A 230,686-nucleotide genomic window follows, 5' to 3' on the forward strand; every position below is an offset into this window, starting at 1 on the left:
ACTGTAATGAGGAAAACGGTCGAAAAGGCACTGCAGCATAACGTAGCAATTGGTGCGCATCCTGGTTTTCCTGATTTAATTGGATTTGGAAGAAGAAATATGAACGTTGCACCAAATGAAGTATACGACTATGTATTGTATCAAACCGGTGCATTAGACGCTTTTGTGAAAGTAGCAGGCGGGAAAATGCATCATGTAAAACCGCACGGTGCTCTATATAATATGGCGGCGACTAATCCGGAAATTGCAGATGCAATTGCAAAGGCAATTTATCATAGTAATCCAAATCTATTACTTTACGGATTAGCAAATAGCGAGGCATTTATACAGGCTGCGGAAAAATATAATATAACTCTCGTACAAGAAGCTTTTGCAGATCGTACGTATAAGCAAGATGGGACATTAACGAGCCGTACGGAAGAAAATGCACTTATAAAAAATGAAGATGAAGCGATAAAGCAAGTGCTTCAAATGGTGAAAGAAGGCTACGTAAACGCTGTGAACGGAGAGAAAGTAGCAGTTCACGCACAAACCATTTGTTTGCATGGTGATGGAGAGAAAGCAGTGCAATTTGCGAGAAAAATATACAGAACATTCGAACTTAATGATATTTCTATTTGTGCACTGAAGTAAAAAAATGAGGGGAAGTGTTGGAATTGGTGAAATTAATCGGGATACTACTTGTTGCGGTGGGCTTTTTATTTAGATTGAATACACTTTTAGTAGTTATGGTAGCAGGTATTGTTACGGGTATGGTTTCAGGATTAAGCTTTTATGATGTGATCAGCATGTTCGGTAAATTTTTCATAGAAAATAGATATATGTCTATGCCAATTATACTAACTTTACCGGTAATCGGAATTTTAGAGCGTTACGGTTTAAAAGAAAGAGCAGAAGCACTTATAACGAAATCAAAAGGCGCAACAACTGGAAGAGTATTAATGTCATATTTTACGATAAGAGAATCATCAGCAGCACTTGGACTGAATATTGGTGGTCATGCACAAACAGTAAGACCGCTCGTTGCACCGATGGCAGAAGGGGCTGCGCAAGGGAAATATGGTAAGTTACCTGAAAAGTTAAGAGAAAAAATTAAAGCAAACGCAGCGGCGGCAGAAAATACAGCATGGTTTTTCGGAGAGGATATATTTATCGCGACTGGTGCCATTTTATTAATGAAAGGATTCTTCGATTCAGTAGGTATGCATGTTGGTGTATGGGATATGGCGCTTTGGGGTATTCCAACTGCAATATCAGCACTTATCGTAAGCTGGATCAGATTTAGAAGATTTGATAAATATATAGCAAAAACGATGACATCAAAAGAAAAAGAAGAGAAGGAGGCAATATAAGATGAATATCATTACAATGGATACAATTTATTACGTATTAGGTATAATCGTTGCCTTTATCGCTGTACGTATTGCCTTTGATAGCCAACATCCAAACCGATGGGGGTCTAGCTTGTTTTGGGCGTTATTTGCCATTACGTTTTTATTCGGAAATGTAATCCCTTCGTTTTATGTTGGTTGTATTGTACTCACTATGGTCGTATTAGCTTCATTAAACAAAGTAACAAAATCAGAAGAGAAAGAAGTACCAGTACAAGAACGTGTGAAACATGCGGAGAAATTAAAAAATAAAATTTTTATGCCTGCACTATTAATTCCTATTTTTACAATTATCGGTACGTTAACGTTAGGGAAAATCAAATGGGGGAATGTTTCTCTTGTTGATCCAGATAAAGTAACATTAGTTGCATTAGCACTTGGGGCATTACTTGCATTTGTTGCGGCGATGCGTATTACAAAATCGAAAATAACAACGCCTGTTCAAGAGGGAAGCAGATTATTACAAGCTGTCGGCTGGGCTGTCATTTTACCACAAATGTTAGCAGCACTTGGCGGTATTTTCGCGAAGTCTGGCGTTGGACAAGTTGTTTCAGATTTAGTTGGACAAGTATTACCGACAGAGTATCCGTTCGTTGCTGTTATGGCGTATTGTTTAGGAATGATGCTCTTTACAGTTGTAATGGGAAATGCATTCGCAGCGTTTGCCGTTATTACTGGCGGAATTGGCTTACCTTTAATTGTACAAATGCATGGAGGAAACCCGGCGATTATGGCAGCGCTTGGTATGTTTGCTGGATATTGCGGAACATTGCTTACTCCAATGGCAGCAAACTTTAATATCGTTCCGGCGATGCTTTTAGAGTTAAAAGATAAAAATGCAGTTATTAAAGCACAAGTACCAATAGCTCTTTCCATCTTTATTATCAATATGTTTATTATGTATGGCCTAGTATATCGTTTTTAATTAGGAGGGAAAAACTATGAAAACAGTATTATTAACAGGGTTCGATCCGTTTGGCGGAGAAAGCATTAATCCAGCTTGGGAAGTCGCAAAAAGTTTACATGAAAAAACAGTGGGAGAATACAAGATTATTAGTAAACAAGTACCAACTGTATTTCAAAAATCAATACAAGTTTTAAAAGAATATATAGAAGAACTAAACCCTGAAATGATTATATGTATCGGACAAGCGGGGGGCAGACCAGATATTACGATAGAGCGTGTCGCAATTAATGTTGATGATGCAAGAATTGCTGACAATGAAGGAAATCAGCCGGTAGATGTACCGGTTGTAGAAGAAGGACCAGCTGCCTATTGGTCTACACTTCCGATGAAAGCAATTGTAAAAAGACTGCAAGAAGAAGGCATACCGGCTTCCGTTTCACAAACAGCAGGTACATTCGTTTGTAATCACTTATTCTACGGTCTCATGCATGAACTAGAGAAATATGATAAGAAAATGAAAGGCGGATTTATTCATATTCCGTTTTTACCAGAGCAAGCGAGTAACTATCCAGGTCAACCGAGTATGTCACTTTCTACTATTCGTAAAGGAATAGAACTGGCAATTGAGGTAACGACGACAGTTGAGGTGGATATAGTGGAAGTTGGGGGTACGACGCATTAAATAAATCGAATCGTACGACACCTCCTGTAAACAACTGGTATAATAAGTATAGGAAAATACATAGAGGTGATTTTTGTGCAACAATTTGAAGAAGTACGTTCAATTTTAGAAAAAGCGAAGAAAATTACAGTGTTAACAGGTGCAGGAGCAAGTACGGAAAGTGGTATCCCAGATTTCCGTTCAGCAAATGGATTGTATGCTGATGCGAATGTGGAGATGTATTTATCAAGAGGATATTATAATAGAAATCCGAAAGAATTTTGGAAGCATTATAAAGAAATCTTTCAAATTAATACGTTCCATCAATATAAACCAAATCGTGGTCATCGTTTTTTAGCTGAATTAGAAGAACAAGGGAAAGATATTACGATTTTAACGCAAAATATTGACGGTTTACATCAATTAGGTGGTAGTAAGCATGTCATTGATTTACATGGAACGCTTCAAACAGCACATTGTCCTAAGTGTAAAGCGGGATATGATTTACAGTATATGATTGATCATGAAGTGCCTCGCTGCGAGAAGTGTAATTTCATTTTAAATCCAGACGTTGTGTTATACGGAGATACATTGCCACAATATCAAAATGCGATAACACGTTTATATGAAACAGATGTACTTATCGTTATGGGAACGTCGTTAAAAGTACAACCTGTCGCTTCATTCCCACAAATCGCAAAGAGGGAAATCGGTGCAACGACAATTTTAGTAAATGAAGAGTTAACAGGGCAAGAATATAACTTTGATTTTGTTTTTCAAAATAAGATTGGTGAGTTTGTTGAAGGGGTATCTTCAATGAAATAAGTTAATGAAAAAACTGGGGTGTATAGAGAACACCCCAGTTTTTTGTTTGAAGAAAATTCATGTTATGACGAATTAAGGGGAATGGTAATAAATAGGATATAAAATTAAAAAACTGAAAATTAAATCTTTTATTTCTTTAGTAATTAATATAAAATTCTATATATATCATATAAATAAATTTGATACATAATAGTTCTATGTAGAAATGTTAATAGAATGAAGCGAGGGAGCGAAATGAGACAGAAAAAGGAGCAGAAGAAACAATCGAAAAAGAAAAAGACCCATATTCCTTTTCGGTTAAATGTACTATTTTTTATCGTCTTTCTTTTATTTTCAGCTATTATAATTCAATTAGGTAAAGTACAAATTATTGATGGAGAAACATATAGAAATGAAGTGAACAAAAAGGAAGATGTAACGGTAAGCACTCCTGTTCCTAGAGGGAAAATGTTTGATCGGCAAGGTCAAGTGATTGTAAATAACAAACCGCTACGAACCGTTACATATACGAAAATGAAAGGAGTAGATTCGAAAGAAGTTTTACAAGTAGCAAGACAGTTAGCTCAGTTAATAGAAATGTCACAAGAAGATATAGATAAGTTGACAGAAACAGATAAAAAAGATTTTTGGATGCAGTTAAATGAAAAGCGAGCAGCTGCAAAAGTGACAAAAGAAGATGAGAGTAAATTTAGGGAGCAAGAAATAGAAGGAAAAGAATTAGATAAAAAAGTAGAAGAGTTACGCAGGGAAAGAATTACGCAAGAAGAATTAAGCGAACTTTCAAAAGAGGATTTAGAAGTACTAGCAATTAAAAGTAAAATGAATGCGGGATATAAAATGACGCCGCAAATCGTTAAAAAAGATGTAAGTCAAAATGAATACGCAGTCGTAAGTGAAAGATTGGCAAGTTTACCAGGAGTGGATACGACAGTGGACTGGGAACGTGAATACCCAAATGATAAAATACTTCGTTCTATCCTTGGTAGCGTTTCTACTGAAAATGAGGGCTTGCCAAGAGAACAGTTAGATTATTATTTAGTGCGTGATTATAACCGAAATGACCGTATTGGTAAGAGCTATATCGAGAAACAGTACGAAGATGCATTACATGGAACGAAAGAACAGTCTAAAAATATTACGGATAAAGCAGGAAATATTATTCGGACAGAAAAAGTGACTGAAGGAAAAAGTGGAAATAATTTAATGTTAACAGTGGATATGGAGTTACAGAAAAAAGTAGAGCAAACTCTTGAAAAGAATTTACGAGCATTTCATTCTGCGGAGCCGATGATGGATCGTGCATTCGTTGTAATGATGAACCCGAAAAACGGGCAAATTTTATCAATGGCAGGAAAGAAAATTGTAAATAAAGATGGCGGCATGCAAATAGAAGACTTCGCTTTAGGAACGATGACAAGTTCTTATGAGTTAGGCTCAACTGTGAAAGGGGCTACGTTATTAGCCGGATATCAAACTGAAACAATTAAGCCGTATACGCATTTCTTTGATGCCCCAATGTATTTTAAAGGAAGTAGTAAGCCAAAGAAATCGTGGAAAGAATTTGGTGATATTGATGATTTAAGAGCTTTACAAGTTTCATCAAACGTTTATATGTTTAATACAGCATTAAAAATGGCAGGTATAAATTATGTACCAAATAATCCGCTAGATATCAAGAAAGAGACATTTAATAAAATGCGCTACTACTTTAGACAGTTTGGCTTAGGTGTACCGACTGGAATTGACTTGCCGAATGAATCGATTGGTCAAATGGGTAGAACAGATAACATACCTGGTTTTTTACTTGATTATGCGATTGGACAGTACGATACATATACGCCGCTTCAACTTGCTCAATATATGTCAACAATTGCAAACGGCGGTTACCGAATGAAACCACAAATTGTACAAGAAGTGAGAGAGCAACCACTTAGACCAGAGGATGTAGGAAAAGTTATACGCTCTATTGAACCAGTTATTTTAAATCGAGTGGATATGGACACTTCATATATTAATCATGTAAAAGAAGGATTTAGAAGAGTTTTTCAAGAAACTGACGGAACAGGTACGGCAACGTTTAAAGGATTGCCGTATAAACCAGCTGGAAAAACAGGAACAGCTGAAACCGTATATGGCGGAGAAAGTGATATTGGAAGAGATGAAAACAATAACCGAAAAAAATGTTATAATTTAACTCTTGCCGGTTATGCACCATATGATGCTGATCCGGAAGTAGCTTTTTCAGTTGTTGTACCTTGGGTAAATGATGACAAATCAGGAATTAATTCTGCGATTGGTAAAGAGATTTTGGATGCGTATTTTGAATTGAAAGCGAAAAGAGCGGGTGGAAATCCAGTCCCAGTAGAACAGCCGAACAAAGCCCAGTAAAAATATATCACTGCACAGAAACGTATTGTGCAGTGATATATTTTTTGAGTGAAAAAGTGTTTAAATAAGGTGGGAATGGATATGAAAGAGGAGATTAAAAGAGGCTGGGGGAAATACATACTCTTCGTGTTTGTTTTGGTAATAGCCTATCATTCTTTTACTTTATGTAAAGTGGAAGGGAAATCGATGCAACCGACTTTGTATGAAGAAGACTACGTATTTGTAAATAAAGCAGCAGTGCATTTTTCTAATTTAGAGCACGGAGAAATTGTCATTATAAAGGAAGAGGATGAGTCGAAATATTATGTAAAACGAGTAATAGGACTTCCTGGTGACGTAATTAACATAACGAATGGGTCAGTATATGTGAATGACAAAAAGCAAGAAGAACCGTATACAAATAAAGATTTATTCAATAATACGCAAGTGTTTTATAATTTTCAAAAGACAAAAATCCCGCCAAATAAGTTATTTGTAATGGGAGATAATCGTGAACTTAGTAGAGATAGTCGAAATGGCTTAGGATATATTGAAGAAGATAACATAATAGGCAAAGTGGAATTTGTATATTATCCGTTTTCAAAAATGAAGATCATAGAATAAGTGGGGTTATACAAAACCCCACTTATTAAAGTTTCACTTTACCCCGCATTAACGGGCAGTAAGCCCCCCACCTCAAAGTTCAGCTGTACAAAGGAGTTAGGTGGGAGATCAACTGCCCGTAAAAGCCCGATTGGTTCAACTAATAATAAGTGGGGATGAACCCTCCCACTTATTAAAGTTTCACTTTATCTTCTTTAAAAAACCTTTTGGATTAAATGAAATGAAAAATTTATGCTTAGATTCATCGATTATGAAATTGTTATTTTTAGTTAAAAATTCTTCAACCGCTTCCATTGGACCAGGGCCCCAATCAGGAGAAACAGGGTTTCCATTAATAGATGTATCCTCTACAATAATATAACTGCCAGCAGTAACGATAGATTTATAAAGTAAAAGCTCTTTTGCGACATGCTCTTTACTATGATCTGAATCTAAAATAACTAAAATCACATCATCTGGTTTGCGTATATTTAATATTGTTTGGACGGCCTGTACAGAAACAGAGGAAGCTGTTAAATACGTAATTCGGTCATGAGATGGACGATTTGGTTGAGGGAATACATCGATAGTAAGAACGTGACCTTTTCCAATTAGATCTAATATAGAAGCTAAATACAATGCACTACCACCATAACAAGTACCACATTCAATAATTAAATCGGGTTTTAATTCGTAAACAATTTCTTGATACAAAAAAAGATCAGTGGGAAGTTTGAGAATGGGGACCCCAAGCCAATGTGTATCATATAACCAGACTCGACTATCGTAATATTGTTTTAAAAACTCGCTACTTATGTTATCGATTTTGAACACTCCTTTCTGAAACGAAAGTTGTACAATATGATATGTGAAATATAATTATAAGGAGAATGTTTTTTAATAAAAATGAGCAAAATACCTTATTAAAAACCAATTGTTTGTATAATAAAAAAATAATTCAACAAGTTCTAATCAAAATGCAATTTAATTATGTAGATAAAGGGAAACGGAACGTATGTATAAGTACACAATTTGCTTCATTAAAAAAGGAAATGAAATACTCTTATTGAATAGAAATAAAAAGCCGAATATGGGAATGTGGAATGGTGTCGGAGGAAAAATAGAAGAGAATGAAACGCCGTACGAAGGAATCATTCGAGAAACGCTTGAGGAAACAGGAATAGAGCTTCCAAGTGTAACGTATAAGGGAAATGTTATTTTTAAAGATAAAGACGAGTCTTGGGAGTGTGAGGGAATGTATGTATTCATTGCTGATTTACCAGATGGAGTGCATATGGACACGCCATTAAGTACGGCGGAAGGATTATTACAATGGAAAAAAATTGATTGGATATTAAATTGTGAAAATAGAGGTGTAGTTAGTAATTTACAAAGCTATTTACCAATAATATTAAATGAAGAAAATAAGTTAGAACATATATTCACATATGATCACCGGAATATTATTAATTACACAACTGCATGTTTGGAGGAAGATGATACGAACAAGCGGTATGAAAAACAACTTGTTTCTCCATAGAAAAAGTATAAAAATAATCACTCTTATAATCTAATAGAGATTATTTTAATAGAGCAATCAGCATTTTTATGTTGATTGCTCTCATTATTTAACTGAGAAAAAGACATGTTTAAAGTGTCCCTTATTATATGTATATAACTTTATTGTGTAACATAATTTAAAATATAGTTTGTACATTGAATAACTTGCTATGGTTCTCTATTAATCTTTCACAATTGTCTAAGCGGTTATTAGATTGCTAGCATAGAATATATTGTCTTCTGCAATTTTAGGAAGATAATCCTATAAAATTTTAGGAGGAATATACTATGGAAATAGAAAACCAACAAGTAGATCCAGTATTTGAAAATCTATGTCAACGATTTTTTGATATTCTAGGTGGTACTGATCACTCGATTGATCCAGGACCTGTATGTACTGTAACTCGAACTAGAATATTTGATGAAACAGTATTAGGAAGAAAATCAAATTCGCCTTTGGTGAATTATCAATTTTTTTCGTTTGAATCTCTTGATGAATCAGGAAATGCACTTTGTTTAGGGGAAACTGCAGCTTTTGAAAATCAGGTTGAACAAGTCCTTTCTAATCTTCGTGATCGCGGTATTATCGTATCGGGTTTGCACAATCACTGGATAAATGAAAATCCCCGTTTATTTTATATTCACTGGGAATCGATAGATGATCCTATTGCATTTGCGAGAAAATCAAGAGAATCTATTGATTTCTTAGGTCCAGTATTACCACCAGATTTGCCACCACCTGTAGTATCTCCAGAATTTCAAGCATTATGTGATGAATTTACTGCTACGCTAGGTGGTGACGGTGAAATTGAAACAGGGCCTGTATGTTTTGTTATGCGGAATGTGAATTTTGGAGCGACTATCTTTGGAAGACCTGCAAATTCACCTCTTGTGGGACATCAACTTTTTTCGTTCGAATCCCTCGATCCATCCGAAGTTGCACTTTGTTTAGGTGAAACGGCAACGACTCAAGATCAAACTGATCAACTAATCTCACAACTTCTGAGATTTGGCTTTAAAGTATCGGCATTTCACAATCATTGGCTAGATGATAATCCACATTTAATATATGTTCACTGGGAATCGGTAGAAGATCCTATTGCATTTGCGAGAAAAACGAAAAATGCGATTGCGTTTTTGGGCTAGTTTTAATAAGTTAATTTAAATAAAAGAACTTGCTATTTTATAATAATTGGCAGAGTCGTGACCGCTTTTTCGCGGTAAATGTGCCAGTTGTCTTGGAAGCAATGTGATATATTTGTATTGTGAGTAGCGGTGGAAAACATTGCTCATAAAATTCCTTATAACTGAAAATGGATTGTCATAACCGGTGGCGATGGTTGTAGAATGAATAGTTGTTTTTGATTTCACATTTAATTGCAATTCACGTTGTGTATACGGAGAAGGGCTTTTGTTCTTCTAACTATTTAATAAAGTATGTAATGAAGAAAAATTTAACAATATTAGGTAGTTAAAAGAAGAATGAAAATTCATATGTCGTATTTCAATTACAATATAATTAGTAAATAAAAAGTATCCAGGGAGGATACTTTTTATTTTGGAGGAAAGTGAAAGTAGTAGGAAATAAGAATGTAGTATCAGCTAATTTTTTGGATAAGGGTGATACAGTTGAATTTAATTGTGAAGGGAAAGTTATGACTCAAGCTATTATCAAATGTATAAAAGAAATGGGCGAAATTAAAGTGCCGTTTTTATTTTGATTAAAATAATATTAATGATGATTGTAGGCGCAACCTTTACATGGTTAGCGTCTGATTTGTTGTTAAGGGAAGATGGGTAGAAAAAATAGACTAGTAAACAAGCTGTTATTGACTTTTAAACATAGAATAAGATGAGTCTTATTAAAAAGAGGAGGGGATTATAGTTATGGGATGTAATAATAATTTCAGACGCTTTCGAAATTGTAATAGATTTTGGGATGATTTAATGTTTTGCAGATGCGGACATAGAGACTGTGATGAATGTCGTTGTAAACGTAACCGTGATTGCGATTGTGATAAATGTCGTCGTAGACGTAACCATGATCGTGACTGTGATTGTGATGAGCGTAAAGAGTGGTAAATTCCTTTGGAAGAGTGCTTTGAAGAAAAGCACTCTTTTTTTTATTTAGTATTCTATATTACTAGCCTCGAATCGCCTTAATGATAAAGCAATGTTGCTTCACATCAAAATATCCTTTTTGCAAGATAATCTCATGCATACGATATAACTCCTCATAATACCTTTCGACAGTAAAATCAGGAATTTGTCACGGAATCGCTTTTAAATAATAGACAATAGCGCCAATATCATAAAAACGTTGGAAAGGAAACTCTTCTTTTGCTTCTAAAATAGTAAATCTATTTTCCTCTAACTCACTACATGCAGTTTCGAGTGACCAACTTGCAAATTCGATATTTAGCGGTGAGCCAAACTGCTCATTAAGTTCAGCGCAATCAAGACTGCCAACTTGTTGTGAGAGAAAAATCCCAGTAGGAGAAAGAATTCTGTTTACCTCAGAAGCAGCATACGATTCATGTAGATTTAAGATTAGATCAAATTGACCATCTTGAAATGAAAAGACTACGTTAAAATTAGATGAAAAATGGGATGATATTACTTTTCTCGTATTGAAAGAGTAAATAAAATGATGTGAAGGAGATAACTTAAATTATGGCATTCAAAGCGAGGAAGAACTAAATAAAGCTCTCGAGGCAGCTAAAGCGAGTCTAGAAATAGAGGGTATGAACATTACAAAAGAAATGGAAAAAATTATAAAAGAAAAGTTAGCTGGAAAGATAACGCGCAAGTAACTTATTACATTAGCTGATACGATTGTGAGAAGCGAACGTACTTAATGATCTAGAAGTTGCCACAAATTTTGTTAAATAAACGGGAAAAAAGAGATGGTAAATCCAACTCTCAGGCTGTAGGTAAACTATTTTTGGAGAGTTCAGATACTAAAAAATAGTTTGTCTCTAGCTTCACGGCGAATTTATCCAACAATATATATATGTAGTACGTTCTATGCTACAATTTACTATAAGTGAGGAAGGAAGGTGTCTTATGAAAATATCCGTTTATGTTGCAAGTGCATTTAGCAAGGATCATAAAGGTGGAAATAAAGCAGGAGTGGTATTTATGGAGAATCCATTGACCACTACTCAAAAAATGGCAATAGCCAAACAACTGGGCTATGCGGAAACCGCATTTATATCAGAATCTGAAATTGCTGATTATAAAATTGAGTATTTTACACCAAAAGAAGAAGTTGATTTATGTGGTCATGCGACAATTGGTTCTTTCGCGATACTGATGCATGTAAATAAACTTTTCAAGAATCGCTATACGATTGAAACGAACAGCGGTGTTCTGACTATCACCATAAAAGATGACATCATATTCATGGAACAAAACGAACCGATATTCTATGATGTTATATCTCCAAATGAATTTATCGACTGCTTTGACATTAATAATATAGACAATACATACCCAATTCAAATTGTCTCTACGGGTTTAAAAGATATTTTAATTCCTATAAAAAGTGAAACACAATTACATACAATGCAACCTAATTTTGAAAAAATTAAAGAAATCAGCAAGTATTATAATGTTGTCGGGATGCATCTATATACTTTTAATGACAATCGAATAATATGCAGAAACTTTGCTCCGCTATATGACATCAATGAAGAAGCAGCGACTGGAACTTCAAATGGTGCATTAGCTTGCTACCTTTATGAACAGCACTATTTGCAAAAAGAAGTCTATGTATTTGAACAAGGTTATTCTTTACACTCGCCTTCTGAAATATTAGTTAAATTAGCAACCGATAGCGAGAATAAAATAGAAAAAGTTTATGTTGGTGGTAAAGGCTATTACTGTGAAACGAAGTATTTAAATGTAGAAAATATTGATTGAAAAAAAGAGATGGTAGATCCATCTCTTTTTCATTTTCATATGCTCCGTGATTAACTGCGAATCGCTTTAATCAGAAAACGATGTTGCTTCACATCAAAATAACCTTTTTGTAAGATGATTTCATGTATAAGATATAATTCCTCATAGTAACCTTCGACAGTAAAATCAGGAATTTGCCACGGAATCGCTTTTAAATAATAGACGATCGCACCAATGTCGTAAAAGCGTTGAAAAGGGAATTCTTCTTTTGCTTCTAAAATAGTAAATCCATTTTCCTTTAACTCACTACATGCCACTTCGAGCGACCAATTTGCAAATTCGTTATTTAGCGGCGCGTTAAACTGCTCATTAAGTTCCGCACAATCGAGACCACCAACTTGTTGGGTAAGGAAAATCCCATTTGGAGAAAGGATTCTGTTTACCTCAGAGGCAGCATATGATTCATGTTGATTTATGATTAAATTAAATTGACCATCTTGAAATGGCAAAGCGGTATCATCCGTTACCTTTACAACTGTAACCCCTAAAGGTTCTAATTTCTTTCGAGCGATTGGCACGTTTGGAGCAAAGCCCTCAGTAGCATAAATAGTTGAAGGGAACGGTTGCAACATAGATAAAAACTCTCCGCCGCCAGCACCCATATCGAGCATTGATATTGCATGCTGCATAAGCTGGAAAGCAGCGCTGCCATACGACCACGATAAAGGTGCGCTCTTCATCCGACCCGTTTCTGAAATGAAAGAAAAATCCCAACCGCTAAAATTTGTATTAGCACTTTCTAATAAAGTTAAAAATAATGGATCACGTTTCATAATTGTATCCTCCTATTTTGTAAGTAAATGATATGATGAGAAAAGAAAAAAGGAGGACCTCTTATTAAAGTGGAACATTTTTACGTTTCGTGTTTGAATAGATTCATATACATTTGCTCCTTGTGAGAATGGTTATTTATATATTCTAGATAATCGAGTGGAATTCCTTTGAAGTTAGTAGGAAAGGTAGTTGTTTAATGGAAAACTGGATAGAGTTTACGGACAAAGAGAATGATCAAATTTGGGATAAGATATATAGTGAGCTTGACTTTTCACCAAGTGATTCTATATTTCCATCATTTATGGTATCAAGTCCTTTTGTTACATATGATATTTCTCATTACTTTGGAGAGTCGATAAACGATCTGGAAAGTAAAGCGTTACAAGCCTTTCAAGAAATTACAGCATCGAATGAATATATCATGGCACTGGATTGGCAACATGAGTGTTATTGGGTGAATCCACATGTAGAGTTTGAAAGAAATGAATTTGATGAGTGGATGATACCTGTATTTCCAAATGGAGATTACTATTTCTTTATTCAGAAAGAATTTAAGTGGGGCTATTTAGGCCACCCTTGGGAAGAGAGTATAACGATATTTGGAAAAGAACTTATAGAAAGCTTTGAACGAAATAAGCCGGAAATGTTTCGAAATATTTTAAGGCAAGGGTAATGGTTGAAAGAGGAAAACCGCTTATACTTCATTCTTGAAGCATAAGCGGTTTTCTTTAAAATACTTAAAAAGAAAAATCTTTTGGCAAAGTATCACTTTTAATCACCATTCTTAACCCATGTTTTATAATCCAAGGGTTAATAGGATGTTGTTTATCATGTAACTGCTGCAACAATTGAAAAACGAGTTCGTTATCTTCTTTCGTAATCTCGTTAATATGATTGGCTACTGATAAAAACAATTTTTATTCTTTAATCGACAACCCATAAACCAAAGTCTCGCTCGGAGTCGTAATACTAAAACCAGTCGTCTTATAATCAAGTTTCACCGTATCACCAGTGTATTCTTTCGTAAATGAATCCATTTGTACGGTAAAATTAGCATCTTCATATACAACGTCATCTGCATTATATATATCCCAAATTAAATCAACATCAACGAAAATACTACAAGAGTTTGTCATTGTCCCTCTAATGCGAATGATCTTTTTATCTTCACGTTCTAATCTATGTATAGCTGCTTTTGCTTCATCAGTAATGCGAATGTTCATCGTATCCCAACCTTTATGTATATTTCCTTTATTATTGCAAAAACAGGAGAAATAGGGAAGGGAGAACATGCCCATCAAGCTAAGATTAAGTAAAATTCCGATTAACTAGATTTTTTTGTTTTCTAAAGAATTGGTATCAGTTATCTAAAAATCTGCATACCAAATAAACCTGTATAAGGTGAATTTTATGCAAGTTGTTGAAGTAGATGTGGAGATAGATATCGCTGTAGTTCTTCAGCGAACAAATGAAATTCATCTTGAATCGATAGAATCATACAAAACGCCATCCTTACTGTATTTTTTTACAAAAAGAATAACGCTTCCTATAAATTATAGGTATAAATTCATCTTAGGTTGATAGTAATGTAACATGCCCCTTATAGGGTGGGGTTACAATTGAATAAATTAAGAGAAGTTAATTTTTTAAGGTGTGACTGCATTTTATAATGAAAAAGTGTGGCTTTTTGACTTTTGGTATACGGATAATGATTATAATTTTCCCCTAATAAAAGTTTATGTCAGAGCTACCAAGGAGAGATCATACGATGTCCGAGAAGCTGCATGCTGACGAATTGGAAATTGAAGAGCGACTTGTACGTCGTTTGCTTGTCGATCAGTTCCCCCGCTGGGCAGAGTTGCCCCTTCGAAAGGTAGAGCCAGTTGGAACGGTAAATGCCGTTTTCCGACTTGGCGACGAATATTCCATTCGGCTAGCGAGAAGGGAAGGACCGACCACACCAGGAGGACACGAGTTCCTATGGCTACCAAAACTAGCGCCATTAGTTCCGCTTGAAATCCCTGTACCTATCGCTCAGGGGCGCCCAAATAACGACTACCCATGGTTTTGGGAGATACATTCGTGGCTGAGGGGTGAAACGGTGCCGATAGAGGCGATTGACGAGATTCAGGCAGCACGCGATCTCGCAGGGTTTGTCCTAGCACTGCAACAAGTTGATCCAACGGGTGGGCCGTTAGGACGCGGAATTCCTTTGGCACAACGGGACAAGGACTTCCGATATTGGCTAGCACGATTTAATGGCGATCCCGCGGTGTCTGCTGTATGGGAGTCGGCTCTTTCTGCGACTCCGTGGAACGGTCCACCTGTTTGGCATCACGGCGATCTAGATGCACGTAACTGGCTCGTACGTGATAAGCGTATTAGCGGTGTAATTGATTGGGGGATGATGGGTATAGGTGACCCTGCGTGTGATGTAATGGTCGCGTGGAAGTTGCACTCGCCAGAGGCGCGCGATGGGTTCCTTGATGCTATTCGTACAGACGATGCTACATTGGCAAGGGCCCGCGGATGGGTTGTATCACAGGCAGTTGCAATCCTTGCCTACTACACGCCGCAAAACAATCCAATTTTGTACAATGAGGCGAAATCCTGGCTAGACCTAGTACTAGATCAAAAGTAATTCAGTGATTTTAATGAAAGAATAACGTTTTTTTCATTTTTGAGGAAATTCGTTTCCTTAACTTGATGGCATGGGAAGGGAGAAGCATTGGAATAAAAAACGAGCAAACACATTTGTTTGCTCGTTTCACTTTATTTTAGTTCACATTTATCAAGTGGAATCACTTTCGTTTTCTTCGTAAATTTATATCCTAACCATAGTACTAAGAAGAGTGGTAAACCGATGTAAGAAACGAGTACGCCGTTCCAGTCGATTGATTCACCCATAAATGCCCCGTAGTTTTGGCCTAAAATTACGATGATACAAAGTGCAAATGCGAAGATTGGACCGAACGGGAACCATTTTGCTCTATATGGTAAGTCTTTTAAATCTTTACCTTGTGCGATATATGCTTTACGGAAACGGTAATGACTAATTGCAATTCCGACCCATGCGATAAAGCCAGACATTCCAGATGCGTTTAATAACCAAATGTATACAACACCGTCACCGAATAAAGAAGCAATGAAAGCGATACTACCGACAATTGACGTTACGATTAATGCGTTAACAGGTACACCGCGGCTATCTAATTTGCCTAAGAATTTTGGTGCTTTTCCTTGGCGAGCTAAATCCCAAAGCATACGAGTTGATGCGTACATACCAGAGTTACCAGCAGATAGTACTGCCGTTAAAATAACAGCGTTCATAACAGAAGCAGCAAAGGCAACGCCCGCTTTTTCAAAAATAAGTGTAAATGGACTTACTGTTACATCGCTTGCAGCAAGGCTTTCAGTCGTATAAGGAATTAATAAACCGATAACGAGAATCGCAAGGATATAGAATAAAAGAATACGCCAAAAGATAGAACGAATTGCTTTCGGAATATTACGCTCTGGATCAGATGTTTCACCAGCAGCAACTCCTAACAATTCAGTACCTTGGAAGGAGAAACCAGCTGCCATAAACACACCGATAATTGCCATGATGCCGCCGTTAAATGGAGCATCTGCAACAGTGAAGTTTTTGAAGCCAACAGTTTCACCGCCCATAATTCCAAAAATCATCATGAAGCCGACAATTAAAAAGATAATAATAGTAACGACTTTAATAAGTGCGAACCAATATTCAGATTCACCAAACCCTTTAACAGATAAGTAGTTTAAAAGGAAAATAATAGCTAAACATAATCCGCTCCAAATAAGAGAAGGGGTATCAGGGAACCAAAATTTCATAATTAATGTTACAGCCGCTAGTTCAGCAGCAATTGTAATGGCCCAGTTATACCAATAGTTCCATCCGAGTGCAAAGCCAAGTGATGGATCAACAAATTTTGTTGCGTACGTGCTAAAAGAACCGGTAACAGGCATGTAAGCTGCGAGTTCAGCTAAGCTTGTCATTAAAAAGTAAACCATAATCCCAATTGCGGCGTATGCAATTAATGCGCCACCAGGTCCAGCTGAATGGATGACACCACCGCTGGCAAGAAATAATCCGGTACCAATTGTACCGCCGAGAGAAATCATTGTAAGGTGCCTAGATTTTAGACCGCGTCTTAATTCACCTGTTTCTTTTGTAGTTTGCGTTTTAGAGGTAGCTTGATTCGTTGCGCTATTCATGTTCAACACTCCTTTTCTTGTAAGATAGGAAGGAGCGGGGGAGAAAAATACAAAAAACCGCCAAAGGAATTTGGCGGAACGTTTCACAAATAACCACCCCATCATACCCTTCCGTTAAGATAGCACCCCACGTTTACACGGTAATTTTGTAAACGTGACAGTTCTGTTCCTTTCGGAGACAGCCCCAGCTCATATTTCCAGAGAAGAAATATAAACTTCGGCAACTTTTCCTTTCAAACGGAGTCGGTGACATTCCCTGTGTCTCGTCCGTCTTACTCTTAAAAGTCGCAACCTCTACCTCATCGGATTGATGAGGATTTATATATTGCTAAGATTTTTAATATATGGCAATTGTAATGAGTTTCTGGATATATTGCAAGATATTTTGTTAGGAAAAGTCAAAAAATATCGGTTATTGTATAGGAAACGCTTGCAAAACTCCACCCGAACCTACTGTTATGTAACAAAAAATAAAGAAAGAAATTGTTATACAAATGTTTCGCAAAAAATATTGAAAAACCCTTCAAAAATAAAAGGAAATTCAGAAAATATAATTCGACATTTATAATAAGGTCATATTTTTTGATATAATTAGAGAAACGTTGAATCAAAAAAGGAGAAATCAATATGAAATTAGAAACAGAAAGGCTTTATATAGTACCGTGTACAGAAGAGAGTATTCACGTCGCTAACGAGCAAGGATATAATAGTGGTCCACATATTGTAGGGCATGTAGAAAATGTAAAACAAAATAAGGCTTTATTACCTTGGGGGGCGTGGTATGTCATTCGCAAAGAAGATGACATCGTTCTAGGGGATATAGGATTTAAAGGGAAACCAAATGAGGATCATACAGTAGAAATTGGTTACGGTTTTATTGAGAAATATTGGAATAAAGGATATGCGACAGAAGCTGTAAGAGAATTAATAAATTGGGCTTTTCAAACAGGAGAGGTAGAAACAATTATTGCGGAGACACTTCTTGAAAATGAAAGCTCGATTCGTGTATTAGAGAAATTACATATGAAGAGAACTGGCACTACAGAAACGATGATTAATTGGAAAATAGAAAAATAAAAAATACCGCTCGAAGTATATCGGGCGGTATTTTTTATCGTTATGGTAGCATTTGTTTTTGATCATTCGGATATCCAGTTGTCGGTGTGTTAGAACGATTGGAATGATTGCGAATAGCAATGAAAATAGAAATAATAACGACAAGACCAACGGCCACGTAAGAAAGTGAAATAATAGTTGGATCCACTTTAAATGTAGTAAGTAGTGTACGAATGTTTGTAAAGATTATAAGGCCACCAACTAATACGCCAAGTAAATGAGAAGGAACGATGCGCACTAGCCATGCAGCGATCGGTGCCGCTACGATACCACCAAGCATAAGAGAAAATACCCAAACCCAACTTACTTGTTCCCAGCCAAGTGAGATGAAAAAGCCAATTGTTGCAGCGAGTGAAACAGGAAACTCACTCGTATCTACAGATCCGATAACCTTTCTAGCTTCATTTCCTCTTGCTAAAAGTACAGGTGTCGTAATCGGCCCCCAGCCACCACCACCAGTTGAATCAACGAATCCAGCGAATAAGCCAAGCGGAACAAGCTGTTTAGCAGACATACGTTTATTTGAAGTAACAATTTGTTTTTGAATGATGAATCGTAATAAAATATAAACCCCTAAAGTAAATAAAAATATGGAAATGTACGGTTTAATTACATCACCAGGTAAATTGCTTAAAAAACATGCCCCAATAAATGCGCCAATTGCTCCTGGCAATGTAAGTCTAGAAACTGTATATTTATCAACGTTGCCAAATTTGAGGTGTGATGCACCAGAAGCAGCAGTTGTAACGACTTCAGCTAAATGAACAGATGCGGAAGCTACAGCCGGTGCGATACCAAACATTAATAATAGTGAGGTAGATGTTACCCCGTACGCCATTCCAAGTGCTCCATCAATCAATTGAGCGAAAAACCCAATAATAGCAAAGACAATTAATTTCTGCATAAATAATCCCCCTGTAATAATAAATGAAAAAGACACCTTTCCCGTATGAGAAAAGTGCCTTTGGTTTTTCCAATCAGCAATAATTAAATTTGTTTTATTATAATACATATTAATCGTATAAATCAACTAGGCTTTAGAGTTTTTTGAATTGAATGAAAGAAAAATAAAATATACAATAAAAGGATGGAGAGAAAGGGGAGAAAGACATGTTACGATTTGATCATCTCGTACACGCAGTACATGGTACACCGGAGAAAGCAGCAAAACAAATGCAGGAGCTTGGATTTCATACGGCAATAGGCGGAGAACATATTACTTGGGGTACTTGGAATAGTTTATGTTATTTTGATTTATCATATATAGAATTTTTGGCAGTTCAGCATGAAGAAAAAGCGAAGAAAGCAGACAATCCATTAGTACAAGAAACAGTAGTGAAATTACAAGCCGGAGAAGGGATGCTGCAAATCGCAATTCGAACAGATACTATTGAAGAGCTAGCAGTTAAGTTTAGTAAGCACGGTTTACATACGATAGGACCATTTGAAGGAAAGCGAATGAGAAAAGATGGTCGCCTTTTAGAATGGAAAATGTTATTTGTAAAGCAAGAAGAGTACGGACCCAAATTACCTTTCTTTATACAGTGGAATGAAACAGACGAAGAAAGAAGAAACGATTTACGTAACATTGGGACGATCACTGAACATAAAAACAAAGTACAACAAATTGAAACGATTCATTACGCAGTGAAAAATGTTCGAGAAACAGTGCGGAAATGGAAAGCAGTCATGGAGCTAACTGCAAGCCCAGTCGTGAAAAATGAAGAATGGAATACGGAGTGTCAAAGTGTATCGTTTGGTGACATTCAAGTACAGTTTTGTGAACCGATTGGAGAAGGTCTAGTGCAAGAATATCTAAAGAATTATGGTGAATATCCATTTGCAGTCGAGTTTAAAGGGGAAAATAAACGAGAGCATGAAGTGTTAGGGAGTTTGTACATATATTGATAGAGGTGAACGCTGTGAAGGAAATACTTAGAGAGATAGAGAGAAAGCTAGAATGGCCTCGTATTGTAAAATGTACAGCTATTTCAAAAGGTTTTTCACATGAAGAGAAATATAAAATAGAATTAGAAAGCAGAGAAACATATTTTGTGAAAGTATGTGATGTTGTCCATTTTGAACGTAAACAAGAAGAATATACGTATATGAAACAATTAGAGTCATTACATATTCCAACGCCGAAATTAATTCATTTTATAAAACTTGAGGAATTAAATAAATGTGTTCAAGTATTTGAATGGATCCAAGGTGTAAATGGTGAAGAAGGTTTAACGAAGCTATCGGTGAAAGAACAGTATTATGCGGGAAGAAAAGCAGGGGAAGTATTAAAGAGGATTCATTCAATTGAAAAAGAAAGTGCAAGTAATAAATGGGAAATGATTCGATGGAATAAGTATGAAAGATACGTAGAAGCGTTAGCAAACTATAAAATAGACTTCCTTGATTTGAAGCCAGTTTTAAGATTTGTAGAGGAGCATAGACAATTATTGAAAAATCGTCCAATCATCTTTTTACACGATGACTTCCATCCAGCAAATACTATGATTCATAATAAGGAATTTATCGTTATCGATTTTGGTGGATATGATTTTGGCGATCCTATACACGATTTTTATAACGTGGCGATTTTTACTACAAAAATAAGCAAACCATTTGCAGTTGGACAAGTTCATGGTTATTGCGGGGGAGAACCGTCACTTCATTTTTGGCAACTGTACTCCTTATATGCAGCAATGACATTCCCAGCGGATATCGTATGGACAAACCGAAGCACGCCCCATTTAGTAGATGATATGGAGGAAAGATTGAACGGAATTTTAGAAGATCATAATCATTTTTCATCCTATATTCCAAAATGGTATCAATCACATCATGAGGATATAATAAACTATAAGTAATGGAGGGATTCATATGGATAAAATAGCAGTAATTTCAGATATTCATGGTAATATTCCGGCATTAGATTCTGTACTGAAAGACATTAAAGTAAGAGGAATTGAACGCATTATTTGTCTTGGAGATTTAGTCGGAAAAGGCCCTCATTCTAGCGAAGTAATTGAAATCATTCGTAAAGAATGTGAAGTAGTTGTAATGGGGAACTGGGATGATTTTATTACAAAACCGACTGGATTTGAGGCGTTAAAATGGCATCAAAAACAACTATCGGAAGAACAAAATGACTATTTAAGAAGCTTACCATTTTCAATCGAATTTTATATGAGTGGCAAACTGATTCGTATGTTCCACGCTTCACCAAGAAGTTTATATGAAAGAATTCAACCGCACGCTTCAAGAGAAGAGCGTGTTAGTATGTTCGAAAATAGTGATTTGACGGAAAATATAGAAGGGGAAAGAAAACCAGATGTCGTTTGCTATGGTGACGTTCACCAAGCGTTCGTTCAAAATTTCAGAGGGAAAACGTTATGTAATGCTGGTAGCGTAGGCAATCCTCTTGAAATTACACAAGCTTCTTATTTAATATTTGAAGGAACGTACAATGAAAAAGAAGCAGCGAGCTTTTCTATTCAACTCGTACGTGTACCGTATGATATTGAATTAGCTATCAGGCTAGCAGAAGAACTCGATATGCCAGAAATTGAAGAATACAAACAAGAATTACGGACTGCTTTATATCGAGGGTTTAAGGGAAAGTAAGTCAAACATATCAACGATTCGATAAAGGATAGAGTTATTTACAAAAGGTTACACGGATTATTACTCGTAATTATGTTATGTAAACTAATTGTGAGGAGGAATATCATGAACCGAAAACAACGAATCAAAGAAATTGTAGATCACATATTAAAGCTAAACTTAACGCATCCAATAAGAGTTGGAGTAAGTGGTATTACAGCTTCAGGAAAAACAACATTTGCAAATGAATTAGCGGAAGAAATAAAAAAACGAGGATTACCAGTAACACGCGCCAGCATTGATGATTTTCATAATCCAAGAGTGATTCGCTATGCAAAAGGAAAAGAATCTGCAAGAGGGTATTATGAAGATGCACACGATTATACAGCTTTCAAAAAAAGGTTATTAAGCCCTTTAGGACCTAACGGGAATTTACAATATGAAACAATTTCTCATAATTTAAAAACGGATATTCCTGTACATAATGAGCCGTTAATGGCTCAACCCAATATGGTGCTAATAGTAGATGGAACGTTTCTATTGAAAAAAGACGTTGCGTATTTATTTGATTACAAAATCTTTGTAGATACAAATTTTGAGATTGCGAGAAAACGTGGTGCTAAGCGGGAAACTGAAGCTTTTGGAAGGTATGAAGAAGCAGAGAAGATGTTTTTGAACAGGTATCATGCAGCTTGTAAAATGTATATAGATGAGCATAATCCGAAAGAACTTGCAGATGTTTTATTTGAAAATAGTAAATTTGATGATCCAGTAGTTCTATTTAAAAGACATTAATACAGTTTATATAGGGGGAATGAACATGTGTTTAGATGGTTTCAAAAAAATAATAAAGTGAATGAAGAGAAGGATGGACAATATTTAGAAATCAAAAATGAACAGATAAATGAACAGTTAAAACAAAAAATAATGGAACTAGAGAGTATAAGTGAAGACATTTGCAGTAAGTATCAAAAAATATATGAAGAACGTTTTGCGCAAAATAGTAAATTAAATTTGAAGCTGTCAATTAAAAGAGATATAGACGGTGATGAATTAGAAGAACTAACATCTAATAATTGTTTAGAGTATGAATATAGATCAGAAATTAATTTTGAATATGATGCTTCAAAATCATGGGAAGTCTGTACTATTTTGCTTTGGTACTATTACCAAGGATATCGAAAAAGTAGTAGCATAGGAACACTTTATAGCGGAACGATTAATGAATTAGAAGAAGAAGTTAAAGCAACATTGGAAGAACTGTTACATAGTGAAGATAATTAATGATTCTATTTTATATTGCGTTAAGAATGGGTTTAATTTTATGATACTAATAGGGAATAATTTAGGAAGAGAAATTTAAAGGGGATAAAAAAATGACAGAAGTACTAGAACTAAAAGAAGAACTACTACAAATTAAAAATAATAATTATGCTGTACCAGAAGATGTAGATGCATATCCATATGCGCAGTGGATGCTAGATTATATCGGTTCACCTGATGCTGAATTACGTGATGATTTAATTTATAGTACGCTTCACACATGGATTACAAATGATGTGTTTAGACAAAAAGAATTACGAGGATTAATGCTACAAGCAATTAGTCCTGATTATTTATTTTATAAAATTGGTGAAAAGGGAACAGATTCTGTATTTAAACGTGCGTTCTCTGTATTAATCCCGCCACTTATTTTATCTGTTCATGAAAGAGAGCCGTTGTTATCGGAAGAACAGCTGTACAGTGTGGCAGAACAAGTACTGGAATATGTATATTTAGAAGAAGATGTAAGGGGTTACGTAGAAGGAAAAGGCTGGGCACATTCTACTGCACACGCTGCTGATGCACTCGATGCTTTAGCACGTACAATACAAAATCGTGAATTTTCATATGCAATATTAGCTGCTGTTCGTCAGAAGGTTCGATTAAGTGATTACGTGTATGTGCACTTTGAAGATGAGAGATTAGTAAAGCCAATTATGTCTTTACGTAACCAAAATCTTTTAACTGAAGAAGAGTGGAGCAACTGGTTACATAGTGTAGCAACTGTTGAAAATATCCGACATCCGCAGCATTCTATTTTAGTACAAAATATTAGAACTTTCCTAAGAAGTTTTTATTTCAGAGCTTTAGAGACAGAAGGTAGTACAGCCTTTACAGATGATATATTGGAGACTTTGAAGGGTTTACGTAGGTATTAAAAAACCGATTATACCTGTAGTCTCTCTACAAAAATAATCGGTTTTTTAGTTGTTTTGGGCAATTGATAAGAAATCTTTAGGGATTCTAGTAACATAAAATCTAGATTGCCGAAACTCTAAACAAATATCAGTTAAACGATTAATATCTATATGCACCTGAATCACTCTCCCTATTATATTTCGTCTCGATATAATAAATTATAAAGTTTCCAGGAAAATATTAACACTTAAATTCAGCTTAAATTAAGAAGTAAAGTCTTATTTAGTTAATAGAAAGGTACATAAAACCAACACCTCCCAACCATACTAAAAAATGTGCTGGAGGTGAATGAAATGGACAATAAAGACTTTGAAAAAGTTTATAATGATTACTTACATCAAGGAGAAGAGCAAGCTCAATTTGAAGTAGACAATGAAGTCAATTCAGGAGCAGAACAAATTGTTGCTGTTCGTAAAAATGATGATGGTGATTTAATTGCGTTTAAAACAAGTAGCGGGAGAGAGTTAGATTATATGACTGCTCTTAGTGAAGCGAAATCTGGGAAGTTAGCTCATGTAGATGTATTTCATAAGTATGGCAGAGATATTATACGTAGTGAACCTGATGGAATAAAGGAAAATAACTTAGATAATTTACCTTCATTTTAAAAGGGTAAACCTCAAGAAGAGAATGTTCATTTGGATATTCTCTTCTTTGTGTTGCGAAGTTTTCCTAGCAAATAGACAATTCATTTTTTAAGTGCGATCATACTTTTAAAGAGCACTCTAAATTTCTCTTTATCTTCTGCTGTAAATGGTTTCGGTCCCTTTGTCCGCTTACCACTTTTTCGAACCATTGCACTTAAATATCGTGTTTGTAACAATTGTTCAATGTTATCATTCGTATACTTATAGCCTTTATGATGTAGAACGATACAGCCTTTTGCTAAAGCAAGCGAAGCAAGACCGTAATCTTGTGTTACGATTAAATCTTCTTTTTTTGCTAACTGCATAATGCGGTAATCTGCAGCATCTGCTCCGGAATCAACATAAATTGTTTCCACACCTTTAGGCTGCTCTGCATTAGAATAATGAGAAAAGCTAGTAACGAGGGTTACAGGGATTTCTGCATTCGTAGCCTCAAAAATAATTACATCTTTTACAGGACAAGCATCTGCATCAACGTAAACTTTCATTTTTATCACTCCTATAACTAGGTTCGTGTTGATAATAATGGTAGATTTTTCTTTTGTCAAACGATAGAGCTTTATGTAAAGTTATTTTTCACAAACTAAAATAGCCTCACGCAAACGAGAAATACCTTCCTCAATTTGATCAATTTTCACTTTTCCATAAGATAAACGAATATAACCATCTTTCGCACCGAAAATACTACCGGGCATAAAGGCGATTTCTTGTTTTAAACTTTGCATAATAAGTTGCTTTTCATTTATTGGTTCTTTTAATTTTCCCCATATGTACATACCACCGGTTGGGTTTGAAAAAGAGATTTTATCGTGAAGTTGCTCGTTTAGGGCGTGAACGATAACGTCTCTTTTTTCTGCTAGTTGTTTTCGTAACGGTACGATATGAGACTGAAATGGTACAGTTTCAAAAAATTGCTGCATAAGCCACTGCGGGAAAATGCTCATACCTAATTCCATTTGGTGCCTTGCGTCGGATAACCGTTCTACTACAGACTGCGGAGCGACAAGCCAGCCAACTCGTAAACCTGGTGCAATCATTTTTGATAAGGAATGTACATAAATGACAGTTCCATTTTCATCAATTGATTTTAAAGTAGGACAAGGTTGTTTCTTTTCTAGCGTAAGTAAACTAGACGGATCATCTTCCACAATTGCAATTCGTAAGTCTGCGCAAAGTGATAATAGTTTTTTTCTCCGGTTTGGATGCAGCATTGTTCCCGTAGGATTTTGGAAGTTTGGATTTAAAAAGATCATTTTAATCCGATGCTTTCTATATAATTCTTGCACATCGTCTGGATTAATACCATTTTCATCGACAGGTAACGGGAAAATACGAATACCTGCTGATTGGAATAGCGGTAAGGAATAACAGTGTGAAGGACTTTCGAAAGCGACTGCATCACCTGGATTTAATAAACATTGCACGATAAGGTGAAGTGCTTGTTGTGCGCCAGAAGTAATCATAATAGACTGCTCAGTCGCTTCAACTTTTAAATATTCCTTCATATATTTTACTACCGCTTGTCTCAGCGGGAGATAGCCTTGTGGATGATCGTAACTTAATGAGTGTGTTAACGGTTGTTCTCGTAAAATCGTTTGTAGTTGATCGTGAGGATAGAGGTTACAACCGAGCTCTCCGTTTGCGAAATCAATGATGTTTTCATTTTGTTGTACTTCTGCACGAATATGGCGAAGTAAAGGTAAGTTTGGTAAGAAAGTACCACCTTCTACGAAATTTCTCCAGTTCGGCGTTAATGTTGGAGAAACACCCCACATATGTGTACTTACACGTGTCCCTTTACCAGTCGTACTTTCTACAATTCCCATAGCACGTAACTCATTATAAGCAGTAGTAACTGTACTTCGATTTACATTTAACTGCGTAGCTAATTTCCGTTCGGAAGGTAGGAAGCTTCCTGGAGGAAGTTCGCCGTATGTAATACGTTTCTCAATAAAGTCAACAACTTGCTGATAAATGGGGACTTTACTGTCGTTATCTAGCTTCCATTCCATACAAACGCCTCCGTATCTCTTATATACATTCAGTATAACAAATTGGCTGGGTAAAAAAACAGCCAATTGGACGGTGTTATATCCAGCCAATTTTACTATGCTAAATATGGAAGGGGAGATTCGGATGAAACGATGGCAAATGGAATGGCTCCTAGTATCAGTAGCATTAGTATGGGGAGCAAATTATACAATTGGAAAGTATGGTGTGGCATATATGTCATCCATTCAATTTAATAGTTTACGATTTTTAGTAGCATCTCCGATATTATTACTTATTACATTTTTAATGGAACGCTCATTACGTATTGAAAGAAAAGATTGGTTACGATTAGTAGCAGTCGGTATCGTTGGTACGGCAATGTATCAAACGATGTTTATGCTATCTGTGAAATATACTTCAGCAACGAACGCCTCATTATTAATTGCGATGTCACCTATTTTTACAGGGATATTAGCAGTATTACACAAACAAGAACGTTTTTCGATGAAAGTACAAATTGGTTCAATAGTAGCGTTTATTGGTGCAGCATTCGTTTTATTAACAGGGCATACAGGAGGAGCTACTTACGAATATGCTTGGCTCGGAAATGTAATTGGATTAGTCGCAGCAATTGCGTGGGGATGGTATCCAATATTAGCGCAACCTCTTATTACAAAATACTCCGCAATGAGAGTCACATCATGGTCTACTTTAATTGGAATTGTACCTCTCGTAATATACTGTTTATTCAACGTAAATTCTTTAACGTGGCCAGTAGATACGCCAAGCTGGGGATCATTAGCATATTCTATCATCTTTGCGACCATCTTCGGACTAGCAATGTGGTATGTCGGTATTAGTAAAATCGGCTCAACGAAAGTAATGGTTTATATGTATCTTGTGCCATTATTTGCAGTGATCTTTGCAGCCGTAACAATCGGAGAGCAAATCAATATGATGCAACTAGTTGGCGGACTTATAATCTTTATCGGCTTATATGTTGTAAAAAAAGGCGGAATCAAAAAGCCAGCTCTCAATTTGAAAAAAGTAAGTTAACAGTAAAAAGAATCTCTTTCATATAGAAGGAGATCCTTTTTTATTTCGTATTAAAAGCGCTTGTTCAACCGCCCATTTTTGATGATCGTGAATGAGAAGCTCTACAGCAAGTAAGGGAGACATCCATCGCAAAACATGATCCTCCTCACAATTTTCAGTTTGTTTCTGCACCATGTTCGCAGTGTAAAAGAACCCATCATTTAAATAATATGTATCTTCCATTTCTGCATAAAAATATCGTGCCGCATTACCGATATATTGATCAATTTCAATTGCCCATCCTAATTCCTCTAGTAATTCACGATGCAAACATTCATCTTTTGTTTCATTACCTTCCATACCGCCACCAGGTAAAAAGTAACGGTCTCCTTTTTGGATAACAGCAATCATTAAAGAAGATGAATGGAAAATAATCGCATAACAACTAGGTCTTAATACATAATGAGCGGTACTTTTTTTCGAGCCAAATGTGAGTTTTGAAATCATAAAACCAACCTTTCTCTATAAAATACATAAAAGTAATATTAAGGTAAATAAAGAGTGGAATAAGTATAATCTGAAAAGATTGGAGTGGTAACAACATGATAAATCGAAAATGTTCAAGATGTAAAGAAATAACAGGTACGATGCACGGTGGTAAAAAAATTAAGGAAGAATTTCTATGTGAAGACTGTTTGCAAAAAGGAATTGCGAGCGGGGAGATCGAATTATCACAAGTGGAGCAAGAACAAACTTCGTATCTTTCTATAAAAATATTAAAAATAATGAGTGTGATTTATTTAATAGGATCAATTTTAATGGCTTTTTCAACCGGTCCATTTATACATAATATGGGGTTTGATGAAATATCAAATTCAGGATCAGAATTAGGTTTAATAAGTATAGTTATGCTAGGTACTATATTCCAGTCTGTACTTGTATTTTGCGGGATATGGGTATTCATTCTATTAGTAGAAACCGTCATTAAAATTTATGAAAAAATGAAGTGAGTGAGAGGGAGAAACATATGCGAGTAAGAAACATCCAAGGGGAAGATTATGTAAAGATTCATTCAGTTTTAAATGATTGGTGGGGCGGGAGAGACATGGCTGACATGTTACCAAAACTGTTTTTCGTTCATTTTCAACAAACAAGTTTTATCATTGAAGAAGATGGAGAAACGTTAGGTTTCTTATGTGGATTTTTTTCACAAACATATAAAGATGAAGCATACGTTCACTTTATCGGTGTAAATCCGAAGTATAGAAGAAGAGGAATCGCATCGACATTGTATTCTTACTTCTTTGATGTTGCGCGTGCAAATAATCGTAAGATTGTAAAAGCAATTACTTCACCAATTAACAAAAAGTCGATACAGTTTCATCAAGAAATTGGTTTTCGAATTGAGGCTGGGGATGATGAGGTAGAGGGTGTATCGGTACATACAAATTATGATGGGAACGGCGGTAGTAGAGTATTATTTTTGAAAAATGTGTAAAATTAGGCTAGCTTAACGTTAGCCTTTTTGTTGTGAGGAGATAAAAATATGGAGAGTAAACAAAGTAGAAATGAGTACTTACGCCGCATTTATAAAGTGCAAGATTATATAGAATTACACATAGATGATCCACTTTCAATTGAAAAGCTAGCGGATGTAGCAGGATTTTCAAAGTTTCATTTTCATCGTATTTTTAAGGGGATAGTAGACGAGCCATTATCACGGTATGTAAACCGATTAAAATTAGAAAGAGCAACAAATTTACTTACATACCGTTTGGATATGACAATTACAGATATTGCGTACCACTTCGGATTTACAGATTCAGCAGTTTTCTCCCGAACATTTAAAAATTATTACGGAGTAAGTCCGTCTCAATATCGAAACGATAATAGCAAGAATTGCAAAGACGTAAATGAACCTTCTCAATACAATGAATATAAGAAAGTTCGAGGAAATGTTGAAATTGTAACAGCGGACGATATAGACGTCGCATACGTAAGACATATCGGTACATATGAAGAGCTAACGATAGCTTTTCCAAAAATGATAGAGAAATTATTTCATTACGCAGCGGAGGAAAACTGTCATGTATTTGAGGATACGAAAGTATTAACCATTTACCACGATCATCATGAATTTACTGAGGACAATCATTTACGAACTAGTTTATGTATAACAATTTCGAATGAGTCCGCAGTAGAAACGAACGACATTGGAATCATGGTAATACCTTCTGGAAAGTATGCGGTAGGTCATTTTGAAATATTCCAAGATGAATATAAAGGAGCGTGGGATTTCTTATACGGTGAGTGGCTTCCCAATAGCGGATATAAGCCGAGAGATTCATATCCTTTTGAAATGTATAAAAATGACCCAAGGCAGCACCCGGAAAATAAACATATAGTTGATATATATGTACCTATCGAACCTTTCTAATCATAGGTTAAAGGGGAAGGAATAATGAAAACTGCTGAAAAGTTAGATCTGATTATAAAAGAAGAATATGAAAATGTTAATGGTATGTTAGTAATACAGAAAGGTAATGTTATTTTTGAAAACTATTATAACGGTCACGGTCCAAATGATGCATTTCATATAGCGTCAGTTACAAAAACGATAATCTCTGCGTTAATTGGGATATGTATAGATAAGGGCTATATAAAAAGTGTGGATCAAAAAGTAATAGAAATTTTCCCAGACTATAATTGTAATTCATCTGAAATAACAGTGCGGCATCTACTTACGATGACAGCTCCATACCCTTATGCAGATTGGCAGGAACCACTAGAAGAATTATGCACACAAAAGGATTGGATAGAATATACGTTAAATAGAATTGGACAAGGCGGAGAAATTGGGTCTTTTAAATACTCATCTGCAGGAGCGCATGTACTATCAGCAATCATAACGAGCGCAACAGGAAAGAGTGCCCGGGACTTTGCGAATGAATACTTATTTCAGCCACTCGGCATGAGAGAACTTCAAAACTACAATATGAAAGCATTTGGATTCGATGACTTATTTGGAAAAGATGTAAAGGGATGGGTTCATGATCCAAATGGTATTTCGACGGGCGGCTGGGGACTAACGTTAACAGTTAAAGATATGGCTAAGTTTGGACAGCTGTATTTGAATAAAGGTATTTATAAGGGAAAACAAATATTAGCAAAATCATGGATAAAAGAATCGACAACAATGAACCAAAATCAATATGGTTACTTATGGTGGTTACGAGAAGAGGATGGAATCTTTTCATACTGTGCAATGGGCGATGGTGGGAATGTGATTTGCTGCATACCAGAGAAGGAACTGGTGGTGGCGATTGCTTCTGAAGTCATACCGAATGCAGGGGATAGATGGAAGTTAATTAAAGAATCCATACTTCCTTATTTAAACGATTAATATGGTTATTTCTATAAAAATAAGAATAAAAGGTTTAGTTAAACTTGTTTTATTCTCTATGATAGAAAAAAGTGTTGTATTAACCAAGTTGTGCAACTAAAATTATAAAACTTCAACCCCTATACGATTATCGAATAGGGGTTGAAGTACTTAATGAGCTAATTATTAAGATACATAAAAATGAAATGTTTTTTATTGTTAACTATTTTTTAACTTTTTGATGTATAAGGTACATCATGCCAAACACAATTACCAGCAAGATAAATTTAATTAATTCCATTAGGCTAATATCCCATCTTGTTTCTACTCCATCTGTTAAATAAAATACATTAAACATACCATGTAAAATTGCGGGTGTTATCACAGAACGGCTATACTCTCTCGTATACGTCAAAATTATAGATAATATAAATAATAACGAGAGATAGCTTAATATACCTACAAACCATAATTCATAGTTTTTATAAAAGATTGATACTGGTAAATGCCATAAAGACCAAAGCGATGCAGTAATGATTGCTGTTTGTTTTAATGAATATTTTTTTCGTAAATGGTAATGAAAATTTCCACGCCATATGATTTCTTCTAAAAATGCAGACAAAGCAGCAATTGTAAGACCAATGAGTAGGAGAAATCCTAATTCATTACAATGATGAAATAAGAATTTTATATTATAAATATAAAAATAGAAATGCAGACATAGACCTAGAAGTATTGGGAATAAAATGGAGAAAATTAATGTTCTTATTTTTGGACGTGAAATTCCAAATGTATGAACTATTTTTTGTTTCTTATATAATTTCCGATATAAAATAGCAGCTAAAAGCGGAATAACCATCGTAAACCCTAAATAATTACGACCATTTTCTATGTTCAGTAAGATGATATATACAAGCGATGTGAGAAAATAAATACATAATGTTGAATGATAAACTATGTTTCTATTCATATTTTTCACCTACTTACATGTATAAGTGCTTAATCAAATATCCGATATTTTAATTATATATGAAATGGAAATTACATATGTTGAACTTGCAGAAAAAATCAGACCAACCCCGTAACTTTCCACAGCAAAAAATCGTTTAACAAAAGAAAGGATTTTCAATTACGAATGGGGGAGAACCATGAAAATTCTAATTCTAGGCGGTACACGATTTTTAGGAAGAGCTTTCGTAGAAGAGGCTTTACAGAGAGGACATGAAGTTACGTTATTTAATCGCGGAACGAATAAAGAAATTTTTCCTGAAGTAGAGCAGTTAATCGGTGACAGAAATGATGATGTCTCAATTTTAGAAAATCGAAAATGGGACGCGGTAGTCGACACGTGTGGATTTTCTCCTCATCACATTAGAAATATCGGAGAAGTCTTACAGAATAATATAAAGCATTATATATTCATCTCAAGTCTTTCCATATATAAAGATTGGATTCCGCATCATATAAAAGAAGATTATATATTACAACCTGAACCTACGGATGATCAAATAAAGACTGTGGAGAATGGTGAAGTTTCTCCTTATGAGTATTATGGTGCGCTGAAAGTATTGTGTGAAAAAGAAGCAGAGAAGTATTGGCCGGGGCGTGTTTTACACGTAAGAGCAGGGCTTCTTTCAGGGATGTTTGATTATACAGACCGGCTTCCATACTGGATTGGGCGTGTAGCAAAGGGAGGAGAAGTGTTAGTTCCAGGAAGAAAAGACCGCCCAGTGCAGGTAGTGGATATAAAAGACGTCGCAAACTGGGGACTAAACATGGCAGAAAACAATAAAGCAGGTACATTCAATGTTACAGGTCCAAATTATGAATTGACGATGGAAGAGCTATTAAATACGTGCAAAAAGGTCACGAATAGTGATGCTGCATTCGTTTGGGTAGATGAATCATTTATGAATGAACATAAAGTACAGCCTTGGACAGAGATGCCACTATGGCTTCCAGAAACTTTTTCATTAGAAGGTGAAACGAAGCCGTGGAAAGGTGGTTTTTCTATTAGTATTGAGAGAGCTGTTAAAGAAGGACTTACCTTTAGAAGGTTAGAACATACGGTTACAGATGTGTATGAGTGGATGAAGAGTGTGGATGAATGGGAATTAAAAGCAGGTATTTCAGGTGAGAGGGAGAAAGATTTGATAGAAAAGTGGTATGAATCAATTTAGGGAATCCTCTTTGTCTATACTTGATTGAACGTAAGCGATGGAAGGAAGGATAAAAAGCTATGTGGAAAATCACCATTCGTAGTATTTCACAAAACTTAAGTTTCAAAAATCCAGCTACAAAGAATGAACTCGCTGAAGTTCACAAAAATTTGCAGGTGGAATTACCGAATGACTTATATCAATTATTACAGGAAACAAACGGTGTACAAGGTGAATATGGGGACTTTATATGGTCTGCTTCAAAAATTACAACTGAAAATATGAATATGAGAAATATAGTTGATTTCAAGGATTTATATATGCCTTTTGACTGTTTATTATTTTTTGCTGATGGTGGAAATGGTGATTTGTTTGGTTATTCCATTTTGAATGGAATCGTGCAAAGAGATGATATATATGTATGGAACCATGAAAATGATAGTAGAACGTGGGTTGCTCCTTCTTTAAAAACTTTCATGGAGTGGTGGGAGAGTGGGAAGATAACAATTTAAACATAGTATCATGAAAAACGCCTTGTTACGAAAGAAACAAGGCGTTTTTGGCAATTAACAAATCTATCACACTATCGATTCTTCCCCATACATGTCCCATAACTTAGAAAACATCTTTTTTATCCTTCTTCGTCATCTTCATTCCAGTCTAACTTGATATCAACTTCCTCAGAGTGTTCTTCTGTTTCAAACTCTTTTTCTTTCACATTACCAGCTGTGCCAATTTCTCCGTAAAACACAACGTAGTCTTTATACCGTATTAGATAGCAGTAAGACCTCCAGCTCAAAATCGAGCAAATACGAGGAAGCCCCGTATAAATAAGTTGTATGAATTACATTTATTATTAGATTATGTTTGCGACTATATTTTGGAAATTTTCTGTCGATTTACAATGTGCGATAGTATATATTGTATATAAAGTATATATACAATATTTTTAAAAAGAGGTATTTGCATGCAAATCGTTATTACGAACACTTCAAAGGAACCTATTTATGAACAAATTGGCGTCCAAATAAAAAAACTTATTTTACTAGGTGATTTAAAGCAAGGAGATGCTCTTCCTTCAATGCGTCAGTTAGCAAAAGATTTAAGAGTAAGTATTATTACAACGAAAAGAGCATATGAAGAACTGGAAAAAGACGGTTTTATTTATTCAATTGTCGGAAGGGGGTCCTTTGTAGCAGAACAAAACATTGAAACTATGAAAGAACAAAAATTAAAGACAGTTGAGGAAAAGTTGTGTGAAGCGATTCAAAATGCTAAACAAATGGATGTTTCTTTAAATGATCTAAAAGAAATGCTTACAATTTTATACGAGGAGGAAAACTCTTGGAAAACGTAATAGAACTTCAAAATGTCAGTAAATCTTTTAAAGGATTTCAAATTAAAAATTTTTCGATGGAAGTAAAAAAAGGATTTGTTACGGGTTTTATTGGGGGAAATGGATCAGGTAAATCTACAACGATTAAAATGATTATGAATTTAATGAACCCAGATAGTGGAAATGTCTCCTTATTTGGCATGAACTATTCAACTGATGCGAAGCGAATTAAAGAAAGAATTGGTTTCGTTTATGACGATAATGTGTTTTATGATGAACTCACATTAAAGGAAATTACTAAAATTATTGCGCCTGCTTATAAAAAATGGGATTTTAACCAATTTACATATTATAAAGATCTGTTCGAATTACCATTAAATAAAAAAATGAAAACATTCTCCAAAGGAATGAAAATGAAAGCCTCTCTTGCAATTGCCCTTTCACATCATGCTGAACTAATTATTATGGATGAGCCTACTTCCGGACTCGATCCGGTATTTAGAAGAGAATTATTGGATGTTTTACAAAATATTATGCAGGATGGTGAGAAAACTATCTTTTTCTCATCTCATATTACAACGGATTTAGACCGCATTGCCGATTATATTACATTTATTCAAAATGGGAAGCATATTTTTACAAAAGATATTTATGCCATTGCAGAAGATTATATTTTGGTCAAAGGACCACTAGATATGTTAGATTTTGAAACTGAGCGTGAATTTATATCTGTATGTAAGGCAAATACAGGTTTCGAGGGATTGATTGAAAATGTAAATTCTATCGAAACTTTATTTAATAAAGAAGTGGTGATTGAAAAACCAAGTTTAGAGGATATTATGTATTTCATGAAAAAGGGGGAGTCAAGATGCTTAATTTAATTAAAAAGGATTTGATTTTACAAAAAAACTTTTTACCTGCTTATCTCTTATTTTTAGTTACCTATTTGTGGGCCGGCATGGATGTAGCATATGTCATAATCATTTGTAGTGCCGTTTTTGTAATTAACACATATCAATCTGATGATAAAGATAATGCTAATATTTTAGTAAACTCATTACCGTATACTAGGAAGGAAATTATTAGTTCAAAATACGTTGGAACCTTATTTTTTACAATAGTAATCATTCCATTTTGTTTGATTGGAAAATATTTTATTTTAGACAGCATGGAATTTCAGCTTTCCTTAGAAAGTTACATCCTAGGCTTCTTGGCAGTCATGTTGATTACTGCATTTTACATCCCATTTTTTGTTGCATTTAAAGTGAAAACACTTGTACCAGTTTTTATATTTTTATCTATTGGAGTTATATATTTAATGCGAAATACTCCATATTTATTAAATAAATATGCTAATGGCGTACTGACCTTTTTAAAAGAGATTTCAGATTTGAAATTATTTCTTATATTTGCTGTCATTGCAGTAGGGTGCTATGGGGTTTCATGGATATTATCTATTCGTAACTATCAGAACAAGGCTCTTTAATAGCAAGTTCTAAAAGGAGGATCATTTAAATGCCATCAAAAAAATGGCGTCCTATTCGAATACGAAATTGGCTGAAAACTCTTGGAGCATTTTTCGTTATGCAACTAATTTTTATCATCCTTGATATGAATTCGTGGATACCGAATTTCAAGGAAGGAGGAGTTGGGGAGCGTCTCGTTAATTCAGAGTTCTTTACGGAATGGTTCGCTCCTTATAAAACAAAGCAATTTAACGTATTAACGGTAGTTATGGCTATTTTACTATTCCTAAATATATTAACAAGTGTAATAAAAGACGCTTTTTCTAGAAAAAAAATTAATTAGCACATAAGTTGACCTTGCATCTTTTTTAATAATGTCTTAATGATATTTAAAAACAACAGGGGAAAGATAAAAACCTCACTTATTGAAGTTTTACTCTATCTTTCACAACGATTTTCAAAAACTTATTTGATTTCTCAGTTTGCTGGATTAATAACGTTTCCATTCGTACCCCCATAATGTTTTTCTGGTGTGCTCTGTGATTGTATCATATGTATATACCTGTAATGATAAAGGGTAAGTCTAATTATCGGAAAGTTCGAAACTTATTGAATAAAATGGGGAAATTTAGTAATCTTATTTGTACAGCACATACATAATAGTTTTATAGCGATTTTTAAATAAAGTATAGGGGGAAATCGGTGTGGATCTAACATTTAAAGTTGAAGAAACATGTTTTAACTACCGCGTCGGAGCAATTTGTAAACATAATAATAACATACTCATTCTGCAAGGTGACGGTGAAGATTTTTGGTATGTACCAGGCGGAAGAGTAAAAATGTTAGAAAATAGTGAAGATGCGTTAAAACGAGAGCTTGCTGAAGAGTTAGCCGTTCCTATTGAGGTGAAGAGATTAATATGGTCGGTAGAAAATTTCTTTACACTTTCTGAACGAAAGTTTCATGAAATTAGTTTTTATTATGAAGTAGAACTAAAGGAATTACCCGTGAATGGAGCGGATCAATATATTTTGAATGAAGAGGATAGAACATACAAGTTTAAGTGGGTGCCTGTAGATGAGTTACATGCATATAACTTACAACCAGTATTTATAAAAGAGAAAGTAAAGGATGTATTCGTTCATACAGAGCATATCGTTTTACAAAAGTAAATGTACGCGGAGGGAAAAACGGTGAAGGGAACAAAAAAAGAGATTCATATAGACGGAAAAGTAATTCCATATACACATATTGAAAAAGGTTCTAGTACGGTTTGCTTTATGTTCTCAGGTTCAGGATACAATTACGATAAGCCGTTATTTTATTATGCGACGATGCTTATGCTCGAAAATAAAATAGATGTAGTACATATTCATTATTCTTATGACGAACAAGTAATGAATAAACCAATAGAAGAACTAACGAAAGTAATGATGGATGATATTAATCCTATAATGAAAGAAGTATTAAAAGGTAAGCAATATAACGATACTATGTTTTTAGGGAAATCACTCGGAACCATTCCGATTGCAAATGATGTAATGAAGAGAGAAGAGTTTTTACAGTCAAAAATGATACTACTTACACCTTTACTAACATTTGAATCTATTTTCGACTCCATTTTACATAGCCATCACGAAGGGCTTTTAGTAATTGGAGATAAAGATCACCAATATAATGCAGATCAAATTAATCAGTTGATTAAAACGAATCTAACGATCGATGTTGTTAAAAATGCAAATCATTCTGTAAATGTTGGGGAATATGAAACAGAGAATTCAATTGAGGCGATAGCAAATATAATAGAAAAACTTAAAGAAGTTATTAGGACAAACTAATCTATCAATACATAAAAAAAGAGGTGCAATTTGCACCTCTTTTACTTTAATAAGCCTTCAAAACATGAAGTAAATAATCCTTACGATTCAGCGGATTATAATCGACACGTTTTCGAGTAGGGAAGGGGGCCATAAGCTTTGTGAAACCAGCTGGCTTCGTTGTAAATATGCCTTCTCCTTCTGTAAATGAATGAAGCATGCGTTTAAAATTCTTTGTTTTCGCAACAGGTAATGATCCTGTTAATTGGTAAGAATCATTATATAATATAGGCTCTGCAAAAGTTGCTGGAACGGCAGCGAGCTTATACATCGCAGTACTAATTGCATGTTCCGGTACAGTTAATTCAAACTCGTTTACTGGTTCATATACACATGTTTTGGCTTGCTTTAAAGCATCCATTAGTACGAGTGGTGTTAAGTTTCTAAAGTCACTCGCTGTTGTAACAGGACTAGCATAACCTGTATGTGTTAGAGTGACGATAATATCCGTAACTTCCCAACCGTATAAACCTTGTTTTAACGTTTGGAATACAGTATCTTCAATCGCTTTATGAAATGCTAATGGAAGTGATCCGAGCTCAACACCTAAGTTATATGATATGCCAGAATGCAGTTCACCACGTTCGATTTTAAAACCAATTGTTGCATAAAACGGATTCGCTTTTTCGCCCATTACTTCAACGCTATTTCCTATGCCAATTGGTTTCTCAATACATACAACCCGCGTATTTGAAAACGTAACCTGCAAATTATATTTATCATAAAGTGTTGTTTCAATTACTTCTTTTTGTACTTCACCGAAAAGGCGAATATATAGTTCATGATGAATATCATCTTTCCACACTTGAATGAGCGGATCTTCTTCGCATAGTTCCATAAGAGCAGCGTATAGATCATGAATTTGTTCTTTTGGTAATGCTTCAATAGCAGTTTCCATTTGTGGTTCCGCAAAGTGAATGTCTTTTATATAACGAGTTCGTTCACCGATAATATCACCAATTTTAATATCACTCAGTCCCCACACTTTGCAAAATTCTCCGCTTGGAACGATAGCGGTTTGAATAGCATCTCCGTTATGAAATACACATAATTTCTTAATCTTTTCTTTATGTGCTAGAGATTCACTACGTTGTATATGAACATATTTTCTAACGTGTAAATGACCAGAAAAAACTCTTACATATGCAATCTTTTCCCCAGAAGATTCACGTTCAATTTTAAAAACAACACCGGATAATGTTTCATCTTGTGTTGATTTATGAGCAGGAATTAGGGCCGGAAGTTTTTCAATTAGTTCAGTTACTCCTATACCTGTCATTGCTGAACCGAAAAAGATTGGATACACATTTGCTTGCTGTATTTGCTGTTCTAGTTTTTCTCTTAATAGTGCGTCCGGTATTATTTCGTTATTTACATATGATTCAAGTAATGATTCATTAAATGGTGCTAACAGTTCCATACAAACGTCATATGATTTGTATTCAATGATCCGGGCTTCTTTCGTTCCTTCGTTTAGAACAGAGTAGAAGGGGAATGCTTCATTTGAAAGAACCTCTTTTATTTGTTTCATAACTTTTTCAGTGTTTGCGCCACTACGATCAATTTTATTAACGAATAAAATAGTCGGTATGTTTAGTTTCTGTAATGTTCGCATTAAAATTTTTGTTTGTGCTTGCACACCTTCAACGGCAGAGATAACTAAAATCGCACCGTCTAGAACGCGGAATGATCGCTCCACTTCAGCGATAAAATCAGCGTGTCCAGGTGTATCAATGACATTTACTTTTACATCATCAATAAAGAAAGAAACGACAGATGCTTTAATCGTAATTCCGCGTTGTCTTTCTAATTCCATTGAGTCAGTTTGTGTATTACCACTATCTACTCGGCCAATTTCTTTAATCACATTCGTTTCATAAAGAATACGCTCAGTCAAACTCGTCTTGCCAGCGTCTACGTGCGCGACAATCCCTATATTTATTGTTGTCATTTGTGAATATCCTCATTTCATTTTCCATTTTCATTTCCTCATTTCTATTTGTGTATTGCCGCATTATCAATCACTCTCCAGTCATTTAAATTATTACTATTATAATGTAATTTACATTTTTTGTAACGCTGCAAAGCGCCTTAACTTGGAAAAAATAAAATGAAAACAAAATGCTTGCATTCTAAATCGATATAGATTATATTAATTGATATATCAACTATTGATACATCAAATGTTTTTATTTTGATTGTAAAGGAGGGTTAATTTGACAAGTTCATGCTCAAAAGAAGCGATTATTTTATATAAATTACACTTTCTAAATAAAGAAGTAAGTTCGAAATTTGAAGGGTGTACGGGTATGAGCCAGTCTCGATTAGAGCTTATACTTCAGTTATTTGAAGTAGGTGAAATTAGTCAAAAAGCACTTCAGCAAGAAGTGAATATTGATAATGCTGCGATAACAAGGCATTTAAAGCAGCTTGAGGCCAATGAAATGATTGTAAGACGTAAAAATCCAGATGATAACAGAATTACGTTAGTTTCTCTTACTGAAGAGGGACGAAATAAAATTCAGGCGTTTCAAGAGGAAAAAGAACGTTTTGCAGCATCTGCATTTAAAGGATTAAGTGAGGAAGAACGCGATAATCTTTTAAATATGTTAAATCACATTCAAGAAAATATAAAAGAATTATAAAAAAGGGAGAATACAACTATGACTAACTCAGTAAAAACAAATGATTTTAACGAAATTTTAACAGGACGTCGTTCAATTCGTAAGTACGACCCTTCAGTGAAAATTAGTAAAGAAGAAATGACAGAAATTCTTACAGAAGCAACACTTGCACCATCTTCAGTAAACATGCAACCATGGAGATTCGTAGTGATTGAAAGTGACGAAGCGAAAGCAACACTTGCGCCACTTGCGAAATTTAATCAATCTCAAGTAGAAACGTCTTCAGCAATGATCGCTTTATTTGGTGACTTAAACAACTTTGATAACGCAGAAGAAATTTATGGTACAGCAGTAGAGCGTGGATTTATGCCAGCAGAAGTAAAAGAAGATCAAATGAAAAAACTTTCAGCTTACTTCTCTATGGTTACACCAGAAGTAATGAAAGATACAGTATTAATTGACGGTGGTCTTGTAGCGATGCAATTTATGCTAGCAGCTCGTGCGCACGGTTATGACACTTGTCCAATTGGTGGATTTGAAAAAGACCAAATCGCAGAAGCTTTCGGATTAGATAAAGAACGCTACGTACCAGTAATGCTAATTTCAATCGGGAAAGCTGCTGACAGTGGTTACCAATCAGTACGTCTTCCAATTGAAAAAATTGCAGAGTGGAAATAATTTTATAAAAGAACTTCAATAAGTGAAAGATGAGAGGGGAAGCACCATGATTATTATTCACGCAATATTTCAAGTAGATTCAGCGAAACAACAAGCATTTTTAGAAGAAATTCAGCCACTCATTCACAGTTCAAGAGAAGAAAGTGGAAATGTATCTTATGACTTATATAAAGATACAGAAAAAGAAAGTGTTTATACGATGGTAGAAGTATGGAAAGATGAAGCAGCAGTTGCGAGCCATAATACGAGTGAACACTTCACATCTTTCGTTAGTAAAGCAGCACAATTTTTAACTGCTCCGCTTAATATAAAAGCTTATAATGGAGAATTAGTAAAATAATAAGGTAGAAAAAGATGACTTTAGCATATGGCTGAAGTCATCTTTTTTGTATAAGTAGAATCCATTTTGGACTCAGTTATGTTGATAGATAAGTGTTGCTCGTATCCTCAGTAACTGTGGCGAATTGTATGTTAAATTCGAACATTTGGTTTATTGGGATATTTTTCCGTGTTATAATTTTCTTGTAAATAAAAGGTAGAGGGGAGTAAGTAATGGGAGAATTTCAAAGTAATTTGCATACGGCAACGCAACTTGCAACGAAAATGAGAAATGCTTCAGATAGAATGCAAAGTGCTACTAGTCGCTCTATAAATAAGACAACGCGTACTACACTATCTGTGAACTTCAAAGCACAAGAAGCAAATCAACAAAATTTACAGATTACGAAACAATTTTGTACTGCTTTTCAACAAACAATTGATAATATCCATTCCGTAGCAAATGAATTTGAGAAAATGGATACCGGACTTCAAAAGACTTTTCAATAATGTAACAGCCTACGTAAAGGGGAAAAGGTAGGGAGAAAAGATGAGTCAAGAAATTGAAACGAAAATCAGTCAATGTAATCAAAAATTACGAATTATATTTGAAGAACAAAATGAAAACCGAATCGCGCTGCAAAATCAAGAACGAGCTGAGGCTAGTTTTCATGAATGGAAAAATAGAAATAATCGTTTATTTAACCGAATACTAGAAACTTGGTTTGGTGACAAAGAAGCATTTCACCTTTTTACGAATATGCGGCAAGAGATCGGGCAGTACGAAAGAAAACTTACATTCGAATTAGAAAACGAAAAAGAGACGTTGCTTAAAGAAAAACGGCATCTCAGCGAGAAAGAAAACGACCTTTCCTATGAACAGCAGCAACTACAAAGGGAGGCCAATACATGAGTTTAAACATGTATTTGGGAGAAGTACAAAGTCAAACTCAAAGTATGAACGCTATATGTAATGCTACGATTCAAAGTATGGAACAAGCCATTCAATCTATTGATGCCTTTGCGATAGACACAGTATTACAAGGACAAACATACAGTAGTGCAAAAGCCTACCTTGTCCAAACATTTCGGCCATTAGCGCAAGGAATCATATGCTTATGTGAAGAATTAATTCGCCAAAACGAAGCATTTCCAAACGAGTTCCAAGCGAAAGTTGCTTCGACAGATGTGATCGAACAAGAAATAAGAGAACAAATACGGGGAATTAATCAATCGATTACAAGTATAGAAGCAATAGAAGTACTTACACCGATGCCCGGAGTAAGTGCGATTGTAACGGTATTAGGTGCAATGAGAAAAAAACTGGAAGAAAAACTAGAGCGTTTACAAGAATTCGAACATTCATCCAGCAACAATTACAGCACCGCCCTCCAATTAGCGGCTAGCATCACAGCCGGACTCGCTGAAGTGCAAAGCGGGAAAGGATTTAGTCCTGTGAGTGGAACGTTTAGTACACAAGGGTTGAATATGGATTGGGTGAGTTCGATTCAGGGGATTATTGAAGAAACAGCCCGAAAAAACAAGATGAAAGAAATTACTTTGCAAAAACAAGAAATGAACTTACAAGAACAGGAAGACAATAGATCATGGCATGAAAAAACAGCCATTTATGCGCAATCATTTTTGCATGGAGTTATCGAATTTTTTCAAGGTGCTGGTGATGCAGCACTAGAAAACTTTGTTGGACTACAACCGCATGAGAATGATAAATTAGAAAGTAAGACAACTTACCAAGCTGGAAGGTTGGCTGGAAATGTTATATCAATAGCCGGGTCCATTGTAGAAATGTTTGAAGGTATTTCGCTCATAGGCGGATCTAATTTCTTAACGATCGTGGCAGAAGTAGGAACTGGTGGATTAGCATCACCAATTGTTATTCCATTAGATATAGCAGCAACAGCTACTGGGGCAAGTCTTTTTGCGCATGGTGGATTTGTTTGGAATAAATCGATTCAAAATGCTAAGGATACTCTTCAAAAAATCCAGTCTTCTGGTGGAGGTAAGGGTGCGAGTAATCGAATACCTTCTTATGGAAAAGATTCTGTACCTAAAGGTCCATACCGTGAAGTAAATGGTTATCCAATAAAAGTGAAAGCAGGAGCTCAAGAAAAGCATATTCCTGATACACCGAACTATAAACAAGAATTAGCAAATGGAAAAAATAAGAGTATTTTCTATGGTGATAATAAAATAGCGCAAGAATTGCTTGATAAGTTTGCCGGAAAAGGAACCACTGTTACCAAAAATAAAGAAAGAGTGGACTTTGGTAAACCAATAGGTAAATACTATGACACTGTGACCGGACAATATATAGAGACTAATAGAGGAATGATACATTATGGAAAAGATGGTGCCCATATAGTACCAGCAAAACCATCAGAATAAAATTAAGAAAGAGGATGTCTATGGAAGCAGATTCTTTATTTAAAACATTAACAGAGCATGAAGGTGTAGAAATCATATTAGAGTGGAACAGTGGGTTGAGAATTATAGGCAAAACAGACACATTTTATGAGACAGACAATGGATTAGATGATGATGACCCCGCATACGCAGAATATTATGCAACAGCATTTCAAGTAAATCATATTTTATCTCAACCTTCTACTAACGAAGGTATTGTATATAATTGGTTGAAACAAGAAAAAAGTTCATTGGTTGAAATTTCTCTCTATGATGATCCACCAAGTGCAGTGTTTTTAACTGACGGAAAAAGAGTATGGGAAAGAGAAATGTGTAAATAATAGGTGGTATTTAAAATGTTACCTTGATTGGCATATATGCCAATCAAGGTTTTTTCTATGTTTTTACACCTGTAAAGGGTGTTCATCGATGGTATAAAATTAGCTATAAGAAAAAGAGACGGATGAGAGTATGAGTGTACTTAGGATATCTAATAAGAAATCTCAATGCCGATTTTGTGAAAAAACAATGAGAAGAACTTAGGGGATTATAGAAGAACAAGCTCGTCAAACCGAGATGAAACAAATTACTTTGCAAAAACAACAATTTAACTTGCAAGAGCAGGAAGACAATAGATCATGGCATGAAAAAACAGCCATTTATGCGCAAACATTTTTGCATGGAGTTATCGAATTTTTTCAAGGTGCTGGTGATGCAGCACTAGAAAACTTTTTTGGACTACAACCACATGAGAATGATAAATTAGAAAGTAAGACAACTTACCAAGCTGGAAGGTTGGCTGGAAATGTTATATCAATAGCCGGGTCCATTGTAGAAATGTTTGAAGGTATCTCGCTCATAGGCGGATCTAATTTCTTAACTATCGTGGCAGAAGTAGGAACTGGTGGGTTAGCATCACCAATTGTTATTCCATTAGATATAGCAGCAACAGCTACTGAGGTAAGTCTTTTTGCACATGGTGGATTTGTTTGGAATATTTGGCACATTATAAAAATGAAATGAAATTCAAGCATATAGACCTAAGTGAATATCACTATGAAGATGAGACAGAAGAAATCGAGGATATAGTAGAAGGAATTGAAAATAATCCTGCATTGGAAAATATTATTCCTCCAAAATGGCATTCATTGGTCAATGAATTGATCCATGACTATGAGAATATGGATGATAGTAGTTTTTATGAAAAATACAAAAAAACGATAGGAATAGGTCAAGTGTGGTTCTTACCACAAGAGTATAAAGAAGAAAATGAGCAAAAAAATCTATTAGGAAGTTTAATTGTGTTTGCCCTGACGGTAAGAGATTATATATTACAACTGGACTATAAAGAAGATTTAGAAGACTACATTGATAATCTTAAAAATTTCTGGAATGGATCAGAAACAAAGTTAATTCAATTTATTTTAGAGAATGATCAAAATTATTATGCATGGGTACCAAAAGAAGCAAACATCCCAAATATGTATGAAGTGAAGATTGAGAGTGTCGATGTAGAGAAAGTTCTATAACGAACAAATCGAAATGGTTTTTATTATATGTAATATTAGAATGCATTTTACTAGTTAATTGAAAACAATGCATGCGTGGGAGAAAAAAGGATGTATTGTTATTAAAAATTAGAGGGAAAGAAGGCTGTTGGATTGAGTTAAGCACCTTATTGTCAATATACGACAATAGGTGCTTTTTTGCGTGCAATGAAGAAAAAATAAAAGATTCATTTTCACTCTATTTCATCTTCGAATTGCATGTTATAATTTGGAAAAAATATATTCTTAATTTTTAGAAAATAAAAAGGTGGTAGATACTATATGAGTACATTAAAGAAAATTACTAACCATATTTCGAAGGTTATTATAGGTAAGGATGAAGCGATTGAACTTGCAGCTATAGCTCTTATAGCAAGAGGACACATTTTATTAGAGGATGTACCGGGGACTGGAAAAACAACATTAGCGAAAAGTTTGGCTAAAAGTGTGGACGCTAAATTTCAAAGAATACAATTTACAGCGGATACTTTGCCTGGAGATGTTATTGGTCTTGAATATTTTGATGTGAAGGAATCGGATTTTAAAACGAGGTTAGGACCCATTTTTGCCAATATAGTAGCAGTGGATGAAATTAATCGAGCTGTACCGAGAACGCAATCTTCGTTACTTGAGGTTATGGAAGAGCGTACTGTTACAATTGCGAAACAGACACATTCATTACCAGAACCTTTTTTAGTTATTGCTACGCAAAATCCTCTTGAATCGGCCGGTACATTTCCTTTACCTGATGCTCAGTTAGATCGATTTTTACTTACTATACGCCAAGGATATCCTACGAGAGAAGCAGAAAAGGAGATGATGAATCGGTTTCAAATGCATGAACCGTTAGAAACGTTACATTCCATTATTTCAACTGAAGAAATTATTACAGTGCAAAAACGTGCAAGAGAAGTGTTAGTAGGAAATGATGTGCAAGATTATCTACTTGAAATTATTGAGGCAACGCGTAAACATGAGTTAATTGAAATTGGTGTAAGTCCGCGGGGTACTTTGGCATTTATGAGAGCAATTCAAGCACGGGCAATATTACATGAAAGAGATTATTGTACGCCAGATGATATTAAGACGCTTGCTGCATCCGTTTGCGCTCATCGTTTAACATTAACGATTGAGGGGGAGATGAAAACAACGAAAGAACAAATCATGAAAGAAATTCTTCATACAATTAATGTGCCAGTGGAGAATGTACAATGAATCAACAACTTGTGTATACACCTTTAGCGGAGCCTTTCGTAATGGGAGTTATGTCAGTTGTAGCCGTTATTTTATGTGTATTTTCAAGTAATCTACTATTTTTATCTCTCGTATTTTTGTATGTAATTTTAATAGGTGCTATGCATGTATATATACGTAAAGTATCTCGTGTTGAATGGGAATATAGCCAAGGAAATTCAAACGTTTTTATAGGTGAAACGAATATGTGCAAAATGAAAATTTCAAACAAGTCGTTATTCCCTATTTTTAATATCGTATTTCGATTTAAATGTGAAAATAAGTTAACTTGGAATCCTGATGAAATAAACAAAAATCATAGTACAGGTTCAAATTATTATATAAATTTTAATATAAAAGGAAGAGAATCGGTTTCATTTGATTTGCAAGCTGTAGCTGTAAAAAGAGGAATTGCGAAATGGGAAGAAGTTGAAATTGTCATTACGGATCCCTTTGGATTCATAACGAACCATATAACGTATAAACAAGTTGAAACGCCGTCTTATTTAGTTTTACCAGCTGTTCCGAAAATGCAAGTTCCTGAATTGCAAGAATGGTCACGAGGGTTTCGAAAAGCGATGTCATCCCCCTTATATGATGAAACGAAAGTAATGGGAGTGAAGTCGTATGAAAATGAAGATTTTCGTTCTATCCACTGGAGTGCAACAGCGAAAACAGGGAAGATAACCGCGAAAAAGTACGAGCGAACACAATCAGATAAATATGCGATATATCTCAACTTGCAAAATAAAAGCGGTATTTCTTTGAGAAATGATACAGAGGAACTCATTGAATTAACAGCAGGCATATGTAAACAACTGCTTATGCAAAACTGTTCATTTGAAGTTTGGATCAATAGCGTAAAAGATAACGGTTTGCTACATATAAAGAACGGTCATAACCGAAAACATTTGCAAAATGTATTAAAAGTACTCGCCTCAATATCGGACCAAGATACCCCTGTATCTTCTACTTATTTTTACACAGCAGGCTTTCGTCGAAAAGAATTGGATGCAGTTCCTTTAATTCTTGGTACTTCCCCAAGGAAATACAGTAGAACGAATAAATGGGTCGTAATTAAAGAATAAGAAGGGGTTTATGTCATGGCTAATAAAGAGAGGCATGTGAAAGTAAAGTTGTGGAGTGTTAGAGTATTCATACTATTTTTCTTTACGGTTAGTGCGATAACGTTATCACAAGGTGTTGTGCATGTACAAGACATAGTAAAAGGGCTTTTTTCTAGTAAGACGGAGACAATATCGGAAAGAAATTATGATTTTACTACTGTAGACGCACAGTTTGATGAACCTGAAAGAATTATAGATGAAGAAACAGGAGTTGTAGATACAAGAACAAAAGTAGATAGGGAAATTCCACTTTTTGTACGGAAAAATTCATGGGCTGATGTGTTTTCTGTTCTTTCAAATTCATGGATTAGTGTCGTTTTTTATGTAGTTATTGCATTAGTTATTCTATATGCTTTTTATAAATTAATGAGGAAAAAGGTAACGAAATCAGAAATAGAACAGGATAAACAATCGATAACAAAAGAAAGTACGGATAGAACCGAAAAGAACAAGAAAGTGATGCATCAGTTTGAACAGCCGTTACCTAAAGATACGATAAGGAAAACGTTAGTTGAATGGGAAAGAACATTACCATTTCATGAACAGAGAAGGTCTTATGAAACGATGCAACAATGGTTAACGAGAATTTGTAGAACGAGAGATATTATTCCGATATATGAGTCTGTTCGTTATGGTGAAAAGACGTATACGGAGTTAGATATAGAGAAGACTGTACGATGGGTAGAGGGGAACGGGAAAGAGTGATATTAATACAAGTAAATAAAATTAACTTTAAATTAATTTTATTTACTTATATTTAATTACGTGGTAATGTATACTTACTTTTTTATATCTCTACCAATGTAGAAAGGTTGCCTTAGTAGAGTATTGCTCGTTACATGTTTTGTGAGGTTATCTTCATTTTATCAATATAGAATGAAAAAGAGATAAAACAATTACGAGTAGCATGTAAATAATAAGTTATTATTTATTTTTAAATTTTTGTAAGGGTGTGAAAATAGAATGAAACCGGTATTGAAAAACATACTCCTTTCCTTTATTTTTTCTGCAGCAGGGATGTGTTGGTTTCTGTTTATGTTAGTTAGAGGAGGTGGAGACTGGTTATTGTCTTGGGTAGGTGTATTCATGGCCTTTTTATCTTTATACACGTTAATAGATTTATATTGTAAGTATACATACGATAAAAAATTAAGTATGTTGTTTATTAAAGCAACGGTTACTACCTTTAGTTTTGCAGTATTAGGAATCACATTTGGTATTGTACACGAGCTATTACAGCCATGGAGTCTCAGTTTAATGGTTTGGTATTGGTTGTTAGTGTTACTTTTGTTTGTAACGACCATAATATTATTAGTTTTTGTATTATTTGTTAATCGTAAAAATTATAATATTCCTGGGAGATATAGAATACTTATACTGCTAAATTTATTTCTTACGTTAGCGCCAGTACTGTGGCCATTACTACTTACTCTTATCAGGAATGGCATGAACGCTAGTGCAGGATGGTAAAAGTGAATGAACTAAAAAGTTGATATAGGGTTTTAAGTATGTAAGAGAACGTGTTTTCATAAATTGAAAACACGTTCTTTTTTTATTTTCATACATTACTTTTTCTCATCTGGGCGTCTAATTTTGAAAGTAAGTATTTCGTAAGGAATGGATAAGAAAAAAGAGAGATTTATTATATAAGATGAAAGTGTAGCTTGAATCAATACGATATGGATAGAGGAGAGAACCTTATGAAAAAATGTACTTCAATAAAGTTAGGAAGTTTGGCAGTTTTAATAGCGGGTACTACTCTTTTCGCACCAGGTTTTAATGTGAAAGCAGAGTCTATTCAAAATATTTCTAGTCCGTCACAAGCACAGGATCAAAAGAATCGGAATAGTTGGAAACAAATAATGCAGGAAACAGTACAGCTTGGAACACCAGGGGTATTAGCGAGGGCATCAAACAATGGAAAGATTAGTAGTTATACTGCAGGCGTCGCGGATTTAAATAGTAAGAAACCAATGAAATCGGATTATCGTTTTCGGATTGGAAGTGTGACGAAGACTTTTACTGCTACGACTGTTCTTCAATTAGTAGGAGAAAATCGTGTACAACTTGACGATTCTATTGAAAAGTGGCTACCTGGCCTCATTCAAGGAAATGGATATGATGGCAATCAAATTACGATACGTCAACTTTTGAACCATACAAGTGGTATAGCTGAATATTTAAAGTCAAAAGACGCTGACATTATGAATTCGAAAAAAACGTATACAGCAGAAGAAATAGTGAAAATAGGGCTTGCTCTACCTCCAGATTTTTCGCCAGGTAAAGGTTGGTCGTATTCAAACACAGGATACGTAATACTAGGAATGCTTATTGAAAAAATAACTGGTAATAGTTATGCGGAAGAAATTGAAAAGCGAATTATTGAACCTTTGGACTTGTTAAATACGTTTTTACCAGGTAATTCACCAGTCATCCCAGGAAAGAATCATGCTCGAGGGTATATGAAAATTGACGAAACAAGTGAATTGAAAGACATGACGTATTATAATCCAAGTTTAGCTAATTCAGCGGGAGATATGATTTCAGATGCGGACGATTTAAATAAGTTCTTTTCATCTTTGCTCGGTGGTAAGTTATTGAAAGAACGCGAGCTAAAAGAAATGCTTACTACAGTTCCAATAGAAGGAAAAGATCTTGGTGATGGATATGGCCTTGGGATCTATGAGACGAAACTTCCAAACGGTGTTTCAGTTTGGGGTCACGGAGGAGCAATTCCTGGATTTACAACTTATGCTGGTGGAGTATTGGGAGGTAAACATACATTAGCTGTTAATAGTAATTCTTTAGGTGCGATGGATATTATTACACAATTTAACAAAATGATGAAAATTGAATTTAAGAAATAATAGATGAAAAGAGTTCTACTATAGAGGTATATAAGGACTTGTATGTGATTTAATTGTTATTAAAATATAGTCTTAAAAAATCCCGAATCATGAGAAATAAATTTCTCATGATTCGGGATTTTTTATGTGCTGTTACAAGATAATGATGTATTTATTTTTTATTTTGCTATAAATATATTATATTTATTTGATATTCATTATTTATAGAGACTTTTACATTATTAAAATATTGGAACATACAAAGGTAAGTAATTCTAAATTTCGGAGTTAATAATAAGTGAATTCTGACTTTTGTTGAAAAATATTCAAATGTATTTCCTTAATTTACATAATAAAGTACTTTTATCGTATGAATTAATAACAAATAGAATTAAGTATACAAAAATAGATAATTATGATTTGTGTCTAAATGATTGACTATTATGAAATTAATGATTAATATAGGTTTTATACTTTAATTCCATTTATATTACAAATATGTATTTTATTTCAATTTAAATTGTGTCGTAAACTATAATTGAATATATTGTGAAAAAGAATAGAGGGCGGGAACAGCAATAGAAAAGACTATCTTATCAAATTGTGTAATGAAATTAAAGGGAGGATAAATATGTATAAACAAGTGGTAGAACTGTTAGAAGAAGCGGCTATATCGTATAAACAATATACACATGAGCCAATATTAGATTATGAAACAGATAGAAAAATTAGAGAAAGGTTTAAATTAGAAGGTGTACCCAGTAAAAGTTTATTTTTAAAAGATAAATCAAATAACTATTACATATTTGTAACTGTTGAAGGAGAAAAATTAGATTCAAAACTTATGAAAGAGTTGGTTGGAAAAAAGATTTCTATTTGTTCAGCGGAGGAGTTAATAGAAAAAACTTCTTGTGTTCCAGGATGTGTATCTCCATTTGGCTATTCAGATGAAATCACACTTATTATAGATCGAAAAATTTATAACTATAATAAATTTTTGTTATCTCCCGGTATACCTGAGATAACAATTGAAATACCTACAAAAAGTATAAATGAAATTTTAAATATTGTTGAGAATGATATTTTACTATATGAGAAAAAATTATAAATATATTAGGGGGGATTTTAGTAATGCCAACTATAAAAATGTATTTATACGATCAAAATAGAATAATTGAAGAGCAAAATAAAGGGATTTTAGATGAGTGGAAAACTGTATCTTTCAATAATTTTCACGATAGCATTTTAGATCAATCTAAACCATTTCCTTGTTATTTTGCAGTGGATTCTGAGAAACATGGTTGGTCTAGATATATATTTTCTGAATCGGCTTATGATGAAAATGAATTGTTCAAACTAAGAGATGGGATTTATGAATATATTAAAACATATCAACAAATTGCAAAGAGAACTACTTTAGTAATATTTTTTAAACCATCTAATAAACAATTACTGGCTGAAGAATACAAAAAACAATTTTGGAATGTATTACAATTTTTAATGAGAAATGATCCGGAGCCATGGAATACAGAAATACCAATGGATCCTTATAACGCTAAATGGGAATTTTGTTTTGGTGGTGAACCTATATTTGTCGTTTGTAGGGCTCCAATATATTCTGAGAGAAAAAGTAGATATACAGGAACCGGCCTTGAAATTACGTTACAACCTCGAGGTACTCTGGATGATATTACAGGTGATACAAAACAAGGGAAACAAGTGCGGAAAGTGATTAGAAAACGTTTGTTAGCATATGATGATATTCCAATGCATCCAGATATAGGGGATTACGGAATAAAAGAAACCTTTGAATGGAAACAATATATGTTACCAGAAACAAATGAGGAAAGTGTAATGAGATGTCCTATTACGGGGTTGAAGAAAAATGATTAGCATGATATTCAGTTATATATTATTAGGGATTTCATTGTCTGCACCAGTCGGTCCGATTAATGTTGCTCAAATAAATAAGGGAATAAAAAATGGTTTTTTGAGTGCATGGTTAGTAGGAGTCGGGGCAATGTCAGCAGATGTTGTAATGATGTTTTTAATTTACTTTGGTATTTCGACTTATTTAACAACTCCAGTTGCTCAACTTTGCATTTGGATTTTTGGTTTTGTAACGATGATTTATTTGGGCTATGAAAGTATGAAAGAAGCTACTAAACAAGTTCAATATATTTCATCAGGTGAAAAAGAACATCCTTTAAAATCTTTTCTGTCGGGGTTTGCTATCGCAATTTCTAATCCATTAAATATTATTTTTTGGATAGGGATATATGGATCAGTTCTAACTAGTGCTATGAATACTATTGGAAAAGAACAAGCTTTATGGTATAGTGCAGCCATTTTTGCTGGGATTATGCTTTGGGATATATTTATGGCTACATCTATTCATTTTGGTAGAAGATTTATTAATCATACAGTAATGAAATGGATTTCTATAGTAGCAGGCATTGTTTTAATTCTGTTTGGAATATATTTTGGCTACGAGGCAGTAAAAGGAACTGCTCAACTATTGTGAAATTTTTGATGATTAGAGAGAATAGTGATTTGCTTGGCGGGGGAATGGTAATAGCTGAAAAGAATGAAGTATTACACGAAATCGCATTACCATTACTCGGGATTATGTCTAATTTAAAAATGAGTGATTTAATACAGGAAGAGAAACAGATGGTGAAACTACTCCAAGAGCGTGGTTACGCGTATGACGATCCGGCATTTACCATTTTATTTTTTTCTGCGACGCACTTGCCTTTTATACGGATAACGCCTATAGGACTATATGACGTAAAAAGTAGTAAGGTACTGGACTCTCCAGTGAATTTGATAAAACAGTTTTAGAAGGAACTCCCTCGCTCTAGTAGTTATGTAAAGTGGGGGAGTTTTATATTTTAAGGGTATTGTTATTAATGGAGTTACATATAAATAAGCTCAAAAATATTAACAGAAAAAATATTTTTAAAACCGACTTGACATATAGGTATTGGTGGATTAATATGTGGATATTACTTATTTTACCACTCATTATTTTAACGCTAAAACAATTTGAATAGCTGATTGGATAACCAAAGGCACGTATACATTTCGTAATTTTGAAATGTGTTCGTGCCTTTTTGTATTATTCATAGAGCAAGGAGCGGAGGAGATATGAATAAAACGATGCCAACATTAATCGAAGAAACAGATTGGTTGTTTCGTAAAATGGTCCGTAAATTTGTGAAGGAACGCGACAAAATTAAGATTGAAGGTATTATGTTGCCGGGCTTTTTAATATTAAACAAAATTATTCAAGATGGTGAGCAGCGTCTAACTGATTTAGCAGAAGAACTTGATTTGACATCAGGAGCGATTACAGCATTATGCGATAAGTTGGAACAGAAAGGATTGGCTATTCGGAAGCGTCATCAGGAAGATAGACGAATCGTTTTACTTAATATTACTGAAGATGGCCTGAAATTTATAAAGCGAAATCATAATATAAGAACGAGCTGTATATCTGTTTTATTTGATGGATTTTCATCAGAAGAATTACAAATGCAAATCGAAGTTTTTGAACGCTTAGCGCATAATGTAGAACACCTTTCTCATACGATCATGGAACTATGTGATGAGAATATAGAGAAGTAACAAAGAATGCTATTAGTCTAGTTAATTAGGTCTGAAAATTCGAAAATATAACTTATTAATAATATGAATAGGAGTGGAAAGAATGGGACATCCAACAATTTATCCAACAGGAGCAACAGTATATAATCCCGGGAAAGCTTGGAGTGGTTATACAATTTATCAAGCTGCAGATCATGGTGCTTTATTAATTGATATGAATGGGAAAGAAGTACACTTATGGAAAGGGTTACGCGGATTTCCAAACAAGGTGTTACCAGGTGGATATGTGTTTGGTCATACAGCACAAAGAGATCCTGAGTTTGGTTTTCAGGATGAAGTCGATTTAGTTCAAGTTGACTGGGAAGGAAACATCGTCTGGAAATTTAACCGTCTGGAACATATTGAAGACCCAGGTCATGCTCCTGAGTGGATGGCTAGAGCTCATCATGATTACCAACGTGAAGGAAATCCTGTCGGTTACTATGCACCAGGATTAGAGCCGAAAACAGAAAGTGGAAATACGCTAATTTTAGCCCATAAAAATGTACATAATTCGAATATCTCTGATAAGCCATTATTAGATGATGTAATAATTGAAGTAGATTGGGAAGGAAATATTGTTTGGGAATGGGCTGTGAGTGATCATTTTGAAGAACTTGGATTTGATGAAAGTGCTAAAAATGTTTTGTTTCGTAATCCGAATGTAAGGTCCTTTGGTGCAAATTCTGACGGAGATTGGATGCATATAAATTCTATGTCTACCATTGGTCCGAATAAGTTTTATGATCAAGGAGATGAACGTTTTCATCCAGATAATATTATTTGGGATGCTAGGGAATCAAATATCATTGCAATTATTGATAAAAAGACTGGAAATATTGTTTGGAAACTCGGCCCAGATTATTCAAGTCCCGATGTGAAGCATTTAGGATGGATCATTGGACAACATCATGCACATATCATTCCGAAAGGATTGCCAGGAGAAGGGAATTTACTCGTATTTGATAACGGTGGTTGGGCAGGATATGGGCTTCCAAACCCTGCATCTCCATACGGTTCCAAAAATGCTGTTCGTGATCACTCCAGAATTTTAGAAATTAATCCGGTAACTTTAGAAATCGAATGGCAATATACGCCAACCGAGGCGGGGTATCAAGCGCCTTTAGATTCGTACCGATTTTACAGTCCATATATTAGTTCTGCTCAAAGGCTGCCAAACGGAAATACATTAATTACGGAAGGGGCAGATGGTCGCATTTTTGAAGTTACTCGTGAGCATGAGCTTGTATGGGAATATATTTCACCGTATAAAAACAAAAGGAACTCAAATATGGTATACCGTGCGTATCGTGTTCCGTATGAGTGGGTGCCTCAATTAGAAAAACCAGAAGAGAAAGAAATCATTCCTCTTGATATAGCAGCATTTAGAGTGCCGAATGCTGCAGAAACTGGTACGGAATCCGTTGTGACAGTTGAAGGGACACAATCTTACGGCACTGGAGATTTTTGTGTAGCGACATTAGATGAAACAAATAAAAAACGAGATTAATGCTATGGGTTAAAAGTGTGGGGAAGAGTAATTTCTCACACTTTTAAAAATTAACTTGATAGGTTTGTTATACGACAAAATGTTGCCATTTCTTTATTTGTAATAATGTAACGTAATATTTTAGTGAAACAAATCGTTATGGAGGAATGATAAATGGTGAAACTAAAGCCTTTATTTTTAAGCTTATCAATGATTACTAGTTTAGCTATCGCAGGATGCTCGAATGGAAGTGCGGGAACGACAAAAAGTAATGGGAAAGAAACGACCACAGTAAAATTGGCTATAGATACAGCTGCAGGCGGATCTTTTCAGTTTAGAGCTGCTGAGAAACAAGGCTATTTTGAGAAAAATGGTATAAAAGCTCAACTATCAAATTTTGCTTATGGCATTGATACAGTGAATGCGGTATTAACGGAACAGGCTGATACAGGTCTTGCTGCTGATTATGCACTTTTAAACTCTTTAGGAAAAGGAGATATGGTCGTAGTTTCAACGCTAACTCGAGGAAATGAAAAATCATCAAAAGATAATGAACTTCTAGTTAGAGAGGGCATAAAAACAGAAAATGATTTAAAAGGGAAAAAGTTAGGCGTACCTAAAGGGACAGTAACCGAGTATATTTGGGCGAAATATTTGGCGGCAAAACATATTAATGAAAAGGAAATTACCTTCGTTCCATATAGTACACCAGACGAAGCTATTGTAGGGATGAAAAATGGTGATATAGATGCGGTTTGGAGTTCTGGCGCACTAAAGGATAAATTTAAAAATATAAAAGGTGTAACAAAATTAGATGATTTAAAGAGTGCGGGTGTCACAATTGATAGTTATCTTTTAGCAAAAAGATCATTTGTTGAGAAGAATCCTAAAGCTGTTGAAAGTGCACTTAAGGCTCTGTCTGAAGGAATTAAATATGTAGAAAATAATAAAAAAGAAACTGCTAAGCTAGCTTTTGAACAATTGAAACTACCGGAGAAAGATGCGTTAAAAGATATTGAAAGACAAAATTATGTTATTGGATTTACAGAGGAGGACGCGAAACATTTAGAAGATATGAAAGTATGGTTAGAAGAGAAAGGGAAACTGAAAGATAAATATGAATTGAAAGATAAAATGAATCTTGAAGCACTTAAGAAAGCTTTCCCGGAATCTGTTACTTATAAATAGAATAGGAGTGAAGTATGGTGAGCACAGTAAGTGAAAAAGAAGTATTGAAATCTCCTGTAGCCATTTCTATTTCTGGATTGTCTAAATCATTTAATCATGAACAGTTTGTTTTGGAAGATGTAAATTTAACAATTGGGAATGGCGAATTTTTCATATTACTTGGCCCAAGCGGATGTGGAAAATCTACGTTACTCAGTATGATTGCTGGATTTGTTGAAAAAACTTCAGGAGAACTTATGGTAAATCATAAAGAAATAAAGAAGCCGGATAGAAATCGCGGTGTCGTTTTTCAACAAGCAGACGCAGCTCTTTTCCCGTGGCTGACAATTAAAGAAAATGTTGAATTTGGTTTGAAAATGAAAAAAATGATAAAGCAGACTCGAAACGAAATATCCTCGCATTATATAAAACTAGTCGGTCTAGATGGGCATGAAGGGAAATATCCGAGAGAACTTTCTGGAGGAATGAAACAAAGAGTTCAATTAGCACGTGTTTTAGCCAATGATTCGGAATTTTTATTAATGGATGAACCGTTTGGAGCACTCGATGCAATGACTCGAAGAACGATGCAAATAGAGCTAATTCGAATTTGGAAAGAAACAAACAAGACGATTATTTTTGTCACTCATGATATTCAAGAAGCGCTATTACTAGGGCAAAGAATTGGGGTAATGTCTAAAGGACCTTCTTCAAAAATCGAAAAGATATATGATATTCCACTGTCATATCCAAGAACATTTACAGATAAAGAATTTAATTACTATTATCAAATGATTCAATCACACTTTGATTGAAAGGAAGTCCGAATATGAGTACATTGAAAAATGAGATTGTAAACAAACAGCCAATTAATGAAAAAAAGGCAGTCAAAATTGATTTACAAAAGAAGCTATTACAAAGCGGGATTATCGCTTGGGTACTTATCCTTACAATATGGAGCATTGTAACAAATTTTTCTGACCCGCAATTTTTGCCAAGTCCGATAGCAGTTTTGTATGGGGCAATTGAACTGAGTCAAAATGGTTCCTTATTCATATATATAGGAGTCAGTTTTTTAAGAGTAATAACAGGGTGGGTTTTAGGAAATCTTGTAGCTATCCCAATAGGTTTATTAATTGGTCGAATACCATGGTTAAGAGCGCTTTTTGATCCAGTTATCAATTTTATTCGCTTTATTCCACCTCTTGCATTTATAACATTATTTATGCTTTGGTTTGGTATTGGGGAGCAATCAAAAATATTCCTCATTATGTATGCAACTTTCTTTATCGTGACGATTAATACAATTACCGGTGTGCAAGCTGTTGAAGAAGATAAAATTCGTTCAGCGAGAAGTATGGGAGCATCGGAATGGCAAATTATGTTCCATGTCATCATACCTGCTGCACTACCTTATATTTATACCGGTGCGAAACTTGCGATGGGATCATCCTTCATGGCCATTGTTGGTGCTGAAATGGTTGCAGCCAATGAAGGAATTGGCTATATGATTTGGAATGCGCGATTATATTTCAAAACGGACTGGATTTTTGTCGGTCTTGTTGTTCTTGGACTAATGGGATTCCTTATGGATCGCATATTTAATCAATTTGGTAGAGTTGTCCTTAAACGATATAATGTTGTGAAAAAATGAAAAGAGTCCTTCACCTAATCAAAACAGATTAGGTGAAGGGCTTTTTTGTTCAAATAAAGTGAAACTTTAATCAGTGGGGGTCTTACTGCCCATTAAAGCGGGATAAAAGTTGATGTATGTTACTTTTTAATTTCAATTTCAATTTTCTGTGCTAAATCAGCAGACACTTTATGAAAATACCCTAAAACGACCTTTCTAATATCATCGGAGATAACTTTCATATCACTAGCTAAGTTTTTAGCAAGATGCTCTTTTTCTATTGGTTTTAACTTCGCATAAAATTCACTAGGTTGCGTAAAATCATCCTGTTTCGTTATAGAAGTTCTTTCAAGTTTACCTTCGACGTATCTTCCGTTACCGCTCGTTATTTGATTAGCAGGTGTCCAATTTTGCTGTTGGTTAATCGTTAATTTGCGGAACTCAGGTCCAAGTCTTCTTCTTTGAGAATCGCTATAAATGTTAGCCCGCCCTTGCAACATTTTATCATCTGATAGTTCTGCGCCGTCTAGTAAATTAGAAGGGGAGAAGGCGACTTTTTCTACTTCTTCCATATAATTTTCAGGATTTTTGTTTAATACCATTTTGCCTACTGGTATAAGAGGATACGCTTTTTCATCCCATACTTTTGTATCATCTAAAGGGTCATAAGAAAGTTGTTCTTCATCTTTTGGGTCCATGAGCTGGACATATAATCCGTATTCCACTGGTTTACCATTTGCAATTGCATCATATAAATCTTTCCCGCTATAATCAGGGTTTTCAGTAGCAAGTTTATTTGCTTCCTCACTAGTAATGAATTGTACACCTTCAAATGGGTACCAATGATACTTTACATACTTTCGATTACCTTCTGCATTTCTCCAAACATATGTATTAACACTATGTCCCGGAATGTGGCGAAGACTTTTGGTCGTACCGGCATCAGAATATAAATGAATAACGAAATGAATGGATTCAGGTGCTTTAGCGACAAAGCTCCAAAAATTATTAGGGTCTATTAAGTTATTTTTAGGTGAAGGTAATAACGCGTGAATCGTTTCTGGGAAGCGCATCGGATCGCGAACAGTAAAGACAGGAATGTGATTACATAAAAGATCGAAAATGCCTTCCTTTGTATAAAATTTTGTAGCAAAACCGCGTACATTTCTAGAAGTATCAGGTGTTCCTTTCGTACTAACAGCTAATGAAAATCGTACCATAACGGGAACTTTCTCATTAGACTGTTGTAAAAAACTTAGTTTCGTATGTTCAGACATTGGATAAATCGTTTGAAAATAACCGAACGCACCAAATCCTTTTACATGAACAGGTCTTTCTAAAATTTTTTCGTGAATAAATTCTTGTAACGTCTCGTGAAGTACACTATCTTGCTCTAGAACAGGTCCACGTGAACCAACTGTTTGTGAGTGGAGTGTAGCTTGTTCATTACGTTCTCTATCTTCATTAAAGTCATTCCCTAGTAAAGATTGCCCCTGTTTATCATAGTTTTCATTCATCGATATAGCCTCCAAATTTATTTCGTCTATTGTTACTAAATATGATTTTATAACCTTGATTATGTATGATATGCAAAGTAGTAACAGACCGCTAGATGAAAAAAATGCACATGTAGTGGACCTGTTGAAATAGAAGAAATTATGGAAAAATGAATATCGTGAAGAAAATTACTATTAAAATTTTAATCTAAAAAATGAATTTATAGAGAATAAACATAAATAAACAGGGAAAATAACTAGGAGGAATTTAACATGTCGGATTGGTTTCAATTAGATAAGGAATATATGATGTCTACGTATTGTCGTACGAAGGTTGCAATAGAAAGAGGAGAAGGGTGCAAGCTTTATGATGTGGATGGTAAAGAGTATATAGACCTATTTTCTGGCGTCGGAGTAAACGTATTAGGGTATAATCATCCGAAAATTGTGCAAACAACAATGGAACAAGTTACAAAATCGTTGCATCTGCCGTTTCATTTTTTAAACCCAGTTGCGATTGAGTATGCTAAGAAATTAGTGGATTGCTCATTAAAAAACGGAAAGGTCTTTTTTACAAACTCAGGTACGGAAGCGACAGAAACGACGTTGAAATTAATTGATAAATATAGAGTTAATATGAATGAAGAATGTGAAGGAATTGTAGTGCTAAAGAATAGTTTCCATGGGCGTACGTTAGGGGCACTTCATTTTACGAGACAAGAAAGTGTATATCAAAATTTCCCTAAAACATCGATTCCTGTATATGAAGTAGAGCGCGAGAATATAGAGCAATTAGAAGAAACAATTGTTAAAGAAAATCCAATTGCGATTATGTTAGAACCTGTATTAGGCAGCGGGGGTATCTATCCTTTATCGCGTGAATATTTACATGGTGTTCAACACTTATGTGAGAAATACAATGTACTACTTATCGTTGATGAAGTACAAAGTGGTATGGGGAGAACGGGGAAACTATTTGCTTATCAAAATTTCAATATTACACCAGATATTATTCAAATTGGTAAAGGAGCAGGAGGCGGCATCCCGCTTGGAGGAATTATTGTAGGTGAAAAGTTATGTGATGTATTTGCACCAGGAGATCACGGCACAACGTTTGCTCATTCATCTATGGGAACAGCTTTAGGGTTAACGGTATTAAACACATTGATTGAAGATGGTTTAATGCAAGAAGCGTATGAAACGTCACTATATTTAAATGATAAGTTGCAAGAAATCCAGAAAGAAAATTCTTATTATATTCAGGAAGTACGTCATGCTGGTATGATGTTTGGAATTAGTTTGAATGATACGAATGAAAATGTGAAGAAATTACAGGTAGAGCTAATGGAGAAAGGAATGTTAATTGACGTTACACAAGGGAACATCATTCGTTTACTCCCTCCGTATATAATTACGAAAGAAGAAATCGATGCATTTATTACGCAATTTATTTCTTGTATGGATAAAGTTGCTGCTGTAGTAAGTGCTTAAAAATTAAAAGCTAAATATTATATAAAGTGCACTCTAATTGTTAAAAATAGTTTTGCAATTGGGGTGCATTTTTTATAGTTGAATTTTATCCCGCTTTAACGGGTAGTAAGACCCCCACCTCAAAATACAGCGAAAGCAAAGAATTGGCTGCCCATAAAAGTCCGATTGGTGAGGGCTGATAATCAGTGGGGGATGAAGAACCCCCCACTGATTAAAGTTTCACTTTATAAAATACAGTTGTTATTAAATAATAATAACAAGAATTAGCATGGATTTTATTAGATTTTATACATGATTGAATAATATTTTACTGTTGAAGAAAAAGAAAGTAAATATAAAGATAGTAGATAAAACGATTGGTACTAACAACTAATGATAGAACGTTTCGGAAATAATAGCATACGAATATATAAATAATAAGAATGAGGTGATATATTGGAAAATAATGATATTCGATTTACTTCTTTACAAATGAGAACGGATAAATATGGTTGGGCTGGAATTCAATATACAAATAAAAAGCAAGCCATCTTATATACTCGAAACGGAGGAGTAGAATGGGATGTTGTTAATCCTCTTAATTCAATTGTATTATTTGCATATCCAATAAATGCTCGAAGCTCTTGGGCATATGGTTTAGCAAAAACGAATGACAATTTATTGCCAGCTATATTTTATACAGTTAATAGAGGAGAAAAATGGAGTGAGTTTATATTACCAATTGAAGAAGAGTGGGAGAAATCGACTGATGTTCAAGTACAATTGCATGCTACGAATATGGATAGTATATGGATTGTATTATCTAGAAAGCTTGCATCAAATAAATTTGAACATAATTTATACTATTTGAGAACGAAAGGGAAGGCTTGGAAAGTAATAAAAAATATAAGTATTAGTGATAGTATTTCAGGGATAACATTTATAAACGGTTTAGTCGGATTTATTTCATTACAAAAACATTATGAAACATCAACGGTATTTAAAACAATAAATGGTGGGGAAAGTTGGCAAGCTATAAAAGCTATTCCAAGTCTTGAAGGAATGAATAATGGGACTGCTATGGCATATAAAGCAATCTATAAAAATAACCTATTAGTAATACCAACTAAAATGAATGATGATATATTTTTAATGAATTACTCATTTGATAAAGGAAATTCATGGCATATTTCAAATAAAACAATAAATACGAATAAAGTGGCTGTTTCGTTTTTTAGTTCCTATTATGGCTGGGTTATAAATAGTGAAAATGGGAGTGTGTATCAAATAATAAAAAAAGGAGCAAAATGGATCAAAGTATCAAGTAATCCATTATTAAAAAATGTATTTTGTTTACATTTTTTTAATCGGCGTAAAGGTTGGGCGTGTAATAAAAAAGAAATATTTACTACAAAAGATCGCGGTATAACATGGAAAAAGGTAGTATATAAAATTAATAATATTGATAAATTTATTTAAAAGAGTCCTAAAGAAATTAGGACTTTTTTTGCTTTTTATGGTGAGGATTGTAACAAACAATGATAAGAGGAAAGGGGTAAGTGCAGAACTTATATTTTCAAAAATAGACGGTTGTTTTTACACAGTATAATTCACTTTTGAATATGTTAATAAAGTAGCAAATTCATAGAAAATGGTAATACTTAATATTTTATGTCACATGATGTGTAAAGGGGGCGTGTAATGAAATCGTTAACGGTTGTTATTTTGTATAGTGAAAGAGAGCAAATATTAGAAGAGTCAATTCAATCTATATGGAAGCTAAATCCTCTTGAAATTATAATTTTCATTCCTAACGATAGAAGTAATTTGTATGAAATAGCAAAGAAGCATAAATGTCATATTGTTGTGATGGATAAATATAGTACGCATGATGATGGGTATGAAGCTTCTATAAAGGCAGCAAAAGGAGATGTATTGTTATTTATAGATAGTAATTTTTCATTATCTTCAAATGAAATGAAGAATTTTATTGAGCCAGTCGTTACAAATCAGGCTGATGTGGTGTTAAACAAAATAGATAAATTTATAGAAGTTAGTAAATGTCCAAATATGGATATTGTTTGGAGAAAAATGTTAAATGAAATTTTATGTCGACCAGATTTAAAAAGCAATTCAATACTTTCATTACCATATGTACTTACGAAAGAAGTAGTGGTAAATATCGGCTTTGATTATATGAAAAATATTGTACTAGCTCATATGAACATAGTGAATCAAGGCTGGCGGATTAATGATCAATATGCAATAAGAACGTTATCTGAAGATGAAATGTTAGAAGAAGAAGGATATTTATTTAAAAAAGAATTATCAGAAAATGAAAAAGAGAAAATGGAAAAATATTTAATCGGTATTTCTAAATGGATAGAGAAAAAGGGAAGAAGAGTAGGTTTTACTGATGCAGGAAAAAGAAGGGATATTATTCAAAGTTTAGGTGAAAGCAAGCAGTATCCTTCGTATCATCGAGGCTGGGGAATGCATTCTTCAATTTATAACGGGAAACAACTTTCTGTCATTATACCAGTACAAAATGAAGAAGAGACTATAGAACAAGTAATACTTGAGGCAAGAAAAATAGAACCACTAGAAATAATTGTCGTTGTAAATGGTTCGACAGATCAAACGGCTAATATTGCTAAAAGACTTGGTGTTACTATTATTGAATATAACGAACGACTTGGTCATAATGTTGGACGTGCTATTGGAGCGCTTGAAGCTACAGGAGATATTCTTTTATTTATTGATGGTGATTTTAGCGTTTCAGGAAGTAATTTGCATCACTTTACAAAAGCAGTTTCAGCTGGTGTAGACATAGCATTAAATGATTTGAATCCGATGTTAAACCCGCCGTTTTATGTTGTAGACGTCGTAAAGTATATGCTTAATTTAGCATGTACTCGTCCAGAATTAAGCAATGGCTCATTAGTAGCCATTCCACATGCTATAAGTAGATCATGTTTAGATGCAATAGGCTGGGAAAGCTTACTATGCCCTAGTCTTGCACAAGTAAAAGCTATATTACAAGGGTATAGAGTAGAATGTGTACATTACGTTGATGTTGTAAAACCGAATAGAATTCGTTTAATGGAGAATGTAAGTCACAATGGACATCCTCCGGCAGTATTAAGAATAATTGGTGATCACGTTGAAGCTCTCTCTTACTTAATAGAACATCTTGAAATAGATGGAAAGGGTGATTAAACTGTTAGACCAGTACAAAAAAATTAACATTTCATATGAAGAATTATGGCAAATGGATTTTCAAACTACAGAACCATTTATACTCAAGGTTGATTGGGAGAAAGTAACGTATGAATTTTTAATTCGTATTAAGCCCAATGCTTCTAACACTATTGTTTTTGGATCTGGAGCAGGTGGATTTCAAGAGCAGCCAATTGGTCCACCTATTTTTCATAGACATTCTTGGATGGAAGAGTTTGAAGATACTGTTATATATTATAATGACCCTACATTATATCTTGGAGAAATAACTTTAGGATGGGGACAGGGGGAGTTAGATAGATTTTACTTGCAAGATATAGCAAATATTTTAGGGATATTATTTGCAAAATTAAAAATTGATTCGAAAAATGTGTTGTTTTATGGTAGTTCCGGGGGAGGGTTTATGTCTTTAATTTTAGCTGGATTCGTTAAGGGCTCCACAGCTTTAATTAATAACCCTCAAACAAATTTATTAAAATGGATACCTGTACCAATAAATCTAGTTTTCGATTTGTCTTATCCAGGTTTATCAAGAGAAGAAGTTGAAGAAAAGTTTGAAGAAAGAATTAATGTAGTGAAATTTTTTAATCACATTAAGTATGTACCAAATGTTTATTTCTTACAAAATTTCGCATGTGAATTTGATGTACAAAATCATTTATTACCATTCATTTCTGAATTAGAACAACTGGATAAAGATACGGAAATAAATCAAATTGTAATAGATTTATATTTCGATGAAAAAGCAGGGCATGCAGCTGTAGGTAAGAGTGAAACAATTGAATATATAAAGAAAGTAAAGCCTAACCAAATTATAAAAGAAGAACAAAAAGAAGTGGGGCTGTCAGTCGTTATAGTTTTAGGAGAAGAAAAATCGAAATTGAATCAAATTTTAAACAAATTGCAGCATATAAAACCACTAGAAATTATTATTGTGGCTGATGATAGAATGAGTGCGATACAATCTTTACCCACATTTGTTGAAAGTAATGTTGTTGTGATTGAAGAGAAAAATAAATGGAAAGCACCAGTTCATGGGGCGAAAATCGCCAATGGGGATGTAGTTTTATTTTTAGATGGGGAAGATGTTATTTTTTCGGTAGAATTAGAACGATTTATAGAACCACTACTAAAAAAGGAACAGGATGTAATCTTAAATAACATAGACTCCGTATGTTTTGAAAAGATGAGAGTAGAATGGCCAAGTATTGCTATGGTGTATAGAAAAATAGTAAACGATGTATTGGGGCGTATGGATTTAAAATATGATTCGATGTTATCTATGCCATATGCTATTACTAAAAAAGCAATTGAAGACATTGGATATGACACCTTGCAAAATCCCGTTCTTTCTCAAATAACTTTTATTGAGAAAGGGTGGCGACTACATTCCTCGTCAGCCGTCACTAACACCTCTTTGAATAATATAACAGCAAACAAAACCTCGTTCTATAAAAATGAATTAACTAAATTAGAAGTATGTGAGATTAAAGAGAATGTAAAAGCTTTGGAAAGTTGGTTACAACGAAAAGATGATAGAGGGAACTATACAGATGGAGGAAGAAAAAGAGAAATTATAGAGCAACTAAAAAAACAAAAGAGTTATTCACGTTTCCATAAAGGATGGGGTATGAATTCATCAATTTATAATGGAAAACAGTTATCAATTGTTATACCAGCACAAAATGAAGAAGCGACAATTAAAGAAGTTATCCTTGAGGCAAGAAAAATTGAACCGAAAGAAATAATTGTTGTCATTAATGGGTCAACAGATCAGACAGAAGTAATCGCTAAGCAATCAGGGGCAACAGTAATTGTTTATGAAGAAAGATTAGGGCATGATGTAGGACGGGCAATTGGTGCACAAGAAGCCACAGGGGATATACTTCTCTTTATTGATGCTGATTTTGCTATTCCAGCAAAAGATCTTCATCCGTTAACGCAGGCTGTTGCGGATGGTGTTGATATGGTTTTAAATGATTTAAATTTAAATCTTAGATTTCCTCTATATATTGTAAGTTTATATAAATATATGTTGAATATTGCTTGTAACCGTAAAGATTTAGGGGTAGGATCTACAATTGCTGTTCCCCATGCTATTAGTAGAAAATGTTTAGAGGGGATCGGCTGGGACACTCTTCACACAGCGTGTGTTGCACAAGTAAAGGCAATATTAGAAGGATATAAAGTCGAATGTGTCCATTTTGTAGATGTAATGAAACCAAATCGTATTCGTCCAAATGAACACTTTGCAAAAGTAGGACATCCACCAGCTGTATTGAGAATTACCGGTGATCATATAGAAGGGCTTTCTTATTTACTAAAGAATAGGGATTTTAAAGATTTATTTTAATTTGGAATTTCCTTTACTAATAAGCGTGAAATAGCAACGGATAAAGTGTAAGTTGAGTGTTGTTATGAAAACAAAATTTTAAAAAAGTTACTCTTTTGGTTCAGGTGTAAGTGAAAAGTAAAAACTTCTTCAAATATATGAAGAGGTTTTTTACTTTTTTATTTCAATTTATCGCATTTATTTCTATTTCAGTAAAAGATGATATGAGTTTTTTTGATTTAGATAGTTTAAGCAAACGTTAATTACCTATAAAACGAATAGTAAAATAGCATCTATTTTATAAAATTTAGTAGGAGAGTCGTGTCCGAATTCAATAAATTGCATATATTGTTAAAAGAAAGGAGGGAGAGTTATGGCATGTACTACGAATAATGTTTGTTTAGATGTGTGTCTTAAAATTACAATTACCCCTGGTAGTGGAATTGATGCAGTAGTCGATTGTGGAGGCACATGTGGGACAAGTCCTACTATTGTAATTAGTCCTAGTGGATCAATTGTTATTACTTTACCATTAGTTGCATGTTTCTCAATTGCACTAAAAGATGATTTAAGTGTTGACTCTTCATTAACAAGCCTCTCTTTTCAAACTTCTTAAGAAAAATACAGAAAAGAAAAGCCTGCCTGCTACTTTTTTTTGATCTAATGTAAAAATAAAAAAGATGGTTAAAACCCATCTTTTTTATTCTGTCATATATTAAAAATGAGATAATTTATTATTTAGTAGACAGGATGTATAATTAAAAGCACTCTTTACCTCTTTTTTGTTCGATGAGGTAAGAAATTGCTTCTATATGATCGCCAATGATTTGTTGTGTTGCTAATGAAAGGGAGCCGTCCTCAGAGAAGTGTTTTTCAGGTCGAACACGATTCAATTTATCAACATCGACAGAATGGACATTTTGTACATGAAAGCCTGCTAAAATTGTTTTCACTTGACTTAAGGTTGGTGAAAGAAGTGAATCAAACCCAATTGTATGAATGCATTTTCGACTAAAAGCATGAGGGACAGCAATTGTGGATCCCATACCTAAATCTTTCCGATTACAAGCTAAGTTGATAGCATATTTACATGCAGTGACGATAGAATACGGTAGACGATAAATATAGTAGTACTCTAGTTTATTTAAAGCTAAGTCCGTGCCGTTTTGAATAGATTGTACAAACGGTAATAAATCATAACTAGAAATTAAGAAATCACCATCTATAAATAATAGTATGTCACCTTTTGCAAAAAAGGCACCAACAGCACGTCCCGTATCATTTCCAAGCGCTTCTTCGTAACTTATAACTGTTGCACCGCAACCCTTCGCCAATTCCTCTGTTTTATCTGTTGATCCATTAACAATAATGATAATTTCAAAAGGTTTTAATTTCTGTACCTCAAAAATGACAGATTCTATCGTTTTTTCTTCATTTTGAACAGGGATGATAACTGATAATTGTTGCTCTCCATAAGTATTCGAATAAAACTCTTTACCTGTAATTATTTTTGGGATGGATTTTTGTTCCCCGTTTTGAAGCCCTAAAATAATATCACGCTTTCGATTATTATCGGTATAGTTTCCTCTTGGATTTTGCTCTATATTGAGCCAATTTGCAATGGCTTCTAGATGATAATGAATGAGTTGAGTTGAAGGGAAAGAGGGAACTTGGGGGATAGAAATGTTGAATTGGTCGCAAATTCGAAATTTATGTTCAATAATTTTCATTTGTGCCGATATTGGGTTTGATAAACTATCTGGAGTAATTACCTCAAGCAATTCTTTTGTCATTGCATAGGGAGGAAATAATAAGGAGTTAACATGTAAATCTGGACGATGAAAAAAATGATTCGTAACTTGTTGCCAAATCATTGCTATATTTGGCTGTTGTTTTTGATAAAAAAATTCATCTAAATTATTTAATACGACGTCAGCCGATCCATTTAGTAATGGTTGAAGAAATTGTATAAGTGAGGAGGAGTGAATAATGTAATTTTCATCTAAAAATAAGAGGTACTTCCCCTTCGCTTTTTTTGCACCAATTACATAAAGATTAGTAAATTCTATCGGTTCTTCTAGTGTAATAATTTCACAATTGTAAGATCGTGCAATATCAATAGAATCATCGACACAACAAATAGTAAGGATAATTTCTAAAGGCTGTAGTTGTTTACATGCTTCCAAAATTCTAGGTAAATTTTTTATTTTATGTTGTATAGGGATAATAATAGAAATTGAATTTTTACACATAAGCAGTCTCCTTTTTAATCAGGGTAGGAGATATATTTTCTTTTTATTATAAGCATAACAATCATTTGTTTTTATCAGATTCACAATTTTCATTACTTGAATCAGAGTTTTTATTTATTCCAGAAGCGAGTAAATTATTGAGAACACTAAGGTCTAATTGCAAAGGGATGGAGTTTTCAGGTGAAGTTTTCTCATTTTCTTTTTTTGCAGTTAATATAGTCTTTATATTTTTAATTTCTTTATATTGCTTTAAGATAATGAAAAATCCAGAAATAATTAAGAGAAAAGAAACAGTAGCAACTACAAGTATTATTTCCAACATAAAATAGCCTCCTTTAAAACTATAATAATATTATGGTTGAATGTAATAAAACAGAAGTCGAGCCAATGAGTTCACTTTTTAAATATATGCAAATCTTAAGTAAAAGTTACTGATTTCTAAGTTAGAGGAAACAATTATAGGAACGTTATACATATAAATAAATGAAAGGTTCATTTGTAGTGTAAAGGTATATATTATATAGCCTAAACTTCATTTTATGAAAAGTTAAATAGGGTGTAAATTTATACAAAAAGAGCATTTAATTGGACAAATAATTAATTATGTGAAATAATAACAGAAAAGGAGACGTTGCTTTTCCTTAAGTGCTTCGAATTAATTTTATTCAATAAGAGAAGGTGTGCTTAAAGAAGTTAAATTAAAAAAGGAGCTGTTTTATTATATGCAACAAAATAATGATTTAAATTTTGAACCTCAAGACGTTAATATTGTCAATCCTAAACAAGCCAGGAAAGCAGTAGTTGCTACTGGTATAGGGAATGCAATGGAGTGGTTTGACTTCGGATTATACGCGTATTTAGCGGTTATCTTAAGTCAATTATTCTTCTCAGGTGTTGATAATAGTGGATTGCAACTTGTACTTACATTCGGTACATTTGCAGCAGCCTTTCTCGTTCGACCAATCGGCGGTGTATTCTTTGGTAGAATAGGAGATAAGTACGGCCGAAAAATCGTGTTAAGTACTACTATTATTTTAATGGCACTTTCTACATTATTCATCGCATTACTACCAACCTATGAACAAATTGGTGTATGGGCACCAATACTACTTTTAGTTGCCCGAATGATTCAAGGCTTCTCTACAGGCGGCGAATATTCAGGTGCAATGGTTTATATCGCAGAATCTTCTCCAGATAAAAAGCGTGGTATACTCGGTAGTGGTCTTGAAATTGGAACACTCTCAGGTTACATTGCTGCATCGGTAATTGTTACCATTTTGACGTTATTGTTAACAGATGAACAAATGCTCAGCTGGGGCTGGCGTATTCCTTTCTTAATAGCTGCACCAATTGGCTTGGTCGGTTTATATTTACGCCGTCATTTAGATGAATCCCCTATCTTTGAAGAGATGGAAAAAGCACAAGAGGAATCTGAAGACAATGAACAATTTTCATTTATGGATATTATTAAATATCACAAAAAAGACTTCTTATTAAGCACAGTAATTGTCGCCTTCTTTAATATTACAAATTATATGATTCTTTCGTATATTCCTTCTTATCTAACTCAAGTACTTAAAGTCGAAGAAACAACAGGCTTATTAATTATTTCTATTACGATGGCACTTATGATTCCACTAGCACTATATTTCGGTAAATTAAGTGATAAAATTGGTAATAAACGCGTCGTGCAAATTGGTTTACTCGGTTTAACTGTATTTGCAATCCCAGCATTTTTACTAATAGGTAACGGACATATTGCAGCTATATTTGCAGGTATTTTCGTATTAGGTTTCTTCCTAAGTGTATATGAAGGAACATTACCTTCCTTATTACCATCACTCTTTTTCACCGATGTACGTTATCGAGCACTTTCGATTTCATTTAATATTTCTGTATCGATATTCGGTGGAACAACGCCGCTCGTATGTTCATACTTAGTTCATGCAACCGGTAATCCGCTTGCACCAGCATTTTATTTAGCAGGTGTAAGTGTTATTGGATTAGTCGTATTTAGCGTTTTATTCGTTACAACTTCAGGACGTGCACTAAAAGGTTCATATCCTACAGTAGAAACGAAAAAAGAAGCACATCAAATTGCTAAAGAAGACCCTGAAGAAACACTTTGGTGGCATGAAGAATCATTAGAGATTGAGGCAGGGAAGAATGCTTCAATTTAAAAAGTAACGTAGAAGTATAAAAAGACTCCTATGAAAATAGGAGTCTTTTTATTGTGTTATTTCTTTTTTTTCTTCAAACTCTTTTGATACACATAAAGCTTATGAATCTCTTCCTTAAATTCCTGAAGTAGCATCATATTCTCATCATTTGAATAACGCACTATATTATAAGCACCTATAACAATATGACTCTCAATATTTACATCTTCTTCACTATTGATTCGTCCTAACCATGCTTCAACAGTTTCTCCTCTTTTTCTATTTAAAGGAGGAATTAATTTATTCTCAAGTTTGAAAATTTCTTTTCTAATTTCGTTATGTGGCGGTTTGATTCTTTTAAAACGTTTTTGGTTCATTCCTTCTTTATCAGCGATGATAGTAGATTCGAAGGCAGGTATATTTGGTAAACTTAAATGTTTTCTTTTTTTTATTATTTTCCAAACTACATAAATAGCGATGGCTGTACAGGCTAATATGGTAATACTATTTATAAGGGTTGGATCAAAAGGACGTGGCTCTAATCCATCCTTAATTGTAGGATCTTTTAGATTTCCTTTATTCGACCAAAAATCGTCTGTTTCTTTTAATGCGGCTGCTGAAAATAATGGATTAATAGCGTACCCAACCCCTAATGCAACTGCTTCTATGATATATGAAAAAAGAAGCCGAATGAAAGGAAACATTTGAATAAGTACTATACTCATTACACCAATCGTAATGATAGAAGTGAAACGCATAATCTGTTGATTCCGATTTGCCCCCGTTAACCAAAATGTAATCATAATGTGTATAACTAATAGTAATAGTTTCCCAAGCGGCGGAAATGGTGCATAAAATATAGCCGAAACACCAAACCAAACAATACCGCTTAGCGATTTTTGAACTGGATAGCCAGGTCCAACTACGTGTACGATAAAGAAGAAAAGAGGTAACATAAGTGTGCCAAATAAAGAAAAAGGAAGAAGGGAAAAACAACCAATTATTTGAGTCATTAACAGTATGACAAATCCTGTCGTTCTTTTCTTCATGAATTTATGAATTAGAAATACTCCAATATAGCCTGTTGCTAAAAATATAGCAATAGCAACAAGTTCGTCCCTTTCAGTTAATAACGAAAGGAGGAGTAGCAGAATAAAGTCATTAACGTGATAAAGCCAAGTTTTCAAGATTTTCCACCATCCCTTCGTTATTTATGAGAAACGTAGGTTGCGATAGAAGGGAGAGGTCATTCTTCTGAAAGCCAATGTAAATCATTGTAGACGAACGTTCTCCTTTTCTATTTGTATAATGGAGAAATCCTTGTTTCGGAATTAATGTGCTATCGTCTGAAATACGTGCCAATTCCTCTAAAGCTTTTGCGTAATGTGTTTGTCCTTCGTTTAATGGTAAGTGTAGAGGACCACCTTCAGCTAATACACTTATAAATAATTCAAAAGGTATTTGATGCTTCGTTGCATATTGGCAAATATATGTTGCAAATGAAATAAGGTCTTCTATATTATCTTTCCAACCAAATCCACGATTAGCCGCTAAAGAAAGACAAATTGTCCAACTATAATTTTTTACAGGTTCATATTGCTTCGCCTGTAATTCCTGCATTTTAGCGGATGCTTTCCAATGAATAGAACGGAAAGATTCACGTTCATATCGTTTAACACCGATAATAGATGTTTCATCATTGTAAAAAGAAAAATTCGTTCGATAAGATCCTGTTAAAAGTTGCTGAAGTTCTTGCAGTCCTGCTACTTCTTTAGGAGAAGGATACACAATAATTTCAGTCCGTAATTTATCAAGAATGGGCAAATGTACAGTTAAAAGATGAAAAGGATCCTTTAAGACACATTCGAACTGTTCAATTTGAAACACACCACGCTTTGTTGCGGTTAATGTTAAATCCCATTTTTGCGCTGAATGTGCAGGCTGGGAAAAAGGGAAAGAAAATAGCGTTTTGGATATTTGTTCAATACCTTGATCTTTTTGTGGTAGTAGGGACGGATTTAAATGAAAATAACAAACACCGTTAACGAGTGGTATATTTGCTCCATTTTTTAAATGAATGAAAAACTGTCCAGATTCATTAGGGAATAACCGAGTTGTTTGTTTCTCGTTTATCACTTGAAATTTTTTCTCTATATAAGCGACATATTTATAAATGAAAATCGCAAATAAATAGTAGAAGAAAAAGAAAAACATAATGATTCGTTGTGGCATGATAAATGTAAATAGTATAGCGCCTGGAACAGAAAGTTGAATAATATGAAGTTGAAAAAATAAAGGTACAGTTACAACGCGCTGTCCATTCATACTTGCTCAATCTCCACAGGTACGTCAACCTCTTTTAAAATCTTTTGCATAATTTCATTTTTTGTCGTACGTAATGCGCCTTCCATTGATAAGACGATACGGTGATTCCAAACAGAAGGAACTAACAATTGTATATCTTCTGGCGTGCAATATTCTCTCCCTCGTAAAAATGCTAATGCCTGTACTGCGCGCACTAAAGCAAGTGTGGCACGTGGACTTACACCGTTAGCAATGTAATCATGATTTCTTGTAGCATGAGCAAGTTTAATAATGTAATGTTCTAACGGTTCAGATACAAAAATTTCTTTTACACGCTTCTGTGCTTCTAAAATGTCTCCTAAAGAAATAACAGATTTAACGCTTTCTAATGGCGTATCGTTGCGGAAACGACGCATCATTTTTAACTCATCTTCGGGATCAGGATAACCAATTGAAATGGTCATTAAAAAACGATCAAGCTGTGCATCTGGAAGAGGAAACGTTCCTTGTGATTCAATTGGATTTTGCGTCGCAATAACAAAGAAAGGTTTCGGAAGCGGTGTAGATTGCTTTTCAAGTGTTACTTGTCGTTCTTCCATCGATTCTAATAAACTAGATTGTGTTCTAGGCATAGCGCGGTTAATTTCATCCGCAAGCAAAATATTCGTCATAACTGGTCCAAGCCTTAACTCGAATTCACTCGTTTTCGGATTGAAATATTCAATACCTGTTACATCACTCGGAAGTACATCCGGTGTAAATTGGATGCGAAAAAAATTACCACCAATACTTTTAGAAAGTGTTTTCGCTAGTAATGTTTTCCCCGTACCAGGCACATCCTCAAGCAGTACATGTCCATCTGCAAGCAAAGAAACAAGTAATAAATCAATTATATTTTCTTTACCGACAAAAACTGATCCTATGTTTTCTTTCAATTTATTTATCATTTGTATCATTCCTTTCAAAATGTAAACGGATATTTCTATATTTTAATAAAAAATTCAGAAAATTGATATGATTTTTCAATTCAAAGAAATAAATATCCGATTATTAAATTATACTTGCATATTTTGGAATGTAGTTATACAATATCGATATACGATGTATCGTTAGTCGATATATCAGCGAACGATGTATCGGGGGTGGTTATAATGAATACGAAAGCGAGAAAATATATTCCGTTAACTGAGGCGACATATTACATATTGTTATCACTAGTGAAACCAATGCACGGATATGGAATTATGCAATTGGTAGAAGAGATGACAAATGGAGAAGTAAAGCTCGGTCCTGGAACTTTATACGGGAATACGACGAAGTTATTAAAAGAGAAATTAATTGTTGAAGTTGCCTCAACAGATAGAAAGAAGTGCTATGAGTTAACGCCACTTGGTAAAGAAGTATTAGAGCTAGAGTATAACAGGTTGCAGAGATCTGTAAGGAATGGGAATAGTATATTAGGGGAGTGAATGGAAGATGGAGACAAAAAGGGTATTTAAGTTTTTTACGGCATGGAATTTAGAAAAAGAAGAAGCTTTTTTACGAAAGATGCATCAGCAAGGTTGGGCATTACAAAAATATAATTTAATGTATACGTTTCAGAAAACGGAGCCAAAAGATGTAATATACAAAGCTGATTTTAGATTGGTTTATAGAGATTCGAAAGAACAACAACAAGAGTATTTCGAAATATACGAAATGTCAGGTTGGAAACGCGTAACAAGTTTCACAAGCTGGAATTATTTTTGTAAAGAAGTAGAAGAGGTAAATGAATTGCCTGATATTTACTCAGAAAAGGAGACGAGAATACAAAAACTAAATCAGTTATTAGTATTCTTTGTTATTATGTTAGCAACTATATTACCATCAATGTACAATCTATTTATAAGCCCGATGGAATCAAGAGTGCCAATGTGGGCGAAAGCTATGACGGGTCTTACAGGTTGTATGTGGATATACTTCTTTATAAGACTCACTTGGAAAATTAAGAAGTTAAAAAGTGAAATATTATAATAAAAAGTAGAATTAAAAAGAAGTTGATTTTGTAAGGAGAAATATCGGGATCAACTTCTTTTGTTTTTATATAATTGCATTTTTGTTCGTTCTTTTTTATATAATAAAACTCTATATAAAGGTAAGGGATTAATAGTTGCAAAGATAAACCCGTAATATCCCGAAAATAATAAATGAAGAAAAAACGATTCATATTGAGGATCAAAAAATAAAAGATGACAAAGAAGGTGTGGGGTGTAATTTATAATAAGGAAGAAAAACGTTTTTTTATTAACATATGAAACAAAAAACCCCCTATAGAAAAGTGGTAGGGGGTAATAAAAATGTTTAAGAAAAAGACTGATTTTGCGCAGGTTTAATAAATTGTTCTGGGTTTTCAACGAGTCCGCATACAGCGCATTGGACTCTATATGTTGGTCCTTGATAGGCCATATGAAAAGCATTCATATTTTCATTTGTATATTCTTCTTCTACTTGGCCAGTTTGTGGATTTAACTTGACTGGTTTTACTTGTTGTTCAAGAATATTAAAGCGAGTACGGTTCGTTTTACAGCTTGGACATAGCATTGGTTCCATATGTATACACCTCCATTTGTAGCATTTCTTAAACTCATTAATTTTATGCAAGCAAAAAAACTTTCTCAATATAAATAGGTGTTTAATGCATTTAAAATTCAGAAAAAATAAAATATAATAAGTGTACGAACTGGTTATGTCCAAACCAAATCTCCTGTTTTATGCCAATAAGCTGGGAGGCCGAGAAATCGGCCTCATTTTTTTTGCCCGCTACTATAGGAAACAAGGTTTTTATAAGACATTTGTCGAAATTTTAGGGATGGATATAAAGGGGGAAGTAAAATGAATTTAAAAATGAAGTACATCATTTTATATGTAGAAAAGTTTGAGGAATGTTTAAAATTCTATAAAGATGTATTACAGTTACCGATAAAAGCAGAGCATGGTACATATATTGAATTTAATACGGGATCTACCATATTAGCGATGAATACGCGGCAAGACGTAAAAGAATTAACAGGATTACCACTTACAGAAGGCGAGTTACAATCTTCTCATTTTGAATTGGGATTCGTTGTTGAAAATGTACAAGAAACGATTGAGCAATTCAGAGAGCAAGGTATTAAGATTTTAGTTGAACCAATTGTGAAGCCGTGGGGACAAACAATTGCATACATTGCCGATCCGGATGGGAATTATATTGAAATTTGCAGTTCATTAGAATAGAAGGAGAAAAAGAGATGGGGTTTCCGAAACTAGAAACAGAACGTTTAAGATTAAGAGAACTTACACTGTTAGATGCAGAAACGATGTTCCGTTATCTTTCAAAAGAATCTGTAATACGTTATTTTGGAATGGATTCTTTCGAAAATATTGATCAAGCGAAAACAACGATTCAAACGTTTAAAAATCGTTATGAAGAGGGAAGTGTATTTCGCTGGGGAATAGAGAAAAAGGGGACGGGCCAATTAATCGGAACGTGCGGTTTTCATTTAATTAACCATCATCATAAGCGAGCTGAAATTGGTTATGAATTAGACGATACATATTGGGGACAAGGATACGCATCAGAAGCGTTACAGGCGATTTTAGCTTATGGGTTTGAAACGTTGCAACTTATAAGAATTGCTGCTGTCGTATATGTAGAAAATAAAGCTTCTCAAAAATTATTAAGTAAAGCAGGATTTCAAGAAGAAGGATTACTTCGAAAACATATGATTCAAAATGGAGTTGCGCATGATACGATTTTATATTCATTATTAAAAGAAGAGTGGAAGAAGTAATGAGTACAAACGAGCTTATAAATATAATGAAGAAGCATAAAGAAAATAGGTTCATTCTAGGTATTGATGGACTAAGTCGATCGGGTAAAACAACATTTGTAACAAACTTAAAAGAAAATATGAAACAAGAAAGTATTCCGTTTCATATTTTTCATATTGATGATCATATAGTGGAGCGTAATAAACGCTATGATACTGGCTATGAAGAATGGTATGAGTATTATTATTTGCAATGGGATATTGAATGGCTTCGGCAGAAGTTTTTTCGAAAGCTACAAAATGAAACAAAACTAAATTTACCGTTCTATAATGATGAGACAGACTCGTGTGAAATGAAAAAAGTACAGATCCCCATAGTAGGTGTAATAGTAATTGAAGGCGTTTTTCTACAGCGAAAAGAATGGAGAGATTTCTTTCATTATATGGTGTACTTGGATTGTCCAAGAGAGACAAGGTTTCTACGTGAGAGTAAGGAAACGCAGAAAAAACTTTCAAAGTTTGAGAATAGGTATTGGAAGGCAGAGGATTTTTACTTAGAAACGGAATTGCCGGAGGATAGGGCGGATTTAATCATCAAATGATTTGAAAATAGAAGGTGAATAGAATGAATATTTTATGGGATTTTGATGGTACGTTATTTGATACGTATTCAGTTTATACAAAGGTTCTTTCTCAAGTTTTAGGAGAAGAAATAAGTGAAGAAGAAATCTATACAAATTTAAAAGTTTCATTTTCTCACGCAATTGATTACTATAAAATATCTAAAAAACAATTAAGTGAAATTGATGTATTAGAGAGTCGAATTACTATAGAAGATATAAAACCATTTGAAAAGGTGGAAGAGGTTTTAAAGTTTGCCGATAAAAATGTAATTATGACTCATAAAGATAGAGCGGGTGTATTATCTATATTAAAGCATTATGGTTGGGACAAATACTTCGTAGACATGGTTACAATTGACGATGGCTTCCCCCGAAAACCGAATTCGTTAGCTTATGATCATCTGCATAAAAAGCATAATATTGATTTAGCTATTGGGGATAGAGAATTAGATTTATTACCTGCAAAAAAGTTAGGTATTTCAACATGCATGTTTCAAGGAAATTGTGATGTAGCAGATTATTCTTTAGCAAATTACTCGGAATTTTTTCAGGTAGTGAGTGATAAATTTATAAATAGTTAGAACAAAACCTCAGCTTTTTGCTTGAAAGTTGAGGTTTTTCTATGTTTTAGCAAAATATTTTTTAAGTATTGGGAAGGAGATCATTACAACAATTTGAATTATATAGTTATAGATAAATCTATAGATGAAAAGATTTTAATAAAGCGAGTGATCACATGAGTATTTTCATTTTAGAAGACGATGTCATACAAGCACAGCAAATGAAGCGGTTAGTTGAAGAGATTTGTGAGGAATATAGGTTGCCTTTTGATTTTATTGAGGTAACTAGTAAAAGTGAAAACATTATTACTAACATTCCTAAGGCGAAGTATGTCCCAATCTATTTTTTAGATATAGAGATTAAAAGGGAAGAACGAAAAGGTTTACAAGTGGCGCAAGAAATACGAAAGTATGATACGCAAGGAATTATTGTGTTTGTAACGACGCATTCTGAATTTGCACCTATTTCGTATCAATACATGGTAGCAGCTTTAACTTTCATTGATAAAGGGTTGCCATACGAGGAGAGATATAAAGTTTTTGAACAATGTTTACTTCAATATGAAGCAAGAAATAAGCATAGTATTCCGTCTGATGACTTTCTTGTTGAAAACAGTAATGCGACTGTACGGGTTCCTTTTCATGAAGTTGAATATGTTATGACCGATGAACCGCATCGGTTAGCATTAGTGACGTTAGATCGAATCGTTTATTTTTATGGAACTTTAAAGGAAATTGAAATAATAGATGAACGTTTATTTCGTTGTCATCAGTCATATATCGTGAATACGAAGCAAATGTCTTCTTACGATGCGAAGCAAAAAATGTTAATTTTAAAAAGCGGGAAACGTATTCCGGTATCAAGGCGTTTAGTGAGTAAAGTACGTAACATATTAAAGGGTGAGATGTAATGTATATTTATGATTTATTTGCAATACTGCTTACTAGTATGTGTCATACGTTTTTATACATACAATTAATCCGGTACAATAGATTGTCATATAAAATGTTAATAGCTTTAAGTGCGGTATTTATTATTTTACTTGCTATTGTCGTAACGGTAACGAGATATCCAGAGTTGAATAGTACGATTGTGTTATTTTTAATAAGTTTAGGATTAATGCAAAATGAATTGAAATTTAAGCATAATTTATATTTTGCACTGGTGAGTATGGTGATTATATCATTAGTGAAAATGTTGCTTCTCGATTTAGGAATGAAAATCTTTATGTTAATGCCATTCAATTTATATTTATGGACAGGTAGCATTATTCATCTTATCGTATCGACACTTACTTTTATCGGTATTCTATTAGCGCGTAAAAGAATTCAAAAAATTGCTCAATATATAGTAGGTAGTCCGTTATATTATATAACTTACATATTATTAATTGTCGGGTTTATTATTGAACTAATTTTAACTCAGCCGTCAACTGAGTTTTTAGCAAAAATAAATCAACAATACAGTGAAGTAAGTTATAATTCAGCGATTATTATTTTTTTATTATTACTAATCATTGTACTAATAAGCTCACATTTATCGAAAGAAAAGTTACGAGAAGAGCATGAAAAACGTTTAGATAAAGAGTTAGTAAATTATGTGGAGAAATTAGAGGATATGCATGATGAGCTTGCTAGTTTCCGTCATGATTATATGAATGTATTACTATCGTTAGAAGAGGGAATACGTACAAAAAATGTGAAAGAAATTGAGCAAGTGTACTACGATGTTATTGCTCCCACATTAAAAACAATAAATGATCATGAACTTGATATCGCAAAATTATCTCGCATACAAATTCCTGAAGTAAGAAGCGTATTAAGAGCGAAAGTTAGCACTGCCCAGCAGCAACAAATAAAAGTAATGCTTGATATACCAGAAAACATTGAAAGTGTTTCAATGACGATTATTTCATTTATTCGCATCATTTCAGTTTTAGTAGACAATGCAATTGAAGAAGCAGTACATAGTGAGGAAAAGATATTGCAAATTGCATTCTTTGAAATGGATTCACGACAATATTTTATCGTGCGTAATAGTTCAAAGAGTGAAGAGATTGATTTGCAAAAAATTTATGAGAAAAACCATTCAAGTAAAGAAGGGGCTAGAGGATATGGGCTATTCTCATTAAAACGTATCATGAATAAAACAAATAATGCGACGTTAGAAACAACTTATGTAAGTCCTTATTTCACACAAACATTTATATTAAAAGAGATGAAATGACCATCTATGATGAAAATGAAACCGAATAGGAAATAACTACATACTTTCTTCACTCGTTTTTATACACTTCAAGTAAGAGGTGAAGCGAGATGAATGGTCTTATTTTTACAACAATGATTAGCTTTGGTTTACCGCTTATTGCACTTTTATATGCTTTTTGGAAGAAACGCTATATTCCATATATGTTAGGTGTATTGGCTTTTGTTGTATCGCAAATATTGATTCGCATACCAATATTGAATTATTTAAATGGAACTAGCACAGATTTTCAAATGTTTTCTGTTATGCAGCCCATACTATTTGCAGTTTTGCTTAGTATATCAGCTGGAATTTTTGAAGAGATAGCTCGTTTTATCGCAATGCGTTATTTTATGAAGCAACGAGATTGGCAGTCTGGTTTTTTATTTGGAGCAGGGCATGGTGGTATTGAGGCAGTGTTGATAGTTGGTATCCCGGTAATATCCCTATTATTGTCACAAACAGTCATTCAGAATGGTGACAGTTACTATTTCGGTGGTATTGAGCGTGTTTTTGCGATGGTATTACATGTCGGGCTTTCCTTCATTGTACTGCAAGCTGTCGTCCAAAATAAATTTCGTTATGTTGTATATGCAATTCTCATCCATGGGGCTGCAAATGCATTAGCGGGCATTATATCACTTCATGTCCCAGGGAAAAGTGGGATCATTATGTCAGAAGTTTCAATAGCAATTTGTGCTTTACTCGTTTTTAGTTATAGTTTCATTTTAAAAAGAAAGGGTGTATTAAAATGAGAAGAATGTTACTTATTATGATAAGTGCTATCGCAGCATTCGTACTCGTAGCATGTACCGGTAATAAAGTAGATGAAAGTACGTCAAAAAATTATATTCCGAAGGCGGAAGAAATTGTATCATTATTAAATGAGGCAAAATATAAAGAAGTGCATGAAAAATTTGATAGTAAAATGAAAGCTGGGTTACCAGAAGAAAAAATGAAAGATCTTACACCTGTAATTGAGAAAGCTGGTACGTTCGAAAAAATTGAAAAACAATCGATTGAAGAAAAAGATGGTTTATATACGGTTATTCTTGTAGCGAAGTACAGTAAAGAACAACGTGCTTTTATCATTACTTATAATGACAAAGAAGAAATCGCAGGTTTATTTATTAAATAAAAAAGAGATACAGTGGAAGTTACCGCTGTATCTCTTTTTTTGTTTTAACTAAATTATGGTTATTTATGCTACTATGAACTTATAGCTGTATAGAAGGGGGAGGTTAGTATGAAAGCTGAAATAGTTCCTAAAAAGAAGTACAGTATAATAAGCTATATCTCTTTACTCATCGGCATTTTATGTTTTCTGTTCGTATTTATTACACCGACAAGGATAGCGAATGCAGGTAATATAGTGGGAGATTATGTTACAGTTGCCCTGACAGTTACAGGTATCATACTTTCTGTCATTACAATGGCGAAAAAAACAGAGAAGAAGGGGATTGCTATTCTTTCATTCATACTGTCCTTATCATTCTTTATATTTTGGATCATCGCGATTATTTTAGTTTTGACTGGTCGAGTTAGTTTTGCGCCATAATGCCGAATAAAAAGAGTCCTTCATACGAGAAGGACTCTTTTTATTCGGTATCTTCGGTTTGATATTCTAAAATATCCCCTGGTTGGCATTCTAATGCTTTACAAATAGCATTTAAAGTTGTAATTCTAATCGCTTTTGCTTTTCCATTTTTTAATATAGAAAGGTTAGCCATTGTAATTCCAACCTTCTCCGAAAGCTCTGTTACACTCATTTTTCTTTTCGCTAACATTACATCAATATTAATGATTATTGCCATGTTATTCACCTCAGACCGTTAAATCATTTTCTGATTTTATATCTATCGCATCTTTTAAAAGTCTTTGGAGAACGGCAGCAAAGACTGCGATCACCATTGAAGCAAAGATTAGGAGCATGCCTATTATAATAATACCTGGTGCATCATCTCTCTCTGCTACAAGATAGAAGAGTGGCATACCTAATACATACAATACACTAATTGTAACAGCACATTGTTTTATCTTTTTTAAAGCTCTAACAGATAATTTCGAGAAGGCGTTGCCCTTGTCAATATAGCTTACAAGTTTAAAGGCTTGATATAGAGCAAAATAAAAAGGTATCACCGTTGCATATAGATTGATTAAAATAAGATATTTTATAAATGCAATATTCGGGTACAATTCCGCCGCATAGTTCCCGATATTAGGAATTAAAAATATACACAAAGCAAGAACGGGAATACCGATAAGTATAATAACTGTTTTTAAAAAGAGTGTCGATCCTTGTTTCATATAAAGCACCTCATTTTTAAATTATCTTTTTAATTTAACACGAAATTTATCGTTTAACAATAAATTCTTATTTATTTTAATAGGATTTTTATTGAAAAATAAATTTTAGGGAAGAGAATGATAAGACGTTTTTATAAAATAGGTGTAGTCTCTAGTTATTTGAACATAAAAAGCTATGATATGTAGCGTTCGTTGCTTTACTAATAAAAGAAAGGGAAGGTAATGATTGTTAGCTTCATGAAAATTGGGGACTAATAAAACATATATAAATGAATGTAAAACATACGGAGGAACAACAATGTCGAATTTAGGTTTACTGATGAAGAAGTTAATGTTAATAGGAACAATCACACTAAGTATGTTATGTACTGAAAGCATGATGAATTATTATTCGGTGGAAGCGGAAGTGAAAAAAGTAGAACGGAAGCCGAAAAATGTAATCATAATGGTTATGGACGGAACGAGTTCTTCAGCAACTACATTAGCTCGCTTATATAAAGGGAAACCACTTGCATTAGATGAAATGGTAACAGGAGGAGTTCGTACATATTCAGCGGAATCAGCTATAACAGACTCAGCACCAGCAGCTACAGCTTTAGCGACGGGGAATAAATCGAATTCAGGATATGTAGGTATATTACCTTCTATTGTAAGTTCACCTGGCTTAAAACCAATAAAAGAAGTGGACAAGTTACGGCCAGTTGCCAATGTTTTAGAAGGTGCCAAGCGTACTGGTCTCGCTACTGGGATTGTTGCTACAGCTGAAATTCAGCATGCGACTCCTGCTGGATTCTCCGCTCATCATGTAAACCGTAAGCATTTTGACGTAATTGCAGAGCAACAAGTGTATCAAAATATAGATGTCGTATTAGGCGGGGGAAAAGCGGCACTGCTATCTATAAAAAGAAAAGATAGTGAAGATTTAGTAAAGGTGATTCAAGAGAAAGGATATGACTTTGTTGAAACAAAAGATGCATTATTGAACTCTAAATCTAAGAAAATTTGGGGCTCTTTTTCACATAATGCTCTTGCGTTTGATATGGATCGTGAAGCAACAAATCCAAAGCAACCAACACTTTCTCAAATGACGGAAAAAGCGATTCAAACGTTATCAAAAGATAAAGATGGCTTCTTTTTATTTGTGGAAGGAAGTAAGCCAGACTGGGCAGCGCATGTGAATGATCCAATTGGGATGATTAGCGATGTATTGGCATTTGATAACGCAGTTGCAGAAGCATTAAAATTTGCAAAAAAAGATGGTAATACGATGTTAATAGCCGTAGCTGACCATGGTAATAGCGGTATTTCTATCGGGAATAGGAATACGACAAAAGGTTATAATACTACGCCGGTCTCTGCATACATTGATCCATTAAAAAAAGCGAAAATGACGCTTGAAGGGGCTACAAATAAACTGAAATCTGATTTATCAAATGTAGAAGATGTAGCTAAATTATACGGGTTGGCCAATTTAACTTATGATGAAAAAGAAAGAGTAAAAGAAGCAAAAAAGAAATCAGATGTAGGTCCAATACTTACTACATTATTGGCTAACCGTGCGAACATAGGCTTTACAACAGGCGGTCATACAGGTGAGGATGTGTTTTTATATTCTTACGGTCCTAAAAAGCCATACGGTTTGATCCAAAACACGGACATTGCGAAGACGATGGCGAAAGCAATGGGCTTTAACTTAGAAGAAGTAACAAACAAATTATTCTTAGAGAGTGAATCAGCCTTTAAACGAAAAGGTGCAACAGTAATAATAGATAATACTGATGTAGCAAACGCGGTACTCATAGTAAAACGTAAGAATGTAACAGCTCAATTATTTGTTAACAAAAATATAATGCGTATTCAGAATAAAGATTATGAATTAGGAAGTGTTGTTGTAGAAAGCAACGGCAAGTTCTATGTACCAGAAGAAGCCGTACGTTTATTTATAAAGTACTCTCTTTAAAAAAACCAATTCCTTAGCTAGTTCTTAGGAATTGGCTTTTTTTGTGTAGATGAGATTCCTATTGGAGAAAAGAGGAAATAGAATCACAACTTTTAGAATAGTTTTCCTATAATTGTACCTATTTTATCTTTTTCAAACTCCAAAAAATATTTCTCAACATTTTAGTCTTTTAAAAAGATTGAATATTCGTATTATAACGAATATTATGTTGCTATCGGCAAAAAACGATAATTTGCAGACACTGGGGAGGAAATACATTGAAAAAGAAATTAAAGCCTTTAACGGTATTAACAACAGCGGCAGTGCTAAGTAGTACGTTTGCTTTTGGAAGTCATGCAGCGTATGCTGATACGCCACCATCTCTACCAATTGATGAGCATTTAATACCTGAGGAGCGTTTGGCAGAAGCGCTGAAACAACGGGGAGTAATTGATCAATCTGCATCACAAGCTGAAACATCAAAAGCTGTCGAAAAATATGTTGAGAAAAAGAAAGGGGAAAACCCTGGAAAAGAAATCTTGACAGGAGATAACCTTACGCAAGAAGCTTCAGATTTTATGAAAAAAGTAAAAGATGCAAAAATGAAGGAGAATGAACGGGCGCAGCAACCCGAAGTAGGACCAGTTGCTGGACAAGATGCAGGATTGAATGCTAGAAAATTAACTGGGAAAGTACCTACTACACCAGCGAAGCAAGCTGAGTATAATGGAGCTGTCCGAAAAGATAAAGTACTTGTTTTACTCGTAGAATTTAGCGATTTTAAGCATAATAATATTGATCAAGAGCCGGGTTACATGTATTCTAAGGACTTTAATCGTGAACATTATCAAAACATGTTATTTGGTGATGAGCCATTTACGTTATTTGATGGTTCGAAGATTAATACATTTAAACAGTATTATGAAGAACAATCTGGTGGAAGCTACACAGTTGATGGAACTGTGACAGAATGGCTTACTGTTCCAGGAAAAGCATCAGATTATGGTGCGGATGCGGGAACTGGTCATGATAATAAAGGTCCTTTAGGGCCACGTGATCTTGTAAAAGAAGCATTAAAAGCAGCGGTAGCAAAAGGTATTAATTTAGCAGATTATGACCAATTTGATCAGTACGATCAAGATGGTGATGGAAATAAAAATGAACCAGATGGAATTATTGACCACTTAATGGTAGTACATGCTGGCGTAGGGCAAGAAGCTGGCGGCGGTAAATTAAAAGATGATGCGATTTGGTCTCATCGTTCAAAACTAGGATCGAAGCCTTATGCGATTGATGGTACAAAATCTAATGTATCAAACTGGGGCGGAAAGATGGCTGCATATGATTATACAATCGAGCCTGAAGACGGAGCAGTTGGTGTGTTTGCGCATGAGTATGGTCATGATTTAGGTTTACCAGATGAATATGACACAAAGTACTCTGGACAAGGTGAACCTGTTGAATCATGGTCTATTATGAGCGGTGGTAGCTGGGCTGGAAAAATTGCAGGAACAGAGCCAACAAGTTTCTCACCACAAAATAAAGAATTTTTCCAAAAGAATATGCAGGGGAACTGGGCGAATATCGTTGAGGTAGATTATGATAAACTTCGCACGGGAATTGGTACTGCAACATATTTAGATCAAAGTGTTACAAAATCAAATCGACCAGGAATCATTCGTGTTAACTTACCAGACAAAGATATAAAAAATATCGAATCGGCATTTGGTAAGAAGTTTTATTACAGCACAAAAGGAAATGATATTCATACAACACTTGAGACACCAGTATTTGACTTAACGAATGCAAAAGACGCTAAGTTTGATTATAAGGCATTTTATGAACTAGAAGCGAAGTATGATTTCCTTGACGTAAATGCGATTACAGAAGATGGAACGAAGACGCGTATTGATCGAATGGGAGAAAAAGATGTAAAAGGCGGCGTAGATACAACGGATGGTAAGTGGGTTGATAAATCATACGATTTAAGTCAATTCAAAGGAAAGAAAGTAAAACTGCAATTTGAATATGTAACAGATATTGCAGTAGCTTATAAAGGATTTGCGTTAGATAATGCAGCATTAACTGTAGATGGAAAAGTTGTATTCGCTGATGATGCAGAAGGCCAGCCAGCAATGACGCTAAAAGGATTTACTGTGTCTAATGGATTTGAACAGAAAAAAAATAACTACTATATTGAGTGGAGAAATTACGCTGGATCTGACACTGCGTTACAACATGCACGTGGTCCAGTATTTAATACAGGAATGGTTGTATGGTATGCGGATCAAAGCTTTACAGATAACTGGGTAGGCGTTCATCCAGGCGAAGGATTCCTTGGTGTAGTAGATTCTCACCCAGAGGCAATAGTAGGAACATTAAACGGTCAACCAACTGTGAAGAGCAGTACGCGTTATCAAATTGCCGATGCGGCATTCTCGTTTGATCAAACGCCGGCATGGAGAGTAGATTCGCCAACCCGCGGTATCTTTGATTATAAAGGATTACCAGGCGTTGCAAAATTTGATGATTCTAAGCAATACATCAACAGCGTTATTCCAGATGCCGGACGTAAGTTGCCGAAACTTGGATTGAAGTTTGAAGTAGTAGGTCAAGCTGATGATAAGTCTGCAGGTGCAGTTTGGATTCATCGCTAAAATGAAATGAAGAAGAGCTGTCATACGTCGGTGAAACCGGACTTGTGGCAGCTCTTTTCTTCTTGTGAGAAAGAAATTGCTACAGAAATACAAATTGAAAAAGTATTTACCAATTAAAGGGATAAAAGATGTAAAAAAGTGAAAAAGTTCTCTGTTTATATATATATTTATTGGAAAAAATACAAGCTTCTTTCATAAATGAAATCCTCTATTTTCCCGATTATATAAGCTATTTTAGACGTAAGTAATTTGTAAGTAATGAGTAAGAAAAAAGAGATTTTTATAATATATAATATTTATTACATCTACTTTTAACACCTGATACTAATAGTATGCTATAATGTGAATTAGCAACAAAAAGGAAAGGAATTAGAACAATGACATTAGAAAATACTAAAAATTTAAAAAAACAAGTTGCTCCATATGAAAAATCAACGATTAAAAAAAGTGTGTGGCAACTTATTAACACAGTCGTGCCATTTATTATTTTATGGTACCTTGCTTATAAAAGTTTGTCTGTTTCTTATTTGTTAGCATTAGTTCCATCTCTGTTAGCTGCTGGTTTTATGACAAGAATTTTCATAATTTTTCATGATTGTACCCATTATTCATTCTTTAAAAGTCGACCTGCCAATAGAATAGTAGGGACATGTATGGGTGTGTTAACGTTATTCCCGTTTGATCAATGGGGGCATGAACATTCTATTCATCACGCTACAAGTGGTAATTTGGATAAGCGAGGTACAGGAGATATTTGGACGCTTACTGTGGATGAATATGTAGCTGCGCCATTTAGGCTTCGTTTAGCATATCGCTTATATCGCAATCCATTCGTTATGTTTGGATTAGGTCCGATTTATGTTTTCTTGCTTAAAAATAGATTTAACCGAAAAGGTGCTAGACAGAAAGAACGTATGAATACTTATTTGACGAATATTATAATTGTTGCTTTAGTCGCTATACTTTGCTGGGCAATTGGATGGCAATCGTTCCTGCTAGTACACGGTACGATATTCTTAATAGCAGGTTCAGTAGGGATTTGGCTGTTTTACGTACAGCACACATTCGAGGATTCTTACTTTGAAGAGGATAAAGATTGGGAATATGTGAAAGCAGCTGTAGAAGGAAGTTCATTTTATAAACTTCCAAAAATCTTGCAATTCCTAACTGGTAACATTGGATTCCATCATGTTCACCATTTAAGCCCAAGAGTACCTAACTATAAACTAGAAGAGGCGCACAATAATACGCTTCCGTTAAAAAATGTACCAACGATTACTCTTGCTACAAGCTTACGATCACTCCGTTTCCGTCTTTGGGATGAGAAAAGTAACAATTTTGTGAGCTTTAAAGAATTCAAAAAAATAATTAAAAACAATGTTTCTGTTCGGGTGAAATCGGAACTATAATTTCATCGGCTATAAAATTCCCCTTAATCATTATCGATGTAAGGGGAGTTTTTGTTTTAATAATATAAAAACAATATTGAGGAGGAGGAAAGCTCATGTATAGGTACAAATATAAAGAGACTATAATTATATTATGTAAATAAGATGGATCATCATAATTTTTTATCCCGCGTTAACGGACAGTAAAACTCCCACCTCAAAATTCAGTTGGAGCAAAGAAGTTAGGTGGGAGTCGGGCTGTCCGTAAACGTCCGATTGGTGAGGGCTGATAATCAGTGGGGGATGAATAAAACCCCCACTGATTAAAGTTTCACTTTATTATTGTGAAGTAGATCATACATATATAATGGAAAGCAGAAGGTGAATGAGAGTAATGATAAGAACAGAAACAACGCAATAAAATAATTCTTTCAAAAGAAAGGGGAAATGAAAGATGTTGAAATTACAAGGAAAATACAATGAAGCGAAAGTATTTACGAATAACGTTGATGAGACTGCGACAGGGCAGATTATTGATCTTTGTAATCAAGAATTCGTAAAGGATAGTCAAATTCGTATTATGCCAGATACACATGCAGGAGCAGGTTGTACGATTGGGACAACAATGACAATACAAGATAAAATTGTTCCTAATCTTGTAGGAGTAGATATTGGGTGTGGTATGGAAGTTGTTGTAATTGATAAGAAAAAAGAAGAAATTAATTTCGATTGCTTAGACGAAACAATTCGTAAATTCGTTCCAAGTGGTTTTCGTATACGAGATAAAGAACATCGATTCTCAAAAATGATTGATTTTGATGGTGTGAGAGCTCAATTTACATTACAACGCGCTCAAAAAAGTATTGGTACACTTGGGGGAGGAAATCATTTTGTCGAATTGAATGAGGACGATAAAGGTAATGTATATATTGTCATTCATAGTGGTTCGCGTAATTTAGGTAAGCAAATTGCAGAGTATTACCAAAACTTCGCATATGAACAACTCATTGATGTTACATCAATGAAAGATGAGATTATTAAGAGGTTAACTGAAGAGGGGCGAGCAAAAGAAATACAAGAAACTTTACGTAGAATTCAGAAGCCAAAGATTCGTAAAGAACTAGCTTATTTAGAAGGGCAAGGATTCAAGGATTATATGAATGACATGAATATTGCCCAAAAGTATGCGGCGTTAAATCGTAAAGCAATGATTGATGAAATTGTTACGAAAATGGACTGGAAAATTACGGATCAATTTACTACAATACATAACTATATTGACATGGAAAATATGATTTTACGAAAAGGTGCTATTTCAGCTCAGAAAGATGAACGAGTCATTATTCCAATTAACATGAGAGATGGTTCAATTATTGCATTGGGTAAAGGTAATCCAGATTGGAACTTTTCTGGTCCGCACGGGGCAGGACGTATTATGAGTCGTAAGAAGGCTAAAGAATCATTGACTCTAGAGGAATTTAAAAATACGATGACAGAGGTGTGGACTACATCAGTAGTAGAAAGCACAATTGATGAGGCGCCAATGGTTTACAAGCCAATAGATGAAATTATTGAAAATACGAAAGAAACAATAGATATGAAGCATATTATTAAGCCATTATATAATTTTAAAGCGAATTAGAATGATAAAAGACCGCACATGAAGTGAAAGCTATGCGCGGTCTTTTATATATAAGTATAGTATTACAAAGTCTCGCTAATTTTAGTTTCACTAGGAGCATTAGTAGAAATTCTTTTCTTAACTTTAAAGTGATAATACGTGTAACAAAAGATAATAAATGGCACAGTACAATAGATTCCAAGTCGTTGTTCAGGGATAAAGATGAGACTGATTAATATAATGCCATACAATCCAAAACCAAGAATTGGTACAAGTGGATAAAGTGGAGTTTTAAATTTTAAGTCTTCTAATCTTCCACCGTCTGCTAAATAATGTTTACGGAAAAAGAATTGAGAGACACAAATTGACATCCAAACAATGATTGTAATAACTCCAGAAATAGAAATTAACCATAAGTAAACTGTTTCAGCAGCTACAACGCTCGTCAAAAGAGAAAAAGCAGAAATAGCAATCGTCATAATTAAAGCGTTTAAAGGTATTCCGCGTGATGACAATTTCTTTAAAAAGGCTGGAGCCATTTCATTTTTTGATAATGACCAAAGCATGCGAGTTGCGGCGTACAGTCCAGAGTTTGCAACAGAAAGAACAGCAGTAAGGATAACAAAGTTCATAATATCCGCTGCATATGGAATACCGATATTATCAAATACAGCAACGAACGGGCTTTTTGTTAATCCTGCTTCTTCCCAAGGAATTAAAGCAACGAGAACAAAGATTGCTAAGACGAAGAAAAACATTGTGCGCCATATAATATTTCTAATAGAACGAGGTAAAGTTTTTGCTGGATTTTCACTTTCACCTGCTGCGATTCCGACAAGTTCTGTACCTTGGAAGGAATAATTGACTGTAACCATTGTTAATAGAATAGCTGCAAGTCCATTTGGGAATAAACCGCCATGATTTACGAAATTTGATAATAATGGGGCTGGTTCATCGCCTTTTAAATCAATAAAACCGAACATAGCGGCGCCGCCAAGGATAATAAAAGCGATAATGGCAGATACTTTTATACTTGAAAACCAAAATTCTGTTTCTGCATAACTACGAGCAGATAATGCGTTAATCGTGAAGATTGTAACGCCAAATATTAAACACCAAACCCACACAGGAATATCAGGAAACCAGCGCTGCATTGTAATGCCGGCAGTTGTAAATTCAAGGCCGGTCGTATTCGCCCAGCTTAACCAATACAACCATCCGATTGTAAAGCCAGTTGCAGGATTGATAAACTTAGTGGCATATTCCTGGAAAGAACCCGAAACAGGCATGGCTACAGCGAGTTCACCAAGACATAGCATAACGAAATACATTAATAATCCACCAGCCATAAAGGCAAGTACGGATCCACCAGGTCCAGCTTGACTTATAATAAAGCCAGATCCGTTAAATAACCCCGTTCCAATCACACCACCGAGTGCAATCATAAATAAGTGTCTACTTTTCATCGTACGTTTTAATTCATTATTTGTATTATTTACTTGCGCCATTGTTTTCCTCACTTTCGTAGTTGATAGAATAAAGTTTGATGTTTTTCCGTATTATGGAATGTATTCCGTGATGTGAAATCTTGTTATAATTTTCAGATAATTAAAAAGAAAAGTCAATATTTTTTTGTTTACGCTTTCAAATTATTGTTCACAGTATATTTTATTTTTAGAAAATTGAATAAACGGATTGATTTCATTTCGAATTTTTGTTAAATTGATAGGTAATTGAGCGTACTAACATATTACAAGTCAAGTAGAGGTGAGTTATGGTACAGTCCATTGATCGAGCAATAAGTATTATAAAGTTATTAAATTCTACTAATGAAAAAGAGTATTGGGCCATTTCTGATATAGCGGACAGAACACATCTCCCAGTTAGTACAGTACATAGACTACTTAACTCTCTAATCGAGCATGGGCTAGTTACGCAAATTTCAGAGACGAAACAGTACAAAATTGGACCAATGTGGATGGAAATAGGATTACGACAATTGGAGAAGGTAGACTACAGATCAGTCGCAAGAGAAGTAATGAAGCGATTGGCCTATGAAGTGGAAGAAAGTGTTTATTTGAACATTCCAAATGGAACACATTCTATTATTATTGAAAGAATTGATAGCCCTTTAAAAATTCGAGTTATTGATAACTTAGGGGAACAAATTCCACTTTCAATTGGTGCCGCAAATAAAACGATGCTTGCCAATATGAAACAGAATGAAATGGAATATATTGTTGAGCAGTTACTTTCTGCTTTACCAGAACAAAAGCACATTCTTTTAGAGCAAATAAAGGATATAAGAAATGAAGGATATGCTGTCAGTTATGGAGAAAAAACAGAAGGGACGGCTTCAGTCGCTGCACCGATTATTGGATTTAATCATAAAGTAGTAGGAGCATTAAGTGTTGGGTTAATTAGTCATCTCATTGATGAAGATCGACTATCTTTTCTTATTGGTAAGGTAAAACAAGCAGCTCATGAAATATCAATAAAAATCGGCAGTACATCAGAACTATAATTTTGATAACTGTCGTCATTTTTTATTCATATACTGGAATTCATTTTCATAATGCGGAAAAATAGGGGGATTTATATGTCAAAGTGGCAATCAAAAGAACAATTAATTCAATTATTAAGCAGTCTTGTTGAAATTCCTAGTATTACAGGTACAGAAGCTGAAGTAATATTGCCAGACTTTGTTGTGGAACAATTATCTGATTTACAGTACTTCAAAGACAACCCGCATCATTTGCAAAAAAATCCGACGGGGGACGGACGATATTTTGTTACAGCGCTCGTAAAGAAAAGCGATCGTACAAAAAATACCGTAATTTTAGTTAGTCACTTTGATGTTGTAGATGTACAAGATTACGGAGTATGGAAAGAGAATGCATTCAACCCTAAAAAGTTAACGTCTATGTTTTATTCTCATAAAGATGAACTACCAGACCATGTACGTGAAGATATAGAACAAGGAGATTGGCTATTTGGTAGAGGAACAATGGACATGAAATGCGGCCTCACGTTACAAATGGCAATGATTGAGGAGGCCTGTGAAGGAAGATTTGATGGAAATGTTCTTTTATTAGCCGTTCCAGATGAAGAGGTAAACTCGGTGGGGATGAGGGCTGCTGTTCCAAGATTACTAGAGTTAGCAAAAGAACACGATTTAAACTATAAAACAGTCCTAAATTCAGAGCCTATGTTTTCAAGGCATCCTGGTGACCAAAATAAGTATATTTACACTGGTTCTATTGGTAAAGTATTACCTGGTTTTCTTTGCTATGGTAAAGAAACACATGTAGGTGAACCTTTTGCAGGCTTAAATGGGAGTTATATGGCTTCATTAATAACAGCAGAATTAGAGTTGAATACAGACCTTTGTGATATTGTAGAAGGGGAAGCGAGTCCTCCGCCAACTAATTTACTTCAACGGGACTTAAAGGAGGATTATTCTGTTCAAATTCCGCATCGTGCCGTCACATTATTTAATTTGTTTTTATTAGAAAAATCAATGACAGATGTCGTTTCATTGTTACGTCAAAAGGTAACGAAAGTAGCAGAGAAAATAGAAGAGAAATATGAAAAGCAAGCATATCGTTTTTCTAAATATAATCCGTTTATACCGCCTAATATGAAAGTGAATGTATTAACGTACGAAGAGCTTATCGCTTATGCAATTGAACAACATGGGCAAGAGAAAATAAATGATATTCAATCTAGTATAATAAAAAATAGAGAAGAGAAAGATGATCGTGCGGTAACAATTGATTTAGTAGATAAACTAGCTATTTTATGTAAAGAAAAGGCGCCGATGATTGTACTTTTCTTTGCTCCACCATATTATCCAGCTGTAAGTTCACGCAACAATCCGTTAATTAAAGAAGTAGTTACAGAAATGGAAAAGTATGCACATTACAATCATAACATTACATTTGAAAACCAAAATTATTTTGGAGGAATTTCAGATTTGAGCTATGTGGGCTTACAGAATCCACTAGATTCAATGAGTTCACTTGTAGACAATATGCCATTATGGGATAAAGGTTACTCGATCCCGCTTCAGGAACTAGAAGAGTTTGACGTTCCAGTATTAAATATGGGGCCGGTAGGAAAAGATGCCCATCAATGGACAGAACGTCTAGATATAAATTACGCATTTGAAACGCTATTAGATATGTTGCCGAAATGCATTGAAAAATTATTAGTTTCTAATAAAATTACACAAGCGTAGTAGGGAATAAAGAAGAATTAAAACTAGAATTCCAAAAGAAGATATAAATAAAATTATCTCAGTATAACCAAAAGAACGGACAAACTCAAGTGTTTATGAGTTTGTCCGTTTATTATTTTACGAAAGTGGGAGAGTATGTAATCCACTATTTTTTAATTAAATTCATAGCTAACGTGATCTTTTATTAGTTTTCTTTTTTCGTTTGACCAGACAGTTCAACAGACTTTTGTGTACAACGTTGCATAGCTGAAATAATGGCTGTTCGTAAGCCTTTTTCCTCTAATGTTGCTACAGCCTCTATCGTTGTTCCACCTGGAGAACAAACCATATCTTTCAATTCACCTGGATGTATTCCTGTTTCTAGTACCATTTTGGCAGAGCCTAACACAGCTTGAGCAGCGAATTTATATGCTTGATTTCTAGGCATACCATCTAATACAGCTGCATCTGCCATTGCCTCTATAATCATATATACGTATGCTGGTGAAGAACCACTTACTGATGTAACAACATCCATTAATTTTTCACTTACGATCTCTGCTTGACCAAAGCTATTGAAAATGTTTAGCACATCTTCTAAATCTTTTTCTGTCACCATTTCATTAGGGCATAATGCAGACATTCCTTCTCCAACAAGAGCAGGTGTATTAGGCATTACACGTACAACTTTTAATTTCTTATCAAAAGATTCCTCTGTACTTTTGATGTTTTTTCCAGCAGCGATTGTTACGATGATAACATCGTTTTTGATTACTTCTTTGATTTCGTTAATGACCGCTGCGTATAGGTCTGGTTTAATTGATAAAATTAAAATATCAGCATTTTTAGCTACCTCATTGTTGTCGGTAGTTGTAGTTATTCCATACTTTTCATTTGCCTGTTTTAAATTCGTAGTGTTTAAATCCGAACAAATAACATGATTTGCAGACACTACCTTTTTGTTTAGCATACCGCCAATGATAGCCATTCCCATATTTCCGCATCCGATGAATCCAATTTGTTTATCCATAATAACTCAATCTTACTCCTTTTATAATAAATTATATTATCTCGAAATTATTATTTTAAAATAATAATAACATCTCCATGCAATATAAAGAAACATTCTAAGAGAATATATCCCTTTTTGCAATAGTAAAAGATAAAAATGAATTATATTCGACATTTTGTAAATATATACACTATCATGTAAGGTTTTATATTTATGTATAGGAGTTAAGGTTATATCGATTTGTATTTTCATTCAGTAGGATAATATTTTCATACAAGTGCCTTGCCACTCTATTTATTTTTAAAAATACCTCTTGACACCAAATCGAACTATATCGCATAATATAAAAAAATTAAACCGAAAATCGTTGAAGGGAAATAGTACATATGTCTTCTTGCGAAAGAGAGTGGAATTCACCGGCTGAAAGATTCCTCGTATAGAATATATCGAACCTATCCCTGAGTCTTAAATGAAAGTTTAGGCGTTCGCCTGCGTTATAGGCGCCAAGTGGATATCTATGTATATCAATTAAGGTGGTACCGCGGAACAATGACCGTTTCGTCCTTTTTATTTTATTAAGGGCGAAGCGGTCATTTTTATTTTGCTCTTAAATAGGCTAGGTGTAGCACTGATAAGAATGGAAATCGCTGCAAGCTGTATGAAAAAAATGTAATGTATAAAAAACTTTGATTTTAGACTTGGGGGATACAAAAGTGAAAAAACAACGAATTGTTGTAAAGATTGGGAGCAGTTCCTTGGCAGATAGTCACGGAGGCATTTCTAAAGAACAACTTTCAGATCACGTTGCCGCATTGGCTCGATTGAAAGAGGAAGGGCATGAAGTGTTGTTAATTACATCTGGGGCCGTCGCTGCAGGTTTTTCAGCTCTAGGGTATCCTAGTAGACCTGTGACAATTAAAGGAAAACAGGCCGCTGCGGCTGTCGGACAAAGCTTGTTAATGCAGGCATACACGGAGGAATTCCGTAAATATGATATTGTACCTGCGCAATTATTGCTGACGAGAAGTGACTTTTCTAGAAAAGAACAATATAGTAACGCTTACGCTACTTTAGGGGAGTTGCTAAACCGTTCTGCTCTTCCAATCATTAATGAAAATGATTCCATCTCTTTAGAGGAGCTAACGTTCGGTGATAATGATATGCTGTCAGCTTTAGTAAGCGGACTTGTTTCAGCGGATATGCTCATGATTTTTACAGATGTGAACGGTCTATATGACAAAAATCCTCAGATAAATGCGGATGCGAAAAAATATTATTTCCTTCCTGAAGTTACGGAAGAAATCGCTTCTCTTGCTGGAGATGCTGGTTCAAAACTTGGGACTGGCGGTATGAAATCAAAAATTGATGCTGCGAAGACAGCACTTTCTCTTGGGGTGAGTGTATTTATCGGAACAGGACGTGGACAAGAGAAATTTGTAGATGTTTTGAAGGGCAAAGGTGATGGTACGTATGTCGGAAATGCCCCTCAAAAAGAAATGAAGATGAATAAGCAATGGATCGCGTTGCATTCACTTGTTAGCGGGCAAATTGAAGTAGACGCTGGAGCAGCTACAGCTATTATTCAGCATGGTAAAAGTCTTCTTCCTGCTGGCGTTACGAATGTGTCAGGATATTTCAAAGTTGGCGATGTCGTAGAAGTAATGACGCAACAAGGGAGCGTAATCGGAAAAGGACAATGCACATATAGTGCAGAGGAATTAAGAGAAATAAAAGGTATGCAAAGCCAACATATTCAGGCAAGAGGCGAAAGGCATAGTTATGAAGTCATCCATAGAGATCATTGGGTTTCACTTTAAGAAGAGGGATCAAAAAGGAGGAAATCAAAATGAATGAAGTGTTAGCAAAGGGAAAGAAGGCGAAAGAGATCGCTAGAGAGCTTGTGCTTAAATCTACAGAGCAAAAAAACGAAGCACTTTCTGTAATAGCTGATCAGTTAATATTAGAAACAGCTTATATTTTAGAAGAAAATAAGAGGGATATTGAAGAAGGTAAGGCAAAAGGGTTTTCTGATTCTCTCCTTGATCGCCTTATGCTGAATGAACAGCGTATTGTTGATATGACAGAAGGGATTAAGCAGCTAATTGAATTACGTGATCCTGTAGGAGAATGTGTAAGTGCATGGGAAAGGCCAAATGGACTATCTATTCAGGAAATGCGCGTACCACTTGGTGTTGTTGGGATGATTTACGAGGCAAGACCGAATGTAACAGTGGATGCTGCTACAATTTGTTTGAAGACAGGAAACGCAGTCATATTACGTGGTAGTTCTTCTGCTATTCATTCTAATAAAGCCATCGTTGCCGTTATTCACAGAGCGCTCAAACAAACAAGCTTACCTCAAGAAAGTGTACAGCTTATAGAAGATACAACGCGAGATAGCGCAAAGCAGTTGTTTACAATGAATGATTATCTAGACGTTCTTATTCCAAGAGGTGGCAAGCAATTAATCGATACTGTTGTGAGGGAAGCGTCTGTCCGAGTACTTGAAACAGGTGCGGGAAATTGTCATGTTTTCATTGATGAAACAGCGGATAAACAAATGGCATTTGATATTATTATAAATGCAAAAACGCAGCGTCCATCTGTATGTAATGCAATTGAAACGATTGTACTTCATGAGAAGTGGGCAGAGCAATATGGTAGCGAGTTGTTTTCTTCTTTGAAGGAAAGAGGCGTGGAGCTACGTGGTGATCAAAAAGCATTGGCAATTGATTCATCAATTGTACTTGCTTCAGAAGAAGACTGGGGGACAGAATTTTTATCTCTCACGCTAGCAGTTAAATTAGTTTCTTCTATAGAAGAAGCGATTCATCACATAAATATGTATGGATCTATGCATTCTGAAGCGATTATTTCAGAAAACGAGGAAAACGTCAGCAAATTTTTCGTATCTGTTGATGCTGCTGCGCTGTATCATAATGCATCAACTCGTTTTACTGATGGATCTGAATTCGGATTCGGAGCTGAGATTGGCATCAGTACACAAAAGCTACACGTAAGGGGACCAATGGGGCTTCCTGCATTAACTTCTACAAAATACGTCATTCGTGGAAATGGACAAATTCGAAAATAAAAATAAAAGACACTCCATTTGCTTGGGTGTCTTTTATTTTAAAAATTATTTACCATACAAAAAGCCCAACAAGCATAGCGCTTAATAAGGAAACAGCCATTCCGCTCACAAGAAGCTTCCAAACATTTTTCCCGATGACTGATGATTTTTCGCCGCCAAATAATGAATTGTAAGTTCCATAAATCATACCTACTGTACTAAAGTTAGCAAAAGAAGCTAGAAATGTTGTGGCAACCGCAACCGTATGCGGTTGTAAAGACTTTAAGTTTGATTTTAAATCCATCATTGCAACAAATTCATTCGTCGTTATTTTGATCCCCATTAATTCAGCTACATACATAGCATCACTGCCCGATAAACCGAGTAAAAAAGCGAAAGGACTAAAGATAATGGAGAAGATTTTTTGAATTGTTAACCCCGTTACAAAAAATCCTAAAATCCCATTTAAACATGCAGTTAAAGCTACATAACCAATTACCATAGCTAAAATAACGATAACCATATTCATCCCGACTAACATGCTGTTTGAAATAGTAGAAAAGAAATCCTTTTTTTCATGTTTGGAAGGTGTGTAAACAACATCTTCTTCTTTCGAAACTTCCACAGGATTTAATACATTGGCTAAAATTAATGCATTAATACAGTTTAAAGGGATTGCGCTGAAAATATATGTAGCTGGAACCATTGATAAATATGCGCCAAGAATGGATCCACTGACACTACTCATACTCATAATTCCAAAAGTTAATAAGCGATTTTCTTTTAAAACAGATAATTGATCACGAACAACCGCAAGTGCTTCAGTATTTCCTAAAAACATCATTTGAATCGAAAAAAAGCTTTCTAACTTTGGTAAACGAGAAATCTTTGAAATAACTGCACCTACTTTGTCAATAATCCAAGTTAAGATTCCAAAGTAAGAAAGAATATCAAAGAAGGTGATAACGAAAATGATAGGAAGTAATGCGCTAAAGAAGAAATCAATTGTTTGATTTTCCATAGCAGAAGGAAACGCAAACCGAATCCCTTCATTCGCACATGAAAGTAGCCAACTGAAAAATGACGCAATTTTATTAATGATAATACTGCCTAGCTTTGTGCCTAACATAAACCACGTAATAAAGAGCTCTAATATGATTAGAATAACGATTGGTCTCCATTTTATTTGTTTTTTATTAGGCGAACAGAGGAAAACGATTAATATGACAATGAAAATTCCTAACATATTTAATATAAAATACATGTCAACAACTCCTTGAAAGTTATTATTTGTATATAAAAAAGCTCCTATTCTTCTTAATTTAGAATGAATGTATTTCAACTCATATTTTATAAATTCTAAAAAAATAGAAGGGTAAATTCGATAAAAATAGAATTCAATATATAGCAAACAAGGAGGGGATAAAAAATGGAGGTTTATCACATAACGAGTAGAAAGAGGGAAACTTATCATGTTCAAGTGAAGTATTCGATACTTTTCGAATGCGCACTTGGCATTGCGGCAATTACTCATAAAAGGTTAATCGATACTCTTGAAAAAAGTCAAAATGAATGGGAAGAAATGAAAGAATCATTAACAGAAGAAATGAGAGAGCACTTACAGTTTGTAGAAGAACATAATACGTGGAAAGCGTTACTTCAGTTGTTGTATAAAGGGGAATTTCAGAACTTATCACAGTTTCATGCTAAAATCCATTCGCTTTCAGAAGTAGATTTGAAATATATATGCTTACCGTTTTTAGGCGAGAAGTATGAAAAGAAAAGACATTTAGCAGCAAGTGGAGACGTAACTGCAATACATGAACTAGAGGCGCTGACACAAGATCATCAGTTTTTCTCTACTTATATTCGTTTTATATGCGATGTTGATGTACAAGTGCTGAAAGCCCATTTAATTGCTGTTATGACAGGTTGGTATGAGAGCGTTATTCAGAAAGAGGAAGAAGAAATACTTTCTATATTAAAACGAGATTATGAAGCAAAGAGTGAAATGAATAAAAAGATGAAACCAGAAGAGTTTGTCGAGTGGGCTACAGGTGGCGTTCATTATATGCCAGAACCAAGTGTTCATCACGTGCTTCTTATCCCGCAAATAACGTACAGACCGTGGAATATTGAGGCGGATGTTGAAGATACGAAAGTATTTCATTATCCAGTTGCAAACGAAAGTATCCATCCTGAAGATCCATATGAACCGAACTATTTTTTAGTTCAAAAACATAAGGCACTTGGGGATGAAGCGAGGTTACGCATTGTAAAAATGTTGTTCGAACAAGAACGAACGTTGCAGGAAATTACAGAAAGACTGCAACTCGGTAAATCGACAGTACACCACCATTTGAAATTGTTACGTGCAGCGAAGTTAGTAGATATATGTGACGGGAAATATGTATTAAGAAAGAAAGCATTACAGTCGTTAGCAAAAGAATTAGATATGTTTTTGAATAGATAATTAACAACGAGAATGTACATAGAGGGAGGAATATAAAAGAAAAGTTGGTGTATGAAATTGAAAAATGTATTGAAAAATCGTTCGTTCTTTTTCATGTGGATAGGTAGCGCGATTTCAGAATTGGGCGGGAGCTTCGGAACGTTATGTAATTCGATTCTTGTTTATGAATTAACAGGGTCAAAAACAGCTTTAAGTAGTATGTGGCTATTATATTTCATTCCATCACTCATACTGCAACTAATAAGTGGCCCATTTATTGATAAATGGAGCAGGAAGTGGATTATGATTTTTTCACAATGGGTACGAGCTTCCGTTTTCTTATTGCCGTTCGTCATGATACTTACAAGTAATATAGAAGTTTGGCACATTTATATTGTTCAAATTGTAGTTGGGCTTATTACACCACTTTATACACCTGCAAGTCAAGCAATTACACCGAGCATTGTAAAGAAAGAACAACTTCAAGATGTAAATGCGTACATTGATGGAATGACTCGCCTTATGATGTTTATTGCGCCAGTATTAGGCGGAGTAGTCATTCATTGGATTGGAACAAAACTTGCATTATTCTTCGTATGCATTTGTTTATTTGTTAGTGGTACTTTCTTACTTTATATAAAAGAAAATAGAACATCACAATCCATTCGGAAAACGTGGCTAGAACAATTTCTTCACGGTTTTACATATTTTTTCACAAAACCAATCATCGTTTGGCTCGGTATATTTCTAACTTTCGTTCAATTTGGAGTAGGAGTAACAATGGTCACAAACCTTCCTTATATAAAAGATGAGCTATCAGCGGGATATGCGGAATTTGGTTATTTTATGGCCGGATTCCCACTTGGCTATGTAGTTGGATCTATACTAGTCGGAAAAGTAACATATAACAGCCGGCGTATACTTATGCTTGGAGGATTGTTTATAGGGGGACTCACATACATTTCGCTAGGTTTTAACCACAGTATTGTAATAGCGATAATACTTGAAATAATTGCAGGTGTTTGTATTGCCTTTTTCAATGTTTATAATACGACGATATGCCAACAATCAGTCCCGAACAATATGATAGGACAAGTATTTTCAGTACGATTATTTTTCATACGATCCGCTATGCCGTTAGGTGTTTTATTAGGAGGCATACTAAGTGAAATGTGGGGAATAAGAGCACTATACTTTATTATCGGTTCAATTATATGTGTCACTTCTTTAGTCGGAATATTACTCCCATATTTCAAATTTTTAGATGAGGCGATAGAAGAGAAAACAGCATAATTCGAAAAACTTAAACTTTATAATTGAAAATAATTATCATAATCAATTATAATGGAAGAATACTAGTATTCGTAATAAAAAGAAGGAGTGGATTATATGTTTATTGAAACGAAAACATTTACAGTAAAAGAAGGTACATCAAATATAGTTGTAGAACGTTTCACTGGAGAAGGTATTATTGAAAAATTTGAAGGCTTTATTGACTTGAGTGTTCTTGTGAAAAAAGTAAGACGCGGAGACGAAGAAGTAGTCGTTATGATTCGCTGGGAATCTGAAGAAGCATGGAAAAACTGGGAAACGAGTGAAGAACATTTAGCTGGACATAGAGCGGGCCGTGGTAAACCAAAACCAGATCATATCATTAATGTGGATCACGCAGTTTATTATGTGAAATCATCGAAAGCGGCTTATCAACAGTCGTAATATATAAGTAGAGGATACATGTTGTAGATGCTAACATGTATCCTCTTTTTGTAGTAATGGGGGATGGAAATGATGGAGAGTTTTTCATTCATTACAAATGAAAAACATAAAAAATTGGTACAAACAATTTTAAATGAATATTTATTTAGAGATAAAGTAAATGGATTCATGCTAATTGGATCTGTCGCAAGAGGTGACGCATATCCTGATTCGGATTTAGATTTTTATATTCTTTTAGAAGAAGGGCAAAAGAAGAAATTTCATTCTGAAACGAGAGAAGATATTTTAGTTGAATATAAGAGTGCAGATTTTAATCAAATTCAAGTAAACTTTAAAAACAATCCGATGGAACTATATTCATTTTTAGAAGGTGAAATTTTATTTGATAAAAGTGGAGACTTAAAAAAATTAAAGGGAATAGCTATATCTGAGTTTGAAAACTATCGTGTTTCTAGCGACAAAATGAAGGGTATTTCTCATTGGTTGCATAGTTCGTTAATTAAAATTCAATCTGCTTTGAAAGCAAATGATGAGTTAAAAGTTTCATACATAGTTCAAACTTCAACTTGGACATTGTTAGATGGGATATGGGCTGTAAATAATAAGCCTACACCGCCAGCAGGATCTGTTTTGAAGTATATTGAAACATTATCTAAAGTACCAACTGATTTTGAAGGTTTTATAAATAAACTGTTTTTAGGTGATACGACAGAACGTACCTCTGCAGCAATTTTCCTGATTGAGTGGGTTCTACACAATCTGGAAAATAAATAATGAGGCTATTTTATATAGGTAAATTAATATTTCACGTCGAACGGTTTATGGAATTGCACTCATAAAAAAACGTTCTAGACTATAGAAAAAAGTATTAGACTATAAAGCATAGTCTTAGACGGAACGCTTGAATATCTTTCCTTACATATTTAAATGTTATGAAAATGAGTCTATATACCCTCTGCTTAAAAGGAGATGAGCGAATGAAGTTGAATCACTTGAATCTATGTGTTGATGATTTATCAGAAGCGAGACATTTCTTTGAAACATTTTTTGATTTTCAATTTTTGGAGCAAAAGGGAAAGGCACTAGTAGTGATGAGTGATGAGAGTGGATTTATACTTGTGCTAAGCGATCCAAAAGCATTTAAGGGGAATAAGGAAGTGATGTATCCTGAAGCTTTTCATATTGGTTTTTTAGTGGATACTTCAAGTGAAGTTGATCAAGCATATAATCGATTAGTAGCTGGTGACATTGAAATAGACAAGGAACCGTATGCAATGAGAGGTAATAGTTATGGTTTCTATTTTACAATGTTTAATGGATTGTTAATTGAAGTATCCTGCCTTGACTATAAAGGTGGTAAGAAAATTCAATAGCAATCAACGAGAGAAATTGTTTGAAGATGTAAATATAGCTCCTTATCCAGTTTGGAAAGGGATTTGATTATTTTATTTGTATGATAAGCGAACAATAAATTGTTAATAAACTAGAGGATGTTCACCTTAAACGAAATATTATAGATTTAAAATGAAGTTTGATAAAAAGGTCTATTTTGTAAAAGAATCGCTTATATATAAAATGATATTAATATATGATGGTGAAAAAATTAGAGAATGAAGTAGGTTTCCCATATGGTAAAGTACGAAACTATTATAAGTAGTACCGTGAAATCAATAGGAGGTTACCGCTATGACAGCTGTTTTTAAAGATATGGCGTTCCAGCTAAGAACGGAACGACTCGACCTGAATATGTGGGAGGAATCCGATGCAGTCTGGCTTAGAGAACTAATTGGTGAACGTGGAGTGGAAATGCCAACCGTTGAATCTGTTCGTAACGATCTTATTGAGAAGCGCAAGATAGCAGTTGAAAATGGCATTTCTCTTCTCACTATTCGTAGACGAGACGAAGGAGATTTCATCGGTTACTGTGGCTTAATTATCGGTCGTTCCACGCTTGAAGAGCCGGAGATTGCATACGAGTTGTTCCGTAGTGCTCATCGCATGGGTTATGCGACAGAGGCAGCATCAGCGGTATTGGAGGCTGCGATTGCTACGGGGCGCAAAAGACTATGGTCTACTGTAGGCGCTTGGAATACTGCGTCTTTTCGGGTGTTAGAGAAGATAGGATTTAAGCGGCATCATAGTACGTTTGGCGAACGCGGTGAGATTGTTTGGAATGTGCGCGATTTGTAGGGACCTGGCCAAATTTGAAATAATAAGAAATGTCAAAGAAAGCCCATATGTTAGGTATGGGCTTTTCCTTATAGTAAATATTGATTTTTTATTTATTTAAGTGTAATAGTCTATCTCTCACCTTAATTTTTCACATCATTATATAATTCCAACGCCTCTTTCACATTCAATCCATTTTTCACAATACCATGTATCGCTTGAATCATCGCAGCTGGATGTTCAGATTGCCATATGTTGCGGCCCATATCTACGCCGATTGCGCCTTCTTGCAGTGCATTGTACGTAATGTTTAATGCGTCTTCAATTGAATCTAGTTTTGGACCACCAGCGATTACAACAGGGGCAGGGCAAGTACTCGTTATTTTTTCGAATCCTTCACAGTAATACGTTTTAATAATGTCAGCACCCATTTCAACACATACACGGGAAGCGAGTGCTAGAAAGCGTGCTTCACGTTTTTGTAATTCTTTCGCAACAGCAGTAATACCGAGTACTGGTAGACCATAATCGTGAGCTTCTGAAACTACATTTGCGAGATTTGTAACTGTTTGTGTTTCATAGTCTGATCCGACGAAAACAGATACACCTACGCCAATTGCATTTTGTTTTACTGCTTCTTTTACAGGGGTAACAATTGTTTCATTCGCTAAGTCTTTACCGACGACAGTAGCTCCGCCTGATACACGCATAACCATCGGTGTACTGCAATTTTCAGGAATGCATGAGCTAAGTACACCTCGCGTTAAAAAGAGAGAATCCGTGTAAGGAAGTAAGTTTTTAACAGTTTCCAGTGGCTGTTCTAGCCCGTGAATTGGTCCTAAAAAGTAGCCGTGATCTATCGCTAACATAACCGCTCTGCCATCAGGTAAAATTGTATTTAATCGATTTTTAAATCCCCAAGTCATTCAAAATCACTCCTTCGTTAATGTTGGATTTTCCGTTTGAACAGTATCCTTATTTGGTAAATGTGGTGACTTTATGAAAACCGCTTTAAAAGGTTTGTCAGAATGGTTAATAAGATAGTGAGATTCATGAGGGCGAACTTGCAGGACATCACCCTGTTTCATTGGAACTCTTTCGTTATTTACATAGAAATCTATTTCACCTTCTAATGCATAAAAGACCTCTTCGCACGTCGTATGATAATGGTTTTGAAACTCTTGTCCAGGCTGAATGACAACAAGACCAAGATCGATATTCGGACCTTGTATTAAATATTTCGGCCCGTTATCACCGAAGCGATAGGAGAAGTCATTTTCATTCGCTTTTAGCATACAGTTCACTCCTTTATGTAATGTGTTACAGTGCACCAGGCGCAATCCACATATGTGAGGTGAGCCCTTTATCAGCTAAAGCGAGCTGACTGTCATATACAGTTTTCCATGTTTCATAGAACTCTTTATATAGTTCGTGATTTTCAGTAATTGGTTCGAATGTTTGCTCCCACTGTACAAACTGTTCGGCAGTTTCTTCCATAGATGAATATATGCCAGCACCAACTCCAGCAGCAATCGCAGTTCCTAAAGCAGCTGCTTCTTTCACAACAGGTACTTTCACAGGAATACCAAGGACGTCCGATAAAATTTGTGGCCATAGTTTTCCTTTAGCGGCACCGCCAGCAAAAATGACTTCAGAAGGAAATGTTCCTGTGAGATTTTCTATTAATTTTAAGTTTCCAAGTGTAACGAAGGCGGCATTTTCTTCAATAGCACGAAACAGTTCTTTTTTTCCGCATTTGTCAGCGTCTAAACTTAAATTTAAAAAAGAAGGTGCGGCATGACGCCAAGAAATGTAGTTCATTACGTTTGAAAAAGTAGGGATAATACCATGTGAGCCGACAGGTACGTCTTTCGCTTGTTCTTCTAATAATGCATAAGCATCTACACCAAGCTTGTCAGCAAGTTTCTTTTCCTCGTAGCAAAAAGCGTCTCGAAACCAGCGCATAACAAGCCCTGGAAAAAATGCAATCGTTTCATATTGCCAAAGGTTAGGTACGACGTGACAATTTATTCGAATGGAAGCATGTGGATCCGTTATTGGCTCAGTAACATTCACTTCTTGCTGCCAAAAACTACCGCCGCATATTAATGTTTGATTAGGTCTAACTACTCCTGTTCCAAGTGATGCCATTTGTGCATCTCCGCCCCCGGCAACGACAGGAATTCCTTCACGTAATCCAGTTAATGCCGCACACTCTTTTGTGACGGTACCAATTACTGTACCAGCTTCATTTACTATTGGTGAAAATGGCAACGTTAAACCGCACTCGATAGCGACATCGTTATCCCATACTCTATTTTGCAGGTCAAAAATACCGGATGTACATCCGTTTGAAGGATCGATTTGTAGTACGCCACTTAGTTTATATAAAATCCAATCGTTTAACATCGTAAAAGAATGAATATTGCTATAGACGTCTGGTTCATGTTTTTTAATCCAAAGTAGGCGAGGTAAAGCGCCTAATGAAAAAGTTTGACCAGATCTAGTATATAAATCTTCTTCAAGATGTGACCGTATTTCTTTTAGCTCACTAACTTCAGCCGATGCACGCCCATCAACATTTGCGCAAGCCCATATTTCTTGCCCACCTTTATCATATAAAACAAAACCTTCTCGCATACTAGTAGCGCTAATAGCTAAAATAGAAGAGGGCGTGACATTACTTCTTTGTAAAACTTCTTTCGTGCACTGTTGTACTAGCTTCCAGTTTTCTATAACATCAAAATTCATAGAACCTGGGTAACGAGGATCTGTATTATGAACCCATTCTTTTTGACTGACCGCAATTTGATTACCTAGTAAATCAAAAAGAACAGCTCGAATGCTTCCTGTACCAGCATCAAAAGCTAATAAATGAGACATTAACAATCACCATCCTTTCGTAATAAGGAGAGGGCCGTTTCCTCATCAGTAATTAATGTATGAATGAACTTTCCTTTTAAGGCACCATAAATTGCATCTATCTTTTCTATACCTCCAGCAACACCCACGACATGTTTCATTTTGCGCAGAATCGAGAGCGGCGTACCGATTAGTCGATTATGATGTGGGAGCTTTAATAAATCACCATTCGTATTGTAAAACTGCCCTAAAATATCACCAGCTCCGTTTTGACTACGAATATATGTCATCTCACGTAGCGTTAACTTTTCTTCCTTTACAATCGTAGCGTCTTGAGATAATCCTCCAATACCGACAACTGCCGTATGTGCAAGTGAAGCGACATGAAGCATATCTTTTACACTCGGTTCTGATAGAATACTTTGTGCCATTTCGGTTGTAGATGCTAGAAACGGCGTAGGGATAATATGAAGATCGCCTTGCATGTAGTGTAAATAGTTTTGTTTTCTTGGGAGATAGTGATTTACTCCGCCAGTTAGCGTTACGATTGAAAGATTAATAGAACTTTCAAAATGAATATTTTCTAGCATTTTGCTAATCGTTTCGCCCCATCCAATGCCGAGTAAATCACCTTGCTGGAGCTGAGTTTCTAAATATTGTGCAGCAGCTTTTCCGAGAGAAGCGTGATAATTGTCTATTGGAGTAGGGATAATGAAAGCATCTTTTAAGTGGAATTTTTTCATCAGGTCACGCTCAATACTTAAACAGTGTAAACCAGTCCCTTTTACGTGAAATGTAACGATCCCTTCACTGCGCGCCTTTTCTAATAAACGGACGACTTTATTTCTTGAAATATGAAGGAGTGAAGCAATCTCCTGTTGTGTTAATTGATCTTTATAATAGTACCAAGCTACTTTCGTTAATAAATTCTGTTCAAAGTTCAGCTGTGTCATACTCGTCATCCCTTTCAACAATTGACCACTGCTTAAACATATGTGCCATATATTTTGTTTATTCCAGTTGAAACGATTAATTGTCTGGTGAAAAAAGTGTTCTAGATATGAAAAAAGGAATATACAATGCTACAAAACAAGTAGAACAAATAATCATTTTCTCAAAAAATGTTCTGAATAAAGGTAGGTGACATCATGTGGAGAACGTACCCTTATTACAAGTAAAGAAAATGAGTAAGGCGTTTTCAAATCAACTTGTGTTAAAAGAGGTGAACTTACAAGTAGAGCGTGGCGATATATACGCTTTAGTTGGAGGAAATGGTGCTGGAAAATCAACATTAATGAAAATATTAACGGGGTTATATTCGTATGATAGTGGAGAAATGTATGTAAAAGGAATGAGGAAACAGTTTGTAAATCCGAAAGAAGCACACCGAGACGGGATTTACTTAATACCACAAGAACCACTCATTTTTCCCCATATGACCATTGAAGAAAATATATGTATCGGACTAAAAGGGAAGGAAAAGGAATTAAAAGTAAAGATTCAGCAATTGATGGACAGTTTAAGGTGGGATATTGATCTTAAAGAACTAGGAGGATCACTGTCCATTGCGCAGCAACAGTTAGTAGAAATCGTTAGAGGATTAATACGGGAAGCCGAGATTCTTATTTTAGATGAGCCAACATCGACATTAACAACTCATGAAATAAAGAGTCTTTTTGTGCTGATGAAAAGTTTACAAGAAAAAGGAATTGGAATGATATATATTACGCATCGCTTTCCAGAAATCTTTGAAATTGCGAACAAAGTAGCGATATTACGTGACGGAATGATTGTAAGCCAAGGTGATATATGTGACTATACATATGACATGTTAATGGAGGGGCTATTGCCGAAAGGGTATAAACAAGAAGAGAAAAGAGAAGTAGTGCAAGAGACAAAAGAAACGAAAAAAATATTAGAAGTAACGGATATAACGAGTCACGCATTCGAAAATATATCATTTACTGTACATGCTGGGGAGATTGTAGGTATTGCTGGCATTGTTGGATCAGGCAGAACGGAATTAGCAGAAACCATATTTGGATTGAAGTCTATAAAATCAGGTTCTATTTTATTAGAAGGAAAATCAATTGATTCATGCTCTTTGCATAAAAGACTAAGCGAAGGACTAGTTTATGTGCCAGAGGATAGAGCAAGAAATGGTATTTTCTCAATTGCATCAGTTAAAGAAAATATGACTGCAGCAAGTTTACATCAGAATAGTCGTTTTTTCATTAACCATGAAAAAGAAAGCGCTTTAGTAAGGTCGTATGTAGAACAGTTTCGAATTGTTGTAAGGAGCATGGATGAAGTTCTAGCGTCCTTATCGGGAGGTAATCAGCAAAAAGTCGTGCTGGCAAAATATCTTGCGTGTAATCCGAAAATGATTATTCTTGATGAACCGACTCGCGGAATTGATGCGAAAGCACGGATTGAAGTATATGAGACGATAGAAAAAATGAAAAGGCAAGGGCTCGCAATATTATTAATCTCTTCCGATGTTGAAGAAATCGTTCAATTAGTAAATCGTGTATATGTAATGCGAAATGGACATTTTGTTTCCCATTTAGAGAAACAAAATATGACTGTAAATGAAGTTACACGTCTTGCATACGGAGGTGTAACGTAATGAAACGTATGTATAAAATGCACGAAACATCTATCATACTATTATTACTCATTTACATTGCCGTTGTCGGAATGATAAATCCAAGTTTCGTTCAGCTTAACTCGTTATCTTTAATGATGAAATCAAGCGTTATTTTAATCGTGCTAGCAATTGGCCAATCGTTCGTCTTATTTACGAAAAATATAGACGTATCAGTCGGTTCAATTATGGGATTAAGCGCAGCTGTTTGTGGAATGTTGTTAACGGATGGATATCATGCATTTTTGTCCATATTTGCTGCTATTTTACTTGGCGCTATTCTCGGTTTTATAAACGGTATTGGTGTTGCGAAGTTTCGGGTACCAGCTATTATTATGACATTAGGTATGTTAGGGGTCATTAGAGGTGCGATGTTAATCTTCACAGGTGGAAAGTGGATTGAAGATATACCAAATAATTTTAAGCAACTGTCATCGATCGTCATACTTGGTTTGCCGATAATTGTATGGGTTGTTCTTATTATTTTACTACTACTATACTTCTTTTTAAGGAAAGTGCCATTCGGAAGATACTTTTATGCGGTAGGTGATAATGAAGATGGCGCGAGACTCATTGGTATACCTGTTAATAAAGTAAAGATATATGCATTTATGATTTCAGGCATAAGCGCTGCGCTCGCTGGTTGCATATTTGTCATGAATATCGGGTTCGTTCCAAATCAAACAGGTACCGGGATAGAACTACAGGTTATCGCAGCAGCTGTATTAGGAGGAGTTCATTTAAAAGGAGGAACGGGTTCTATAGTTGGAGCTGCATTAGGAGCGATATTTTTAGAGGCGATAAGCAGTTCACTCGTCTTTTTAAAAATACCAGCATTTTGGAATAATGCTATTTCAGGTTTCTTATTATTACTAATCGTCATATTAGATAGTGTTATGAAAAAGTGGAAGGCAGAAAGGAGGATGAACCTATGAAGTATGTATACAGATGGGAAGGTGTTCTAATCGTATTACTTCTAATAGAATTCATTCTCTTTAGTTTTATAAATAGTGATTTCTTAAATATTAGTAATCTCCTTTATAGTACAAATGATTTCCTATTTATCGCAATCGCGGCGATACCAATGACTTTCGTTATTGTAACAGGAGGAATTGATGTATCGGTCGGCTCAATAATGGGGCTCACTTCCATCTTGATTGGTGTACTTTGGATGAATGGAACACCTATTTTTCTAGCGGTCATATTAACTCTTATAATTAGTTGTTTAGCAGGAGCTTTAAACGGAATCATTATAAAAATGACAGATGTAGAGCCACTTGTCGTCACACTCGGAACGATGTTTTTATACGGCGGAATTGCACTCGTCATTTCAGGAGGGGCAGGTGCTTCTGGATATGAAGGGATAAGTGGTTTACCTGACGCATTTGTACAACTGGCAAACGGTAGTTTTATAGGGATACCGAATTTATTATGGTTATTGATTATATTAACGATTTTATGCACTGTATTGTTTCACCGTACTATTTATGGGCGCCACGTCAAATTAACAGGTGCGAACGAAAATACCGCAAAATACACTGGGATCAAAACAAAAAAAGTAGTCATCATCGCTTACATACTTTCCGGGTTAGGAGGTGGATTAGGGGGCGCTTTCTTAACTGCATATTTCGGTTCCGCCCGTGCTGATATGGGAAGTGAAACGATTTTACCAATCATTACAGCAGTCGTATTAGGCGGGACACTTATTACAGGGGGAAAAGGAAGTATTATCGGTACTGTACTAGCGAGTATTTTTATAGGACTCATGCAGTATGGCTTACAAATGACGGGGTTAACAAATGAACAATCTAACGTAGTTATTGGTATTATTCTTATTCTTTCAGTTATTATGAGACATTTCAAATTACATCAATTCACACCGTGGAAAAGAAAGAACTTGCATAAGGGGGAAATGTCATGAAGAGAAAACTGGGGATTATATTAATAGTATGCATTTGTTTAATCGGTTTAATCGCTTGCTCTAGTCAAACGGCAGATAAGAAAAAGGCAGATGATGTGAAATTTGCATTCATTCCGAAATTAACTGGAGTTGGCTTCTTTACATCGGGTGGTGAAGGAGCAAAAGAGATGGGAGATAAGTTAGGCGTACAAGTGAAATATGATGGACCGTCTGAAGCAAGTGTATCAGGTCAAGTGAAATATATAAACAACTTTATTAATCAAAACTATGATGTACTTATGGTCTCTTCTACGTCAGTAGATGGTCTATCACAATCATTGCAACGTGCTAAGAAAAAAGGGATGACTGTTTTAACATGGGATTCTGATGTCAATCCGAAAGACCGTTCATTTTATATAAGCCAAGGAACACCAGATCAACTTGCTAATTTATTAATTGAAATGACTTCTAAACAAATTGGAGATAAAGGAAAAGTAGCTTTCTTTTACTCTAGCCCAACAGTAACGGATCAAAACCAATGGGTAACGAAAGCGAAAGAAATTATTAAAAAGAAATATCCGAACTGGGAAATTGTAACAACGCAGTACGGTGAAAATAATGCGCAAAAGTCTTTGTCTGTAGGGGAGAACATATTAAAAACGTATCCGGATATTAACGCCGTCATTTGTCCAGATGCAACGGCACTTCCGGCAATGGCACAAGCAGCTGAAAATTTAAAAATGGATAAAAAAGTAGTCGTAACTGGATTTTCTACACCGAACGTTATGCGTGATTATGTAAAACGAGGAACAGTACAACAATTCGGATTATGGGATGTCAAACAGCAAGGTGCGTTGGCAACTTATGTAGCAAATGAAATTGTTGTAAAAGGGAAGAAGTTAAAAGTAGGGGATAGCTTCGAAGTAAAAGGAATCGGAAAAGTGAAAGTAGAGCCAAACTCCATTCAAGGATATGATTATGAGGCAGAAGGAAATGGAATTATCGTGTTACCAGAGAGAGTTGTATTTACGAAGGATAATATTGATAAATATAATTTTTAGTAACGAAAAAACGTCCGAATATATCGGACGTTTTTTAATGTCTTCATTAGTTATGAACTGTTTCTTTTTCATTTAATCCAAGTGTACGACCAGTCGAAGTGTGAAGGTCTTGGAACAATCTTGGATTTTCAGTTAGTGAAATGCCGTAAGAAGGGATCATTTCTTTTATTTTTCCTTCCCATTCTACCATACGGCTTGGGAAACATTTTTCTAATACTTCAAGCATGACGTGAACAGCAGTAGAAGCACCCGGTGATGCACCTAGTAATGCAGCGATTGATCCATCAGCAGCACTAACAACTTCAGTACCGAATTGAAGTGTACCTTTACCGCCAGCATCAGTATCTTTAATTACTTGCACACGTTGCCCAGCAACTACAATATCCCAATCTTCACTTTTCGCGTTCGGAATGAATTCGCGTAATTCTTCCATACGTTTTTCATGTGATAACATAACTTGTTGAATTAAGTATTTTGTTAGTCCCATTTCTTTTACACCAGCAGCTAACATCGTTAAGACGTTATTCGGTTTTACAGAACCAATTAAGTCAAGATTTGAGCCAGTTTTTAAGAATTTAGGTGAGAACCCTGCGAACGGTCCGAATAATAAAGCTTTTTTATTGTCTATATATCTCGTATCAAGGTGAGGTACAGACATTGGCGGAGCGCCAACTTTAGCTTTACCGTATACTTTCGCATGATGTTGCTCTACAACTTTTTGGTTTTTACATACCATAAATAGTCCACTTACTGGGAATCCACCGATATGTTTTGATTCAGGAATACCTGTCTTTTGTAGTAGAGGTAGGCTACCTCCACCGCCGCCGATAAAGACAAATTTTGCTGTATGATGTTCAATTTTACCACTATTCATATCGTGTACTTTTACTTCCCACAAACCATTCTTCGTGCGTTTAATATTTTCGACACTATGTTTGTAGTTTAGCTCGACATTTTTCGTTTGTAAGTAATCAAACAACATACGAGTTAATGCACCGAAGTTAACATCTGTTCCAGAGTCAATCTTCGTTGCCGCCATCGGTTCGTTGGATGTACGTCCTTCCATAATGAGTGGAAGCCATTTTTTTAATGTTTCAGGAGCATCGGAAAATTCCATACCTTGAAACAGTGGATTTTTTGAAAGCGCTTCAAAACGGTTTTTTAGAAACTCAACATTTTTTTCACCTTGTACTAAACTCATATGAGGTAGAGGCATAATGAAATCTTGTGGATTACGAATTAATTTACTTTTTACAAGATATGCCCAAAATTGTCTTGAAAGCTGGAATTGCTCATTCACTTTTACAGCCTTACTAATATCTATAGATCCGTCAGATTTTTCGGAAGTATAGTTCAGTTCGCATAGCGCAGAATGCCCTGTACCTGCATTATTCCATTCGTTAGAGCTTTCTTCCCCGGCACTTGCGAGTTTTTCAAAAACTTTAATTTCCCATTCAGGTGCTAATTCTTTTAGTAATGAGCCTAACGTTGCACTCATAATTCCTGCACCAATTAAGATAACGTCTGTTTTTTGCTGCATGTTGCTCATGATAATCTCTCCATCCCCTATATTGGCAAAAAAGAGTAGGTGTTTTTATATCTAAGCCGTAAAATGAAAACACCGCCTAGGCCCCACCTAGGTATTTACCTTTTTTGTCTCAATTATATAACCATCTCATACTCTATTATAATAATTAATAGACTAAAATATCTAGTGTTATCTGATAATTTTAAAATATTTAACGCTTTATTTGCCAAAATTCTTATTTAACAAGCACTTTTCAGTTAATGAATAGAAAAAAATTACAGTTTGAAATTATCTCGAAAAAGCTTACGTATCCAAAAGTGGGTAGAAAGGATTCCTTTTTATAGGACTTTTTGCTCTGTTTGTTATATGATTCTTCTGAATATTAAAAAGGGGGATACATACGCGTACACAAGAACAAATCGCAAACTTATTTCGAAATTTTTCAATAAAGGAATGTAAAGGGTCAAGTGACTTATATGAATACTTATCAATACAAATTGCTGAAGATGAGGAAGTACTTACACTATCTTCCTACGCTCAAGCAGGCCAACCAGTCCCAAATTTACTATTAGGAGCCGTACATTATTTATTACTAGCAGGGAAAGAACATCAATTAAAAACGTATTATAGTAGCTTAGTTGAAAATGCTAATACCGATTTAGACCAAGCTATTGATCATTTTAAGGATTTCTGTAAAATGTACCGAGAAGAAATCAGTACTTTATTACAAACGAAACTCGTTCAAACGAATGAAGTAAGGCGATGTGCGTACTTATATCCAAGTTTCAGTTACATATTTAATAAGGTGAATAAACCGTTAGCGTTAATAGAAATTGGTACAAGTTCTGGATTACAACTATTTTGGGACCAATATAGCTATTCGTACGGTACAGGTGAAACATACGGAAATATAAATTCGAATGTACATTTAACTTCTGAAATAAGAGGGGAGAATGTGCCTCGTTTATTAAAAGAAAGTCCACCTGTCGTAGAAAGAATCGGACTGGACTTACTTGTAAATGATTTACATAGTGACGAAGATTATTTATGGCTACGTGCACTCATTTGGCCAGAACATAAAGAAAGACTTGAAATGTTTGACCAAGCCGCATCTTTAGTGAAAAATGAATCTGTCCAATTAATAGAAGGTGACGGTGTTGAGCTATTACCATCTATTATTGAACAAATAAATGATGATGCGGTTATCTGTATTTTCCATACACACGTCGCAAATCAAATACCTGAACAAGTAAAACATAAGCTAGAAAAACAAATACAAGAAATCGGTGCAAAACGTGACGTATTCCACCTATATAACAACATGTGGGACCGGGACCTTCATATTGATTATTATATTAACGGAAACGAATATCGTGAAACGGTTGGAGAAACGGAAGGGCATGGAAGATGGTTTAGTTGGAAGCTTGGAAATAAGACGCTTTGCTAGTATTTCTGCAAAATAAAAAATAGCTAATGGGAATATGCCATTAGCTATTTTTCATGATACTCATCGGGAGTCCAAGTGGAGATATCATTACCCAGTGCAGCAACAACAAGCCAATCCTCACATTGAACACCAGCTTGCCAACATTCATAATCATCATGAAAGCCATTTACGAAAATAATTTGCCCATTCCCTAATGTAATGATTAGATGAGGGCTTTCTATGCCGAGTTGTATATCTATAACTCTTTGTCTTCTCATTTCAAATATTCTCTTATATTCTTCTTCTTCAGTATAATCGTCAAATTCATCTTCATTAGATGGGTATTTATGGGGAGGTTTATTAAATAAACACCATTTCGTTTCAATACTGATATATAATTGCCCCTCATAATGAACAGGGTCGTGAAAATTTGTAAAATGAATCTTTATTGCGGTTGGAGAAATTCCAAATTGTAATCCATCAACTTGTGATCCTACGAAGAGATTTTTTAACACATTTTCAGCGTGAATTTTATCCTCTATATTCATTCTTGAAATCCTCCTTTCCTTAAAAATATAACTTATATTTTTATTGTAATAAATAAATTTCCATGTAAAATGAACCTTTTGTGAGAAACGGGCGAATATAGTGTGAAAGATTATGAGAGGGGAACGTAATGTTGGATGAAGTACAATTAAAAGAATGGTTATTTAAATGGTAGTATGCTTTCTAAAAAAGAGCTTGAGAAAGTTTTACTTTCGATGGTTGAATAGGGCGTAATATGTAAAGAAATGCTACTTTTAGTTCAAAAGCAGCATTTCTTTTTTTATAGTTAAATGATCGTACTCAAAATCTCCCCAGGCAATCCATATGATTTTCCCCAGTGCTTTGGCAAAATCATATAACCAATTTCAGCCTCTTTAAAATTATCCTTGTTTACCGTAACATGTCCAAGACCAATATACTCTTTTGTAATAGAAACTATACTTTATAAAAGCCGAATAGTTGATGATTTTCATTGCGTTTTACCAGCGTTGTAAAGGCATTTTTCGCTCCAGCTAACGGAATAGCACGCTCAGTAATTTGTTCCATTACTTATTCATTTGATACGAGCTGGAAATATAAAGTAAAATCTGTTTCTTCAAATTTAGCTTTTGCATAATATTTCTTCAAACTAATTTTCACTTGTTCTTTAGAAAAAAGATAAATTAAATCATAATTTCAATTTGATTACCTTCAGGATCGCTTATTACACTTTCGTAATAGCCATCTCCAGTGAAACGTGGCCCATTTAGTAAAGGATAACCAGCATCTTTAAAGATTGTAGTAATTTCATTTACACGCTCCTCACTGCCTACTGGAAACGCCATATGTGCATAGCCAGTTATATTAAGATTAAGCTCATTTTCAATACCTTTTTTGCGCATAAGTTCAAACCTTGCTCCAGTTTCAAACGTAATAAAATAAGATTCGAATTGTTTCGCTTCGTTATGATATAAAGAGTTAGCTTTACTATTAAAATACTTCGTATAGAAAGTACGCATTAATTCTAAATCATTTACCCAAATTGCAATATGTTCTATTTTCATAGTTTTCACCAGCCCTAACTTAACTAATTAGGCTTTCGCCTTATAAAAATTGTTTCTGTATTGCAAGAATTTTGACTGGGTGTTAAAGGTGATTGTTAATTTTTGGTTATATATGAGCATATAATGTGTAAGTAAGTAAAGAATCAACATAGTTTTTACAGAAAAGGGTGAATGAAGTATATGAATCCATTTGAGCAAATGATGTACGTTGGTGTCATCATGTCTATTGTACTATCTGTAATGATTTTAGGATCTTTATATTATAATCCGCGTCTTTCGTTAACTGATTATCCAAAAGATATTCAAAAGGTAGTTTTTCCAAAATCGATTTATGAAAAAAAGCAAACAATCTACTTTAACATTGCATATAATGTTATTCTTTTCGGTACTCCTTTCGTTTCTACATATATATTACATAAACATGAAAAATTATTATATATTGATGCCTATTTACATACTTTTGGTATTTTAATGATTTTTAATTTAGTAGATTTGTTTATACTGGATTGGCTAATCTTTTGCTGGATTACCCCAAGATTTGTTGTTATTCCTACTACAGAAGGCATGAAGGGATACAAAGATTATAAGTTTCATTTAAGAGGGGCTATAGTCGGTACAAAATTTTTAGCAATTGTAAGTTTATTTTTGGCAGGAATTGTGACAACGATTTAGTATGCAAAAGGGCATGAAGTGTTTATAGAAGATGAAGAGATTGATAATGTATAGAATTAGAAATGAGAATTTGATACTATTGAAGTAGGAAGTTTTAAAAACAGTATATTAAGCGATAATAATATACTGTTGCAAATGTTTTAATAAGCTGTGGAATTTCCTGGTTTTATGGGAATTTTTCATAGAATACAAAAAACGTAATGGAGGCTAATATGAAAAAAATAATTGGCGCAGCAACAGCAACTGTTTTTGGATTGGGAGCACTTACTACAACTGCTACCGCAGAAACAATCGTAACAGCAGATGTACTCAACGTACGTGAAAAACCGACTACGGAATCAAAAGTTGTCAAAAAAGTAAAAGAAGGAGAAAAGTTAAAGGTTATAAATACGGAAGAAGGCTGGTCCAAAATTGATTTAAATGGTAAAGAAGTCTTTGTAAGTGCGGAGTTTACAAAAGATGTGTATTATGTAACAGCGAATTTGTTAAATGTCCGTTCTGATGCAAGTACAGAATCAGAAATACTTGGTAGACTAAAAACAAATGATGTAATTGAATCAACGCATCAAGTAAAAGACGGTTGGTTACAATTTGAGTATAAAGGAAAAACAGCTTATGTTAACGTTTCTTTCCTATCAAGTACAGCACCAATTGAAAAAACAGCTAAAGAGAAAACGAAGCAAGTAGCGAAAGTACACAAAACAGCTAAAGCTAAGGATGAAGTTAAAGCACAAAAGATAGTAAAGCCTAAGGAAGAAGCGAAAGTACAAGAAGTAGTACAACCTAAGGAAGAAGCGAAAGTACAAGAAGTAGTAAAGCCTAAGGAAGAAGCGAAAGTACAAGAAGTAATAAAGTCTAAGGAAGAAGCGAAAGTACAAGAAGTGGTAAAACCTAAGGAAGAAGCGAAAGTACAAAAAGTAGTACAACCTAAAGAAGAAGTAAAAGTACAAGAAGTAGTAAAGCCTAAAGAAGACGTGAAAGCCCAAGAAGAAGTAAAAGCTAAGGAAGAGGCCAAAGCAAGAGAAATAGCAAAGGTTAAAGAAGAAGAAAAAGCAAGAGAAATAGCAAAGGCTAAAGAAGAAGAGAAAGCAAGAGAGATAGCAAAAGTTAAGGAAGAGGCCAAAGCAAGAGAAATAGCAAAGGCTAAAGAAGAAGAGAAAGCAAGAGAAATAGCAAAAGCTAAGGAAGAAGCAAAAGTAAAAGAAGAGTCTAAAAATAACATACAGTATTCTAAACGTGAATTAACGGTAGTAGCGACAGCATATACTGCTGATCCAAGTGAAAATGGTACATATGGTGGACGCGTTTTAACTGCGATGGGGCATGATTTAACGGCTAATCCGAATATGAGAATTATCGCGGTAGATCCGAAAGTAATCCCATTAGGATCTAAAGTTTGGGTAGAAGGTTATGGAGAAGCTATCGCTGGTGATACGGGAAGTGCTATTAAAGGAAATCGTATTGATGTTTTAATGGGTTCAAAAAGTAAAGCTATGAATTGGGGAAGACAAACTGTTAAAGTTAAAATTCTTTAATAAATATAGTTAACTAGATAGAAGTCAGTTCTCTTTATTGAGGCTGGCTTTTATTTTTTGAGTGGAAGTAACATAGAATTTTTAAAGGGTTTATTACATAAAAATATTAATAATGAGATATGGAAGTAGAGAAGAAAGGTATGTTGACAACGACGGATTAACGTATAATGAAATATATAAATAGGATCAAATCATTTACTGAATGCTTTCACTCATAATAGTGTAATTAAGTTTAAAGGATTGGTGTATTTCATGAAAGAAGTAAGAGAATATATTGAAACAAAGAAACAAGGTGTATTGGAGTTGCATATAAAAGAAACTGAAGAAAAGTTAGGTGCTGCTTTCCCAATGCAATATAGAGATCTTATTAAATTGGTTAATAGCGCTGAAGTAGGGGAATGGATACTATATCCGATTAAAGATAGTAGAAATGTAACGCAAACTTGGGATGATATATTATGTAAAGATTGTTCAATTATAAAAACTGAAATACAAAGTACATAAAGAAAATAAGACCGACATATTCTGTCGGTCTTATTTTTGTATCACAACATCATTAAGAATCGCATCAAATATGTCTTTTTGCGTGAAATTATCTGTAAAAACAGTTTCTCTAGTAACTTCAATTGTATCGTGTGGATTATACCATTTTTGTAGGGAATCCTCACCAAATTCATGCCTTTTTTCCCTTGTATTATGTCGTCGAATCGTTTCATTTAACGATAAATCAAAGTAATATGTATAGGCGTTTCCTTCAAAAAAATGTATTAATTCTTTCAACATTTCACCGTATCTTCGACTATTTAATATACCTTCTAAAATAACAAACTCACATTTTCCTTTTCCATACTTTGTAATTTCACATAGTAAATCATGTGATAAATTGCCCATCGTATCGTGTATTCTAAGCATATCTCTACGCACAACATCTTGTGATACTAAAAGTGTCCCTTGTCCGAAATGTTCTTGTAGTTGCTTTGCGATTGTTGTTTTACCGCTTGCGGAGTTTCCCCTAAGAATGATTAATGTTGATTTAAGTATAGGATTAGACATAATGTATTCCCCCAACGTGATTATATAGAAAATTTTAACAAATAAAACGAAGAAAGTGTATAATCAATATGATGGATATTTAAAGGTGATACATTAAAAAATGCACAAACCTATATGGAAACGGATATGGTTTCGCTATCTAGAGGCGATTAAAGATTTCACAACAAGAAAAAATATAAATAATTAAAAAGAGGTACTATATGCTATTTCAAAAAGATAATGTATCGGTTAGGTATGTAGTAGAAGAGGATGCACCAATCATTTCAAAATGGTTAACGAACCCAGAAGTCCTGCAGTATTACGAAGGGCGAGATAATCCGCAATCTGTAGAAAAGGTACTTGATCATTTTATACATAATCCAAACAGTTATGAAAAAAGGTGTTTAATAGAATTTGATGACGTCCCGATTGGATACATTCAAATGTATCCAGTTGATTCTGAGTGGAAAAGATTATATGGCTATGAAGAATCAAAAAATGTATGGGGAATGGATCAATTTATAGGAGAAACGACTTATTGGGGAAAAGGTATTGGCACAAAACTTGTTCACGCAGCAATTACATATATTATGGAGAACGCGGGAGCAGAAGCAATCGCAATGGACCCGAAAGTTAATAATGAACGTGCGATAAAGTGTTATGAAAAATGTGGATTTAAAAAGGTGAAGATGTTAAAGGAACATGAGCTACATGAGGGAAAATTAGAAGATTGTTGGATGGTAGAATACAAAATAAGGGAGTTATGCGAAATGAAAAAAGCATTAATTGTAATCGATGTGCAAACGGGAATGTATACAGCAGGAATGCCAGTACATAATGGGGAAAAGTTTTTACAAACATTACAAGAGCTTATTGGGGAATGCCGTTTAAATGATATACCGGTTATTTATGTACAACATAACGGACCAAAAGATCATCCGTTAGAAAAAGGTACAGATGGCTGGAAGATCCATGTGGAAATTGCACCACAAGAAGGGGACAGTATCGTTGAAAAAACGACGCCAGATTCGTTCCACAAGACGAACCTAAAAGAAGTATTGCAAGACAAGGGAATCGATCATGTTATAATTTCAGGAATGCAGACGCAGTACTGTGTGGATACGACAACGCGCAGAGCGTTTAGTGAAGGGTATAAAGTAACGTTAGTGAGTGATGCACATAGTACGTTTGATACAGAAGTATTACATGCTGAAGACATTGTGAAGCATCATAACGTAGTGTTTGGAGCGTTTGCTGATGTCGTTACATTAAAAGATTTGAAAGTAACTGTCTCTAAATAAGAGGCAGTTTTTTTATTAGAGGAAATCGTGTCAAATAATGTCGGTAAATCGATATTCTTTGTCGAAACGTCGATATATTTAAATAATCGTTGATATATTTCAAGTTACGATAGATATATTTGAAAAATCGTCGATATAATTTCACGTATCATAATGAAAACACAAAAAGGAGCACCACAAAATTAAAAAGGGCGCTCCTGCATCAAAACGTTATTTCTTTTTATCTTTATCCAATATATTTTGTTCTTCAGCAAATTCCGTACCATATGCAAAGCGGCGATTAATATGAATATTATCATTGTTATGCCTTGTGCGGGCATTTGAAAAACGATGAACGATTACTTCTGATAATGTGAAGACAATCGCCGAAAGGATACTGCCCCATGCAATTTGCATATAGTTGTCTAATAAAATATTACCGAAAATCCAAACGCTTAAATACGTTAATAAGAAATCTGTCATAATGGCACCAGTACTGCCAATTCGATTTAAAATAATTTTATCAACGAACATGTAGGATACGATTGTAACAAAGAGACTGAATGAAATGATTTGAACGAACGTTGCAGGGAAAAATAAAGCCAGTCCAATACTAAATGCGATAATGCACGATATAAACTTGATAAGCACTACTGTGAAATCATTCAAAATTTACACCTCCGATTTATACATAGTTTTGCAATAAATTTAGGAGTTCATACATTGTAACGAATATATTTACTTAAAACTTTTTCACGTTAGATTTTTGTCTAAATATTAAAAAAACAAAGAAAAAATGTTATAGTAAAATGAGAGTATATGACATTTTTAGGTAAGGGGGAATCCTGGGTGTGGATTACTTCAGAAGTAGAAATTCCAGACGAGTTAATTGATCATCTTGAACAAGGAAAGTTAGTATTATTTGTTGGAGCGGGAGTTTCTATGAAAGGGAAATCAAACTTACCGAATTTTGATGATCTTGTTGATGAAATTGCGAAAACCTTATATGTAGAAACTCGTGAAGTAACAGAACCTCATGATTATTATCTTGGTAAAATTGCGAAATCAAAAGATGTACATCAAGTTGCAAGAGATTTAGTTCATATAGAAAAGTCAAAACCGAATCCGCTTCATTATGCAATTCCGAGATTGTTTCCTTTAGACACGGAAGTTCGTATTGTAACGACAAATTTTGATCGACATTTTACTACTGCGATGAAAGAAATGAATAGAGAATTAAATGTATATTACGCACCTGCGTTACCTACAGGTAGAGCGTTTAAAGGACTCGCTTACATACATGGCAATATAGAACAAGAAAAAGAAGCATTAATTTTAACAGATGGTGATTTTGGAAGGGCTTACTTGACGGAAGGATGGGCAAGAAGATTTTTAGTTGATTTATTCTCGAATTACACCGTTTTGTTCGTTGGATATAGTCATAATGACCCAGTAATGAAATATTTAGCAACTGGTTTACCACCAAGTACAAGGCGTTATGCATTTGTCGCACAAGGGGAAAACACGTACCATTGGGAGCATTTAGGAATACGGCCGATCGTGTATCCGAATAAAGGAAATAATCATCAGTCTCTCGTTAAAGCAGTGAAACGATGGGCTGAGTTAATGGGTGATAATTATATTACAAAACGAATGCGAATTCGTGACATAGTAACAGTTCCGCCGTCAGTAGAACAGGAACAATTATCATACATAAAACAATCTATAAAAAAAATTGAAACAGTCCGCTACTTCGTTGAATTTGCTCACGATTATGAATGGGTGGAATGGCTTGAAGCAGAAGGGAAATTACAAAATTTATTTTTAGTTACATCAAACTATAATGAGGTAGATGAACTACTTGCAGAATGGTTAGTGGAACAATTTCTTTTTAGTCATCAAAAAGAGTTATTTCAATTAATTTTTAAAAATCAATCTAAACTATCTCCGTTATTATGGAGAACAATTTGTAGTTACTTAAGTGAGACGAAAATCGAGATGGATCCTTTGTTGTTTGCAAGATGGGCACTTCTTTTATTAGAAACAGCTGAAAAAGATAGTAAATCGATCGAAATAATTTCTTGCTTACTGCAAAAATGTTCTTTTCCTGAGCATAAAGAAATTGCTTTATTGTTATTAACGTTTATTTTGGACGGAAAACTTAAGTTGAAGCGTGAAAGAAAGTGGGGAAATGATACGGAGGAATCAATAGAACTCGAGGAATCGAGCCGGCTACCAGTGTCTACTTTTTCTTATGTGGAGCAAATTTGGAATGAGAAGATGAAACCGCATATTTCCTATTACGCCGTTCCCATTATGATGATGGGAATAGAGAAGATGCGAATGTTATCACTAAGGCAAACAGCACTGAAAAAAAGGGATAAGGAAAATGCGGAAAAAGAGTTTCAGCAAAATGATCTTGCATTTTTAATTCAAATTGTAAAAGAATGTTTAGCCTATCTATGTGAAAACAATGAGAAAAAAGCAAATTATTATATTACAGAAATGATAGAGGCAAACAGCATACTTCAAAATCGAATTGCAATTGATGCGATGAATAAAAATATATTTGTTAGCGCCGATGAGAAAATGAAATGGTTGTTACAGGAAAGACTTCTTTTAGATGTCACTTATAAACACGAAGTTTTTCAACTTATAAAAAATCATTACGCACTCTCTTTAGAAAAAACAAAAGAAGAAGTCATTCAAATTGTATTAAAGAACCTTGCGGAGGAGAGGGCATTTGATGTTTGTTTCGTGTTAGATTTATTATTCACTTGTGACTCGAATAGTCCATCTACGGCAAAAGGCTATGAGTTAATGAAGCAAAAACATCCTCACTTTCATTCTGATCGATACAGTGTACAAAAGAAAGAAGCGGCAGAACAAAGTATTACTTGTAATGTAACTGCCGATGGATTATTGCAGCTGAAAGATGAAGAAATTATGAAACAAGTTCGCCACTTTTCTCAAGATGGTGTGTTTGAACAACGTCATTTTTTAGAGATGTTATCGAAAGCATGTAAATTGAATACAGAATGGAGTATTTCATTTGCTTATCGATTAGTAGGTATGCACGAAATAAGTAATGAAGTTTGGTTTGTTTGTATTAGAGAGTGGCGAAATAACCGAGGACTAACAAATGAACAAATACAAAAAATTATTCCTCTGTTGCAGAAATTCGTTAGAAATACTGCTTTTCATTGGTTAATTAGCAGCTTTCTATATGAAATTGGTAATCGGTTAGAAGAGTTAGAGGAAAATAGTATACGCAACGTGAAACGTTTTGCTTTTGCGGTATTTCCTCAAGTAATGAAAAGTGATACAGATTTTAAGCTTGGAAAACAAGATTTTTACAATGAATCGATCCAGCATCCTGTTGGGAAAATGACAGCTGTATTATTAAAACTGTTATCATATGATCATTTATACGATCGTAACGTGTATGAATATTTATTTTTATTTGAGGAACAAGTAAGAGTTAGTTCTGAACGGACAAATTATATGTTAGCTCGTTTAGTAGCAGATATTACATTTCTTTATCATATTGAGAAACAATGGTGCCGAAAATATTTGTTACCGTACTTAGATTTAAAGAAGGAGAATGAGATTACGAAATATGCATGGGCAGGCTTATGTTACACGCAAATCAATTTACCTTTATTTACAGAAATGAAGCGATTTATTCAGTATGCGGTAGAACATTTGGAAATATTACATCCACATACGAGGGAAGCATTCTTGAAATGGCTCAGTTTTGTATTTATTAAATGTGTACTGTATTGGGAGCAAAAAACAGATTGGTTATATCCGTTGCTTATACGAGAGAATGAAGAAAATAAAATTAAATTTATGCAGTTTTTATGCTATTACATCAAAACGTTAAGTGCAAAAGAACAACAAAAATTTTGGACAGCTTGGCTTAGTATATTTTTACGAGAACGCCCGAAAATGGGTGGAATTACAGCTAGAGAATATGTAATGCTTTTACGTATTATTTTATTTATGGATGAAATAGTAGAAAGAGGATTATCGAAAATATGTAAATCGTTTTCGTGCGTGAGTGGAAAAGGGAATCAAACGGATTTAAAACAGTTATTTAATGAAATACTTGAAAAGATAGAGAGTATAAAAATGTATAAAGAATTGTATGCAAACGTATTTTTTACTTTACTGCAAACGCTTCAGGAAGCTGATTTACTTGAAACGGAAATCCTTCAAATAAAAGAAGTATTAATCCAGTTTGGAGCAGAAAAATGTGTATTAAACGCAATAGATAATGAGATAATTCGCATCGGAATTGTTATGGAGAATTTACAAGAAGAAATGTAGGGTAAAAGTGGAATTTTAAAAAATATATAAAAAGTTGTTGACAGTGTTTTGAAAAGCGTTCTATAATACGAATCATACTTATTCAATTTCAAAAACATTTGAATAAACAAAGTGCAATGAAGAGATCACAGTAGTGGTTAGTCTTACTGTAACAGAGAGCTGGTGGTTGGTGTGAACCAGTACAGGGATAATCATGAATTACAGTCTTGGAGCATCTTTTTCATAGTAAAGATAGTATTGTCTTTATGAAGAAAAAGCGGTCAATTGATCGTTAACAGTGAAGAGAGGTAGACGGAAATTAAGTCTACAACTAGGGTGGTACCGCGATAAATATCGTCCCTACTGATTTTTTCAGTAGGGGCTTTTTGTATTTTAATGGTCCAACTTGAAAATTTAATATTCATGCGTTGAAAGGAAAAGCAGTAGTTGTTGTTTCCCTGTAACAGAGAGCTGGTGGTTGGTGCGAACCAGTACAAAAACAAGAGCGAATTACAGTCCTAGAGCATCTTTTTCGTAGTAAAGATAGTATTGTCTTTATGAAGGGAAAGACGGTCAGATGATCGTTAACAATGAAGAGAGGTAGACGAAAGAAGTCTACAACTAGGGTGGTACCGCGATAAATATCGTCCCTACTGATTGAATCAGTAGGGATTTTTTGTACAAAAAAGTGGGTTTTTATATAGTAGGTAGTGTCCTTATAGTAAATATTCGTTTAAAATAAGAAGAGGTATCGATTCCACTTAAAATTTGTATAATTTATCAGTTCAGAAAATAGAGAATTTTTCATTCTCTTACTATACTTTTAAAACATTAGAGGAGGATTTCCAAATGGCAAATCATGAATTAGATCAATTACGTAAACAAGTAGATGAAATTAACTTACAACTATTACACCTTTTAAATAAACGTGGTGAAATCGTTCAAAAAATCGGGGAGCAAAAGCAAGTACAAGGTACGAAACGTTTTGATCCAGTACGTGAGCGTGAAGTACTTGATATGATCGCAGAGCATAACGAAGGACCATTTGAAACATCAACGGTTCAACATATTTTCAAAACAATCTTCAAAGCTAGCTTAGAATTACAAGAAGATGATAACCGTAAAGCATTACTAGTATCACGTAAAAAGAAAAAAGAAAATACAATCGTTGATGTAAAAGGTGAATTGATTGGTAACGGAACACAAACGTTCATCATGGGACCTTGTGCGGTAGAAAGCTTAGAGCAAGTTCGCCAAGTAGGGCAAGCGATGAAAGACCAAGGCTTAAAATTAATGCGCGGTGGTGCTTTCAAACCGAGAACATCTCCATACGATTTCCAAGGTTTAGGAGTAGAGGGATTACAAATTTTACGCCAAGTAGCAGATGAGTTCGACTTAGCGATCATTAGTGAGATTTTAAATCCAAACGATGTTGAAATGGCATTAGACTACGTTGATGTAATTCAAGTTGGTGCACGTAACATGCAAAACTTCGATTTATTACGAGCTGTAGGTAAAGTTAACAAGCCAGTATTATTAAAACGTGGATTAGCAGCAACAATTGATGAGTTCATTAACGCAGCTGAATACATCATTGCACAAGGTAACGACCAAATTATTCTATGTGAGCGCGGTATCCGCACATACGAAAGAGCAACACGTAACACATTAGACATTTCTGCTGTACCGATTTTAAAGAAAGAAACACATTTACCAGTTATCGTTGACGTAACGCATTCAACTGGACGTAGAGATTTATTATTACCAACAGCGAAAGCAGCACTTGCAATTGGCGCAGATGCAGTAATGGCTGAAGTACATCCAGATCCAGCAGTTGCATTATCAGATTCTGCACAACAAATGGATATTCCAGAATTCCATAAATTCATGGAAGAGCTAAAAGGATTCAAAAATAAGTTATCTTAATTCCATATTATATATGCGCTGAAGAGGAAACAGTAGTGCTTACCTCACTGTTAAAGAGAGCTGATGGTCGGTGTGAATCAGTACAAAGGTAAGCATGAATTACAGCCTTGGAGCATCTTTTCCGCAAACTATTGTAGGGAAGGACGGTTTAACGATCGTTAAAGAAGAAGAGAGGTAGACGAAAGAAGTCTACAACTAGGGTGGTACCGCGATAAACATCGTCCCTACTGAGCGCTCAGTAGGGACTTTTTTGTACAAAAAAATAGTAAAGGGGCAAGAGAAATGAGATATATTACAGCTGGAGAATCACATGGACCACAGTTAACAGTTATTTTAGAAGGTGTACCAGCGGGTTTAACATTAACCGCGGAACATATTAATAAAGAATTATTAAGAAGACAAAAAGGGCACGGACGCGGGAGACGCATGCAAATTGAAACGGATACAGTTGAAATTGTAAGTGGTGTTCGTCATGGGATGACACTTGGCTCACCGATAACGCTAATCGTAAAAAATGATGATTTCAAACATTGGACGAAAGTAATGGGTGCAGAGCCAATTTCGGAAAAAGAAAGTAAAGAAATGAAACGTACAATTACAAAACCACGTCCAGGGCATGCAGATTTAAACGGAGCAATTAAATATGGACATCGTGATATAAGAAACGTACTAGAGCGATCATCCGCAAGAGAAACGACAGTTCGTGTAGCCGCTGGTGCAGTTGCGAAACAAATTTTAAAAGAATTAGGCATAGAAATTGCAGGGCATGTACTTGAAATTGGCGGAGTAAAAGCAAAACATGTTTCAAACTTATCAATGGAAGAAATTCAAACAATTACTGAAAACTCACCAGTTCGATGTTTAGATAAAGCAGTAGAACAAGAAATGATGGATGCAATTGATAACGCAAAAAGTAGCGGAGATTCAATTGGCGGTATTGTTGAAGTCATTGCAGAAGGAATGCCGATTGGCGTTGGTAGTTACGTTCATTACGATCGTAAATTAGATGCCAAACTTGCTGGTGCGATTATGAGCATTAATGCATTTAAAGGTGCTGAAATTGGCGTTGGTTTTGAAGCAGCAAGGCAGCCAGGAAGTAAAGTGCACGATGAAATTTTATGGGATGAAGAACAAGGATACACGAGAAAAACAAATAATGCAGGCGGTTTAGAAGGCGGTATGACAACAGGTATGCCAATTGTCGTTAGAGGTGTTATGAAACCAATACCTACATTATACAAACCGTTAGCAAGTGTTGATATTGATACGAAAGAAGCTTTCCAGGCGAGTATTGAAAGATCGGATAGTTGTGCAGTACCAGCAGCAGGTGTAGTAGCTGAGTCTGTTGTAGCATGGGAACTTGCACATGCACTAGTCGAACAATTCGGAAAAGATCGTATGGAGTTAATTCAGCAAAATATTAAGCAACATAATAAATACGCAAAAGAATTTTAATAAAAAGGTGGTTTTAACATGCAAGTAAAAGATCAACTCTCTTCATTACAACCATATAAACCAGGTAAATCACCTGAACAAATGAAAGAAGTGTACGGAGATCATTCATTTGTGAAATTAGCATCGAATGAAAATCCATTCGGCTGTTCACCACGTGTTTTAGATGAGTTGCAAACATCGTGGCTGGAACATGCTTTATATCCTGATGGAGGTGCTACAACACTCCGTCAAACAATTGCAAATAAGTTACATGTACAAATGGAACAAGTACTTTGCGGTAGTGGTTTAGATGAAGTCATTCAAATCATAAGTCGTGCAGTACTCAAGGCAGGAGATAATATCGTGACGGCTGGTGCGACATTCCCGCAGTACCGTCATCATGCAATTATTGAAGGTTGTGAAGTGAAAGAAATTCCTTTAAATAACGGTGTATACGATTTAGACGAAATTTCATCAGCGGTAAATAATAATACGAAAATCGTATGGATTTGTAATCCGAACAACCCGACAGGCACATATGTGAATGATCGAAAATTGGCTCAATTTATTGAAGGTATTAGTGAGAATACGTTAATTGTCATTGATGAAGCGTACTATGAATACGTAACAGCAAAAGATTTCCCAGAGACATTACCGTTTTTAGAAAAACATAAAAACATTCTTGTACTTAGAACGTTTTCTAAAGCTTACGGATTAGCTTCTTTCCGCGTTGGATATGCAATTGGACAGAAAGAGCTAATTGAGAAATTAAATGTCGTACGTTTGCCATTTAACGTATCTTCATTAGCTCAAAAAGCAGCAACGATTGCTTTTGGTGACGATGAGTTTATTGAGGAAATAGTTCGTGTAAATACAGAGGGATTACAACAATATGAAAGCTTTTGTAAGGAAAATGAAATCCCATTTTATCCATCACAAACAAATTTCATCTTCTTACCAGTTGAGAATGCTGGAGAGATTTATGAAGCTTGTGCACATGCAGGATTTATTATTCGTCCGTTCCCGAATGGTGTCCGTATTACAGTCGGAACAAGGGAGCAAAATGAAGGAGTGATTTCAGTGTTACAACAACACTTTGAAAATAAAAAAAGAAAGTCTCGAGATGAGGCAAATGCGTAAAAAGGTAGTTTTAATTGGAACTGGTTTAATTGGGGGCTCTCTCGCATTAGCGATTAAGAAAGAGCACGATGTAACGATAACAGGCTATGATATATTTCAAGAACAAGTAGAGCGTGCAAAAGAATTACAAGTAGTAGATGAAGTAGCATTAGATTTACAGCGTGCATGTGAAGAAGCGCATTTCATTGTTTTTGCTTCGCCAGTTGAAGAAACGAAGAAGTTATTACACAAATTAGCGTCATTTCGTTTACGAGAAGATGTTATTGTAACTGATGTTGGTAGTACAAAAGGAACGATTATGAATGAAGCAGAAGCTTTATTTTCAAAGGAAGTTTCTTTCATTGGTGGACATCCGATGGCAGGTTCTCATAAAACGGGAGTTGAAAGTGCAAAAGCGCATTTATTTGAAAATGCATTTTACATTTTAACACCGATGAATCATGTGCCAAATGAACATGTGGAAGAACTAAAGCGCTGGTTACAAGGAACAGGATCTCATTTTCTCGTTTTAAATACTGAAGAACATGATTATGTAACAGGAATTGTTAGTCATTTTCCGCATCTTATCGCAGCTGGATTAGTAAAGCAAGTGGAGAAACATGCAGGAGATAATCCACTTATTCATCAACTAGCTGCCGGAGGGTTTAAAGACATTACACGTATCGCATCTAGTAGCCCAAAAATGTGGAGTGATATTGTTAAACAAAATCGTGAGCATTTAATGGTATTATTAAAAGAGTGGATCTCTGAAATGGAAGATTTATATGATACAGTTTCGACCGGAGATGCAGGCGAGATTCAAAACTATTTTGCAGACGCGAAAGAATACCGTGATTCTTTACCAGTACGTAAGAGAGGGGCAATTCCTGCCTATCACGACTTATACGTCGATGTTTTAGATAAAGTAGGGGCATTGGCTCATATTACGAGTATTTTAGCTCGCGAGGAAATTAGTATTACGAACTTGCAAATATTAGAAGCACGTGAAGGATTGCTTGGGGTATTACGCATTAGCTTCCAAAGAGAAGAAGATCGTATGAAAGCAAAGCTAGCGCTTGGAGAAGAAAAATACCAAACTTATGAAACAATTTAAATGAGAAGGTGAAAACGTGAAGGAACGAACAATACAACCTGTTAATAACGGATTAAATGGCAACATTACAATTCCAGGAGATAAGTCGATTTCTCACCGCGCTGTCATGTTCGGCGCGATTGCAGAAGGAAAAACAACAATTAAAGGTTTCTTACCTGGTGCAGATTGTTTAAGTACGATTTCTTGTTTTAAAGAAATGGGAGTAGACATCGTGCAAAACGGTGATGAAGTCACTGTAGTTGGTAAAGGATTAGAAGGATTACAAGAACCGAAAGCTGTATTAGATGTTGGTAATTCTGGTACAACTATACGTTTAATGTCAGGGATTTTGGCAAATACACCATTTTTCTCTTGCGTACAAGGTGATGCATCTATCGCAAAAAGACCGATGAAACGTGTAACAAATCCACTAAAACAAATGGGTGCAAACATTGATGGCCGAGAAGAAGGGACGTTTACGCCATTAACAATACGTGGCGGAAATTTAAAAGCAATCGAATACACTTCACCTGTCGCAAGCGCACAAGTTAAGTCAGCTATTTTACTTGCTGGTCTTCGTGCAGAAGGTGTAACAGCTGTTACAGAACCACATATTTCTCGCGACCATACGGAAAGAATGCTTGAAGCATTTGGCGTTAAAGTAACTCGCGAAGGAAAAACAGTGAAACTAGCAGGTGGACAGAAGTTAACAGCGACAGATGTTCAAGTACCAGGTGACGTATCATCAGCTGCGTTTTTCTTAGTAGCAGGCGCGATTATTCCGAATAGTAAACTAGTATTACAAAATGTAGGGATGAATCCAACTCGTACAGGTATTATTGATGTATTAGAGAAAATGGGTGCCACATTTACTGTGGAAGCAATTAACGAAGGTGCATCAGAACCGGCAGCAAATATTACAATTGAAACCTCTTCATTAAAAGGAATCGAAATTGGCGGAGATATTATTCCAAGATTAATCGATGAAATTCCTGTTATCGCCTTAGCGGCAACGCAAGCAGAAGGAATTACAGTAATTAAAGATGCACACGAATTAAAAGTTAAAGAAACAAACCGTATTGATACAGTCGTTGCAGAATTAACGAAATTAGGAGCTCGCATAGAAGCAACTGATGATGGGATGATTATATACGGAAAATCTGCTTTAAAAGGAAATACAGTAAATAGTTACGGTGATCACCGTATCGGAATGATGCTTGCAATTGCTGGCTCCTTGGCAGAAGGAAAAACAATTATCGAAGATGCAGAAGCAGTAGGCGTATCATACCCTACATTCTTCGAAGAACTTCAAAAGTTAGCTAAATAAAGTGAAACTTTAATCAGTGGGGGTTCTTCATCCCCACTGATTATTAGTTGAACCAATCGGACTTTTACGGGCAGTTGATCCCCTACCTAAATTCTTTGCTTTCGCTGAATTTTGAGGTGGGGGTCTTACTGCCCGTTAAAGCGGGATAAAGTATCGAGAAGCAGATACAAGATGTATCTGCTTTTTTATATTGAATTTGTGTTCGCTAAGTCAATATAATTTCATTCACCGCACTGCAATATTTTAAATTATGGTACAATTCAAATAAAGAAGGGAGGAGAAATAGATGAACGTTATACGATTAAAAGAAGATAAATTTAGAGAAGCATTACGCTTATCAGAATACGCTTTTCAATATAATGTTGATGAAGATCGATTGCAGCAGCAACTTACAAGAATGAAGGAAAGTCATGAAGTATACGGTATTATGGAAGGGGAGGACTTAGCAGCAAAACTACACCTTATTCCGTTTCATATTTACATAGGCAAAGAAAAATTTAAAATGGGTGGCGTTGCAGGGGTAGCGACGTATCCAGAATATAGAAGAAGCGGGTATGTGAAAGAATTGCTTCAACATTCACTTCAAACGATGAAAAAAGATGGATATACAGTATCCATGTTACATCCATTTGCTGTTGCATTTTATCGCAAATATGGCTGGGAACTTTGTGCGGATCTTCTTGTATGTCATATGACAAAGAGTGATTTAGTTATGAAAAAACAAGTGAATGGTACTGTGAAACGTTTCAATAAAGAAAATCACCCAGAAGAAGTCGAGAAGCTTTATGAAACATTTGCAGAACGTTTTTCTGGTATGCTAGTTCGAAATGAAAAATGGTGGTTACAATCTGTTTATGATGATTTAACATTAGCAATTTACTATGATGAAAATAAAACTGCAGCAGGTTACATGTTATATAAAATAGAAAAATCTAAAATGACTGTAGAAGAATTCGTACCACTGCATAATGAAGCACGAAATGGTCTATGGAACTTTATTTGCCAGCATGATTCTATGATTAAAGAACTTGAAATGACAGTAAATGAAAACGAACCGTTGTTATATACATTGCAAGAGCCACGTGTGAAGACAGAAATAAAACCATATTTTATGGGAAGAATTGTAGATGTGGAGAAGTTCTTAAAACAATATGAGTTAAACTGGGACATTGTACAGCAAGAAGTAATTTTACATATTACCGATTCATTTGCACCGTGGAATAACATAACAGTGAGACTTGCAAATTATGAAATAACAATTATAGAAGAACCAATGGATAAAGGAATCAAACTAGATATAAATGCACTATCTACAATATTGTTTGGATACAAACGTCCATTAGAACTAAATGAACTTGAATTAATTAGCGGAAGTGAAGAGGAAATACAAGCATTTGAGGATATAGTTCCGGTACGTAAAGCGTTTATTTATGATTTCTTTTAATTTGCATATAAGATGGAGTTGTTTCGAACAAAATTTTGGGATAGCTCCATCTCATCTTGTTAATTTTTGTCGGTAAGTCGATATATCCTGAAAATCGCTGATATAATTTTATTCACAAACAAGGGAATAAAATTGCAACTATACGTAGTCACGCACTTGACTTTTATTCCCTGTAATTTATAATTAAAAACGGAATGAATTTTCATTCCTGGAAATAGAGGTGGAAAAAATGGCTAAAAACAAACAAGAGGATATTTTTGATGCTGCGATGCAACTTTTTGCAGAGCGTGGTTACGATGGTACGACAATTCCAATGATCGCTGAAAAAGCAAATGTCGGTGCGGGTACTATTTATCGCTATTTTGAAAATAAAGAGGCGCTTGTTAACTCATTATTTTCAAAAAGTATGTTACAGCTTTCTGAAATGATAAAAACGGATTTTCCTGTTGAAGCAAATATTCGTGAACAGTTTAGTCATACGTATAACCGTTTATTTGAATTTGCGAGAAACAATGTGGATGCTTTTTTATTTACAAATTCTCACTGCGATAGTTATTTTCTTGACGAGCAGAGTAAGAAAATATTTGATGATTTTATAGGCTTCTTTATGAATATTATTGAAGATGGAATCGCAAAAGGTTTTCTTCGTCCATTGCCTCCAGTTGCTTTAATTATTATTGTATATCAACCGTTAGAAAAATTAACGAAAGTAATTGCAACAGGGCAATTAGAATACTCGAAAGAGTTAGTAAAAGAATTGGAAGAAAGCTCCTGGAACGCTATTAGAATCATTTGATTCTATAGCTTTATAAGGACAGGAATGAATATTCATTCCTGAATAGAATTAAAAAATGAGAGTAGGAGAGGGTATTTGTGCAACTAAAGGAATGAACATTCATTCCAGAAAGACTAGTTTAATAGAGTTTACAAAATAATGTAATAGAATGATAGGAATGAACGTTCATTCCTAAAGATGGTTTCGGAATAATAGGAATGAATATTCATTCCGGAACTAACGTAAAATTTTAATCGCGGGAGATGATGCAAATGAGCAAGCTAAAAAATTGGAGAAGTTTATCTTTTCTATTATGGATAGTTATTACTATTACAATGATCGTAACGATGCCTAATATGGATAAATTAGTGAAAGAAAAAGGGCACATTACGATTCCTAATACAGAGCAAAGTAGTATTGCTGACAAAATGATAAAAGAAATGGATAAAGGCGGAACTGAAAAGTATGACATTATAGCTGTTTTCAATAGCGGAAGTAAAACAGCTTTAACAACTGAGCAAAAAGAGGAAATAACAAAAACAATCAACGCCCTGCAAAATGAAAAAGAGCAATTAGGAATAGAGGAAGTTGTTTCACATTTAGATAATAAAGACTTGGAGAAACAATTAGTTTCTAAAGATAATACGACTATTTTAACGCAAATATCGATAGATAAAAAACAAGGTGAAATATCGAAAGTATCAAATAATCTTCATAAAAAGGTACAAACGAAAGGGGTAAAAACGTACTTAACAGGAAGTGACTTAGTAGCGGGTGATTTTCTTAAATCCTCTCAAGAGGGAGTGAAAAAGACTGAAGTTATTTCAATCATTTTCATTCTTGTAGTATTAATCATTGTATTCCGTTCACCTGTTGTTCCGATTATTTCACTTCTTACAGTTGGTGTATCGTACTTAGTTTCAATGGGGGTTATTGCCCATCTTGTAGATCAGTTTAATTTCCCGTTTTCAAACTTTACGCAAGTCTTTGTAGTTGTCGTTCTGTTTGGAGTGGGAACAGACTATAACATTTTACTATTTACAAGATTTAAAGAAGAATTAAGTAAACAAGAAAACGCATTTTTAGCTACGAAAGAAACATTTAAATCAGCAGGTAAAACCGTATTATATAGCGGTATAGCAGTGCTAATTGGTTTTGCATCACTTGCTTTAGCAAGTTTTAAACTATATCAATCTACTTCAGCGGTAGCGATTGGTGTTTTCGTATTATTACTCGTTTTAACCACATTAAATCCATTTTTCATGGTGCTATTAGGAAAAGGAATGTTTTATCCAGTTAAAAATTTTAAAGGTCATGAAGATAGTCGCTTATGGGGATTCTTTGCGAAAAACTCAGTAGCAAGACCATTTGTAGCTTTAATTATTGTATTCGTGATATCGATTCCTTTCGTATTAAAATATTCTAATACACTTAATTACAATGACTTATTTGAAGTAGATAATAAGTACGAATCAAAGATGGGGATTAACGTAATAGAAGAGCATTTTCCACCTGGTTTTTCTTCACCAAGTACGTTAGTCATTCAATCTAACAAAAAATTAGATGAAGGAACGTCTCTACAAACATTAGATGAGTTAACTGATAAAATTTCGAAAGTGAAAGGTGTTTCAGAGGTATATGCACCGACACGTCCAACTGGAGATAAAATAAAAGAATTATATATAAATAAACAAGCAGGAGAACTAAATACAGGTTTAGGAGATGCAAATGGTGGCCTAAAAGAAATCAATGACGGATTAACGGATGCTAAAAATAAAATGGGTGGTAATGACTCAGACGGCCTCGCAAATGTTCAAAAGCTAATTGATGGAACGAACGAGGCGAAAAATGGTGTATCTGCTTTAGGAACAGCGTTGAATCAATTATCGAATGGAATAAACGAGGGGGCACAAGGAGCACAGCAAATTGAGAGTGGGTTAACTTCAGTAAGTGAAAATATAAATGTCCTATCTAATGCAACTTCACAACTACATGCTGGTTATGCACAGTTAGAAAAAGGTTTAAGTTCTTACGATCAATACTTCGGAAGTATTTCTCAAGCAATTGATGGTGCGAAAAAAGGTTACGAACAAATTGAAATGTTAATGACCAACTTTATTCAAACGAAACCAGAATTAGCAAATGATCCGAACATACTACAGACGATAGGAATTGCTAAAGAGGCTCAAAAGCAATTAGGTGTGCTTTCAAATGAATTAAATCAATTAGCAACGCAGCATAAAGCGGCGATGGGCTCATTTAGAGAAGCAAATCAATCGTTATTGAAAGTGGATAACGGCTTAAAAGAAATGAACAATGGAGTTACTAAGTTACAAAAAGGAGCAGCTGATCTTAAAAATGGATTAAATGAGGGTGCTTCAGGTTCAAAACAAATTGCGAACAAGTCATCAGAGTTACAAACTGGATTAACAAAAATAAATGATGGGCAAGGCCAGCTGTTAACTGGACTGAAAGACTTGCAAGAAAAGATGGGGCAATTACAAACAGGCTTATCTAAAAGTACAGAAGGGCTTGGAAAAGTAAGTAACGGTCTAAATGACGCACAGAAATATTTAGGCGAGCTAAATGAATCAAAAAGCTCTGAGAAGTTTTATATTCCAAAAGAAGTTTTAGAAGGGGAAGATTTCCAAAAAGCTTTGAATACGTACATGTCACACGATAGAAAGACTGCTAAAATGACAATCATTTTAGACGTGAATCCGTATTCAAAAGAAGCGATGCCAATTATTCAAGAAATCAATAAAACGATAAATGGTACTTTGAAAGGGACCGAATTAAATAATGCAAAAACAGCAATTGGAGGAACGACAGCTAGAAACGTTGATTTAAAAGAAGTAACAGGGCAAGACTTCTTACGTACAGCTACAATTATGTTAATTGGAATTGCGATTGTACTAATTGTGATTACACGTTCATTATTAAACACAATCTTTATTATTGGATCGTTACTATTAGCGTACTTTGCATCACTAGGTATAAGTGAACAAATTAGTACGCATGTATTACATGTAGATTCATTAAGCTGGAATGTTCCATTCTTTAGTTTTATAATGATTGTCGCTTTAGGTGTGGATTATAGTATTTTCGTAATGATGAGATACAATGAGTTAGAAGGGGACCCAGCGAAGAAAATTGTAACTGCTTCTCGTCATATTGGAGGGGTCGTATTATCAGCGGCACTTATTTTAGGAGGTACATTTGCTGCATTAATCCCTTCAGGTGTATTAACGCTAATACAAGTAGCATCCGTTGTTGGTGTTGCACTGTTACTATTAGCCATTATTGTGATGCCAATATTGTTACCTGCTTTAATAGGATTAACGAGTAAAATGAAGAATTATGCAAAGAAATTAAGTGAAAGGAAATAAAAGAATCCCATTTTAAAAAGTAACTGGTTCAGTTATAGGAGATAAAATATAAAATAACATACAAATTAGGGATGCTAAATCACATATGATTTAGCATCTTTTTTATATAGTTCACTCAAATAATGGTGGACCATCTTTTTTAAAAGGTAAATGGAAAATTTATGTTAAAATAATGATAGAGATTGTGAAAAATGTTCTTAAACTAACAGTCAGGTTACTTTAAGAAGGATTTTTCAAAGGAAATGATGAATATCATATTTTAAAGGAGTGATTGCAGTGGAGTAAGTAATTTTTTTAATCTTGGTGAAATACTTTGAAGGAAGGGATTTATAACTATGAATACAAAACTAATAATAGTAGAGGGTTTACCTGGATTTGGAAAATCGACCACTGCAAAGCTAATAAATGAAATTCTATGCGAAAATAAAATTGAAGTTGAACTATTTTTAGAGGGGAATTTGAATCACCCAGCCGACTATGATGGTGTATCTTGTTTTAATAAATTTGAATTCGATAGATTATTATCTAACAGTGGAGATTTTAAAGAAGTGCTTCTTAAAAGAGTTCTAAAAAAAGAAAGCAATTATTTATTACCATACAGAAAGATAAAAAATGAGTTTGGTGACCAGTTTTCAGACGAATTATTTAATGGTGTTTTGAAAAACGATATATATGAATTATTATTCGATAAAAATATTGAATTAATTGCTGACAAATGGAAAGACTTTGCTGAAATTGCTCGAGAAGACAATAAGGTTTATATCTTTGAATGTTGTTTCATACAAAATCCATTAACGATTGGGATGATTAAATACGGTGAACAAAAAGAAAAAATAATAAATTATGTAATGAAAGTTGCAAAAATCATAGAGAATTTAAATCCAATGTTATTCTATGTAGAACAAGATGATCTTGAATTTTCATTTATGAAGGCATTAAAAGAAAGAAATCCAGAATGGTCAACAGGAATTGTCGACTATTACACTAACCAAGGCTATGGGAAAAAACATAACCATACAGGTGTAGAAGGAGCGATAAAGGTTCTTGAAGCTAGAAGGAATTTAGAGTTAGAAATATTCGATATGTTAAAAATGAAAAAAGAAAAAATCAATAATACAAAATATGAAATTGACTCATATAGATCAATGTTAAAAGATAAGTTAACAATACAAATGGTGAAATAGCTTTTTTCACTAACTGTTGCTTTAGTTGAAGAAGGAAATAAAAACGCTCAGAATATTTTCTGAGCGTTTTAGTTTGTTATTTATAATACGAAACGGGGTGCGAAATGCATATAAATTATTGTGTTATTACTACATGCAGTTAAGGAAGTAAGAGATAAACATAATGCTCCAATTATTAATATTTTTTCAAGATAAAGCCTCCTTAAAGCGTGTATGGAACTTTAATATAATTAAAAACAAAGGTTTTTATTGGAGTTTGGAAAGAAAGGAATAGCAATCAACCGTTGCTATTCATCCATCTTCTACTATATAATAGCTATAGTCTACAATAATTGAGTCGTAATATGCGATTTCTTAAGACAATCGGTGAGAAAACGCTGAAATAAGCGGTATTAGTAGGAGGACACAAATGATTACAGTAAGTAACGTTAGTTTGCGTTTCGCGGATCGCAAATTATTTGAAGATGTTAACATAAAATTTACGCCAGGTAACTGCTACGGTTTAATCGGAGCGAACGGTGCTGGTAAATCGACATTTCTAAAGATTTTATCTGGAGAAATTGAACCATCAACAGGTGACATACATATTACGCCAGGTGAGCGTTTAGCAGTATTAAAACAGAACCACTTCGAATATGAAGAGTTCCCAGTATTAGAAACAGTTATTATGGGTCACACGCAACTTTACAAAGTAATGCAAGAGAAAAATGCCATTTACATGAAAGAAGACTTTAGTGATGAAGATGGTATGCGTGCTGCTGAACTTGAAGGTGAGTTCGCTGAGCTTAACGGTTGGGAAGCTGAGTCAGAAGCTGCAATCTTACTAAAAGGTTTAGGTATTGGTGAAGATCTTCATGATAAGAAATTGTCTGAATTAACTGGGGCAGAGAAAGTAAAAGTATTACTTGCTCAAGCTTTATTCGGTAAACCTGACATTCTATTACTAGATGAGCCTACCAACCACTTGGACTTAAAAGCAATCCAATGGTTAGAAAACTTCTTAATGAACTTTGAAAATACAGTAATCGTTGTATCCCATGACCGTCACTTCTTAAATAAAGTTTGTACGCACATGGCTGATCTTGATTTCGGTAAAATTCAACTTTATGTTGGTAACTATGACTTCTGGTATGAGTCAAGCCAATTAGCTTTAAAATTAACACAAGATGCGAATAAGAAAAAAGAAGAGAAAGTAAAAGAGTTACAAAACTTTATCGCGCGCTTTAGCTCAAACGCATCTAAAGCGAAACAAGCAACTTCTCGTAAAAAATTATTAGATAAAATTACATTAGATGATATTAGACCATCATCTCGTCGTTACCCATTTGTTGGCTTCACACCTGAGCGTGAAGTAGGAAATGACTTATTAACTGTTGAAGGTCTTTCTAAAACAATTGATGGCGAAAAAGTGTTAGATAATGTGTACTTCACTTTGAATAAAGGTGATAAAGTTGCATTTATCGGTCGTAACGATATTGCAATGACAACATTATTTAAAATCCTTATGGGTGAAATGGAGCCAGATAGCGGTTCATTCAAATGGGGCGTTACAACATCTCAATCGTACTTCCCAAGAGATAACTCTAAATACTTTGAGAACAGTGATTACAACTTAGTTGATTGGTTACGTCAATTCTCTCCACAAGATGAGTCAGAAAGCTTCTTACGTGGTTTCTTAGGCCGTATGTTATTCTCAGGTGAAGAAGTTAAGAAGAATGTTTCTGTATTATCAGGAGGCGAAAAAGTTCGTTGTATGTTATCTAAAATGATGTTAAGTGGTGCAAACGTAATTACACTTGACGATCCAACGAACCACTTAGACCTTGAGTCTATCACTGCATTAAACAATGGTTTAATTGCATTTAAAGGTACAATTTTATTCACATCTCATGACCATCAGTTCGTACAGACAATTGCAAACCGCATTATCGAAGTAACGCCAAACGGTGTAATTGATAAAGAGGCTACTTACGATGAGTTCTTAGAAAATGAAGAACTTCAAAAACAAGTAGATGCAATGTACAAAGGTCAATAATAAATGAAGAAAACCCTCGCTCTCGTTTTGAGAGCGAGGGTTTTTTATAAACTTTACCCCGCATTAATGGGCAATAAGACCCTCACCTCAAAATTCAGCGAGGGCAAAGAAGTTAGGCGGGGGATGAAGAACCTCCCACTGATTAAAGTCTCACTTTATGGATTGTGAATAATTATTCAAGGATAACTTTATTAAAGGAAAGAGATTAAGATGTTGTACATAGAAGAATGGCTGAAGCATAAATAAATGAATGGAGAAATAATATATACATTGAAAAAATAAATGCTATCTATTGTGAATTTAATTATATTACATTAATGTTCCAGAACTGGAGACATATTTATTTGCGAAGTAGTGAATAAAGGTATATAGTATGTGATGTCATAATTAGTGGATGAATCTTGGGAGAAAACAGGAAATGTTACAAAATTATTTTGTTAAATAGAAACCAAGGTCAAAATGTCTTGAAAGAAATAGTTGAATAAATACTAGCTTCAAATTATAATTACTAATATTCTTCATATAGTTAAACAAATAAAATCTATTTGAAGATGAAAAATTGAATAGAGAGACAGACTTATATCAAAATAAGCCTTGGATGATCAAAAGAGGTGGAGAGATGAAACAGTTTTTATTAAAGAGCAAAAGTGTGTTAAGCAATCATTTTGGATTCTTTCTGTTTGCCGTTATTTTATTCTGGCTTAAAACATACGCAGCGTATGTAACGGAATTTAATTTAGGTATTTCAAACACAATCCAAAAATTCTTGCTATTTTTTAACCCACTTAGTTCCGCAGTTCTATTTCTAGGACTGGCACTATTTGCAAAAGGGAAACGATCTTATATTTGGTTAATTATCATTAATTTGTTATTGTCGATTCTTTTATACGCAAACGTAGTATATTATCGCTTTTTCAGTGACTTTATTACGTTCCCGACATTAACACAAACGAATAACTTTGGAGATCTAGGTGGTAGTATTCTTGCGTTGCTACATCTTTATGATCCGCTATATTTCTTAGACACAATCATTTTAATTGTTTTAGTTGCAACAAAGTTTGCAAATCCAAAACCAATTCGTGTTGCGAAACATAAAGTATCACTAGTATTTGTAGCAGGTATTTTATTATTCAGTGTTAACTTAGGTCTTGCAGAATCTGACCGTCCTGAATTATTAACAAGAACATTCGATCGTAATTATATTGTGAAATATTTAGGAGCATATAACTATACAATTTATGATGGGATTCAAAGTGCGAAAGCATCAACGGAAAGAGCATTAGCTGATGGAGATAACATGACAGAAGTCAGAAACTATTTAACATCAACTTATGCAAGTCCAAATCCTGAGTATTTCGGTAAAGGAAAGGGAATGAACGTAATTTATATTCATTTAGAGTCATTCCAAAACTTCTTAATCGACTATAAATTAAATGGTCAAGAAGTTACGCCGTTCTTAAACTCATTCACAAAAGATGCGAATACGCTTTACTTTGATAACTTCTTCCATCAAACAGGACAAGGGAAAACATCTGATGCGGAGTTTATGTTAGAGAATTCAATGTTTGGTTTACCACAAGGATCTGTCTTTACAACGAAATCTCATAATACGTATCAATCAGCACCAGCTATTTTAGGGCAGCAAGGATACACATCAGCTGTGTTCCACGGTAACTATAAAACATTCTGGAATCGTGACGACATTTATAAATCATTTGGTTTTAATAAATTCTTTGATGCGTCATACTATGATATGAATGAAAAAGACGTAGTAAACTATGGATTAAAAGATAAGCCGTTCTTTAATGAATCTATTCCATTATTACAAACGTTAAAACAACCGTTCTATACGAAGTTTATTACGTTATCGAACCACTTCCCTTATCCGATTGATAAAGCGGAAGCAACAATTGAACCAGCGACTACAGGTGATTCATCAGTAGATACGTACTTCCAAACAGCACGTTATCTAGATGAATCTGTAAAAGGTTTCATCGATTACTTAAAACAATCTGGTTTATACGATAATTCAATTATTGTTATGTACGGAGACCATTACGGTATTTCAGATAATCATAATGCAGCAATGTCTCAAGTAATGGGTAAAGAAATGAACTCATTTGAAAATGCACAGTTACAGCGTGTACCTTTAATCGTTCGTGTACCAGGTGTGAAAGGTGGCGTACAACATCAATACGGTGGTGAAATTGATGTTCTTCCAACTCTTTTACACTTACTAGGAACAGATACAAAAAATTATGTTCAATTCGGTTCAGATTTATTATCACCAGATCATAAGCAAGTTGTTGCGTTCCGAAATGGTAACTACGTAAGCCCAACAGTTACTGCATTAAACGGCAAATACTATGATACAACGACTGGAAAACCAGTAGAATTTACAGATGAAATAAAACAAAATGAACAAATGGTTCAAAACTCGTTAAAATACTCTGACCAAGTCGTGAATGGTGACTTATTACGATTCTACACACCGGAAGGATTTACACCGGTTGATCGTTCGAAGTACAACTATAACCATCGTGATAAAAATAAAACGAAGGTAAAGACGACTGAAGATGGGGAAACGAAATAAATATTAAAAAGCGCTACTCATATGAGTGGCGCTTTTGTTTATAAATAGAACGTTGTTATTATATAGAAACATCTTTAGTCTTTTGTTTCATCTTTCCAAAGAACACTACACCAGCAATGACAATAATGATGAATGCCCATTTAATGAAAGGGTTACTTTCGAAAAATGCAGCGAACCACTTTTCATCCACAATCATTTTCGCGGCAGTATAAGCTAAAACAGCTGCTCCAATTGTAATAATGATAGGATAACGGTCGACCCATTTTAAAATTAATGTACTGCCCCAAACTACTACTGGAATTGAAACCAATAGCCCGATGATTACTAAAGAAAAATTGCCATGCGCAGCTCCAGCAACAGCGAGGACATTATCAATGCCCATTAATGCATCAGCAATGATAATGGTTTTAATAGCAGACCAAAAACCTTCTTCTGCTTTAATATCATGATCTTTGCCTTCAGCAATTAATTTGTAAGCGATCCATATAAGAAGTACACCACCAATTAGAAGTAGCCCTGGTATTTTTAACAACCAAACGACAACTAAAGTAGCGAGAGCTCTAATCGCGATTGCCCCGATAGTTCCCCATATAATAACTTTCTTTTGTTGATCTTTCGGTAATCGTCTTGCTGCTAATCCAATTACAATGGCATTATCACCAGCTAACACTAAATCAATTACAATAATGGCAAGCAAGGCTGACAAATATTCAGCTGAAAGGAAATCCATATACATATCACTCCTTAAGAGTAATATGTGCTAAAGTGTTGATAATATAAAAAATAGGATTGACTTTGTATATTCAATCCATAATTTCTTACTGTATTTTGATAAATCTGTTTTAATTTCGTATCAATCTCTTTTGCAATCTCTTTTGCTTTTCCTTTCTTTTTCTTAATTTTCGATTCATCTTTTTAATACGTTTTTCTCTTCTACTATCCCAGTTTTTACTTCTGATTTCATGAATAGATGTATCTTCCTTAGCACGAAAACGTCGTACTTTTTTATGAAGGAGAGGGGGGAGTCGAATATACGAGGAGTAATTCCAAAAACGATAAAAAGACTTGATCCCCAGCTAAAGGAAATCAAGTCTTTTTCATTACATACGATTATCATGCCAGAAGTTTAATGGGAAGTGTTCGTTCTCACTATAGGCTTCTAATTCATATCCTTTTTCTTTCAGCCCTTTAATAATACCAGGTACTGCTTTTACGGATTGTGGATGAATGTCGTGCATAAGGATAACTTCTGTTGGCTTGTTTGCACCATTAATAACGTTTTCTATAATTTTAGCTGATGCAGCGTCAACAGGCATTTTGTTATATCTCCAGTCTAATGAATCGATTGTCCAATCCCAAACTTTTAAGCCATTCTCAACAACTTTGTTGCGAAGAGCCTCATTTAATCCTGGCATCGATCCGTAAGAAGGACGAGTTAATACTGGTGATTTACCTAGAACGCCAGCGATTAAGCCTTGATCTTCCTTCATCTCATCTACGTAATGCCCCTCTGTGTAGAGCTTCTTGTAGTTATGAGTCATACTGTGCATCCCAACGTAGTGGCCTTCAGCATCTTCACGTTTTACAAGATCAGGGAAAGCTTTTACATTTGAACCAATAAGGAAGAATGTTGCTTTTGCATTTTCTTTCTTTAACATATCTAAAAGCTCAGCTGTGTATTTTCCAGGACCATCATCAAATGTTAAATAAGCTACTTTTCTAACTTGCCCATTATATTGTTTTGGAGCTTCTTTCGGTGCAAGAGATGATTGAATTTCACTTACAAGTTGAACAGATTTTGCTTCATCCTCTGTACTTGCTAGAGCAGTATGTGCTGATCCTAAAGCTGCTTCGTATGTAAATAATACCCCCGCGCAAATCAACATAGCCCTTTTCACTAAAGTTGTCATTCGAATTCCATTGTGCATAATCTTCCTTCTCTCTATAAAAGTTCTACTCTACTATATTAGCAATTATAGGGAGGTAATTGCAAAAAAACTTTTTTACAAGAGCAAAAAAGTTTGTCCATAAGTATGCAAGATTTCAATATTTTGCAGGTTTACTAAAATGAAACAAAAATTGAATGAAAATGCATGTAATTTGTTTATATATATAGTAAACCGAATGAGTTAGTAGGGGATTGTATACAGAGAATGGTAGTGAAGAGGGTGCCTGTTGCATTAAAACGTATTCATAAAATTTCACATACCGTATTTAAAAAGTAAATATAGGAAAACCAAAAAGTAATGTAGAATATATCGTACATACATATATGAAGTCAACAGAAAAGATAAAGAGGTGGGTATATGTTACTTGGTGAAGTAATGCAGCAACTAGAGGAATATGGAACAGAACAAAATCGCAAAACGTATAAAAACCACGGAGCGAAAGAGCCACTATTCGGAGTTAGTTTTGCTAATTTAAAATTGTTAAAAAAGAAGATAAAAAAAGATCATGATTTAGCAATTTTATTATGGGAAACAAAAAATATGGATGCAATGACTTTAGCAACAATGATTTTAGATCCAAAGAAAGTTACGACAGAACTGCTAAATAAATGGGTACAGGAAGTTGATTATTATTGTTTAATGGATGTTTTAATGACGGCTATTTGTACGTCGCCAATCGCGATAGAAAGAATGGAAGAATGGACAAAGTGTGATGATGAATGGATTGGAAGAGCAGGCTGGTCTTTATTAGCAAATATAGCGATTAAAAATAAAACGTTACAAGACGATTTCTTCTCTCCGTATTTAGAAGAAATTAAAGTAAATATACATAATGAAAAAAATAGAAAAAAAGAAGCGATGAATCGTGCTTTAATCGCGATAGGAATTCGTAATGAAGACTTAGAGCAAGCAGCGATTGAAATTGCACGTGAAATTGGAAAAGTACACGTTGATCACGGAGCAACGTCATGCAAAACACCAGACGCAGAGCCGTACATAAAAAAAGCGAGAGAAAGAGCTGAAAAAAAGAAAGTGAAATAAGAAAAGGGGAACGGTTATGAAAGCAATGGAAGCGGCAAAAAGCATCATTACATCACAATTTCCGAATTGTGATGTAGCTTTACTTGGAGGAAGTGTTGCAAGAGGAGAAGCGACAAAAACATCTGATCTGGACATTGTAATAGTTGATCAAAGTTTAATGTCTTGTTATCGAGAATCTTTCTATAGTAATGGGTGGCCAGTTGAGGTATTTGTACATAATTTTGAAACGTTAAAAACTTTTTTTAAGATAGATTGTGACCGAGGAAGACCTTCGTTACCACAATTAGTTGCAGAAGGTATTGTATTAAAAGGGGAAGAGGGAATTGTTGGGAAATTAAAAAGCGAAGCGAATGAGTTACTAAATAAAGGACCAGCTAAATGGACGGAAGAAATGATGGAGCAGAAGCGTTATTTTATTACAGATACTTTGGATGATTTTATTGGTGCATCAAAAAGAGAAGAAGAGTTGTTTATCGCGAATTTATTAGCTGATTTATTACATGAATATGTATTAAGAGTAAATGGTAAATGGCTTGGAAGTTCAAAATGGTTTATAAGGGTACTTAGAAGATATGATGAACAATACGCAGATCAATTTGTAACAGCATTCGATCATTTTTATAAAACAGGAGAGAAAAGAAAATTAATTACTTTTGTAGAAAAAACGTTAGAACAGTATGGAGGAAGAATGTTCGAAGGGTTTTCTATAGGAAAATAAAGTGAAACTTTAATCAGTGGGGGTTTTGTTCATCCCCCACTGATTATTAGTTGAACCAATCGGGCTTTTACGGACAGTTGATCCCCCATCTAACTTCTTTGCTTCCGCTGAATTTTGAGGTGGGGGTCTTACTGTCCGTTAAAGCCGGATAAAAAGGGGATAGCACAATGAATATACCATTTGTTCAATTAAGAGAACTAACACTAGATGATGTAGAAGATCGATATCAATGGTCATTAGATACAAAAGTAACAAAACATTTAGTTGTACCAGATCAATATCCACCGTTCACTCGTGAAGATACGAAAAAATGGATTGAGGCATGTATAAATCGGAAAAATGGTTATGAACAAAGAGCTATCACTGCAGAGAACGGCATACATATTGGATGGGTAGATCTTAAAAACTTTGATAAAACAAATAAAAATGCAGAACTGGGAATCGCGATTGGTAATAAAGAGTATTGGGGCAAAGGATATGGAATAGCAGCCCTATATAGTATGTTACATGAAGCATTCTTTGAATTTGAATTAGAAAAAGTTTGGCTACGTGTAGATGAAGATAATTTTCAAGCTAGAAAGAGTTATGAAAAGGCTGGTTTTGTTTGTGAGGGATTAATGAGAAATGATCGATTACGTAAAGGTCAGTTCATTCATCGATATCGTTATAGTATGTTAAGAGAAGAATATCAATCTTTAATTAGTGGTTTATAAAAATATTATGTCAACTTAAAGGGGCTGGAGAAATATGATTCGATTACTTACGAAAGAAGATGCGGAAAAATATTGGGAGTTACGTTTACAAGCATTACAAGTAAATCCAGAGGCATTTGTAACAACTTATGAGGAGGCGATTCGTCAAGAAAATCCGATTAAGCGAGTGGAAAGAAATTTAACAGCTACTACTAGTTGTACATTCGGTGCTTTTAATGAAGAGGATCAATTAGTTGGAGTTGTCACTTTACTAACAGAAGAGAAAGAGGCGTATAAACATAAAGGTCATATCGTTGCGATGTATGTAGATGCAAGCAATCGAAGAAGTGGCCTTGCGCGTGAGTTAATACGTAAGGCAATTGAAAGAGCAAGAGAAATGAACTTGGAACAATTGACATTAGGTGTTGTGTCTACAAATGAGCCAGCAAAAAAGTTTTATGAATCAATGGGCTTTAAAACGTATGGGGTTGAAAAGAGAGCTATAAAGATGAATGGTGTGTATAGTGATGATGAACATATGGTGTTGTTCTTGTAAGAGAGGGAGTTTAGTATGAAAGATCTTTATATAGACAAAAATATGAACCCGCAAGTAGCAATTTTGTATGCGACGGTTACTGATACATTTAAAAGACTGCAAAAGTTAGTAGAAGGAACTGACGAAAAAGAACTGTCATTTAAAGGAACAGAAAATAATGAAAATAGTATTGGACAACTACTTCAACATTTAGCAGTTGTCGATTTACATTGGGTGTACCGCTTAAAAGGAGAAGTAGTTCCACTTGTACTTGAAAATAAATACGGACCAATGTTAAATGAAGTAGGAGAACTACCAAGTTTAAGAAAACAGACATTGCAACAATTAATGCAAGATTATGAAGCTGTGCAACATATGTTTTATGCGGAATGTATGAAACTAGTAGAAAGTGATTTAACACGAGAAGTTTTTTACGAAAAGGAAGAAAATGCGACTATAAGATGGGGGATATGGCATATAGCTGACCACAATCGGTACCATCAAGCTCATATTAGCCGATTGAGAAAACTATATAGAGCTAGTTTATGTCCAAATTAAAGATTGTGAATTTTAATTATATTCATTTTGTTGTATAGTATTTAAGAAGAAACTAAACAAGGGGTTTTATAATGAAAGCTATTGCAGTAGGAATATTGGCATCATTTTTCTTTGCCTTTACCTTCGTTTTAAACCGTGCGATGGACTTAGAAGGTGGAAGCTGGATTTGGAGTGCCTCATTACGGTACTACTTTATGGTGCCAATGCTTTTACTTATTGTCATGTATAGAGGTAACTTAAAGCAACTCTTTCAATATATGAAAAGTAATCCGAAAGAATGGTTAGTGTGGAGTATCGTTGGATTTGGTCTCTTCTATGCACCACTTAGTTTTGCCGGAGCTTTTGGACCTGGTTGGCTCGTTGCATCAACATGGCAAATTACGATCGTCGCTGGAATTTTGTTAACACCATTTTTTGCAGTAGATCCGTTACATAAAAAACTTCCAATGAAGGAATTAGTTATGTCGGGCATTATTTTATGTGGTGTTATACTCATGCAAGTAGAACATGCTTCTTCATTAGGAATTCGTGAAACCGTTTTATGTGTAGTTCCTGTACTTATTGCAGCGTTTGCGTATCCTCTTGGGAATCGGAAAATGATGCGAGTTTGTAAAGGGGAATTAGATGTATTCCAGCGAGTTCTCGGTATGACGTTAGCAAGTTTACCATTTTGGTTTTTACTATCTGGTTATGAAGTATCAACAGGCGGGCTACCGTCAAGTAGCCAAGTTTTCCAATGTTTTATTGTAGCAGTTAGTTCTGGTTTAATCGCGACAGTATTATTCTTCTTTGCGACAGATCTTGTAAAAGATGATCCACAAAAACTAGCAACAGTGGAAGCGACTCAGTCTGGTGAAGTTTTATTTGCGCTAGCAGGAGAGCTTATCTTGCTATCTGTGCCAATTCCGTCATCTTTATCTTGGATTGGTATGAGCCTCGTTATTATTGGGATGATACTACATAGTTATGTGGCTGTAGTTGTGAAGAAAGAAGAAAAAATAACGGCGTAATGAGATTAGCTCTTTTTATAAAGAGCTAGTCTTTTTTCATAGAAAGGGATGGAAGTGTGAATTTACAGCGTGTTGAACAAATTGAAAATGATTTAATTTTACATGTACTACAGTATGCAGTTGGGCCAAGTGAAACTAGCTTAAAGAAAGCAGTTTTATTTTATGAAAGGAATAAAGGGAGTTTGCATAGATTTGAAGAAAAGGCTTGCATAGGTATTGAAATAATCGGGACAAATAAAGCGAGAATATGCCACATAGCAGTCGTCCCGCAATATCGTCATAAAGGAATTGCGTTGCAAATGATAAAGGAAGTAGTAAGAATGCATCAATTGACGTATCTCGAGGCTGAGACAGACGATGAGGCAGTAGAATTTTATAAAAAAATTGGTTTTCAAGTTAAAAGTTTAGGTGAAAAATATCCGGGGATTGAAAGGTTTTATTGTTACTTGGAAAAATAGTATAAAAATATATAAATGTGCATTTAATGTATAGTTTGAAAAAAGTAAGATTTACATTATATAATAAAGGTATCTGGAAAAATATAGATAAAAGAAATTAGGTGTATAGCACATGAGAATGGATAAAAGTAAATTTATAAAAATTGCTACTTCAATAGGGGTGTCATCTTTTTTATTAACAGGTTGTGGTGATTATGAAGAAGAAACTGCACAGAAAGAAAGTACCGCTGTTAAAACAGATGGTGGAAAACAAGGAAATGAACAAGAAACTTTAAATTGTGATGATAAAACCCCTACTAATGAAAATGTAGAAAATGATGAGTTATGTAAGGAAATGAATCCGTCATTTTCATCGTATCATGAAAATTCACATTTACCGATACTGCCATTCGTAGCAGGATATTTATTAGCAAGCAGAACTTCAAATATGAATTATACAGCAAAACCAAATATAATGAAGAAACCGTATGCAAATAATATTATTCCATATCGTGAAAAAGACCAAAGTAGAACTGGTGGTAGCGGTGGTGGAGGGTATTATGGCGGAACTAACAGTAACAACAATAATTCTTCCAATAAGGTGGATTTAAATAAACAACAGCCAAATTCCTCAAGTAAAGTGACGCCAGATACAAATACGCCGAAATCATCTACGACTCAAGCGCCGAAAGTGAATTCTGGTTCCAGTGGAATTGGGAATGCAAAAGCGCCAGCCGGATCATAATACGAAAGGATAATAGGATCATGTATACAGAACAAGAGCAGAAAGAGTATATGAAAGTATGGTTTTCACTTGCGGAAGAGGCTGGTCGGAATGGATTTACGTGGTCGAGTCTATTAGAAAAAGAAGAATGGAATCAATATATGGCAACAGGTATGTATCGTATGCCGGTAAAGACTTATACTGCTATTTCGAAAGCGACAGAAAAAATTATGTATGTGTTATATAGAACGTATCAATATATTGTCAATACGACAGAAGATTTTCAAACACTAGGATTTCCAGCGGAAACGTGGGAAATTGCAAGAATGAAACATACTGGTTTGTTTTCATATTTTACGAGGTTTGATTTTATCGTAAATGGTGAAGATATAAAATTAATAGAAGTAAATTGTGATACACCAACAGGTTATTTAGAGCCATCTGTCGCAAATGAAGTGTTGTGCCGTTATCATGACGTGAACCATCCGAACCATATAGAAGAGCATATTGTGCAGGCGTGGGAACAAATTAAACATGACTATAATATAAGTCCTATTGAGACGATATATTTTACTAGTTATGATTGGCATGATGAAGACCATCAAACAGTTCAATTTTTAAGAAGCTATTGTTTAGATCAATCAACGGATTATATAGGTATACAAGATATTGTCGTTGCAGATGATGGCATATATACGCCAAATGGTGAACGAATCCATTATTTATATAGACTATATCCAATTGAATATTTAGTTTCAGATGCCGATAAAAATGGAAAAAGAATTGGACTCCAGTTTTTAGATCATATAGCACAAGGAAGAGTGAAAATCATAAATCCGCCAGCTGCTTTTCTTATGCAAAATAAAAGTGTACTCGCATTCATTTGGCAACTTTACGAAGAAGGAGTCTTCTTTGAGGAAGAAGAGCTAGAGATTATACAGAAATACTTCCTACCAACCTATTTTACAAATAAACCGTTTATTGAAAAAAATGAATCATATGTTTCTAAACCTTTATACGGCCGTGAAGGCGGAGGGGTATCTATATACGAAAATGATGAGCTTTTAGCAGAAGATAAAACAGCGTATTACTTTGAACAGCGGAAAATATATCAGCAATACATAGAAATGCCTGACTACACAATTGACACATGGGATGGTCCATATACTGGAAAACTATTAATTGGTTCACACTGCATTAGCGGGAGAGCTGCAGGGTTATTTTTACGTGTAGGTGAGAAAATAACAGGGAACTTATCGATGTTTACAGGGGTTACGATTGAAGGATAAATTAATACAAAGGGCTCATCATTTTTGATGGGCTCTTTCGTTTATAGAGTGTTCTTATTTTTTGATGTAACGTCTTCATCGTTCTTCTTTAGTTATATAAAACCAATATATTACTATTTTAATGTGTTGATAAAAATGATTAAGTTAAAAATTAAGAAAAATATGATAATATATGTATGTAGTAGTTTAAAACAAAATGGGGGAACAATCGTGAAAATGAATGACATCGTGGCAAGTACGCCATTGCCAAATACAATTAAAACAATTACAAATGATTTAAGAAAATTAGGGTTAGAAAAAGGAATGACGGTTATTGTACATTCTTCGCTAAGTTCTATTGGCTGGGTATCAGGCGGAGCAGTTGCGGTAGTAGAGGCATTAATGAAAGTGATTACAGAAGAGGGAACCATTATTATGCCAACGCAATCTTCGGATTTATCTGATCCGAAACATTGGTCAAGACCACCTGTTCCTGAAGAATGGTGGCAAATTATTCGAGATAACGTACCAGCATTTGAGCCACATATAACGCCAACAAGGGCAATGGGGAAGGTAGTTGAATGTTTTCGTACATATCCGAATGTAGTACGTAGCAACCATCCATTAGGAAGTTTTGCTGCATGGGGAAGACATGCAGAAGAAATAACGATGAATCAGTCACTATCGATGAGTTTAGGAGAAGAATCTCCTTTAAGAAAAATATATGATTTAGACGGATACATATTATTAATTGGTGTTGGATATGATTCCAATACTTCTGTACATTTATCAGAAGTACGTTCTGGTGCATGTGAATTAATAAAAGTAGGGGCACCTATTATAGAAAATGGTGAAAGAGTATGGAAAGAATTTGTTGATATGGATTACGATTCTGACAAATTTGTAGAAATCGGTGTAGAATTTGAGCAAAAGGGAACTGTAACAATAGGAAAAATAGGAAACGCAAAGTGTCGTCTTATGAAACAACGAGATATAGTTGATTTTGGAACAGAATGGTTTCGTAAGAAAAATTAGTAAGGGATGGTTACAATGAAGGGGAAAAAGGTATTAATTACAAGCGGTGGTTGTTTAGAAAAATGGGATCAAGTACGCGGCCATACAAATATGGCAAAAGGAACAATTGGAAGAATAATTGCCGAAGAGCTTATAAGTAAAGGGGCCCATGTTATATATTTACATGGTTATTTTGCGGAGAAACCGAATGATATAAACAATCAATTAGAATTACATCCATTTGAAGGAATTGTTGATTTACAAGATAAAATGAAAAGTATCATTACGCATGAAAAAATCGATGCGGTTATTATGGCAGCGGCTGGATCTGATTGGATTGTGGACAAGATTTGTGATCAAGATGGTAATGTTCTTGATATGAATGGAAAAATCTCAAGTGATATAGCGCCAATTATACATTTTCAAAAGGCACCGAAAGTATTAAAGCAAATAAAACAGTGGGATTCAGAAACTGTACTCGTTGGCTTTAAACTTGAAAGTGATGTAAATGAAGAAGAACTGTTTGAAAGAGCGAAAAATAGAATGGAAGAAGCAAAGGCAAGTATAATGATTGCAAATTCACCACATTCTTTATATTCGCGCGGAGCAATGCACTATGTAATTGGACAAGACGGTAAAGGGCAGTTATGTAATGGAAAAGATAAAACAGCGAAAGAAATTGTCAAAAGGTTAGAAGTACTATGTAATCGCGTTACTGCTTTATAATTTTAAGTATTTGGATAAGAGTGAATCCGCATAGTATATATTGGTAAGCGAAACTTTAATTTATGGGAATTTTACTTTTACACAAACGTTAACCATTCAATATGGATACATAGAATAATTGGTGAGGAGTGAATTCTATGGAACATTTATTAAAGCAAGCTATTAAACTCCGGAAAGAAAAGAAATATGCGCAGTCTAAAGAGATACTCATTGGATTAACAAACTTTACGAGGGATGCAGAAGTACTTTATCAATGTGCCTGGATACATGATGTAATGGGGCTTGAAACAGAGGCTATGCCATATTATGAACAGGCAATTGCGAACGGTCTTGAAGGTGAGTCACTTTGCGGAGCTTATATCGGCCTTGGTAGTACATATCGTTGTATAGGTGAGTATGACAAAGCAATTACTGTTTTAGAAACAGGTTTGCAGCAGTTTCCAGATAATGATGTGATGAAAGTATTTTTGTCATTAGCGAAATATAACGTAAACGATCATGAATCCGCGATGAAATTATTACTTGAAACAGTCGTAAAAGTAGAAGAAGTTAAAGAATTTGAACGTGCTATTTCATTTTATAAAGACCATTTAAACGAGGTTTTTGAATAGAGGAGTGAAAGTATGAGTGTCACACTTTCGCGAAGGCGAAAAGGTATCTGGATTGGACTCGTATCTTTAATCTTGTTATCAAACTATTTATTGTATGCTCTTCCGATTGTACCAGCTACTCCGAAAGAAGTTGTTCTCGGATCATTATTAGATTGCATGTTTGTAATTCCAGTCATTACGTATTTCTTTATTATTCGAAAAAGATACTCGTTAACGTATATATTTCCTGTTGTAATAGCTGGTTATATATTTGCAAGATTTATTATTCCAAGCGACTATTTACAAGCTTTTTCATACGTTTCTTATAGTATAATTGCAGGAGAAATTGCTTTTGTATGTGTAGAGTTATTCCTTCTATATAAAATTGTTAGAAAGCTTCCTAACATAATAAAAAAATATAAAGAATATAAAAGTGAGTATTCTTCATTTTCTTATGCAATTGATGCTGCGTTTGATGCCACTATGAAAAGAAATAAATTAATAGATATCATTGTAACAGAGTGTAAGCTAATTTATTATGCATTTTTATCGTGGCGTGAAAAAGTACCAGAAGGTGAAAGCGTATACTCATATCACAAAAAGACTGGTGCAATAGGTGTATATATTATGATCATCCATGCGACCTTAATAGAAAGTATTGGTTTTCATTATTTGCTTCATCAATGGAATTCAGTTGTAGCATGGGTGTTACTTATTTTAAACGTATATGCAATGTTTTATTTTTTAGCTGAAATTCAAGCAATGCGTAAAAATCCAATTATTGTTACGGAAGAAAAGGTAATTATTCAAATTGGATTAGGGAAGAAAATCATTATACCGTTTACACAAATAGATAAGATTATGTTTTATAAAGGAGAACTTTTAAAAAAAGAGAAAGAGGTTCTTGACGCAACGGTGATGGAATTTATAAAGGAACCTCCAACATTTGAAATAATACTCAAAGAGCCAATGGAAGCACAATTATTATATGGATTTTCTAAAACAGTAAGTCGTGTTCACTTAAATGTTGATGAGGAACAGAAATTTTATGATGTGATGACGGAGAATTTGAACCATGAATAATGCTACTAATTTTCATCGTACGTTTGGTATGTATGGTATTTGTATCGAAAATAATAATATATTAGTAATTGATAAATCAAAAGGTCCATATAAGAACAGATATGATCTACCTGGTAGGAGCTTAAATGAAGAGGAGTCGTTGTTATCGGCACTCCATAGGGAATGTAAAGAAGAAACTGGATTAGAAGTAAAGGTTATAAAGCAAGTAGGTACGGTTGATTTTCAATATCCTTCAAAGTTTAAAGATTATACATATGTACACCATATTGCAGTTTTGTATGATGTTGAAAAGAGTGCAGGGAAAAACATAGTACCAAAACAATTTGAAGGTCAAGATTCTTTAGGAGCGAGATGGGTTTCTATAGAAAGCATTACAGAAGACAATTCATCTCCACTTGTATGTAGTGCAGTGGAGTGGTTGAAAACGAATGAGCTTCCATTAGAAGTGAAAAAATATGAAACATGGACAGTGAAAAACTCCTTCTAAAATAAGAGGGAGTTTTTATTGTCTATTTGGAGACCAAACACTTCTTTATCACTATATAAATGGATATAATTAAGATTAGAAATAGCATAAGGGGAAATAAAGAATGAATAAATTACTAACACCAAAAAGTGAAATTGTAGAAAGAAAAATTCGGTATGACTCGACCGTAGTAGATCACACTTGCTTATTACTTGAAAAGCAGTTGCAAAGTATCGTGTTATTTCATGAGGTTCAGTATTCATTTACAATGACTGCACATGGTGCGAGTTTAACAATCCCAAAAGGAAGTTACACCATTGCATACTACTGGGAAAATCGTCCGTACAATTTATACATATGGAGAGATAAAAATGGAGTGTATTTAGGCTCTTATTTTAATGTTGTAAAAAATACGCAAATAACGGGCGAACTAGTGTCATTTGAAGACTTAATTATTGATATATTGGTACTTCCAAGTAGAGAATATTTTATTTTAGATGAGGATGAGTTACCTGAGCCTTTAGAGGGATTTGAGGGTGGTTATGTGAATGAAGCTCTTAATGTATTAGAGGGGATAATTCAAAAGACGCTTCCTCAAATGATTGTAGAGACAGAAATGGTGTGGTTAAACTAAAGCGATTTGAAAAGAAAATATGTGTTTAATGAAATTGAGTAGTCTTAAGTTATATGATCTAACTTTTTTGATAAGTCTAAGGTTAGATGTGTATTTCTTGGGATTACTATTTTTTGTGGAAACTAATATTGACTGAATATAGTTCAGTCGTTTATGATTGAATCAGATTCAGTCGAAGGTAAAACATAGTAGGAGATGACCTATGAAAAGAATATCAAAAGAACCAGATGTTAGAAGGCAAGAGTTAATGGATATTGGTTTTGAACTATATATGAAAAACGGTATGAAAGGATTTGGCATAAAAGATGTTGTGAATCATGCTGGTGTAGCAACGGGCTTATTTTATTATTACTTCAAGTCTAAAGAGAATTTTGTTGACGAAGTATTAAATGACTTTATTGTGAAAAATATGGAGTTAATTGAAGAAATACTTATTTCTAATGAACGGTCTGTTATGCAAAAGATGAAAGATTCTCTAAATATATTTTGGACATTTATCGAAAAATTAGCACCCTATAAAAATGTGAGTTCGTTTCAGACGGAACAACATTTTCAACTAGAACAGAAATTATTTACGCGAATGCAGCCGTTAATTCGACAAGTAATCGAAGAAGGAGTGAAAACTGGGATTTTTAATACTGATAACTCATTATTAGCATCAGGATTTATTTTATACGGTCTTAGCAGTATTGCTCATTCAGAGGTGAATTTGAATCTAGACACGAAGCAAGAAATGATTAATTTAGTATTAAATACACTACGATACGATCAAATCGAAGGAGAATGTATATGAAAATTATTATTGATGGAAACAATATTTCGAATGAACAACTTACAAAGTGGAAAAGAGAACGTATTAAAAAAGTTTTCAATACATTAGGACATAAAGAACCGGAATTAAATGATACAGACGTTATGATAAAAAAACTAACGGAACTAAAGTTAAATTATTCATACAATGAAATGTATGATAAGTTGAAAATTAAACTGAAATTAAGTGAAATGGGTATGCGTATTTGTACTGTTTTATCTGGTGATAGACGAAAATTTTCAAAAACAAGTATCTATTTAGATGGGATTACAGCAGAAGAAGCGATAAATGGAATTGATAGTTTTATGCTTGAACAATCAGATGAAAATGATCAAGTGAATTTATCAGCCTGCCCAGATCACTACGTACTAAGACCCTTTGGGGAAAATGAATTAGAGGTTATCGAAACTACTGGTAATTCTCCATTTCCAGTTCAATTTTTTATTGTTTTTGGTGACGAACCGGGATTGAAGACACCTAGAGATAAGTCTTATCAATATCAATCAATGGGTGTTGCACGTATGAAAGATGGTACTACAATTGGTGGAGTTCGACATCAATTCAAAGATACAGATACTGGTATAGAAGTAAGTCTAGTTGTAGAGTTTCCAGCACTTTGTCCAAATAGCCTTATTAAATCGCATCAAATGCATTTGGCATGTGAGTTTTCTTATTGGTTACAGTGGATTAAAAGCCATAAAAAATAATTTTTAAATAAATAACAATAAGGATGTTCAAACGAATCATATGTATTTTTTTACAAAACCTAGTTGACTTATCGGAAATATTTGTATAATATGTACTTAATTCTATTACGTATTGCTGATTGGAGAAACCAAAGGCATTTTATCTATTGATAAAATGCCTTTGGTTTTTTTATTGCATAAATACTGAATCTGTTCATTTAGATGAAGCATTTCAAGGAGGGGGAAAATTGACTGTTTCAATTGATGGAGTATCAAAATATTTTTCGAAACAAACTCGTACTGTTCAAGTATTAAAGAATATTAATTTTCAATTAGAGAAAGGGGACTTTGTTACAGTGATTGGTCCGAGTGGTTGCGGAAAAAGTACACTGTTAAAAATTATTGCAGGTTTAGACAGCGATTTTGAGGGAGAAATCATTATTGACGGGGAGCGTATAACAAAACCGAGTAAGAAGCAAGGATTTATATTTCAAGAGCATCGATTGTTCCCATGGCTAACAGTGGAAGAAAATATTGCAGCTGATTTGTCATTAAAAGATAAGTATGTGAAGGATAAGGTAAAGGAATGGGTTGAAATTGTTCGATTAGACGGTTTTGAAAAATCATATCCGAAAGAAATATCAGGCGGGATGTCACAACGTGTTGCGATTGCAAGAGCGTTGTTAAGGGATCCCAATGTATTATTGCTTGATGAACCATTTGGAGCACTGGATGCATTTACCCGAAGTCATTTACAAGAAGTACTGCTCAACATTTGGGAACAAAAAAAGACAACAATGATATTCGTTACACATGATATAGACGAAGCAATATATCTTTCGAACCGAATTGTCATCATGAGTGCAAAGCCTGGAAAGATACATAAAGTGATTGAAAATAATTTACCTTATCCGCGTAGTAAAACTTCGGAGTCATTCCAAGAAATTCGAAAGAAAGTATTACAGCAGTTTGAACACGGGGGATTAATTCAAACAAGTATATAGGGAAAGAGTGAGTATATGTATAAAAAAATCAAAGTTCTTTCTTTTGCATTAGCTATATCTTTATTTTTATTTGGATGTGAAAAAAGCACAGCAAGTAGTAAGAAGGAAGATGTAACAGTACAAATTGGTATTCAGCAAGGGTTAAGTCCACTATTACTAGCACAGAAAAAAGGATGGTTTGAGGAAGAGTTTAAAAAAGAAGGAGTTAAAGTGAAATGGACAGAGTTCCAGAGCGGACCTCCTTATTTTGAAGCAATCGCATCAAATCGATTAGATTTTGGTGAAGTTGGCAACTCCCCAGTTATTTCCGCGCAAGCAGCAGGTATTGAATTTACCGAAATTGCTAATACCAGTTATGCGAGGAGAGGAACTGGTATTCTTGTACAAAAAGATAGCAAGATTACGAGTGTAAAAGATTTAAAAGGTAAAAAAATTGCCGTAGCAAAAGGGAGTAGCGCGTTTAATTTATTATATCGAGCATTAGAAAAAGAAGGTATCAATGCGAAAGATGTAAATGTCATTCAACTGCAACCAGATGAAGCGCAGCCAGCATTTGAATCAGGATCAGTAGATGCATGGGCCATTTGGGATCCATTCATTTCACTACATACGTTAAATAAAGGAGCAAAGGTTATTACAGATGGTGAACGATTAAATGTTTCTTCACCAGAGTTTTTAATTGCAAGAACAAAGTTTGCAAAAGAACATCCAGAATTAGTTGAGAAGTTTCTCAAAGTTTATGAAAAAGCACGAGTATGGCAAGAGTCAAACTTAGATGAAGCAATAAAAATATATACTTCTGCAAAGAAAATAGATGCTGAAATTGTAAAAGAAGTGTTTAATCATGACAAACCAATTTTAGTTCCAGTAACGAAAGAAATAATAGTGGAACAGCAAAAGACAGCGGATTTTCAATATAAGCTCGGTTCTATAAAGAAAGAAATTAAGACAGATAAAGTAGTAGATAATTCTTTCGTAGAAAAAGCAGTAAAAGCGAAATGAAATGAGGTTTTGTAAATTGGAAAATACGAAAGCTGTTATGAAACCAGCGAGTATAACGATTGGCAAAAACAATGTAAAGAAAATGCGAAAGACGAATGTAAAATTGATAGTAAGGGCAATTGCTATACCGATTATCGTATTAAGTATTTGGCAGTTAGCTGGAGTGTTCGATCTAGTTTCTAAAACAGTTTTACCAACGCCATTAGATATATTTCTAGCTTTTCAAGAACTTATAAAAACAGGAGAGTTATTCGGTCATTTAAACATTAGTGTATTCAGGGCTGCGGCTGGATTCTTTATCGGCGGGAGTTTAGGCATTATTTTAGGGACGATTGTTGGATTTTCAACGAGAAGTGAGCAATATTTAGATCCGTCTGTACAAATGTTACGAACTGTACCTCATTTAGCTGTTGCACCGCTTTTCGTATTATGGTTCGGTTTTGGAGAAACATCGAAAGTATTATTAATTGCAGACGGTGCATTTTTTCCTTTATACGTAAACGCGTTTTTAGGAATACGGGGTGTAGATTCAAAATTATTTGATGTTGCGAGAGTGTTAGAGTTTAGTAAACGAAAATTAATTACGAAACTAATTTTACCAGCGGCATTGCCTAACCTTTTACTTGGAGCGAGATTATCATTAGGAGTTGCATGGGTGAGTTTAGTAGTAGCAGAACTGATGGGATCTACACAGGGTATTGGCTATATGATTATGGATGCAAGGCAATTTTCAAATACAGATATTGTATTTGTCGGTATTATTATCTTTGCGTTCGTTGGGAAGATTTCTGATTCACTCGTACGTTTACTAGAAGTGAAGTTTTTAAGATGGCGAGATAATTTCAAAGGAGAGACAGGGAATTAATATATAAATTATTAGGGGTAATTTATATAGAGTGTTTTGTTGGATTTTTCAAAACAATTAAGGGGTGTGTAATAGTATGGAATTGTTATGGTTTATTCCGGCTTATGGAGATGGTCGATATTTAGGAACGACAAAAAGAGGAAGAGCAGCTGAATATGGTTACTATAAACAAGTTGCACAAGCAGCGGATTATTTAGGGTATACGGGTGTGTTACTTCCAACAGGTCAAGGTTGTGAAGATCCTTGGGTATTAGCATCGGCACTTGCCGCTGAGACTGAGAAGTTAAAATTTTTAGTAGCAGTTAGACCAGGACTAATGTCACCGACGGTAGCAGCGAGAATGGCGTCGACATTTGATAGAATTTCAGATGGGAGGTTACTTATTAATGTAGTGGCTGGAGGAGATCCAGTCGAACTGCAAGGGGATGGATTATATCTTGAACATGATGAAAGGTATGAAGCGGCGGATGAATTTTTAAAGGTTTGGAAATCGACTTTACAAGGTGAAACGATCTCTTTAGAAGGAAAACATATTAAAGTTACAGATAGTAAAGTCGTATTCCCGCCAGTTCAAACACCGTATCCACCAATTTATTTTGGAGGATCGTCTGCGGCAGGTAAAGAAGTTGCAGCGGAACACAGTGATGTATATTTAACGTGGGGAGAGCCACCAGAGCAAGTGAAAGAGAAAATAGAAGAAGTAAAAAAACTTGCGGAAGAGAAGGGGCGTAACGTACGGTTTGGCATTAGGTTACACGTAATTGTAAGAGAAACAGAGGAAGAGGCATGGGAAGAGGCTGAAAAGTTAATTCAATATGTAGATAATGAAACGATTGAGCTTGCTCAAAAAACATTTGCAAGATATGATTCAGTCGGTCAAAAACGAATGACACATTTAAATAAAGGTACGAGAGAGTCGTTAGAGATAAGCCCTAACTTATGGGCTGGCATCGGGCTTGTAAGAGGTGGTGCAGGTACTGCCCTCGTGGGAGATCCACATACGGTAGCAGAAAGAATAAAAGAATATGAAGCGTTAGGAATTGATACGTTTGTTTTATCAGGATATCCTCATTTAGAAGAAGCGTATGAGGTGGCAGAACTATTATTTCCTTTATTGAAAGAAGAAAAGAAACAAGAAACTAAAATTGTTGGTGAAATGATAGCAGATGCTTATGCATTAAAAAAATAGTGAGAAATAAAATGAAACTTTAATCCCTTGGATGAACGGTCCTAAGGGATTATTAGTTGAACCAATTGGGTATTAGCAGGCAGTTTCACCTATGTTTTGCTTCATTTTGTTTACTGCCTGTTCATACGTGATAAAGAAACCCGCAAGTATTTCACTTGCGGGTTTTCATCGTAAACTATTAGAAAATATGGTAAAATTAAATAGTAACTTAAGGTACGGTTGGTTGTTCAATTATCACTTCTCCAAAGTAGGAGGGGGTGATAATACGTGAGTGAAATAGCGTTGCTACTGCAGGGTGGACTGTTTCTCGTTGCATTGTTAACGTTCGTCGTCGTTTTAATAGACAAGCTCAAAAAATAACAACCCACCTATGCCAATAGAATGTGGGTTGTTTTGTTTGTAAGAAACAAATAGGATAAATGAACAATCCAATCTGCTAAGTTACGTGGACTAGTGTGTAGCCGCACACTAGTCTTTTTTATTTATATACAATTAATAATTGGTTTATGTGATTGTATTGTTCTTTTCATACTTATTATAACACAGTGTCTTTTCATCAAGAAAGGAGACCGTATGTTCTGATTGTGATTACATAGAAGTAGTTTTTTCTTTAAATAGCCCATCCATATACTGTTTTAAAGTTTGGACATAAAATTCTTGTTTATTTACATTATTTACGCCAACAATAGGGGATGGAATTTCATATCTCTTTTCTGATAAATGAACGACAACATCAAAGATATCAAATAGACGAATGAAACAAAACAGGCCATCTTTATCACTTAATAAAATAAAGTAATGGTTTTCACTGTTTGTATTTAATGTATTCCATAAAGAACTTTTACTTAAATCGCGCACAATGCTCTTTTCTTTTAATTCCACGAAATCGGCATTTGATAGAATGTTAGAAATATCAATCGCATCTGGATCTTCAAAATAACCATCAACAGCTTGTACAGCGAAAGTATAAGCCATTTTTAATACACTCATTTTATACTTTCGGTTATCTAAAAGTAATTCACGTTGAATAGAGCTAGCTACTTTCGTTACACGTTCTTCTTTCCAAATTTCGTTATGTAGTGAAATATCGTGCTTTTTACATAGTTTCATAATTAATGCATTCGAATAAAGTATTTCATCACTTACTTCAACAACATCAGTCTCAGCTGCTGCAAGTTCCTCACCATGCTCATTCGTATACAGGGGAGAGTCAATTTGTTTTTTCATTTGCTCAATCTTATATTGACTTAACTTATGCCGAATTAAGGGACGATCAATATTTGTTGACATTTGTTCATGACAAGTATCACAAATTGAGTTTGTGAAATAATACCCACATAATATTTCTGGGATGACATATTGTTCACTAAGTTCTTTCGTATCTTTTCTGCAAATGATGCATTGTGTCATTTTTATCACCTTTACCTGCAAATTTGTATGTAATCTCATTGTAGTGTATTTATTGGTATTTTGGAATATTGTAAAGGAAAATATTATGTGAAATTCTTGCTTATTTTGGTACAATGAAGTGGAGTGCTAGTTTAAAGGAGGACGTTTTTTTGAAATCGAAAGTGCACTTTTGGACATTAGAAGTGCTAATGGTTGTAGCGATCATATTTATTTGCACAAAAATATCGTTTCTATTTCAACCGATTGGTATCTTCATATCTACGTTGTTTTTCCCAATCTTAATCGCGTTATTTTTATACTTCATATTTAATCCGGTGTTAGTCTTTTTAGAGGAGAAAAAAGTACCTAGAAATTTAGCGATTTTACTGTTATATCTTTTTATCATAACATTAACTGCGGTTGGCGTTGGGGTAGTTGTTCCAACGATCTCACAACAGCTAATGGATTTAGTGAAAAATATGCCAGGCTATATAAAAGAGGGAAAACTATACATACAAGATTTATCCCATCATAGACTGTTTGAATGGTTATCTACACAAAACTATGTTTCCATTGAAACAATTGAAAAAAATGCAATTGAATATTTAAAGGATATACCAAACACACTTACGTCGAGTGCAACGGCTTTATTTGGTATTATAACGAATGTCGCATTAGTTATCTTTACAGTACCGTTCATTTTATTTTATATGTTTAAAGATGGACATGCGTTTCCAGGGAAAGCAGTTAGTCTATTACCTGAATCTTATCGTGAAGAAGGACTTCGTATCATTAAGGAAACGAACGAAACATTATCTGCATATATTCAAGGGCAAGCGCTCGTTTGTATATTTGTAGGTGCTTTTACTTTTATCGGGTATTTAATTATTGATTTACCGTACGCTTTCGTTTTAGGAATTATAGCAGCATTTACAAACATTATTCCTAACTTAGGTCCATTTATCGGTGCAGCACCAGCTGTTATTGTAGGTCTGTTCGTATCTCCGATGCAAGCGTTGTACGTAATTATTATCGTAACAATTGTACAACAATTTGAAAGTAACATCATTTCACCGCGTATTATGAGTTCAAAATTAAATATCCACCCGTTAACAATTATTATTTTAATTTTAGGGGTAGGTAACTTTGCGGGAATTATCGGAATGATTTTGGCAGTGCCAGTTTACGCAGTAACGAAAACAGTTGTGTCGAACTTAGTAAGATTATTTAAGACGAAACGAAGTAATCGAAAATAATATATGTTGAGAAAGATACACCACTTTTTAAGTGGTGTATCTTTGTTTGTTAATCCATGTTAAAAAGTGTATTGATGCAATTTTATTATATATTTATTACATATCAAATGTACCGGAAAATTTGTATGATATAGCCTCGGTAAAACTATGTGGAATCCCTCTGAACTATCCAAATCATTTCCTTACAACGTGCTATCAACATCATAATCGACTCCTTTCAAGTTTTATATTTTTAAAGGATTATAGGTGAGAGTAGTATTTGCTTCTACGATCTCGAATTTCGTCTATAACCTGTTTGTATTGTTGTTCTTGTTTTAATTCAGCTTCAGAATAGTTTTTTTTCTGAATTGTAATTGTTAAAAAGAAAAGGTGAAACTTCATAATACATTCCTCCTTTCGAAAGGAATTATAGATGGCTACAGTAGTGACTTTGACGTTCTTTTACATCTTCCATAGCTTTATTAATTTGATGATTATGCAATATTTCACTGTCGGAGAACTTAGTTTTTTGAATCGTAATGGTTAAAAAGAATACTTTAAATTTCATTTGTTTTTACCCCTTTAAAAGTTATTTAGAAAAGACGGCTGTAATAAGAAGCTTGACGCTCTTTCACTTCATCCATAATAGATTGAATGTGTTGCTCACGCAAAATTTCGTTTTGAGAAAGCTTACGTTTTTGAATGGTGATAGTTAAAAAGAATGCTTTAAATTTCATTAGGGAATTGCTCCTTTAAAAGTTATTTAGAAAAGACGGCTGTAATAAGAAGCTTGGCGCTCTTTTACTTCGTCCATAATAGATTGAATGTGTTGCTCACGCAAAATCTCATTCTGTGAAAGTTTACGTTTTTGAATGGTGATGGTTAAAAAGAATGCTTTAAATTTCATTAGATAAAACCCCTTTATAATTGATTTAGAAAAGACGACTGTAATAAGAAGCTTGGCGGTCTTTCACTTCGTCCATAATGGATTGAATGTGTTGCTCACGTAAAATTTCATTGTGAGAAAGCTTACGTTTTTGAATGGTGATAGTTAAAAAGAATGCTTTAAATTTCATGAAGGTATTTCTCCTTAAAAATATATTTTTAATACATGTGCGTATAGTATGAACTTTTAATGTCAGTCATTTTATCAGTCAGTTGTTTTAATTGTTGTTTACGAATGATTTCAGCTTCAGATAAAGTGTTTTTCTGAAGTACAGTCGTAAAAAAGAAAATATGAAAAGTCATAAATGAATTCCTCCTTTCGAAAAGGAATTACATGTGATCACAATAAAGTACTTGGCGCTCCTTAACATCATTCATAGCTGTTTCAATTTGCTCATTATGAAACATTTCATCTTTAGAAATTTTATTTCTTTGAATCGTAATACTTAAAAACAATACGCTAATAGTCATCGAATGTTGCTCCTTTCTTAAAAAAATGATGTAAGAGGCTAAAAAATCGCACAAAAAAGCCACAGGAAGATATAGTTCTCCTATGGCAGGGCGTCAAAAAGCCACAGGAAAGTATACGACCTCCTGTGGCGAATTTATGAATTAATCGAAATAATGTACGATGTTCAATTCTCCATTAGGGTGGTCGAATTCATATTTAATTGTCCAGAAAACACAGGTGCAGTCAACGCCAAAGTTAAAGCATGTAATTGTAATCTCATCATTTTATTCGACCTCCTTTTAGAATATTTTTCTTACGTTAGTAAGTATATACAATTAATGGATAATTGTAAACATAAAAATTGAAAATTTTTAATTTTGATTAAAATGCGTATATTTTAAAGGATTTTGGGAAGTTGTATTGTAATTAACGAAATATCGATAAAAATGGGGGATGCTAAATGAAATATATGCATCGTAATGTAGTTGTTATGCTAATAATTTTTTTATTTATTACTGCGTGTTCTAGAGGAGAAAAAATAAAAGAAATATCTGATGTGAAACCTGGTGACTTTAAGAAATATGCTGGGACATACGTTGGTAATAACTCAGATGTGGTTACAATTGTTAATCATTTACCCGGTGGCGAAACATTTCAAAGTATTAGTTTGGAGAATGAAAGTATAAAGGTAAACTATGGTGTAAAAGTAAATGGAACTCTGACAGAAGATATGCTTGAGACATATTGGTTTGATGGTAAGGATACGATGGAAAAGAATTTTCTCTTTAACGTTATTTATCTAGCGATTTTAGTACCAAATGCAAAAAGCTACGAGTTTCAAGTAGAAAATAAAAATTTCACGATAAAAAGAGAAGAAATACTATTAATCCTGTATGAAAAATTTGATAATTTCCCAAAAGAAAATGATATATGGGATAAAAAGAAAGTAGTAAAGTTCCTTAACGATAATAACGAAAAAATTACAATGCTTATACATGATAAAGAGTTTCGGAAATCTTTATTTACTAAATATCCAGTGCAGCAGTTGAAATGATGGGAATATTTATACGAAAAAAAGTGCAGCCTTTTTAATTACTTTTATTGCACTTGTCGTTTTAAGATATGGTTCAAGACAATTTATTGTGGATTTAGATCAACGAACAATTGGTCTATTATTTTACTTAGTTGCAGTATCGTATATCATTCCGTGGAGAATTGCTTGTTATATAAAGTTTAGGAAAGTTTGGCGGGAAAATAATAATCATGTTATATAAGAAAAAACTTTTCTTTTGAGAAGTTTTTTCTTTTTATATGTAATTGAAATCATTTGTTGAAGTGCAAGCTACCATACAATATGATGAATATAAAAAGAGAAAGTAGGGGATATAAAAATGCGCACAATTTTACTTTTTCTAAACGACATGTCTATTAATGAAATTGAGGATATTAGGAAAAAACATGACCCTTTATTTGGTTTAATCCCACCGCATATTACAGTTATATTCCCATTTGAAAGCTCGATTTCAAATGATGAGCTGAAATTACATATTTTAAAATTGTCAAAAGGGATACAAGAGATAGAAATTGAATTTGCGAATCAAATTACCGGTGAAGGGGAATATTTATTTTTACGAGTTGAAAAGGGGCAAAAACAAATAGAAGAACTACATGATTTACTGTACACAGGACCTTTAATACAATTTTTGAAAGAGGATATTCCGCATATACCCCATGTAACAGTCGGGAGAAAAGAAAGTGCTGAGTTAGCTACTGAAGCAGCTAAAGATATTCATAGTTTCCATGAAAAGTTACAATGTGTAATTAATAGAATTAGTGTAGAGCGAATTGGAGAAAACGGGGAATCAATTATTGAATTTGAAGTACCGTTGCAAAAAAGCTGACAGAAGTCAGCTTTTTTTATTCATAACATAAAGTAAAGCACCAATCGCACCGCTATTACCATCATCTTGTAAAAAAATAGGTGTTTTATTTTGATATTTTGTGTAGCTATGAATAATATTTTGAAGGTGTACGTTATTACATAGAGTGGAACCGATATAAATAATATGCTCAATGTTTTTTGTTTCGGCGAATTGAAGGCTTAATGCAGTAACGACTTCACCGACAAGTCCTTGTATAGTAGCAAGTATGTCTGAGCTATTATATTTTGATTCTGAAGTAACGGCTTTACCAAAATTGCTAGCAGTTAAGCTATTATCAATAGGTGAGAGAATGCCACCGTAAATATCTCCAACCGTAATATCTAGTTCTTTTCTAGATCCTACTTTTGTTAATGGAATCACATCTTCAAAATGATCTATATTTGTTAATAATTTTGAAAGCCCCATAATTGTACCGCCGCCAACACCAGTTCCACCAGCGCGAACATATTTGTCATTATAAACGTAATGAATGGAAGTACCTGTACCGATATTTGTTAAAATAAAGTTGTTTATATCATATTTTTCTTTTTTTAATATGTATCGGACACCTACAAGAGTAGCTTCAAATTCGTTGAGCTCTACTATTTTATATGAGTTTGAAAGTAGTTGCTGTAATTGTTTTGCTTTGCCACCTGTAATACATATTTTTTTTATACGAGTGTTTTTCTTAAGCCAATTTATTATTCTATCTTGTTCATTTGAATAGAATTTTTGAAAAGCTAATTGTTTTCGTTCGTCCAAATAAGCAATTTTCGTTAATGTTCCACCAGCATCGATACCGATAGTACTTTCCATCTTTCCGCCCCTAACCAAGTTATTTATTTACGCTGTTCATGTTAGTAAAACGAATTTGTAGAAGATAGAGCCCCTGTAGAATTACATCGTCTCTATTCTGCTTGATATATTAATAGTTTCTCTATAGTTACAATCGGTTGATCGTTAACAGTTGCAGTACCTTTACCGAGAATAAAACCTCGACGATTACGAGTTAGCTCATAATGTATATCCAGTTTATCACCGGGGTATGCTTTTCCGTGGAATTCAACCCCGTCTAATGAGGAGAGGAAGCCTAGCCCTTCAGAGTCATTAGTATGTACAAATGCACTAAGCTGAGCAAGCGCTTCTACAATTAACATATGAGGCATATGTTGTTGACTATCATTTATAAACCACTCGTTATTTGTAATTAGTTTATATCCTGTAACGGACTCACCATGTTTTACATTTGTTACGTTATCAATCATTACAAATGGATAACGATGGGGAAGTGTGTCTGTAATATGCATATGAAAATACCTCCAATGAATAATACCCCTGCTACAGTTAAGCAGGGGAGTTATCATTAATTTTTAACTAATTCATTTACTTTTTCAAGAGAAAAAATACCGCTATTTCTAATGTTTTCAACAACTTGTTGTAACACTTCTTTATCTTGAACAAGTGCAATACGTACAAAGCCTTCTCCGTGAGGTCCAAATGCATGACCTGGTGTAACAACGATATTCGCACGATCCATTAATGCATAAGCGAAATCTATAGAAGTCCAACCTCTTGGAATTTCGGCCCAGACAAACATACTACCCGCTGGTTTATCAACATTCCAACCAAATGTGCGGAATCCATCAACTAAAATATCTCTACGTTCTTGATAAATAACTCGATTTTTCTCACAAAAAGCAGCACCATTTCTTAGTGCAGCTGATGCTGCTTTTTGAATTGGTAAAAACACACCATAATCTGTATTGGATTTAAACTGAGTAAGTGCACGAATAATTTCTTCGTTTCCAATCATATATCCAATACGGCTACCTGCTAAACTATAACTTTTTGACAAAGAGTTGATTTCTACGCCAACTTCTTTAGCACCAGGTACAGAGAGGAAGCTAATTGGTTTTTTACCATCAAAATAAAATTCAGCATAAGCAAAATCATGGACAACGATAATATTATGCTTTTTCGCGAATGCGATTACCTCTTTAAAGAAATCTTCATGAGCCATTGCTGGAACCGGATTTCCTGGGAAGTTTAAAATCATCATCTTTGCTTGATCGGCAATTTCTTTAGGAATTAGCTCTAAGTTAGGTAAGAAATCATTATCTTTCTTTAAAGGCATGTAGTAAGATGTTGCACCAGCCATTTGAATTCCTGTTTCATAAGCTGTATATCCTGGATCAGGAACTAATATAATATCTCCCGGATTCGCATAAACCATAGGTAAATGAACGAGTCCGTCCTGTGACCCCATTAATAATAAAACTTCTTTATCGGCATTTAATATAACATTATGAGTGTTGTTGTAATATTCAGTTACAGCTTTGTGAAATTCTTGAATACCACTTAATGTGTATCCGTAGCTTTCTTTTTGATTTGCTGTATGTACCATTTCTTCTCTTACGAAATCAGCAGGTGGCATATCAGGATTCCCAATACTTAAATCAATCATTTTGTGACCTGCTGCAATCTTTTCTTTTTTATAGGCCCCTAATTCACTAAATATAGAAGATTGGAATGCTTTCATTCTAGTTGCTAACGTGTAAGTCATCAAAACCCCTCCTAAAAACAGTGTTTTCTTTCTACGTTTTTAATTATTCTGAAAACACATGAGTACATTTTATCATTTTTTTATGAAAATTAAAACGATTGACAAATTTAGAAGGAGGATTAGTCTTTTTTGAAAGGGGCGGTTAACTGAACTGTTTATTATATCTTTCTAGATGGTTTAGGATGTTTTGTAGTTTTTGTTAAGTATATCCCGCATATTTTGGATGAAAAAGTACACGAAAACGAGGCCTAATATACCACTAAGCCAATAGTATGAATTTCCTGTCGTGAATTTTTCATAAAATGAATATGCGTTCCATAGGATTAGGAGAATGGAACAGATTGTTGATACAATTAATGAACTTAAACTTCTCAAAAAAAGCACCTCACATTAAAATATTGTTATTGTATAATACTACATCTAAATTTAAAGATTTAAAAGTGGGAAATGTTTTTGGGGAGGTTTTGTAAAATAAAAATAACGCAGAAAATATTTTCTGCGTTTTATATGAAGTGTAATCATTTCTTTTTATAAGTACATAATTTTTCCACTGCATAAAAATATACGTTTAATTTGCCATCGTCAACTTGTAAAGTTTGATCCGATGTAAACGAGTTACCATAATCAATGTGATATACATTAGAATTTTTGACAAATGACCCCTTGTATAAATCTTCTTTTTTCTTCGTTGTTTGCATTTCTACTAAGTTTTGAACAATTTTTTCTTTCTTTTCTTCTTTTACAACTGTTTCAAATTTATAAGACGCAGGACAAAGACCATTTTTGTTGTCAATGACTTCCCAAGAACCATAAATATCATTATTGCTACATCCGCTAAGTAGAACGATGAATATAGGAATAATCAATAGAATTTTTTTCATTTTGTGCTCCTTTCATTTCGTTTTTAATAAACGTGCGAATACAATAGGGATATTGTAATAAATAAAGTTTAAATTTTTATAAAGAATTATTTAATTTCACATAAAAATTGGAGAAAGATGAGGTTTTTAAAATAAAAAGGCATGAATCGAATGTAATCCAGATTCATGCCTAGTGTACTATCTTATATTTTGTTTTCTGAGGATAAATGAAGCGGAAAGAAAAATGAAAATGCCGTTTAAAATATACACATTTACAATCGAAGAGGTTAGGTTAATTGCTCCAAAACTAGCATTATCGAAAATAGAAGTAAGTGCCGTAGTTGTCAAAAAAATAATAGGTGTTAGCAGTAAAAATACGAAGCCTGACACAATTCTTCTTTTAAAGCTATGTCTAGATAAGGAAATGGCTAAAAAGTTTAGGATGCTAAGCATAGCAATTACAAAAAGCAGGATAATTAATACTTGTATACCATCAGACATTTTCGCACCTCCAGTATATATCTGGTTAATATACTATATTGGAATGCAAAAAGGGGTACTCCTTTAAATAATTTCAATAAGCATAATAAAGAAGGTTTTATATAACAAAGAAGCATGAATTAATCTAATAATCCATGCTTCTTTAAGTATGTTATAAATTCGCAGATTGTGAAGGTTGTTTTTCATATTGTTTCTGTTTAGATAGCGATATGAAAATAATTAATAATGAAATAACACCGAAAATGAGTACCATATATTGCAGTCCAATCGTATCTAAGAAGAAACCTGTGCCGAGTAAAACGATTTGGAACATAACTCTCTCAAACATATTACGGAATGAGAAGAGGCGGCCGTGATAGCTTTTTTCCACTTTTGTTTGGAAGATTGTCGACATAATAGGGAAGAAGCAACCGACACTAAAACCAAACAAACCAAATGATGTAAGTGACACCCATTTTATATCGCTAAAGAACAACGAAAGGTGTGCAAAAGCGGTACAAACTGCGAAGAAATATAATAATTTTTCAGGTTTGAAATGGTCAGATAAACGTTTAATAACGAAAGCACCTAACATAAATGCGATACCTTCAATGGTATATATAAAGCCTTTAATCGTTGGATCATGTTGCATTTCACTTATGTTAATTACCATTAAATTAAATCCAGCTATAAATAATAGAGGGATAATACTTAATATAAGTGCTGTAAAAGCAATAGGAATTCCTTTTAATATACGAAATACTTCCATAAAGCTATTATCTTTTGCAGCTTGTTTACTTGGTGTTGTTGATTTCTTATCTTCGAATTGTAGGAAGAAAGTTGAGAGGAATAATAGAGCGTACGCTGCCATTGAGAAGGCGTACATATACTGTAAACTCATTACAACTAAAAGAATTCCACCTAGTGAAGTACCTGCAATACGAGCGATTGTACCTACATTCATATGTACGCCATTCATCTGTAATAATTCATGCTCACGTACGATGAGTGGGATTACAGATTGTAATGCAGGGAAATAAAATGCTGCTGAAATTTGAAGGGCAACCATAAATGCAATCATAAAGGCGATGCTTTCAAATTGGATAGCGAAAAACATGAAAATAACACTAATAACGCGACCGAACCCGGCATAAAGAAGAACTTTTTTCTTTTCATACTGATCAATTATGCGACCTGCCATAGGACCAACTAGAACACCAGCTAATAGTCCGATAAATAATATAACTGATTTCATGAAATCAGAAGGGACATATTTTTGCATAAATTCAAGGTTGCCAAGAATACCAAGCCATAACCCTAAACCAGCAATAAACTCCCCAATTAATACAATCCAAACATTTTTATTACGCCACATAATATAAAACCTCTCCGTCTTTTAAAATGAAAAATTCGTTTATAAAACCTCCTTATTTTATGTATTATTAGTAACGAACTTTTTTAGAGTCAGAGTCTATATTACGTGTTTCATCAGCCGATTTCAATCTTTTTGATTTGTCGAAAAATCGATGTGTTAGTTGATGGAATAAGTAATGAAAATGTAAAAAATTATGATGAAGTATCAATTGATAAGGACAAATAAATGGAAAATAAAAAAGCAAGAACGTACATACTACGTTCTTGCTTTTCTCAAGTACAAAATGAAATATTAGATTCCCTTAGCAGCATTTACGCTCTTGTCCAATAGCTAAAGCGCTAAAAGATAGAGGACCAACAACTTCTGCGCTTGCACCGCTAGTAAGGTTTTCTACAGTTAATGAATATTCGTGTGATCCACTGCTAACATTTTGATCTATAGCTTGAAATGTTTGAACGTAAAATTGTTCAGAACCTGTAGATTCAATGCCTACTTGTGTATTGAAAATTTCAGTGTTGTCACGGAAAATTCGGAATAAAATTTGTGAAATCTCAGTTATACCTTCTACACCAACTGTAGCAATTAATTCTACTCTATTATTACGTGAATCTCTACTTGAAATTCTCAATTTCAAATTTGCTAGAATTGCTTTATTTGGAGCAGCTGGGATTGCAAAAGTTGTTTCACCCGTTTTACTTATAGGCTGAGTAGCTTGATAGTCAATGATATGAGTCATATTCTTCACCTCCTCATATACTAAAATATGAAATTTACGATAAAATAGATTGGACAAATAATAGAAAGTTTTAAGAGAATTGAGCACAATTATTGAAAAGAGGAAGATTAAATGAAGGCATCAAGAAAATAACACAATTAGGTGATATTTTTCTTGATGCTTTTTGTAGTTATGCAGAATATTCTTCTTTGCGTACTTCAAAAAATTCATTTCGACGTAAGTAATTATAAACTTTCTCGGAAACCTCTTCTTCTTCATACATTAAGAAACGGTGATCAAAAGCATAGAATGATTGACCTTTAATTAATTTTACGTAGTAAATTTTACACACCTCCTTTAGCATAATTAGAACTTACCTAATATTATGATGGTCTATATGCTTGTGAATCATACTTAGAGTTTCAAAGGATAGAAGCTACGTAAATTGAATAAGCTTACAAAAATGTAATGTTGTTGTCATGTTTTCCGATAGTTAAAAATAACCAATCTCTTCTATACTACAAATAAGCTATAAAAAATAAGGGGGTAAAAAAGATGGATGAAGTGATTGGAGAAGTTGTAGCAGGTATTTGTGAATTTGTAGTTGAAGTAACAGCTGATGCTATTGGGAATTTAGTTTCCGGGAACGATGAGGAAAAAGAAAAAATATAATCATTTATAAAAGTATACAGATATTCAAAGTATCAAGGCTGACTTCTAAAAGGGAGTCAGATTTTTTATTTTTTACATTAAATTAACTGTATTTAAATATTTAAATGTTATTATATTGGTGAAACTCATAAAGGAGGTGAATAAATAAAGATGTCGAATTTAAGGTCTGATTTAACTGATTCTCGTTTAATTGTGGCGAATGTGGAGGGAAAGGAATATCACTTTATTGTTCGTGAACATCCGATTGTAGGGGGAATTATATCGCTATTGGAAAATGGAAAAGAATATGGTTTAATAGATAAACAAACCGCGAATAAAAATAAATTTATTAAATCTGAGCTTACTAAATTAGAGTATTTTAACATAGATGTTCTATACCATACACCTGGTTGGATATGGGTTGGCATGGATCAATTTGGTTTACTACATGCTCGTGAGGCTACTTATAACGAAATAGACTTTATTATGAAGTTAAAAGTGGATTTATATTATATAGATGCATATAAAAAAGTAAAAATGTAATAGATATTTAATTAGGTTAGGGGACAAGTTCCCGTAGCCTTTTTTGTTTCATAATAAAACGTAAAATCTATATTAGATTGATAATACGATAGCATAGTAAGAAATGAGTCGAAAAGAGGATTTGAAAATACATAAAGAGAACTTTAATTATTACATGAATCCTATATGTAAATAACAATAGAAAGAAGATGATAAAATGAGTAAAGAAGAACTTGTGAAACAACAGTTTGGTAATAATGCGGAAAAGTATGTGAAAAGTAAAATTCATGCTAAAGGGCCGGATTTACAATATGTAGTTCAACAAGTTGAGTCTCGTCATAATAATCGCCTTCTTGATATTGCTACTGGCGGAGGACATGTTGCGAATGTATTAGCTCCATTGTTTCAAGAAGTAGTCGCTTTAGACTTAACAGAAAAAATGTTAGAGAATGCGAAAAATTTCATTATAAGTAATGGACATGAAAATGTATCTTTTGTCGCTGGAAATGCTGAAAGTTTACCGTTTTCTGATTGTTCATTTGATACGATAACATGCCGAATTGCAGCACATCATTTTACGAATCCAGCTCAGTTTGTTTATGAAGTAAATCGGACGTTAGAAGATAATGGAGTGTTTATTTTAATAGATAATGTTTCACCGGAAAATAATGAATATGATACATTTTATAATTTTATAGAAAAAAAGCGGGATCCAAGTCATGAACGAGCGTTGAAAAAAACAGAATGGATTACCTTGTTAGAAAAAAATGGTTTGCAAATGCAGTCATGTCTTACTTTTGACAAGAAATTTGAATTTGACTGGTGGTGCGATATGATGAATGTACCGTTGCAGAAACGTATGAAGTTAACAGAATGCATGATGAAAACACCAGTTGAAATGCAAGAATTCTTTCATATTCAAATTGAAAATAATAAAATAAATTCGTTTTATACCGAAATGGCACTGTTTGTATGTAAAAAAAGCGCGACATTAAAAAGATAAATTTCTTGCAGTCTTTTCAAAGTACGTTATACTTAGTACAGAGAAAATGAGAATTGAGGAAAAGTAATAATGATTCGCGTACGCATTGAAGGAACTGAAGAAGAAATGCTTGAATTTATGGAGAAAATGCCAGACATTCCTGGATTTGAAAAAACACATATGAGAGAACCGAGAAAAGGGAATAATCCAAAATACGATTCAAGTAAAAATGTATTAGCATATTTATCATATAAAAAGATCGAAGTCGCCAATAAATAGGCGACTTTTTTAGTTTGCACTGTTTCACAGCCTTGTCTTTTTTACATAATAATAATAGTAGCTTGTGATGAAGAGGGGTGAGGATAGTTAATAAGAAAATCATCTTTTTTGGAGACTTTGGTATTGACGATGCGGTGGCTTTAATATATGCAAATAAGACATGTAAATTAGATATTTTAGGTATTGTTGCTGAATATGGAAATGTATCGCGAGAAATCGTAACGGAAAATGTATATTTTTTAGAAAGATACTATGCTACAGAAGTAAAAATCATTGAGGGTGCAGCGAGGCCAATGACTGCTGAAGAACCTTTGTTCTTCCCCGAAATTCATGGGGAACACGGCTTAGGCCCAATTATTCCACCTGATATGAGGATTTGTAAACGAGAAAATTTTTGTGAATTAATTAAATTAATTGAACCTTGTCCAGAAGATATTATTATCGTAGCGACAGGACGATTAACAACTTTGGCGACGTTATTTTTATTATATCCAAATGTAATGGATAAGATATGTTCTTATTATATTATGGGAGGTGCGTTTTTATTTCCTGGTAACGTTACTCCTGTATCAGAAGCAAATTTTTATGGAGATCCAATTGCCGCAAATATTGTAATGAAATATGCAAAGAATGCGACTATTTTTCCGTTAAATGTAACGCAAGAAGCCCTCATTACTCCTGAAATGGTGGATATTATTAATAAAGAAGGAACAGGACAAGCGAAACTTATTAAACCAATGATTGATTTTTATTATGAGAACTTTTATAAAAAAGAATACCCGGGTATTGCTGGAAGTCCAATTCATGATTTACTTCCGTTCATTTCCTTTATTAATGATGATATTTTTGAATATAAAAAGTCAGCAGTTTGGATCAGTACGACAAATGACGTAACTAGAGGACAAAGTGTGGCAGATTTTAGAAAAATAGCCGAGCCAACAACATTTGATAATAGACCAATTCAAAAAATTGCAGTTGGTTTTAACTATCCTGCATTTAAAGAAGAGTTTATGCGGACAATATTAAAGCCTGACTGTCCTTAATATGTGTATTATGAATAACATCAACCTCGAGTCGAAAAACTGGCGTTCATTATTTTGAAATAATCTAATAGTTGATTTGTATGAATAACTACTGAAAAATGTAACATAACTAATGGTAAGCAATTGTTTCTAATTATATTTTGATTGGTAAAATATAAAGGAGGTTATTATATGATTTGGTCTTTAATCGTTGGTGGTATATTAGGATGGCTTGCGAGCTTAATTACTGGAAAGGACGTACCTGGTGGTGTAATTGGTAATATTATTGCTGGTATTATCGGTTCTTGGGTTGGTTCGAAATTACTTGGTAGTTTTGGTCCAGTCATTGGCGGATATGCAATTATTCCAGCTTTAATCGGTGCGATCATTTTAATTTTCATCGTAAGCTTCTTATTACGAGCAATGCGAAAATGAATGTAAGGACTGTTTACATTTGTAAGCAGTCCTTTTTATATGTTATGCTAGTATTATACAATCAGGAGGTGTCAGCATTGAAAACATTTACAGTAAATTTCCATCAAGAAGATAATGCTAAAGCGACAACAGTACATAAATTAAGTGAAGAGGACTTCAATAAAGCAACAGAAAAAGGCACTCGTCATCTATTTGATTTAGATACAAACGTTGGATTCTTCGTATTCTTTGACGCAGAAGATGCAGAAGGAAACGATCAATACTTAATGTTACAATACGAAGGCGATCATGAAGAGCCAACTGCGTGCTACGGATTTGATTTAAAACTATACTATCAATTTTTAGCATTATACTTAAATGATCTTGAGTTCCAAGGTGAAACAGATGAAGAAGAGGAAGAGTATGGCCCAATTCATCATTTAGCTCACTTACTTTATCATATTGTTGAAGATGGTAAGTCAATCGAAGTGTAAAAATACATATGTAAAGCTGTCCTTTTGGGCAGCTTTTTTCATTTTCTAAAGCAAAATATACAAATTGGATTTCTGATGGTGATAGATGGTTTGATTAAACAGAAAAAGCAACAAAGAAAGCTCATCTTTCTTTGTTGCTTTTTCTATATTTAAGGCAGGATTGTAGTGTAATTGGCGAGAAGGGGTATATAAGGAGATGGGAAAAATGATAAATAATACAATTCCAAGTTTTTTAAAATTATGGGAAAGTGACGATGTTGAATTAGAAATTCTTAATCAATATTTCATTTCACATCCTGAGGTATTTGAAGAATACTTTAAGTATCATTGTCCTAAAACGAGAGAACGTCTTTCTACTGCCATTAAACAATATCCCGCAAAAATAGAAGGTATTCATATCATTGCAGAAACATTACCGATTATTATTCAAGAGATAACGAATGAATATCATAATAAATATAACTTTGATGTAAATATGAAGTTTCATTTATTTGTTGGAGCTTTTGGCTCTAATGCATTTGTAGAAAGGGAAATCATTGGAGACGTATTTTTTGCGGCAGAAAAATTATCTCCAGATGTAAATCACCTTCGTGTTATTGTTGCTCATGAAATAGGCCATATATATCATAATGTTATGTTACAAAAAGATGGGATGGATTGGACAAAAGCTGAGTGGACTGACGCAGCAGTTACTTTGTATCGTGAAGGTGTAGCAACATATTTATCAAAGCAAATTATGAAAGATGTAAATGAATCAGTATACTACTCATATAACGATGATGGTGAACGTTGGTTACAATGCTATATAGAAAATGACGAACATATAAAGAAACGTTTTTTGGCAGATTATATAGAAGGATGGACGTTCGAAAAAGAGAAAGAGTGGTTCCGGTTATCTGGCGGACAATACTTTGGATACAACCGACTTGGTTATTTTTTAGGAACAGCTTTTGTAGAGGATGTTGTACAAGCACTAGGAGAAAGTGAAACATTTACTTTTTGGAACAAATATAATTTGAAAAGTAGCGTAATGGATTGGTTATCAAAATGATTAGGGTTACTATAGGGGGCTGAAATGTATGAAAGTGTATATAAAGTTAGTTATATTATTTCTCGCTTTTACATGTCTATTTGCATTAGCAGCATGTAAAGAAACAGAAGAAAAAAAGGAAACAAACCCAATATCGGAAAATAGTAAAAATGAACATAATAATTCTGCAGAAGAAAAGAAAGAACCTGATGCAAAATCAAATAATGAAGGATCAACAAAATCAGGTACAGATTCACGCTCGAAAGATACAGTAATAAATCAAAAATCAATTAACTACGTTAAAGAATTGTTTGAATTAGCGAAAGAAGGAAAAGTACCTAACGTTCCGTTCGCAGCACATACAGGAGATATTGAAGAAATAGAAAAAGCGTGGGGAAAAGCAGATAAAACGGAACAAGCAGGAAATGGAATGTACGCTACCTTTACAAATAAAAATGTTTCCTTCGGTTTTAATAAAGGATCACAAGTTTTTGATGTACGCTCCTATCATGCTGAACTAAAATCAATTACATTACAAGATATAGAGAAAGCATTAGGAAAATCAACTGCAGTTAAGGTAAATGGGGAAGATACAATATATGTATATAAAGTAAACAATCAGTTTGAGCTGAAATTCATTATTCCAAAATCGACTGGTAAAGTAAATCATATTTCGGTATTTTCACCAGAGGATAGTATTAATAAAATGGCAGGCTAATAAAGAAAGGATGTCGCGAAAGTCTGGAGACTTTTGTGACATCCTTCTTTTTATTTTACTGATAAATGATAAGGAAAGCAGCCTATAAAGTATGAGGAGTGTGCTCCGAAAGGTCTTTTTTCATTTTATTACGTTCTACATTTTGAATAAACAGTGCTTGTATAATGCCTCCAGCTATTAAGAAACAAGCGCAAATATAAAATAGCATGCTACCGTTTAGTTTACTTAATAAAACAGCACCAATAACAGGACCGCACGTTCGAGATATATCCCAATGTAACCCGTAAATTGAAAAATACAATCCACGTTTATCTGTAGGAGCGATTTCTGAAACAAATCGAAGTAAATGGTTGAAAGCAATACTTTCTCCAATGACTAAAAAGAGTAATGTGAAAAAGAGTGACAAGATTGTTGCTGAAAACCCATAGCCAATTGCAGCTATTGTAAAGCAGGCGTAAGAAATAAGGATGATTTTCGTCATGGAAAATCGTTCAGACCATTTTACAAGGAAAATTTGCAGAATGATTTCCATAATAGCTTTGCATGTTGAAATAAAAGCAAGCATGAATACGAAATCTGGAAATATATCTTTAACGAAAATGCGATAATTTGTCTCAGTTTGAGCATAAAAAAAACTAATAGGAAGTGTAGAAATCATAAGTCCTAAAACGACGTAATGTTTGTATACAAATTGTTTTGGAGATGATACTTCAAATTTTTGTTTTGGCGTTGTAAGTACTGGAGCAGTTTCGGGAAGCTGTGTCCATACAACTACTGCATATATCATAAGTGTAATGCTTTGCATTATAAATAAATATTCAGGGTGAGTACGATAAAAGATAGCACCAATTATTGGACCGATTACGGTACCAATTGCAGCCATCGTATGCAAAAGAGCAAAAATTTCTGCTTGTTGCTTTTGCTTTGTTAAATCAGCAATTTGTGCACGTTGAGCGGGAATATATAAGGAACGGCCAACCCCATTTATGACGTATAACAATGCAAATATAAAAACAGAGTGAGCAAAGACGAAGCTGCCGATTGCAACGCCTTGCAGCAATAAGCCGAGTAACATAATTTTCTTTCGCCCATATTTATCAGTCACTCCTCCAGCAATAAGTGTAAATACAATGTCTGAGAGAGGTTGTAGACCGAAAATGAGCATGGTGATTATTATATTACCGTTTAACATTTTATTAACGTAAATAATCATAATAAGAGCTAACATAGATTCAGTCGTTCGGGTTAATAATTCGCCGCACAGTCTAATAATAATGGGTTTATTATAACGTAGTATAAGATTGTTCAATATTGATTCCTCCTTTCTATATTGAAATGATAAGATGAAAGGAGAAATGGAAAAAGGGTAGAAACAAAAGGGGTTATTTTTCACCTTTTAGGGGGAGTATGATGTTTATTTTAGATCAATATATTGAACTATGGTGTATCCATGGTAAAGGGAGACAAGAAGGAGAACAATTAGAAGTAACCGTACAAATGATAGCAAAAACACTATTTTGTACGGAGCGTAATAGTAAATTAATTATAAAAAGATTAGAAGAATTACGTTGGATTGCTTGGTTTCCAGGGCGAGGGAGAGGGAATCGTTCTAAATTAATCTTTCAAATGCAACCGATGACACTAATTTTAGAGAGAGGAAAAGAACTAACGAAAAAAGGAGATGTGAAAAGTGGAATTTCATTTGTGGAACGCTACAGCTCACAATTTCCTTTAGTAAAGAAAGAGTATGAAGCTTGGGTAGATTCCATATTTGGTCATCAAATAGAACGGACACCTGAAGGAAGGAAAGATGTCCTTCGTTTGCAAGTACAAATGAATTTGGACATTGCTTTAGATCCAGTTTACGCTACAATGCGCTCAGAATGTCATATGGTTAAACATATTTTTGATACACTTGTATATGTAAACGAAGAAACAAACTCTATAGAACCAAGGATTGCTTTTCATTGGGAATTTGATGATGCAGAAAAGGTATGGACTTTTTATTTACGAAAAGGAGTTCATCTTCATAATGGAAAACGACTTACCGCACATCATGTTATACATTCATTGAATCGATTTATGAAAGCTGAAAACAACCCACATGCATGGATGTTGCAACATGTTGAAAATGTCCGTGCGGTGGATGAATATGTTGTTGAAATTCGATTACATACGGAAAATAAGATGTTTTTACATATGCTCAGCGCAGAACAGTGTTCTATCGTACATGAAGATGAAGCAGGAAACTTCATTGGTACAGGGCCTTTTTCATTAAGGGAGAAGAATGCAAATCTATTTGTACTAGAAGCACATGATTTCTATTATCGCGAAAGACCTTTCCTTGACCGAATTGAACTATTGAATGTGGAGCGAAGTGTATATACATATGACGTGTTAGTAAAGGCGCAGTATAAAGATAAAGAAAAACATAATAAAGAAATTTCTCGGCTTGAATCGAACGTGACATATGTAACGTGTAATCTTGTAAAAGAAGGGCCAATGCAAGATGAGCTATTGCGAAAGGCGCTACATCAAATTATTCATGGCGATAAAATTGTTCAACAACTTAGCGGAGAACGTGGAGAAGTAGCGAAGAAACTAATATTAGCAAATGAAAGCATAGTAGAAATTGAGGAAGATATAGAAAGTTTAATTAAGAGAAGTATGTATCATAATGAAGTGCTACAACTCTATACATTTACAGGACGAGATCACGTTGAAGATGTACAATGGATACAAAAGGAGTGTGCGAAGTACGGGATTCGTGTAGAAACTAATTTTCTTGACATAGAAGAGTTATTGGAAATAAGTACGATACAGAAGGCTGATATGATGCATGATAGTGCAACTATTAGCGAACGAATTGAAGATAGTCTGCTATATATGTTTCTTACAAGAAATAGTTTTATTCATGGGCAAAGCAGCATGGACTTTCATAAAACGTTGTCCTCTTATTTTAAACAAGAACAATTAGAGAATAGAGTTACATTGTTACGTGAAATTGAAGACACTTTGTTACGTCACATTCATATTATTCCTTTATACCGTAACAAACAACAAGTAACTTCTCATGAAAAAGTACAAAATATAATGATTAATTCACAAGGCTGGATTGATTTTTATGACATATGGTTTACAAGTTGATATATAAGGGTTGTTACGCATTTTATAAGATGCGTAACAACCCTGTTTTTTTGTGTGAAACAGGGTTGTTTTACACATTGTTACGCTACTTATGAGAAAAGTCTATTTACAGCGTAACAGTGTTATGTTACATTGTTATCAGGAAGGAGTGTTATACAGTTGAGTACAGATTTAATTTCAAAAAAAGATTTATTAGAACTAACTGGTATTTCATACGGACAGTTATATAGGTGGAAAAGAAAAAATTTAATACCGGAAGATTGGTTTGTACGAAAGTCAACATTCACGGGTCAAGAGACATTTTTTCCGAAAGAAAAGATATTAGAGCGTATTGATAAAATCCAAACGATGAAAGAGGATTTATCACTTGATGAACTAGCAAATATGTTTTCACCGAGTGTAAGAGAAATCCTTTTAACAAAGGAAGACATATTACGTAAAGGGATTGCATCAGAGCCAGTTTTACAATTCTTTATAGAACAAACGAATAAAACAACAGAGTTTCAGTTTGCAGATATTCTGTATGTGTATATGTTAGAAGAATTACTACAATCGGGAGAGATTAGTTTAGAAGAAGGAAAAATGGTCTTGCAAGTTTTAAGTGAAAATTATGAAGCGATTAAGCATAAAACTTGTGATTTAATTATCGTCCGAAAGTTAGGGATTTCTACTTGTTTCTTAGTTTCAAACGTGGATGATTTGATTTTTGAAAAAGGCACCAAAATTGTTTTACGCAAAGCGATTATGAAATATACCGAAGCATTAAAAACTAAACTTTTGTAGTGGAGGAGAAAGTATGCGTACAGATAATTTGATTATTAATGGTTACGGTTCATCGAATGGTGGCGAGTTTCATAAAGTGCAATTAAACGGAAAAGGAACTGTGAATGGCAATGTTGAATGCGATCAATTTGAATGTAACGGTTACGGTGCCGTTACTGGCGATTTAAAAAGTAACAGTGCACGTATTAGCGGATCTGGAAAAGTCGATGGTACAGTACATGCAGAAATGATGAGAATTGATGGGAAAGCAACAATTACGCAAGATGTGAAGGCAAATAGTTTGAAAATTGCCGGAAAAGGTACGATAGGTGGAAATGTCACGGGTGAAGAATTTAAAGTCAATGGGCAAGCGACAATTGATGGGAATTGCGAAGTGGATACTTTTTCTTCAGAAGGACAATTTACAATTGGCGGATTATTAAGCGCGGATGAAATAAATATTAATATTCACGGTACATGTCGAGCGAAAGAAATTGGTGGTCAAACGATTAAAGTAAAACATAGATTAAGCGCTTTTAGTAGACTGTTTAAATCCGTATTTGGTATGCAGTTAGAGGCGGAACTATTAGAAGGTGACAATATCGATATTGATTATGCCCACATAAGAACGGTAAGAGGAAATAATGTCACAGTAGGACCGAACTGTGAGATTGAACTGATTGAATATACGGGTGTTCTTACTGTTGATAAAAGCGCAAATGTAAAAGAAATAAAGCAGGTTTAATGGGAGGGAGTAAGTAATATGGAACATCAACATAGTCTAACTGTCAATGGTTCTGGTAGTTCGGCAGGCGGAGATTATAACAAAGTGAAGATACGCGGTGAAGGAACAATTTCTAATGATATGAGCTGTAATGAATTTAAAACGTATGGCACGAGTGAAGTACGCGGTAATATGAAAGTGAAAAACTATGTTGTGTATGGTGATAGTGAAGTACAAGGAAATGTAACTGCGAAATATGTAAAAGTATATGGAAATACACAAATGCATAGTGATGCACATATTGAAAAAACAAAAGTAAGAGGTATGATAGAAGTTAAGGGAAAGTTTACTGGTGATTTCGTAGATGTGAAAGGCGCTTTAAATGTGAAAGGAGATATTGAAGTAGAGGAATTATCACTAACGGGTGGTCTTGAAAGTGATGGATTACTTAATGCTGAAAATATTGAAATTTCACTTCGTTATGAAGGGAGCAAAGTGAGAGAAATCGGTGGTAAAAAGATTTCTGTTCGTAAAAAAGCGAGATTTATTCCATTTACAAGTCATACTGGTAGCCTCCAAACGTCTATCATTGAAGGAGATGAAATTTATTTAGAGCATACTATTGCTGAAGTAGTAAGAGGAAACAACGTTACTATTGGTCCAGGGTGTGAAATTAGCGTTGTAGAATATCATACTAGCTTTAACCAAAAAGGTAATGCAGTTGTAAAAGAACATAAACAAATATAAGTAGTACGAGGGAGAGCAAGGTTATGGTTGAGAAGAATAATAAGCTCGGCTTTGTTGTGGCGGGCTTATTGCTAGGTATTTTAATGGCATCGATGGATAATACCATTGTCGTAACAGCAATGGGAACGATTGTTGGTGACTTAGGAGGTCTTGAAAACTTTGTATGGGTCGTTTCTGCCTATATGGTCGCAGAAATGGCAGGGATGCCGATATTCGGTAAACTATCAGATATGTATGGTAGAAAGAGATTCTTTATTTTCGGTTTAATCGTCTTTATGATTGGTTCGGCACTTTGTGGTACTGCTGAAAATATTACACAGTTAGGTATTTATCGTGCCATTCAAGGTATTGGCGGCGGGGCATTAGTGCCGATCGCGTTTACTATCGTTTTTGATATTTTCCCTCCAGAAAAGCGCGGGAAAATGGGTGGATTATTCGGAGCAGTATTTGGTTTATCCAGTATTTTTGGTCCGTTACTTGGTGCGTATATTACAGATTATATTAGCTGGCACTGGGTATTTTATATTAACTTACCACTTGGCGTTTTAGCACTTATTTTTATTACATTCTTTTATAAAGAGTCACGAGTTCATAGAAAGCAAAAAATTGACTGGTTTGGTGCAATTACTTTAGTTGGTGCAGTAGTTTGTTTAATGTTTGCTTTAGAACTTGGTGGACAAAAGTATGATTGGGATTCTAGTTTTATTTTAAGTTTATTTGGTGGGTTCGCTATTTTAATTATTGCATTCATTTTCATTGAACGTAAAGTAGAAGAACCGATTATTTCATTTGAAATGTTTAAACAGCGATTATTCGGCATGAGTACTATTATTGCATTATGTTACGGTGCTGCGTTTATGTCAGCAACTGTGTACATACCGTTATTCATTCAAGGTGTATACGGCGGGAGTGCAACAAACTCAGGATTATTACTTTTACCGATGATGTTAGGATCAGTCGTAACAGCACAGTTAGGCGGATTTTTAACGACGAAGCTTAGCTACCGAAACATTATGATTATTTCTGCGGTTATTATGCTAATTGGACTATTCTTATTAAGCACATTAACACCAGAAACAAGTCGTGCATTATTAACAGTGTATATGATTAGTATTGGATTTGGAGTTGGATTCTCATTCTCTGTACTAAGTATGGCAGCTATTCACAACTTTGGTATGGAACAGCGAGGGTCTGCAACTTCAACGAGTAACTTCATTCGTTCGTTAGGAATGACATTAGGTATTACAATCTTCGGAATGATCCAAAGAACAGGTTTCCAAGATCAATTAGAAGAAGCGTTTAAAGGGATGAGCGGGGGAATGAATACAAACGCTTTAGGAGATTCAAGAGCTATTCTATCAGAATCGGCAAGATCTCAAATCCCGCCGCAAATATTAGATAAAATTATTGACGCTCTTTCTAGTTCCATTGTCCAAACATTTATGTGGGCATTGGTACCAGCTGGTTTAGCATTCATATTTATTTTCTTTATGGGAAATGAGCGCATGGTAATTAAGAAACAACAAATGAATAAAAAGAGCGAAACATCAAAAGCGTAATGAAAAAGCTCCTTTCCAATTGGAAGGGAGCTTTTTCGTATGTACGGATTTAGATTAGCCTTCGATGATTTCGTATTCTTCGTCTGCTAATAATAAAATTTGTGTTTTCTTACCTTTGTTTTGAACTTCGATTACATCGTAAGCACCTAAGTCTCTTACTTTGCTTTGAGAAGCGTTAACCATAACTTCAATAGAATCAATTAAGATATCTTCTTCAATGTATGATTCAGGCAATGCCATATCTTCAGTATCTAATACACATGCGTATAGATTTTGTAAGTTTTCAGCAGTTGGGTTTTGTTCCTCAACATCAATGATGTTTTTTACTGCTTCCATATTTTCTTCTTTTGCTTGGTATACTTTAATTTTAGCCATTGTTTTAATCTCCTTTATAACGTAATCGTAGAGGCTACACTTCATTATAACGTTTTTTTCATGAAAGATGAAATTGTTATATGTATTTATAGCGAAAAATATGTATGATTCCTTAGTGTTAGTGTAAATTCCTTCCGTTAAAGTTATATTGTCCAAGCTTTTCTCATATTCCGCTCATATTATATGTATTAGATAAAACATATAGGGAAGGGATGGAGTGAAAGTGGGTTGTGGGTCGAGACGAAATTGTCAATGTGATCAAAAAAGCATATGTGAATTTTTACAAAGTCTAGAACCGTTTACTAAAGTGGAAAGTATCGTAATAGCTGGAAATGAAATTGTTGTATCCTATTTCCTTTCATTTAATGAGAGAAAAGGGATTGTATCATTTGTACAAGAGGAAGATGAGGTTATCTTTGTAGATTGCTCTAGGATTGATGCAATTCGAATAGGAAAAATTTGTAGTTGTAAAACGAAAGTTAAATTTATTGAAGAGGATTTTAGTCTACTTGGAAATGTGTGCCCGCAATGTTTAACAGAGGGAAGTACACTCTTTTTTGATTTTCACAATCCAGAATTAAATGTATCTCTACAAGCAAAAACAATTGATGCACCTAGTTGTACTGAGTTTATAGATGAGATGGGGAATATCGTAAAGCAAATTACTATAGTAGGTGAAGCGATTGTTTCTAAAGATTTTGTTCAAGTGCCGGAACTATTAAACTTTCGGTTAGTTTTATCTGATACGGCTGTGAATCCTTTAAAGTTTGGAATACTGTTCATTAATTTCCCTGACCTTACGTTTATTATTCTTTTCGCATCGAGTGGATATCTCAACATATCGAACTGTTTAAAAATCGAGCGTGGGGCTGGTAATGCGGAGATAGAAGAGATGAAAAAGATGATATCGAATGAAGATAATATGTACACATCAGTTGTTAAAGGGACTAAAGTATATAAAAACGGAGGAACAGAATCATTTGTTTATAAGAATGAGTTATAACATATATATTTAAATGAACCCTTAAACTAATGTTGAGGGTTTTTACATTATATTATCTGTAACCCTTTTTACATGACAGTCCTTTACTTATTATTAGATGTTATAATAATTTTATATTTATGAATAATTTAACAATATATAGAGTTTAGTAGACGTTTGCCTATATGTAGCATAAAAGGAATTTTGAAAAAAAGTAGAAGTACATTGATGCTAAGGAAAGTGGGAATGTAAATGATATATGAAGCGAATATACTTACAAGAGAAAAATTAGTTACTATGTTCCAAGATTTCAATAACGTTGTTTTACTTTCTTATTTACAAGGACATATGGGTACCGCTTGGGTAAATGATCTTGAAAATCCAACAGTAGCGCAAGTTACGGTAGGGATTTTTACATTTTACGCTGGGGATTCGAATGCGAAAGAAACAGAAGAATTATTAGGTAATATTCCTGAGAGAATGTTAGTAATCGTAAATAGTGAAGAGTGGAAAAAGCGTTTAGAAACATACTACGAAAGAAAAATAGATAAGTTTTTACGTTATAAATTCAAACGGAAGGCGGAAGTTTTTGATTGTTCAAAATTGCAATCTTTTATATCAGTGCTTCCCAAAGGATATGAGTTACGAAGAATAGATGCACATATTGTAAATAACCCTACATTACATAAGGTTTCAGAAGATTTTACAAGTCAATTTCAATCAGTCGAAGATTATTTAAACCGAGGTATAGGGTTTAGTATTTTGTATAAAGGAGAAGTTGTATGTGGTGCATCATCATATAGCATTTATGATAATGGGATTGAAATCGAAGTGGCGACTGATCACAATCATAGAAGAAAAGGGTTGGCAACTATAGTTAGTGCGGCGTTAATCTTGGATTGTTTAGAAAAAGGGATATATCCAAACTGGGATGCAGCAAATACTACATCTGCAAAACTAGCAGAAAAGTTAGGATATGTTTTTGATAAAGCGTATGATACGTATTTTGTGGATAATAGATGAATTCATTTTTAAATAAAAGAGCAGCTAGCAAAAGCTAGCTGCTCCTCTCCAAAGGAGAATGGAGAAATACAATCATGTAATTTACATTATTGACGGAATAGTAATTTTTAATCAAATAACTATAAAAGTTTTGATAAAATATCTTTGATTAAACCTGAGGCTCCAATAAAGAGTACTGATAGAAAAACGATTGAGAATATACTTTTTTTAGGTTTTTACATTCTAAGTAAATGTTAAAAATGGCACCAATTGCAACTACAATAAAGATAACAAGTCTTACTACATCTATCATGAATAACGCTCCTTTTCATCACTTAATTGTATTATATAGGAATTCGCCTTCTGATTAGTTTGTTGGAATACGATTTAAGATAATTTTAAACAAAATAATCTTTTATACGAAAGTAATGAGAGGAGAAAAAGAAACGTATGTAGTAATTGTATAACTTGTAGAAGCTGATAGTGACCAAATAAAGTGAGTTGTATAGTGATTTATATTTTTATATACGTCTTCTTTAGGCGCAATTACAGCTTACATAATAAAACACATTTATCGTAGTGATCTAAACACCAATTATATTTTTTTAGAATAATTGGATGAACTACTTCTTTAGCAGTATCGACCTCAGTATAGCCATATTTCTTATAAAAGTTTTCTAATTCCTCAAAAGGAAGACAATATACATGTTGTACTTGTAATTTCTTCGCAGTTTCTACTAAAAATGAAACAAGTTCCCCAGCTAATTGTAAACCTCTAAATTTAGGGAGAATAAAAATCCCGCCCATTTCTATCGTATCTTTATCTATTTGGACTAATCGACCAACACCTGCATACACATTGTCGTATGTAATGATTGCCACCATATCTCGATTTAAATCACTTCGTACAAATCCTATTGAGTCATATTGATTATTAATCCATTCTAGATCATTAGATGTGGCCAGTTGGATATTCATATACATCCTCCCTCCGAATACTAGCTCTATCTCCATTATATAGAACATAAGATGGAACCTAGCTATAGCACATTTGTTTAAGTTATTAGTTAAAGGTGTGGGTTTGTTGGGGGTGAAATGATGGCTTCACCAGGCAAAGGAAAATAACCTTGTGAATATAGTGTTACATAGTCAAAAAGAATAGTGGTTCATGTGTTTGGTAATGTATTATTGTTTAAGCGTATAGAGTTTATAGGCTTACTTTAATTAATAGCTACTATATTTATTGGAACTAGTGAGGAAATATGATAATCAACAGTCCGAGTGATAAAAATCGCATTAGTATTTAGTAAAAAACTCCTTCTGAAAAAGGAAATGGGATTTAAAAATAAGAGCACTTCGAAAAGTGCCCTTTAGTAACGACTACTCATTCTAAAAAGAAAGGATGCAATATATCATATGAAGTTAAGTGTATTTAATTATGGGCCTTTTATATAAAAGTTTTATTTTGTTCCGAATAAAAAGGCGGTTGTTTCCGCAACCACCTTTCAGTAAAACAAAGCACTTTTTATGAAATAAATTATGGATGATCCCTAAAAAAGGTTATAGGATATACCCACATTTTTATAACTAAAGTGACGAACTCAGGTTATAAGAAAGAAACAATTATATTGTATGAAATCTATTCTAGAGTAGTCACAAAGAAAGTTGTCTTCCTATTAGAAGGCAGCTTTTTTTATTAGAAAAAGAAGTAGAAGATTAAGTTACTTGTCCAAACAAATTTTTAAAAAATACATAAAATGCTATTAGTTAGTCAATATTTTAATATTGCTAATTTTTAAGACTAAAAGGGGTGATTTTATGTGTGAATGTGAAGTTTGTAGAAGAAAGAAAAACCGGGATCCATTAAACCGGGATTGTGAGCCGAAAAAAGAGGATTGCGAATCATTGAATTCTTATTCATTTAGTAAAAATGCAAATTTTTTAGAGGAAGCTATACAAACAGATGAAATCGATCAAGTTTCTGAGGAATATATTGAAATAGTTGATTCAGCAGATGTACAAGTTACTACTACAGATACAAAAGCTGCGCTATCTATCCAAGCGGCATTACAAGCAGCTATTGTGGTTGTAGTAAGTATTTCTATAGCAGATAGTGAAAAGGCAGATAAAATAACACAAGAATTGTTTCAAAAATCATCGATTAAACAAATTAATAGACAAAAAACATTTATTAAAAATTCCAGAAACGTAACGGTAACAACTACTGATACAGATATTGCAGTGAATATTCAAATTCTCCTTCAAATTTTATTAGCTTTATTAGTTAAATTAAACATTTTATAAAGTGTCTATTCTATGGATATTTAGCTATAGGTTTTCACTCTAAGTAAATGTTTTTTGGTGTAATATGTGGTACAAGCTTGGACTTTTTCATTATGACTGAATTAATATTCAAGATTGATGGGAAATTAAGTGTGGAAAACTACACAATAACAAAGGTGAATTTATTATTTAACAGTAATTAAAACTTATATATTAAGTAAGGGAAAGCTGTCTTCGTATTGGAAGACAGCTTTTTGATTTTATTAGTAAAAAGCAGTGAAAAATATAAGATTAAGTTACTTGTCCAAGCAATTTTTATTTAAATACATATAATGCTCGTAGTTATTTGAAATTTTTATAGAAAATTGATTGGAGTGAATATTGTAAATGGATGATTTAAACAAATTTTCTTCCTTTAAGTTTGATAAGGATCAAAAGAATATAATCATAGACCTTTTACTCTCAGATATTTTTAATAGGCATGGGATAAATGAAGAAAAACTAAAAAATTTATCGCCAGAAAAAAAGCAGCAAATTAAAAGCATTGTTTCTGAAATACAATCACAAGTTAATAATTATTTAGATTGAAAGGGGGTGAACGTATGAGAAAAACATGTCATTCAGATGAAAATAAAAAGTGGAGTGCATTAGATTCCTCAAATCCTCATCCATCTTTTAAAAATGCTAGCGTTTCAGAAGCAGCTGCGCAAGAAAGTAAAATTTACCAAATTTCTGAAGAATCTATTACAATTGTTGATTCAGCAGATGTAGAAGTTACTACTACAGATACAAAAGCTGCGTTATCTATTCAAGCAGCATTACAAGCAGCTATCGTGGTTATAATAAGTATATCTATAGCAGATAGTGAAAAAGCTGACCGTGTAGCACAAGAATTGTTTCAAAAATCATCTATTAAACAAGTTAATAAACAAGAAACTGTTATTAGAAATTCTAGAAATGTTACGGTTACGACTACGGATACAGACATAGCAGTAAATGTTCAAATTCTTCTCCAAATTTTATTGGCTTTACTAGTAAAATTAAATATTTTATAAAATGTTTAACCTTTTTTAGATATAGTGCATCTTACAGGTAAATATTCACTGTTTTAATTATAGTACAGGCTATAAATATTCATCATAACTGGACTAATATTCAATATCACCAAAGCATGAATGTAAACAAATAATGTGATGGAAAATAAATTTCGGTTATTTTATGAAAATTTAAAAGCCATTTCCTTTATTGGATTTGGCTTTTAAATTTTAAACAGTATAAATTTGAAAAGATTATATTAAGATAAAGAATTAAAATATAATGATACAAAATACTTATAAAATTACTCGTGTTATAGAAAAATAATAAGAAAAAGGTGTTTAAAATAGAATCATTTTCATTAACAGTTCAAGTTTTGAAGAATAGTGCATACAATATAAAGTGTTTTCCTTTCTTCATTTAAGTTTTACGTATATAATTTAAAAGTACTATTTTTATTTTATATTTTTTATATTTATAACAGAATAGAGGTTTAAAAATGGGTGTTAAAATCATTACGGATAGTGCGGCGGATTTACCGGTAGAATTGCTGCAAGCATATGATATTGATTTAATTCCACTCCGTGTTTATGATGAAGCAGAAACAGAGTATTTAGATGGAGTTACATTAGAGTCAGTTACATTATTGCAAAACATGAGAGAAGGCGCTGTTTATAGAACGTCATTGCCTTCACTTGAAACTTTCCAAGAAAAATTTGTTTCTTATGCAAAAGAAGGTAATCCTTGTATATATTTAGCTTTTTCATCTGAACTGTCCGGTACATATCAATCGTCAATTGTTATTAAAGAAGAAGTGAAAGAAACATATGCTGATTTAGATTTAGAAATTATTGATACGAAATGTGCTTCGCTTGGCCAAGGGCTTGTCGTATTAGAAGCTGCTAAAATGGCGAAAGAAGGCGCATCAAAAGAAGATATTTTAAAACGTGTTGATTTTCTAATGAACCATATGGAGCACATCTTTACTGTAGCTGATTTACAGTACCTTGTAAAAGGTGGACGTTTAAGTAAAGTAGCTGGTTTTATCGGTGGTTTACTAAATATTAAGCCGATCTTAAATGTGGAAGAAGGAAAACTTGTACCACTTGAAAAGGTACGAGGGAAAAAGAAAGTATTAAGCCGTATTGTTGATATTATGGAAGAGCGCGGAAAAGGCCTTAAAGGTCAAACAATCGCTATGACTCACGGTGATGACTTAGAAACAGCTGAAGCGTTAAAAGCATTAATTACAGAAAGATTTGGCTGTGAAGTATTTATCATAAATACAATTGGTGCAGCAATCGGAGCACATACAGGACCTGGCGTTATAACGTTATTTTTCTTAAATGAAGTAGAGTAAAGGATTGATCTTTTGATCAATCCTTTTTTAATCTCATTTATATGTAATTATTTATTCACTTTCTCTTTAAAAGGTAAGAAGGTAGATAGGAAAATGATAATCGCTAGTCCAAAGCCGAATCTTTCAGTTTGATCAATTACTAAGTCATTTTTCCACTGATAAATGAAAGAAGCCAATATTAAAAGTAAAGCAGCGCCTCCAGCATATCTAACTATTTTTCGTGAAGATTCATCTTTAATTCTTACAAACATTTGTATCATCCTTTCATTTTTATTGAATAATTTGATAAACTAATTTCTAGGATTTGATATTAATAATTCGTCTATTAAATTTATTTAATTTTTTCGGTTTACAATAAATATCTTCTATGTACTAGGTAAATGTAATGAACTATAACTATCTAAATGAAGAATGATAGTTTACATGTAGTTAAATCCTTTTCATTAGTTTTATCGTAATTCAAGTATATGATTCTGTTTTTGTTAATAACAAGTAGTAAAATCACATAAAAAAATGGGTGAAAAACCTAAATTTTAACGATTAATTTTAACAAGGCATCTAGAAATAATCATTGTATGAATGTAAAATTAAAATGTGTGATACATTTTTTTACATTTTTGAAGTTATACATTTCCTTAATATGAAAGATTAAGCAATACATAATGGCTTATTTAGTGAAAAGTAAGAAATGGTTAAGCAGGGAGAGTAGAAAGATGGAAATAGGGGAACGTATTCGCCATGTTCGAATGCATAAAGGATTAACACAGGGGGAACTCGTATCAGGAATATGTTCAATAACATATTTAAGTAGAATAGAAAGTGGAAAAATAAAACCGTCATCTTCTTTTATAAAAAAGGTTTCTAAGAAGTTAGAAGTTAAGAGTGATTATCTTATAAATGGAAATTTCGAGGAGATAAAGCTTACTATTTTAAAAATATGTAATAAATATAAAAAAGATAAAAGTATTACAGAAGGTGACTTATCTTTGTTAGAATTATACGTTCGTGAAGTGGATTCAATCCCTTTATTACTAAAAGTATATGGTGTACTTATATACTATCATGCCCGACAAAAAAATGTGTTATATGCGAAATCGCTTATAGATCAAGCTTCGCAAATGATACCAAGTCAGGTCGAAATGCAAGATCCTGAAGATTATATTTATTATTTAAAAGCTCGAGGTTTATATTTTTATAATCAACAAGACTACAGTGCTGCGCATGATATTTATGTACAAGCTGAGAGTTTACTTGGCGTAGAAGAAACTGAACAACACGGTCATATATACTATAATTTATGTCATGTATATAAGGAGCTTTATAAAGATAAAAATATTAGTCGTTTGTATGCCTTAAAAGCTTACAACATATACAGAAAAAATGGTATGCAGAAAAACGTAATAAATACACTTTTAATGATTGCGATATTGTATATTATGGATGAGTTATATGAAAAGGCACTTGAAATTTTACAACAAGTAGAAAATAGTTTGGCTACTAATGGTGATTCAAGGTATTTACCCATCATTTCATATGATTACGGTAAAATTTATCAAGGTTTAAAAGACTATACGAATGCCATTAAATACTACGAAAAAACTTTAGAATTAAGTGAGTTTTTATCAGAGAAAGATCAAAAAGTATATGCGTTACGTAACATGCTGGAAATTTATATAGAACTTAAAGATTGGAAGAATGTTAATAAGGTTATGAATGAAGCATTTCATTTTTTATCGATTTATGATGTACCGATTGCATTTGTCCAACTATATGGGTTGAAAGCTAAAGTATTCAAAATACGTGGAGATTATTATGAGTATGAGAAAAATATACAAAAAGCAATTGAAGCAGGATTAGAAAAAAAACAACACCGCTTAGTTGCTGAACTATCCTATGAACTAGGTAACTTTTATAATGAAAATCGCTCTTATAAATTATCTGCGAAATATTATAAAATATCAGTTGAAAATAAAATGGATTTATAGGGAAGTTTAGTGAAAAACTCAAATAAATTGTAAGGGGTTATCCAAAAGAGTAGTATATTTTATACTTTTTGGATAACCTTTTTCATTGCTATTCTATAAGTATTGGTCGATATGGTATCGGTGAAGATAAAATCATCGAAGTTTTGACTGTTCCAAATGGTATCACGATATCAATTAATTCCTCTAATTCCTTCATAGAGTGAACTGCTACTTTTAAGTAATAGCTACTTTCACCTGTTACGCGATGACATTCGAGTATTTTATATTCTTCGTAGATTTTCTCCTCAAATTTTTTACAAGGAATCTTTAGATTTTCAATTCTTAAAAATGCTTGAATTGATTTTCCAACTGCATCTAATGATATCCGAGCTGTATATTTCTCGATTATTCCAGTATCTTGTAATCTCTTTAGTCTTTCTGTAACACTAGGGCGGCTGAGGTGTAAGTGCTCAGTCATTTCTGTAATTGTCATTCTGGCATCTTCTTGTAGTAATAACGTAATTTTCTTGTCAATTTCATCCATGAATTATGCTCCTTTGCAAAATTGAAAGTAAATTTCTTGAATAAATACATAATATAAAACCTTATGTTAAATTACATACACTTTTGTATATTGAATAGACTGATAACTTTCTATAATTAAAATATAAATGGAGGTGTTTGTAATGTCTAATTATTTTGATGAAACTATTTCTATTAAAAAGGGAACAGCCTTATACGTCGGAGCGGTTCTAGGATCAGGAATTCTTATATTACCTGGTATGACAGCGAGTGTAGCAGAGGGGAATGCAATGGTTTCTTGGCTTATTATGATATCACTTAGTATTCCACTTGCATTCACATTCGCATTTTTATCGATTGAGTACCCAAGTGTAGGTGGAATTGCCACTTTTGCAGAAAAAGCTTTCGGTAAAAATATTGGTGCCATTATAGGATGGTGTTTTTTTATTGCAGGTAGTGTTGGACAAATTATTGTCTCAATGACTGGTGGAATGTATATAGTGAGAGTGTTTGATTTATCATCATATTTTTCTTACGTTATAGCGCTTATTATTTTAAGTATTTCAATTGGTTTCAATTTATATGGGTTAAAAATGAGTGGATTGTTTCAAGTATGTATAGGTGTATTAACTTTCTTTATTTTGCTAATAACAATTATTAGCTCACTACCTTATATTGAAATGAAAAATATAAATGTACATATTTCTATGCATGAAATAAATCCAATTTTAGAGGCATCATTATTAATTTTCTGGTCTTTTTTCGGCTGGGAAGCTATTGCAAGTTTAGCTCCTGAATTTAAATCACCTAGAAAAAGAAATATTATTTTATCTACGGGATTTGCGATTATAATTATTGGAGTTTTATATATAGGTATTGCATTATCAGTAATTGGAACGAAATCCTATCATATCAATGCTGATAATACTACAGCTCTTGTGCTTGTAATGAAGCAAGCATTAGGCGACCAATTTGCATGGATAATTGGATTTGTAGCTTTTATCATTTGTTTAGGGACGACAAATGCATTTATCGCAAGTATGGGGCGCTTAGGTTATTCACTAGGAAAAGAAGAAGTTGCACCGCGTTATTTAGCGCATATAAATAAAAAAAGAGAAACCCCAACAAATGCAGTAAAGGTTGTTGGTTACATTGCAATAATTGGTTTATTAATAAGTTTCGTTTGTCATATTAGTATAGATAAAATTGTTTTAATACCGAATTCGTTAGGAATTGTTACATATATAGTCGGTACTGGGGCTGGGATGAAATTAATAAAGAATAAGTTAGGTGAAATTTTTTCTATAGTAGCTTTTACATGTTGTGTAGTTGTTTACCCTTTTATTGGAGGAGTAATACTGATTCCAGTAGCCGTAGCGTTTATCTGTTTATGTTATGTGCGTTTTAGTAGCGTAAGCAAAGAGCATAAATAAGAATATTTGTATAGAAATCTAAATATTTAAAGATATTAAATTTTTTTCATTTCGTTTATAATTGTGAGGGGAGAAATTTCTGTAACTATTTGTAAAAATAGGAGGCGGCTATAAAAATGCATGAAATTGCTAGGTGGAATTTAGATCGATTGTATCCGGTTGAGGATATTCTAAATCCAATATTGGAATTGAAAGAACAATATTATGAGACAAAAGATGTAGGGATTCTTTCAAAGCTTATACACGCTATTGAAAAAGCAGAATACTATTTGTATTGCCGATCGGCTGAAGAAGGTGTTTCATCTGATCTTTCTGTATTGACTATGACAGTAAAAGATTTGAAAAGAGAAGTGCAGCAAGTAATACAGCAAAGTGAAATTTCCAATAATATTAATAATAGTTTAATAAAAGATGAACTTAACGCATGGGAAAATATGTACATACAATTAAGAAATAAATTAGAAATAGAGCACGATAATAAGCAATTATCATTTGGCCAAGCAAATAATATTGCAATGAATAGCGATAATGAAAAGGAAAGATTAGAAGTATTCGAGTTATTAACAGGTGCCTTACATAAGGAAAAAGAAATCTTCGCTACTGTCTTAAATCAAATAGGGAGATTACGCAATACAAAGAGTAATGAATTAGAAGACATAGATATTTTAACTCAATCTTTACATGCGAATGGCATTTCTGAAAATGGATTATTACAAATGTGGAATGTGGCAGAAGAAAACCTTGATAAATTAGCGAGTATTGTAAACGTGTATAAGAAGGAAGAAGCTTCGATTACATGGCATGAACTTATGACCGTAAAGGAAAATAATGAGATTCATATCCCTTTTTCAGAAGCGGTTCAAAACATATACGATGCGTTTGAAAATATAGATAAAGAATTAGCAGAATTTGCACGGAATGCAATAGAGAATGGATGGGTAGATGCGGAGGCGAGAGATAATAAAGCACCAGGCGGGTTTTGCGCTCCTTTCTTCAGTGAGAAAGAATCGCGAATTTCAATACGTTATGATGGAAGTATTGATAGTGTAAGAGTACTTGCGCATGAACTAGGACATGCTTGGCATTTTTATAATATGAGCTTTGAACAATCTACTTCTTTTTTAGATGATTATTTGCCAATGAGTACAGCGGAATCAGCGTCTATTTTCTTTGAAACGGTACTCTTAAACTATCTAATTCAAACAACAGATTGTATAGATATGAAAAAGTCAGTGCTTAGTTGGAAAATAAGGAACTGTTTTAATTATGTAATGGCAATACGAGCATCATTTGAATTTGAGAAGAATTTTTATGAAAAGTGTAAAGAAGGTCCATTAAGTGCTGATGAAATCGAGAAATTATCTATAGTAGCGCAAGAAAAAGCATACGAGAATGCATTATCACAATATCAGCTATTTGTTTGGATGAAATATGTTCAGTTTTATATAGCAGATGTTCCTTTTTATAATTATCCATACACATTTGGGTATTTAGCTAGTTTTAGTTTATTAGAAATAGCTCAAGAAAGTAAAAGTACTTTTCATTCGAAATATAAAAAGTTTTTACGAGAAACAGGAAAAGCTCCAGTGGAAGAGCTTATGAAACAACATTTTGAAATAGATATAACAAGCTATGCATTTTGGGATAAAGCTTTTAGACAAATTTCTAAAGATATTGATGAATATTTGAGGCTTATGTAAGGAGAGAGTATAGTGGATCACCAACTTATAAAGGGAATACCTTTTTCAAATTTAGAATATGAAAAAGCTATAAGTTTGCTAAAAGGTTGGCTACATGAACAACAAGAGAAACCAAGATTTGTAGTAACTGCAAATCCTGAAATTGTTATGTCTGCAAAGGAAAGCACAGCTAAATCAAAACAGTTTAAAAAGATGTTACTTTCTGCAGATTTAATAACAGCGGATGGGATTGGCGTCATAATAGGTTCGAAAATATTAAAAGGAACTTTGAAAGAACGTGTTACTGGGGCAGATATTACTCATGAGTTAATAAAGTATTGTAATGACAATGAATATCGTGTTTTTCTTTTTGGAGCTGCGCCAGAAAGTAATAAAAAGGCGCTAAAAAAATTAAATGAGCAGTTCCCAGGGGCACAGTTTAAAGGACAACATGGTTTTATAAATGGTGAAGAAATAGAAGAAGTAAAAATAAAAATTAAACAATTCAAGCCGCATTTACTGCTAGTAGGACTAGGCTCACCAAAACAAGAAGAATTCATCTATGAAAACATGCAAACATTAAACGTTCCGCTATCTATTGGTATCGGAGGCATGATTGATATAATATCTGGTACTGTAAAAAGAGCACCAAAAATCATGAGGGATACTGGAACTGAATGGCTGTATAGGTTACTCTCACAGCCGAACAGAGTAAAGAGACAACTTGTACTTCCAAGATTTATATTTTCGGTTATGTCTGAAAGAATTAAAGGGATTAATTAATAAAGGGGACAACATACATGAACAAAATCGGCATTATCGGAGCAATGCAAATAGAAATAGACTTACTTTTAGAAAAACTAACTATACAAGAGGAACAGACGATTGCGGGAATGCCTTTTTACATTGGCGAATTCATGGGAACAGAAGTAATTATTACACGTTCTGGTGTAGGGAAAGTAAATGCAGCCGCATGTACACAAACATTAATTCATAAATTTCATGTAGATGCTATTATCAATACGGGTATTGCTGGAGGGTTACACCGAGATGTAAAAGTTGGTGATATCGTTATTTCAACGAATGTTACCCACCATGATGTAAGTAAAACTCAAATGAAAAACTTATTCCCGTTCCAAGAAGAATTTGTCGCAAGTAAGGAATTAATAGAGTTAGCACGTAAAGCATGCAATAGTAGTAGTTTACATATGGAGATTCATGAAGGAAGAATCGTCAGCGGTGAATGTTTTGTTGAGGATTCAAAACTAAAATCGAAATTAATAGACGAATATGCACCGCATTGTACAGAGATGGAAGGCGCAGCAATAGGACATGTTGCTTACATAAATGATATACCGTTTCTCGTTATACGATGTATTTCTGACAGTGCAGACGATGCCGCTCAAATTTCCTATGATGATTTCGCAAAAACAGCCGCAAATTATTGTTCAGAAATTATAGTTGAGATGCTGAAAAACATACTGAGTAAAACATATAGAGCAAAAGGAGAAAATGACATGTTAGAAGCACTAATTTTTGATATGGACGGAACGTTATTTCAAACAGATAAAATATTAGAATTATCATTAGATGATACATTTGATCATTTAAGATCACTACAGTTATGGGATACAGTAACACCTATTGATAAGTACCGTGAAATTATGGGTGTGCCGTTACCGAAAGTTTGGGAAGCTTTATTACCGAACCATTCTCTTGAAGTAAGAGAACAAACAGATGCATATTTTTTAGAAAGACTAATTGAAAACATTAAGAGCGGAAAAGGTGCTTTATATCCGAATGTAAAAGAAGTTTTTACATTTATAAAAGAAAATAATTGTTCAATTTATATTGCTAGTAATGGTTTGACTGAATACTTACAAGCAATCGTATCTTATTATGATTTAGACCAATGGGTTACTGAAACATTTAGTATTGAACAAATAAATTCACTTAATAAAAGCGACTTAGTAAAAAGTATTTTGAACAAATATGATATAAAAGAAGCAGCTGTAGTTGGTGACCGGTTATCTGATATAAACGCCGCGAAAGATAATGGTTTCATTGCGATTGGATGTAATTTTGATTTTGCACAAGAAGATGAGCTTATTCAGGCAGATATAGTAATAGATGATTTATTGGAGTTGAAGGGGATGTTGCCTATTGTGCAGAAATAATAAGTCATTTTAAAAAATTATATAATTTTTTAAAAAACCTTCTATCACTAACGGAGTAGAATTCATTTGTGATAGATCAGTAATAGTTTGATTTGTTTTAAAAATGAGTAGAGGATTATAAAGTGTGCAGTTTTGTCAATTCCTATATGTCTTATTCCACGGAGTAAAATATGCTTAAAGATAATTTTAAAATTAGTAATATTCCTACGGTTTTATGGGGAGATAAGAGTGAAAAAATTTTTATTGCAGTACATGGAAATATGTCAAATAAGGAAGATGCAGTTATTCAAATATTAGCTGAAGAAGCTAATCAAAAAGGCTATCAAGTATTAAGTTTTGATTTACCTGAGCATGGAGAAAGAACAAATGATAATACACTTTGCAAAGTACAGGTTTGTGTTAGTGAATTATCTATAATTATGAATTACGCAAAAGAACATTGGAAAGAAGTAAGCGTGTTTGCATGTAGTATCGGAGCTTATTTTAGCCTTGTAGCCTATCAAAATGATGTGATAGAAAAGGCATTATTTTTATCACCAGTAGTTAATATGGAACGGATTATCGAAAATATGATGAGATGGTTTAATGTAACACCAGAATTTTTGCAAAAAGAAATGACTATAGAGATACCGATTGGTCAAAAGTTATATTGGGATTATTTATGTTATGTAAAAGAACATCCTATTAATACATGGGATACGGATACATATATTATGTACGGGGCCAAGGATGAACTGTGCGAATTTGAAACTATTAACGATTTTAGAAAAAAACATCGTTGTGAATTAGAAATCATGGAGACGGGTGAACATTATTTTCATACTGCAGAACAGTTAAAGATATTTGAACAGTGGTTACACAAACATATCAATTAACAAAGTATAATTTATCTTGGGTCTGTTTGAGAAGAATGGCGAATATATAAACTAATATAATATTTGAAAGATGTTATAAATGTATTTAATTAAATTGGCTTTATTTCATCATATTTGAGTACAAATAGTTTTAGACGTATAGCAATTAGACTATTATATTATTCATTTACATCTGAATTGAAGAATACGTATACTACGAATTGAATAAAGTAACAACCATAAAAATGCTCAGAATAAATGATTCTCGAGCATTATTACGTATTTTCATATTAAAGGGGAATTTATTTGAAAGGTATACATATTCAACAAATTGAAGAGTTAATAAAATACGAGCACGATTATCTTGTTCAAGAAAGCAAAGAAGAAGGATTTAATTTCTTAATAAAGCTAAAAAGTGAATATAAAAATAAAACAAATACATTTAATAAAACTGGCGAATGTTTATATGGCATTTTTCGAGGGGAAAAGTTAATTGGAATAGGAGGGTTAAATGAAGACCCATACTCAGAAAATAATAAGATTGGTCGATTAAGAAGATTTTATATTTCAAAGGATTACCGTCGTATAGGGCTAGGGAACTTGTTATTAAAGCAGCTATTATCTCATGCGGAAAAGTATTTTAAAGTGGTTGTTCTACATACAGATACGAAACAAGGTGATGCGTTTTATATTGCAAATGGATTTGTGAAAGGGGAATTATTTAAAGGATCTAGTCATTATAAAGTATTATATTAGTAAAAAAGGAGACCTCAGCTTCGAAAAATAAGCTTATGAAGTCTCTTTTTTCTAGTCAATTATGTTTAACATTCATTTCTTTCAATAATCCCTTCGGATCACCTTTCACATAATAAAAATGCGGATTATTTTCATCATCGTAAAGCATAATATAAGGCTTTTGATTAAGCGGGAGAAGAATAAGTACTTCATCAATTGTTGTATGTAACCATTGATTTGTAATAGAAACTGGTTTAGATAAAGGGATTTTTATCATGTGACCATCTTTTGGAACGACGTTTAAGTTTTTGAATGGACCAGTAATGGATTTAGCATATTGAACAGCTTCTTTTTGAATAGCTGGATCTAAAGATTGTTTTTGAACGACCATTTCTTTTTGACAATCAAATACTTCAATTTGTTGATTACTATTTGCGAACACATTTGTTGATAATAAGAAGCAGAGAAGAGTAATGACCCCGATTTTTTTTATCATAATATAACACCTCGTTCTTACTATACCCTTAAAAGGTTCAAATATTTTTCTGTCACATGGGTGTAACAAAGAAGTTGTATAATACAATTGGTTTTTGTTTAAAAGCAATGGAGGATAATGTATGAGAGTATTAATCGCAGATGATGAACAAGATATGTTAAGGATTTTAAAAGCTTATTTCGAGAAAGAAGGCTTCGAAGTTTTATTAGCGAAAGATGGAGAGGAAGCACTTCAAATATTTTATGAAGAGAAAATTGATTTAGCTATTTTAGATTGGATGATGCCGAAACATAGTGGTATTACTGTTTGTCAGGAAATAAAAAAGAACTCAAGCGTTAAAGTATTAATGCTTACGGCGAAAAGTGAGAGCGAAGATGAATTAGCAGCGCTTCAAAGCGGGGCAGATGAATACGTAAAAAAACCATTTCATCCAGGTGTATTAATAACTAGAGCGAAAAAGCTAATACAGCATGATGATGTCATTCAAGTTCAAGATTTGAAAATAGATTTCGCTAAAAATAAAGTTTATAAAAATGACAAAGAGTTAGATATTACAAAAACAGAGCTAGAATTAATAAAGTGTTTTTTAAATCATAAAGGCATGATTTTAACTCGTAAAAAATTGTTAGATATCGTATGGGGATTTGATTATTTTGGTGAAGAGAGAACTGTTGATACACATGTAAGAAGATTACGTAAAAAAGTAGGAGAAAATATTATAAAGACGCACCGGGGGCTAGGATATAGTTTGGAGGAACAGAGTGAATAAACTTGGAAAAAAGCTATTTCTCAGCATTTCTTTAACTGTTATCCTTATTTTTACAATCTCTTTATTATTAATTAACTATCTTTTACCGAAATATAATATTTACAAAACGCGAGAAAGCTTAGAAGGTATAACAGCACAAATACAGTCTATAACGAGTAAACAACTGGATGAAGCAATTACTAGCATTGAGAATGAAGGAAATGTTACGATTGCGTATACATCCATAAAAGGCTCAGAAGATCATATTAATGATGAATTACGAATGCAACTTTCAAGGAAAAGAGTCGCCCTTAATAAACTTTGGATTACTAAAGAAGAAATAATGAAAGTAAAGAACTTCGGGCAATCGAATAAAATATATGATCAAGAGAAGATGAAATCTAGTTTTTTTGTGAAATACATTGCGAAAGAAGATATGTTGATTTTAGTAGGGGTTTCGATCGCACATTCTAATGAAGTAATCAAAACATTAAATTCATTTTATTTGTACATGTTAGGCATTACGATTTTTCTCATTATCGTACTTGTATGGATACTTTCAACAACAATCACTAGACCATTGAAAGAATTAAGTGACGTGGCAGAAGATATTTCAAATTTGAAATTTGGACGAGCGAAAGTGAAAACAAATGATGAAATAGGAGAATTAGCTAATAGTATTAATGTCATGAGTGATAAACTACATGAGGCACATGAAGATTTAACAGATCGAAATGAACATTTAAAACGATTTATGGGTGATGTGACGCATGAATTAAAAACTCCAATCTCGTTAGTTAAAGCATATTCTATGGGAATAAAAGATGGTTTAGATGATGGTACATACATAGATACTATTATTAAACAAACGGATCACATTTCGAACTTAATTGAAGAGTTATTACGATTTTCTAAACTAGAGAGAGATGTTTTACAAAAAGAAAAATTTCCTATCGTATCACTAGTCGAAAGTATATTAGATAAGCATAAGATTGAACTGGAATCGAAAGAAATTGATTTGCATGTGAACTATAATGTTGGCGATGCAATTATTTATGCAGATATAAATAAAATGAAAATGGTGTTTCAAAATTTAATATCTAATGCGATAAAATATACAGTAAATCAACATATAAAAATTACTTTAGAAGAACGAAATGACAGTGTATATTTTCAAATCCAAAATGGTATGAATGTAGAACATATAAAAGATATCGATAAAATTTGGGAACCTTTTTATGTCTTAGAATCTTCTCGTAGTAAAGAACATTCCGGCACAGGACTAGGCTTAGCGATTGTGAAAAGCATATTAGAAAGACATGGCTTTGACTATGGAGTTTCTAATATAGGGGGAGAAATACGATTTTATATAAATATGGAGAAAGACTAATCCAATACTATTAGAAACATCGTCTATTATTAGGCGATGTTTCTAATGGTAGTAAGTCAGAATATATAATCTTGAAAGAGTGAGCTACAAATTTCTCAAGTGGTTGCACAAAATATAAACTGAATTTTCAGTAATTTTATTGTATAGTAAAAGGAGACATATATGGGGAGGAAAGAATATGGGGAAAAAGAAAATAGCAATTACATTATCAACAATCTTATCTTTATCAGTTACATCGGGAGTTTCTAGTATGACTGTGTATGCAGACAATAAAGAAACAAACTACATAAAAGAGAATGATGTGAAGTTAAATGGGAAAGTTTCTGAAGGGTTACAATCCAATACGAAGATCGAATTAGAAAACGGGATGACAAAACCGATTTACTCGCTTGATGAAGCAATCATCGAAAATCTATTTGTAGAGACGGAAGTTGATAGTGATCGAGATGGTAAAAAAGACAGAGTGTCAGTAAAAGTTATGCGCCCCAAAACAGATCCTAATGTGAAAGTTCCCGTTATATATGAAATGAGCCCATATCGAGCGGGTTTAAAAGATGTTCCTGTATATAATGTAGATGAAGAATTGTATGCGTATGAAGGCAAACCGTATGGAGCTGTTAATCTCGGTTCATACGGAAATTATTATGTACCAAGAGGTTATGCAGTTATTTTAGGTGAAAGTATTGGAACTGGAAAATCAGAGGGATGTCCGACTACTGGAGACGAACAAGAAATATTAGGGACGAAATCTGTTATTGATTGGGTGAATGGACGTGCGAAAGCATATACAGAAAATGGTGAGGAAGTTAAGGCTGATTGGTCTACAGGAAATGTAGGTATGACAGGTGTTTCTTATAATGGTACGTTACCGAATGCAGTTGCGACGACTGGCGTTGAAGGTTTAAAAACAATTATACCAATCGCAGCGATAAGTAGTTGGTATGATTATTATCGTGCAAACGGTGCAGTCATTGCGCCAGGTGGATACCAAGGAGAAGATACAGATAATATGGCAGAAGCAGTACTAACAAGAGAAAATCCTGAAGTTTGCGGACAAGTAATAAAAGAGCTAACAGCTGGACAAGACCGGAAAACTGGTAATTATAATAATTTTTGGGATAAACGTAATTATGTAAAAGATGCTAAAAATGTAAAAGCAAGCGTATTTCTTGTTCATGGTTTAAATGATTGGAATGTAAAGACGAAGCAGTTCGCGCAATGGTGGGATGCACTTGGAGAAAATAATGTTCCTCGTAAAATGTGGTTACATCAAGGTGGACATGGTGGAACATCAACGAATGACTGGCAAAGAACACAAAATAAATGGCTCGATTATTGGTTGTATGGAATTGAAAATGGAATTATGAATGAACCAATGGTTGATGTGCAACGTGAAAATAAAACGTGGGAAAAATTAAAAAACTGGCCGGATCCATCAGCGGTGCCATCCAAAGTTCGTATGTATTTAAGTAACAAAGCAGTTAATTTGCCATTAAGTATGGGCTCTGCAAATAAAGTTTTCTCATTCGTAGATGATGCAAAAATGAAATCAAATCAATTAATAGCAAACCCAGAACTCGAAGTAGCCAATCGTTTAGTGTATACAATGCCTGTACTGCAAAAAGATACACGTATAAGCGGTACACCAAAGATTTCAATTACAGGAAATATTGATCGTCCTGTATCAAATTTAACTGCTTTACTTGTTGATTACGGAGGAACGAAGCCGGAAATCGTAACGAGAGGCTGGATGGACCCACAAAACTTAAATAGTATAAAAGATTCAACAGCACTTAAACCAGGTAAAGATTATACATTTACATGGGACATGCAGCCAGATGATTATATATTTAAAGCGGGGCATCAAATTGGGGTCGTTTTAATTGCTAGTGATTATGATTATACAATTAGGCCGAAAGCGGGCACGAACTTTACAGTAAAATTAAGTGAAGTAACATTGCCGATTGTAAAATAAATAATTATGAATAAAGAGCTTACTGCAAAGTAAGCTCTTTATATTTTGAAAAGGGGAGTTTATTATGATTTTCTATTGGAAGATACAAAAATGCTTATAATAAATAAAAAAATGGCATTCATAATTAATAGACCACTAAAGGTAAGGCCAGCAAAGCCTCCAGCGAATCCATCTCCTACTTTTTCACCAATAACGTACAAAGTGGCAAAGAAAACAACGGGAGAAGAAAGTATGAAAATGCCACTAGCTATTTTCCATATTCGTTTATCCCGCGTTAACGGACAGTAAAACTCCCGCCTCAAAATTCAGTTGGAGCAAAGAAGTTAGGTGGGAGATCAACTGTCCGTAAACGTCCGATTGGTTCAACTAATAATCAGTGGGGATGAACAAAACCCCCACTGATTAAAGTTTCACTTTATACTGCTTTGCTATTAAGAAAACGAGTGTATTAAAAGATATAAGAAGAAAAATAAATCCAATTAATGAATTCATCACATTCTCCTTTCGGTAAAAGTCTGAATTTTCATATGTTAATTTTTAATGAAATATTATAAAATATAATTATATTTTATGGGAAGCGAGTGATATATTATGACAGTCAGCTCTTTCGAATTTTTATTAAAAATAAAGGTACAGGAAGATTAGTTGAATAAAAATCTTCCGTACGTAAAAAACGGAGGAGAAAATAAATGTTTAGTTTTTATGGTACACTTTGTACGGAACTTTATGATTACACAAAGCCTGTCGGCTATTCTTTAAATGGTGATATTGAGTATTACAAAGAACGTTTAAAAAATTGTAGAGGAAGAATTCTCGAAGCAGCGGTTGGGTCAGGGCGTGTCATTATCCCACTTCTAGAGGCTGGATTTAAAGTAGATGGGATAGACTATTCACCTGAAATGCTAGAATCGTGCCGCGTGCGATGTAAAGAGAGAAACTTACATCCTAATTTATATGAAGGAAGCTTACAACAATTTTCATTGCCACATAAATACGAGGCAATTATCATTCCTACTGGATCTTTTTGTTTAATTGAAAATCATACGGATTCGATAAACGCATTGAAATGTTTTTATGAACATCTTAATCCAGGCGGGCGATTAATCGTAGATATTATGCTTCCGCATGACTGGAAGACTGGGGAAATTCATACATCGACTTTTTCTTTGCCGAGCGGAGATGGAATTACATTAGAAAATAAATCAATTGAAATAGATTGGCTGAACCAAGTTACTCTATCATATTTAAAATATGAAAAATGGAGTAAAGGACAGTTAGTACAAACAGAACTACAACGCTTTGCGATACGCTGGTATGGAATAGAAGAGTTTAAACTTCTGTTAGAAAGTATAGGTTTCTCTAATATTACCTGCTCTGCTGACTATGTTTATGAAAAAGAACCGTCAAATGCAAACCAAATGTTTACTTTTGAAGCAGTACGAAGCGAAAAATAAAGAACTATCAATGAAAACAAGGCAATCAATACAATATAGATTGCCTTGTTTCAATTGTGTATGACTTACATATTATTACGTTTTCATTGTCCAAGCATCCTTCTACTAATTACATATGCTACTTATATTAAAGGCAGTCACTATTTTAAATGGAACTGTTATTTTTCTATAAATGATATTTTAGAGAAGTAGGTGATAAATTTGGAAAACGTAGAACAAGACAGAATTGAAAATCAAGTGTATTCCAATCGTGTAGTAAGATCAGAATTTGATGTAAATTGGGAAACATGTATATCAAAAAGTGGCTATGTAATTTATGTAGCAACAAGTAACAATGCCGAAGTAACAGTACTTCTTGCAGATGGTTCAAGTAAATTATTAATTTTCGAAAAAGGCGGTAAAGTAGTAGTAGGCGGTGGTGGTACAAGTCATTACAGTAAGCCGCATATTGCAAGAAATATTTAAGGAGTTAATTGAGAAGAAATTGGAAAACGTTTAGTCATTCATGTAAAGCGCATGAATGACTAAACGTTTTTAAATGTTAGTTTGGAAGAAACCTATAAGTAACATAGAAAAAGCATTTCCTATTTCGGGAAATGCTTTTTCTATGTTATAGTATAATAGTGTTTTAAAATGATGTTATTTTAATATACTTCAAATTTTGTTGTGTATTATTTTTATATTAAATTCGCTATGTAAGTATTTTTTTATATAAGGAGTAGTAATTAGAGAAATGAAAAATATCGACTTTATACTAGAAAGTGATGAGGCATTAAAACCGTCTGAACGATTAGTACTATTATTATTAGAGAAGCATAGAATGTTATATACGAACGATCTATTAGCATTATCTAATTTATCATATAAAACATTAACGGATTCATTAACGTCGCTCGTATTAAAATCGTATGTGTTAAAGGAAACAGGTAAGGGAAGAAGACAGAATTGTTATAGATTGGTATGATAAGACTGTTGATTTTAGAGGTTTCACATTCGCGTTTTTCAAATGCAAGGATAAATGAAATTTTAGTTTTCAAATGAAAAACTCACCGTAATTCGTACTTAAATATTTGAATTTCATTTTTGTTAATGATAATTTTGTTGTTATTGAAAATAGAAAAATAGAATAAACTGCACAAAAAAGAAATAAAAAAACAATTCATTTTAAAAATGGATTGTTTTTTTTATTGGAATAATATTATTTGGTATATTGAAATTAAATCATAGTCCTTACTATTTTAAAACAAAAGATAGATAATATTATTATGTAAACTAACGTGTTGACAGGAAAATATATTAATCAATAGAACATATAGAAGAGTATGCTTAAATATTTGAAAGATGGGAGATTATTATGGGGATTTTACAATCAATAGTACAAGCTGTTATGAGTGACAATAAGGCAGAAGTGGTGGAATTTATAAAGACGAATCCAAATGCTGTTAACGAATTTAATGACGATGGCTGGACTCTACTTCACTTATCGGCTTATTTTGGACAAAAAGAGATAGCAAGTTTTCTTTTAGAAAGTGGAGCAGATATACATAGTAGAGCAAAAAACGAAAATGAAAATATATCTTTGCAAGCGGCAATCGCGAATAAACAAAGTGAGCTTGTTGCTTTCTTAATTGAAAAAGGATCAGATGTAAATGCTATACAAAGTGGTGGTTGGACAGGGTTACATGAAGCAGCATTATTAGGAAGTGAAGAAATAGTTATGTTACTTCTTGAAAATGGAGCTAATAAAGCGATTAAGAAAAATGATGGAAAAACAGCGTATGATATTGCTTTAGAAAAAGGGTATGATCACCTTTTACACCATTTAAAACAGGAAGTGAACGTATGATAAATAAATGGAGTGTAGGCATATTTTTATTTAATGATGTAGAAGTGTTAGATTTTGCAGGACCATTTGAAGTTTTTTCTGTAACCGAAGTGGATAAAGAAAAACCATTTACTGTTTATACAGTAAGCCAAAATGGAGAAATGATTACAGCAAGAAACGGATTAAAGGTAAAGCCGGATTATAGTATTGAGGATTTACCAACAGTTGATATTCTAATCATTCCAGGTGGTAAAGGTGCTCGGGAAAACGAAGTGAAAAATGATACTATAATAAATTGGGTTCGTCAGCAAATGACAGAAGTAAAACTAATGACTTCAGTTTGTACGGGTGCATTATTACTTGCGAAAGCCGGTCTACTGGATGGCTTAAAAGCAACAACGCATTGGGCTAGTATTCAAACGCTCAAAAAAGATTTTCCGAATGTAGAAGTAATGGAGAATGTGAAATTTGTAGATGAAGGGCACATTATTACATCTGCAGGTATTTCAGCTGGTATTAACATGTCATTTCATATTGTGAAAAATTTGTTAGGTGTGGAGATTGCTGAGGATACGGCAAAAAGCATGGAATATGATATTGATTTGTAAAATAAAAAAGCCCAGTTTGGGCTTTTTTTATTTAACTAAGTTTCTTAACAGGTGATGTATGCTCAAAATCTTAGTTCTAAACCAGTAATTCCAGTTATATCGAATATACGACAATTTATCCCGCATTAATGGGCAGTAAGAACCTCAACTCAAAATTAAGAGAAAGTAAAGAAGTTAGGTGAGGGATCAACTGCCCATAAAAGCCCGATTGGTTCAACTAATAATCCGTGGGGATGAAGCCCCCCCACGGATTAAAGTTTCACTTTATCTTTTTTCTCCTTGTAAGCATGTTATTACAAGGAGATATTTTGTCTGAAAAAAACTCTTCTACAATAGTAGAAAAAGAATAACAGAAACTACTATTTTATGGCAGCATACATAAAAAAATTCAATGTAAATATGGAAATGTCGTCGAATGCTATCTTTAATTGGTTAATTTGTGAGATATTTTTGTGAAGGAGCTTATTTTATAAGAATAGAATTAAAGTTAGTAAGAGATCATGCCGAGGGTAGTGAAAATATATGTGTTAGGGGGATTTCATAATGAGGAAACTCAAGCGAATAAATGTTCCTAATATACAAGAAGAACTATCACAGTTTAATGAGAATCGAGCAGTTAATAAGAAAAAACTAAGGCGATTTATATTCATGTTTATATTTATTGCGGCGGCTACTTTGTACGTTCAATTTATTTTAACGAAACAACAAGAAATAATCGTAGAAAAAAAAGATACAATAACGAATCAAAAAAAACAATTGATTTCTTTAAAGAAAAATGAGGCGTCTTTAAGGACAAATATAGAAAATTTAACAGACGATGAGGAAGAAATTTTGAAGTTTGCGAGAAAAGAATATCAATTTTCTAAGTCAAATGAAACTATATTTGTGTTGCCGAAGTAGTGTAATTGAGCAGTTAGCGATAGCTAACTGTTTTTTTATGTATGAATAGCATGGTACAAGAATCAATTACATATTGTAAAAATGAAGAGTTTGAGCTGTTTTTATACTTATGGAATATATACGAAAATAAATGTTGTTAAAATTCTGTCAATTGTATTATAATACAAGGTAAGCGGATACATTTTTTAATCAACGTTGAGTTAATCACTCATACGACTATTAAGAAAACCGTTATCCCGTATTAGAAAGGAAGATAGCTGTGTATGCTTCAAATACAATTTATGTCGTAGGGGATGCGAAAGCACCTCAAAATAATCCCATTACTGAAAAGTTTAAAAGCTATTTTGTAGCGTTTGTGCTTGTTAAGGAAACTGGGGAAATTGTAGATGCAGATTGCTCAGCGACAATTGCATTAACATCTCAATTTGTTAAATATTTGTTTCTACATAAAAATATTAATGATCCAACGTTAGTAATGGAAATAAAAGATCGTTATTTCGGTTCATCTCAAAAAGCACTACTTGTAGCGTTAAAAGATGCGCAGAAAAAATATAATCAAATCGCTGCTTTGTCTACCCATTCCTAGACAAAATCCAGCCGTAAGAATCTTCTTATGGCTGGATTTTTTTATTTCACATTAACCTTCTACGTGGAAAATAAGTGAAAGGGGAGATTTATTGCTCCAAAAATTAGGAATTAAGGTTCCACTTTGTTAGACAACGAAAGGATGAATAATATGAAAATTACAGATTTAAAAGTAAATCGTAGACATGTAAAACTTCACACACCGTTTAAAACAGCGCTTCGTACCGTAACCGAAATAGAAAGTATAGATGTATATATTCATACAGATGAAGGGATTGTTGGTAAGGGTGCTGCAGCCGCAACACCAGTTATTACAGGTGATTTCGCAAGTGGGATTGAAGAAGCCATTTTAGGGTCAATGCGTTCCTGTTTAATCGGTCAAGATATTATTCAATTTCAGCAGTTACTACAGCACATTCAAATGAGTTGTATTGGAAATTCAAGTGCAAAAGCGGCGGTAGATATCGCTTTATATGATGTGTATTGCCAATATCAAAATGTCCCACTTTATGCTTTATTAGGTGGGAAGAAAGAAATTTATACAGATATTACCGTTAGTGTAGATGAGCCTTTTATTATGGCGAAAGAGGCAAAGCAACATGTAGAAAAAGGATTTCAAACTTTAAAAATTAAAGTGGGGAAATCTGCTCCTTTAGATTTAGAACGTATTGAAGCGATTCGAAATAGCGTACCAAAAAATACGACGTTACGATTAGATGCAAATCAAGGGTGGAATCCAAAAGAAGCAGTTACGATCATTAAAGAGATGGAAAATCGCAATTTAAATATTGAATTTATTGAACAACCTGTGCATGCGAAAGATTGGGATGGGTTAAAGTACGTCAAAGATCATGTACAAACGCCCATTATGGCAGATGAAAGTATATTTTCAGCAAGTGATGCATTGAAAATCGTTCAAGGAGGATATGCAGACTTAATTAATATTAAATTAATGAAATGTGGTGGTATACGTGAAGCGTGGCGTATTGCCGATATCGCTGAAACAGCTGGTGTAAAATGCATGGTTGGAAGTATGATGGAATCCTCACTTTCTGTTAGTGCTGTAGCCCATTTAGCAGCTGCTCATCCTAATATTCATTACTTCGATCTCGATGCACCGCTTTGGTTAATGGAAGAACCAGAAGGAATGACTTATTCTGGGTCAAAGGTAAACCTTCAATCAACAGTGAATAGTAAATCTTAGGAGAAAAGACTAGTAAACTATCTTTTAAGGGGGATATGTATGAAAAAAGTAGGAACTGCATTTTTAACAACTTTATTTATATTTTCATCGTTTACATCAGCACATGCTGAAGAGAAGAAAGATAGTAAGGCGTTTATCGATGTATCTGCCGCAACACTTTGGACTGCACCTGATTCATTACGGCCAATTGACGCACCGAGTGCTACAAATCCAGTTGATTTGTGGAAGTGGACGAAATCAATGACGCTTGATGAGAAACTTTGGTTAACAAATGCAAATAAATTAGAAACACAAGCGCTATTAGGTCAAGAAGTAACAGTTGTGGATAAAAAAGGAGATTGGGTGAAAGTGCTAGTCCATGGTCAGCCGACACCTCGAAATGAAGAGGGCTACCCAGGATGGATGCCCGAAAAACAGTTAACATATAATCAAGAATTTGCTGATAAAACAAATGAATCTTTCGTATTAGTAACAAGACCCACAGCCATTTTATATATAAATCCTTCTGAAAAACATAAATCACTTGAAGTGAGCTATAATACGCGACTGCCGCTACTAAGTGAAGATACAATTTCATATCGCGTGTTGTTACCAAATGGACAGAAAGCTTGGCTACGAAAAAATGATGGCACGGTTTACCGTTCGCAAAATGATATTCCAACTCCGGCGGCCGATGATTTAATAAACACAGGAAAAATGTTTTTAGGATTACCTTATATATGGGCTGGTACAAGTGGCTTTGGATTTGATTGCTCTGGATTTACACATACGATATATAAATCACACGGTATTACAATTCCGAGGGATTCAGGTCCGCAATCGAGAAATGGAGTTGCGGTTGATAAAGAGAATTTGCAAAAAGGAGATTTAATCTTCTTTGCACATGATCAAGGGAAAGGTAGTGTTCACCATGTTGCTATGTATATTGGTGATGGAAATATGATTCACTCACCGAGAGCTGAAAGATCGGTAGAGATTATACCGCTAAATACACCAGGATATATAGAAGAATACGCTGGTGCTCGACGTTACTTACCTTAAAAAGTAGAGGGGGTTTTCAAATGAAAAAAGTTATTCGTTACTCATTAGTTAGTACTTTATTAGCTTCTTCATTTTTAGTTGGTTGCGCAAAAGACAAAACAACGACAAAGCCAAAAGATGAGAAAAAAGTATTACAGTTACTAGAAACAGGTGAAATTCCGTCTTTAAATTCAGGGAAAGTAACAGATGCGGTATCGTTTAACGTTTTAAATAATGTAATGGAAGGATTATTTCGCTTATCGAAAAATGATGAAGTGATTGAAGCTGGAGCACAAAAATATGAAGTGAGTCAAGATGGGAAAACATATACATTCCACTTGCGTGATGCGAAATGGTCTAACGGAGACCCAGTAACAGCACAAGATTACGTATACGCTTGGAAGCAGCTTATTAATCCGGATACAGCTTCTCAATATGCATACATTGCGTACGATGTGAAAAATGCAGAGAAAATAAATAAGAAACAACTAGGGTTAGAGGAATTAGGAGTGAAAGCGAAGGATGATAAAACATTCGTTGTAGAACTAGAACATCCTGTACCGTATTTTACGAAATTACTAATTTTACCATCTTTCTATCCGATTAACGAAAAATATGCGAAAGAACAAGGTGATAAATACGGATTAGAAGCAAATAAAGCGGTATATAACGGGCCATTTACATTATCGGAGTGGAAGCATGAAGCAAGCTTTACAATGAAGAAAAACGATAAGTATTGGGATAAAAAAGAAGTGAAGCTAGATGAAGTAAACTATCAAATTGTTAAAGAAATTTCAACTACGGTAAATTTATATGAAACAGATAAGGTTGATAGAGCTGTCATTTCTACAGAATTCGTCGATAAATATAAAAATAATAAAGAGCTTAAACAATATACTGATCCGGTTATGTATTTCTTCCGATTCAATGAAAATGTACCGATTCTTAAAAATAAAAATGCACGTCTTGCGCTTAGTACAGTGTTTGATAAGAAAGGACTTGCAACTTCGTTTTTAAATGATGGTTCAGTTGCGGCGAACTATTACGTACCAAAAGGATTTTTAAAAGGTCCAGATAAAAAAGATTTTAGAAGTACGGCAGGTGAGTTTAATAAGACGGATGTAAAACAGGCGAAAGAATATTGGGAAAAGGCAAAGCAAGAAACAGGTACAAAAGAAGTGACACTTGAGTTATTAAACTATGACTTAGAAAACTTCAAAAAAGTAGGAGAATACATTAAAGAAGAGCTAGAGAAAAACTTACCAGGCTTAAAGGTAAATGTAAAATTACAACCGCATACGCAAAAACTAGCGTTAGAGAAGAAGAAAGAATATGAAATGTCACTATCACGCTGGTTACCGGATTATCCAGATCCAATGACTTACTTAGAAGTATTTCTTTCTGGAAGCAGTGTGAACAACACAGAATATGCAAATCCGGAATATGACGCGTTAATTAAGAAGATTAAAACAGAATTAGGTAATGATGAAAAAACTCGTTGGAAAGCAATGCAAGATGCGGAAAAAATGCTGCTAGATGATGCAGTAATAGCACCGGTATTCCAGCGCGGGTTATCATACTTACAAAAGCCATATGTGAAAGATTTATATGTACATCAATTCGGCCCGGCAACAAGTTTAAAATGGGCGGATGTACAAAAATAAAAGTATGGAGAAACAGACTTCACATGTGTGATAGTCTGTTTTTCTTATTTAAAGTTAGAAAAATAGTTCGTGGTATAATTTACTAGTCTATATAAAACGTTTGGATGGGAATGATGTTTATGTTTGAAGAAAAGGAAGTAATATGTACAAAAAGATTGTTCATGAGGAAACCAAGTATAGAATATGTTGATCAATTTTATAACATATTAAAGAAAGAAGCTGTTGGCAAATGGCTTGCTAAATCAAGAGGAATGTCAAAAGAAGAAGCAAATGATTATATCAGGAATCTTATATTACATTGGGAACAGTATAATTTTGGTGTATGGTTGTTATTTAATAGTGAAACAGGAAAGCTTTTAGGACATTGTGGTTTAAGAAAAGTGGATGAAACTGATGAAATAGAGATTATGTATCTACTTGATCCAGACTATTGGGGAAATGGATATGCATCAGAAGCAGCAGGGGCTTCTATTCAATATGCAAAAGAGACGATGGGTGTAAAAAGAATAATTGCTAGGGTGAAAATAGCAAATGACAATTCGAAAAATCTTTTACGAAAGTTAGGTTTCACATATACTCATGATATTGATTATAGTGGACGTACCTTATCTTATTTTGAATTTAATATAGCTCCAGATGAATTATAGACATTTTATATGTTTTTTCATGTCTTAATAATAAAATTATTGCTAAATTTCCAGTGTGAAATTTATGTAGAATCTTGTATAATTAACATGTTTCTATGGAAACATTTTCTTGCGCTATTTGTATAGGACTTAATAGAACAAAGATAGAAATACATACATGTATATAATAGATAAATAGAATGGAACATGTATAGAGAAAAAGGAGAGAAATGATGGCGTGTCAAAAACAAGGGTTACAATTTAATAGCAATAGAAAGAGGAAGAGACGATGAAAATGAAGCATGCTTTTGGTCCGATAATTTTAGCATGTGTGCTTTTTTTCATTATCATATTAATCCCATCGAAAAGTTTAGTATCACTTATTAGTGATAAGAAGGTAGAAGATGCGGCAACTTCCTTACAAAAAGAAAAACTACAAAGCGTTTTCTTACAGCAAAAAATGTTAGAGAATTCGCAGTATTTACCGATGTATGGTTCATCTGAATTTTTACGAATGGATGCATATCATCCATCAAATTACTTCAAAGTGAATCCTGCAGGCTTTACGCCATATTTAATCGGAATTGGTGGTACACAAAGTTTAGCTCATATATTAAATATGACGTCTACTATGGATGAGTTAGAAGGTAAAAAAGTAGTCTTTGTTTTATCGCCACAATGGTTTACAAAGACTGGGGTTTCACAGGGGGATTTTACGAACAATTTCTCTAAACAACAAGCATATCATTTTATTTTTAATAATAAAATAAATGTAGAAATGAAGAAGCAAATTGCGAAACGACTATTAGATTATAAAGTTGTTCAAGAAGATGATATATTAAAAAACTCATTAGAAGGTATTGTATATAATGATACGAAACATAATATAAAAGCGGGTTTAGTTAAACCACTTGCTTATATGCATCGAAATATTTTAGATCATAGAGATTTATTTAACTCTATATTTAAGATTGAGCCGATGAAAGAAAAAACAAATGTGGGATTACGTTCAATTTCTTGGGTAGATGCACGTAAACATGCGGAAGAAGAAGGGAAAGCGGAATCTACTACAAACACATTCGGAATTGAAAATCCGTATTACTATAAACATAATTTAAAGAAAAAATTAAAAGGTTTAAAAAATTTTAGAGCAAATGAATCGTATGAAGAATCACCAGAATATGATGACTTACAAATTGTTTTAAATATTTTTAAAGAGAAAAATGTCAAGCCGCTCTTTATTTCTGTACCTGTAAACGGACCATGGTATGATTATGCTGGCTTCCCTAAAGAACGCCGTGAAGTATATTATAAAAAAGTTCGGGAACAAGTTGAGAAAGCAGGGTATCCAGTAGTCGATTTCTCTGGCCATGAATATGATAAGTATTTCTTAAAAGATACAATTCATTTAGGGTGGAAAGGCTGGATTTACTTTGATGAAGCAGTGCAAAACTTTTATTCTGAAAAATAAGTGTGGAGAAAAAGGAACGGCTATAAGCTGTTCCTTTTTTTAGTATAGAGGATTTTGATGTGGGCAATTCGGAAAGGCATGTATATCTTGAATTTGTCTAAAATCATAATGTTTCATTGCGAACTGCGCTTGATAAAGGTATTCATATACATACAATTGACCATCATGTGCTGAACATAATACACCAGAGGTTCCTTGGCCATTAATGAAGGAAATACCGATAGGGCGTCCGATTAAGTATTGTATTTTTTGTTGCCAATGCATAGGGGAATCACTCCTTTTTGAGATAATATACGAAATGAATGAGTGAATTGTAGCTTATCCACATAATTATGAAGGCTTTTTATACAATTTCTAGAAGATATTAAGATGAATGAATTATAAGTGCGAGAAAGGAAGAAATAATGAGGAAAGAGAATATTTTGGAAGAAAAATTACATGTAATAGAATGGTGTCAAATATTACAGCGAGTACCTGATGATATATGGTTTCAGGCATTAAGAGAAGGTTCATGGGCAATTGCGGATGTGATTTCACATTTTATCGTTTGGGATGTGTTTTTAATACAGGATAGAGTTCCATATTTTATAAGGAGACAATCTGTACCAAATGTTCCAATAGATGTTGAGGGTATGAATAAGGGAGCAATTAAATATGCAAGATCTGGTATTTCAAAAGAAGAACTATTAAATCAATTTAGTGTTACTCGTAAACAGTTAGTGGATGGAATTGGGCGAATTCCCACCCAATATTTTTATAATGACTACCAATTTGGCACTAAAAAAGTGAAATTAAATCATTACTTTTCATCACTCATTCAACATGACTTAAAGCACAAAGAAGAAATAATGCAATTTCTAATACAAAATCAAGCCTATAATAAAAACCGCTAACATTCGTAATAAATGTATAGCGGTTTTTATTTATATTTTTACGCAAGATTTTTACGCTTTTTTGTCCATTTTTTTATAACGAAGTATAAAACAATAAGTATGACGCCACCAATTGCGAATGATTTCACATATGGTCCAGCAATATCATTAATATTCTCCCAATTCTCACCTAGTTTTTCACCTAAATAAATGAAAATGATAGACCAAGGGATGATTGCGAGTGCTGTTAACGTAGTGAAACGTAGGAATGACATTTTTGTAATACCAGCAGGAATTGAAATCGCATGACGTACTACTGGAATGAAGCGCGCTGTGAAAATCACGCCAGTCCCGTAACGATTAAACCAATCTTCAGCAGCGTCTATTTGTTTTTTATGAATAAAAATATATTTTCCGTAACGTTCTAAAATAGGGCGTCCACCGTATCGTCCAATCCAATAAATAAAGATTTGAGCAATAACACCGCCAATCGTACCAAATACAACTGCGCCTAAAAATGAGATACTACCATTGAATACTAAGTACCCCGCATAAGCAAGGACAATCTCACTTGGGATAATCTCAATCATAAGTCCAAGCATAATGCCCCAATAACCTAATCCTTCAAAAAACGTTAATACTGAATGAATAAAACTACTTACCATTGTTGCACCTTCTAGTTTATGTATTTTTGAATATATGCCCCTTTATTTAACAATGTAAAAGGTTCACTATATGTAGATTATACCTTATTTATATAGGGGATTGCTATTTCAATTCTTTTATGTCCTTTATAAGTATTTATAGTAAAGCATATAAGTTCAATTTTCATGAAGAGATAATGAAAAGTTTATTAAAAATTTCTCATATATTAATGAAAGTAAACTGAAGATTAAGTATAATTATATGGGTTTTTAATTTATAAAAACAGGAGGAGAATACATGCAATTTAATGATCCGATTTATGGAACAATTACTATTTGTGATAGACATATCCTTCGATTGATAGATACAAAAGCATTTCAAAGGTTGGCTTATATTAAACAGCAGGGACATACATATTATTTATACGAAAACGCAGTACATACGAGGAAAGAACATTCAATAGGTGTATATGTACTTGTAAATAAAGTGATAGAACATCTTACGGATATTGGTGATATTCATTTATCAGAATATGAGAGGGAATTATTATCTGTTGTAGCACTCCTACACGATGTCGGCCATGGCCCATATTCGCATTGTTTTCAACAAATATCAGGTGAAGATCATGGTGAGTGGACTATACGAATCATTCAAGAGGATGAAGAAATACGAACGATTTTAAATCAGACCGCCGGATTATTAGATGATGTAACGAAAGCTTTAACAGAAGATGGAGTTTTTCCAATTATAGATGAGCTCTTGTTTAATTCATTAGGAATGGATCAATTAGATTTTTGGAATAGGGATTTATATTATTCATCGCTTGAGATAGGTGGATTACAGATAGAAGAACTGATAGCTAGTATGCGTTTTATAAACGGTAAACTTGTCATTGAAGAATCGGGAATCCCTTTGATCGAACAACTAATGAAAATGAAAGAAGGACTTTATAATAATGGCTTTGGTCATCCGTTTGTAATAGGAAAAGATTTATTGTTGCAATCCATTTTTCGAAAGGTAATGGAGAAAAATCTTAAGTTCTATACTCCTGAATTACAAAATTTCTTTCATAAAGAAGATTTATTAGTAGAGGACTTTCTTCCGTTACAAGATGTAATGATTTCACATGAAATTCAGTGCTTGGCAAAATCAGAGGACAAACAATTAGTGGCGTTAATTCAGCTTTATTTTTCAGGTGCTAAAAGTTTATCATTTCAAAAAGGGCTGGAGGGTGATTTTAAGAGGGAGAATAATAATTTAGCAATAATAACTGAGAAAAAGGCGTACAGTTCATATGTAGGTGGTATTTACGTCTATAGTGAGGGGCAGCTAGAGGATATTGTAGAAAAATCCCCTTTTATTCGAGAGATAGTAAGGTTACCTAAAAAAGTATATGCATATTCAATTTAATTGGTTTGAAAACATAAAATGGACGAGGTGGAAATGTGGATTGGAAAGAACGCCTTTTAGAAATGGATGATTTACCAGTTATATTAGAATGGTATAACGATGAAGAATTACATAACATAGCGGATATAAAACCATTTAAGCGATATACAATCGAAGAGCTTCGTCAGTACTGGGCCGAAAAATTATCGCAGTCTCATGCAAGTTATCATGTAATAGTAGTGAAGGATGAAGTAATAGGTAGAGTTGGATTAAAAAAGACGAAATATGATGATATATATGTGATGGAATACTCTATTCTCATTGGCGTTTCGAATTTATATTCAAAAGGGCTTGGAACGGAGAGTACAAAGTATTTTATTAGTAAATCATTTTTAGACCCTGATATAGAAGCAGTTCTATTGCAAGTTAGGGAAGATAACAAGAGGGCGATTCGTTGTTATGAGAAAGCTGGATTTGAAAAAGTAAAATCGTATGTAGAGAATCAAGTGGAAGTGTACGAAATGCTTAGAGTTAAGAAAGAGGACACGGTTTAGAAAGAAAAAAAGCACGTGTATTTAATTCTGAATATAGCGTGAATTAGGGAGAGTGAATAAAATAAATGAAACATAAAATTGCATTACTGGCAGATGTACATGGAAATGCAACTGCTTTAAAAGCAGTTATCGAAGATTCTATGAAAGAAGATGTGACTGATTATTGGTTTTTAGGAGATTTAATTATGCCTGGTCCTGGATCGAATGATTTATTTGAAATGTTAGAAAGTATTAACGTTGATACTTATGTACAAGGAAACTGGGAAGATAGCTTTCTTGACGTTCTTAATAAAAAAATTGATATTGATAACGCAACTGATATTTATGTTTCTAGATTAGTTCAGTATCAATGTGAAAACTTGGATAAAAACTATATTAAGCATATTAAAAATTTACCATTACAGATAACAAAACAGGTTAATGATTTATCAATCAGTATTAGTCATAATCTACAAAATAAAAATTACGGAGGAGATTTGTGGCCCACTAATAATCAGGAACAGTTTGATCGGTTATTTGATCGTGAATATGATATCGCGATTTACGCTCATACCCATCATCAATTGTTACGCTATAGTAGCAATGATCAATTAATTATTAACCCAGGAACAGTTGGACAACCTTTTTACAAGTGGAATAAGCTAAACTCTGACTTACGTGCTCAGTATGCGATTCTTGAGATTGATGAGGCAGGGATTGCGGAGGTGAGATTTAAAAAAGTTTCTTATGATGTAGAAAAGGAATTAAAAAACGCTATTAGTAAAAATCTTCCTTATATTGATTTATATCGCGAATTGCTCGAGACAGGAAAAACTCATACTCACGATATTGAATTATTGCGAGAAATTAATGATAAATACAATTACAACGATGATGTAATTAAGTTTATCGAGAAAATCTAATAGGAATTTAATAGCACGAAATGAAAATTGTTGAATGAATTATAGATTAGTAATGATAATTACATAATCAAGAGCCATTGTAAAATGAAACTTATATGCAAACGATTTTTGCATCTTATATCGATTTAAAAAACAAGCATCTCCCAGTTTTACATATAAGGTAGGGGGATGCTTGTTTTTTTATGGTTTCACATCTAAATTTTGTAAAAATAAAGTTGCTGTTACGTAACGTTTCGCTAACATTTGTACATATGCGGTATGTACAGAAAGTGTGGCGATAATAATGGCGTTACGAATTGCTTCGCGTTGCTCGTTATTAACCTGATCGAACTTGCTTGCAATTTTATCAGCTCTTTCTTTTACGATGTTTTCAATTGTATGGATTGTATCTGTTGCATTTAATTGTAAGCAATTCCCTTGATTGAGTTCTTCAAATAGAGAAGAGTATGCTCCATATAAATGAACAGGATTGATTAAGTCATCACTTCGATCGGCTGGGTCATTTACGATAAGGCGTAATAGCTTACGAATGGATTCAAAATCAAGTGCTGTTTTTAAATCTTCAACAATGAATAGTAAGGCTGCTTGTTCAATTGAGTATTTTTTTCCTTTTTGAGGAGAGCCAATCATTTCTTTTATATCTCGTTTCACCCAGTTCTGCATGGCCGTTACTGAGAAACTTGTATTTTCAATTTGATTTCCAAGCGCAACGATTTCATTCAATGAAAAACCAACGTCCGTATCTTCAATCTTAATTAGTTTTTCAAAAATAGGTGAAAGTGCGGTCGTAATAAAAGCAGTTACGCTTTGTCCGCTTTCAATATCTTTTTTATGTGACTTTGCCCAAGCTTCTTGTAAAATACCGAGAGGCTTTTTCGTATTCCATCCTCTTAATGATAGAAGAAGGGTAGCCATTTCGTTTCGTGTGAGATGAAATGTTTCCATCTTTTCACCTCCATAAATAATAAAAAGTTCTTATGAACCTATAATATGTTTTGTTTCATTTAAAGTCAATTCTGTTTTGCTTAATTTTTCCTTTGTCACCAAACTGTCGGAAGTAAATAACACTTGCATATTCCGACAAAAGTTCATATAATAAGTTCATAAGAACCTTTAAATGTTCTTAAAAATAAATCTATCATTCTAAATTTACTAGAAAGGTAGATTTCACATATATCTATATAAAAGGAGAATGGATATAATATGTTGAAAAAACTTGTAGCAGTAATGACAGCATTCATGGTTATCTTTGGGGCTAGTAGCTTTATGTTCGTAGATCATGCGGCAGCGAAAAGTTACAAATCTGGTAAAAAATCATTTACACCAAGTTCAGGTCAAAAATCAAAAGTTGATTTAAACAAAAAAGATTCAAATGTAAATTCTCAAAAAACAACTCCAGATTCAAAAACAAAAGCAACAAACACAGCACCAAAAAGTAATAAAGGAAGCTTTATGAAAGGTTTATTACTAGGTGGTCTTGGTGGTTTACTAATGGGTAGCTTATTTGCAAATATGGGAGCTCTTGGTTCTGTATTAGCGTTTATGGTAAATATGTTAGTAATGGCTGGTATCGTAATGTTAGCAGTTCGTGCATTTAAATACTTCAAAGATCAACGCAAGAAAAAGGAAGATGAAGTAGCATGGAAACGATAAAAATTTCTGAACAAGAACTGATCAATGCGCTTTGCGTATATATCGCTGAAAAAAGACAAGTTGGTCCAGAAGAAGTTTTAGTTGAACTCATGTACGACGATGACTACGGTTTCTCTGCTGAAGTAGAGGTAAATGGTCGCCAGCAAATTTTAATTCAAGCGAACTTAATCGAAGCACTACGCTTATTACTTGACAGAGAATATAACGTCAATTCATTTGCGGCGAGATTACAACTTGAATTAGATGATGAAGAAGGTATTTACGCGTTAGCGAAATTTAATAACTCAGATGAGTAGGAAAAGAGCTGTTGAGAGTATTCTCAGCAGCTCTTTTTAGTATGTGCATATGCAAGGGAATAATTACGCCAAATTTCATTCATTTTCCGTCTACCGACATCAACACCCTGGTTAAATTGAATGGCAGCTTGTTGACGTACGGCATGTACATGTTGGATTGCTTGTTGCAATTGTTGTTCCACCGAATGGGATTTTTTATTTGCCTGTTTTACGATTGAATATCCAGCAACAGTTCCTTGTGCCATTGCAATTTTCCCGCTTTCAATGCCAGTTATATTGCCGGCTACAAATAAACCAGCAAGAGGGGTTTCCATTGTTTCAGAATGGAGAGGAACGTGCCCGCCTAATTCCGGAATGTAACGGAAAGGACAGCCAGCTACAGCGGCTAGTTCAGCAAGAGGATATAAGCCACCTGCAATACAAACGAAGTCTGCCTCATATATTTGTTCCGATCCAGTGATGATGTTTCCTTTCGTATCAATATTAGCAACGCGTACACCTTCAACTTGATCTGTTCCGATAATTTCAAGAGCTGCTTTTCGAAGGTGAAGAGGTGTACCGTTTATTTTCATACCGTTATTAGGATAAAAGTTTAATCCAGCTTGTTTCGCCCAATTATATTTCATCAATCGACTACCTATACGTAATAAAGGTGACGGGGCAAGGTGGGCAGCGTGTAAGAGAGAGTTTAATACTTCTTCTGGTTCGCCAGCCTTTTGACTTAATTCATTTTTTTCAGGAAGTACGATATGTTCCACTTTAATTCCTGCTAATTGTAATTCATTTAAGATGGCGAATGACAAAATGTTAGCACCAATAATGATTCCTTTTTCTCCAACTTGAACGCGATGAACATTTGTCATTACTTGGGCTGCCCCGATTGACATAACTCCTGGAAGTGTCCAACCAGGGAGGGGGATGGAGTACTCAGCAGCGCCAGTAGCAAGTAAAACGAACGGTGCTTCTAGCGTACCGATATTCGTATGTACGAACCAAGTGCTTTCATCTTTATCTAAATTATAGACGGAAATACCACATCGAATATCAACTGAAAGTGATTTTGCTTCTTCGTGAAGGCGTTTTGATTCTTCTATGCCGTTCCACCATTCTCCAGTAGGTTCTTGATGTAATTGTCCGAGTAACCTTCCGCCAGGCTTCATAAATTCATCAATAACAAGTACATTGAATCCAAAACGAGCACAAGAGATAGAAGCTGATAAACCCGCTGGTCCTGCGCCGATAATAATGACATCGTTCATCATTTTTTCACCATCTCTCTCACGATATTTGGATGCTGTTTTCCGCTGTCAACAACCATATCGTTTTCAACAACAGTTAAGCATGCTCGTACGTTTGTTTGATTGTTTACAGTGACGCGGCATTCAGAACAATGTCCGATATTACAGTAAATACCTCGCGGCGTCCCGCTATCTTCATGCACTCTTAATGTTCTTATTCCGTTTGCAAGCAATGCGGCTGCAATCGTTTCATGTTCATATGCTTCATATTGTTGACCGTTAAATTGAAAAGTGATGCGATTACTATTATTTAAATTTCCTAAAATAGGGTGATGTGTAATTCTACTCATTTACTTTCACCTACCGATCCAAAAGTAACTGCTCGTACCGGTGGTTGATATTTCAATGGAATCTCCTTTGTAGTTACGCCTGGATTTGCGTTTTCAATCATTCGATCTATCATCATTCTACATGTGCGGCCACCGCAAAATCCCATGCCAGCACGTGTTCTTAGTTTTAATTCTCTTGCCGAGCATTTATATTCAGCAATTGTCGATTGAAGTTGTTCGTATGTAACTTCTTCACATCGACAAACAATTAAGCGATCTTTATTCGTCATATGTATTCCTCCTCTAGTTCGGTTTGCACAAATTATATAATGCAAAAACTATGCCAATATAGAGGAGGGAAGTAAGACCCCCACCTCCAAATTCAGCGAAAGCA

The 230,686-nt window shown here is 34.0% G+C and carries 240 protein-coding genes, 12 pseudogenes, 1 riboswitch and 4 other annotated features (1 of these 257 only partly in view); of the genes and pseudogenes, 184 read left to right on the forward strand and 68 right to left on the reverse strand.

The window, feature by feature from the left end; all coding sequences use genetic code 11:
* From pxpA to lepB, 7 genes are all read left to right on the forward strand, one after another.
* A protein-coding gene (gene pxpA / locus Q9B79_RS03535) for a 5-oxoprolinase subunit PxpA (RefSeq protein WP_306182635.1) crosses the window boundary here: on the forward strand, window positions 1-633 show its 3' portion. It extends 129 nt beyond the left edge of the window; 633 of the gene's 762 nt are visible here — the last part of the coding sequence; the start codon falls outside the window, past its left edge; the stop codon is at window positions 631-633.
* Window positions 634-656: 23 nt separating this feature from the next.
* Window positions 657-1,352: a DUF969 domain-containing protein gene (locus tag Q9B79_RS03540; protein WP_000239804.1), complete on the forward strand. Its 696-nt coding sequence runs from the start codon at window positions 657-659 to the stop codon at window positions 1,350-1,352.
* Between the two features lies 1 nt (window position 1,353).
* The gene (locus tag Q9B79_RS03545) at window positions 1,354-2,316 is read left to right on the forward strand and encodes a DUF979 domain-containing protein (RefSeq protein WP_306182636.1); all 963 of its coding nucleotides are present in this window, start codon (window positions 1,354-1,356) and stop codon (window positions 2,314-2,316) included.
* A gap of 16 nt (window positions 2,317-2,332) precedes the next feature.
* The gene (gene pcp / locus Q9B79_RS03550; RefSeq protein WP_306182637.1) at window positions 2,333-2,980 is read left to right on the forward strand and encodes a pyroglutamyl-peptidase I; all 648 of its coding nucleotides are present in this window, start codon (window positions 2,333-2,335) and stop codon (window positions 2,978-2,980) included.
* Between the two features lie 66 nt (window positions 2,981-3,046).
* Window positions 3,047-3,784, forward strand: a complete 738-nt coding sequence (locus tag Q9B79_RS03555; protein WP_306182638.1) for an NAD-dependent protein deacylase — start codon at window positions 3,047-3,049, stop codon at window positions 3,782-3,784.
* Between the two features lie 234 nt (window positions 3,785-4,018).
* Window positions 4,019-6,172 (forward strand): peptidoglycan D,D-transpeptidase FtsI family protein, encoded by a 2,154-nt coding sequence (locus Q9B79_RS03560; protein WP_306182639.1) that lies wholly within the window; start codon window positions 4,019-4,021, stop codon window positions 6,170-6,172.
* A gap of 81 nt (window positions 6,173-6,253) precedes the next feature.
* On the forward strand, window positions 6,254-6,775 hold the full coding sequence (gene lepB, locus Q9B79_RS03565; protein ID WP_306182640.1) for a signal peptidase I: 522 nt from the start codon (window positions 6,254-6,256) through the stop codon (window positions 6,773-6,775).
* A gap of 180 nt (window positions 6,776-6,955) precedes the next feature.
* Here the strand turns inward: lepB and Q9B79_RS03570 are convergent, their stop codons facing one another.
* Complete coding sequence (locus tag Q9B79_RS03570; RefSeq protein ID WP_306182641.1) at window positions 6,956-7,588, reverse strand: cephalosporin hydroxylase family protein; 633 nt, start codon at window positions 7,586-7,588, stop codon at window positions 6,956-6,958.
* Between the two features lie 181 nt (window positions 7,589-7,769).
* Here Q9B79_RS03570 and Q9B79_RS03575 point away from each other — a divergent pair, with 181 nt between their 5' ends.
* The 4 genes from Q9B79_RS03575 (at window position 7,770) to Q9B79_RS03590 (ending at window position 10,396) form a co-directional block, all read left to right on the forward strand.
* Window positions 7,770-8,294 carry an NUDIX hydrolase gene (locus tag Q9B79_RS03575; protein WP_306182642.1) on the forward strand — a complete coding sequence of 175 codons (525 nt, stop codon included), beginning with the start codon at window positions 7,770-7,772 and terminating at the stop codon, window positions 8,292-8,294.
* A 308-nt stretch (window positions 8,295-8,602) separates the two neighbouring features.
* On the forward strand, window positions 8,603-9,460 hold the full coding sequence (locus Q9B79_RS03580) for a DUF1259 domain-containing protein (RefSeq protein ID WP_270707219.1): 858 nt from the start codon (window positions 8,603-8,605) through the stop codon (window positions 9,458-9,460).
* 422 nt (window positions 9,461-9,882) lie between these two features.
* Window positions 9,883-10,035 carry a hypothetical protein gene (locus Q9B79_RS03585; RefSeq protein WP_306182643.1) on the forward strand — a complete coding sequence of 51 codons (153 nt, stop codon included), beginning with the start codon at window positions 9,883-9,885 and terminating at the stop codon, window positions 10,033-10,035.
* Between the two features lie 166 nt (window positions 10,036-10,201).
* Window positions 10,202-10,396 (forward strand): hypothetical protein, encoded by a 195-nt coding sequence (locus tag Q9B79_RS03590; protein ID WP_088116020.1) that lies wholly within the window; start codon window positions 10,202-10,204, stop codon window positions 10,394-10,396.
* Between the two features lie 61 nt (window positions 10,397-10,457).
* Here Q9B79_RS03590 and Q9B79_RS03595 read toward each other — a convergent pair.
* Window positions 10,458-10,889: pseudogene (locus Q9B79_RS03595) on the reverse strand (SAM-dependent methyltransferase); the annotation flags it as partial.
* Window positions 10,890-11,380: 491 nt separating this feature from the next.
* Here Q9B79_RS03595 and Q9B79_RS03600 point away from each other — a divergent pair.
* Window positions 11,381-12,238: a PhzF family phenazine biosynthesis protein gene (locus Q9B79_RS03600; protein ID WP_306182644.1), complete on the forward strand. Its 858-nt coding sequence runs from the start codon at window positions 11,381-11,383 to the stop codon at window positions 12,236-12,238.
* Between the two features lie 50 nt (window positions 12,239-12,288).
* Here the strand turns inward: Q9B79_RS03600 and Q9B79_RS03605 are convergent, their stop codons facing one another.
* Window positions 12,289-13,050, reverse strand: coding sequence for a class I SAM-dependent methyltransferase (locus Q9B79_RS03605; RefSeq protein WP_306182645.1), 762 nt, complete (start codon window positions 13,048-13,050; stop codon window positions 12,289-12,291).
* Window positions 13,051-13,247: 197 nt separating this feature from the next.
* On the opposite strand from Q9B79_RS03605, the gene Q9B79_RS03610 reads away from it, so the two are divergent.
* On the forward strand, window positions 13,248-13,724 hold the full coding sequence (locus Q9B79_RS03610) for a DUF2716 domain-containing protein (protein WP_306182646.1): 477 nt from the start codon (window positions 13,248-13,250) through the stop codon (window positions 13,722-13,724).
* 64 nt (window positions 13,725-13,788) lie between these two features.
* On the opposite strand, the pseudogene Q9B79_RS03615 reads toward Q9B79_RS03610, so the two are convergent.
* Together Q9B79_RS03615 and Q9B79_RS03620 are read right to left on the reverse strand one after the other, a co-directional pair.
* Window positions 13,789-13,956 (reverse strand): annotated as a pseudogene (locus tag Q9B79_RS03615) (DNA alkylation repair protein); the annotation flags it as partial.
* 12 nt (window positions 13,957-13,968) lie between these two features.
* Entirely contained in the window at window positions 13,969-14,274 is a 306-nt protein-coding gene (locus tag Q9B79_RS03620; RefSeq protein ID WP_306182647.1) for an iron-sulfur cluster biosynthesis family protein, read from the reverse strand.
* A gap of 545 nt (window positions 14,275-14,819) precedes the next feature.
* Between Q9B79_RS03620 and Q9B79_RS03625 the strand changes: the two genes are divergently transcribed.
* On the forward strand, window positions 14,820-15,692 hold the full coding sequence (locus Q9B79_RS03625; protein ID WP_306182648.1) for an aminoglycoside phosphotransferase family protein: 873 nt from the start codon (window positions 14,820-14,822) through the stop codon (window positions 15,690-15,692).
* A 131-nt stretch (window positions 15,693-15,823) separates the two neighbouring features.
* Here Q9B79_RS03625 and Q9B79_RS03630 read toward each other — a convergent pair whose 3' ends face one another.
* Window positions 15,824-17,290: an amino acid permease gene (locus Q9B79_RS03630; protein ID WP_306182649.1), complete on the reverse strand. Its 1,467-nt coding sequence runs from the start codon at window positions 17,288-17,290 to the stop codon at window positions 15,824-15,826.
* 112 nt (window positions 17,291-17,402) lie between these two features.
* A riboswitch (Lysine riboswitch) is annotated at window positions 17,403-17,595 on the reverse strand.
* A 322-nt stretch (window positions 17,596-17,917) separates the two neighbouring features.
* On the opposite strand from Q9B79_RS03630, the gene Q9B79_RS03635 reads away from it, so the two are divergent.
* Window positions 17,918-18,367, forward strand: a complete 450-nt coding sequence (locus Q9B79_RS03635; protein ID WP_306182650.1) for a GNAT family N-acetyltransferase — start codon at window positions 17,918-17,920, stop codon at window positions 18,365-18,367.
* A gap of 40 nt (window positions 18,368-18,407) precedes the next feature.
* Here the strand turns inward: Q9B79_RS03635 and Q9B79_RS03640 are convergent, their stop codons facing one another.
* Window positions 18,408-19,418: a sulfite exporter TauE/SafE family protein gene (locus Q9B79_RS03640; protein ID WP_306182651.1), complete on the reverse strand. Its 1,011-nt coding sequence runs from the start codon at window positions 19,416-19,418 to the stop codon at window positions 18,408-18,410.
* A gap of 98 nt (window positions 19,419-19,516) precedes the next feature.
* Here Q9B79_RS03640 and Q9B79_RS03645 point away from each other — a divergent pair, with 98 nt between their 5' ends.
* From Q9B79_RS03645 to Q9B79_RS03675, 7 genes are all read left to right on the forward strand, one after another.
* A complete protein-coding gene (locus Q9B79_RS03645; RefSeq protein ID WP_306182652.1) occupies window positions 19,517-20,314 on the forward strand; it encodes a VOC family protein in 798 nt (265 codons plus the stop codon).
* A gap of 14 nt (window positions 20,315-20,328) precedes the next feature.
* Window positions 20,329-21,267 (forward strand): aminoglycoside phosphotransferase family protein, encoded by a 939-nt coding sequence (locus Q9B79_RS03650; protein WP_306182653.1) that lies wholly within the window; start codon window positions 20,329-20,331, stop codon window positions 21,265-21,267.
* A 13-nt stretch (window positions 21,268-21,280) separates the two neighbouring features.
* The gene (locus tag Q9B79_RS03655; RefSeq protein ID WP_306182654.1) at window positions 21,281-22,024 is read left to right on the forward strand and encodes a metallophosphoesterase family protein; all 744 of its coding nucleotides are present in this window, start codon (window positions 21,281-21,283) and stop codon (window positions 22,022-22,024) included.
* Window positions 22,025-22,129: 105 nt separating this feature from the next.
* Window positions 22,130-22,798 carry a nucleoside/nucleotide kinase family protein gene (locus Q9B79_RS03660; protein WP_306182655.1) on the forward strand — a complete coding sequence of 223 codons (669 nt, stop codon included), beginning with the start codon at window positions 22,130-22,132 and terminating at the stop codon, window positions 22,796-22,798.
* A gap of 27 nt (window positions 22,799-22,825) precedes the next feature.
* Entirely contained in the window at window positions 22,826-23,287 is a 462-nt protein-coding gene (locus tag Q9B79_RS03665) for a hypothetical protein (RefSeq protein ID WP_306182656.1), read from the forward strand.
* Window positions 23,288-23,379: 92 nt separating this feature from the next.
* Window positions 23,380-24,204: a DUF2785 domain-containing protein gene (locus Q9B79_RS03670; protein WP_306182657.1), complete on the forward strand. Its 825-nt coding sequence runs from the start codon at window positions 23,380-23,382 to the stop codon at window positions 24,202-24,204.
* A 333-nt stretch (window positions 24,205-24,537) separates the two neighbouring features.
* A complete protein-coding gene (locus tag Q9B79_RS03675; protein WP_000368864.1) occupies window positions 24,538-24,852 on the forward strand; it encodes a DUF3892 domain-containing protein in 315 nt (104 codons plus the stop codon).
* 80 nt (window positions 24,853-24,932) lie between these two features.
* Here the strand turns inward: Q9B79_RS03675 and Q9B79_RS03680 are convergent, their stop codons facing one another.
* Window positions 24,933-25,379 (reverse strand): YaiI/YqxD family protein, encoded by a 447-nt coding sequence (locus Q9B79_RS03680; protein WP_306182658.1) that lies wholly within the window; start codon window positions 25,377-25,379, stop codon window positions 24,933-24,935.
* Between the two features lie 81 nt (window positions 25,380-25,460).
* Window positions 25,461-26,903, reverse strand: coding sequence for a MocR-like pyridoxine biosynthesis transcription factor PdxR (gene pdxR, locus Q9B79_RS03685; protein WP_306182659.1), 1,443 nt, complete (start codon window positions 26,901-26,903; stop codon window positions 25,461-25,463).
* A 124-nt stretch (window positions 26,904-27,027) separates the two neighbouring features.
* Here pdxR and Q9B79_RS03690 point away from each other — a divergent pair, with 124 nt between their 5' ends.
* Entirely contained in the window at window positions 27,028-27,939 is a 912-nt protein-coding gene (locus tag Q9B79_RS03690; RefSeq protein WP_306182660.1) for a DMT family transporter, read from the forward strand.
* An 18-nt stretch (window positions 27,940-27,957) separates the two neighbouring features.
* Here Q9B79_RS03690 and Q9B79_RS03695 read toward each other — a convergent pair whose 3' ends face one another.
* Window positions 27,958-28,425: an NUDIX hydrolase gene (locus Q9B79_RS03695; RefSeq protein ID WP_306182661.1), complete on the reverse strand. Its 468-nt coding sequence runs from the start codon at window positions 28,423-28,425 to the stop codon at window positions 27,958-27,960.
* Between the two features lie 95 nt (window positions 28,426-28,520).
* Between Q9B79_RS03695 and Q9B79_RS03700 the strand changes: the two genes are divergently transcribed.
* The 4 genes from Q9B79_RS03700 to Q9B79_RS03715 are packed head-to-tail and all read left to right on the forward strand — an operon-like array spanning window position 28,521 to window position 31,321.
* The gene (locus tag Q9B79_RS03700) at window positions 28,521-28,928 is read left to right on the forward strand and encodes a DUF3980 domain-containing protein (RefSeq protein WP_306182662.1); all 408 of its coding nucleotides are present in this window, start codon (window positions 28,521-28,523) and stop codon (window positions 28,926-28,928) included.
* A 17-nt stretch (window positions 28,929-28,945) separates the two neighbouring features.
* Complete coding sequence (locus tag Q9B79_RS03705; protein ID WP_306182663.1) at window positions 28,946-29,416, forward strand: GNAT family N-acetyltransferase; 471 nt, start codon at window positions 28,946-28,948, stop codon at window positions 29,414-29,416.
* Between the two features lie 48 nt (window positions 29,417-29,464).
* Complete coding sequence (locus Q9B79_RS03710; RefSeq protein WP_306182664.1) at window positions 29,465-30,355, forward strand: AraC family transcriptional regulator; 891 nt, start codon at window positions 29,465-29,467, stop codon at window positions 30,353-30,355.
* Between the two features lie 24 nt (window positions 30,356-30,379).
* The gene (locus Q9B79_RS03715; protein ID WP_306182665.1) at window positions 30,380-31,321 is read left to right on the forward strand and encodes a serine hydrolase domain-containing protein; all 942 of its coding nucleotides are present in this window, start codon (window positions 30,380-30,382) and stop codon (window positions 31,319-31,321) included.
* Window positions 31,322-31,523: 202 nt separating this feature from the next.
* On the opposite strand, the gene Q9B79_RS03720 is transcribed toward Q9B79_RS03715, so the two are convergent.
* Window positions 31,524-32,279 (reverse strand): CPBP family intramembrane glutamic endopeptidase, encoded by a 756-nt coding sequence (locus tag Q9B79_RS03720; RefSeq protein WP_306182666.1) that lies wholly within the window; start codon window positions 32,277-32,279, stop codon window positions 31,524-31,526.
* A gap of 169 nt (window positions 32,280-32,448) precedes the next feature.
* Here Q9B79_RS03720 and Q9B79_RS03725 point away from each other — a divergent pair, with 169 nt between their 5' ends.
* The 6 genes from Q9B79_RS03725 to Q9B79_RS03750 all read left to right on the forward strand — a co-directional run bounded on the left by Q9B79_RS03725 (window position 32,449) and on the right by Q9B79_RS03750 (window position 36,604).
* Window positions 32,449-33,480, forward strand: a complete 1,032-nt coding sequence (locus Q9B79_RS03725; protein ID WP_306182667.1) for an SDR family oxidoreductase — start codon at window positions 32,449-32,451, stop codon at window positions 33,478-33,480.
* 59 nt (window positions 33,481-33,539) lie between these two features.
* Window positions 33,540-33,971, forward strand: coding sequence for an SMI1/KNR4 family protein (locus Q9B79_RS03730; RefSeq protein ID WP_306182668.1), 432 nt, complete (start codon window positions 33,540-33,542; stop codon window positions 33,969-33,971).
* Window positions 33,972-34,426: 455 nt separating this feature from the next.
* Complete coding sequence (locus tag Q9B79_RS03735; RefSeq protein WP_306182669.1) at window positions 34,427-34,816, forward strand: GntR family transcriptional regulator; 390 nt, start codon at window positions 34,427-34,429, stop codon at window positions 34,814-34,816.
* Window positions 34,804-35,676, forward strand: a complete 873-nt coding sequence (locus tag Q9B79_RS03740) for an ABC transporter ATP-binding protein (protein WP_088029876.1) — start codon at window positions 34,804-34,806, stop codon at window positions 35,674-35,676. The genes Q9B79_RS03735 and Q9B79_RS03740 overlap by 13 nt, the downstream gene beginning before the upstream one ends.
* Window positions 35,664-36,281 (forward strand): ABC-2 transporter permease, encoded by a 618-nt coding sequence (locus Q9B79_RS03745; RefSeq protein ID WP_306182670.1) that lies wholly within the window; start codon window positions 35,664-35,666, stop codon window positions 36,279-36,281. The genes Q9B79_RS03740 and Q9B79_RS03745 overlap by 13 nt, the downstream gene beginning before the upstream one ends.
* Window positions 36,282-36,310: 29 nt before the next feature.
* The gene (locus Q9B79_RS03750; RefSeq protein WP_306182671.1) at window positions 36,311-36,604 is read left to right on the forward strand and encodes a YfzA family protein; all 294 of its coding nucleotides are present in this window, start codon (window positions 36,311-36,313) and stop codon (window positions 36,602-36,604) included.
* 94 nt (window positions 36,605-36,698) lie between these two features.
* Here the strand turns inward: Q9B79_RS03750 and Q9B79_RS03755 are convergent.
* Window positions 36,699-36,767 (reverse strand): annotated as a pseudogene (locus Q9B79_RS03755) (WGR domain-containing protein); the annotation flags it as partial.
* Window positions 36,768-36,965: 198 nt separating this feature from the next.
* Here Q9B79_RS03755 and Q9B79_RS03760 point away from each other — a divergent pair.
* Complete coding sequence (locus tag Q9B79_RS03760; protein ID WP_306182672.1) at window positions 36,966-37,433, forward strand: NUDIX hydrolase; 468 nt, start codon at window positions 36,966-36,968, stop codon at window positions 37,431-37,433.
* A complete protein-coding gene (locus Q9B79_RS03765) occupies window positions 37,434-38,099 on the forward strand; it encodes an alpha/beta hydrolase (RefSeq protein ID WP_306182673.1) in 666 nt (221 codons plus the stop codon).
* A gap of 46 nt (window positions 38,100-38,145) precedes the next feature.
* Here Q9B79_RS03765 and tet read toward each other — a convergent pair whose 3' ends face one another.
* On the reverse strand, window positions 38,146-40,089 hold the full coding sequence (gene tet, locus Q9B79_RS03770; RefSeq protein WP_306182674.1) for a tetracycline resistance ribosomal protection protein: 1,944 nt from the start codon (window positions 40,087-40,089) through the stop codon (window positions 38,146-38,148).
* A gap of 265 nt (window positions 40,090-40,354) precedes the next feature.
* Here tet and Q9B79_RS03775 point away from each other — a divergent pair, with 265 nt between their 5' ends.
* From Q9B79_RS03775 to Q9B79_RS03885, 23 genes and pseudogenes are all read left to right on the forward strand, one after another.
* Window positions 40,355-40,783 carry a MarR family winged helix-turn-helix transcriptional regulator gene (locus tag Q9B79_RS03775; protein ID WP_000204162.1) on the forward strand — a complete coding sequence of 143 codons (429 nt, stop codon included), beginning with the start codon at window positions 40,355-40,357 and terminating at the stop codon, window positions 40,781-40,783.
* 18 nt (window positions 40,784-40,801) lie between these two features.
* Window positions 40,802-41,440, forward strand: coding sequence for a nitroreductase family protein (locus Q9B79_RS03780; RefSeq protein WP_306182675.1), 639 nt, complete (start codon window positions 40,802-40,804; stop codon window positions 41,438-41,440).
* Window positions 41,441-41,486: 46 nt separating this feature from the next.
* Window positions 41,487-41,780, forward strand: coding sequence for a putative quinol monooxygenase (locus Q9B79_RS03785; RefSeq protein ID WP_306182676.1), 294 nt, complete (start codon window positions 41,487-41,489; stop codon window positions 41,778-41,780).
* 212 nt (window positions 41,781-41,992) lie between these two features.
* Window positions 41,993-42,268 carry a TIGR04197 family type VII secretion effector gene (locus Q9B79_RS03790; protein ID WP_306182677.1) on the forward strand — a complete coding sequence of 92 codons (276 nt, stop codon included), beginning with the start codon at window positions 41,993-41,995 and terminating at the stop codon, window positions 42,266-42,268.
* A gap of 40 nt (window positions 42,269-42,308) precedes the next feature.
* Window positions 42,309-42,671: a DUF3958 family protein gene (locus Q9B79_RS03795; RefSeq protein WP_306182678.1), complete on the forward strand. Its 363-nt coding sequence runs from the start codon at window positions 42,309-42,311 to the stop codon at window positions 42,669-42,671.
* Window positions 42,668-44,164, forward strand: a complete 1,497-nt coding sequence (locus Q9B79_RS03800) for a polymorphic toxin type 50 domain-containing protein (RefSeq protein WP_306182679.1) — start codon at window positions 42,668-42,670, stop codon at window positions 44,162-44,164. The genes Q9B79_RS03795 and Q9B79_RS03800 overlap by 4 nt, the downstream gene beginning before the upstream one ends.
* A 20-nt stretch (window positions 44,165-44,184) precedes the next feature.
* Window positions 44,185-44,523, forward strand: coding sequence for a hypothetical protein (locus tag Q9B79_RS03805; RefSeq protein WP_071742912.1), 339 nt, complete (start codon window positions 44,185-44,187; stop codon window positions 44,521-44,523).
* A gap of 202 nt (window positions 44,524-44,725) precedes the next feature.
* A pseudogene (locus Q9B79_RS03810) lies at window positions 44,726-45,178 on the forward strand (hypothetical protein); the annotation flags it as partial.
* Window positions 45,179-45,180: 2 nt separating this feature from the next.
* Window positions 45,181-45,711: pseudogene (locus Q9B79_RS03815) on the forward strand (hypothetical protein); the annotation flags it as partial.
* 300 nt (window positions 45,712-46,011) lie between these two features.
* Window positions 46,012-46,944, forward strand: a complete 933-nt coding sequence (locus Q9B79_RS03820; protein WP_306182680.1) for an AAA family ATPase — start codon at window positions 46,012-46,014, stop codon at window positions 46,942-46,944.
* On the forward strand, window positions 46,941-48,050 hold the full coding sequence (locus tag Q9B79_RS03825) for a DUF58 domain-containing protein (RefSeq protein WP_306182681.1): 1,110 nt from the start codon (window positions 46,941-46,943) through the stop codon (window positions 48,048-48,050). The genes Q9B79_RS03820 and Q9B79_RS03825 overlap by 4 nt, the downstream gene beginning before the upstream one ends.
* 15 nt (window positions 48,051-48,065) lie before the next feature.
* Entirely contained in the window at window positions 48,066-48,794 is a 729-nt protein-coding gene (locus Q9B79_RS03830; RefSeq protein WP_306182682.1) for a signal peptidase II, read from the forward strand.
* 258 nt (window positions 48,795-49,052) lie between these two features.
* A complete protein-coding gene (locus Q9B79_RS03835) occupies window positions 49,053-49,559 on the forward strand; it encodes a DUF3902 family protein (RefSeq protein WP_306182683.1) in 507 nt (168 codons plus the stop codon).
* Window positions 49,560-49,789: 230 nt separating this feature from the next.
* Complete coding sequence (locus Q9B79_RS03840) at window positions 49,790-50,956, forward strand: serine hydrolase domain-containing protein (RefSeq protein WP_306182684.1); 1,167 nt, start codon at window positions 49,790-49,792, stop codon at window positions 50,954-50,956.
* 610 nt (window positions 50,957-51,566) lie between these two features.
* Window positions 51,567-52,043 carry a YbaK/EbsC family protein gene (locus tag Q9B79_RS03845; protein ID WP_306182685.1) on the forward strand — a complete coding sequence of 159 codons (477 nt, stop codon included), beginning with the start codon at window positions 51,567-51,569 and terminating at the stop codon, window positions 52,041-52,043.
* Window positions 52,044-52,066: 23 nt separating this feature from the next.
* On the forward strand, window positions 52,067-52,828 hold the full coding sequence (locus Q9B79_RS03850; protein WP_306182686.1) for a YqcI/YcgG family protein: 762 nt from the start codon (window positions 52,067-52,069) through the stop codon (window positions 52,826-52,828).
* Window positions 52,821-53,459, forward strand: coding sequence for a LysE family translocator (locus tag Q9B79_RS03855; protein ID WP_000624898.1), 639 nt, complete (start codon window positions 52,821-52,823; stop codon window positions 53,457-53,459). Before Q9B79_RS03850 ends, Q9B79_RS03855 begins: the two co-directional genes overlap by 8 nt.
* A 32-nt stretch (window positions 53,460-53,491) precedes the next feature.
* Window positions 53,492-53,779 (forward strand): annotated as a pseudogene (locus Q9B79_RS03860) (adenine deaminase C-terminal domain-containing protein); the annotation flags it as partial.
* A 306-nt stretch (window positions 53,780-54,085) separates the two neighbouring features.
* The gene (locus tag Q9B79_RS03865; RefSeq protein WP_306182687.1) at window positions 54,086-54,565 is read left to right on the forward strand and encodes a MarR family winged helix-turn-helix transcriptional regulator; all 480 of its coding nucleotides are present in this window, start codon (window positions 54,086-54,088) and stop codon (window positions 54,563-54,565) included.
* An 82-nt stretch (window positions 54,566-54,647) separates the two neighbouring features.
* Window positions 54,648-56,093 (forward strand): aryl-sulfate sulfotransferase, encoded by a 1,446-nt coding sequence (locus Q9B79_RS03870; RefSeq protein ID WP_306182688.1) that lies wholly within the window; start codon window positions 54,648-54,650, stop codon window positions 56,091-56,093.
* A gap of 153 nt (window positions 56,094-56,246) precedes the next feature.
* Window positions 56,247-57,260 (forward strand): ABC transporter substrate-binding protein, encoded by a 1,014-nt coding sequence (locus Q9B79_RS03875; protein WP_306182689.1) that lies wholly within the window; start codon window positions 56,247-56,249, stop codon window positions 57,258-57,260.
* Window positions 57,261-57,274: 14 nt separating this feature from the next.
* Window positions 57,275-58,054, forward strand: a complete 780-nt coding sequence (locus tag Q9B79_RS03880) for an ABC transporter ATP-binding protein (protein WP_306182690.1) — start codon at window positions 57,275-57,277, stop codon at window positions 58,052-58,054.
* Window positions 58,055-58,068: 14 nt separating this feature from the next.
* Window positions 58,069-58,893, forward strand: coding sequence for an ABC transporter permease (locus Q9B79_RS03885; RefSeq protein WP_306182691.1), 825 nt, complete (start codon window positions 58,069-58,071; stop codon window positions 58,891-58,893).
* A gap of 119 nt (window positions 58,894-59,012) precedes the next feature.
* On the opposite strand, the gene Q9B79_RS03890 is transcribed toward Q9B79_RS03885, so the two are convergent.
* Window positions 59,013-60,389, reverse strand: a complete 1,377-nt coding sequence (locus tag Q9B79_RS03890) for a catalase (RefSeq protein ID WP_306182692.1) — start codon at window positions 60,387-60,389, stop codon at window positions 59,013-59,015.
* 252 nt (window positions 60,390-60,641) lie between these two features.
* Between Q9B79_RS03890 and Q9B79_RS03895 the strand changes: the two genes are divergently transcribed.
* The 5 genes from Q9B79_RS03895 (at window position 60,642) to Q9B79_RS03915 (ending at window position 68,026) form a co-directional block, all read left to right on the forward strand.
* Window positions 60,642-61,859 carry an aspartate aminotransferase family protein gene (locus tag Q9B79_RS03895; protein ID WP_306182693.1) on the forward strand — a complete coding sequence of 406 codons (1,218 nt, stop codon included), beginning with the start codon at window positions 60,642-60,644 and terminating at the stop codon, window positions 61,857-61,859.
* A gap of 435 nt (window positions 61,860-62,294) precedes the next feature.
* Window positions 62,295-63,317 (forward strand): hypothetical protein, encoded by a 1,023-nt coding sequence (locus tag Q9B79_RS03900; protein WP_306182694.1) that lies wholly within the window; start codon window positions 62,295-62,297, stop codon window positions 63,315-63,317.
* Between the two features lie 222 nt (window positions 63,318-63,539).
* Window positions 63,540-65,057, forward strand: a complete 1,518-nt coding sequence (locus Q9B79_RS03905; RefSeq protein WP_306182695.1) for a glycosyltransferase family 2 protein — start codon at window positions 63,540-63,542, stop codon at window positions 65,055-65,057.
* A gap of 52 nt (window positions 65,058-65,109) precedes the next feature.
* The gene (locus tag Q9B79_RS03910; protein WP_306183319.1) at window positions 65,110-67,431 is read left to right on the forward strand and encodes a glycosyltransferase; all 2,322 of its coding nucleotides are present in this window, start codon (window positions 65,110-65,112) and stop codon (window positions 67,429-67,431) included.
* Between the two features lie 352 nt (window positions 67,432-67,783).
* The gene (locus Q9B79_RS03915; protein WP_306182696.1) at window positions 67,784-68,026 is read left to right on the forward strand and encodes a hypothetical protein; all 243 of its coding nucleotides are present in this window, start codon (window positions 67,784-67,786) and stop codon (window positions 68,024-68,026) included.
* A 142-nt stretch (window positions 68,027-68,168) separates the two neighbouring features.
* Here Q9B79_RS03915 and Q9B79_RS03920 read toward each other — a convergent pair whose 3' ends face one another.
* Window positions 68,169-69,662: a glycosyltransferase gene (locus Q9B79_RS03920; protein WP_306182697.1), complete on the reverse strand. Its 1,494-nt coding sequence runs from the start codon at window positions 69,660-69,662 to the stop codon at window positions 68,169-68,171.
* Between the two features lie 61 nt (window positions 69,663-69,723).
* Window positions 69,724-69,984, reverse strand: a complete 261-nt coding sequence (locus tag Q9B79_RS03925) for a hypothetical protein (protein ID WP_306182698.1) — start codon at window positions 69,982-69,984, stop codon at window positions 69,724-69,726.
* A gap of 400 nt (window positions 69,985-70,384) precedes the next feature.
* On the opposite strand from Q9B79_RS03925, the gene Q9B79_RS03930 reads away from it, so the two are divergent.
* The gene (locus tag Q9B79_RS03930) at window positions 70,385-71,842 is read left to right on the forward strand and encodes an MFS transporter (protein ID WP_306182699.1); all 1,458 of its coding nucleotides are present in this window, start codon (window positions 70,385-70,387) and stop codon (window positions 71,840-71,842) included.
* A 56-nt stretch (window positions 71,843-71,898) separates the two neighbouring features.
* On the opposite strand, the gene Q9B79_RS03935 is transcribed toward Q9B79_RS03930, so the two are convergent.
* The 3 genes from Q9B79_RS03935 to Q9B79_RS03945 are packed head-to-tail and all read right to left on the reverse strand — an operon-like array spanning window position 71,899 to window position 75,072.
* Entirely contained in the window at window positions 71,899-73,008 is a 1,110-nt protein-coding gene (locus Q9B79_RS03935) for a DUF4018 domain-containing protein (RefSeq protein WP_306182700.1), read from the reverse strand.
* Window positions 72,983-74,146 (reverse strand): DUF58 domain-containing protein, encoded by a 1,164-nt coding sequence (locus Q9B79_RS03940; RefSeq protein WP_306182701.1) that lies wholly within the window; start codon window positions 74,144-74,146, stop codon window positions 72,983-72,985. Before Q9B79_RS03940 ends, Q9B79_RS03935 begins: the two co-directional genes overlap by 26 nt.
* On the reverse strand, window positions 74,143-75,072 hold the full coding sequence (locus Q9B79_RS03945; protein WP_306182702.1) for an AAA family ATPase: 930 nt from the start codon (window positions 75,070-75,072) through the stop codon (window positions 74,143-74,145). Before Q9B79_RS03945 ends, Q9B79_RS03940 begins: the two co-directional genes overlap by 4 nt.
* A 204-nt stretch (window positions 75,073-75,276) precedes the next feature.
* On the opposite strand from Q9B79_RS03945, the gene Q9B79_RS03950 reads away from it, so the two are divergent.
* Window positions 75,277-75,594 carry a PadR family transcriptional regulator gene (locus Q9B79_RS03950; protein WP_060631323.1) on the forward strand — a complete coding sequence of 106 codons (318 nt, stop codon included), beginning with the start codon at window positions 75,277-75,279 and terminating at the stop codon, window positions 75,592-75,594.
* A 7-nt stretch (window positions 75,595-75,601) separates the two neighbouring features.
* A complete protein-coding gene (locus tag Q9B79_RS03955; RefSeq protein WP_029438773.1) occupies window positions 75,602-76,138 on the forward strand; it encodes a DUF2812 domain-containing protein in 537 nt (178 codons plus the stop codon).
* A gap of 327 nt (window positions 76,139-76,465) precedes the next feature.
* Here the strand turns inward: Q9B79_RS03955 and Q9B79_RS03960 are convergent, their stop codons facing one another.
* Window positions 76,466-76,714, reverse strand: a complete 249-nt coding sequence (locus tag Q9B79_RS03960) for a hypothetical protein (protein ID WP_000433607.1) — start codon at window positions 76,712-76,714, stop codon at window positions 76,466-76,468.
* A gap of 282 nt (window positions 76,715-76,996) precedes the next feature.
* Between Q9B79_RS03960 and Q9B79_RS03965 the strand changes: the two genes are divergently transcribed.
* The 9 genes from Q9B79_RS03965 to Q9B79_RS04005 all read left to right on the forward strand — a co-directional run bounded on the left by Q9B79_RS03965 (window position 76,997) and on the right by Q9B79_RS04005 (window position 82,902).
* Window positions 76,997-77,380, forward strand: a complete 384-nt coding sequence (locus Q9B79_RS03965; protein WP_306182703.1) for a VOC family protein — start codon at window positions 76,997-76,999, stop codon at window positions 77,378-77,380.
* Window positions 77,381-77,394: 14 nt separating this feature from the next.
* Window positions 77,395-77,937, forward strand: coding sequence for a GNAT family N-acetyltransferase (locus Q9B79_RS03970; protein WP_306182704.1), 543 nt, complete (start codon window positions 77,395-77,397; stop codon window positions 77,935-77,937).
* Window positions 77,937-78,518, forward strand: a complete 582-nt coding sequence (locus tag Q9B79_RS03975; RefSeq protein ID WP_306182705.1) for a kinase — start codon at window positions 77,937-77,939, stop codon at window positions 78,516-78,518. Before Q9B79_RS03970 ends, Q9B79_RS03975 begins: the two co-directional genes overlap by 1 nt.
* A gap of 23 nt (window positions 78,519-78,541) precedes the next feature.
* Window positions 78,542-79,120 (forward strand): HAD-IA family hydrolase, encoded by a 579-nt coding sequence (locus Q9B79_RS03980; RefSeq protein WP_306182706.1) that lies wholly within the window; start codon window positions 78,542-78,544, stop codon window positions 79,118-79,120.
* A 155-nt stretch (window positions 79,121-79,275) separates the two neighbouring features.
* A complete protein-coding gene (locus Q9B79_RS03985) occupies window positions 79,276-80,010 on the forward strand; it encodes a LytR/AlgR family response regulator transcription factor (protein ID WP_306182707.1) in 735 nt (244 codons plus the stop codon).
* Window positions 80,010-81,326 (forward strand): GHKL domain-containing protein, encoded by a 1,317-nt coding sequence (locus Q9B79_RS03990; RefSeq protein WP_306182708.1) that lies wholly within the window; start codon window positions 80,010-80,012, stop codon window positions 81,324-81,326. Before Q9B79_RS03985 ends, Q9B79_RS03990 begins: the two co-directional genes overlap by 1 nt.
* A gap of 89 nt (window positions 81,327-81,415) precedes the next feature.
* A complete protein-coding gene (locus Q9B79_RS03995) occupies window positions 81,416-82,099 on the forward strand; it encodes a YhfC family glutamic-type intramembrane protease (protein WP_306182709.1) in 684 nt (227 codons plus the stop codon).
* Window positions 82,096-82,482 carry a DUF3887 domain-containing protein gene (locus Q9B79_RS04000; RefSeq protein WP_306182710.1) on the forward strand — a complete coding sequence of 129 codons (387 nt, stop codon included), beginning with the start codon at window positions 82,096-82,098 and terminating at the stop codon, window positions 82,480-82,482. The genes Q9B79_RS03995 and Q9B79_RS04000 overlap by 4 nt, the downstream gene beginning before the upstream one ends.
* A gap of 108 nt (window positions 82,483-82,590) precedes the next feature.
* Complete coding sequence (locus Q9B79_RS04005; RefSeq protein WP_306182711.1) at window positions 82,591-82,902, forward strand: hypothetical protein; 312 nt, start codon at window positions 82,591-82,593, stop codon at window positions 82,900-82,902.
* A 40-nt stretch (window positions 82,903-82,942) separates the two neighbouring features.
* Here Q9B79_RS04005 and Q9B79_RS04010 read toward each other — a convergent pair whose 3' ends face one another.
* The gene (locus tag Q9B79_RS04010; RefSeq protein WP_306182712.1) at window positions 82,943-83,158 is read right to left on the reverse strand and encodes a helix-turn-helix domain-containing protein; all 216 of its coding nucleotides are present in this window, start codon (window positions 83,156-83,158) and stop codon (window positions 82,943-82,945) included.
* Between the two features lie 10 nt (window positions 83,159-83,168).
* Window positions 83,169-83,651 carry a DUF2975 domain-containing protein gene (locus Q9B79_RS04015; RefSeq protein WP_306182713.1) on the reverse strand — a complete coding sequence of 161 codons (483 nt, stop codon included), beginning with the start codon at window positions 83,649-83,651 and terminating at the stop codon, window positions 83,169-83,171.
* Window positions 83,652-83,949: 298 nt separating this feature from the next.
* Between Q9B79_RS04015 and Q9B79_RS04020 the strand changes: the two genes are divergently transcribed.
* The 4 genes from Q9B79_RS04020 to Q9B79_RS04035 all read left to right on the forward strand — a co-directional run bounded on the left by Q9B79_RS04020 (window position 83,950) and on the right by Q9B79_RS04035 (window position 91,277).
* Window positions 83,950-85,611 (forward strand): alkaline phosphatase, encoded by a 1,662-nt coding sequence (locus Q9B79_RS04020; RefSeq protein WP_306182714.1) that lies wholly within the window; start codon window positions 83,950-83,952, stop codon window positions 85,609-85,611.
* A gap of 257 nt (window positions 85,612-85,868) precedes the next feature.
* Window positions 85,869-88,247, forward strand: coding sequence for an immune inhibitor A domain-containing protein (locus tag Q9B79_RS04025; protein ID WP_306182715.1), 2,379 nt, complete (start codon window positions 85,869-85,871; stop codon window positions 88,245-88,247).
* Between the two features lie 377 nt (window positions 88,248-88,624).
* Window positions 88,625-89,656, forward strand: coding sequence for a Delta(5) desaturase DesA (gene desA, locus Q9B79_RS04030; protein ID WP_306182716.1), 1,032 nt, complete (start codon window positions 88,625-88,627; stop codon window positions 89,654-89,656).
* Between the two features lie 433 nt (window positions 89,657-90,089).
* Entirely contained in the window at window positions 90,090-91,277 is a 1,188-nt protein-coding gene (locus Q9B79_RS04035) for an RtcB family protein (protein ID WP_306182717.1), read from the forward strand.
* Between the two features lie 62 nt (window positions 91,278-91,339).
* On the opposite strand, the gene Q9B79_RS04040 is transcribed toward Q9B79_RS04035, so the two are convergent.
* Entirely contained in the window at window positions 91,340-92,764 is a 1,425-nt protein-coding gene (locus Q9B79_RS04040) for an amino acid permease (protein WP_306182718.1), read from the reverse strand.
* A 266-nt stretch (window positions 92,765-93,030) separates the two neighbouring features.
* On the opposite strand from Q9B79_RS04040, the gene Q9B79_RS04045 reads away from it, so the two are divergent.
* Together Q9B79_RS04045 and Q9B79_RS04050 are read left to right on the forward strand one after the other, a co-directional pair.
* Window positions 93,031-93,780 carry an IclR family transcriptional regulator gene (locus Q9B79_RS04045; RefSeq protein WP_306182719.1) on the forward strand — a complete coding sequence of 250 codons (750 nt, stop codon included), beginning with the start codon at window positions 93,031-93,033 and terminating at the stop codon, window positions 93,778-93,780.
* A 75-nt stretch (window positions 93,781-93,855) separates the two neighbouring features.
* Entirely contained in the window at window positions 93,856-95,496 is a 1,641-nt protein-coding gene (locus Q9B79_RS04050) for a M20/M25/M40 family metallo-hydrolase (RefSeq protein WP_306182720.1), read from the forward strand.
* A gap of 184 nt (window positions 95,497-95,680) precedes the next feature.
* Here the strand turns inward: Q9B79_RS04050 and proC are convergent, their stop codons facing one another.
* Entirely contained in the window at window positions 95,681-96,505 is an 825-nt protein-coding gene (gene proC / locus Q9B79_RS04055; RefSeq protein ID WP_306182721.1) for a pyrroline-5-carboxylate reductase, read from the reverse strand.
* Window positions 96,506-96,845: 340 nt separating this feature from the next.
* Window positions 96,846-97,056, forward strand: a binding site (T-box leader).
* A gap of 144 nt (window positions 97,057-97,200) precedes the next feature.
* Here proC and proB point away from each other — a divergent pair.
* Window positions 97,201-98,304, forward strand: coding sequence for a glutamate 5-kinase (gene proB / locus Q9B79_RS04060; RefSeq protein WP_306182722.1), 1,104 nt, complete (start codon window positions 97,201-97,203; stop codon window positions 98,302-98,304).
* A 29-nt stretch (window positions 98,305-98,333) separates the two neighbouring features.
* Window positions 98,334-99,581, forward strand: a complete 1,248-nt coding sequence (gene proA, locus Q9B79_RS04065; RefSeq protein WP_306182723.1) for a gamma-glutamyl phosphate reductase — start codon at window positions 98,334-98,336, stop codon at window positions 99,579-99,581.
* A gap of 49 nt (window positions 99,582-99,630) precedes the next feature.
* Here proA and Q9B79_RS04070 read toward each other — a convergent pair whose 3' ends face one another.
* Window positions 99,631-100,824 carry a NupC/NupG family nucleoside CNT transporter gene (locus tag Q9B79_RS04070; protein WP_306182724.1) on the reverse strand — a complete coding sequence of 398 codons (1,194 nt, stop codon included), beginning with the start codon at window positions 100,822-100,824 and terminating at the stop codon, window positions 99,631-99,633.
* 165 nt (window positions 100,825-100,989) lie between these two features.
* Between Q9B79_RS04070 and Q9B79_RS04075 the strand changes: the two genes are divergently transcribed.
* The 6 genes from Q9B79_RS04075 to Q9B79_RS04100 all read left to right on the forward strand — a co-directional run bounded on the left by Q9B79_RS04075 (window position 100,990) and on the right by Q9B79_RS04100 (window position 105,918).
* On the forward strand, window positions 100,990-102,033 hold the full coding sequence (locus Q9B79_RS04075) for an ArsR/SmtB family transcription factor (protein WP_306182725.1): 1,044 nt from the start codon (window positions 100,990-100,992) through the stop codon (window positions 102,031-102,033).
* A 51-nt stretch (window positions 102,034-102,084) separates the two neighbouring features.
* The gene (locus Q9B79_RS04080; RefSeq protein WP_306182726.1) at window positions 102,085-103,305 is read left to right on the forward strand and encodes an MFS transporter; all 1,221 of its coding nucleotides are present in this window, start codon (window positions 102,085-102,087) and stop codon (window positions 103,303-103,305) included.
* 96 nt (window positions 103,306-103,401) lie between these two features.
* Window positions 103,402-103,728 carry a heme-degrading monooxygenase HmoA gene (hmoA, locus tag Q9B79_RS04085; protein WP_000469496.1) on the forward strand — a complete coding sequence of 109 codons (327 nt, stop codon included), beginning with the start codon at window positions 103,402-103,404 and terminating at the stop codon, window positions 103,726-103,728.
* A gap of 69 nt (window positions 103,729-103,797) precedes the next feature.
* Window positions 103,798-104,502, forward strand: coding sequence for a nucleotidyltransferase domain-containing protein (locus tag Q9B79_RS04090; protein ID WP_306182727.1), 705 nt, complete (start codon window positions 103,798-103,800; stop codon window positions 104,500-104,502).
* A 203-nt stretch (window positions 104,503-104,705) separates the two neighbouring features.
* On the forward strand, window positions 104,706-105,101 hold the full coding sequence (locus tag Q9B79_RS04095; protein WP_306182728.1) for a VOC family protein: 396 nt from the start codon (window positions 104,706-104,708) through the stop codon (window positions 105,099-105,101).
* A gap of 313 nt (window positions 105,102-105,414) precedes the next feature.
* On the forward strand, window positions 105,415-105,918 hold the full coding sequence (locus tag Q9B79_RS04100) for a GNAT family N-acetyltransferase (protein ID WP_306182729.1): 504 nt from the start codon (window positions 105,415-105,417) through the stop codon (window positions 105,916-105,918).
* A 122-nt stretch (window positions 105,919-106,040) separates the two neighbouring features.
* Here the strand turns inward: Q9B79_RS04100 and lsrF are convergent, their stop codons facing one another.
* Genes lsrF through Q9B79_RS04120 form a run of 4 tightly spaced genes read right to left on the reverse strand, consistent with a single transcriptional unit; the run spans window position 106,041 to window position 109,712 of the window.
* Entirely contained in the window at window positions 106,041-106,823 is a 783-nt protein-coding gene (lsrF, locus tag Q9B79_RS04105) for a 3-hydroxy-5-phosphonooxypentane-2,4-dione thiolase (protein WP_000219783.1), read from the reverse strand.
* 6 nt (window positions 106,824-106,829) lie between these two features.
* Entirely contained in the window at window positions 106,830-107,192 is a 363-nt protein-coding gene (locus tag Q9B79_RS04110) for a cupin domain-containing protein (RefSeq protein WP_000909989.1), read from the reverse strand.
* 25 nt (window positions 107,193-107,217) lie between these two features.
* Complete coding sequence (gene lsrK / locus Q9B79_RS04115) at window positions 107,218-108,780, reverse strand: autoinducer-2 kinase (protein WP_306182730.1); 1,563 nt, start codon at window positions 108,778-108,780, stop codon at window positions 107,218-107,220.
* Entirely contained in the window at window positions 108,780-109,712 is a 933-nt protein-coding gene (locus Q9B79_RS04120) for a sugar-binding transcriptional regulator (RefSeq protein ID WP_306182731.1), read from the reverse strand. Before Q9B79_RS04120 ends, lsrK begins: the two co-directional genes overlap by 1 nt.
* Window positions 109,713-109,909: 197 nt before the next feature.
* On the opposite strand from Q9B79_RS04120, the gene Q9B79_RS04125 reads away from it, so the two are divergent.
* Genes Q9B79_RS04125 through lsrB form a run of 4 tightly spaced genes read left to right on the forward strand, consistent with a single transcriptional unit; the run spans window position 109,910 to window position 114,367 of the window.
* On the forward strand, window positions 109,910-111,388 hold the full coding sequence (locus Q9B79_RS04125) for a sugar ABC transporter ATP-binding protein (RefSeq protein WP_306182732.1): 1,479 nt from the start codon (window positions 109,910-109,912) through the stop codon (window positions 111,386-111,388).
* Window positions 111,388-112,341: an ABC transporter permease subunit gene (locus Q9B79_RS04130; RefSeq protein WP_306182733.1), complete on the forward strand. Its 954-nt coding sequence runs from the start codon at window positions 111,388-111,390 to the stop codon at window positions 112,339-112,341. The genes Q9B79_RS04125 and Q9B79_RS04130 overlap by 1 nt, the downstream gene beginning before the upstream one ends.
* On the forward strand, window positions 112,338-113,327 hold the full coding sequence (locus Q9B79_RS04135; RefSeq protein ID WP_306182734.1) for an ABC transporter permease subunit: 990 nt from the start codon (window positions 112,338-112,340) through the stop codon (window positions 113,325-113,327). The genes Q9B79_RS04130 and Q9B79_RS04135 overlap by 4 nt, the downstream gene beginning before the upstream one ends.
* A complete protein-coding gene (lsrB, locus tag Q9B79_RS04140; RefSeq protein ID WP_306182735.1) occupies window positions 113,324-114,367 on the forward strand; it encodes an autoinducer 2 ABC transporter substrate-binding protein LsrB in 1,044 nt (347 codons plus the stop codon). The genes Q9B79_RS04135 and lsrB overlap by 4 nt, the downstream gene beginning before the upstream one ends.
* A 46-nt stretch (window positions 114,368-114,413) precedes the next feature.
* On the opposite strand, the gene Q9B79_RS04145 is transcribed toward lsrB, so the two are convergent.
* On the reverse strand, window positions 114,414-115,916 hold the full coding sequence (locus tag Q9B79_RS04145; protein ID WP_208735688.1) for a malate:quinone oxidoreductase: 1,503 nt from the start codon (window positions 115,914-115,916) through the stop codon (window positions 114,414-114,416).
* 373 nt (window positions 115,917-116,289) lie between these two features.
* On the opposite strand from Q9B79_RS04145, the gene Q9B79_RS04150 reads away from it, so the two are divergent.
* Complete coding sequence (locus Q9B79_RS04150; RefSeq protein WP_306183320.1) at window positions 116,290-117,342, forward strand: DUF2332 domain-containing protein; 1,053 nt, start codon at window positions 116,290-116,292, stop codon at window positions 117,340-117,342.
* Between the two features lie 44 nt (window positions 117,343-117,386).
* Here the strand turns inward: Q9B79_RS04150 and Q9B79_RS04155 are convergent, their stop codons facing one another.
* The 3 genes and pseudogenes from Q9B79_RS04155 to Q9B79_RS04165 all read right to left on the reverse strand — a co-directional run bounded on the left by Q9B79_RS04155 (window position 117,387) and on the right by Q9B79_RS04165 (window position 118,910).
* Complete coding sequence (locus tag Q9B79_RS04155; RefSeq protein WP_306182736.1) at window positions 117,387-117,869, reverse strand: hypothetical protein; 483 nt, start codon at window positions 117,867-117,869, stop codon at window positions 117,387-117,389.
* A 317-nt stretch (window positions 117,870-118,186) separates the two neighbouring features.
* Window positions 118,187-118,494, reverse strand: a pseudogene (locus tag Q9B79_RS04160) (GNAT family N-acetyltransferase); the annotation flags it as partial.
* A 35-nt stretch (window positions 118,495-118,529) separates the two neighbouring features.
* Entirely contained in the window at window positions 118,530-118,910 is a 381-nt protein-coding gene (locus tag Q9B79_RS04165; protein ID WP_306182737.1) for a VOC family protein, read from the reverse strand.
* Between the two features lie 180 nt (window positions 118,911-119,090).
* On the opposite strand from Q9B79_RS04165, the gene Q9B79_RS04170 reads away from it, so the two are divergent.
* The 3 genes and pseudogenes from Q9B79_RS04170 to Q9B79_RS04180 form a co-directional block, all read left to right on the forward strand.
* Complete coding sequence (locus Q9B79_RS04170) at window positions 119,091-119,582, forward strand: nitroreductase (protein WP_306182738.1); 492 nt, start codon at window positions 119,091-119,093, stop codon at window positions 119,580-119,582.
* A gap of 212 nt (window positions 119,583-119,794) precedes the next feature.
* A complete protein-coding gene (gene entB, locus Q9B79_RS04175) occupies window positions 119,795-121,117 on the forward strand; it encodes a cell wall-binding protein EntB (RefSeq protein WP_306182739.1) in 1,323 nt (440 codons plus the stop codon).
* 252 nt (window positions 121,118-121,369) lie between these two features.
* A pseudogene (locus Q9B79_RS04180) lies at window positions 121,370-121,576 on the forward strand (SMI1/KNR4 family protein); the annotation flags it as partial.
* A 75-nt stretch (window positions 121,577-121,651) separates the two neighbouring features.
* Here Q9B79_RS04180 and Q9B79_RS04185 read toward each other — a convergent pair.
* Window positions 121,652-122,170: a kinase gene (locus Q9B79_RS04185; protein ID WP_306182740.1), complete on the reverse strand. Its 519-nt coding sequence runs from the start codon at window positions 122,168-122,170 to the stop codon at window positions 121,652-121,654.
* A 200-nt stretch (window positions 122,171-122,370) separates the two neighbouring features.
* Here Q9B79_RS04185 and Q9B79_RS04190 point away from each other — a divergent pair.
* Window positions 122,371-122,901 (forward strand): annotated as a pseudogene (locus Q9B79_RS04190) (GNAT family N-acetyltransferase); the annotation flags it as partial.
* Between the two features lie 18 nt (window positions 122,902-122,919).
* Window positions 122,920-123,450 (forward strand): cysteine hydrolase family protein, encoded by a 531-nt coding sequence (locus tag Q9B79_RS04195; protein ID WP_306183321.1) that lies wholly within the window; start codon window positions 122,920-122,922, stop codon window positions 123,448-123,450.
* Window positions 123,451-123,660: 210 nt separating this feature from the next.
* Here the strand turns inward: Q9B79_RS04195 and Q9B79_RS04200 are convergent, their stop codons facing one another.
* Entirely contained in the window at window positions 123,661-124,098 is a 438-nt protein-coding gene (locus tag Q9B79_RS04200) for a YndM family protein (RefSeq protein ID WP_140971500.1), read from the reverse strand.
* A 150-nt stretch (window positions 124,099-124,248) separates the two neighbouring features.
* Between Q9B79_RS04200 and Q9B79_RS04205 the strand changes: the two genes are divergently transcribed.
* The 12 genes from Q9B79_RS04205 to ltaS all read left to right on the forward strand — a co-directional run bounded on the left by Q9B79_RS04205 (window position 124,249) and on the right by ltaS (window position 146,059).
* Window positions 124,249-127,761, forward strand: coding sequence for a DUF4020 domain-containing protein (locus Q9B79_RS04205; protein WP_306182741.1), 3,513 nt, complete (start codon window positions 124,249-124,251; stop codon window positions 127,759-127,761).
* A 107-nt stretch (window positions 127,762-127,868) separates the two neighbouring features.
* Window positions 127,869-128,105: a binding site (T-box leader), on the forward strand.
* Between the two features lie 54 nt (window positions 128,106-128,159).
* Window positions 128,160-128,395 (forward strand) — a binding site (T-box leader).
* Between the two features lie 194 nt (window positions 128,396-128,589).
* Window positions 128,590-129,666, forward strand: coding sequence for a bifunctional 3-deoxy-7-phosphoheptulonate synthase/chorismate mutase (locus tag Q9B79_RS04210; RefSeq protein WP_306182742.1), 1,077 nt, complete (start codon window positions 128,590-128,592; stop codon window positions 129,664-129,666).
* Between the two features lie 9 nt (window positions 129,667-129,675).
* Window positions 129,676-129,895: a binding site (T-box leader), on the forward strand.
* 53 nt (window positions 129,896-129,948) lie between these two features.
* Entirely contained in the window at window positions 129,949-131,121 is a 1,173-nt protein-coding gene (aroC, locus tag Q9B79_RS04215; protein WP_306182743.1) for a chorismate synthase, read from the forward strand.
* Window positions 131,122-131,139: 18 nt separating this feature from the next.
* Complete coding sequence (gene hisC / locus Q9B79_RS04220; protein WP_016110182.1) at window positions 131,140-132,240, forward strand: histidinol-phosphate transaminase; 1,101 nt, start codon at window positions 131,140-131,142, stop codon at window positions 132,238-132,240.
* Window positions 132,233-133,333 carry a prephenate dehydrogenase gene (gene tyrA, locus Q9B79_RS04225; RefSeq protein ID WP_306182744.1) on the forward strand — a complete coding sequence of 367 codons (1,101 nt, stop codon included), beginning with the start codon at window positions 132,233-132,235 and terminating at the stop codon, window positions 133,331-133,333. Before hisC ends, tyrA begins: the two co-directional genes overlap by 8 nt.
* A gap of 16 nt (window positions 133,334-133,349) precedes the next feature.
* Window positions 133,350-134,639 (forward strand): 3-phosphoshikimate 1-carboxyvinyltransferase, encoded by a 1,290-nt coding sequence (gene aroA, locus Q9B79_RS04230; RefSeq protein ID WP_306182745.1) that lies wholly within the window; start codon window positions 133,350-133,352, stop codon window positions 134,637-134,639.
* 286 nt (window positions 134,640-134,925) lie between these two features.
* Window positions 134,926-136,083 (forward strand): GNAT family N-acetyltransferase, encoded by a 1,158-nt coding sequence (locus Q9B79_RS04235; protein WP_306182746.1) that lies wholly within the window; start codon window positions 134,926-134,928, stop codon window positions 136,081-136,083.
* Window positions 136,084-136,312: 229 nt separating this feature from the next.
* Complete coding sequence (locus Q9B79_RS04240) at window positions 136,313-136,879, forward strand: TetR/AcrR family transcriptional regulator (RefSeq protein WP_001107307.1); 567 nt, start codon at window positions 136,313-136,315, stop codon at window positions 136,877-136,879.
* 251 nt (window positions 136,880-137,130) lie between these two features.
* Window positions 137,131-140,247 carry an MMPL family transporter gene (locus tag Q9B79_RS04245; RefSeq protein WP_306182747.1) on the forward strand — a complete coding sequence of 1,039 codons (3,117 nt, stop codon included), beginning with the start codon at window positions 137,131-137,133 and terminating at the stop codon, window positions 140,245-140,247.
* 335 nt (window positions 140,248-140,582) lie between these two features.
* A complete protein-coding gene (locus tag Q9B79_RS04250; RefSeq protein WP_306182748.1) occupies window positions 140,583-141,431 on the forward strand; it encodes a P-loop NTPase family protein in 849 nt (282 codons plus the stop codon).
* Between the two features lie 409 nt (window positions 141,432-141,840).
* Window positions 141,841-143,466 (forward strand): ABC-F family ATP-binding cassette domain-containing protein, encoded by a 1,626-nt coding sequence (locus Q9B79_RS04255; protein ID WP_306182749.1) that lies wholly within the window; start codon window positions 141,841-141,843, stop codon window positions 143,464-143,466.
* Window positions 143,467-144,085: 619 nt separating this feature from the next.
* Window positions 144,086-146,059, forward strand: coding sequence for a lipoteichoic acid synthase (gene ltaS, locus Q9B79_RS04260; RefSeq protein WP_306182750.1), 1,974 nt, complete (start codon window positions 144,086-144,088; stop codon window positions 146,057-146,059).
* A gap of 58 nt (window positions 146,060-146,117) precedes the next feature.
* Here ltaS and Q9B79_RS04265 read toward each other — a convergent pair whose 3' ends face one another.
* The 3 genes and pseudogenes from Q9B79_RS04265 to Q9B79_RS04270 all read right to left on the reverse strand — a co-directional run bounded on the left by Q9B79_RS04265 (window position 146,118) and on the right by Q9B79_RS04270 (window position 147,987).
* On the reverse strand, window positions 146,118-146,789 hold the full coding sequence (locus tag Q9B79_RS04265) for a TerC family protein (protein ID WP_306182751.1): 672 nt from the start codon (window positions 146,787-146,789) through the stop codon (window positions 146,118-146,120).
* 112 nt (window positions 146,790-146,901) lie between these two features.
* Window positions 146,902-147,066: pseudogene (locus Q9B79_RS27055) on the reverse strand (DUF3841 domain-containing protein); the annotation flags it as partial.
* Window positions 147,067-147,159: 93 nt separating this feature from the next.
* Window positions 147,160-147,987, reverse strand: a complete 828-nt coding sequence (locus Q9B79_RS04270; RefSeq protein WP_306182752.1) for a peptidoglycan-N-acetylglucosamine deacetylase — start codon at window positions 147,985-147,987, stop codon at window positions 147,160-147,162.
* Between the two features lie 378 nt (window positions 147,988-148,365).
* Here Q9B79_RS04270 and Q9B79_RS04275 point away from each other — a divergent pair, with 378 nt between their 5' ends.
* The 22 genes from Q9B79_RS04275 to Q9B79_RS04380 all read left to right on the forward strand — a co-directional run bounded on the left by Q9B79_RS04275 (window position 148,366) and on the right by Q9B79_RS04380 (window position 165,421).
* The gene (locus tag Q9B79_RS04275; RefSeq protein ID WP_306182753.1) at window positions 148,366-149,049 is read left to right on the forward strand and encodes a DNA alkylation repair protein; all 684 of its coding nucleotides are present in this window, start codon (window positions 148,366-148,368) and stop codon (window positions 149,047-149,049) included.
* 16 nt (window positions 149,050-149,065) lie between these two features.
* A complete protein-coding gene (locus tag Q9B79_RS04280) occupies window positions 149,066-149,767 on the forward strand; it encodes a nucleotidyltransferase domain-containing protein (RefSeq protein WP_306182754.1) in 702 nt (233 codons plus the stop codon).
* 167 nt (window positions 149,768-149,934) lie between these two features.
* Window positions 149,935-150,480: a GNAT family N-acetyltransferase gene (locus Q9B79_RS04285; RefSeq protein ID WP_306182755.1), complete on the forward strand. Its 546-nt coding sequence runs from the start codon at window positions 149,935-149,937 to the stop codon at window positions 150,478-150,480.
* A gap of 34 nt (window positions 150,481-150,514) precedes the next feature.
* Window positions 150,515-151,015: a GNAT family N-acetyltransferase gene (locus tag Q9B79_RS04290; RefSeq protein ID WP_306182756.1), complete on the forward strand. Its 501-nt coding sequence runs from the start codon at window positions 150,515-150,517 to the stop codon at window positions 151,013-151,015.
* Between the two features lie 15 nt (window positions 151,016-151,030).
* Window positions 151,031-151,552, forward strand: a complete 522-nt coding sequence (locus Q9B79_RS04295; RefSeq protein ID WP_306182757.1) for a DinB family protein — start codon at window positions 151,031-151,033, stop codon at window positions 151,550-151,552.
* Window positions 151,553-151,623: 71 nt separating this feature from the next.
* A complete protein-coding gene (locus Q9B79_RS04300) occupies window positions 151,624-152,562 on the forward strand; it encodes a DMT family transporter (protein ID WP_306182758.1) in 939 nt (312 codons plus the stop codon).
* A gap of 56 nt (window positions 152,563-152,618) precedes the next feature.
* Entirely contained in the window at window positions 152,619-153,020 is a 402-nt protein-coding gene (locus tag Q9B79_RS04305) for a GNAT family N-acetyltransferase (protein ID WP_306182759.1), read from the forward strand.
* A 112-nt stretch (window positions 153,021-153,132) separates the two neighbouring features.
* A complete protein-coding gene (locus tag Q9B79_RS04310; protein ID WP_306182760.1) occupies window positions 153,133-153,744 on the forward strand; it encodes a hypothetical protein in 612 nt (203 codons plus the stop codon).
* Between the two features lie 20 nt (window positions 153,745-153,764).
* Window positions 153,765-155,012 (forward strand): glutathionylspermidine synthase family protein, encoded by a 1,248-nt coding sequence (locus Q9B79_RS04315; RefSeq protein WP_306182761.1) that lies wholly within the window; start codon window positions 153,765-153,767, stop codon window positions 155,010-155,012.
* A gap of 216 nt (window positions 155,013-155,228) precedes the next feature.
* On the forward strand, window positions 155,229-156,026 hold the full coding sequence (gene aacC, locus Q9B79_RS04320) for a BA2930 family N-acetyltransferase (RefSeq protein WP_306183322.1): 798 nt from the start codon (window positions 155,229-155,231) through the stop codon (window positions 156,024-156,026).
* 15 nt (window positions 156,027-156,041) lie between these two features.
* Window positions 156,042-156,731 carry a phosphopantothenoylcysteine decarboxylase domain-containing protein gene (locus Q9B79_RS04325; protein ID WP_029438715.1) on the forward strand — a complete coding sequence of 230 codons (690 nt, stop codon included), beginning with the start codon at window positions 156,042-156,044 and terminating at the stop codon, window positions 156,729-156,731.
* A 137-nt stretch (window positions 156,732-156,868) separates the two neighbouring features.
* Window positions 156,869-157,342, forward strand: a complete 474-nt coding sequence (locus Q9B79_RS04330) for a tetratricopeptide repeat protein (RefSeq protein WP_029438714.1) — start codon at window positions 156,869-156,871, stop codon at window positions 157,340-157,342.
* Window positions 157,343-157,354: 12 nt separating this feature from the next.
* Entirely contained in the window at window positions 157,355-158,404 is a 1,050-nt protein-coding gene (locus tag Q9B79_RS04335; RefSeq protein WP_306182762.1) for a hypothetical protein, read from the forward strand.
* Window positions 158,397-158,891 carry an NUDIX hydrolase gene (locus tag Q9B79_RS04340; protein WP_306182763.1) on the forward strand — a complete coding sequence of 165 codons (495 nt, stop codon included), beginning with the start codon at window positions 158,397-158,399 and terminating at the stop codon, window positions 158,889-158,891. The genes Q9B79_RS04335 and Q9B79_RS04340 overlap by 8 nt, the downstream gene beginning before the upstream one ends.
* 103 nt (window positions 158,892-158,994) lie before the next feature.
* A complete protein-coding gene (locus Q9B79_RS04345; protein ID WP_306182764.1) occupies window positions 158,995-159,504 on the forward strand; it encodes a ribonuclease FAU-1 family protein in 510 nt (169 codons plus the stop codon).
* A 202-nt stretch (window positions 159,505-159,706) separates the two neighbouring features.
* A complete protein-coding gene (locus Q9B79_RS04350; RefSeq protein WP_029438710.1) occupies window positions 159,707-160,297 on the forward strand; it encodes a TetR/AcrR family transcriptional regulator in 591 nt (196 codons plus the stop codon).
* Window positions 160,294-161,022 carry a hypothetical protein gene (locus Q9B79_RS04355; RefSeq protein ID WP_306182765.1) on the forward strand — a complete coding sequence of 243 codons (729 nt, stop codon included), beginning with the start codon at window positions 160,294-160,296 and terminating at the stop codon, window positions 161,020-161,022. The genes Q9B79_RS04350 and Q9B79_RS04355 overlap by 4 nt, the downstream gene beginning before the upstream one ends.
* A gap of 227 nt (window positions 161,023-161,249) precedes the next feature.
* A complete protein-coding gene (locus Q9B79_RS04360; RefSeq protein WP_306182766.1) occupies window positions 161,250-162,005 on the forward strand; it encodes an ABC transporter ATP-binding protein in 756 nt (251 codons plus the stop codon).
* A 15-nt stretch (window positions 162,006-162,020) separates the two neighbouring features.
* The gene (locus Q9B79_RS04365; RefSeq protein ID WP_306182767.1) at window positions 162,021-163,007 is read left to right on the forward strand and encodes an aliphatic sulfonate ABC transporter substrate-binding protein; all 987 of its coding nucleotides are present in this window, start codon (window positions 162,021-162,023) and stop codon (window positions 163,005-163,007) included.
* Between the two features lie 16 nt (window positions 163,008-163,023).
* A complete protein-coding gene (locus tag Q9B79_RS04370) occupies window positions 163,024-163,872 on the forward strand; it encodes an ABC transporter permease (RefSeq protein ID WP_306182768.1) in 849 nt (282 codons plus the stop codon).
* Between the two features lie 76 nt (window positions 163,873-163,948).
* Window positions 163,949-165,061: an FMNH2-dependent alkanesulfonate monooxygenase gene (ssuD, locus tag Q9B79_RS04375; protein ID WP_098669639.1), complete on the forward strand. Its 1,113-nt coding sequence runs from the start codon at window positions 163,949-163,951 to the stop codon at window positions 165,059-165,061.
* Window positions 165,062-165,328: 267 nt separating this feature from the next.
* Complete coding sequence (locus Q9B79_RS04380) at window positions 165,329-165,421, forward strand: putative holin-like toxin (protein WP_001289320.1); 93 nt, start codon at window positions 165,329-165,331, stop codon at window positions 165,419-165,421.
* Between the two features lie 228 nt (window positions 165,422-165,649).
* On the opposite strand, the gene Q9B79_RS04385 is transcribed toward Q9B79_RS04380, so the two are convergent.
* Complete coding sequence (locus tag Q9B79_RS04385) at window positions 165,650-166,471, reverse strand: HNH endonuclease (RefSeq protein WP_306182769.1); 822 nt, start codon at window positions 166,469-166,471, stop codon at window positions 165,650-165,652.
* Between the two features lie 149 nt (window positions 166,472-166,620).
* On the opposite strand from Q9B79_RS04385, the gene Q9B79_RS04390 reads away from it, so the two are divergent.
* Complete coding sequence (locus Q9B79_RS04390; RefSeq protein ID WP_078418007.1) at window positions 166,621-167,706, forward strand: AI-2E family transporter; 1,086 nt, start codon at window positions 166,621-166,623, stop codon at window positions 167,704-167,706.
* Between the two features lie 240 nt (window positions 167,707-167,946).
* Here the strand turns inward: Q9B79_RS04390 and Q9B79_RS04395 are convergent, their stop codons facing one another.
* Genes Q9B79_RS04395 through Q9B79_RS04425 form a run of 7 tightly spaced genes read right to left on the reverse strand, consistent with a single transcriptional unit; the run spans window position 167,947 to window position 169,101 of the window.
* Window positions 167,947-168,087, reverse strand: coding sequence for a YrzI family small protein (locus Q9B79_RS04395; RefSeq protein WP_088321443.1), 141 nt, complete (start codon window positions 168,085-168,087; stop codon window positions 167,947-167,949).
* 25 nt (window positions 168,088-168,112) lie between these two features.
* Window positions 168,113-168,253: a YrzI family small protein gene (locus tag Q9B79_RS04400; protein ID WP_306182770.1), complete on the reverse strand. Its 141-nt coding sequence runs from the start codon at window positions 168,251-168,253 to the stop codon at window positions 168,113-168,115.
* A gap of 25 nt (window positions 168,254-168,278) precedes the next feature.
* A complete protein-coding gene (locus Q9B79_RS04405; RefSeq protein WP_000668972.1) occupies window positions 168,279-168,422 on the reverse strand; it encodes a YrzI family small protein in 144 nt (47 codons plus the stop codon).
* Between the two features lie 26 nt (window positions 168,423-168,448).
* Entirely contained in the window at window positions 168,449-168,592 is a 144-nt protein-coding gene (locus Q9B79_RS04410; protein WP_000668972.1) for a YrzI family small protein, read from the reverse strand.
* Window positions 168,593-168,617: 25 nt separating this feature from the next.
* Window positions 168,618-168,761, reverse strand: coding sequence for a YrzI family small protein (locus tag Q9B79_RS04415; RefSeq protein ID WP_029438702.1), 144 nt, complete (start codon window positions 168,759-168,761; stop codon window positions 168,618-168,620).
* A gap of 28 nt (window positions 168,762-168,789) precedes the next feature.
* A complete protein-coding gene (locus tag Q9B79_RS04420) occupies window positions 168,790-168,933 on the reverse strand; it encodes a YrzI family small protein (protein ID WP_000142717.1) in 144 nt (47 codons plus the stop codon).
* 27 nt (window positions 168,934-168,960) lie between these two features.
* Window positions 168,961-169,101 (reverse strand): YrzI family small protein, encoded by a 141-nt coding sequence (locus Q9B79_RS04425; protein WP_306182771.1) that lies wholly within the window; start codon window positions 169,099-169,101, stop codon window positions 168,961-168,963.
* A gap of 440 nt (window positions 169,102-169,541) precedes the next feature.
* Here Q9B79_RS04425 and Q9B79_RS04430 point away from each other — a divergent pair, with 440 nt between their 5' ends.
* The 3 genes and pseudogenes from Q9B79_RS04430 to Q9B79_RS04440 all read left to right on the forward strand — a co-directional run bounded on the left by Q9B79_RS04430 (window position 169,542) and on the right by Q9B79_RS04440 (window position 170,982).
* Window positions 169,542-170,135: a DUF4825 domain-containing protein gene (locus tag Q9B79_RS04430; RefSeq protein WP_306182772.1), complete on the forward strand. Its 594-nt coding sequence runs from the start codon at window positions 169,542-169,544 to the stop codon at window positions 170,133-170,135.
* Window positions 170,131-170,355: pseudogene (locus Q9B79_RS04435) on the forward strand (CcdC protein domain-containing protein); the annotation flags it as partial. The gene Q9B79_RS04430 and the pseudogene Q9B79_RS04435, both read left to right, overlap by 5 nt.
* Before the next feature lie 117 nt (window positions 170,356-170,472).
* Complete coding sequence (locus Q9B79_RS04440) at window positions 170,473-170,982, forward strand: 2'-5' RNA ligase family protein (protein ID WP_306182773.1); 510 nt, start codon at window positions 170,473-170,475, stop codon at window positions 170,980-170,982.
* A 6-nt stretch (window positions 170,983-170,988) separates the two neighbouring features.
* Here the strand turns inward: Q9B79_RS04440 and coaW are convergent, their stop codons facing one another.
* The 9 genes from coaW to Q9B79_RS04485 form a co-directional block, all read right to left on the reverse strand.
* Window positions 170,989-171,819, reverse strand: a complete 831-nt coding sequence (coaW, locus tag Q9B79_RS04445; RefSeq protein WP_306182774.1) for a type II pantothenate kinase — start codon at window positions 171,817-171,819, stop codon at window positions 170,989-170,991.
* 92 nt (window positions 171,820-171,911) lie between these two features.
* Window positions 171,912-172,310 (reverse strand): 3-hydroxyacyl-ACP dehydratase FabZ family protein, encoded by a 399-nt coding sequence (locus tag Q9B79_RS04450; RefSeq protein ID WP_306182775.1) that lies wholly within the window; start codon window positions 172,308-172,310, stop codon window positions 171,912-171,914.
* A 56-nt stretch (window positions 172,311-172,366) separates the two neighbouring features.
* Window positions 172,367-173,566 (reverse strand): LL-diaminopimelate aminotransferase, encoded by a 1,200-nt coding sequence (locus Q9B79_RS04455; protein ID WP_306182776.1) that lies wholly within the window; start codon window positions 173,564-173,566, stop codon window positions 172,367-172,369.
* A gap of 177 nt (window positions 173,567-173,743) precedes the next feature.
* Window positions 173,744-173,950 carry a DMT family transporter gene (locus tag Q9B79_RS27060; RefSeq protein WP_479688753.1) on the reverse strand — a complete coding sequence of 69 codons (207 nt, stop codon included), beginning with the start codon at window positions 173,948-173,950 and terminating at the stop codon, window positions 173,744-173,746.
* Between the two features lie 134 nt (window positions 173,951-174,084).
* On the reverse strand, window positions 174,085-174,447 hold the full coding sequence (locus Q9B79_RS04465; RefSeq protein ID WP_306182777.1) for a hypothetical protein: 363 nt from the start codon (window positions 174,445-174,447) through the stop codon (window positions 174,085-174,087).
* A gap of 177 nt (window positions 174,448-174,624) precedes the next feature.
* Window positions 174,625-174,927, reverse strand: a complete 303-nt coding sequence (locus Q9B79_RS04470) for a hypothetical protein (protein WP_306182778.1) — start codon at window positions 174,925-174,927, stop codon at window positions 174,625-174,627.
* Between the two features lie 151 nt (window positions 174,928-175,078).
* On the reverse strand, window positions 175,079-176,281 hold the full coding sequence (locus Q9B79_RS04475; RefSeq protein WP_306182779.1) for an MFS transporter: 1,203 nt from the start codon (window positions 176,279-176,281) through the stop codon (window positions 175,079-175,081).
* Between the two features lie 301 nt (window positions 176,282-176,582).
* Window positions 176,583-177,017, reverse strand: coding sequence for an exosporium protein ExsC (gene exsC, locus Q9B79_RS04480; protein WP_306182780.1), 435 nt, complete (start codon window positions 177,015-177,017; stop codon window positions 176,583-176,585).
* Between the two features lie 169 nt (window positions 177,018-177,186).
* Complete coding sequence (locus tag Q9B79_RS04485; RefSeq protein WP_074610053.1) at window positions 177,187-177,339, reverse strand: YqbF domain-containing protein; 153 nt, start codon at window positions 177,337-177,339, stop codon at window positions 177,187-177,189.
* Between the two features lie 479 nt (window positions 177,340-177,818).
* Here Q9B79_RS04485 and Q9B79_RS04490 point away from each other — a divergent pair, with 479 nt between their 5' ends.
* The 8 genes from Q9B79_RS04490 (at window position 177,819) to Q9B79_RS04525 (ending at window position 183,108) form a co-directional block, all read left to right on the forward strand.
* Window positions 177,819-178,190 (forward strand): hypothetical protein, encoded by a 372-nt coding sequence (locus Q9B79_RS04490; protein WP_306182781.1) that lies wholly within the window; start codon window positions 177,819-177,821, stop codon window positions 178,188-178,190.
* 196 nt (window positions 178,191-178,386) lie between these two features.
* Window positions 178,387-179,172: a class I SAM-dependent methyltransferase gene (locus Q9B79_RS04495; RefSeq protein WP_306182782.1), complete on the forward strand. Its 786-nt coding sequence runs from the start codon at window positions 178,387-178,389 to the stop codon at window positions 179,170-179,172.
* A 69-nt stretch (window positions 179,173-179,241) separates the two neighbouring features.
* Complete coding sequence (locus tag Q9B79_RS04500) at window positions 179,242-179,430, forward strand: DUF3970 family protein (protein WP_000621879.1); 189 nt, start codon at window positions 179,242-179,244, stop codon at window positions 179,428-179,430.
* 77 nt (window positions 179,431-179,507) lie between these two features.
* A complete protein-coding gene (locus Q9B79_RS04505; RefSeq protein ID WP_306182783.1) occupies window positions 179,508-180,473 on the forward strand; it encodes a nucleoside hydrolase in 966 nt (321 codons plus the stop codon).
* Window positions 180,474-180,644: 171 nt separating this feature from the next.
* Window positions 180,645-180,887 (forward strand): GlsB/YeaQ/YmgE family stress response membrane protein, encoded by a 243-nt coding sequence (locus tag Q9B79_RS04510; RefSeq protein WP_000638306.1) that lies wholly within the window; start codon window positions 180,645-180,647, stop codon window positions 180,885-180,887.
* 77 nt (window positions 180,888-180,964) lie between these two features.
* Window positions 180,965-181,360, forward strand: a complete 396-nt coding sequence (locus Q9B79_RS04515; protein ID WP_000847587.1) for a hypothetical protein — start codon at window positions 180,965-180,967, stop codon at window positions 181,358-181,360.
* Window positions 181,361-181,565: 205 nt separating this feature from the next.
* Window positions 181,566-182,411 (forward strand): aminopeptidase, encoded by an 846-nt coding sequence (locus Q9B79_RS04520; protein ID WP_306182784.1) that lies wholly within the window; start codon window positions 181,566-181,568, stop codon window positions 182,409-182,411.
* A 28-nt stretch (window positions 182,412-182,439) separates the two neighbouring features.
* Window positions 182,440-183,108 carry a YjgB family protein gene (locus Q9B79_RS04525; RefSeq protein ID WP_306182785.1) on the forward strand — a complete coding sequence of 223 codons (669 nt, stop codon included), beginning with the start codon at window positions 182,440-182,442 and terminating at the stop codon, window positions 183,106-183,108.
* Between the two features lie 82 nt (window positions 183,109-183,190).
* On the opposite strand, the gene Q9B79_RS04530 is transcribed toward Q9B79_RS04525, so the two are convergent.
* Window positions 183,191-184,417 (reverse strand): MDR family MFS transporter, encoded by a 1,227-nt coding sequence (locus Q9B79_RS04530; RefSeq protein ID WP_306182786.1) that lies wholly within the window; start codon window positions 184,415-184,417, stop codon window positions 183,191-183,193.
* Window positions 184,418-184,518: 101 nt separating this feature from the next.
* Between Q9B79_RS04530 and Q9B79_RS04535 the strand changes: the two genes are divergently transcribed.
* The 5 genes from Q9B79_RS04535 to Q9B79_RS04555 all read left to right on the forward strand — a co-directional run bounded on the left by Q9B79_RS04535 (window position 184,519) and on the right by Q9B79_RS04555 (window position 190,047).
* Window positions 184,519-186,255, forward strand: a complete 1,737-nt coding sequence (locus tag Q9B79_RS04535; RefSeq protein ID WP_306182787.1) for an ABC transporter substrate-binding protein — start codon at window positions 184,519-184,521, stop codon at window positions 186,253-186,255.
* Between the two features lie 159 nt (window positions 186,256-186,414).
* On the forward strand, window positions 186,415-187,038 hold the full coding sequence (locus tag Q9B79_RS04540; protein ID WP_306182788.1) for a YhbD family protein: 624 nt from the start codon (window positions 186,415-186,417) through the stop codon (window positions 187,036-187,038).
* A gap of 13 nt (window positions 187,039-187,051) precedes the next feature.
* Complete coding sequence (locus tag Q9B79_RS04545) at window positions 187,052-187,762, forward strand: bactofilin family protein (protein ID WP_306182789.1); 711 nt, start codon at window positions 187,052-187,054, stop codon at window positions 187,760-187,762.
* A gap of 18 nt (window positions 187,763-187,780) precedes the next feature.
* A complete protein-coding gene (locus Q9B79_RS04550) occupies window positions 187,781-188,488 on the forward strand; it encodes a cytoplasmic protein (RefSeq protein WP_306182790.1) in 708 nt (235 codons plus the stop codon).
* A gap of 23 nt (window positions 188,489-188,511) precedes the next feature.
* Window positions 188,512-190,047, forward strand: coding sequence for an MDR family MFS transporter (locus Q9B79_RS04555; RefSeq protein WP_306182791.1), 1,536 nt, complete (start codon window positions 188,512-188,514; stop codon window positions 190,045-190,047).
* A gap of 54 nt (window positions 190,048-190,101) precedes the next feature.
* Here Q9B79_RS04555 and Q9B79_RS04560 read toward each other — a convergent pair whose 3' ends face one another.
* Window positions 190,102-190,422, reverse strand: a complete 321-nt coding sequence (locus Q9B79_RS04560) for a hypothetical protein (RefSeq protein WP_001062733.1) — start codon at window positions 190,420-190,422, stop codon at window positions 190,102-190,104.
* A gap of 223 nt (window positions 190,423-190,645) precedes the next feature.
* Here Q9B79_RS04560 and Q9B79_RS04565 point away from each other — a divergent pair, with 223 nt between their 5' ends.
* Window positions 190,646-191,425: a BC_2878 family exosporium-associated protein gene (locus Q9B79_RS04565; RefSeq protein ID WP_306183323.1), complete on the forward strand. Its 780-nt coding sequence runs from the start codon at window positions 190,646-190,648 to the stop codon at window positions 191,423-191,425.
* Window positions 191,426-191,656: 231 nt separating this feature from the next.
* Window positions 191,657-192,427, forward strand: a complete 771-nt coding sequence (locus Q9B79_RS04570; RefSeq protein ID WP_306182792.1) for a GNAT family N-acetyltransferase — start codon at window positions 191,657-191,659, stop codon at window positions 192,425-192,427.
* A 525-nt stretch (window positions 192,428-192,952) separates the two neighbouring features.
* On the opposite strand, the gene Q9B79_RS04575 is transcribed toward Q9B79_RS04570, so the two are convergent.
* The gene (locus Q9B79_RS04575) at window positions 192,953-193,384 is read right to left on the reverse strand and encodes a GNAT family N-acetyltransferase (protein ID WP_306182793.1); all 432 of its coding nucleotides are present in this window, start codon (window positions 193,382-193,384) and stop codon (window positions 192,953-192,955) included.
* 840 nt (window positions 193,385-194,224) lie between these two features.
* On the opposite strand from Q9B79_RS04575, the gene Q9B79_RS04580 reads away from it, so the two are divergent.
* From Q9B79_RS04580 to Q9B79_RS04595, 4 genes are all read left to right on the forward strand, one after another.
* Window positions 194,225-194,710 (forward strand): spore coat protein, encoded by a 486-nt coding sequence (locus Q9B79_RS04580; protein ID WP_306182794.1) that lies wholly within the window; start codon window positions 194,225-194,227, stop codon window positions 194,708-194,710.
* 366 nt (window positions 194,711-195,076) lie between these two features.
* Window positions 195,077-195,277, forward strand: a complete 201-nt coding sequence (locus tag Q9B79_RS04585; protein WP_000342253.1) for a spore coat protein W — start codon at window positions 195,077-195,079, stop codon at window positions 195,275-195,277.
* Between the two features lie 14 nt (window positions 195,278-195,291).
* On the forward strand, window positions 195,292-195,744 hold the full coding sequence (locus Q9B79_RS04590) for a spore coat protein (RefSeq protein WP_306182795.1): 453 nt from the start codon (window positions 195,292-195,294) through the stop codon (window positions 195,742-195,744).
* A gap of 479 nt (window positions 195,745-196,223) precedes the next feature.
* Window positions 196,224-197,084, forward strand: coding sequence for a DegV family protein (locus tag Q9B79_RS04595; protein ID WP_306182796.1), 861 nt, complete (start codon window positions 196,224-196,226; stop codon window positions 197,082-197,084).
* Between the two features lie 47 nt (window positions 197,085-197,131).
* Here the strand turns inward: Q9B79_RS04595 and Q9B79_RS04600 are convergent, their stop codons facing one another.
* A complete protein-coding gene (locus Q9B79_RS04600; protein WP_074608545.1) occupies window positions 197,132-197,335 on the reverse strand; it encodes a hypothetical protein in 204 nt (67 codons plus the stop codon).
* 462 nt (window positions 197,336-197,797) lie between these two features.
* Here Q9B79_RS04600 and Q9B79_RS04605 point away from each other — a divergent pair, with 462 nt between their 5' ends.
* The gene (locus Q9B79_RS04605) at window positions 197,798-199,069 is read left to right on the forward strand and encodes a helix-turn-helix domain-containing protein (protein WP_306182797.1); all 1,272 of its coding nucleotides are present in this window, start codon (window positions 197,798-197,800) and stop codon (window positions 199,067-199,069) included.
* Window positions 199,070-199,157: 88 nt separating this feature from the next.
* On the opposite strand, the gene Q9B79_RS04610 is transcribed toward Q9B79_RS04605, so the two are convergent.
* Entirely contained in the window at window positions 199,158-199,592 is a 435-nt protein-coding gene (locus Q9B79_RS04610) for an Lrp/AsnC family transcriptional regulator (protein WP_306182798.1), read from the reverse strand.
* Window positions 199,593-199,734: 142 nt separating this feature from the next.
* Here Q9B79_RS04610 and Q9B79_RS04615 point away from each other — a divergent pair, with 142 nt between their 5' ends.
* The 6 genes from Q9B79_RS04615 (at window position 199,735) to Q9B79_RS04640 (ending at window position 206,469) form a co-directional block, all read left to right on the forward strand.
* Window positions 199,735-201,003, forward strand: coding sequence for an APC family permease (locus Q9B79_RS04615; RefSeq protein ID WP_306182799.1), 1,269 nt, complete (start codon window positions 199,735-199,737; stop codon window positions 201,001-201,003).
* A gap of 116 nt (window positions 201,004-201,119) precedes the next feature.
* Window positions 201,120-202,703: a M3 family metallopeptidase gene (locus tag Q9B79_RS04620; RefSeq protein WP_306182800.1), complete on the forward strand. Its 1,584-nt coding sequence runs from the start codon at window positions 201,120-201,122 to the stop codon at window positions 202,701-202,703.
* Between the two features lie 12 nt (window positions 202,704-202,715).
* On the forward strand, window positions 202,716-203,465 hold the full coding sequence (locus Q9B79_RS04625; protein ID WP_306182801.1) for a WecB/TagA/CpsF family glycosyltransferase: 750 nt from the start codon (window positions 202,716-202,718) through the stop codon (window positions 203,463-203,465).
* Window positions 203,466-203,482: 17 nt separating this feature from the next.
* Window positions 203,483-204,859: a 5'-methylthioadenosine/adenosylhomocysteine nucleosidase gene (locus Q9B79_RS04630; protein WP_306182802.1), complete on the forward strand. Its 1,377-nt coding sequence runs from the start codon at window positions 203,483-203,485 to the stop codon at window positions 204,857-204,859.
* 170 nt (window positions 204,860-205,029) lie between these two features.
* Window positions 205,030-205,734, forward strand: a complete 705-nt coding sequence (locus tag Q9B79_RS04635; protein ID WP_306182803.1) for an alpha/beta hydrolase — start codon at window positions 205,030-205,032, stop codon at window positions 205,732-205,734.
* A 285-nt stretch (window positions 205,735-206,019) separates the two neighbouring features.
* Window positions 206,020-206,469 carry a GNAT family N-acetyltransferase gene (locus tag Q9B79_RS04640; protein WP_306182804.1) on the forward strand — a complete coding sequence of 150 codons (450 nt, stop codon included), beginning with the start codon at window positions 206,020-206,022 and terminating at the stop codon, window positions 206,467-206,469.
* Window positions 206,470-206,524: 55 nt separating this feature from the next.
* Here the strand turns inward: Q9B79_RS04640 and Q9B79_RS04645 are convergent, their stop codons facing one another.
* Window positions 206,525-206,944: a hypothetical protein gene (locus Q9B79_RS04645; RefSeq protein ID WP_151635256.1), complete on the reverse strand. Its 420-nt coding sequence runs from the start codon at window positions 206,942-206,944 to the stop codon at window positions 206,525-206,527.
* Window positions 206,945-207,065: 121 nt separating this feature from the next.
* Here Q9B79_RS04645 and Q9B79_RS04650 point away from each other — a divergent pair, with 121 nt between their 5' ends.
* From Q9B79_RS04650 to Q9B79_RS04660, 3 genes are all read left to right on the forward strand, one after another.
* Entirely contained in the window at window positions 207,066-207,713 is a 648-nt protein-coding gene (locus Q9B79_RS04650) for a response regulator transcription factor (protein ID WP_306182805.1), read from the forward strand.
* Window positions 207,706-209,082: a sensor histidine kinase gene (locus Q9B79_RS04655; protein ID WP_306182806.1), complete on the forward strand. Its 1,377-nt coding sequence runs from the start codon at window positions 207,706-207,708 to the stop codon at window positions 209,080-209,082. Before Q9B79_RS04650 ends, Q9B79_RS04655 begins: the two co-directional genes overlap by 8 nt.
* Window positions 209,083-209,260: 178 nt before the next feature.
* Window positions 209,261-211,057 (forward strand): Xaa-Pro dipeptidyl-peptidase, encoded by a 1,797-nt coding sequence (locus Q9B79_RS04660; RefSeq protein ID WP_306182807.1) that lies wholly within the window; start codon window positions 209,261-209,263, stop codon window positions 211,055-211,057.
* A 62-nt stretch (window positions 211,058-211,119) separates the two neighbouring features.
* Here the strand turns inward: Q9B79_RS04660 and Q9B79_RS04665 are convergent.
* Window positions 211,120-211,323, reverse strand: a pseudogene (locus tag Q9B79_RS04665) (hypothetical protein); the annotation flags it as partial.
* Window positions 211,324-211,746: 423 nt separating this feature from the next.
* Here Q9B79_RS04665 and Q9B79_RS04670 point away from each other — a divergent pair.
* The 12 genes from Q9B79_RS04670 (at window position 211,747) to dltD (ending at window position 222,414) form a co-directional block, all read left to right on the forward strand.
* A complete protein-coding gene (locus Q9B79_RS04670) occupies window positions 211,747-212,511 on the forward strand; it encodes a class I SAM-dependent methyltransferase (RefSeq protein WP_306182808.1) in 765 nt (254 codons plus the stop codon).
* A gap of 201 nt (window positions 212,512-212,712) precedes the next feature.
* Window positions 212,713-212,976: a hypothetical protein gene (locus tag Q9B79_RS04675; protein WP_306182809.1), complete on the forward strand. Its 264-nt coding sequence runs from the start codon at window positions 212,713-212,715 to the stop codon at window positions 212,974-212,976.
* 268 nt (window positions 212,977-213,244) lie between these two features.
* On the forward strand, window positions 213,245-213,475 hold the full coding sequence (locus Q9B79_RS04680) for a hypothetical protein (protein ID WP_000789033.1): 231 nt from the start codon (window positions 213,245-213,247) through the stop codon (window positions 213,473-213,475).
* Window positions 213,476-213,865: 390 nt separating this feature from the next.
* The gene (locus Q9B79_RS04685; RefSeq protein ID WP_306182810.1) at window positions 213,866-214,357 is read left to right on the forward strand and encodes an ankyrin repeat domain-containing protein; all 492 of its coding nucleotides are present in this window, start codon (window positions 213,866-213,868) and stop codon (window positions 214,355-214,357) included.
* A complete protein-coding gene (locus tag Q9B79_RS04690) occupies window positions 214,354-214,944 on the forward strand; it encodes a DJ-1/PfpI family protein (RefSeq protein ID WP_306182811.1) in 591 nt (196 codons plus the stop codon). The genes Q9B79_RS04685 and Q9B79_RS04690 overlap by 4 nt, the downstream gene beginning before the upstream one ends.
* Before the next feature lie 543 nt (window positions 214,945-215,487).
* Window positions 215,488-215,844, forward strand: coding sequence for an FtsB family cell division protein (locus tag Q9B79_RS04695; protein WP_306182812.1), 357 nt, complete (start codon window positions 215,488-215,490; stop codon window positions 215,842-215,844).
* 259 nt (window positions 215,845-216,103) lie between these two features.
* Complete coding sequence (locus tag Q9B79_RS04700; RefSeq protein WP_000271329.1) at window positions 216,104-216,430, forward strand: DUF3870 domain-containing protein; 327 nt, start codon at window positions 216,104-216,106, stop codon at window positions 216,428-216,430.
* A 141-nt stretch (window positions 216,431-216,571) separates the two neighbouring features.
* Window positions 216,572-217,633: a dipeptide epimerase gene (locus Q9B79_RS04705; RefSeq protein ID WP_306182813.1), complete on the forward strand. Its 1,062-nt coding sequence runs from the start codon at window positions 216,572-216,574 to the stop codon at window positions 217,631-217,633.
* Window positions 217,634-217,672: 39 nt separating this feature from the next.
* On the forward strand, window positions 217,673-218,674 hold the full coding sequence (locus tag Q9B79_RS04710; protein ID WP_306182814.1) for a C40 family peptidase: 1,002 nt from the start codon (window positions 217,673-217,675) through the stop codon (window positions 218,672-218,674).
* 20 nt (window positions 218,675-218,694) lie between these two features.
* Window positions 218,695-220,317, forward strand: coding sequence for a peptide ABC transporter substrate-binding protein (locus Q9B79_RS04715; RefSeq protein WP_306182815.1), 1,623 nt, complete (start codon window positions 218,695-218,697; stop codon window positions 220,315-220,317).
* A 119-nt stretch (window positions 220,318-220,436) separates the two neighbouring features.
* The gene (locus tag Q9B79_RS04720; RefSeq protein WP_306182816.1) at window positions 220,437-220,964 is read left to right on the forward strand and encodes a GNAT family N-acetyltransferase; all 528 of its coding nucleotides are present in this window, start codon (window positions 220,437-220,439) and stop codon (window positions 220,962-220,964) included.
* Between the two features lie 268 nt (window positions 220,965-221,232).
* Window positions 221,233-222,414: a D-alanyl-lipoteichoic acid biosynthesis protein DltD gene (gene dltD / locus Q9B79_RS04725; protein WP_306182817.1), complete on the forward strand. Its 1,182-nt coding sequence runs from the start codon at window positions 221,233-221,235 to the stop codon at window positions 222,412-222,414.
* Between the two features lie 39 nt (window positions 222,415-222,453).
* On the opposite strand, the gene Q9B79_RS04730 is transcribed toward dltD, so the two are convergent.
* Window positions 222,454-222,678 (reverse strand): hypothetical protein, encoded by a 225-nt coding sequence (locus Q9B79_RS04730; protein ID WP_000558703.1) that lies wholly within the window; start codon window positions 222,676-222,678, stop codon window positions 222,454-222,456.
* Window positions 222,679-222,818: 140 nt separating this feature from the next.
* Between Q9B79_RS04730 and Q9B79_RS04735 the strand changes: the two genes are divergently transcribed.
* Window positions 222,819-223,307, forward strand: coding sequence for a DinB family protein (locus Q9B79_RS04735; protein ID WP_306182818.1), 489 nt, complete (start codon window positions 222,819-222,821; stop codon window positions 223,305-223,307).
* Between the two features lie 38 nt (window positions 223,308-223,345).
* Here Q9B79_RS04735 and uptA read toward each other — a convergent pair whose 3' ends face one another.
* The gene (gene uptA / locus Q9B79_RS04740; RefSeq protein ID WP_000254816.1) at window positions 223,346-223,951 is read right to left on the reverse strand and encodes an undecaprenyl phosphate transporter UptA; all 606 of its coding nucleotides are present in this window, start codon (window positions 223,949-223,951) and stop codon (window positions 223,346-223,348) included.
* Window positions 223,952-224,228: 277 nt separating this feature from the next.
* Here uptA and Q9B79_RS04745 point away from each other — a divergent pair, with 277 nt between their 5' ends.
* From Q9B79_RS04745 to Q9B79_RS04755, 3 genes are all read left to right on the forward strand, one after another.
* A complete protein-coding gene (locus Q9B79_RS04745; RefSeq protein WP_306182819.1) occupies window positions 224,229-225,341 on the forward strand; it encodes an HD domain-containing protein in 1,113 nt (370 codons plus the stop codon).
* Window positions 225,342-225,376: 35 nt separating this feature from the next.
* Window positions 225,377-225,874 carry a GNAT family N-acetyltransferase gene (locus tag Q9B79_RS04750; protein ID WP_306182820.1) on the forward strand — a complete coding sequence of 166 codons (498 nt, stop codon included), beginning with the start codon at window positions 225,377-225,379 and terminating at the stop codon, window positions 225,872-225,874.
* A 65-nt stretch (window positions 225,875-225,939) separates the two neighbouring features.
* A complete protein-coding gene (locus Q9B79_RS04755) occupies window positions 225,940-226,776 on the forward strand; it encodes a metallophosphoesterase family protein (RefSeq protein ID WP_306182821.1) in 837 nt (278 codons plus the stop codon).
* A 180-nt stretch (window positions 226,777-226,956) separates the two neighbouring features.
* Here the strand turns inward: Q9B79_RS04755 and Q9B79_RS04760 are convergent, their stop codons facing one another.
* Window positions 226,957-227,721, reverse strand: a complete 765-nt coding sequence (locus tag Q9B79_RS04760; protein ID WP_000447235.1) for a DUF1836 domain-containing protein — start codon at window positions 227,719-227,721, stop codon at window positions 226,957-226,959.
* Window positions 227,722-227,979: 258 nt separating this feature from the next.
* On the opposite strand from Q9B79_RS04760, the gene Q9B79_RS04765 reads away from it, so the two are divergent.
* Window positions 227,980-228,429: a hypothetical protein gene (locus Q9B79_RS04765; protein ID WP_000914479.1), complete on the forward strand. Its 450-nt coding sequence runs from the start codon at window positions 227,980-227,982 to the stop codon at window positions 228,427-228,429.
* Window positions 228,417-228,725 (forward strand): YxcD family protein, encoded by a 309-nt coding sequence (locus Q9B79_RS04770; protein WP_000447759.1) that lies wholly within the window; start codon window positions 228,417-228,419, stop codon window positions 228,723-228,725. Before Q9B79_RS04765 ends, Q9B79_RS04770 begins: the two co-directional genes overlap by 13 nt.
* A 23-nt stretch (window positions 228,726-228,748) precedes the next feature.
* Here the strand turns inward: Q9B79_RS04770 and Q9B79_RS04775 are convergent, their stop codons facing one another.
* The 3 genes from Q9B79_RS04775 to Q9B79_RS04785 are packed head-to-tail and all read right to left on the reverse strand — an operon-like array spanning window position 228,749 to window position 230,582.
* Window positions 228,749-229,984: an NAD(P)/FAD-dependent oxidoreductase gene (locus tag Q9B79_RS04775; RefSeq protein ID WP_306183324.1), complete on the reverse strand. Its 1,236-nt coding sequence runs from the start codon at window positions 229,982-229,984 to the stop codon at window positions 228,749-228,751.
* Entirely contained in the window at window positions 229,984-230,313 is a 330-nt protein-coding gene (locus Q9B79_RS04780; protein WP_306182822.1) for a (2Fe-2S)-binding protein, read from the reverse strand. The genes Q9B79_RS04775 and Q9B79_RS04780 overlap by 1 nt, the downstream gene beginning before the upstream one ends.
* The gene (locus Q9B79_RS04785) at window positions 230,310-230,582 is read right to left on the reverse strand and encodes a (2Fe-2S)-binding protein (RefSeq protein ID WP_306182823.1); all 273 of its coding nucleotides are present in this window, start codon (window positions 230,580-230,582) and stop codon (window positions 230,310-230,312) included. Before Q9B79_RS04785 ends, Q9B79_RS04780 begins: the two co-directional genes overlap by 4 nt.
* Window positions 230,583-230,686 lie beyond the last annotated feature (104 nt).

Origin of the sequence: Bacillus sp. MHSD_36, from assembly GCF_030757775.1 — a bacterium.
Classification (GTDB): domain Bacteria; phylum Bacillota; class Bacilli; order Bacillales; family Bacillaceae_G; genus Bacillus_A.

What these genes read in the sequence shown, in the direction of transcription:
- Q9B79_RS04620 (WP_306182800.1), top strand. Translation starts at nt 201,120, where the DNA reads ATGCATGAAATTGCTAGGTGGAATTTAGATCGATTGTATCCGGTTGAG.
- Q9B79_RS03750 (WP_306182671.1), top strand. Translation starts at nt 36,311, where the DNA reads ATGCCATCAAAAAAATGGCGTCCTATTCGAATACGAAATTGGCTGAAA.
- Q9B79_RS04630 (WP_306182802.1), top strand. Translation starts at nt 203,483, where the DNA reads ATGAACAAAATCGGCATTATCGGAGCAATGCAAATAGAAATAGACTTA.
- Q9B79_RS04250 (WP_306182748.1), top strand. Translation starts at nt 140,583, where the DNA reads ATGAATACAAAACTAATAATAGTAGAGGGTTTACCTGGATTTGGAAAA.
- Q9B79_RS03590 (WP_088116020.1), top strand. Translation starts at nt 10,202, where the DNA reads ATGGGATGTAATAATAATTTCAGACGCTTTCGAAATTGTAATAGATTT.
- Q9B79_RS04495 (WP_306182782.1), top strand. Translation starts at nt 178,387, where the DNA reads ATGAGTAAAGAAGAACTTGTGAAACAACAGTTTGGTAATAATGCGGAA.
- Q9B79_RS04735 (WP_306182818.1), top strand. Translation starts at nt 222,819, where the DNA reads ATGAGGAAAGAGAATATTTTGGAAGAAAAATTACATGTAATAGAATGG.
- Q9B79_RS03895 (WP_306182693.1), top strand. Translation starts at nt 60,642, where the DNA reads ATGTCGGATTGGTTTCAATTAGATAAGGAATATATGATGTCTACGTAT.
- Q9B79_RS04605 (WP_306182797.1), top strand. Translation starts at nt 197,798, where the DNA reads ATGGAAATAGGGGAACGTATTCGCCATGTTCGAATGCATAAAGGATTA.
- Q9B79_RS04010 (WP_306182712.1), bottom strand. Translation starts at nt 83,158, where the DNA reads ATGGCAATAATCATTAATATTGATGTAATGTTAGCGAAAAGAAAAATG.
- Q9B79_RS04270 (WP_306182752.1), bottom strand. Translation starts at nt 147,987, where the DNA reads ATGCACAATGGAATTCGAATGACAACTTTAGTGAAAAGGGCTATGTTG.
- Q9B79_RS04690 (WP_306182811.1), top strand. Translation starts at nt 214,354, where the DNA reads ATGATAAATAAATGGAGTGTAGGCATATTTTTATTTAATGATGTAGAA.
- Q9B79_RS04395 (WP_088321443.1), bottom strand. Translation starts at nt 168,087, where the DNA reads ATGAAGTTTCACCTTTTCTTTTTAACAATTACAATTCAGAAAAAAAAC.
- Q9B79_RS04635 (WP_306182803.1), top strand. Translation starts at nt 205,030, where the DNA reads ATGCTTAAAGATAATTTTAAAATTAGTAATATTCCTACGGTTTTATGG.
- Q9B79_RS03905 (WP_306182695.1), top strand. Translation starts at nt 63,540, where the DNA reads ATGAAATCGTTAACGGTTGTTATTTTGTATAGTGAAAGAGAGCAAATA.
- aacC (WP_306183322.1), top strand. Translation starts at nt 155,229, where the DNA reads ATGAATGACATCGTGGCAAGTACGCCATTGCCAAATACAATTAAAACA.
- Q9B79_RS03640 (WP_306182651.1), bottom strand. Translation starts at nt 19,418, where the DNA reads ATGTATTATAATAAAACAAATTTAATTATTGCTGATTGGAAAAACCAA.
- Q9B79_RS03975 (WP_306182705.1), top strand. Translation starts at nt 77,937, where the DNA reads ATGAGTACAAACGAGCTTATAAATATAATGAAGAAGCATAAAGAAAAT.
- Q9B79_RS03920 (WP_306182697.1), bottom strand. Translation starts at nt 69,662, where the DNA reads ATGTGTAAAAATTCAATTTCTATTATTATCCCTATACAACATAAAATA.
- Q9B79_RS03690 (WP_306182660.1), top strand. Translation starts at nt 27,028, where the DNA reads ATGAAACGATGGCAAATGGAATGGCTCCTAGTATCAGTAGCATTAGTA.
- Q9B79_RS04570 (WP_306182792.1), top strand. Translation starts at nt 191,657, where the DNA reads ATGATATATGAAGCGAATATACTTACAAGAGAAAAATTAGTTACTATG.
- Q9B79_RS04710 (WP_306182814.1), top strand. Translation starts at nt 217,673, where the DNA reads ATGAAAAAAGTAGGAACTGCATTTTTAACAACTTTATTTATATTTTCA.
- Q9B79_RS04680 (WP_000789033.1), top strand. Translation starts at nt 213,245, where the DNA reads ATGAAAAATATCGACTTTATACTAGAAAGTGATGAGGCATTAAAACCG.
- exsC (WP_306182780.1), bottom strand. Translation starts at nt 177,017, where the DNA reads ATGACTCATATCATTGACTATCAAGCTACTCAGCCTATAAGTAAAACG.
- Q9B79_RS04500 (WP_000621879.1), top strand. Translation starts at nt 179,242, where the DNA reads ATGATTCGCGTACGCATTGAAGGAACTGAAGAAGAAATGCTTGAATTT.
- Q9B79_RS03855 (WP_000624898.1), top strand. Translation starts at nt 52,821, where the DNA reads ATGATTAGCATGATATTCAGTTATATATTATTAGGGATTTCATTGTCT.
- Q9B79_RS04170 (WP_306182738.1), top strand. Translation starts at nt 119,091, where the DNA reads ATGAATCCATTTGAGCAAATGATGTACGTTGGTGTCATCATGTCTATT.
- Q9B79_RS03735 (WP_306182669.1), top strand. Translation starts at nt 34,427, where the DNA reads ATGCAAATCGTTATTACGAACACTTCAAAGGAACCTATTTATGAACAA.
- Q9B79_RS04310 (WP_306182760.1), top strand. Translation starts at nt 153,133, where the DNA reads ATGAGAATGGATAAAAGTAAATTTATAAAAATTGCTACTTCAATAGGG.
- Q9B79_RS04705 (WP_306182813.1), top strand. Translation starts at nt 216,572, where the DNA reads ATGAATAATATGAAAATTACAGATTTAAAAGTAAATCGTAGACATGTA.
- Q9B79_RS04610 (WP_306182798.1), bottom strand. Translation starts at nt 199,592, where the DNA reads ATGGATGAAATTGACAAGAAAATTACGTTATTACTACAAGAAGATGCC.
- Q9B79_RS03745 (WP_306182670.1), top strand. Translation starts at nt 35,664, where the DNA reads ATGCTTAATTTAATTAAAAAGGATTTGATTTTACAAAAAAACTTTTTA.
- tet (WP_306182674.1), bottom strand. Translation starts at nt 40,089, where the DNA reads ATGACAACAATAAATATAGGGATTGTCGCGCACGTAGACGCTGGCAAG.
- Q9B79_RS03710 (WP_306182664.1), top strand. Translation starts at nt 29,465, where the DNA reads ATGGAGAGTAAACAAAGTAGAAATGAGTACTTACGCCGCATTTATAAA.
- Q9B79_RS03830 (WP_306182682.1), top strand. Translation starts at nt 48,066, where the DNA reads ATGGCTAATAAAGAGAGGCATGTGAAAGTAAAGTTGTGGAGTGTTAGA.
- desA (WP_306182716.1), top strand. Translation starts at nt 88,625, where the DNA reads ATGACATTAGAAAATACTAAAAATTTAAAAAAACAAGTTGCTCCATAT.
- Q9B79_RS03840 (WP_306182684.1), top strand. Translation starts at nt 49,790, where the DNA reads ATGAAAAAATGTACTTCAATAAAGTTAGGAAGTTTGGCAGTTTTAATA.
- Q9B79_RS04455 (WP_306182776.1), bottom strand. Translation starts at nt 173,566, where the DNA reads ATGACTTACACGTTAGCAACTAGAATGAAAGCATTCCAATCTTCTATA.
- hmoA (WP_000469496.1), top strand. Translation starts at nt 103,402, where the DNA reads ATGTTTATTGAAACGAAAACATTTACAGTAAAAGAAGGTACATCAAAT.
- Q9B79_RS04330 (WP_029438714.1), top strand. Translation starts at nt 156,869, where the DNA reads ATGGAACATTTATTAAAGCAAGCTATTAAACTCCGGAAAGAAAAGAAA.
- Q9B79_RS04015 (WP_306182713.1), bottom strand. Translation starts at nt 83,651, where the DNA reads ATGAAACAAGGATCGACACTCTTTTTAAAAACAGTTATTATACTTATC.
- Q9B79_RS04405 (WP_000668972.1), bottom strand. Translation starts at nt 168,422, where the DNA reads ATGAAATTTAAAGCATTCTTTTTAACTATCACCATTCAAAAACGTAAG.
- Q9B79_RS03795 (WP_306182678.1), top strand. Translation starts at nt 42,309, where the DNA reads ATGAGTCAAGAAATTGAAACGAAAATCAGTCAATGTAATCAAAAATTA.
- Q9B79_RS03560 (WP_306182639.1), top strand. Translation starts at nt 4,019, where the DNA reads ATGAGACAGAAAAAGGAGCAGAAGAAACAATCGAAAAAGAAAAAGACC.
- Q9B79_RS03610 (WP_306182646.1), top strand. Translation starts at nt 13,248, where the DNA reads ATGGAAAACTGGATAGAGTTTACGGACAAAGAGAATGATCAAATTTGG.
- Q9B79_RS03805 (WP_071742912.1), top strand. Translation starts at nt 44,185, where the DNA reads ATGGAAGCAGATTCTTTATTTAAAACATTAACAGAGCATGAAGGTGTA.
- Q9B79_RS04660 (WP_306182807.1), top strand. Translation starts at nt 209,261, where the DNA reads ATGGGGAAAAAGAAAATAGCAATTACATTATCAACAATCTTATCTTTA.
- Q9B79_RS03820 (WP_306182680.1), top strand. Translation starts at nt 46,012, where the DNA reads ATGAGTACATTAAAGAAAATTACTAACCATATTTCGAAGGTTATTATA.
- Q9B79_RS04130 (WP_306182733.1), top strand. Translation starts at nt 111,388, where the DNA reads ATGAAACGTATGTATAAAATGCACGAAACATCTATCATACTATTATTA.
- Q9B79_RS04335 (WP_306182762.1), top strand. Translation starts at nt 157,355, where the DNA reads ATGAGTGTCACACTTTCGCGAAGGCGAAAAGGTATCTGGATTGGACTC.
- tyrA (WP_306182744.1), top strand. Translation starts at nt 132,233, where the DNA reads ATGCGTAAAAAGGTAGTTTTAATTGGAACTGGTTTAATTGGGGGCTCT.
- Q9B79_RS04040 (WP_306182718.1), bottom strand. Translation starts at nt 92,764, where the DNA reads ATGGCGCAAGTAAATAATACAAATAATGAATTAAAACGTACGATGAAA.
- Q9B79_RS04240 (WP_001107307.1), top strand. Translation starts at nt 136,313, where the DNA reads ATGGCTAAAAACAAACAAGAGGATATTTTTGATGCTGCGATGCAACTT.
- proC (WP_306182721.1), bottom strand. Translation starts at nt 96,505, where the DNA reads ATGGATAAACAAATTGGATTCATCGGATGCGGAAATATGGGAATGGCT.
- Q9B79_RS03970 (WP_306182704.1), top strand. Translation starts at nt 77,395, where the DNA reads ATGGGGTTTCCGAAACTAGAAACAGAACGTTTAAGATTAAGAGAACTT.
- Q9B79_RS03910 (WP_306183319.1), top strand. Translation starts at nt 65,110, where the DNA reads ATGGATTTTCAAACTACAGAACCATTTATACTCAAGGTTGATTGGGAG.
- lsrF (WP_000219783.1), bottom strand. Translation starts at nt 106,823, where the DNA reads ATGACTTGGGGATTTAAAAATCGATTAAATACAATTTTACCTGATGGC.
- Q9B79_RS03680 (WP_306182658.1), bottom strand. Translation starts at nt 25,379, where the DNA reads ATGAAAGTTTACGTTGATGCAGATGCTTGTCCTGTAAAAGATGTAATT.
- Q9B79_RS04420 (WP_000142717.1), bottom strand. Translation starts at nt 168,933, where the DNA reads ATGACTTTTCATATTTTCTTTTTTACGACTGTACTTCAGAAAAACACT.
- Q9B79_RS03605 (WP_306182645.1), bottom strand. Translation starts at nt 13,050, where the DNA reads ATGAAACGTGATCCATTATTTTTAACTTTATTAGAAAGTGCTAATACA.
- Q9B79_RS03545 (WP_306182636.1), top strand. Translation starts at nt 1,354, where the DNA reads ATGAATATCATTACAATGGATACAATTTATTACGTATTAGGTATAATC.
- Q9B79_RS03620 (WP_306182647.1), bottom strand. Translation starts at nt 14,274, where the DNA reads ATGAACATTCGCATTACTGATGAAGCAAAAGCAGCTATACATAGATTA.
- Q9B79_RS04245 (WP_306182747.1), top strand. Translation starts at nt 137,131, where the DNA reads ATGAGCAAGCTAAAAAATTGGAGAAGTTTATCTTTTCTATTATGGATA.
- Q9B79_RS04155 (WP_306182736.1), bottom strand. Translation starts at nt 117,869, where the DNA reads ATGAATATAGAGGATAAAATTCACGCTGAAAATGTGTTAAAAAATCTC.
- Q9B79_RS04195 (WP_306183321.1), top strand. Translation starts at nt 122,920, where the DNA reads ATGAAAAAAGCATTAATTGTAATCGATGTGCAAACGGGAATGTATACA.
- Q9B79_RS04300 (WP_306182758.1), top strand. Translation starts at nt 151,624, where the DNA reads ATGAAAGCTATTGCAGTAGGAATATTGGCATCATTTTTCTTTGCCTTT.
- Q9B79_RS04035 (WP_306182717.1), top strand. Translation starts at nt 90,090, where the DNA reads ATGTTGAAATTACAAGGAAAATACAATGAAGCGAAAGTATTTACGAAT.
- Q9B79_RS04590 (WP_306182795.1), top strand. Translation starts at nt 195,292, where the DNA reads ATGAGAAAAACATGTCATTCAGATGAAAATAAAAAGTGGAGTGCATTA.
- Q9B79_RS03940 (WP_306182701.1), bottom strand. Translation starts at nt 74,146, where the DNA reads ATGAATGGACAGCGCGTTGTAACTGTACCTTTATTTTTTCAACTTCAT.
- Q9B79_RS03880 (WP_306182690.1), top strand. Translation starts at nt 57,275, where the DNA reads ATGGTGAGCACAGTAAGTGAAAAAGAAGTATTGAAATCTCCTGTAGCC.
- Q9B79_RS03630 (WP_306182649.1), bottom strand. Translation starts at nt 17,290, where the DNA reads ATGAATAGCGCAACGAATCAAGCTACCTCTAAAACGCAAACTACAAAA.
- Q9B79_RS04785 (WP_306182823.1), bottom strand. Translation starts at nt 230,582, where the DNA reads ATGACGAATAAAGATCGCTTAATTGTTTGTCGATGTGAAGAAGTTACA.
- pcp (WP_306182637.1), top strand. Translation starts at nt 2,333, where the DNA reads ATGAAAACAGTATTATTAACAGGGTTCGATCCGTTTGGCGGAGAAAGC.
- Q9B79_RS04580 (WP_306182794.1), top strand. Translation starts at nt 194,225, where the DNA reads ATGTGTGAATGTGAAGTTTGTAGAAGAAAGAAAAACCGGGATCCATTA.
- Q9B79_RS03705 (WP_306182663.1), top strand. Translation starts at nt 28,946, where the DNA reads ATGCGAGTAAGAAACATCCAAGGGGAAGATTATGTAAAGATTCATTCA.
- Q9B79_RS04210 (WP_306182742.1), top strand. Translation starts at nt 128,590, where the DNA reads ATGGCAAATCATGAATTAGATCAATTACGTAAACAAGTAGATGAAATT.
- Q9B79_RS04450 (WP_306182775.1), bottom strand. Translation starts at nt 172,310, where the DNA reads ATGCATATTACAGACACACTTCCCCATCGTTATCCATTTGTAATGATT.
- Q9B79_RS04315 (WP_306182761.1), top strand. Translation starts at nt 153,765, where the DNA reads ATGTATACAGAACAAGAGCAGAAAGAGTATATGAAAGTATGGTTTTCA.
- Q9B79_RS04165 (WP_306182737.1), bottom strand. Translation starts at nt 118,910, where the DNA reads ATGAAAATAGAACATATTGCAATTTGGGTAAATGATTTAGAATTAATG.
- Q9B79_RS03715 (WP_306182665.1), top strand. Translation starts at nt 30,380, where the DNA reads ATGAAAACTGCTGAAAAGTTAGATCTGATTATAAAAGAAGAATATGAA.
- Q9B79_RS03645 (WP_306182652.1), top strand. Translation starts at nt 19,517, where the DNA reads ATGTTACGATTTGATCATCTCGTACACGCAGTACATGGTACACCGGAG.
- Q9B79_RS03700 (WP_306182662.1), top strand. Translation starts at nt 28,521, where the DNA reads ATGATAAATCGAAAATGTTCAAGATGTAAAGAAATAACAGGTACGATG.
- Q9B79_RS04070 (WP_306182724.1), bottom strand. Translation starts at nt 100,824, where the DNA reads ATGTATTTTATATTAAATATGTTAGGAATTTTCATTGTCATATTAATC.
- Q9B79_RS04745 (WP_306182819.1), top strand. Translation starts at nt 224,229, where the DNA reads ATGCAATTTAATGATCCGATTTATGGAACAATTACTATTTGTGATAGA.
- Q9B79_RS04555 (WP_306182791.1), top strand. Translation starts at nt 188,512, where the DNA reads ATGGTTGAGAAGAATAATAAGCTCGGCTTTGTTGTGGCGGGCTTATTG.
- Q9B79_RS04000 (WP_306182710.1), top strand. Translation starts at nt 82,096, where the DNA reads ATGAGAAGAATGTTACTTATTATGATAAGTGCTATCGCAGCATTCGTA.
- Q9B79_RS03825 (WP_306182681.1), top strand. Translation starts at nt 46,941, where the DNA reads ATGAATCAACAACTTGTGTATACACCTTTAGCGGAGCCTTTCGTAATG.
- Q9B79_RS04325 (WP_029438715.1), top strand. Translation starts at nt 156,042, where the DNA reads ATGAAGGGGAAAAAGGTATTAATTACAAGCGGTGGTTGTTTAGAAAAA.
- Q9B79_RS04780 (WP_306182822.1), bottom strand. Translation starts at nt 230,313, where the DNA reads ATGAGTAGAATTACACATCACCCTATTTTAGGAAATTTAAATAATAGT.
- Q9B79_RS04755 (WP_306182821.1), top strand. Translation starts at nt 225,940, where the DNA reads ATGAAACATAAAATTGCATTACTGGCAGATGTACATGGAAATGCAACT.
- Q9B79_RS03930 (WP_306182699.1), top strand. Translation starts at nt 70,385, where the DNA reads ATGCAACAAAATAATGATTTAAATTTTGAACCTCAAGACGTTAATATT.
- Q9B79_RS03960 (WP_000433607.1), bottom strand. Translation starts at nt 76,714, where the DNA reads ATGGAACCAATGCTATGTCCAAGCTGTAAAACGAACCGTACTCGCTTT.
- Q9B79_RS04235 (WP_306182746.1), top strand. Translation starts at nt 134,926, where the DNA reads ATGAACGTTATACGATTAAAAGAAGATAAATTTAGAGAAGCATTACGC.
- Q9B79_RS04415 (WP_029438702.1), bottom strand. Translation starts at nt 168,761, where the DNA reads ATGAAATTTAAAGCATTCTTTTTAACTATCACCATTCAAAAACGTAAG.
- Q9B79_RS03835 (WP_306182683.1), top strand. Translation starts at nt 49,053, where the DNA reads ATGAAACCGGTATTGAAAAACATACTCCTTTCCTTTATTTTTTCTGCA.
- Q9B79_RS03845 (WP_306182685.1), top strand. Translation starts at nt 51,567, where the DNA reads ATGTATAAACAAGTGGTAGAACTGTTAGAAGAAGCGGCTATATCGTAT.
- Q9B79_RS04110 (WP_000909989.1), bottom strand. Translation starts at nt 107,192, where the DNA reads ATGCTAAAAGCGAATGAAAATGACTTCTCCTATCGCTTCGGTGATAAC.
- Q9B79_RS04355 (WP_306182765.1), top strand. Translation starts at nt 160,294, where the DNA reads ATGAAAATTATTATTGATGGAAACAATATTTCGAATGAACAACTTACA.
- Q9B79_RS04695 (WP_306182812.1), top strand. Translation starts at nt 215,488, where the DNA reads ATGAGGAAACTCAAGCGAATAAATGTTCCTAATATACAAGAAGAACTA.
- Q9B79_RS03600 (WP_306182644.1), top strand. Translation starts at nt 11,381, where the DNA reads ATGAAAATATCCGTTTATGTTGCAAGTGCATTTAGCAAGGATCATAAA.
- Q9B79_RS04120 (WP_306182731.1), bottom strand. Translation starts at nt 109,712, where the DNA reads ATGACACAGCTGAACTTTGAACAGAATTTATTAACGAAAGTAGCTTGG.
- Q9B79_RS03995 (WP_306182709.1), top strand. Translation starts at nt 81,416, where the DNA reads ATGAATGGTCTTATTTTTACAACAATGATTAGCTTTGGTTTACCGCTT.
- Q9B79_RS04585 (WP_000342253.1), top strand. Translation starts at nt 195,077, where the DNA reads ATGGATGATTTAAACAAATTTTCTTCCTTTAAGTTTGATAAGGATCAA.
- Q9B79_RS04575 (WP_306182793.1), bottom strand. Translation starts at nt 193,384, where the DNA reads ATGAATATCCAACTGGCCACATCTAATGATCTAGAATGGATTAATAAT.
- entB (WP_306182739.1), top strand. Translation starts at nt 119,795, where the DNA reads ATGAAAAAAATAATTGGCGCAGCAACAGCAACTGTTTTTGGATTGGGA.
- Q9B79_RS03865 (WP_306182687.1), top strand. Translation starts at nt 54,086, where the DNA reads ATGAATAAAACGATGCCAACATTAATCGAAGAAACAGATTGGTTGTTT.
- Q9B79_RS03800 (WP_306182679.1), top strand. Translation starts at nt 42,668, where the DNA reads ATGAGTTTAAACATGTATTTGGGAGAAGTACAAAGTCAAACTCAAAGT.
- coaW (WP_306182774.1), bottom strand. Translation starts at nt 171,819, where the DNA reads ATGGAAAGTACTATCGGTATCGATGCTGGTGGAACATTAACGAAAATT.
- Q9B79_RS04145 (WP_208735688.1), bottom strand. Translation starts at nt 115,916, where the DNA reads ATGAGCAACATGCAGCAAAAAACAGACGTTATCTTAATTGGTGCAGGA.
- Q9B79_RS03875 (WP_306182689.1), top strand. Translation starts at nt 56,247, where the DNA reads ATGGTGAAACTAAAGCCTTTATTTTTAAGCTTATCAATGATTACTAGT.
- Q9B79_RS04765 (WP_000914479.1), top strand. Translation starts at nt 227,980, where the DNA reads ATGTTGAAAAAACTTGTAGCAGTAATGACAGCATTCATGGTTATCTTT.
- Q9B79_RS04280 (WP_306182754.1), top strand. Translation starts at nt 149,066, where the DNA reads ATGAAAGCAATGGAAGCGGCAAAAAGCATCATTACATCACAATTTCCG.
- Q9B79_RS04255 (WP_306182749.1), top strand. Translation starts at nt 141,841, where the DNA reads ATGATTACAGTAAGTAACGTTAGTTTGCGTTTCGCGGATCGCAAATTA.
- Q9B79_RS04560 (WP_001062733.1), bottom strand. Translation starts at nt 190,422, where the DNA reads ATGGCTAAAATTAAAGTATACCAAGCAAAAGAAGAAAATATGGAAGCA.
- Q9B79_RS04760 (WP_000447235.1), bottom strand. Translation starts at nt 227,721, where the DNA reads ATGGAAACATTTCATCTCACACGAAACGAAATGGCTACCCTTCTTCTA.
- Q9B79_RS04345 (WP_306182764.1), top strand. Translation starts at nt 158,995, where the DNA reads ATGAATAAATTACTAACACCAAAAAGTGAAATTGTAGAAAGAAAAATT.
- aroC (WP_306182743.1), top strand. Translation starts at nt 129,949, where the DNA reads ATGAGATATATTACAGCTGGAGAATCACATGGACCACAGTTAACAGTT.
- lsrB (WP_306182735.1), top strand. Translation starts at nt 113,324, where the DNA reads ATGAAGAGAAAACTGGGGATTATATTAATAGTATGCATTTGTTTAATC.
- Q9B79_RS04770 (WP_000447759.1), top strand. Translation starts at nt 228,417, where the DNA reads ATGGAAACGATAAAAATTTCTGAACAAGAACTGATCAATGCGCTTTGC.
- Q9B79_RS04075 (WP_306182725.1), top strand. Translation starts at nt 100,990, where the DNA reads ATGGAGGTTTATCACATAACGAGTAGAAAGAGGGAAACTTATCATGTT.
- Q9B79_RS04475 (WP_306182779.1), bottom strand. Translation starts at nt 176,281, where the DNA reads ATGTGGCGTAATAAAAATGTTTGGATTGTATTAATTGGGGAGTTTATT.
- Q9B79_RS04535 (WP_306182787.1), top strand. Translation starts at nt 184,519, where the DNA reads ATGTTTATTTTAGATCAATATATTGAACTATGGTGTATCCATGGTAAA.
- Q9B79_RS04090 (WP_306182727.1), top strand. Translation starts at nt 103,798, where the DNA reads ATGATGGAGAGTTTTTCATTCATTACAAATGAAAAACATAAAAAATTG.
- Q9B79_RS03890 (WP_306182692.1), bottom strand. Translation starts at nt 60,389, where the DNA reads ATGAATGAAAACTATGATAAACAGGGGCAATCTTTACTAGGGAATGAC.
- Q9B79_RS04045 (WP_306182719.1), top strand. Translation starts at nt 93,031, where the DNA reads ATGGTACAGTCCATTGATCGAGCAATAAGTATTATAAAGTTATTAAAT.
- Q9B79_RS04650 (WP_306182805.1), top strand. Translation starts at nt 207,066, where the DNA reads ATGAGAGTATTAATCGCAGATGATGAACAAGATATGTTAAGGATTTTA.
- Q9B79_RS04440 (WP_306182773.1), top strand. Translation starts at nt 170,473, where the DNA reads ATGCGCACAATTTTACTTTTTCTAAACGACATGTCTATTAATGAAATT.
- Q9B79_RS04295 (WP_306182757.1), top strand. Translation starts at nt 151,031, where the DNA reads ATGAAAGATCTTTATATAGACAAAAATATGAACCCGCAAGTAGCAATT.
- Q9B79_RS04050 (WP_306182720.1), top strand. Translation starts at nt 93,856, where the DNA reads ATGTCAAAGTGGCAATCAAAAGAACAATTAATTCAATTATTAAGCAGT.
- lsrK (WP_306182730.1), bottom strand. Translation starts at nt 108,780, where the DNA reads ATGTCTCATTTATTAGCTTTTGATGCTGGTACAGGAAGCATTCGAGCT.
- Q9B79_RS03965 (WP_306182703.1), top strand. Translation starts at nt 76,997, where the DNA reads ATGAATTTAAAAATGAAGTACATCATTTTATATGTAGAAAAGTTTGAG.
- Q9B79_RS03730 (WP_306182668.1), top strand. Translation starts at nt 33,540, where the DNA reads ATGTGGAAAATCACCATTCGTAGTATTTCACAAAACTTAAGTTTCAAA.
- Q9B79_RS04525 (WP_306182785.1), top strand. Translation starts at nt 182,440, where the DNA reads ATGAAAGTGTATATAAAGTTAGTTATATTATTTCTCGCTTTTACATGT.
- Q9B79_RS04615 (WP_306182799.1), top strand. Translation starts at nt 199,735, where the DNA reads ATGTCTAATTATTTTGATGAAACTATTTCTATTAAAAAGGGAACAGCC.
- Q9B79_RS03675 (WP_000368864.1), top strand. Translation starts at nt 24,538, where the DNA reads ATGGACAATAAAGACTTTGAAAAAGTTTATAATGATTACTTACATCAA.
- Q9B79_RS04135 (WP_306182734.1), top strand. Translation starts at nt 112,338, where the DNA reads ATGAAGTATGTATACAGATGGGAAGGTGTTCTAATCGTATTACTTCTA.
- Q9B79_RS04425 (WP_306182771.1), bottom strand. Translation starts at nt 169,101, where the DNA reads ATGACTATTAGCGTATTGTTTTTAAGTATTACGATTCAAAGAAATAAA.
- ssuD (WP_098669639.1), top strand. Translation starts at nt 163,949, where the DNA reads ATGGAATTGTTATGGTTTATTCCGGCTTATGGAGATGGTCGATATTTA.
- Q9B79_RS04340 (WP_306182763.1), top strand. Translation starts at nt 158,397, where the DNA reads ATGAATAATGCTACTAATTTTCATCGTACGTTTGGTATGTATGGTATT.
- Q9B79_RS04100 (WP_306182729.1), top strand. Translation starts at nt 105,415, where the DNA reads ATGACAGCTGTTTTTAAAGATATGGCGTTCCAGCTAAGAACGGAACGA.
- Q9B79_RS04550 (WP_306182790.1), top strand. Translation starts at nt 187,781, where the DNA reads ATGGAACATCAACATAGTCTAACTGTCAATGGTTCTGGTAGTTCGGCA.
- Q9B79_RS04095 (WP_306182728.1), top strand. Translation starts at nt 104,706, where the DNA reads ATGAAGTTGAATCACTTGAATCTATGTGTTGATGATTTATCAGAAGCG.
- Q9B79_RS03660 (WP_306182655.1), top strand. Translation starts at nt 22,130, where the DNA reads ATGAACCGAAAACAACGAATCAAAGAAATTGTAGATCACATATTAAAG.
- Q9B79_RS04545 (WP_306182789.1), top strand. Translation starts at nt 187,052, where the DNA reads ATGCGTACAGATAATTTGATTATTAATGGTTACGGTTCATCGAATGGT.
- Q9B79_RS04080 (WP_306182726.1), top strand. Translation starts at nt 102,085, where the DNA reads ATGAAATTGAAAAATGTATTGAAAAATCGTTCGTTCTTTTTCATGTGG.
- uptA (WP_000254816.1), bottom strand. Translation starts at nt 223,951, where the DNA reads ATGGTAAGTAGTTTTATTCATTCAGTATTAACGTTTTTTGAAGGATTA.
- Q9B79_RS04490 (WP_306182781.1), top strand. Translation starts at nt 177,819, where the DNA reads ATGTCGAATTTAAGGTCTGATTTAACTGATTCTCGTTTAATTGTGGCG.
- Q9B79_RS04685 (WP_306182810.1), top strand. Translation starts at nt 213,866, where the DNA reads ATGGGGATTTTACAATCAATAGTACAAGCTGTTATGAGTGACAATAAG.
- proA (WP_306182723.1), top strand. Translation starts at nt 98,334, where the DNA reads ATGAATGAAGTGTTAGCAAAGGGAAAGAAGGCGAAAGAGATCGCTAGA.
- Q9B79_RS03980 (WP_306182706.1), top strand. Translation starts at nt 78,542, where the DNA reads ATGAATATTTTATGGGATTTTGATGGTACGTTATTTGATACGTATTCA.
- Q9B79_RS04350 (WP_029438710.1), top strand. Translation starts at nt 159,707, where the DNA reads ATGAAAAGAATATCAAAAGAACCAGATGTTAGAAGGCAAGAGTTAATG.
- Q9B79_RS03790 (WP_306182677.1), top strand. Translation starts at nt 41,993, where the DNA reads ATGGGAGAATTTCAAAGTAATTTGCATACGGCAACGCAACTTGCAACG.
- Q9B79_RS03625 (WP_306182648.1), top strand. Translation starts at nt 14,820, where the DNA reads ATGTCCGAGAAGCTGCATGCTGACGAATTGGAAATTGAAGAGCGACTT.
- Q9B79_RS03580 (WP_270707219.1), top strand. Translation starts at nt 8,603, where the DNA reads ATGGAAATAGAAAACCAACAAGTAGATCCAGTATTTGAAAATCTATGT.
- lepB (WP_306182640.1), top strand. Translation starts at nt 6,254, where the DNA reads ATGAAAGAGGAGATTAAAAGAGGCTGGGGGAAATACATACTCTTCGTG.
- Q9B79_RS04410 (WP_000668972.1), bottom strand. Translation starts at nt 168,592, where the DNA reads ATGAAATTTAAAGCATTCTTTTTAACCATCACCATTCAAAAACGTAAA.
- Q9B79_RS03635 (WP_306182650.1), top strand. Translation starts at nt 17,918, where the DNA reads ATGAAATTAGAAACAGAAAGGCTTTATATAGTACCGTGTACAGAAGAG.
- Q9B79_RS03575 (WP_306182642.1), top strand. Translation starts at nt 7,770, where the DNA reads ATGTATAAGTACACAATTTGCTTCATTAAAAAAGGAAATGAAATACTC.
- Q9B79_RS04430 (WP_306182772.1), top strand. Translation starts at nt 169,542, where the DNA reads ATGAAATATATGCATCGTAATGTAGTTGTTATGCTAATAATTTTTTTA.
- Q9B79_RS03990 (WP_306182708.1), top strand. Translation starts at nt 80,010, where the DNA reads ATGTATATTTATGATTTATTTGCAATACTGCTTACTAGTATGTGTCAT.
- dltD (WP_306182817.1), top strand. Translation starts at nt 221,233, where the DNA reads ATGAAAATGAAGCATGCTTTTGGTCCGATAATTTTAGCATGTGTGCTT.
- Q9B79_RS04290 (WP_306182756.1), top strand. Translation starts at nt 150,515, where the DNA reads ATGATTCGATTACTTACGAAAGAAGATGCGGAAAAATATTGGGAGTTA.
- Q9B79_RS04465 (WP_306182777.1), bottom strand. Translation starts at nt 174,447, where the DNA reads ATGAAAAAAATTCTATTGATTATTCCTATATTCATCGTTCTACTTAGC.
- Q9B79_RS04400 (WP_306182770.1), bottom strand. Translation starts at nt 168,253, where the DNA reads ATGAAATTTAAAGTATTCTTTTTAACCATTACGATTCAAAAAACTAAG.
- Q9B79_RS04470 (WP_306182778.1), bottom strand. Translation starts at nt 174,927, where the DNA reads ATGTCTGATGGTATACAAGTATTAATTATCCTGCTTTTTGTAATTGCT.
- Q9B79_RS04730 (WP_000558703.1), bottom strand. Translation starts at nt 222,678, where the DNA reads ATGCATTGGCAACAAAAAATACAATACTTAATCGGACGCCCTATCGGT.
- Q9B79_RS03850 (WP_306182686.1), top strand. Translation starts at nt 52,067, where the DNA reads ATGCCAACTATAAAAATGTATTTATACGATCAAAATAGAATAATTGAA.
- Q9B79_RS03955 (WP_029438773.1), top strand. Translation starts at nt 75,602, where the DNA reads ATGGAGACAAAAAGGGTATTTAAGTTTTTTACGGCATGGAATTTAGAA.
- Q9B79_RS03670 (WP_306182657.1), top strand. Translation starts at nt 23,380, where the DNA reads ATGACAGAAGTACTAGAACTAAAAGAAGAACTACTACAAATTAAAAAT.
- Q9B79_RS03925 (WP_306182698.1), bottom strand. Translation starts at nt 69,984, where the DNA reads ATGTTGGAAATAATACTTGTAGTTGCTACTGTTTCTTTTCTCTTAATT.
- pdxR (WP_306182659.1), bottom strand. Translation starts at nt 26,903, where the DNA reads ATGGAATGGAAGCTAGATAACGACAGTAAAGTCCCCATTTATCAGCAA.
- Q9B79_RS04720 (WP_306182816.1), top strand. Translation starts at nt 220,437, where the DNA reads ATGTTTGAAGAAAAGGAAGTAATATGTACAAAAAGATTGTTCATGAGG.
- Q9B79_RS03765 (WP_306182673.1), top strand. Translation starts at nt 37,434, where the DNA reads ATGTACGCGGAGGGAAAAACGGTGAAGGGAACAAAAAAAGAGATTCAT.
- Q9B79_RS03725 (WP_306182667.1), top strand. Translation starts at nt 32,449, where the DNA reads ATGAAAATTCTAATTCTAGGCGGTACACGATTTTTAGGAAGAGCTTTC.
- Q9B79_RS04670 (WP_306182808.1), top strand. Translation starts at nt 211,747, where the DNA reads ATGTTTAGTTTTTATGGTACACTTTGTACGGAACTTTATGATTACACA.
- Q9B79_RS04595 (WP_306182796.1), top strand. Translation starts at nt 196,224, where the DNA reads ATGGGTGTTAAAATCATTACGGATAGTGCGGCGGATTTACCGGTAGAA.
- hisC (WP_016110182.1), top strand. Translation starts at nt 131,140, where the DNA reads ATGCAAGTAAAAGATCAACTCTCTTCATTACAACCATATAAACCAGGT.
- Q9B79_RS04185 (WP_306182740.1), bottom strand. Translation starts at nt 122,170, where the DNA reads ATGTCTAATCCTATACTTAAATCAACATTAATCATTCTTAGGGGAAAC.
- Q9B79_RS03785 (WP_306182676.1), top strand. Translation starts at nt 41,487, where the DNA reads ATGATTATTATTCACGCAATATTTCAAGTAGATTCAGCGAAACAACAA.
- Q9B79_RS03950 (WP_060631323.1), top strand. Translation starts at nt 75,277, where the DNA reads ATGAATACGAAAGCGAGAAAATATATTCCGTTAACTGAGGCGACATAT.
- Q9B79_RS03945 (WP_306182702.1), bottom strand. Translation starts at nt 75,072, where the DNA reads ATGATAAATAAATTGAAAGAAAACATAGGATCAGTTTTTGTCGGTAAA.
- Q9B79_RS03870 (WP_306182688.1), top strand. Translation starts at nt 54,648, where the DNA reads ATGGGACATCCAACAATTTATCCAACAGGAGCAACAGTATATAATCCC.
- Q9B79_RS04510 (WP_000638306.1), top strand. Translation starts at nt 180,645, where the DNA reads ATGATTTGGTCTTTAATCGTTGGTGGTATATTAGGATGGCTTGCGAGC.
- Q9B79_RS04600 (WP_074608545.1), bottom strand. Translation starts at nt 197,335, where the DNA reads ATGTTTGTAAGAATTAAAGATGAATCTTCACGAAAAATAGTTAGATAT.
- Q9B79_RS03885 (WP_306182691.1), top strand. Translation starts at nt 58,069, where the DNA reads ATGAGTACATTGAAAAATGAGATTGTAAACAAACAGCCAATTAATGAA.
- Q9B79_RS04285 (WP_306182755.1), top strand. Translation starts at nt 149,935, where the DNA reads ATGAATATACCATTTGTTCAATTAAGAGAACTAACACTAGATGATGTA.
- Q9B79_RS03780 (WP_306182675.1), top strand. Translation starts at nt 40,802, where the DNA reads ATGACTAACTCAGTAAAAACAAATGATTTTAACGAAATTTTAACAGGA.
- ltaS (WP_306182750.1), top strand. Translation starts at nt 144,086, where the DNA reads ATGAAACAGTTTTTATTAAAGAGCAAAAGTGTGTTAAGCAATCATTTT.
- Q9B79_RS03695 (WP_306182661.1), bottom strand. Translation starts at nt 28,425, where the DNA reads ATGATTTCAAAACTCACATTTGGCTCGAAAAAAAGTACCGCTCATTAT.
- Q9B79_RS03985 (WP_306182707.1), top strand. Translation starts at nt 79,276, where the DNA reads ATGAGTATTTTCATTTTAGAAGACGATGTCATACAAGCACAGCAAATG.
- Q9B79_RS04275 (WP_306182753.1), top strand. Translation starts at nt 148,366, where the DNA reads ATGTTACTTGGTGAAGTAATGCAGCAACTAGAGGAATATGGAACAGAA.
- Q9B79_RS04715 (WP_306182815.1), top strand. Translation starts at nt 218,695, where the DNA reads ATGAAAAAAGTTATTCGTTACTCATTAGTTAGTACTTTATTAGCTTCT.
- Q9B79_RS04520 (WP_306182784.1), top strand. Translation starts at nt 181,566, where the DNA reads ATGATAAATAATACAATTCCAAGTTTTTTAAAATTATGGGAAAGTGAC.
- Q9B79_RS03655 (WP_306182654.1), top strand. Translation starts at nt 21,281, where the DNA reads ATGGATAAAATAGCAGTAATTTCAGATATTCATGGTAATATTCCGGCA.
- Q9B79_RS03915 (WP_306182696.1), top strand. Translation starts at nt 67,784, where the DNA reads ATGGCATGTACTACGAATAATGTTTGTTTAGATGTGTGTCTTAAAATT.
- Q9B79_RS04775 (WP_306183324.1), bottom strand. Translation starts at nt 229,984, where the DNA reads ATGAACGATGTCATTATTATCGGCGCAGGACCAGCGGGTTTATCAGCT.
- Q9B79_RS04005 (WP_306182711.1), top strand. Translation starts at nt 82,591, where the DNA reads ATGAAAGCTGAAATAGTTCCTAAAAAGAAGTACAGTATAATAAGCTAT.
- Q9B79_RS04385 (WP_306182769.1), bottom strand. Translation starts at nt 166,471, where the DNA reads ATGACACAATGCATCATTTGCAGAAAAGATACGAAAGAACTTAGTGAA.
- Q9B79_RS04205 (WP_306182741.1), top strand. Translation starts at nt 124,249, where the DNA reads ATGACATTTTTAGGTAAGGGGGAATCCTGGGTGTGGATTACTTCAGAA.
- Q9B79_RS04265 (WP_306182751.1), bottom strand. Translation starts at nt 146,789, where the DNA reads ATGGATTTCCTTTCAGCTGAATATTTGTCAGCCTTGCTTGCCATTATT.
- Q9B79_RS04020 (WP_306182714.1), top strand. Translation starts at nt 83,950, where the DNA reads ATGTCGAATTTAGGTTTACTGATGAAGAAGTTAATGTTAATAGGAACA.
- Q9B79_RS04645 (WP_151635256.1), bottom strand. Translation starts at nt 206,944, where the DNA reads ATGATAAAAAAAATCGGGGTCATTACTCTTCTCTGCTTCTTATTATCA.
- Q9B79_RS04365 (WP_306182767.1), top strand. Translation starts at nt 162,021, where the DNA reads ATGTATAAAAAAATCAAAGTTCTTTCTTTTGCATTAGCTATATCTTTA.